Source organism: Phenylobacterium haematophilum (genome assembly GCF_014196295.1).
GTDB lineage: Bacteria > Pseudomonadota > Alphaproteobacteria > Caulobacterales > Caulobacteraceae > Phenylobacterium > Phenylobacterium haematophilum.
The window spans coordinates 392,977-612,469 of sequence record NZ_JACIDK010000003.1 but is presented as its reverse complement, the minus strand read 5'-3'; the positions used below and the strand labels follow the sequence as shown (position 1 = coordinate 612,469).

223 protein-coding genes, 1 tRNA gene, 1 other RNA gene and 1 pseudogene (2 of these 226 running past the window's edge) are annotated in these 219,493 nt (G+C 68.3%); 125 read left to right on the top strand and 101 right to left on the bottom strand.

Annotation, left to right across the window (positions count from 1 at the left end; genetic code table 11):
* Window positions 1-1,198, top strand: partial view of a right-handed parallel beta-helix repeat-containing protein gene (locus tag GGQ61_RS13830; RefSeq protein ID WP_183773700.1) — the 3' portion only. 419 nt of this gene lie to the left of the window's left edge; 1,198 of the gene's 1,617 nt are visible here — the last part of the coding sequence; its start codon lies beyond the left edge, outside the window; it ends in the stop codon at window positions 1,196-1,198.
* A gap of 57 nt (window positions 1,199-1,255) precedes the next feature.
* Window positions 1,256-2,266 (top strand): right-handed parallel beta-helix repeat-containing protein, encoded by a 1,011-nt coding sequence (locus GGQ61_RS13825; RefSeq protein WP_183773698.1) that lies wholly within the window; start codon window positions 1,256-1,258, stop codon window positions 2,264-2,266.
* Here the strand turns inward: GGQ61_RS13825 and rfbA are convergent.
* The 6 genes from rfbA to GGQ61_RS13795 all read right to left on the bottom strand — a co-directional run bounded on the left by rfbA (window position 2,263) and on the right by GGQ61_RS13795 (window position 9,825).
* The gene (gene rfbA / locus GGQ61_RS13820) at window positions 2,263-3,156 is read right to left on the bottom strand and encodes a glucose-1-phosphate thymidylyltransferase RfbA (protein ID WP_183773696.1); all 894 of its coding nucleotides are present in this window, start codon (window positions 3,154-3,156) and stop codon (window positions 2,263-2,265) included. The two genes, GGQ61_RS13825 and rfbA, sit on opposite strands and share 4 nt — an antisense overlap.
* Window positions 3,157-4,071: a dTDP-4-dehydrorhamnose reductase gene (gene rfbD / locus GGQ61_RS13815; protein ID WP_183773694.1), complete on the bottom strand. Its 915-nt coding sequence runs from the start codon at window positions 4,069-4,071 to the stop codon at window positions 3,157-3,159.
* A complete protein-coding gene (rfbB, locus tag GGQ61_RS13810) occupies window positions 4,068-5,132 on the bottom strand; it encodes a dTDP-glucose 4,6-dehydratase (RefSeq protein ID WP_183773691.1) in 1,065 nt (354 codons plus the stop codon). The genes rfbD and rfbB overlap by 4 nt, the downstream gene beginning before the upstream one ends.
* A gap of 95 nt (window positions 5,133-5,227) precedes the next feature.
* The gene (locus tag GGQ61_RS13805) at window positions 5,228-6,718 is read right to left on the bottom strand and encodes an nSTAND1 domain-containing NTPase (RefSeq protein ID WP_183773689.1); all 1,491 of its coding nucleotides are present in this window, start codon (window positions 6,716-6,718) and stop codon (window positions 5,228-5,230) included.
* 155 nt (window positions 6,719-6,873) lie between these two features.
* Window positions 6,874-9,492 (bottom strand): AMP-binding protein, encoded by a 2,619-nt coding sequence (locus tag GGQ61_RS13800; protein WP_183773687.1) that lies wholly within the window; start codon window positions 9,490-9,492, stop codon window positions 6,874-6,876.
* Window positions 9,493-9,579: 87 nt separating this feature from the next.
* Window positions 9,580-9,825 carry an XrtV sorting system accessory protein gene (locus tag GGQ61_RS13795; protein ID WP_183773685.1) on the bottom strand — a complete coding sequence of 82 codons (246 nt, stop codon included), beginning with the start codon at window positions 9,823-9,825 and terminating at the stop codon, window positions 9,580-9,582.
* A gap of 248 nt (window positions 9,826-10,073) precedes the next feature.
* Here GGQ61_RS13795 and GGQ61_RS13790 point away from each other — a divergent pair, with 248 nt between their 5' ends.
* On the top strand, window positions 10,074-10,973 hold the full coding sequence (locus GGQ61_RS13790) for a WecB/TagA/CpsF family glycosyltransferase (RefSeq protein ID WP_183773683.1): 900 nt from the start codon (window positions 10,074-10,076) through the stop codon (window positions 10,971-10,973).
* Here GGQ61_RS13790 and GGQ61_RS13785 read toward each other — a convergent pair.
* On the bottom strand, window positions 10,970-11,737 hold the full coding sequence (locus GGQ61_RS13785) for a competence/damage-inducible protein A (RefSeq protein ID WP_183773681.1): 768 nt from the start codon (window positions 11,735-11,737) through the stop codon (window positions 10,970-10,972). The genes GGQ61_RS13790 and GGQ61_RS13785 overlap by 4 nt on opposite strands.
* Before the next feature lie 143 nt (window positions 11,738-11,880).
* Here GGQ61_RS13785 and sfsA point away from each other — a divergent pair, with 143 nt between their 5' ends.
* A complete protein-coding gene (gene sfsA, locus GGQ61_RS13780) occupies window positions 11,881-12,573 on the top strand; it encodes a DNA/RNA nuclease SfsA (protein WP_183773679.1) in 693 nt (230 codons plus the stop codon).
* A gap of 10 nt (window positions 12,574-12,583) precedes the next feature.
* Here sfsA and GGQ61_RS13775 read toward each other — a convergent pair whose 3' ends face one another.
* A complete protein-coding gene (locus GGQ61_RS13775; RefSeq protein ID WP_183773677.1) occupies window positions 12,584-13,507 on the bottom strand; it encodes a glycosyltransferase family 2 protein in 924 nt (307 codons plus the stop codon).
* A 219-nt stretch (window positions 13,508-13,726) separates the two neighbouring features.
* On the opposite strand from GGQ61_RS13775, the gene map reads away from it, so the two are divergent.
* The 3 genes from map to GGQ61_RS13760 all read left to right on the top strand — a co-directional run bounded on the left by map (window position 13,727) and on the right by GGQ61_RS13760 (window position 16,874).
* A complete protein-coding gene (map, locus tag GGQ61_RS13770; protein ID WP_183773675.1) occupies window positions 13,727-14,545 on the top strand; it encodes a type I methionyl aminopeptidase in 819 nt (272 codons plus the stop codon).
* 81 nt (window positions 14,546-14,626) lie between these two features.
* Window positions 14,627-15,376: a RadC family protein gene (gene radC / locus GGQ61_RS13765; protein ID WP_183773674.1), complete on the top strand. Its 750-nt coding sequence runs from the start codon at window positions 14,627-14,629 to the stop codon at window positions 15,374-15,376.
* Between the two features lie 46 nt (window positions 15,377-15,422).
* The gene (locus tag GGQ61_RS13760) at window positions 15,423-16,874 is read left to right on the top strand and encodes a tetratricopeptide repeat protein (protein ID WP_183773672.1); all 1,452 of its coding nucleotides are present in this window, start codon (window positions 15,423-15,425) and stop codon (window positions 16,872-16,874) included.
* A gap of 4 nt (window positions 16,875-16,878) precedes the next feature.
* Here the strand turns inward: GGQ61_RS13760 and GGQ61_RS13755 are convergent.
* Window positions 16,879-16,962 (bottom strand) — tRNA-Leu (locus GGQ61_RS13755).
* A 126-nt stretch (window positions 16,963-17,088) separates the two neighbouring features.
* Between GGQ61_RS13755 and GGQ61_RS13750 the strand changes: the two genes are divergently transcribed.
* Window positions 17,089-17,259, top strand: coding sequence for a hypothetical protein (locus GGQ61_RS13750; protein ID WP_183773670.1), 171 nt, complete (start codon window positions 17,089-17,091; stop codon window positions 17,257-17,259).
* Here GGQ61_RS13750 and GGQ61_RS13745 read toward each other — a convergent pair.
* Together GGQ61_RS13745 and GGQ61_RS13740 are read right to left on the bottom strand one after the other, a co-directional pair.
* Complete coding sequence (locus GGQ61_RS13745) at window positions 17,256-18,062, bottom strand: M48 family metallopeptidase (RefSeq protein WP_221221013.1); 807 nt, start codon at window positions 18,060-18,062, stop codon at window positions 17,256-17,258. The two genes, GGQ61_RS13750 and GGQ61_RS13745, sit on opposite strands and share 4 nt — an antisense overlap.
* A complete protein-coding gene (locus tag GGQ61_RS13740; RefSeq protein WP_183773666.1) occupies window positions 18,059-18,694 on the bottom strand; it encodes a glutathione S-transferase family protein in 636 nt (211 codons plus the stop codon). Before GGQ61_RS13740 ends, GGQ61_RS13745 begins: the two co-directional genes overlap by 4 nt.
* A gap of 111 nt (window positions 18,695-18,805) precedes the next feature.
* Here GGQ61_RS13740 and GGQ61_RS13735 point away from each other — a divergent pair, with 111 nt between their 5' ends.
* Window positions 18,806-20,173, top strand: coding sequence for a spinster family MFS transporter (locus GGQ61_RS13735; RefSeq protein ID WP_183773664.1), 1,368 nt, complete (start codon window positions 18,806-18,808; stop codon window positions 20,171-20,173).
* 64 nt (window positions 20,174-20,237) lie between these two features.
* On the opposite strand, the gene GGQ61_RS13730 is transcribed toward GGQ61_RS13735, so the two are convergent.
* On the bottom strand, window positions 20,238-20,504 hold the full coding sequence (locus tag GGQ61_RS13730; protein ID WP_183773662.1) for a hypothetical protein: 267 nt from the start codon (window positions 20,502-20,504) through the stop codon (window positions 20,238-20,240).
* A 210-nt stretch (window positions 20,505-20,714) separates the two neighbouring features.
* Between GGQ61_RS13730 and GGQ61_RS13725 the strand changes: the two genes are divergently transcribed.
* The 4 genes from GGQ61_RS13725 (at window position 20,715) to GGQ61_RS13710 (ending at window position 26,466) form a co-directional block, all read left to right on the top strand.
* Window positions 20,715-23,675: a TonB-dependent receptor domain-containing protein gene (locus GGQ61_RS13725; protein WP_183773660.1), complete on the top strand. Its 2,961-nt coding sequence runs from the start codon at window positions 20,715-20,717 to the stop codon at window positions 23,673-23,675.
* A gap of 90 nt (window positions 23,676-23,765) precedes the next feature.
* A complete protein-coding gene (locus GGQ61_RS13720; RefSeq protein WP_183773659.1) occupies window positions 23,766-24,698 on the top strand; it encodes a nucleoside hydrolase in 933 nt (310 codons plus the stop codon).
* The gene (locus GGQ61_RS13715; RefSeq protein WP_183773658.1) at window positions 24,695-25,549 is read left to right on the top strand and encodes a ribokinase; all 855 of its coding nucleotides are present in this window, start codon (window positions 24,695-24,697) and stop codon (window positions 25,547-25,549) included. Before GGQ61_RS13720 ends, GGQ61_RS13715 begins: the two co-directional genes overlap by 4 nt.
* Window positions 25,546-26,466, top strand: coding sequence for an isopenicillin N synthase family dioxygenase (locus GGQ61_RS13710; protein WP_183773657.1), 921 nt, complete (start codon window positions 25,546-25,548; stop codon window positions 26,464-26,466). The genes GGQ61_RS13715 and GGQ61_RS13710 overlap by 4 nt, the downstream gene beginning before the upstream one ends.
* Before the next feature lies 1 nt (window position 26,467).
* On the opposite strand, the gene GGQ61_RS13705 is transcribed toward GGQ61_RS13710, so the two are convergent.
* The 4 genes from GGQ61_RS13705 to GGQ61_RS13690 form a co-directional block, all read right to left on the bottom strand.
* Window positions 26,468-28,081: a ShlB/FhaC/HecB family hemolysin secretion/activation protein gene (locus GGQ61_RS13705; RefSeq protein WP_183773656.1), complete on the bottom strand. Its 1,614-nt coding sequence runs from the start codon at window positions 28,079-28,081 to the stop codon at window positions 26,468-26,470.
* 65 nt (window positions 28,082-28,146) lie between these two features.
* Complete coding sequence (locus tag GGQ61_RS13700; RefSeq protein WP_183773655.1) at window positions 28,147-29,109, bottom strand: hypothetical protein; 963 nt, start codon at window positions 29,107-29,109, stop codon at window positions 28,147-28,149.
* Window positions 29,110-29,194: 85 nt separating this feature from the next.
* Window positions 29,195-29,572, bottom strand: a complete 378-nt coding sequence (locus GGQ61_RS22720) for a LysR substrate-binding domain-containing protein (RefSeq protein ID WP_425501006.1) — start codon at window positions 29,570-29,572, stop codon at window positions 29,195-29,197.
* Window positions 29,573-29,575: 3 nt separating this feature from the next.
* Complete coding sequence (locus GGQ61_RS13690) at window positions 29,576-29,794, bottom strand: LysR family transcriptional regulator (protein WP_281372676.1); 219 nt, start codon at window positions 29,792-29,794, stop codon at window positions 29,576-29,578.
* A gap of 142 nt (window positions 29,795-29,936) precedes the next feature.
* On the opposite strand from GGQ61_RS13690, the gene GGQ61_RS13685 reads away from it, so the two are divergent.
* The 4 genes from GGQ61_RS13685 to GGQ61_RS13670 all read left to right on the top strand — a co-directional run bounded on the left by GGQ61_RS13685 (window position 29,937) and on the right by GGQ61_RS13670 (window position 31,974).
* Complete coding sequence (locus tag GGQ61_RS13685) at window positions 29,937-30,302, top strand: DUF4180 domain-containing protein (protein ID WP_183773649.1); 366 nt, start codon at window positions 29,937-29,939, stop codon at window positions 30,300-30,302.
* Window positions 30,303-30,411: 109 nt separating this feature from the next.
* Window positions 30,412-30,732, top strand: coding sequence for a UrcA family protein (locus tag GGQ61_RS13680; RefSeq protein ID WP_183773648.1), 321 nt, complete (start codon window positions 30,412-30,414; stop codon window positions 30,730-30,732).
* A gap of 64 nt (window positions 30,733-30,796) precedes the next feature.
* Window positions 30,797-31,489 carry a cyclic nucleotide-binding domain-containing protein gene (locus tag GGQ61_RS13675; protein ID WP_183773646.1) on the top strand — a complete coding sequence of 231 codons (693 nt, stop codon included), beginning with the start codon at window positions 30,797-30,799 and terminating at the stop codon, window positions 31,487-31,489.
* Between the two features lie 98 nt (window positions 31,490-31,587).
* Complete coding sequence (locus GGQ61_RS13670; protein WP_183773644.1) at window positions 31,588-31,974, top strand: hypothetical protein; 387 nt, start codon at window positions 31,588-31,590, stop codon at window positions 31,972-31,974.
* Window positions 31,975-31,977: 3 nt separating this feature from the next.
* Here GGQ61_RS13670 and GGQ61_RS13665 read toward each other — a convergent pair whose 3' ends face one another.
* Window positions 31,978-33,741 carry an adenylate/guanylate cyclase domain-containing protein gene (locus GGQ61_RS13665; protein ID WP_183773642.1) on the bottom strand — a complete coding sequence of 588 codons (1,764 nt, stop codon included), beginning with the start codon at window positions 33,739-33,741 and terminating at the stop codon, window positions 31,978-31,980.
* Between the two features lie 196 nt (window positions 33,742-33,937).
* Between GGQ61_RS13665 and GGQ61_RS22480 the strand changes: the two genes are divergently transcribed.
* Together GGQ61_RS22480 and GGQ61_RS13655 are read left to right on the top strand one after the other, a co-directional pair.
* On the top strand, window positions 33,938-35,053 hold the full coding sequence (locus GGQ61_RS22480) for a sensor histidine kinase (RefSeq protein ID WP_183773640.1): 1,116 nt from the start codon (window positions 33,938-33,940) through the stop codon (window positions 35,051-35,053).
* Window positions 35,053-35,802 (top strand): LytR/AlgR family response regulator transcription factor, encoded by a 750-nt coding sequence (locus tag GGQ61_RS13655; RefSeq protein WP_183773638.1) that lies wholly within the window; start codon window positions 35,053-35,055, stop codon window positions 35,800-35,802. The genes GGQ61_RS22480 and GGQ61_RS13655 overlap by 1 nt, the downstream gene beginning before the upstream one ends.
* Window positions 35,803-35,866: 64 nt before the next feature.
* Here the strand turns inward: GGQ61_RS13655 and GGQ61_RS13650 are convergent, their stop codons facing one another.
* Window positions 35,867-36,520 (bottom strand): PEPxxWA-CTERM sorting domain-containing protein, encoded by a 654-nt coding sequence (locus tag GGQ61_RS13650; RefSeq protein WP_183773636.1) that lies wholly within the window; start codon window positions 36,518-36,520, stop codon window positions 35,867-35,869.
* 234 nt (window positions 36,521-36,754) lie between these two features.
* Between GGQ61_RS13650 and GGQ61_RS13645 the strand changes: the two genes are divergently transcribed.
* The 4 genes from GGQ61_RS13645 to GGQ61_RS13630 all read left to right on the top strand — a co-directional run bounded on the left by GGQ61_RS13645 (window position 36,755) and on the right by GGQ61_RS13630 (window position 39,452).
* A complete protein-coding gene (locus GGQ61_RS13645) occupies window positions 36,755-37,120 on the top strand; it encodes a YciI family protein (RefSeq protein ID WP_183773634.1) in 366 nt (121 codons plus the stop codon).
* Window positions 37,117-38,367, top strand: coding sequence for a sigma-70 family RNA polymerase sigma factor (locus GGQ61_RS13640; RefSeq protein ID WP_183773632.1), 1,251 nt, complete (start codon window positions 37,117-37,119; stop codon window positions 38,365-38,367). The genes GGQ61_RS13645 and GGQ61_RS13640 overlap by 4 nt, the downstream gene beginning before the upstream one ends.
* A gap of 94 nt (window positions 38,368-38,461) precedes the next feature.
* Window positions 38,462-38,911 carry a VOC family protein gene (locus GGQ61_RS13635; RefSeq protein WP_246370843.1) on the top strand — a complete coding sequence of 150 codons (450 nt, stop codon included), beginning with the start codon at window positions 38,462-38,464 and terminating at the stop codon, window positions 38,909-38,911.
* Between the two features lie 13 nt (window positions 38,912-38,924).
* Window positions 38,925-39,452 carry an SRPBCC family protein gene (locus GGQ61_RS13630; RefSeq protein ID WP_183773630.1) on the top strand — a complete coding sequence of 176 codons (528 nt, stop codon included), beginning with the start codon at window positions 38,925-38,927 and terminating at the stop codon, window positions 39,450-39,452.
* On the opposite strand, the pseudogene GGQ61_RS22715 reads toward GGQ61_RS13630, so the two are convergent.
* Window positions 39,434-39,577 (bottom strand): annotated as a pseudogene (locus GGQ61_RS22715) (hypothetical protein); the annotation flags it as partial. The gene GGQ61_RS13630 and the pseudogene GGQ61_RS22715 overlap by 19 nt on opposite strands.
* Here GGQ61_RS22715 and GGQ61_RS13625 point away from each other — a divergent pair.
* Both GGQ61_RS13625 and GGQ61_RS13620 read left to right on the top strand, forming a co-directional pair.
* A complete protein-coding gene (locus GGQ61_RS13625) occupies window positions 39,531-39,899 on the top strand; it encodes a DoxX family protein (protein ID WP_425501009.1) in 369 nt (122 codons plus the stop codon). The pseudogene GGQ61_RS22715 and the gene GGQ61_RS13625 overlap by 47 nt on opposite strands.
* A 14-nt stretch (window positions 39,900-39,913) precedes the next feature.
* A complete protein-coding gene (locus GGQ61_RS13620) occupies window positions 39,914-40,285 on the top strand; it encodes a DUF1801 domain-containing protein (protein ID WP_183773626.1) in 372 nt (123 codons plus the stop codon).
* Between the two features lie 55 nt (window positions 40,286-40,340).
* On the opposite strand, the gene GGQ61_RS13615 is transcribed toward GGQ61_RS13620, so the two are convergent.
* Window positions 40,341-41,822, bottom strand: coding sequence for a methyl-accepting chemotaxis protein (locus GGQ61_RS13615; RefSeq protein WP_183773624.1), 1,482 nt, complete (start codon window positions 41,820-41,822; stop codon window positions 40,341-40,343).
* Window positions 41,823-42,081: 259 nt separating this feature from the next.
* Here GGQ61_RS13615 and GGQ61_RS13610 point away from each other — a divergent pair, with 259 nt between their 5' ends.
* From GGQ61_RS13610 to GGQ61_RS13590, 5 genes are all read left to right on the top strand, one after another.
* Complete coding sequence (locus GGQ61_RS13610) at window positions 42,082-43,569, top strand: spinster family MFS transporter (RefSeq protein WP_183773623.1); 1,488 nt, start codon at window positions 42,082-42,084, stop codon at window positions 43,567-43,569.
* Window positions 43,570-43,628: 59 nt separating this feature from the next.
* On the top strand, window positions 43,629-44,174 hold the full coding sequence (locus GGQ61_RS13605) for a GNAT family N-acetyltransferase (protein WP_183773621.1): 546 nt from the start codon (window positions 43,629-43,631) through the stop codon (window positions 44,172-44,174).
* 145 nt (window positions 44,175-44,319) lie between these two features.
* Window positions 44,320-45,012, top strand: coding sequence for a MarC family protein (locus GGQ61_RS13600; RefSeq protein WP_183773619.1), 693 nt, complete (start codon window positions 44,320-44,322; stop codon window positions 45,010-45,012).
* Between the two features lie 62 nt (window positions 45,013-45,074).
* Window positions 45,075-46,397 carry an adenylosuccinate lyase gene (gene purB / locus GGQ61_RS13595; RefSeq protein WP_183773617.1) on the top strand — a complete coding sequence of 441 codons (1,323 nt, stop codon included), beginning with the start codon at window positions 45,075-45,077 and terminating at the stop codon, window positions 46,395-46,397.
* A 194-nt stretch (window positions 46,398-46,591) separates the two neighbouring features.
* On the top strand, window positions 46,592-47,818 hold the full coding sequence (locus GGQ61_RS13590) for an aminotransferase-like domain-containing protein (protein WP_183773615.1): 1,227 nt from the start codon (window positions 46,592-46,594) through the stop codon (window positions 47,816-47,818).
* 39 nt (window positions 47,819-47,857) lie between these two features.
* Here the strand turns inward: GGQ61_RS13590 and GGQ61_RS13585 are convergent, their stop codons facing one another.
* The gene (locus tag GGQ61_RS13585; RefSeq protein WP_183773613.1) at window positions 47,858-49,096 is read right to left on the bottom strand and encodes an acetyl-CoA C-acetyltransferase; all 1,239 of its coding nucleotides are present in this window, start codon (window positions 49,094-49,096) and stop codon (window positions 47,858-47,860) included.
* 194 nt (window positions 49,097-49,290) lie between these two features.
* Between GGQ61_RS13585 and GGQ61_RS13580 the strand changes: the two genes are divergently transcribed.
* Window positions 49,291-50,739 (top strand): coniferyl aldehyde dehydrogenase, encoded by a 1,449-nt coding sequence (locus GGQ61_RS13580; protein ID WP_183773611.1) that lies wholly within the window; start codon window positions 49,291-49,293, stop codon window positions 50,737-50,739.
* Window positions 50,740-51,111: 372 nt separating this feature from the next.
* Here the strand turns inward: GGQ61_RS13580 and GGQ61_RS13575 are convergent, their stop codons facing one another.
* Entirely contained in the window at window positions 51,112-51,435 is a 324-nt protein-coding gene (locus GGQ61_RS13575) for a DUF1476 domain-containing protein (RefSeq protein ID WP_056021334.1), read from the bottom strand.
* Window positions 51,436-51,680: 245 nt separating this feature from the next.
* On the opposite strand from GGQ61_RS13575, the gene purC reads away from it, so the two are divergent.
* From purC to purQ, 4 genes are all read left to right on the top strand, one after another.
* Entirely contained in the window at window positions 51,681-52,439 is a 759-nt protein-coding gene (gene purC / locus GGQ61_RS13570; protein ID WP_183773857.1) for a phosphoribosylaminoimidazolesuccinocarboxamide synthase, read from the top strand.
* Complete coding sequence (gene purS / locus GGQ61_RS13565) at window positions 52,439-52,681, top strand: phosphoribosylformylglycinamidine synthase subunit PurS (RefSeq protein ID WP_183773609.1); 243 nt, start codon at window positions 52,439-52,441, stop codon at window positions 52,679-52,681. Before purC ends, purS begins: the two co-directional genes overlap by 1 nt.
* Window positions 52,678-53,136: a hypothetical protein gene (locus GGQ61_RS13560; protein WP_183773607.1), complete on the top strand. Its 459-nt coding sequence runs from the start codon at window positions 52,678-52,680 to the stop codon at window positions 53,134-53,136. The genes purS and GGQ61_RS13560 overlap by 4 nt, the downstream gene beginning before the upstream one ends.
* A 91-nt stretch (window positions 53,137-53,227) precedes the next feature.
* On the top strand, window positions 53,228-53,890 hold the full coding sequence (gene purQ, locus GGQ61_RS13555; protein WP_183773605.1) for a phosphoribosylformylglycinamidine synthase subunit PurQ: 663 nt from the start codon (window positions 53,228-53,230) through the stop codon (window positions 53,888-53,890).
* Here purQ and GGQ61_RS13550 read toward each other — a convergent pair.
* Window positions 53,887-54,300 carry a hypothetical protein gene (locus GGQ61_RS13550; protein WP_183773603.1) on the bottom strand — a complete coding sequence of 138 codons (414 nt, stop codon included), beginning with the start codon at window positions 54,298-54,300 and terminating at the stop codon, window positions 53,887-53,889. The genes purQ and GGQ61_RS13550 overlap by 4 nt on opposite strands.
* Window positions 54,301-54,594: 294 nt before the next feature.
* Here GGQ61_RS13550 and GGQ61_RS13545 point away from each other — a divergent pair, with 294 nt between their 5' ends.
* Window positions 54,595-55,620: a DUF2804 domain-containing protein gene (locus tag GGQ61_RS13545; RefSeq protein WP_183773601.1), complete on the top strand. Its 1,026-nt coding sequence runs from the start codon at window positions 54,595-54,597 to the stop codon at window positions 55,618-55,620.
* 62 nt (window positions 55,621-55,682) lie between these two features.
* On the opposite strand, the gene GGQ61_RS13540 is transcribed toward GGQ61_RS13545, so the two are convergent.
* Entirely contained in the window at window positions 55,683-56,951 is a 1,269-nt protein-coding gene (locus GGQ61_RS13540) for an MFS transporter (protein WP_183773599.1), read from the bottom strand.
* Window positions 56,952-57,094: 143 nt separating this feature from the next.
* Here GGQ61_RS13540 and GGQ61_RS13535 point away from each other — a divergent pair, with 143 nt between their 5' ends.
* A complete protein-coding gene (locus GGQ61_RS13535; RefSeq protein ID WP_343056139.1) occupies window positions 57,095-57,601 on the top strand; it encodes a response regulator in 507 nt (168 codons plus the stop codon).
* 3 nt (window positions 57,602-57,604) lie between these two features.
* Here the strand turns inward: GGQ61_RS13535 and GGQ61_RS13530 are convergent, their stop codons facing one another.
* From GGQ61_RS13530 to hdhA, 4 genes are all read right to left on the bottom strand, one after another.
* The gene (locus GGQ61_RS13530; protein ID WP_183773595.1) at window positions 57,605-59,125 is read right to left on the bottom strand and encodes a hypothetical protein; all 1,521 of its coding nucleotides are present in this window, start codon (window positions 59,123-59,125) and stop codon (window positions 57,605-57,607) included.
* A 122-nt stretch (window positions 59,126-59,247) separates the two neighbouring features.
* Window positions 59,248-59,796 (bottom strand): sugar O-acetyltransferase, encoded by a 549-nt coding sequence (locus GGQ61_RS13525; RefSeq protein WP_183773593.1) that lies wholly within the window; start codon window positions 59,794-59,796, stop codon window positions 59,248-59,250.
* Between the two features lie 2 nt (window positions 59,797-59,798).
* Window positions 59,799-61,508: an amidohydrolase gene (locus GGQ61_RS13520; RefSeq protein ID WP_221221012.1), complete on the bottom strand. Its 1,710-nt coding sequence runs from the start codon at window positions 61,506-61,508 to the stop codon at window positions 59,799-59,801.
* A 37-nt stretch (window positions 61,509-61,545) separates the two neighbouring features.
* Complete coding sequence (hdhA, locus tag GGQ61_RS13515) at window positions 61,546-62,319, bottom strand: 7-alpha-hydroxysteroid dehydrogenase (RefSeq protein WP_221221011.1); 774 nt, start codon at window positions 62,317-62,319, stop codon at window positions 61,546-61,548.
* Between the two features lie 89 nt (window positions 62,320-62,408).
* Here hdhA and GGQ61_RS13510 point away from each other — a divergent pair, with 89 nt between their 5' ends.
* The 5 genes from GGQ61_RS13510 (at window position 62,409) to GGQ61_RS13490 (ending at window position 65,830) form a co-directional block, all read left to right on the top strand.
* Window positions 62,409-63,554 (top strand): pyridoxal phosphate-dependent aminotransferase, encoded by a 1,146-nt coding sequence (locus tag GGQ61_RS13510; protein ID WP_183773589.1) that lies wholly within the window; start codon window positions 62,409-62,411, stop codon window positions 63,552-63,554.
* Between the two features lie 66 nt (window positions 63,555-63,620).
* A complete protein-coding gene (locus tag GGQ61_RS13505) occupies window positions 63,621-64,079 on the top strand; it encodes an SRPBCC family protein (RefSeq protein WP_183773587.1) in 459 nt (152 codons plus the stop codon).
* Window positions 64,080-64,111: 32 nt separating this feature from the next.
* Window positions 64,112-64,555, top strand: coding sequence for a GNAT family N-acetyltransferase (locus tag GGQ61_RS13500; RefSeq protein ID WP_183773585.1), 444 nt, complete (start codon window positions 64,112-64,114; stop codon window positions 64,553-64,555).
* A gap of 64 nt (window positions 64,556-64,619) precedes the next feature.
* On the top strand, window positions 64,620-64,937 hold the full coding sequence (locus tag GGQ61_RS13495) for a hypothetical protein (protein ID WP_183773583.1): 318 nt from the start codon (window positions 64,620-64,622) through the stop codon (window positions 64,935-64,937).
* Window positions 64,938-65,005: 68 nt separating this feature from the next.
* Window positions 65,006-65,830, top strand: coding sequence for an enoyl-CoA hydratase/isomerase family protein (locus GGQ61_RS13490; protein WP_183773581.1), 825 nt, complete (start codon window positions 65,006-65,008; stop codon window positions 65,828-65,830).
* Here GGQ61_RS13490 and GGQ61_RS13485 read toward each other — a convergent pair.
* Both GGQ61_RS13485 and GGQ61_RS13480 read right to left on the bottom strand, forming a co-directional pair.
* Window positions 65,827-66,420, bottom strand: coding sequence for a murein L,D-transpeptidase catalytic domain-containing protein (locus GGQ61_RS13485; protein WP_221221010.1), 594 nt, complete (start codon window positions 66,418-66,420; stop codon window positions 65,827-65,829). The two genes, GGQ61_RS13490 and GGQ61_RS13485, sit on opposite strands and share 4 nt — an antisense overlap.
* A 90-nt stretch (window positions 66,421-66,510) precedes the next feature.
* Window positions 66,511-66,786: an acylphosphatase gene (locus GGQ61_RS13480; RefSeq protein WP_183773579.1), complete on the bottom strand. Its 276-nt coding sequence runs from the start codon at window positions 66,784-66,786 to the stop codon at window positions 66,511-66,513.
* 119 nt (window positions 66,787-66,905) lie between these two features.
* On the opposite strand from GGQ61_RS13480, the gene GGQ61_RS13475 reads away from it, so the two are divergent.
* Window positions 66,906-67,739 carry an acid phosphatase gene (locus tag GGQ61_RS13475; RefSeq protein WP_221221009.1) on the top strand — a complete coding sequence of 278 codons (834 nt, stop codon included), beginning with the start codon at window positions 66,906-66,908 and terminating at the stop codon, window positions 67,737-67,739.
* Here GGQ61_RS13475 and GGQ61_RS13470 read toward each other — a convergent pair.
* Complete coding sequence (locus tag GGQ61_RS13470) at window positions 67,736-68,212, bottom strand: VOC family protein (protein ID WP_183773578.1); 477 nt, start codon at window positions 68,210-68,212, stop codon at window positions 67,736-67,738. The two genes, GGQ61_RS13475 and GGQ61_RS13470, sit on opposite strands and share 4 nt — an antisense overlap.
* A gap of 163 nt (window positions 68,213-68,375) precedes the next feature.
* Between GGQ61_RS13470 and GGQ61_RS13465 the strand changes: the two genes are divergently transcribed.
* Window positions 68,376-69,557: a hypothetical protein gene (locus GGQ61_RS13465; RefSeq protein ID WP_221221008.1), complete on the top strand. Its 1,182-nt coding sequence runs from the start codon at window positions 68,376-68,378 to the stop codon at window positions 69,555-69,557.
* Window positions 69,558-69,563: 6 nt separating this feature from the next.
* Here the strand turns inward: GGQ61_RS13465 and GGQ61_RS13460 are convergent, their stop codons facing one another.
* Window positions 69,564-70,379, bottom strand: a complete 816-nt coding sequence (locus tag GGQ61_RS13460; protein ID WP_183773577.1) for a hypothetical protein — start codon at window positions 70,377-70,379, stop codon at window positions 69,564-69,566.
* A 252-nt stretch (window positions 70,380-70,631) separates the two neighbouring features.
* On the opposite strand from GGQ61_RS13460, the gene GGQ61_RS13455 reads away from it, so the two are divergent.
* Window positions 70,632-72,947, top strand: a complete 2,316-nt coding sequence (locus GGQ61_RS13455) for a TonB-dependent receptor (protein ID WP_183773576.1) — start codon at window positions 70,632-70,634, stop codon at window positions 72,945-72,947.
* Between the two features lie 87 nt (window positions 72,948-73,034).
* Here GGQ61_RS13455 and GGQ61_RS13450 read toward each other — a convergent pair whose 3' ends face one another.
* Entirely contained in the window at window positions 73,035-74,741 is a 1,707-nt protein-coding gene (locus tag GGQ61_RS13450) for an arylsulfatase (RefSeq protein WP_183773575.1), read from the bottom strand.
* 69 nt (window positions 74,742-74,810) lie between these two features.
* Window positions 74,811-75,419, bottom strand: coding sequence for a TetR/AcrR family transcriptional regulator (locus GGQ61_RS13445; protein ID WP_183773574.1), 609 nt, complete (start codon window positions 75,417-75,419; stop codon window positions 74,811-74,813).
* Between the two features lie 196 nt (window positions 75,420-75,615).
* Here GGQ61_RS13445 and GGQ61_RS13440 point away from each other — a divergent pair, with 196 nt between their 5' ends.
* The 4 genes from GGQ61_RS13440 (at window position 75,616) to GGQ61_RS13425 (ending at window position 77,648) form a co-directional block, all read left to right on the top strand.
* Window positions 75,616-75,930, top strand: a complete 315-nt coding sequence (locus tag GGQ61_RS13440; protein ID WP_183773572.1) for a DMT family transporter — start codon at window positions 75,616-75,618, stop codon at window positions 75,928-75,930.
* Window positions 75,931-75,977: 47 nt separating this feature from the next.
* Entirely contained in the window at window positions 75,978-76,562 is a 585-nt protein-coding gene (locus GGQ61_RS13435; RefSeq protein ID WP_221221007.1) for a TetR/AcrR family transcriptional regulator, read from the top strand.
* Between the two features lie 64 nt (window positions 76,563-76,626).
* Window positions 76,627-77,013 (top strand): hypothetical protein, encoded by a 387-nt coding sequence (locus GGQ61_RS13430; protein ID WP_183773568.1) that lies wholly within the window; start codon window positions 76,627-76,629, stop codon window positions 77,011-77,013.
* The gene (locus GGQ61_RS13425) at window positions 77,010-77,648 is read left to right on the top strand and encodes a histidine phosphatase family protein (protein WP_183773566.1); all 639 of its coding nucleotides are present in this window, start codon (window positions 77,010-77,012) and stop codon (window positions 77,646-77,648) included. Before GGQ61_RS13430 ends, GGQ61_RS13425 begins: the two co-directional genes overlap by 4 nt.
* Here the strand turns inward: GGQ61_RS13425 and GGQ61_RS13420 are convergent.
* Entirely contained in the window at window positions 77,645-78,235 is a 591-nt protein-coding gene (locus GGQ61_RS13420; RefSeq protein ID WP_183773564.1) for a TetR/AcrR family transcriptional regulator, read from the bottom strand. The genes GGQ61_RS13425 and GGQ61_RS13420 overlap by 4 nt on opposite strands.
* Before the next feature lie 151 nt (window positions 78,236-78,386).
* Between GGQ61_RS13420 and GGQ61_RS13415 the strand changes: the two genes are divergently transcribed.
* Window positions 78,387-79,214 carry an acyl-CoA thioesterase gene (locus tag GGQ61_RS13415; RefSeq protein WP_183773562.1) on the top strand — a complete coding sequence of 276 codons (828 nt, stop codon included), beginning with the start codon at window positions 78,387-78,389 and terminating at the stop codon, window positions 79,212-79,214.
* Window positions 79,215-79,244: 30 nt separating this feature from the next.
* Window positions 79,245-81,392: a TonB-dependent receptor plug domain-containing protein gene (locus tag GGQ61_RS13410; RefSeq protein WP_183773560.1), complete on the top strand. Its 2,148-nt coding sequence runs from the start codon at window positions 79,245-79,247 to the stop codon at window positions 81,390-81,392.
* Here the strand turns inward: GGQ61_RS13410 and GGQ61_RS13405 are convergent.
* Entirely contained in the window at window positions 81,389-82,099 is a 711-nt protein-coding gene (locus tag GGQ61_RS13405; RefSeq protein ID WP_183773557.1) for a glutathione S-transferase family protein, read from the bottom strand. The two genes, GGQ61_RS13410 and GGQ61_RS13405, sit on opposite strands and share 4 nt — an antisense overlap.
* A gap of 132 nt (window positions 82,100-82,231) precedes the next feature.
* Between GGQ61_RS13405 and GGQ61_RS13400 the strand changes: the two genes are divergently transcribed.
* A complete protein-coding gene (locus tag GGQ61_RS13400; protein WP_183773555.1) occupies window positions 82,232-82,720 on the top strand; it encodes a pyridoxamine 5'-phosphate oxidase family protein in 489 nt (162 codons plus the stop codon).
* Here GGQ61_RS13400 and GGQ61_RS13395 read toward each other — a convergent pair.
* From GGQ61_RS13395 to GGQ61_RS13385, 3 genes are all read right to left on the bottom strand, one after another.
* A complete protein-coding gene (locus tag GGQ61_RS13395; protein WP_183773553.1) occupies window positions 82,717-83,007 on the bottom strand; it encodes a DUF6958 family protein in 291 nt (96 codons plus the stop codon). The genes GGQ61_RS13400 and GGQ61_RS13395 overlap by 4 nt on opposite strands.
* A 23-nt stretch (window positions 83,008-83,030) precedes the next feature.
* Window positions 83,031-84,632 carry an AbgT family transporter gene (locus tag GGQ61_RS13390; RefSeq protein ID WP_183773551.1) on the bottom strand — a complete coding sequence of 534 codons (1,602 nt, stop codon included), beginning with the start codon at window positions 84,630-84,632 and terminating at the stop codon, window positions 83,031-83,033.
* A 69-nt stretch (window positions 84,633-84,701) separates the two neighbouring features.
* Window positions 84,702-85,133: an RrF2 family transcriptional regulator gene (locus GGQ61_RS13385; protein WP_183773549.1), complete on the bottom strand. Its 432-nt coding sequence runs from the start codon at window positions 85,131-85,133 to the stop codon at window positions 84,702-84,704.
* Between the two features lie 85 nt (window positions 85,134-85,218).
* Here GGQ61_RS13385 and GGQ61_RS13380 point away from each other — a divergent pair, with 85 nt between their 5' ends.
* On the top strand, window positions 85,219-85,668 hold the full coding sequence (locus GGQ61_RS13380) for a globin domain-containing protein (protein WP_183773547.1): 450 nt from the start codon (window positions 85,219-85,221) through the stop codon (window positions 85,666-85,668).
* A gap of 8 nt (window positions 85,669-85,676) precedes the next feature.
* Here the strand turns inward: GGQ61_RS13380 and GGQ61_RS13375 are convergent, their stop codons facing one another.
* Window positions 85,677-86,507 carry a thioesterase family protein gene (locus GGQ61_RS13375; RefSeq protein WP_183773545.1) on the bottom strand — a complete coding sequence of 277 codons (831 nt, stop codon included), beginning with the start codon at window positions 86,505-86,507 and terminating at the stop codon, window positions 85,677-85,679.
* 240 nt (window positions 86,508-86,747) lie between these two features.
* Between GGQ61_RS13375 and GGQ61_RS13370 the strand changes: the two genes are divergently transcribed.
* The 4 genes from GGQ61_RS13370 (at window position 86,748) to GGQ61_RS13355 (ending at window position 91,634) form a co-directional block, all read left to right on the top strand.
* Entirely contained in the window at window positions 86,748-88,133 is a 1,386-nt protein-coding gene (locus GGQ61_RS13370) for a metal-dependent hydrolase family protein (protein WP_183773543.1), read from the top strand.
* 77 nt (window positions 88,134-88,210) lie between these two features.
* Window positions 88,211-90,412: a phosphoribosylformylglycinamidine synthase subunit PurL gene (gene purL, locus GGQ61_RS13365; protein ID WP_183773541.1), complete on the top strand. Its 2,202-nt coding sequence runs from the start codon at window positions 88,211-88,213 to the stop codon at window positions 90,410-90,412.
* Window positions 90,412-90,837 (top strand): hypothetical protein, encoded by a 426-nt coding sequence (locus tag GGQ61_RS13360; protein ID WP_183773539.1) that lies wholly within the window; start codon window positions 90,412-90,414, stop codon window positions 90,835-90,837. Before purL ends, GGQ61_RS13360 begins: the two co-directional genes overlap by 1 nt.
* A 41-nt stretch (window positions 90,838-90,878) precedes the next feature.
* The gene (locus GGQ61_RS13355) at window positions 90,879-91,634 is read left to right on the top strand and encodes a DUF3313 domain-containing protein (RefSeq protein ID WP_183773537.1); all 756 of its coding nucleotides are present in this window, start codon (window positions 90,879-90,881) and stop codon (window positions 91,632-91,634) included.
* Here GGQ61_RS13355 and GGQ61_RS13350 read toward each other — a convergent pair.
* Window positions 91,631-92,110 (bottom strand): CinA family protein, encoded by a 480-nt coding sequence (locus GGQ61_RS13350; RefSeq protein WP_183773535.1) that lies wholly within the window; start codon window positions 92,108-92,110, stop codon window positions 91,631-91,633. The two genes, GGQ61_RS13355 and GGQ61_RS13350, sit on opposite strands and share 4 nt — an antisense overlap.
* A 2-nt stretch (window positions 92,111-92,112) precedes the next feature.
* Window positions 92,113-93,093, bottom strand: coding sequence for an amidohydrolase family protein (locus GGQ61_RS13345; protein ID WP_183773533.1), 981 nt, complete (start codon window positions 93,091-93,093; stop codon window positions 92,113-92,115).
* Window positions 93,094-93,188: 95 nt separating this feature from the next.
* Between GGQ61_RS13345 and GGQ61_RS13340 the strand changes: the two genes are divergently transcribed.
* From GGQ61_RS13340 to GGQ61_RS13315, 6 genes are all read left to right on the top strand, one after another.
* Entirely contained in the window at window positions 93,189-94,421 is a 1,233-nt protein-coding gene (locus tag GGQ61_RS13340; protein ID WP_183773531.1) for a serine hydrolase domain-containing protein, read from the top strand.
* 17 nt (window positions 94,422-94,438) lie between these two features.
* Window positions 94,439-94,843 (top strand): VOC family protein, encoded by a 405-nt coding sequence (locus GGQ61_RS13335; protein ID WP_183773529.1) that lies wholly within the window; start codon window positions 94,439-94,441, stop codon window positions 94,841-94,843.
* An 88-nt stretch (window positions 94,844-94,931) separates the two neighbouring features.
* On the top strand, window positions 94,932-95,165 hold the full coding sequence (locus GGQ61_RS13330) for a BolA family protein (protein ID WP_183773527.1): 234 nt from the start codon (window positions 94,932-94,934) through the stop codon (window positions 95,163-95,165).
* Window positions 95,166-95,178: 13 nt separating this feature from the next.
* Complete coding sequence (locus GGQ61_RS13325; protein ID WP_183773525.1) at window positions 95,179-96,084, top strand: aldo/keto reductase; 906 nt, start codon at window positions 95,179-95,181, stop codon at window positions 96,082-96,084.
* 74 nt (window positions 96,085-96,158) lie between these two features.
* Window positions 96,159-96,503, top strand: coding sequence for a Grx4 family monothiol glutaredoxin (grxD, locus tag GGQ61_RS13320; RefSeq protein WP_183773523.1), 345 nt, complete (start codon window positions 96,159-96,161; stop codon window positions 96,501-96,503).
* Entirely contained in the window at window positions 96,500-96,919 is a 420-nt protein-coding gene (locus tag GGQ61_RS13315) for a thioesterase family protein (protein WP_183773521.1), read from the top strand. The genes grxD and GGQ61_RS13315 overlap by 4 nt, the downstream gene beginning before the upstream one ends.
* 3 nt (window positions 96,920-96,922) lie before the next feature.
* Here GGQ61_RS13315 and GGQ61_RS13310 read toward each other — a convergent pair whose 3' ends face one another.
* From GGQ61_RS13310 to GGQ61_RS13290, 5 genes are all read right to left on the bottom strand, one after another.
* Entirely contained in the window at window positions 96,923-97,159 is a 237-nt protein-coding gene (locus GGQ61_RS13310; protein WP_183773519.1) for a hypothetical protein, read from the bottom strand.
* Window positions 97,160-97,393: 234 nt separating this feature from the next.
* Window positions 97,394-98,011 (bottom strand): 30S ribosomal protein S4, encoded by a 618-nt coding sequence (gene rpsD, locus GGQ61_RS13305; protein WP_183773517.1) that lies wholly within the window; start codon window positions 98,009-98,011, stop codon window positions 97,394-97,396.
* A 176-nt stretch (window positions 98,012-98,187) separates the two neighbouring features.
* Window positions 98,188-98,532: a hypothetical protein gene (locus GGQ61_RS13300; protein WP_183773515.1), complete on the bottom strand. Its 345-nt coding sequence runs from the start codon at window positions 98,530-98,532 to the stop codon at window positions 98,188-98,190.
* Between the two features lie 68 nt (window positions 98,533-98,600).
* Window positions 98,601-99,674 (bottom strand): NAD(P)H-dependent flavin oxidoreductase, encoded by a 1,074-nt coding sequence (locus GGQ61_RS13295; RefSeq protein ID WP_183773513.1) that lies wholly within the window; start codon window positions 99,672-99,674, stop codon window positions 98,601-98,603.
* Window positions 99,674-100,450: an RNA methyltransferase gene (locus GGQ61_RS13290; protein ID WP_183773511.1), complete on the bottom strand. Its 777-nt coding sequence runs from the start codon at window positions 100,448-100,450 to the stop codon at window positions 99,674-99,676. Before GGQ61_RS13290 ends, GGQ61_RS13295 begins: the two co-directional genes overlap by 1 nt.
* A 177-nt stretch (window positions 100,451-100,627) precedes the next feature.
* Here GGQ61_RS13290 and GGQ61_RS13285 point away from each other — a divergent pair, with 177 nt between their 5' ends.
* The 4 genes from GGQ61_RS13285 (at window position 100,628) to GGQ61_RS13270 (ending at window position 103,562) form a co-directional block, all read left to right on the top strand.
* Window positions 100,628-101,851: an NADP-dependent isocitrate dehydrogenase gene (locus GGQ61_RS13285; RefSeq protein ID WP_183773509.1), complete on the top strand. Its 1,224-nt coding sequence runs from the start codon at window positions 100,628-100,630 to the stop codon at window positions 101,849-101,851.
* Between the two features lie 4 nt (window positions 101,852-101,855).
* Complete coding sequence (locus tag GGQ61_RS13280; RefSeq protein ID WP_183773507.1) at window positions 101,856-102,419, top strand: DUF2939 domain-containing protein; 564 nt, start codon at window positions 101,856-101,858, stop codon at window positions 102,417-102,419.
* Window positions 102,416-103,117 carry a ribonuclease T2 family protein gene (locus GGQ61_RS13275; protein WP_183773505.1) on the top strand — a complete coding sequence of 234 codons (702 nt, stop codon included), beginning with the start codon at window positions 102,416-102,418 and terminating at the stop codon, window positions 103,115-103,117. The genes GGQ61_RS13280 and GGQ61_RS13275 overlap by 4 nt, the downstream gene beginning before the upstream one ends.
* Window positions 103,118-103,184: 67 nt before the next feature.
* Window positions 103,185-103,562, top strand: coding sequence for a VOC family protein (locus GGQ61_RS13270; RefSeq protein ID WP_183773503.1), 378 nt, complete (start codon window positions 103,185-103,187; stop codon window positions 103,560-103,562).
* A 64-nt stretch (window positions 103,563-103,626) separates the two neighbouring features.
* Here GGQ61_RS13270 and GGQ61_RS13265 read toward each other — a convergent pair whose 3' ends face one another.
* The 4 genes from GGQ61_RS13265 to GGQ61_RS13250 form a co-directional block, all read right to left on the bottom strand.
* Window positions 103,627-104,256 carry a PEPxxWA-CTERM sorting domain-containing protein gene (locus tag GGQ61_RS13265; protein ID WP_183773501.1) on the bottom strand — a complete coding sequence of 210 codons (630 nt, stop codon included), beginning with the start codon at window positions 104,254-104,256 and terminating at the stop codon, window positions 103,627-103,629.
* Between the two features lie 223 nt (window positions 104,257-104,479).
* The gene (gene alaS, locus GGQ61_RS13260; RefSeq protein WP_183773499.1) at window positions 104,480-107,116 is read right to left on the bottom strand and encodes an alanine--tRNA ligase; all 2,637 of its coding nucleotides are present in this window, start codon (window positions 107,114-107,116) and stop codon (window positions 104,480-104,482) included.
* Between the two features lie 249 nt (window positions 107,117-107,365).
* Window positions 107,366-108,436: a recombinase RecA gene (gene recA / locus GGQ61_RS13255; RefSeq protein WP_183773497.1), complete on the bottom strand. Its 1,071-nt coding sequence runs from the start codon at window positions 108,434-108,436 to the stop codon at window positions 107,366-107,368.
* A 165-nt stretch (window positions 108,437-108,601) separates the two neighbouring features.
* Complete coding sequence (locus tag GGQ61_RS13250; protein WP_183773495.1) at window positions 108,602-111,094, bottom strand: TonB-dependent receptor; 2,493 nt, start codon at window positions 111,092-111,094, stop codon at window positions 108,602-108,604.
* Between the two features lie 248 nt (window positions 111,095-111,342).
* On the opposite strand from GGQ61_RS13250, the gene GGQ61_RS13245 reads away from it, so the two are divergent.
* The 4 genes from GGQ61_RS13245 to GGQ61_RS13230 all read left to right on the top strand — a co-directional run bounded on the left by GGQ61_RS13245 (window position 111,343) and on the right by GGQ61_RS13230 (window position 117,414).
* Window positions 111,343-111,906 (top strand): RNA polymerase sigma factor, encoded by a 564-nt coding sequence (locus GGQ61_RS13245; protein WP_183773493.1) that lies wholly within the window; start codon window positions 111,343-111,345, stop codon window positions 111,904-111,906.
* Window positions 111,869-112,897, top strand: a complete 1,029-nt coding sequence (locus tag GGQ61_RS13240) for a FecR family protein (protein ID WP_183773491.1) — start codon at window positions 111,869-111,871, stop codon at window positions 112,895-112,897. The genes GGQ61_RS13245 and GGQ61_RS13240 overlap by 38 nt, the downstream gene beginning before the upstream one ends.
* A 70-nt stretch (window positions 112,898-112,967) precedes the next feature.
* Window positions 112,968-114,458: an amidohydrolase gene (locus GGQ61_RS13235; protein WP_183773489.1), complete on the top strand. Its 1,491-nt coding sequence runs from the start codon at window positions 112,968-112,970 to the stop codon at window positions 114,456-114,458.
* A gap of 178 nt (window positions 114,459-114,636) precedes the next feature.
* Complete coding sequence (locus GGQ61_RS13230) at window positions 114,637-117,414, top strand: M14 family metallopeptidase (RefSeq protein WP_183773487.1); 2,778 nt, start codon at window positions 114,637-114,639, stop codon at window positions 117,412-117,414.
* 210 nt (window positions 117,415-117,624) lie between these two features.
* Here the strand turns inward: GGQ61_RS13230 and GGQ61_RS13225 are convergent, their stop codons facing one another.
* The gene (locus GGQ61_RS13225; protein WP_183773485.1) at window positions 117,625-120,612 is read right to left on the bottom strand and encodes a TonB-dependent receptor domain-containing protein; all 2,988 of its coding nucleotides are present in this window, start codon (window positions 120,610-120,612) and stop codon (window positions 117,625-117,627) included.
* 239 nt (window positions 120,613-120,851) lie between these two features.
* Between GGQ61_RS13225 and GGQ61_RS13220 the strand changes: the two genes are divergently transcribed.
* Window positions 120,852-122,492: a 2OG-Fe(II) oxygenase family protein gene (locus GGQ61_RS13220; RefSeq protein WP_183773483.1), complete on the top strand. Its 1,641-nt coding sequence runs from the start codon at window positions 120,852-120,854 to the stop codon at window positions 122,490-122,492.
* Window positions 122,493-122,635: 143 nt separating this feature from the next.
* Entirely contained in the window at window positions 122,636-123,910 is a 1,275-nt protein-coding gene (locus GGQ61_RS13215) for a dicarboxylate/amino acid:cation symporter (protein ID WP_183773481.1), read from the top strand.
* Between the two features lie 123 nt (window positions 123,911-124,033).
* Here the strand turns inward: GGQ61_RS13215 and GGQ61_RS13210 are convergent, their stop codons facing one another.
* Together GGQ61_RS13210 and GGQ61_RS13205 are read right to left on the bottom strand one after the other, a co-directional pair.
* A complete protein-coding gene (locus GGQ61_RS13210) occupies window positions 124,034-124,183 on the bottom strand; it encodes a hypothetical protein (RefSeq protein ID WP_183773479.1) in 150 nt (49 codons plus the stop codon).
* Window positions 124,184-124,247: 64 nt separating this feature from the next.
* Window positions 124,248-124,388, bottom strand: a complete 141-nt coding sequence (locus tag GGQ61_RS13205; RefSeq protein ID WP_183773477.1) for a hypothetical protein — start codon at window positions 124,386-124,388, stop codon at window positions 124,248-124,250.
* A 104-nt stretch (window positions 124,389-124,492) separates the two neighbouring features.
* On the opposite strand from GGQ61_RS13205, the gene GGQ61_RS13200 reads away from it, so the two are divergent.
* Window positions 124,493-124,891, top strand: a complete 399-nt coding sequence (locus tag GGQ61_RS13200; protein ID WP_183773475.1) for a GFA family protein — start codon at window positions 124,493-124,495, stop codon at window positions 124,889-124,891.
* Here GGQ61_RS13200 and GGQ61_RS13195 read toward each other — a convergent pair.
* Both GGQ61_RS13195 and GGQ61_RS13190 read right to left on the bottom strand, forming a co-directional pair.
* Window positions 124,888-125,973 (bottom strand): phosphatidylinositol-specific phospholipase C1-like protein, encoded by a 1,086-nt coding sequence (locus GGQ61_RS13195; RefSeq protein ID WP_183773473.1) that lies wholly within the window; start codon window positions 125,971-125,973, stop codon window positions 124,888-124,890. The two genes, GGQ61_RS13200 and GGQ61_RS13195, sit on opposite strands and share 4 nt — an antisense overlap.
* 32 nt (window positions 125,974-126,005) lie before the next feature.
* Window positions 126,006-126,491 (bottom strand): NUDIX hydrolase, encoded by a 486-nt coding sequence (locus GGQ61_RS13190; RefSeq protein WP_183773471.1) that lies wholly within the window; start codon window positions 126,489-126,491, stop codon window positions 126,006-126,008.
* Between the two features lie 129 nt (window positions 126,492-126,620).
* Between GGQ61_RS13190 and GGQ61_RS13185 the strand changes: the two genes are divergently transcribed.
* Together GGQ61_RS13185 and GGQ61_RS13180 are read left to right on the top strand one after the other, a co-directional pair.
* The gene (locus tag GGQ61_RS13185) at window positions 126,621-128,252 is read left to right on the top strand and encodes an EAL domain-containing protein (protein WP_246370841.1); all 1,632 of its coding nucleotides are present in this window, start codon (window positions 126,621-126,623) and stop codon (window positions 128,250-128,252) included.
* The gene (locus GGQ61_RS13180; protein WP_183773467.1) at window positions 128,252-128,755 is read left to right on the top strand and encodes a GNAT family N-acetyltransferase; all 504 of its coding nucleotides are present in this window, start codon (window positions 128,252-128,254) and stop codon (window positions 128,753-128,755) included. The genes GGQ61_RS13185 and GGQ61_RS13180 overlap by 1 nt, the downstream gene beginning before the upstream one ends.
* Window positions 128,756-128,757: 2 nt before the next feature.
* Here GGQ61_RS13180 and GGQ61_RS13175 read toward each other — a convergent pair whose 3' ends face one another.
* A complete protein-coding gene (locus GGQ61_RS13175; RefSeq protein ID WP_183773465.1) occupies window positions 128,758-130,608 on the bottom strand; it encodes a DUF885 domain-containing protein in 1,851 nt (616 codons plus the stop codon).
* A gap of 184 nt (window positions 130,609-130,792) precedes the next feature.
* Between GGQ61_RS13175 and GGQ61_RS13170 the strand changes: the two genes are divergently transcribed.
* Together GGQ61_RS13170 and GGQ61_RS13165 are read left to right on the top strand one after the other, a co-directional pair.
* Window positions 130,793-131,806, top strand: a complete 1,014-nt coding sequence (locus tag GGQ61_RS13170) for a fatty acid desaturase (RefSeq protein WP_221221006.1) — start codon at window positions 130,793-130,795, stop codon at window positions 131,804-131,806.
* An 86-nt stretch (window positions 131,807-131,892) separates the two neighbouring features.
* Window positions 131,893-133,524 carry an AMP-binding protein gene (locus GGQ61_RS13165; protein ID WP_183773461.1) on the top strand — a complete coding sequence of 544 codons (1,632 nt, stop codon included), beginning with the start codon at window positions 131,893-131,895 and terminating at the stop codon, window positions 133,522-133,524.
* A 14-nt stretch (window positions 133,525-133,538) separates the two neighbouring features.
* Here GGQ61_RS13165 and GGQ61_RS13160 read toward each other — a convergent pair whose 3' ends face one another.
* The 3 genes from GGQ61_RS13160 to GGQ61_RS13150 form a co-directional block, all read right to left on the bottom strand.
* Complete coding sequence (locus tag GGQ61_RS13160) at window positions 133,539-134,564, bottom strand: NADP-dependent oxidoreductase (RefSeq protein ID WP_183773459.1); 1,026 nt, start codon at window positions 134,562-134,564, stop codon at window positions 133,539-133,541.
* Window positions 134,565-134,624: 60 nt separating this feature from the next.
* Window positions 134,625-135,329 (bottom strand): TVP38/TMEM64 family protein, encoded by a 705-nt coding sequence (locus tag GGQ61_RS13155; RefSeq protein ID WP_183773457.1) that lies wholly within the window; start codon window positions 135,327-135,329, stop codon window positions 134,625-134,627.
* Between the two features lie 121 nt (window positions 135,330-135,450).
* Window positions 135,451-137,361: a DEAD/DEAH box helicase gene (locus tag GGQ61_RS13150; RefSeq protein WP_183773455.1), complete on the bottom strand. Its 1,911-nt coding sequence runs from the start codon at window positions 137,359-137,361 to the stop codon at window positions 135,451-135,453.
* A gap of 161 nt (window positions 137,362-137,522) precedes the next feature.
* Between GGQ61_RS13150 and GGQ61_RS13145 the strand changes: the two genes are divergently transcribed.
* Together GGQ61_RS13145 and GGQ61_RS13140 are read left to right on the top strand one after the other, a co-directional pair.
* A complete protein-coding gene (locus GGQ61_RS13145; protein WP_183773453.1) occupies window positions 137,523-137,906 on the top strand; it encodes a hypothetical protein in 384 nt (127 codons plus the stop codon).
* Window positions 137,907-137,945: 39 nt separating this feature from the next.
* Complete coding sequence (locus GGQ61_RS13140) at window positions 137,946-139,154, top strand: TIGR03862 family flavoprotein (RefSeq protein WP_183773451.1); 1,209 nt, start codon at window positions 137,946-137,948, stop codon at window positions 139,152-139,154.
* On the opposite strand, the gene GGQ61_RS13135 is transcribed toward GGQ61_RS13140, so the two are convergent.
* The 10 genes from GGQ61_RS13135 to flgB form a co-directional block, all read right to left on the bottom strand.
* Entirely contained in the window at window positions 139,144-140,064 is a 921-nt protein-coding gene (locus tag GGQ61_RS13135) for a mechanosensitive ion channel family protein (RefSeq protein ID WP_183773449.1), read from the bottom strand. The genes GGQ61_RS13140 and GGQ61_RS13135 overlap by 11 nt on opposite strands.
* A gap of 51 nt (window positions 140,065-140,115) precedes the next feature.
* Entirely contained in the window at window positions 140,116-142,185 is a 2,070-nt protein-coding gene (gene cckA, locus GGQ61_RS13130) for a cell cycle histidine kinase CckA (RefSeq protein WP_183773447.1), read from the bottom strand.
* Between the two features lie 75 nt (window positions 142,186-142,260).
* On the bottom strand, window positions 142,261-143,349 hold the full coding sequence (flhB, locus tag GGQ61_RS13125) for a flagellar biosynthesis protein FlhB (RefSeq protein ID WP_183773446.1): 1,089 nt from the start codon (window positions 143,347-143,349) through the stop codon (window positions 142,261-142,263).
* Between the two features lie 3 nt (window positions 143,350-143,352).
* Complete coding sequence (gene fliR, locus GGQ61_RS13120; protein WP_183773445.1) at window positions 143,353-144,108, bottom strand: flagellar biosynthetic protein FliR; 756 nt, start codon at window positions 144,106-144,108, stop codon at window positions 143,353-143,355.
* 19 nt (window positions 144,109-144,127) lie between these two features.
* Window positions 144,128-144,391, bottom strand: a complete 264-nt coding sequence (gene fliQ, locus GGQ61_RS13115; RefSeq protein ID WP_183773444.1) for a flagellar biosynthesis protein FliQ — start codon at window positions 144,389-144,391, stop codon at window positions 144,128-144,130.
* A gap of 76 nt (window positions 144,392-144,467) precedes the next feature.
* Complete coding sequence (locus tag GGQ61_RS13110) at window positions 144,468-146,012, bottom strand: glycine betaine ABC transporter substrate-binding protein (protein ID WP_183773443.1); 1,545 nt, start codon at window positions 146,010-146,012, stop codon at window positions 144,468-144,470.
* Window positions 146,009-146,776, bottom strand: a complete 768-nt coding sequence (locus GGQ61_RS13105; RefSeq protein WP_183773442.1) for an ATP-binding cassette domain-containing protein — start codon at window positions 146,774-146,776, stop codon at window positions 146,009-146,011. Before GGQ61_RS13105 ends, GGQ61_RS13110 begins: the two co-directional genes overlap by 4 nt.
* Window positions 146,777-146,825: 49 nt before the next feature.
* Window positions 146,826-147,134 (bottom strand): flagellar hook-basal body complex protein FliE, encoded by a 309-nt coding sequence (gene fliE, locus GGQ61_RS13100; RefSeq protein WP_183773441.1) that lies wholly within the window; start codon window positions 147,132-147,134, stop codon window positions 146,826-146,828.
* Between the two features lie 13 nt (window positions 147,135-147,147).
* Window positions 147,148-147,567, bottom strand: a complete 420-nt coding sequence (gene flgC / locus GGQ61_RS13095; protein ID WP_183773440.1) for a flagellar basal body rod protein FlgC — start codon at window positions 147,565-147,567, stop codon at window positions 147,148-147,150.
* Window positions 147,568-147,578: 11 nt separating this feature from the next.
* A complete protein-coding gene (flgB, locus tag GGQ61_RS13090) occupies window positions 147,579-148,013 on the bottom strand; it encodes a flagellar basal body rod protein FlgB (RefSeq protein WP_183773438.1) in 435 nt (144 codons plus the stop codon).
* Window positions 148,014-148,118: 105 nt separating this feature from the next.
* Between flgB and GGQ61_RS13085 the strand changes: the two genes are divergently transcribed.
* The gene (locus tag GGQ61_RS13085) at window positions 148,119-148,412 is read left to right on the top strand and encodes a flagellar biosynthetic protein FliO (protein WP_183773435.1); all 294 of its coding nucleotides are present in this window, start codon (window positions 148,119-148,121) and stop codon (window positions 148,410-148,412) included.
* The gene (gene fliP / locus GGQ61_RS13080) at window positions 148,405-149,202 is read left to right on the top strand and encodes a flagellar type III secretion system pore protein FliP (RefSeq protein ID WP_183773433.1); all 798 of its coding nucleotides are present in this window, start codon (window positions 148,405-148,407) and stop codon (window positions 149,200-149,202) included. Before GGQ61_RS13085 ends, fliP begins: the two co-directional genes overlap by 8 nt.
* Here the strand turns inward: fliP and GGQ61_RS13075 are convergent.
* The 5 genes from GGQ61_RS13075 to GGQ61_RS13055 are packed head-to-tail and all read right to left on the bottom strand — an operon-like array spanning window position 149,199 to window position 155,157.
* Window positions 149,199-152,129, bottom strand: a complete 2,931-nt coding sequence (locus GGQ61_RS13075) for a tetratricopeptide repeat protein (RefSeq protein WP_246370839.1) — start codon at window positions 152,127-152,129, stop codon at window positions 149,199-149,201. The two genes, fliP and GGQ61_RS13075, sit on opposite strands and share 4 nt — an antisense overlap.
* A gap of 3 nt (window positions 152,130-152,132) precedes the next feature.
* Window positions 152,133-152,936: a MotE family protein gene (locus GGQ61_RS13070; RefSeq protein WP_221221004.1), complete on the bottom strand. Its 804-nt coding sequence runs from the start codon at window positions 152,934-152,936 to the stop codon at window positions 152,133-152,135.
* A complete protein-coding gene (locus GGQ61_RS13065; RefSeq protein ID WP_183773431.1) occupies window positions 152,933-153,454 on the bottom strand; it encodes a DUF6468 domain-containing protein in 522 nt (173 codons plus the stop codon). Before GGQ61_RS13065 ends, GGQ61_RS13070 begins: the two co-directional genes overlap by 4 nt.
* Window positions 153,451-154,542 (bottom strand): flagellar motor switch protein FliM, encoded by a 1,092-nt coding sequence (gene fliM / locus GGQ61_RS13060; protein WP_343056137.1) that lies wholly within the window; start codon window positions 154,540-154,542, stop codon window positions 153,451-153,453. The genes GGQ61_RS13065 and fliM overlap by 4 nt, the downstream gene beginning before the upstream one ends.
* A 27-nt stretch (window positions 154,543-154,569) precedes the next feature.
* Window positions 154,570-155,157: a flagellar basal body-associated FliL family protein gene (locus tag GGQ61_RS13055; protein ID WP_183773429.1), complete on the bottom strand. Its 588-nt coding sequence runs from the start codon at window positions 155,155-155,157 to the stop codon at window positions 154,570-154,572.
* 217 nt (window positions 155,158-155,374) lie between these two features.
* On the opposite strand from GGQ61_RS13055, the gene flgF reads away from it, so the two are divergent.
* The 5 genes from flgF to GGQ61_RS13030 are packed head-to-tail and all read left to right on the top strand — an operon-like array spanning window position 155,375 to window position 158,955.
* Window positions 155,375-156,112, top strand: coding sequence for a flagellar basal-body rod protein FlgF (gene flgF, locus GGQ61_RS13050; protein ID WP_183773426.1), 738 nt, complete (start codon window positions 155,375-155,377; stop codon window positions 156,110-156,112).
* A 13-nt stretch (window positions 156,113-156,125) separates the two neighbouring features.
* Entirely contained in the window at window positions 156,126-156,914 is a 789-nt protein-coding gene (gene flgG, locus GGQ61_RS13045) for a flagellar basal-body rod protein FlgG (RefSeq protein ID WP_183773424.1), read from the top strand.
* A 2-nt stretch (window positions 156,915-156,916) separates the two neighbouring features.
* Window positions 156,917-157,669 carry a flagellar basal body P-ring formation chaperone FlgA gene (flgA, locus tag GGQ61_RS13040; protein WP_183773422.1) on the top strand — a complete coding sequence of 251 codons (753 nt, stop codon included), beginning with the start codon at window positions 156,917-156,919 and terminating at the stop codon, window positions 157,667-157,669.
* 12 nt (window positions 157,670-157,681) lie between these two features.
* Entirely contained in the window at window positions 157,682-158,413 is a 732-nt protein-coding gene (gene flgH, locus GGQ61_RS13035) for a flagellar basal body L-ring protein FlgH (RefSeq protein ID WP_183773420.1), read from the top strand.
* Window positions 158,414-158,451: 38 nt separating this feature from the next.
* A complete protein-coding gene (locus tag GGQ61_RS13030; protein WP_183773418.1) occupies window positions 158,452-158,955 on the top strand; it encodes a hypothetical protein in 504 nt (167 codons plus the stop codon).
* A 4-nt stretch (window positions 158,956-158,959) separates the two neighbouring features.
* On the opposite strand, the gene dxs is transcribed toward GGQ61_RS13030, so the two are convergent.
* The 5 genes from dxs to GGQ61_RS13005 form a co-directional block, all read right to left on the bottom strand.
* Window positions 158,960-160,879: a 1-deoxy-D-xylulose-5-phosphate synthase gene (gene dxs, locus GGQ61_RS13025; protein WP_183773416.1), complete on the bottom strand. Its 1,920-nt coding sequence runs from the start codon at window positions 160,877-160,879 to the stop codon at window positions 158,960-158,962.
* Between the two features lie 18 nt (window positions 160,880-160,897).
* On the bottom strand, window positions 160,898-161,776 hold the full coding sequence (locus tag GGQ61_RS13020) for a polyprenyl synthetase family protein (RefSeq protein ID WP_183773414.1): 879 nt from the start codon (window positions 161,774-161,776) through the stop codon (window positions 160,898-160,900).
* A gap of 1 nt (window position 161,777) precedes the next feature.
* The gene (locus GGQ61_RS13015) at window positions 161,778-162,020 is read right to left on the bottom strand and encodes an exodeoxyribonuclease VII small subunit (protein ID WP_183773412.1); all 243 of its coding nucleotides are present in this window, start codon (window positions 162,018-162,020) and stop codon (window positions 161,778-161,780) included.
* Window positions 162,021-162,086: 66 nt separating this feature from the next.
* On the bottom strand, window positions 162,087-162,704 hold the full coding sequence (locus tag GGQ61_RS13010; protein WP_183773411.1) for a phosphoglycerate mutase family protein: 618 nt from the start codon (window positions 162,702-162,704) through the stop codon (window positions 162,087-162,089).
* 41 nt (window positions 162,705-162,745) lie between these two features.
* Window positions 162,746-163,669 carry a histone deacetylase family protein gene (locus GGQ61_RS13005; protein WP_183773410.1) on the bottom strand — a complete coding sequence of 308 codons (924 nt, stop codon included), beginning with the start codon at window positions 163,667-163,669 and terminating at the stop codon, window positions 162,746-162,748.
* A 37-nt stretch (window positions 163,670-163,706) separates the two neighbouring features.
* Between GGQ61_RS13005 and GGQ61_RS13000 the strand changes: the two genes are divergently transcribed.
* The 3 genes from GGQ61_RS13000 (at window position 163,707) to GGQ61_RS12990 (ending at window position 165,354) form a co-directional block, all read left to right on the top strand.
* Complete coding sequence (locus tag GGQ61_RS13000) at window positions 163,707-164,240, top strand: GNAT family N-acetyltransferase (RefSeq protein ID WP_183773409.1); 534 nt, start codon at window positions 163,707-163,709, stop codon at window positions 164,238-164,240.
* A gap of 154 nt (window positions 164,241-164,394) precedes the next feature.
* A complete protein-coding gene (locus tag GGQ61_RS12995; RefSeq protein ID WP_183773408.1) occupies window positions 164,395-164,886 on the top strand; it encodes a recombinase family protein in 492 nt (163 codons plus the stop codon).
* A 90-nt stretch (window positions 164,887-164,976) separates the two neighbouring features.
* Window positions 164,977-165,354 carry a MerC domain-containing protein gene (locus GGQ61_RS12990; protein ID WP_183773407.1) on the top strand — a complete coding sequence of 126 codons (378 nt, stop codon included), beginning with the start codon at window positions 164,977-164,979 and terminating at the stop codon, window positions 165,352-165,354.
* Between the two features lies 1 nt (window position 165,355).
* Here the strand turns inward: GGQ61_RS12990 and GGQ61_RS12985 are convergent, their stop codons facing one another.
* Window positions 165,356-166,144, bottom strand: a complete 789-nt coding sequence (locus GGQ61_RS12985; RefSeq protein ID WP_343056136.1) for an ABC transporter ATP-binding protein — start codon at window positions 166,142-166,144, stop codon at window positions 165,356-165,358.
* Between the two features lie 297 nt (window positions 166,145-166,441).
* On the opposite strand from GGQ61_RS12985, the gene GGQ61_RS12980 reads away from it, so the two are divergent.
* Window positions 166,442-167,617: a vWA domain-containing protein gene (locus GGQ61_RS12980; RefSeq protein WP_183773404.1), complete on the top strand. Its 1,176-nt coding sequence runs from the start codon at window positions 166,442-166,444 to the stop codon at window positions 167,615-167,617.
* Between the two features lie 60 nt (window positions 167,618-167,677).
* Window positions 167,678-168,331, top strand: coding sequence for a TetR/AcrR family transcriptional regulator (locus tag GGQ61_RS12975; protein ID WP_343056135.1), 654 nt, complete (start codon window positions 167,678-167,680; stop codon window positions 168,329-168,331).
* Here GGQ61_RS12975 and GGQ61_RS12970 read toward each other — a convergent pair.
* Both GGQ61_RS12970 and GGQ61_RS12965 read right to left on the bottom strand, forming a co-directional pair.
* Window positions 168,328-169,758, bottom strand: a complete 1,431-nt coding sequence (locus tag GGQ61_RS12970; RefSeq protein ID WP_183773400.1) for a UdgX family uracil-DNA binding protein — start codon at window positions 169,756-169,758, stop codon at window positions 168,328-168,330. The two genes, GGQ61_RS12975 and GGQ61_RS12970, sit on opposite strands and share 4 nt — an antisense overlap.
* A complete protein-coding gene (locus tag GGQ61_RS12965) occupies window positions 169,758-170,972 on the bottom strand; it encodes a putative DNA modification/repair radical SAM protein (protein WP_183773398.1) in 1,215 nt (404 codons plus the stop codon). Before GGQ61_RS12965 ends, GGQ61_RS12970 begins: the two co-directional genes overlap by 1 nt.
* Window positions 170,973-171,054: 82 nt before the next feature.
* Here GGQ61_RS12965 and GGQ61_RS12960 point away from each other — a divergent pair, with 82 nt between their 5' ends.
* From GGQ61_RS12960 to GGQ61_RS12930, 7 genes are all read left to right on the top strand, one after another.
* Complete coding sequence (locus GGQ61_RS12960) at window positions 171,055-171,789, top strand: hypothetical protein (RefSeq protein WP_183773396.1); 735 nt, start codon at window positions 171,055-171,057, stop codon at window positions 171,787-171,789.
* Window positions 171,790-171,872: 83 nt separating this feature from the next.
* Window positions 171,873-172,343 (top strand): (2Fe-2S)-binding protein, encoded by a 471-nt coding sequence (locus GGQ61_RS12955; RefSeq protein WP_183773394.1) that lies wholly within the window; start codon window positions 171,873-171,875, stop codon window positions 172,341-172,343.
* Complete coding sequence (locus GGQ61_RS12950) at window positions 172,340-174,595, top strand: xanthine dehydrogenase family protein molybdopterin-binding subunit (protein ID WP_183773392.1); 2,256 nt, start codon at window positions 172,340-172,342, stop codon at window positions 174,593-174,595. Before GGQ61_RS12955 ends, GGQ61_RS12950 begins: the two co-directional genes overlap by 4 nt.
* 68 nt (window positions 174,596-174,663) lie before the next feature.
* Window positions 174,664-176,928, top strand: a complete 2,265-nt coding sequence (locus tag GGQ61_RS12945; RefSeq protein WP_246370837.1) for a TonB-dependent receptor — start codon at window positions 174,664-174,666, stop codon at window positions 176,926-176,928.
* A gap of 197 nt (window positions 176,929-177,125) precedes the next feature.
* The gene (locus tag GGQ61_RS12940; protein WP_246370829.1) at window positions 177,126-178,466 is read left to right on the top strand and encodes an MFS transporter; all 1,341 of its coding nucleotides are present in this window, start codon (window positions 177,126-177,128) and stop codon (window positions 178,464-178,466) included.
* A gap of 21 nt (window positions 178,467-178,487) precedes the next feature.
* A complete protein-coding gene (locus tag GGQ61_RS12935) occupies window positions 178,488-178,703 on the top strand; it encodes a hypothetical protein (RefSeq protein ID WP_183773390.1) in 216 nt (71 codons plus the stop codon).
* A 78-nt stretch (window positions 178,704-178,781) separates the two neighbouring features.
* The gene (locus GGQ61_RS12930; protein ID WP_183773388.1) at window positions 178,782-179,246 is read left to right on the top strand and encodes a carboxymuconolactone decarboxylase family protein; all 465 of its coding nucleotides are present in this window, start codon (window positions 178,782-178,784) and stop codon (window positions 179,244-179,246) included.
* A 160-nt stretch (window positions 179,247-179,406) separates the two neighbouring features.
* Here the strand turns inward: GGQ61_RS12930 and GGQ61_RS12925 are convergent, their stop codons facing one another.
* Genes GGQ61_RS12925 through pcaF form a run of 7 tightly spaced genes read right to left on the bottom strand, consistent with a single transcriptional unit; the run spans window position 179,407 to window position 185,378 of the window.
* Window positions 179,407-180,483, bottom strand: a complete 1,077-nt coding sequence (locus GGQ61_RS12925; RefSeq protein ID WP_183773386.1) for a Glu/Leu/Phe/Val dehydrogenase — start codon at window positions 180,481-180,483, stop codon at window positions 179,407-179,409.
* A 60-nt stretch (window positions 180,484-180,543) separates the two neighbouring features.
* Window positions 180,544-181,581: an alpha/beta hydrolase gene (locus GGQ61_RS12920; protein WP_343056133.1), complete on the bottom strand. Its 1,038-nt coding sequence runs from the start codon at window positions 181,579-181,581 to the stop codon at window positions 180,544-180,546.
* Window positions 181,578-182,162 carry a uracil-DNA glycosylase family protein gene (locus GGQ61_RS12915; RefSeq protein ID WP_183773384.1) on the bottom strand — a complete coding sequence of 195 codons (585 nt, stop codon included), beginning with the start codon at window positions 182,160-182,162 and terminating at the stop codon, window positions 181,578-181,580. The genes GGQ61_RS12920 and GGQ61_RS12915 overlap by 4 nt, the downstream gene beginning before the upstream one ends.
* Window positions 182,163-182,186: 24 nt before the next feature.
* Window positions 182,187-182,477, bottom strand: coding sequence for a DUF3253 domain-containing protein (locus GGQ61_RS12910; RefSeq protein ID WP_183773382.1), 291 nt, complete (start codon window positions 182,475-182,477; stop codon window positions 182,187-182,189).
* Window positions 182,478-182,479: 2 nt separating this feature from the next.
* A complete protein-coding gene (locus GGQ61_RS12905; protein ID WP_183773380.1) occupies window positions 182,480-183,628 on the bottom strand; it encodes an acyl-CoA dehydrogenase family protein in 1,149 nt (382 codons plus the stop codon).
* A gap of 12 nt (window positions 183,629-183,640) precedes the next feature.
* On the bottom strand, window positions 183,641-184,168 hold the full coding sequence (locus GGQ61_RS12900; protein ID WP_183773378.1) for a hypothetical protein: 528 nt from the start codon (window positions 184,166-184,168) through the stop codon (window positions 183,641-183,643).
* 1 nt (window position 184,169) lies between these two features.
* A complete protein-coding gene (pcaF, locus tag GGQ61_RS12895; protein WP_183773376.1) occupies window positions 184,170-185,378 on the bottom strand; it encodes a 3-oxoadipyl-CoA thiolase in 1,209 nt (402 codons plus the stop codon).
* 91 nt (window positions 185,379-185,469) lie between these two features.
* Between pcaF and GGQ61_RS12890 the strand changes: the two genes are divergently transcribed.
* The 3 genes from GGQ61_RS12890 to GGQ61_RS12880 are packed head-to-tail and all read left to right on the top strand — an operon-like array spanning window position 185,470 to window position 186,630.
* Window positions 185,470-185,931, top strand: a complete 462-nt coding sequence (locus GGQ61_RS12890; RefSeq protein ID WP_183773375.1) for a PaaI family thioesterase — start codon at window positions 185,470-185,472, stop codon at window positions 185,929-185,931.
* A 2-nt stretch (window positions 185,932-185,933) separates the two neighbouring features.
* Window positions 185,934-186,179 carry a hypothetical protein gene (locus GGQ61_RS12885; protein WP_183773374.1) on the top strand — a complete coding sequence of 82 codons (246 nt, stop codon included), beginning with the start codon at window positions 185,934-185,936 and terminating at the stop codon, window positions 186,177-186,179.
* 49 nt (window positions 186,180-186,228) lie between these two features.
* Window positions 186,229-186,630: a GNAT family N-acetyltransferase gene (locus GGQ61_RS12880; protein WP_183773373.1), complete on the top strand. Its 402-nt coding sequence runs from the start codon at window positions 186,229-186,231 to the stop codon at window positions 186,628-186,630.
* Here GGQ61_RS12880 and GGQ61_RS12875 read toward each other — a convergent pair.
* Genes GGQ61_RS12875 through GGQ61_RS12865 form a run of 3 tightly spaced genes read right to left on the bottom strand, consistent with a single transcriptional unit; the run spans window position 186,627 to window position 189,011 of the window.
* Entirely contained in the window at window positions 186,627-187,088 is a 462-nt protein-coding gene (locus GGQ61_RS12875) for a molybdopterin-dependent oxidoreductase (protein ID WP_183773372.1), read from the bottom strand. The two genes, GGQ61_RS12880 and GGQ61_RS12875, sit on opposite strands and share 4 nt — an antisense overlap.
* Window positions 187,085-187,702 (bottom strand): glutathione S-transferase family protein, encoded by a 618-nt coding sequence (locus GGQ61_RS12870; RefSeq protein ID WP_183773371.1) that lies wholly within the window; start codon window positions 187,700-187,702, stop codon window positions 187,085-187,087. Before GGQ61_RS12870 ends, GGQ61_RS12875 begins: the two co-directional genes overlap by 4 nt.
* A gap of 31 nt (window positions 187,703-187,733) precedes the next feature.
* On the bottom strand, window positions 187,734-189,011 hold the full coding sequence (locus tag GGQ61_RS12865) for a NupC/NupG family nucleoside CNT transporter (RefSeq protein ID WP_183773370.1): 1,278 nt from the start codon (window positions 189,009-189,011) through the stop codon (window positions 187,734-187,736).
* A 197-nt stretch (window positions 189,012-189,208) separates the two neighbouring features.
* Here GGQ61_RS12865 and GGQ61_RS12860 point away from each other — a divergent pair, with 197 nt between their 5' ends.
* Both GGQ61_RS12860 and GGQ61_RS12855 read left to right on the top strand, forming a co-directional pair.
* Window positions 189,209-189,628 carry an organic hydroperoxide resistance protein gene (locus GGQ61_RS12860; RefSeq protein WP_183773369.1) on the top strand — a complete coding sequence of 140 codons (420 nt, stop codon included), beginning with the start codon at window positions 189,209-189,211 and terminating at the stop codon, window positions 189,626-189,628.
* The gene (locus GGQ61_RS12855) at window positions 189,625-190,101 is read left to right on the top strand and encodes a MarR family winged helix-turn-helix transcriptional regulator (protein WP_183773367.1); all 477 of its coding nucleotides are present in this window, start codon (window positions 189,625-189,627) and stop codon (window positions 190,099-190,101) included. Before GGQ61_RS12860 ends, GGQ61_RS12855 begins: the two co-directional genes overlap by 4 nt.
* Here the strand turns inward: GGQ61_RS12855 and GGQ61_RS12850 are convergent.
* Both GGQ61_RS12850 and GGQ61_RS12845 read right to left on the bottom strand, forming a co-directional pair.
* Window positions 190,098-190,412 (bottom strand): DUF6665 family protein, encoded by a 315-nt coding sequence (locus GGQ61_RS12850; RefSeq protein WP_183773365.1) that lies wholly within the window; start codon window positions 190,410-190,412, stop codon window positions 190,098-190,100. The genes GGQ61_RS12855 and GGQ61_RS12850 overlap by 4 nt on opposite strands.
* A 90-nt stretch (window positions 190,413-190,502) precedes the next feature.
* Window positions 190,503-192,575, bottom strand: coding sequence for a S46 family peptidase (locus GGQ61_RS12845; RefSeq protein WP_246370827.1), 2,073 nt, complete (start codon window positions 192,573-192,575; stop codon window positions 190,503-190,505).
* 157 nt (window positions 192,576-192,732) lie between these two features.
* Between GGQ61_RS12845 and GGQ61_RS12840 the strand changes: the two genes are divergently transcribed.
* The 6 genes from GGQ61_RS12840 (at window position 192,733) to GGQ61_RS12815 (ending at window position 199,989) form a co-directional block, all read left to right on the top strand.
* A complete protein-coding gene (locus GGQ61_RS12840) occupies window positions 192,733-193,875 on the top strand; it encodes an ABC transporter permease (RefSeq protein ID WP_183773364.1) in 1,143 nt (380 codons plus the stop codon).
* Window positions 193,872-194,621 carry an ABC transporter ATP-binding protein gene (locus GGQ61_RS12835; RefSeq protein WP_183773363.1) on the top strand — a complete coding sequence of 250 codons (750 nt, stop codon included), beginning with the start codon at window positions 193,872-193,874 and terminating at the stop codon, window positions 194,619-194,621. Before GGQ61_RS12840 ends, GGQ61_RS12835 begins: the two co-directional genes overlap by 4 nt.
* A gap of 6 nt (window positions 194,622-194,627) precedes the next feature.
* Window positions 194,628-195,593 carry an HlyD family secretion protein gene (locus GGQ61_RS12830; RefSeq protein ID WP_183773362.1) on the top strand — a complete coding sequence of 322 codons (966 nt, stop codon included), beginning with the start codon at window positions 194,628-194,630 and terminating at the stop codon, window positions 195,591-195,593.
* Between the two features lie 219 nt (window positions 195,594-195,812).
* Entirely contained in the window at window positions 195,813-196,718 is a 906-nt protein-coding gene (locus GGQ61_RS12825; RefSeq protein WP_183773361.1) for an SDR family NAD(P)-dependent oxidoreductase, read from the top strand.
* 337 nt (window positions 196,719-197,055) lie between these two features.
* Window positions 197,056-198,486, top strand: a complete 1,431-nt coding sequence (locus tag GGQ61_RS12820; protein WP_183773360.1) for an MFS transporter — start codon at window positions 197,056-197,058, stop codon at window positions 198,484-198,486.
* Window positions 198,487-198,576: 90 nt separating this feature from the next.
* Window positions 198,577-199,989: an MFS transporter gene (locus GGQ61_RS12815; RefSeq protein ID WP_183773359.1), complete on the top strand. Its 1,413-nt coding sequence runs from the start codon at window positions 198,577-198,579 to the stop codon at window positions 199,987-199,989.
* On the opposite strand, the gene GGQ61_RS12810 is transcribed toward GGQ61_RS12815, so the two are convergent.
* Window positions 199,986-201,095 (bottom strand): Mrp/NBP35 family ATP-binding protein, encoded by a 1,110-nt coding sequence (locus GGQ61_RS12810; protein ID WP_183773357.1) that lies wholly within the window; start codon window positions 201,093-201,095, stop codon window positions 199,986-199,988. The two genes, GGQ61_RS12815 and GGQ61_RS12810, sit on opposite strands and share 4 nt — an antisense overlap.
* A gap of 123 nt (window positions 201,096-201,218) precedes the next feature.
* Between GGQ61_RS12810 and hflK the strand changes: the two genes are divergently transcribed.
* The 3 genes from hflK to GGQ61_RS12795 are packed head-to-tail and all read left to right on the top strand — an operon-like array spanning window position 201,219 to window position 203,826.
* On the top strand, window positions 201,219-202,397 hold the full coding sequence (hflK, locus tag GGQ61_RS12805) for an FtsH protease activity modulator HflK (protein ID WP_183773356.1): 1,179 nt from the start codon (window positions 201,219-201,221) through the stop codon (window positions 202,395-202,397).
* Window positions 202,394-203,284 carry a protease modulator HflC gene (gene hflC, locus GGQ61_RS12800; protein ID WP_183773355.1) on the top strand — a complete coding sequence of 297 codons (891 nt, stop codon included), beginning with the start codon at window positions 202,394-202,396 and terminating at the stop codon, window positions 203,282-203,284. Before hflK ends, hflC begins: the two co-directional genes overlap by 4 nt.
* Window positions 203,284-203,826 carry a GNAT family N-acetyltransferase gene (locus tag GGQ61_RS12795; RefSeq protein WP_183773353.1) on the top strand — a complete coding sequence of 181 codons (543 nt, stop codon included), beginning with the start codon at window positions 203,284-203,286 and terminating at the stop codon, window positions 203,824-203,826. Before hflC ends, GGQ61_RS12795 begins: the two co-directional genes overlap by 1 nt.
* A gap of 32 nt (window positions 203,827-203,858) precedes the next feature.
* On the opposite strand, the gene GGQ61_RS12790 is transcribed toward GGQ61_RS12795, so the two are convergent.
* Window positions 203,859-204,359: a leucyl/phenylalanyl-tRNA--protein transferase gene (locus GGQ61_RS12790; RefSeq protein WP_246370826.1), complete on the bottom strand. Its 501-nt coding sequence runs from the start codon at window positions 204,357-204,359 to the stop codon at window positions 203,859-203,861.
* 119 nt (window positions 204,360-204,478) lie between these two features.
* Between GGQ61_RS12790 and GGQ61_RS12785 the strand changes: the two genes are divergently transcribed.
* Window positions 204,479-205,270 carry a S1C family serine protease gene (locus tag GGQ61_RS12785; protein WP_183773349.1) on the top strand — a complete coding sequence of 264 codons (792 nt, stop codon included), beginning with the start codon at window positions 204,479-204,481 and terminating at the stop codon, window positions 205,268-205,270.
* On the opposite strand, the gene GGQ61_RS12780 is transcribed toward GGQ61_RS12785, so the two are convergent.
* Together GGQ61_RS12780 and serB are read right to left on the bottom strand one after the other, a co-directional pair.
* The gene (locus GGQ61_RS12780; RefSeq protein ID WP_183773347.1) at window positions 205,267-205,941 is read right to left on the bottom strand and encodes an HAD family hydrolase; all 675 of its coding nucleotides are present in this window, start codon (window positions 205,939-205,941) and stop codon (window positions 205,267-205,269) included. The two genes, GGQ61_RS12785 and GGQ61_RS12780, sit on opposite strands and share 4 nt — an antisense overlap.
* Before the next feature lie 49 nt (window positions 205,942-205,990).
* Window positions 205,991-206,884: a phosphoserine phosphatase SerB gene (serB, locus tag GGQ61_RS12775; RefSeq protein WP_183773345.1), complete on the bottom strand. Its 894-nt coding sequence runs from the start codon at window positions 206,882-206,884 to the stop codon at window positions 205,991-205,993.
* On the opposite strand from serB, the gene miaA reads away from it, so the two are divergent.
* The 4 genes from miaA to GGQ61_RS12755 all read left to right on the top strand — a co-directional run bounded on the left by miaA (window position 206,883) and on the right by GGQ61_RS12755 (window position 211,468).
* On the top strand, window positions 206,883-207,812 hold the full coding sequence (gene miaA, locus GGQ61_RS12770; RefSeq protein WP_183773343.1) for a tRNA (adenosine(37)-N6)-dimethylallyltransferase MiaA: 930 nt from the start codon (window positions 206,883-206,885) through the stop codon (window positions 207,810-207,812). The genes serB and miaA overlap by 2 nt on opposite strands.
* Window positions 207,813-207,982: 170 nt before the next feature.
* Complete coding sequence (locus GGQ61_RS12765; protein WP_183773341.1) at window positions 207,983-209,779, top strand: acetolactate synthase 3 large subunit; 1,797 nt, start codon at window positions 207,983-207,985, stop codon at window positions 209,777-209,779.
* 227 nt (window positions 209,780-210,006) lie between these two features.
* Window positions 210,007-210,555 carry an acetolactate synthase small subunit gene (gene ilvN / locus GGQ61_RS12760; protein WP_183773339.1) on the top strand — a complete coding sequence of 183 codons (549 nt, stop codon included), beginning with the start codon at window positions 210,007-210,009 and terminating at the stop codon, window positions 210,553-210,555.
* A gap of 13 nt (window positions 210,556-210,568) precedes the next feature.
* Complete coding sequence (locus GGQ61_RS12755; protein ID WP_246370824.1) at window positions 210,569-211,468, top strand: hypothetical protein; 900 nt, start codon at window positions 210,569-210,571, stop codon at window positions 211,466-211,468.
* Here the strand turns inward: GGQ61_RS12755 and GGQ61_RS12750 are convergent.
* On the bottom strand, window positions 211,452-212,105 hold the full coding sequence (locus tag GGQ61_RS12750) for an aquaporin (protein ID WP_183773337.1): 654 nt from the start codon (window positions 212,103-212,105) through the stop codon (window positions 211,452-211,454). The two genes, GGQ61_RS12755 and GGQ61_RS12750, sit on opposite strands and share 17 nt — an antisense overlap.
* Before the next feature lie 243 nt (window positions 212,106-212,348).
* On the opposite strand from GGQ61_RS12750, the gene GGQ61_RS12745 reads away from it, so the two are divergent.
* Window positions 212,349-212,789, top strand: a complete 441-nt coding sequence (locus GGQ61_RS12745; protein ID WP_183773335.1) for a universal stress protein — start codon at window positions 212,349-212,351, stop codon at window positions 212,787-212,789.
* Here the strand turns inward: GGQ61_RS12745 and GGQ61_RS12740 are convergent.
* On the bottom strand, window positions 212,786-213,346 hold the full coding sequence (locus GGQ61_RS12740; protein ID WP_183773333.1) for a septation protein IspZ: 561 nt from the start codon (window positions 213,344-213,346) through the stop codon (window positions 212,786-212,788). The two genes, GGQ61_RS12745 and GGQ61_RS12740, sit on opposite strands and share 4 nt — an antisense overlap.
* 149 nt (window positions 213,347-213,495) lie before the next feature.
* Here GGQ61_RS12740 and ssrA point away from each other — a divergent pair.
* The 6 genes from ssrA to fliF all read left to right on the top strand — a co-directional run.
* Window positions 213,496-213,860: a transfer-messenger RNA gene (gene ssrA / locus GGQ61_RS12735) on the top strand.
* Between the two features lie 106 nt (window positions 213,861-213,966).
* Complete coding sequence (locus GGQ61_RS12730; protein WP_183773331.1) at window positions 213,967-214,452, top strand: SspB family protein; 486 nt, start codon at window positions 213,967-213,969, stop codon at window positions 214,450-214,452.
* A gap of 9 nt (window positions 214,453-214,461) precedes the next feature.
* Window positions 214,462-214,932, top strand: a complete 471-nt coding sequence (locus GGQ61_RS12725; protein ID WP_183773329.1) for a PaaI family thioesterase — start codon at window positions 214,462-214,464, stop codon at window positions 214,930-214,932.
* A gap of 1 nt (window position 214,933) precedes the next feature.
* The gene (locus GGQ61_RS12720) at window positions 214,934-215,716 is read left to right on the top strand and encodes a C13 family peptidase (protein ID WP_183773327.1); all 783 of its coding nucleotides are present in this window, start codon (window positions 214,934-214,936) and stop codon (window positions 215,714-215,716) included.
* Window positions 215,717-215,826: 110 nt separating this feature from the next.
* Window positions 215,827-218,019: a serine hydrolase domain-containing protein gene (locus GGQ61_RS12715; protein WP_183773325.1), complete on the top strand. Its 2,193-nt coding sequence runs from the start codon at window positions 215,827-215,829 to the stop codon at window positions 218,017-218,019.
* A 151-nt stretch (window positions 218,020-218,170) separates the two neighbouring features.
* Window positions 218,171-219,493: the 5' portion of a flagellar basal-body MS-ring/collar protein FliF gene (gene fliF, locus GGQ61_RS12710; protein WP_183773323.1), read on the top strand. Its footprint extends 324 nt past the window's final position; 1,323 of the gene's 1,647 nt are visible here — the first part of the coding sequence; its start codon is at window positions 218,171-218,173; its stop codon lies off the right edge, out of view.

Sequence of the window (219,493 nt, the reverse complement as noted above, 5' to 3'; positions counted from 1 at the left end):
CAGCCTGACCGACAGCAGTGACGTTCGGGTTGACAACAATCGCATGCACGACCTGCGCGCCGACGGGATCGTCGCCGTCGGCACGTCCCGTGTTCAGATCGTCGGCAACTCCTTCACCGACTTCTATCCGGTGAGCGGCGACCACCCCGATGCGATCCAGTTCCTGACTCGGGGCGCCACGGCCCGGGCTACGGACATCGTGGTCAGCGGCAACCTGATCACACGCGGCTCCGGCGGGGTGATCCAGGGCGTCTTCATCACCGATCAGATCGGCCTCGGCTACGACCGGGTCACCGTTACCGACAATGTCGTGATCGGCGGCATGTACAACGGCATCATGGTCACCAAGACCAACGGCCTCGTGGTCGGCGGCAACCTGGTGGTCGGCTACAGCGACATGACGTCGTGGATCCGCATCAACGACTCGACCAACGCCCAGGTCACCGACAACCAGGCGATGACCTTCAACCTCCAGGGCACGACGAACCTGACGCAGTCGGGCAATTCGATCGTCGCGGCGCTGCAGGACAACGGCGCCAATGCGCTAGCCCACTGGATCAAGGGCGGCGACGGGGACGACCATCTCAGCGCCCGCATCGACGGCGGCAGCCGTATCGAGGGCGGCGCCGGCAATGACATCATCACCGGCCGTGAGTTCGCTGACTTTCTCCGCGGCGGCGACGGCAACGACAGCATCCTGGGCGGCGGCGGCGGCGACGACATCAATGGCAACACCGGCGACGACACTATCAACGGCGGGGCCGGTGAAGACTGGGTGTCCGGCGGCCAGAACAACGATCTGCTGCTAGGCGGCGCCGGCAACGATCTCGTGCTGGGCAATATCGGCAACGATACGATCTATGGCGACAGCGGCAACGACACCCTGCGCGGCGGCCAGCACAACGACATCATCTTCGGCGGCGACGGGAACGACTGGATCTCGGGCGATCTCGGCGACGACACCATCACCGGCGGCGCCGGGGCCGACACCTTTCACATCTTCGCCCAGTCCGGCCTGGACCTGGTCACCGACTTCACTCGCGCCGAGGGCGATCGCGTCTTCATCGGCGACGGCTCGCGCTACAGCGTGACCCAGGTCGGCGCCGACGTGGTCATCGATCTGGTAGGCGGTGCCCGCATGGTCCTGGCCAACGTCCAGCTCTCGTCGCTTTCCGAGGGATGGATCGTCTCGGCCTGAAGACGCGGCCGCAACGTCTGATAGGGTGTCGCTCCGCCGAAGCTAACGGAGCGCACCATGCTGGAAATCCTGCTCTTGGCCCTGGCCGCGGACGCCGCGCCTCAGCAAGCGCAATCGGTTGAGCGCGTCGCCCAACGCGGGCCGGTCACGGTCCGCAACGCCCTCACCCTGACGCTGGCGATGAAGACCGCCAGCCCGGGTGCGACGGTCGTGCTGGCGCCCGGCGACTACGGCCAGATCGCGCTGAGCGACCTGAACTTCGGCACGCCCGTCACCCTGGTCGCCAAGGACGCGCAGACCGCTGGCTTCGTGCTGAAGAACGTCACCGGGCTGCGGGTCGTCGGGCTGAACGTGGTGCTCGACCAGCCGGGGGCGGGACGGCTCGCCGTCAACGACAGTCAGAACATCCAGTTCAGCGGCCTGACGGCGCGCGGATTGCCGACCGGCCAGGGGCTCTTCTTCACCAAGTCGCGCAATATCCGCGTGGAAAAGTCGTCCTTCTCCGGCTTTCGGAACGGGATCGTCCTCAGTAACTGCTACGACGTGGCTATCGAGGGCAGCACCTTCCGGCGGCTGGGTGCCGACGGCGTTACCAGCAACGGCACCTCGAGGCTGCTGATCAAGGGGAACGACTTCGCCGACTTCGCCCCGACCCCGGGCTCGCACCCCGACGCCGTCCAGTTGTTCACTCGCAACACCACGGCTTCGGCCGAGGATATCACCATCGTCGGCAATCGCATCCGCCGCGGATCGGGCGGCATCATGCAGGGGATCTTCATCACCGATCAGGTGGGCACCCTGCCCTATCGCCGGGTGGTGATCCGCGACAACATTATCGAAGGCTCGATGTACAACGGCATCGCCCTGATGCACGCCGAGGACGTCGAGGTGTCCGGCAACACCGTCCAGCCCTACGCGGGCATGAACGCGCGCATCAACCTCTCCGGCGTTACTGGCGCCCAGGTCTTCAACAACCGCTACTGGAAGCTGCTGCAGAGCGACAACAAGGACATTGTCGTCAAGGATCGGCCCAGCCTCAGCCCGATCCGGGCGCCGGCCGCGCCCTAGATCAAGCGACGGCTCGGCGGGGCCGCCTGCTCGGCGATGTCGAGCAGGTACTTGCCGTACGCGGTCTTCTCGAAAAGCTTGCCGCGCGCGCGCAGTTGGTCGCGGTCGATGAAGCCGTTGATGTAGGCGATCTCCTCCAGGCAGGCGATGTGCACGCCCTGGCGCTTCTGCACCGCGCGCACGAACTCCGAGGCCTCGACCAAGCTCTCATGGGTGCCGGTGTCCAGCCAGGCATAGCCGCGCGACAGTTGCTCGACGAACAGGTCCCCGGCTTCCATGTACATGCGATTGAGGTCCGTGATCTCGAGCTCGCCGCGCGCCGAGGGGCGCACCTGCTTGGCGAACTCGACCACGCGGTTGTCATAAAAATAGAGGCCGGTGACAGCCTGGCGCGACTTCGGCTCGACCGGCTTCTCCTCAAGGCTCACGGCTCGGCCGGTGTCGTCGAGCTCCACCACCCCGTAGGCCTGCGGCTGGTCGACCTCGTAGGAGAAGATCGTCGCCCCGTCCTTGCGGTCGGCGGCGTTCTTCAGCAACCGGCTCATGCCGGCGCCGAAGAAGATATTGTCGCCCAGCACCAGGGCGGCGCGCTCGTCGCCGACGAAGCTCTCGCCGATCAGGAACGCCTGCGCCAGCCCTTCGGGCTTCGGCTGAATCGCATACTCGATCCGGAGCCCGAAGTTCGAACCATCCTCGAACAGCCGGCGGTAGTTGTCGATGTACTCCGGCGACGAGATGATCAAGACGTCCCGGATGCCGGCCAGCATGAGCACCGACAGAGGGTAGTAGATCATCGGCTTGTCATAGATCGGCAGCAGTTGCTTGTTTACCGCCAGCGTCGCCGGATGCAGCCGAGTGCCCGAACCACCGGCCAGGATGATGCCCTTCATCTAAAGTCCTTGTTCCTGCTTGGCGGGAAGCAGCGCCTCAACAATCTCTTCCACCGCCGCCCGCCAAGGGCGCGGTTCGATCCCGTAGTCGGCCCGCAACTTGGCCACATCCAGGCGTGAATTGGCCGGCCGGCGGGCCGGGGTTGGAAACTCTGCCGTCGTGATGGCTTCGAGCCGCGGAGCCGGGGCGCCGCGCGCCTCCGCCATGTCGAAGACCGCCCGCGCCAACTCGCACCAGGTCGCCTCGCCGGCGTTTACGAAGTGATAGGTGCCCGTCGGCGCCAATTGCGGAGAGGTGATCATTCGTCCGGTGATTTTGAGCAGCGCCGCAGCGATGTCGGCCGCGCTGGTCGGGCAGCCGCGCTGGTCATCGACTACACGCACCTCGGGCCGCGTCTGCGCCAACCGGAGCATCGTCTTGACGAAGTTGGCCCCGTGCGGGCTGACCACCCAGGCCGTACGCAGGATCAGGTGCCGACGGTTGCCCGTGCGGACGGCCTGCTCGCCCGCCTCCTTGGAGCCGCCATAGACGCCCAGCGGCGCGACGGGATCGGATTCACGGTAAGGGCCTGGCTTGGAGCCGTCGAACACGTAGTCGGTGGAGACGTGGATCAACGGGATCTGGGCGGCGGCCGTCGTCTGGGCAAGCGCCGCCGGACCCAGGGCATTGGCGCGCCAGGCTTCGATCACCTCGCTCTCGGCCCGATCGACCGCGGTGTACGCGCCGCAGTTGATCACCGCGGCCCACGGCCGCGATGCGACCATCGCCAGGATCGCGTCCGGGTCGCCAAGGTTAAGTTCCGCGCTCGAGGGCGCGACGATGTTCATCGTCGCCGGCGACTGGCGAATAATCTCGGTTCCGACCTGACCGCTGCCGCCGGTCAGCAGCACGTCCGCCGCGACGGTCGAAGTCATGCGCTCACGGTCTTCAGGCCTAGCCGCTCGCCCGCATCGCTGCGCGCCAGGATCGGGCCCCACCAGGCGTCGTTTTCGAGATACCAGCGGACGGTTTTCTCAATGCCGGTGTCGAAGCTCTCGGCCGCGCGCCAGCCCAGCTCGCGGTCGAGCTTGGCCGGATCGATCGCATACCGATGATCGTGACCAGGCCGGTCGGCGACGAAGCTGATCTGCTCCTTGTACGACTTGCCGTCGGCGCGCGGACGCAATCGATCCAACGTCTCGCAGATGGCGTGGACGACCTGCAGATTCGTGCGCTCGGCCCGCCCACCGATAATGTAGCTCTCGCCGGGTGTCCCGGCCTCGAACACTCGAGTCAGGGCCCGGGCGTGATCGTCGACATAGAGCCAGTCCCGGACGTTGGCCCCGGCGCCGTAGACCGGCAGCGGCTCGCCGGCCAGGCACTTCACGATCATAAGCGGGATCAACTTCTCGGGGAAATGGAAGGGCCCGTAGTTGTTCGAGCAGTTCGTGACCAGCACCGGCAGGCCGTAGGTATGGTGCCAGGCGCGGACCAGGTGGTCGGACGACGCCTTCGAGGCCGAATAGGGCGAGCGCGGATCGTAGGCCGTCGTCTCGGTGAAGAAACCGGTGTCCCCGAGCGAGCCGAACACCTCGTCGGTCGAGATGTGATGAAAGCGGAACGCGCCCTTGGCGGATGCATCCAGTCCACGCCAATAGGCCAGCACCTCCGACAGCATCACGAAGGTGCCGATGATGTTCGTCTGGATGAACTCCGCCGGACCGTCGATCGAACGATCGACATGCGACTCCGCGGCCAGGTGCGTTACGACCTGCGGACGGAAGTCGCGCAAGGCCGCGCGCACCGCTCCGGCGTCGGCCACATCAGCCCTCCGGAAGGCGTAGCGATTGTTGCCTGCGACGCCGTCCAGTGACCGTTCGTCGCCGGCATAGGTCAGCTTGTCGAGGTTCAGCACCTCATGCTCGGTTTCGGCGATCAGATGCCGGATCAGGGCCGAGCCGATGAAGCCGGCTCCGCCGGTGACAAGAATGCGCAAAACCTACTCCCCCAGAGATCGCTGGCGTCGAAGGTTACTCCATACCGCCTGCGCCCCAATTGACGAAAGGGCCTGGGCCCCCGATCCGTTCCCAATCAGGGCCGGCCGGCGGCCCGCGGGGTGGCGACAGCGGCCGGCGCGGCCTTTTCGGTCGGCTTCTCGGCCGCTGCGGCAGCCTTGTCGGTGGTCGACACGGCAGGCTTGTCTGTCGCCGCGCTCGCCGCCTTTCGGCCCTCCAGGAAGCGCTGTTGCGCCGCGAGGATCCACAGGTACGGCAAAACCGCCTCTTCCGAGAACCGGTAGCCACGACCGAACTCGTCGTCGTGGGCCTCCAGAAGCACGTGCCTGGCCGCCAGGTCCTCGAGCGTCGCTTTGAAATTCGCCGCATTGGCCGAGCTCGGATAGAGCGCGTCGACGTCGCGGTCGTCGAAGCGGCCATTGTTGAAGATGGCCGCGCCGGCCATGACGCCCAGCACATGGCGTACGCCGCTTTTGGCGGCCTGGTCGATCTGGACCAACGAGTGCTTGGAAATTCGGCCGCGGAACTCAGTCAGCGCCTGGTCCACCGCCTGCGACACGTCCTCGATCGCGACGTTGGTGCGCCCCTTGTCGATCGCAGCCAAGCCGGAATGGTGGCTCAACAGGCTGGCGAAATAGGGCGAACCGTTGGCGACAAAAACGATGAAATCGGTCGCTGCCTTGTCGTAGGTCAGGCCGCTCAGCTCCTCGCCGTTCTCGACCAGATGGTTCACCTCCGCGGCGCTCATCTTCGGCACCTGCAAGGCGAAGATGTTGCGGCGGATCGATGGGATATGCTCGACCAATTCGGTCAGGTCCGCGGCCACGCCGGCGATCACCAGCTGGGTGCGGATCGAGCGGTCCGACAGGTTCTTGATCAGTTCGGCGATGTTGCGCCGGAATTCGGGGGAGTCGCAGACGTCGAACTCATCCAGCACCACGAGGACTCGGGTGCCCGTCAGCTTGGCGAACAGGTCGGCGACCAGGCGCGGCGTCAGGGTCGTGGCCGGCAGCAGGTCGGCCAGGGTGTTCCCGCGCTCGGCTTCGTTGGTGGTGGGTGCAAAGCCGCTGTGGAACAGCAGCGGAATGTCGGCCGCGACCGCGCGGAAAATCTCGTCGAACGTCGAGCCGGCCCCGCACGAGCAGTAGACCACGATATATCGGGCTTCTTCGGCGGCCTGGGTCACCACGTGGACCAGCGAGGTCTTACCGATGCCGCGCTCGCCGTACATGATCACATGGACGCGCTGGTCCTCGATCGAACGGATGAGCGTGGTCAGCACGTCCAGACGCCCCGCGAACATCTTGCGGTCGGTGATCGGCTGTGACGGCGTGAACGCGCCGCGCAGCTTGATCCGCGCGCTGGCGAAGCGGTCGTTCAGTCGCGGGCTCAGTTGATCGCCGGCCATCGACTGGAAGCGCGGGAACGCCGTATCGGCCGGCTTCCTGGCGGTCGCGCCCTCGCGCTGCGTCGGCGGGGCGGCGAAGACAAGGTTCGATTCGGGGTTCGGGGCGGCTTCCGGCTTACGCCCGAAAGAGCGCGCCATCAGGCTATTGATCCAACTCACGGCGCCTCCAAGCACGCATGCTGCGGTGCATCTGCGATATCGACGGTCTACGACTGCAGGTCGGAACCCGCCACCCGTAAACACGCCGATTGTGGCGAAATCTTAAACCGGTGCGAGTTGAGTCAACGTTAATCGCTGCCTTTGCTCGACAACCTTTACTGGACGACTTCTCGACGCTGATCCACGTGCCCGCGGGCCAGCCGCTCCGAGATCTTCTCCGAGGCCTTATAGGCCGCGACGCCCAGGATCAGCGACACCGCCAGGATGAGCGGAACATTCTGGATGTGCAGCGTGTGCAGGAAAGCGTGCACCGGCAAGCCATGCGTCAGGTAGATATAGAAGCTCGCCGCTGCGATCAGACCGACCAGTCCGTGCAACGCGTTGGGTAGGAGTATCCGCGGCGCCCACAGGATCAGGCCGGCCGCGGTGGAGAACCAGATGGCGTGGGTGACGTTGGCCGGGTAGCTGAAGTGCTCCCAGATCTCTTGGGGTCCGGCCACCTGCAGGGCGGCGATGGCCAGGCACGCTAGGGTCAATCCCAGCTTGCGCGCCGCCGTCGTGGCCCTGTGCAGGCACCACCCGAACGCCAGCAGATAGAAGATGCTGTCGGGTGTTCGCTCCAACAGATACTCGTGCGGCAGGATCAGCGAGGCGATCACGCGGGCCGCCAATGCCGCAATCAGCAACGCCAGTCCGAATTCCCACGGCTTTCGCACCGCGAACCGGCGCACCGCTCCGATGGCAAACAGCAGCGCGAAGATCACCATGGACTGGAACAACACCTCCAGAAACCAGTAGGGCTCCAGGAACGTACCAAAGCGGCCGAACAGGTTGCTGACCAACAGCAAGGACGGCACGTCTAACGACTTTTCCGAAATCAGATAGAGGCAGAGGATCACGTAGTAGGGCGCGATGATCCGCTGGAAGAAGTTCACCAGCATCGAGACCCCGCCGCCCTCGTTCAGGCGCGAGCCCTGATAGCGCGAGAAGTTGTAGCCCGAGAGCAGGAGCAACACGTGCGCACTGCCGCCGACCGGCCACGCCGAAGCGTGCGCGATCACCACGCTGATGATCGCCGCCGCACGGATCGCGACCTCGGACTCGATCCCACGCAGGCTGAAGACACCACGACGGACGGTCGTGGCCTTGCCGGCCATCGCCTGCAGTTCGGCGATGCTGATTTCTTCCCAGCGTTCCGGCAGGAAGCCCAGCTTGGCCTCGATCTCGAGCGACAGTGCTACGTAGCCGAGGGAATCGCCGCCCAGGCTAACGAAGCTGTCCGCCGACGTGATGCTCGCGCGCGGGAAGGCGTGACGGAAGGCCGTCTCGATGGCCCGCCCCCCGCCGCCCTGCGCGGGCGCCGGACGCGCAGGCACGGCGCGGACCGCGGCCATCACGGCCTGATAGTCCATCTTCCCAGAGCTCAAGGTCGGCAGTTCGTCGTAGCCGATCACTTTGATCACCGAGAGAGGCAGGGACAGCGCCTGCGACAAGCGATCGGCCACCGCTTGCGGTTCGGCTGAGACGACGCCCACCGCCAGCACCTCGTCATTGCCGGTGACGATGGCGCGGAGCCCCTCGCGGCGGAGGTGAGCCTCCACCTCATCGAAACTGATGCGCAACCCGAAAAGCTTGGCGAACCGGCTCCTACGCCCCACGATCCGGTAAATCCCGTTGGCGTCGCGTATCGCCAGATCGCCAGTCCGCAACTCAGAAATTTCGCGCCCCTTGGCGAGGTCCGCCTCGACCAGCGCGTAGCCGGACATCACGTTGGGGCCGCGATAGACCAGCTCGCCCTGGACCTCAGCCCCGGCGACCGTCCGACCGGCCTCGTCGATCAGATGAAACCCGCCCCCCGGGATCGCCACGCCGATGCAACCAGGGTTCTCCAACAGGTGCTCAGGCGGCACGTACGCCATCCGCGCCGTCGCCTCGGTCTGGCCGTACATAACGAAGAAGCGCACGCCCGCGCCCTGGGTCCACTCGGCGTAGGTGCGGACCGTCTCGGGCGGCAGTCGGCCGCCGGCCTGGGTCATCGTCCGCAGCGAAGGCAGCCTGCGTCGGCGCAGACCGATCCTCTCGAAGAGTTCGTAGGTGTAGGGCACGCCCGCCAGGGAGGTCGCCCCTTCGGCCTCGAAGAAGTCCCAGAACGCGTCGTCGACCACGGAGCGGTCGGTCAGCAGGATCGCGCCGCCGGCCGCGAGGTGCGAGTTCACCACCGACAGACCGTAACTGTAGTGGATCGGCAGGGTTGTGATCGCGCGGTCGTCCGGCCGCAGGTCGAGATACTCGGCGATCGACCGCGCATTGGCCTCGACGGCTGCGCGCTCAAGGCGCACGAGCTTGGCCGCGCCGGTCGAACCTGAGGTGGACAGCAGTACGGCTAGGTCCGCATGCAGATCCCGCGGCCCAGGCGTTCCGGGTTCGACGACCCAACGTCCGTTGTCCCTGTGATACCGGACCGTCGGCCGGTAGGTCTCGATCGTGCGCTGAAGTTGCCCGCCGCTGTCCCCCGCGGCCATGATCACGGGATGCCCGTGGCGAAGCGCAGCGACGTAGGCGACCAATGGAGCCAGTTCGTTCGCCGCTTCGATCAGCAACAGATGCCGTCCCGGCGGCAGGCGCCTGGCGAACTCGTCGGCTCGGGCTGCGAGTTCAATATAGCTGAGGCGCTCACCGCCGTCGGTCACAACGGCCAGCGCGCAACCGTGCTCCTCCAGGCGCCCCGCAAACGTAGTCAGGTCGGACGGCGCGGCAGTATCGGACGCACTCAACGGCTCAGCCCCGTCTCATCTGCTCGGCCGCGTCGTCAGCCCCGTGCCTTGCACGACCGAAAGGGATACTCTTGGGTCGAAGCCCGACTAGAACTTCAAATTGAACGGCTTCAGCACATAAGCAACATAGGCCAGCACCGCGACGATAATTCCGAACGCCGCCGCGCCATAACCTTCATTGCCGACGTAGTTGGCCAGCGCACAGCCGATGCACGCAGGCAGGTACTGATAGATGTTGTCTTTTGGCTCTTCCTGGGCCGTCGACCTGTGCAGAAATAGGACGATCAAAGCTCCGAAGATCGCGACCGTGACCCAATCGTAAATAGTCTGCAAGACACCAGCCCCTAAGCAACACCGTTAAATCCGAGCAGCCACGCCCCTGCACAAATCGGACCAGTCCGGAGATCGCCGCCGGCGGTGATAGCCGAATTTCGGAACGGGGCTACGCGAGAATTACGGACCGATGATGAACCCGGACGATGCGCCGATCCAGCCCCCAAGGTGACCGGATCCCGGGAAATGAATCTTAACTTGCACGGCCTAGTTTCGAGCTTCGACTGCAATGATCCGGCGTATCGTCATTGAGCCCACCGTCACCAGCAACCGAGCGACGCCGCCAAGGCCGCACGCCGTTCCGTCGCTCGCGACGCGAGGGTGAACGCGTCGCCACGCTCGGTGTCGACGTCGATCTGGTCCGCCCGGAAGAGGTCATGCACCACATCGGTCAGGCGGTGCTGAGCCGCACGCCCAGCCGCATCGCCAACCACAACGCCCACAGCATCTATCTGACCAAGAAGAACCCTCAGTTCGCCGCGTTCTTCGAGCGCGCCGATCTGATCGAGGTGGACTCCACTCCCCTGATCTTCTTCACACGCATCCTCGGCCTGCACAGCCGCCGTTTTCACCGTTGCACCTACCTCGACTGGCGCGACCACTTCTGGAGCGTGGCGGCGCGCAAGCACTGGCGAGTGTTCTATCTCGGGGGCGCACCGGGGGTGGCCGAAGAGGCCGCCCGCCGCTTGGCCACGCGCTACCCGGGGGCCGAAATCGCGGTGCGCAACGGCTTCTTCGACATGAGCCCCGGCTCGGAGGAGAACGCCTCCGTCGTCCAGCAGATCGCCGAATTCGAGCCGCACATCCTGTTCGTCGGCATGGGCATGCCGCGGCAAGAGATCTGGATCGACCGCAATCAGGACCTGCTGCCGCCCACCGTGGCGCTGTCGGTCGGCGCGGCCTTCGACTACGAGGCCGGAGTCCAGACTCCGGCGCCGCGGTGGATGGGGCGCCTCGGCGTCGAGTGGCTGTTCCGGCTGGTCGGCGACCCGCGGCGGCTTTTCGCGCGCTACTGCGTAGAGCCCTGGTGGCTCATCGTTCCAGCGCTCGGCGACGTCCTCGTCGCGGCCCGCCAAGGCAGGCTTTTCCGCGGTCCGCGCCGAAAGCCCGCTGGCCAGCGCGCCGAGCGCGCGCGCGAAGCGGCCTAGGCGTTTTCGATCTCGCGGACGTTGTCGATCCCGGCGCTCCTCAGCGCAGCCACCAGTTCGTCCAGCGCCCGCGCCAACTCCTCGGGATCCCGGCTGCGAAGCACCAGGTTCGAACCGTAACCCGCGTCGCCGAAGAACGGATAACTCCCCAGCGACATGTCGGGATGGGCCTTGGCCACCGCCTCGAGCGGCGCGGCGATCACGCCCTCGCCAGAGCCCTCGACCCGCACGGTGCGCGCCACCGTCACCGCGCCGCCGCGTAGGCGCCAGCCCACATCCTCAAGCATCCCCCGCATGATCGTCGGCACGCCAGCCAGTACGAAGACGTTGCCGATGGTGAAGCCGGGCGGGCCCTGAACCGGGTTCTTGACCAGTTCGCCGCCGACCGGCACCCGCGCCATCCGTCGGCGTGCGGCGTTCAACTCGACGCCCCAGCGGGCGCTCATCATCGCGAGGATTTCGGGATGCTCGATCAACTCGACGCCGAAGGCCGCGGCCACCGCGTCGGCGGTGATGTCGTCATGGGTCGGGCCGATGCCGCCGGTGGTTATGACATAGTCGTAGCGTTCGCGTAGGGCGTTCAGCGCCGCTACGATCTCGTCCTGCACATCGGGCACCGTCCGCGCCTCGGCCAGGTCGACGCCCAGCACCCCAAGGTATCTGGCGATGTCGCGCAGGTTAGTGTCCTGCGTGCGCCCCGAGAGAATCTCGTCGCCGATGATCAGCACTGCGGCGGTCACCCGGCCATCCGTTGAACCCGCCATGCGCACCTCCGCAACGCCGCCATTGTGTCGCACCTGACTAGTGGCGTCCGAAGGCGCGCACAACTGTCATCAATCGGCCGCTTTGCGCAGCACGCCTCGAGGATGCTAGCCACCGCCTGCGCGACAGGTTCAAGGAACGTCAATTGGAATTCGCCCGCCCCCTGGTCCGCGGCCAGCTCGTCAGCCGCTACAAACGTTTCTTCGCCGATGTCGTGCTCGATGACGGAACCGCCGTGACCGCCCACTGCCCGAACCCGGGCGCGATGCTGGGTCTCAACATGCCCGGACTGGCAGTCTGGCTCTCTAAGTCGGACGATCCCAAGCGCAAGCTCGCCCACACCTTGGAGTTGGTCGAGGTCGACAGCGGCATGGTCGGGGTCAACACCATGCATCCTAACCGCCTCGTCGCCGAAGCCCTGGCCGCCGACGCGATCCCCGAAATGGCCGGCTACGCCGTGCACCGGCGCGAGGTGAAGTACGGGATCGCCTCGCGCGTCGACTTCTTGCTCGAGGACGACGACCGCCAGCCCTGCTGGCTTGAGATCAAGAACGTCCACTTGATGAGATCACCCGGCTTGGCCGAGTTTCCCGACTGCGTGGCCGCGCGCTCCACCAAGCATCTCGGCGAGTTGGAGGAGATGGTCCGCAAGGGTGATCGGGCGGTCGCGCTTTTCGTCGTCCAGCGCACCGACTGCCAGGCGTTCCGCGCCTGCGCCGAGCTCGATCCTGCGTTCGCCAAAGCGCTGGACCGCGTCTCTGCGGCCGGAGTCGAGGTTTACGCCTATGGGTGCGACATCTCGCCCGAGCGGATCGTCCTGTCGCGGCGCATCGCTTGAGGCGCGGCGACTAATTCAACGACGGCGGCGACCCGGCATCCTGCCGCACCGGCTTGGGCGTCGGGTTCGAGCGAGCCAACACGCCAAGCCGTCGCTTCACTTTCCGCCACAGGAGGCCGCCGGCGTTGGGTCCGACAATATTCTCCGGCAGGTTCGAAATCGGCTGCGGCGCAAGGGTATCATCGCCCAGATCTTCGTAGCATTCGCTGGTCGTCGCCAGCCGCTCGGACCAGTGAAACGGCTGATCTTCCAGAATGTCCGGCCGCCAGCGCTCGCGCCTTTCGTGGGCGAATTCGCCCCGCTCCATGGATTCGGCTCGGGTGGTCATGCGGCGCGTGATCTGTTCGGGCGAGCGGTACATGAACTGCCGAATTCGGATCGGCTCAGGATAGATCGGCCCCCAATTTTCCGGGGGCAATCGATCCAATCCCCACCAGTGGCGAACGAAGCGGGCCTCGCTGTAACCTGAGGGCACATAGTGATGCAGCACCTCGCGCCACGCGCGGCTGCCGTCGAAGCGACCTGGATCTTTCAGGTAGGCGGCGTGGTCATGTTCTGTGAAGAGGTAGTTGTAGCTACTCACCCACACCGCGTTGTAGCGGCGCGGCACCCTGGCGAGGAACGTCCGTGGGTCGTCGACATAGGCCTCGTCGGCGTCGAGCTTGCACCACCAGTCGCCTTGGCGGGCGCGATCGCGATAGCGCTCGAAGACACGGTTGCGCATGCTATCGCAGAAGGGGCTCCGGTCCTGCCGGTAAGGCATGATCGTGGGGTTCGAACGCGCAGCCTCGTTGACGAACTCCCACGTCCCGTCGTCGCTGCCGTTGTCCAGCACATAGATGCTGTCGGCCCATTCAGAGGCCGTCGCCAGTGTCTGGGCGATAATGTCGAGCTCGTTCTTGACGAGGCAGATTGCGTGGATCGCCATGGCCATACCTCAGCGTCGTTAACCATGTTTCGGGTCGCCCAGACACAACGGCGTCGTTTGCTTTTGGCTCCACAGCAGCGCCCGACGGGCCGGCCTGATCGACGCGGCGCGGGCCGGGGTGGAAGTCCTGTGCTATGATTGCGATATAAGCCCTAGCGCCATCCGCATCGCCCACCCCGTTTTTTGGCGATACGCGGCGCTCTCGGAAGCCGAAAGAGTACTGCCATGACCGACGTCCTCGAAGCTGAGCACCGCACCGGCCAGATCCGCATCCACGGGGCCGAGGGCTTCGAAGGCATGCGCGTCGCCGGCAAGCTGGCGGCCGAGTGCCTCGACATGCTGACCCCCCACGTCGTGGCTGGCGCGGTTACGGAAAAGCTCGACGACCTGGCCCGTGAGTTCATCCTCGACCATGGCGCCGTCCCGGCCTGCCTGTTCTATCGCGGCTACGGCAAGACCACCTGCATCTCGCCCAACCACATCGTCTGCCACGGCATCCCCGGCGACCGGAATCTGCGCGAGGGCGACATCGTCAACATCGACGTCACCGTCATCGTCGACGGCTGGCACGGCGACACCAGCCGCATGTACGGGGTGGGGCCGATCGCCCCGCGCTCCAAGCGCCTCATCGACATCACCTATGAGGCGCTGCAGCGCGGCCTGGACCAGGTCAAGCCTGGAGCCCGCACGGGTGATATCGGCCACGCCATCCAGCAGTACGTAGAATCGATGCGTTGCTCGGTGGTCCGCGACTTCTGCGGCCACGGTCTGGGCAAGGTGTTCCACGACGCCCCCAACATCCTGCACTTCGGCCAGAAGGGCGCCGGGGAGGTCCTCGCTCCCGGCATGTTCTTCACGATCGAGCCGATGGTGAACCTCGGCAAGTACCAGGTGAAGCTGCTCGCCGACGGCTGGACGGCGGTCACCCGCGACAAGTCGCTGTCGGCCCAGTGTGAGCACTCGATCGGCGTCACCGAGGACGGCTACGAGATCTTCACGGCCTCCCCCGCCGGCCTCTTCAAGCCGCCCGTCCAGGCCGACTGAACCGTCGCGCGGCAGGGTTGCGAGGCCCAGCCGCTGCACGCCCCCTTGCCAAGCCCGAACAAATGACGAACACTGTTCGGCATGGACGGAACGCGCCACCTCGCCGAAGCTCCGCAGCCTGACCTCTGGTCGCCGCCGCCGGCCCGTCGGGCCAAGGAGCCCCGCCCGCATTTCCATGGCCATCGCGAACGGCTGCGCGCACGCGCCGGCCGCGAACTCGCCGCGCTGCCCGACTACGAACTGCTTGAGCTGCAGCTGTTCCGCTCGATCCCCCGCGGCGACGTCAAGCCGCTGGCCAAGGCGCTGCTGACTCGCTTCGGCTCGCTCGCCGGCGTGCTCGCCGCCTCTCCGGCGGAATTGCGCAGCGTGCCTGGGGTCGGTGAGAGCGTGGCGTTCGACCTCAAGCTGCTGAGCGAGATCGGCCTGCGCATAGGACGCGCCGCGGTCGGCAAGCGGCCGGTGATCTCCTCGTGGAGCCAGTTGCTCGACTATGTGAAGCTCGGCCTCGCCCACGCCCCGCGCGAGCAGTTCCGCGTGCTGTTCCTCGACAAGAAGAACCAGCTCATCGCCGATGAGGTCATGAACCACGGCACCGTCGACCACGCGCCGGTCTATCCGCGCGAGGTCGTTCGGCGGGCGCTGGAGCTGTCGGCCAGCGCGGTGATCCTCGTCCACAACCACCCGTCCGGCGATCCGACGCCGTCCCAGGCCGACATCGCGATGACCGGGGAAGTCGTCGAGGCCGCCCGCGCCCTGCGAATCGCCGTCCACGACCACCTGGTCGTCGGCCGCGATGGGATCGCGAGCTTCCGGGCCCTGGGCCTCTTCTGAAATTGCTGCAGCTAAGCTTCAAAGAACACCGCCTTGGGGGGCCGCCATGATCCGTAAATCTCTTGTTCTCGCCGGCGTCATGGCGCTGGCCCTTGGCGGCGGGGCCGCGGCGCAGGAGCCGGCGGCCGAATCCGACGTCGATCCGCTCGCCACGGCCTGTCTGGGAGAGGGCGGAGAGGCGATCGAGGCCCGCCTGGCCGCCTGCACCGAAATCGCCAACACGTTCGAAGCGCCTGCGGACAGGGCCTGGGGCCTCCAGATGCGAGCAGGAATTCAGCGCGACATGGGATTGTCCGACCGCGCGCTCGCCGACGCGAGCAAGTCCATCCGTTTGGATCCGGGCGGAGCCTTCGGCTACTACGTCCGGGCCGACATCCTGTCCGACAGCGGCGACTACAAGCTCGCCCTCGCCGACATCGAACGCGCCGTAAAGCTCGACTCCAAGGAAGCCCTCTACCTCGGCCTGCGAGCTCAGTTGCGCGACGAGACCGGCGACCGCGCCGGGGCGCTCGCCGACTATAGCCGCGCCATCGAGCTCGATCCGACCACCTGGCTATATTTGGTGTCGCGCGCTCAGCTGCGAGAGGCCGGCCAGGACCGAGCCGGAGCCCTCGCTGACCTCGACCGGGCAGTCAAACAATCCGAGGATGATCCGGCGGTCCTGGTGATCAGGGCCGACTTCCTGCTCAACGTCGGCCGCTTCGACGAGGCCAAGGCCGGCTACGATCGGGCCCTCGTCAAGCGGCCGGACTATGACAAGGCCCTCACCGGCCTCGCCCGCCTATTCGAGGAGCAAGGCGATTACGCCGCCGCCAGGACTCAGCTCGACCGCGCAATCGCCGCGAACGGTAACGATGCAGACATATTCCTGGCTCGTGCATGGATGCGACATCGACTGGCCGACGAAGTCGGCGCCCGAAGCGACATGGACCGCGCGGTCGAGCTCGACGAGGTCGCACTATACGACCGCGCCATGCTGTTTTCGGATCTTAAGCAGTACGATCTGGCGCTGATCGACATTGCGCGCGCCGAAGCAGCCGCCCCGAAATCGGCCATGCCAGCGATCGTGCGCGCCGGGGTGTTCGCCAGGCAGCAAGATTGGGCGCGGGCGATCGCCGAGGCGGATCGCGCGATGAAGCTGGCGCCGGGCGACGTCCTCGCCCTGAACGCCGCCTGCTGGATCAGGGGCGAGGCCAAGCGCGACCTCGACCGCGCCCTCAGCATCTGCACCAGAGCCATCTCGATAGCGTCCGATGCTTTCCTACCGCTCGACAGCCGCGCCTTCGTCCATCTGCGGCGCGGAGATCTGCAAAAGGCGCTGGCCGATGCCGACGCCGCGCTCGCCCTGCGACCGACTTCAGCCGAGACGCTCTACTTGCGCGGCGCGATCAAGCTGCAACTCGGCCAGAAGCAGGAGGCCGATGCCGATCTGGCCGCGGCGCGGAAATTGGATCCGAAGGTCGAGGAACAATACGCCAGCTATGGCCTGCTGCTGTAGCGGATGGTGCCCCCTCCCGGACTCGAACCGGGACGCCTTACGGCAAAGGATTTTAAGTCCTCTGCGTCTACCATTCCGCCAAGGGGGCGCCGACTGCTCCGGTACACGTGATCGCGCCGCGGCCGCAAGCGCGCCGCGCAGGCTCCGGAACCTTTGGCGTCCGACTTGCTTAACTCCCTCCGGCGGTCCCGATCCGGGACGCCAGGAGGAGCACATGGGCGAACTGGCTTACGCGATCCATCCAGCTGACAATGGCTGGCGCTGGCGGGTGTTCGACTTCGAGGGCGAGCTCGTCGCCGGCGGCGTGGAGCCCAGCCAGGCCGAGGCGGAGTCCGCCGCCGTCGCTCTGTTCAACGACGGTGTCGACGCCGCCTCCGCCATCTAACCTTTCGGCAGGGCCGCCACCGCTTCGCGCAGCGCGGCCAGCCGCGGCCCGTCGGCTGGATGGGTCGACAGAACCTCCGGCGGCTGCGGCCGCTTATCGCCCTCCGCCGCCATCCGCTCGAAGAAGCGCACCGCGCCGGCCGGGTCCAAGCCAGCCCTTTGCGCCAGCTCGACCCCGACGCGGTCGGCCTCCAGCTCGTGGTTGCGCGAATAGGGCAGGATCACCCCGTACATCGCCCCCATGCCCAGCGCCCCGGCGATCTCGCCCGCGTGCTCGGCGTACTCGCCATTGGCCAGGATCGCCTGCAGCACGTTGACGCCCAGCTCGACGGCCATCTGCTGGCTGACTCTCTCGGACGGATGGCGCGCCAGCACGTGGCCGACCTCATGCCCCAGCACCCCGGCCAGTTCGTCGTCGTCCTGCACGAAGTCCATGAGGCCCTTGAACGCCCCGACCTTGCCGTTTGGCAGCACGAAGGCGTTGATCTCCGGCCTGTCGAAGACCACGAACTCCCAGGCTAGGTCGGTGCGCCCGCTGGCCTCGACGATCTTCCAGCCGACCTGCTCCAGCCGCGCCTGCACCGCCGGGTCGGCCGCGGCCCGGGTCTGGGCGCGCAGGTCGCTCCAGGCCTGGTCGGCCATCTGCGTCAGCGCCTCGTCCGGAACCACCGCGAACTGGCTGCGCCCGGTTTCGTCGTTTTGCGAGCACCCAACCACCAACGCGCCCGCCGCCAACAGGCTCAGCAGGTTGCGGCGCGACAGCGGCTCGGCACGGCCGTGGCAGCCGCAGCAGGTCACGCTCACGCTTCCGCTCGCGCCGCTGCTTCCCATTCGCGGAATTCGGGCGTGGCCAGCACCCGGGTCGCATAGGCGCCGCAGCTCCCATCGTCGCCATAGTCCGACAGGTGCACGCCATAGGTCCGGAAGCGCGTCGCCACCGGTGTGTAGAATGCATCGGCGATCGACCACTCGCCGGCGAGGAACGGCCCACCCGAACGGCTGAGCAGGTCGGACCATAGCGCGACGATCCGGCGCACGTTCTTCTGCGTCGCCTCCGACAGGGTCGTCACCTTCGGTTCCGCCTCCAGCGCCATCGGGCACTCGCCGCGCAGGGACTGGAAGCCGGAGTGCATTTCAGCGGCCGCCGCGCGGGCCAGGGCGCGCAACGCGGGGTCGTCCGGCCAGAGCTTCGCCGCCGGAAATTTTTCGGCCAGGTATTCGCAGATCGCCAACGAATCCCAGACCGTAAGGCCATCGTCCTTCAGGGCTGGCACCAACCCCGAAGGCGAGTGCGGCAGGATGGCCGCCTCGGTCCGCCCCTCGTCCTGACGCAGGCCGACAAGGGTCTCGGTAAAGGGCGCGCCGGTGCGCTTGAGCGCCAGCCAAGGCCGCAGCGACCACGTCGACCACCGTTTTGTTCCGATAACCAGTTCCATAGGCCGCTCCATTTCGTTACGTCAGCCTATTGCCCAAGCCCCGGGCGCCTCGTCTAGAGTGGCCCCAACAATAAGAATTCAGTTCCCCATTTTTTGCAGGAAACGCCTTTCATGACCGAGACCGCCGCGCCGTCGGTTGATCCAGCCGCTCCGCCAGTCGCATCCGCGGTCGGCGCAGCTCCATATTCCGCCTCTTACACCCGGTATGCGATGTTCCTCCTTCTGGGGATCTACATCGTCAACTTCCTTGATCGCGCCGTGGTCAACATTCTGGCCGAGCCGATCAAGAACGACCTGGGTCTCGCCGACTGGCAGCTCGGCCTCATGAGCGGCCTGGCCTTTGCCATCTTCTACACCGTCCTGGGCATCCCGATCGCCCGTCTGGCCGAGCGCAAGAACCGCCCGATCATCATCGGCACCGCCGTCGCGGTGTGGTCCGGATTCACCGCCCTTTCGGGCATGGCTCAGAACTTCGCGCAGTTGGTTCTGTTCCGGATTGGCGTCGGCGTCGGCGAAGCCGGCTGCACGCCGCCCGCCCACTCGCTGATCGCCGACTACGTGCCGAAAGAAAAGCGCGCCTCGGCCCTGGCCTTCTACTCGATGGGCACCCCGCTCGGCGGCCTGCTCGGCCTGGTGATGGGCGGGCTGATCGCCGACGCCTACGGCTGGCGGGTGGCCTTCTTCGTCGCCGGCGCCCCGGGCATCCTCTTCGCCCTGCTCTGCTGGTTCACCCTCAAGGAGCCTCGCAAGCAGATCGCCCAACATTCGGCCGCCATTCAGGCGACCCAGGCGAGCTTCGGCGAGACCCTGAAGTACCTCGGCACCAAGAAGACCTTCTGGCTCATCGCGCTCGGCGCGGCGATCAAGGCGTTCATCGGCTACGGCCACGCCCCGTTCACCGCCTCGTTCTTCCTGCGCGTCCACGGCGAGGAGGTCGCCGGCCTGGCCTCGATGTTCAACCTCCAATCCATCGGCTTCCTGGGCCTGGCCCTGGGCCTCATGGGCGGCACCGCCGGCGCCATCTCGGCCTATCTCGGCGGCCAGATCGCCGACCGCTACGCCAAGAAGGACCTGCGCGGCTACGTGTCGGTCCCGGCCATCGCCTCGCTGCTGGCCGTGCCGATCTACATCATCGCCGTCAGCGTCCCGTCGGCCTCGGTCGCCCTCTGGATCCTGGTGATCAACGGCCTGCTCGGCTCGCTCTGGTACGGTCCGGTCTACGCCATCGGCCAGTCGATCGTGCCGCCGCACATGCGCGCGACCACCTCGGCCATCCTGCTGTTCACGATCAACCTGATCGGCCTGGGCCTCGGACCGCTCGCCGTCGGCATCCTGTCCGACATCATGAGCAACGGTGTCGGCCTCGGTTCGGCCCAGGGCGTTCGCTGGGCGCTGATGCTGTCGACCTGCTTCGGCTTCGTCGCCTTCGGCCTCTTCTGGCTGGCCCGCAAGACGATCCGCGAAGAAATGGTCAGCTAAGCCACTGCGGGGGGCGCCGCCCGGCGCCCCCGTCATTTCCGTCCTGCTGGGACGGCCGCAGCCTTCAGGGCTGCAGGAACACCAGCCAAACCGCGGTCATCGCGAAGATCACTCCGAACACCAAGTTTAGCGACCGCGCCCGCCGCACCGGCCGGCCTGTCGCGGCCTGGATCAGGAACACCGTCGCCGCCAGAGCGCAGCCGGCCCCCGCGAGCCAGAATTTCGCCGGCGGAGCGACGAAGATCGCCGCGGCGACCATCGCAAGCGCGACGACCCGTCCAATCAGTTCCGGCGCCAGTCGCCTGACGTTCTTTCCGCCGTCCACCGCCATCGTCGTCCTCGCTCGTCAACCAAAGCTCCGGGTGTGCCACGCGCGCCATGGGTCGCAAAGCGCACGGCGAGCCCCGCAACCTGCCGATGCGGCGGCTTCACCGAAACGTCATCTGTGGCTTCGGCGCCATGGCGCGCCTGCTGGCGATCTCATAGAATCCTGGCGAAACACCCGCGAGGGTGGAGTCGCGCGAAATCCCGAGGGGGGGAAATGATCTCCAAGCGTTCCGGCTTGCTCTGTGCAAGCGCCCTGGCCAGCGTCATGGCCATCCACGCCGCCCCCGCCGCCGCTCAGGACACTGAAGTGTCCGAGGTGGTGATCACCGGCTCGCGCATCGCCCGCCAGGACTACGTCTCCGAAAGCCCGATCGTCACCCTGGGCCAGGACCGCATCACCCAGGCCGGCATGGTCACGGTCGAGAACACCCTAAACCAGCTGCCGCAGTTCGTGCCGTCGAACGGCGCCGGCACCAACACCACCAACTTCGTCTCCACTCCGGGCCAGGCCTACGCCAACCTGCGCGGCCTCGGGCCCACGCGCACCCTGGTGCTGGTCGACGGCCGTCGGATGGTCTCCGGCAACCCCAACGCCGTCGTCGATCTCAACACCATTCCGACCTTCCTGATCGACAGCGTCGAGACCATCACCGGCGGGGCCTCGGCGGTCTACGGTTCGGACGCCATCGCCGGGGTCGTGAACTTCAAGCTCAAGAAGGACTTCGAGGGCCTGGTCATCGATGCCCAGCTCGGCTCGACGACCCGCAACGACGCCGGCCAGCAGAGCTTCTCGATCGGCTACGGCCACAACTTCGCCGAGGGCCGCGGCAACATCTCAGCCGGCGTCAGCTACGACCGGCGCGAAGGCCTCGTGGCCTCCGACCGCGACTGGGCGGCGATCGGTTACTCGGTGCTGACCACCGGCCTGGTCCCGTCGGGCGCGGCGACCATTCCGGACGGGCGCTTCGATCCGTCCTCCAACGCCGGCGGCGCGGCCAACCTGCCGACCCAGGCGGCGATGGACGCGGTGTTGGCCAAGTACGGTCTGGCGCCCGGCAGCGTCGCCCGCGGCGCGAACCTCTCGTTCAACGCCGACGGCACGCTGTTCTCGACCTCGCCGGTCCGCAACTACCGCGGCGACCAGATGCCGGGCTTCGATCCCAGCAGCTACACCTTCAACAGCGCCGACTACCGCTACCTCAACCTGCCGCTGGACCGCTGGTCGTTCTACGCCGCCGGGCGCTATGACTTGACCGACAGCATAGAAGCCTATGGCACGGTCAGCTACACCACCTACGACGTCTCGCGGCAACTCGGTCCGGCCTCGGCCTCGGACGGCGCCTTCCCCGGCCCGGACATCGTGGCGCCGACCACCAACCCGTTCATCCCGGCCGACCTGCGCACGCTGCTTGCCTCTCGCGCCAATCCGACCGCCGCCTTCTATCCGCGCCGCGCCTTCACCGAGGTCGGCGGCCGGCTCTCGAACAACACCTACGAGACCTTCCAGGTGGTCGCCGGCCTGCGCGGCGACGTCGGCTTCAAGGACTGGAAGTGGGACGCCTACGCCGCCTATGGCGAGATGAACCACACCGAAAACCAGCATGGCAACGTCAGCCGCGCGGCCATGCGCGAACTGACCTTCGCCCCTGACGGCGGCGTGGCGATCTGCGGCGGCTTCAACATTTTCGGGGCCGGCAAGGTAAGCCCCGGCTGCGCGGCCTACATCGCCCGCGAAGTCACTAACGACACCAAGATCCACCAGACCGTTCTGGAAGGATTCGTCACCGGCTCGGTGTTCGAGCTGCCGGCCGGCGCGGTGAAGTTCTCGGCCGGCGCCCAGTACCGCAAGGACGAGGTCGGCTATTCGCCCGACCTGCTGCTGCAGGGCCCCGACATCGTCGGCTTCAACCCGGCGGTGCCGATCAGTGGCGACATCTCCTCGACCGAGGCCTACGCCGAGCTGCTGGTTCCGATCCTTGCCCAGGCGCCCTTCGCCTACAGCCTCGACGTGTCGCTCGGCGGCCGGATCGCCGACTACAACACCACCGGCACGATCAACGCCTACAAGGCCGACTTCACCTGGCGTCCGGTCGAAAGCCTGATGGTGCGCGGCGGCTACCAGCGCGCGGTCCGCGCCCCCAACGTCGCCGAGTTGTTCTCGCCGCAATCGCTGGGCTTCTCGGGCATCGGCACGCCGGGCCTGGCCACCACCGCGGGCGACCCCTGCGACGTGCGCTCCTCGTTCCGCAACGGCGCCAGCGCCGCGGCGGTCCGAGCGCTCTGCGTCGCCCAAGGCGTTTCGACCGGCATCGTCGACACCTTCCAGCAAGCCTCGACCCAGGTGGAGATCCTCGGCGGGGGGAATCCCGACCTGTCGGAGGAGAAGTCCGACAGCTTCACCCTCGGCGCCGTGTGGACGCCGAAGCTCGACGCGCCGCTGCTGCGACGCTTCAGCGTCAGCCTCGATTACTACAAGATCGAGCTGGAGGACGTGATCGGCACCCTGACGGTGCAGACCATCGTCGGCGAGTGCTTCAACACCGGCGGCGCCAACCCGACCTTCGACAACTCCAGCTTCTACTGCCAACAGTTCAACCGCATCGCCAACGGCAACATCACCGGCGTGCTGACCACCCAGGTCAACCTCGCCGCCTGGAAGACCTCGGGCTACGACGCCCAGATCGACTGGGGCTTCGATCTGGCCGACCTCGGCCTGCCGGACGGCGCCGGCGCGCTCGACTTCAACCTGGTGGTTTCCCATCTGGAGAACTTCGAAAAGCAGGCCCGGCCGGGCGCGCCCTTCCTGCAGAGCGGCGGCACCATCGGCGGCGACCTCTCGGGCGGCGCCTATCCGGAGTGGAAGTCGGCCATGTCGGCGACCTACTCGGTCGGCCCGGCCAAGGTCACCCTGCGCTGGCGGCACATCGACGCCATGACCGACTTCCGCAACGTGCCGGTGCTCTCGCCGACCGCAGTCAACACGCCCGACTACGACCTGTTCGACCTGACCGGGACCTGGCGGTTCGACGAGCGCATCACCATGCGCGCCGGCGTCAACAACATCGGCGACGAGGATCCGCCGTTCTACACCTCGTACTCCAACTCCAACACCGACCCCTCGACCTACGACGTCCTGGGCCGCCGGTTCTTCGTGGGCCTCACCGCCCGCTTCTAGTCCCCGCGACATGATGCGAGCCCCGCCCGCCTGGGCGGGGCTTTTTCATGCCCGCTTGCCGAGCTTGCCGTTCCTCCGGAGAATGCCGCGGTGACCAAACTGATTTTCGATTGCGACCCGGGCGTCGACGACGCCGTCGCCCTCTTCATGGCCTTCGCCGCGCCGCAGGACCTGGAGCTTCTCGCCATCACCACCGTCGCCGGCAATGTCGGCGCGGAGCTGACCGCCCGCAACGCCGCGCTCATCCGCCAGATCGCCGGCCGCCAGGACGTGCCGATCTACGCCGGAGCCAGCGGCCCGCTGTACAGGCCGCCCTTCGACGCCGGAGCCTTCCACGGCGAAAGCGGCCTGGGGACCCTGCCGCTGTTCGAGCCCGAGCATGGACTGGCCGACGGCCGCGCCGCCGACGTCATCGCCGGGCTGGTGATGTCCCATCCGCCGGGCGAGATCACCCTGGCCGTCACCGGCCCCTTCACCAATCTGGCGCTAGCCATGCGCCTGGAGCCGGCGATCATCGAGCGCCTCGGCCCCGTCGTGGTCATGGGCGGCGCGCGGCGCGAGGGCGGCAACATCACCGCCTCGGCCGAGTACAACATCTGGGCCGACCCGCACGCCGCCGAGATCGTGTTCTCGTCCGGCGCCCAGTGCGTGGTCATGGGCCTCGACGTCACTCACCAGGTCCGCTCCGACCCGGCCCGCACCGCCGCCATCGCCGCCATCGACACCCCGGCCGCGCGAGCGACCCACAACCTGCTGGAATTCTCCAACGCGCTTGAGCGCGACATCGTCGGCGGGACCGGCGCGCCGATCCACGACCCCTGCGTGATCGCCTATCTGCTGGCGCCGGAGCTCTTCACCCTGCGTCCGTGCCAGCTGCAGGTCGAGACCGCCTCGCCGCTCACCGTCGGCCACACGGCGGTCGAGTTCCGCTTGCGCGATCCGGCCGCGGCGCGGATTCTGTGGGCCACCCATGCGGACGCCGACGGCGTCTTCGCGCTGCTCAACGACCTGCTGGCCCGATGACTGCGATCACCGTCATAGGCTCGGTCAACCTGGACTTCGTGGCCACCGCCGCGAGCCTGCCCGCGCCTGGCGAGACGGTGACCGGGGCGAGCCTCGCCCGCCATCCCGGCGGCAAGGGGGCCAACCAGGCCCTGGCCGCGCGCCGGCTCGGCGCCGACGTGAACCTGATCGCCCGGGTCGGGGCCGACGCCCTGGCCGACGAAGCCCTGGCCCTGCTGGCCGCCGAGGGCGTCGATCTCGACCAGTGCGACACCGACGCCAGCGCCGCCACGGGCGTCGCGCTCATCGCCGTGGCCGCCGGCGGCGAGAACCAGATCATCGTCGCCCCCGGCGCCAACGCCGCCTTCACGCCAGGCCATCTGGCCACGCCGACGCATGAGGCGCTGATCTGCCAGCTCGAACTGCCGCTGGAGACGGTCGCCGCGGCCGTCGCCCAAGCCAGCGGCTTCGTCTGCCTGAACCTCGCCCCGGCCGCGCCGCTTCCGCCGCAGACCTTGGCCCGCGCCGACCTCATCGTCGTCAACGAAACCGAGGCCGCGTTTTACGGCCCGGCGCTGCACGATCTGCCCGGCCTCGTCGCCGTGACCTGGGGCGCCAAGGGCGCGGGCCTGTTCCAGGGCGGCCGCCAGCTGGCCGCCGCCGCCCCGCCGCCGGTCGAGGCGATCGACGCCACCGGCGCCGGCGACGCCTTCGTCGCCGCCCTGACCCTGGCCCTGCTGGAAGGCCGCCCGCACGAGGCCGCCCTCGCCTTCGCCTGCGCCGCCGGCGCCCTGGCCGCCACCCGTCCCGGCGCCCAGCCCTCGCTGCCGACCCGCGCCGAGGTCGAGGCCCGTCTGGAGCCCGCCCGATGAGCGTTCCGACCCTCAGCCTCAAGGCCTTCACGCACGGCTCGCTCGCCGACCGCGCCGCTTTCTCCGACGCGCTGATGCAGGGCCTGCAGCAGTACGGCTTCATCATCCTGGCCGACCACGGCGTCGCCGAGGATTTGCTCGAACACGCCTACGAACACGCCGAGGAGGTCTTCGCGCTCCCCTACACGACCAAGCGCCGTTACGCGGCAGGCATGCGCGGCTACACGCCGTTCGGTACCGAGCACGCCCGCGACTCCAGCCTGCCCGACCTCAAGGAATTCTGGCAGATCGGCCGCGCCCCGGCGCCCGGCCTGCCGGCTGAGGACTTCCCGCCTAACGTCTGGCCAGCCGAGTTCCCGGCCTTCGAACGCACCTTCAGCAACCTCTTCGCCGCCCTCGACGAGACGGGCCGCGTCCTGCTGTCGGCCCTGGCGCCGAAGCTCGGCCTGCCTGGCGACTACTTCGACGCAAAGGTCGCCGACGGCACCTCGATCCTGCGCGTGCTGCACTATCCCCCGGTGCCGGAGGACGCCCCCGAAGGCGCCGTCCGCTCGGCCGCCCACGAGGACATCAACTTCATCACCCTGCTGGTCGCCGCCAAGGGCGGGGGCCTGCAACTGCTCGACCGAGACGGCTCCTGGCTGCCGGTCGAAACCGCGCCGAAGAACCTGATCGTCGATAGCGGCGACATGCTGCAGCGGCTGACCAACGGCGTGATCCCCTCGACCACTCACCGCGTGGTCAATCCGGTCGGGCCGAACGTCAGTCGCTATTCGATGCCGTTCTTCATGCACCCGGCCTCCGACGTCTCGCTTGAGCGCCTGCCCTCCTGCGAGGGCGAGGGCGCCAAGTGGCCCGCGATCACCGCCGGCGAGTTCCTGGCCGAACGCCTTCGCGAGATCGGCATGGCCAAGTAGCTCACGGCCGCACTGCGAAGTTCACGCCCAGCCGCCAGGAGCCGTCATGGCCCGGCCGCGGATCCTCGAGCGCGTAGGCGCCTTCCAGGCCCAGACCTACCTTGCGGCCGACCGCCAGCCGCACCCCCGCGCCAGCTGAGCTCAGGTCATAGTCCTGGTCCGGCCGCCCGAACCGGCCCGACTGGCTCACCCGGGCGGTGTCGGCGAACCCATAGACTTCGCTGCCCGCCACCGATTTCGGCAGCCCGGCGGGACGCCAGGCCAGTTCCGCAGATCCAGCCGCCCCCTGGTCGCCGATCACCAGCGACTGCTCGAAGGCGCGCCCAAACTCCGTCCCGCCGACCGAGAACTGCTCGGAGCTCGGCAGCAGGTCCGCGCTCAGCTGCCCGGCCGCCTTGAGCCGCAGCACCCAGCGCGGGCCCAGCGCCTGATCGTAGCCGGCCCGCAGGTTCAGCTTTTGAAAGTCGGCGTCGGCGACCCCGGCGGTGGTCCGCGCGCCCAGCCCGTCGATGCCGAAACTGGCGGTGGCGCTGGCTGAGGCCTGCGTCTTCGGCTTTGCGAGATTCCAGGCCGCCGCGACGCGCCCCACGCGGGTGCGCTCCGTCGCCGTGCCCTGGCCGAACACCGCGTTCTTGGAATCGAGGCCGTCCAGTGCCCCAGTCAGATAAAGGTTCTGCTCATAGCTGCGGATCCACGGATAGTTGAACTGCATGCCGCCGAACGTCGCCTCTCCCTTCGATCCGTTGTCGGGGCGGGTGCGGAAGTAGCCGCCGTTGACCTGCACCCGCAGGCCGTCGGCTCCCAACGGCTGGCTGTGCAGGACCGCATAGTACTGGAAGCGGTCGATCTGCGTCGGCAGGCCCAGGGTGAGCCGCGTCTGATCGCCCTGCCGAAAGGTGGAATAGAGGTCGAGGTCGGCCTGCACCTGGGTGCGGCCGAGCAGGCTGGAGCCGCGGTTGTTCACCGACAGGTTCAGCTTCGGCCCGCTCGCCTTCAGGTCCAGCACCAGCACCACGGCGCCGGGCGCCTGCCCCGGCAGCAGCCTGGCCTCAGTCGTCAGGCCCGGGATGTCGCGGATCAGCGACAGCTGCCGCTCCAGCGTTCGACGGCGCAGCCGCGTCTCGGTGGTCAGGCGCTGGGCCTGCGCGGTGACCAGCTTCAGGTCGCGATCCTTCACGTCGCCCTGCAAGGCGATCTGGGCGATGCGCCCCTCCACCGCCTGCAGTCGCAGCACGCCGCTCGTCAGGTCCTGCCGAGGTGCAGCGATGGTGTACAGCGCCACGTCGCTGCGCTTGTAGAGCGCCGCGGCCGCTGCGGCCGTGGCCTCAATGGTCTTCTGACCGAGCGGCTGGCCGAGCAGCGGCGCGAAGGCCCGGTCCAGGTCGGCGCGCGGCAGGCCCGAACCTTCGACGACGACCCGTCGCAGCGCCGTCGAAGGTTGTGGCTGGACGTCCACCGCCACAGGCGCCGCGGGCCGATTCCCGGCAGACGCCGGCGGCTCGGCGCCGGGCGGATCGCGGTCAGCCCGCTGCTGGTCGAGCACCAGGCCCGGCTGGGCCCACGCGCCCGCCGGCGCGCCGGCCAAAGCCAGCGCGAGCATAAATCGCAATGTCATGGAGTGTCTCCCCCGTCGCGGGGCGCGCCGACCAGGCTCCTGGACCTGGCCGGCGCGCCGTCACGTCAGTTGTTCGTCAGTCCGCCGAGTAGGCCGGTGACGCCGTGGACGACGCCGCCAACCGTGCCTGTCACGCCGCCGAGCACCCCGGTGACCGGGGTCAGCGCGCCTGCAGCACTTGGCGCGGCAGGCCCGGCCCCTGGCGCGCCGCCGCCGGACAGCGCCCCTGCAGTCGCCAACGTGCCCTGCGACTGGATGGGCGAAAGCACGCTCGCCCCGATCAGCGCCGGACCATCGCCGCCGATCAGCTTGTGCTCGCCGAGGTTGACGTTCAGCAGATCGCCGGTCGAGGCCACTTTGGTCACGCCTGCGTTCAGCCCTTCGCCGCCGGACAGGACCCCGACGGTGGCCAGTTGCCCCTGGGTCTGGGTCGGCGAGAGCGCGCTGACGCCGACCAGTTGCGCGGAATCGCCGGCGCCGGACCCCAACAGCGGCTGGTCGAGGACCACCACCTTGGCCACGGGATTAAGGGTGTTGTCGCCGGTCTTCACGACCCCGTCGACCGTCGGACCAACGACCGGCAGTCCTCCCAGGCCGCTGGTCTGCAGGCCGCCGCCGATTGTCTGCAGGCCTTCGCCGAGGCCGGTCTGGTTCAGCAGCGGCGCATTGCCGGCCGTGGCCAGCACGCCGCCCGCCAGGCCGCCGACGCCGTCCGTAGTGCGTTCCAGCGCGCCGCTCGCGGATGCTGAGCCGGCTCCGCCGCCGCCCGAACCTCCGCCGCTCCCGCCAGACCCACCGCCCGTACCACCGCCACCGGTCCCACCGCCTGCGCCACCGCCGGTTCCGCCGCCTGTGCCGCCTCCGTCACCGCCGCCGCCGCCGCCGCCTCCGTCACCGCCGGTCTGGCCGCCGCCGTCGGAGAGATTGAACCCGGCGCCGCCGGAGACGCCGCCCGAACGGGCGGTCAGGGCGAGCAAGGCAAGGGCCGAAGTGGCCGCCGCCCAGGGTGATTTCTTGATTGATCGCATTGGTGTTTCCTCCCAAACCCCCTGGTTGCAGAATTGGGGCGCACAGTTTGAGGTTCCACCCCCAACGCGAGTTAACCAAATGTTTTTAGATACATAACCCCCAACCCCTTAATCCATCTGGGATTGCATTGCGCAGCTTTAAGGGGCGGATTAACCCTAGGCGGGCAGTCGGACGAGCGCTGTCAGGCGCGTCGGAGGCGGCGCGACGGCGGCTTCCTCCAGCAACCACTCTCGGAACGCGGCGGTCACCGGCCGAGCGGCGGCCTTTGGCGTCACGAATTGAAAGCACTCTGGGGTCGGCACAAAGCCGTAAGGCGCAACAAGGTGTCCCGAGGCTATGCCCGTAGGCCTCGTTCACCCGTATGCTCAGGCCCGGATGGCGGGCATGGAATGCCGGCAGTCGCGGGATCAGCCAGCGCATGGCCAGCGTTCCGACGCAGGAGACATGTAGCTCCCGCTCCACCGCCTAGCGCAGGGTGGTGAACGACCGCTCGATGCCGAACGCGCTGCCCAGGCTCTCGGCCAGGCTCAGTCCCGCCTCGGTCAGCCGCAGGCTGTTGCGCGGCCCCTGGGTCAGCCGCACGCTACACAGCCGCTCCAGACCTCGCGCCTGCCGGCCGATCGCCCCGTGGGTGACGCAAAGTTCGTCGGCGGCAAGGTTCATGCGCCCTAGCCGCGCGCGCAAGGCGGTGAGCGGCGCTCAACCAGCATCGGTCAGCCCTCGGTCTGCAGCCGGAAGATGCTGGGCCGCGCGGTCGGCCGCAAACGACTGAGCTCACTAGGCCGCGCCGGTTGACAGCGCAGCCGCGCGGTCCACCCTTGCCGGCATGGAAACCACCGAGATCGCCGGCCTTCGGACCCTGCTCTGGCCCGAGGACGGGCCGCCCGTGGCGTCCGGCCGCGACGCCAGCGACGTCATCGGCGAGGCGCTGTCGGTCCAGGCCCAGATGGTGGTGATCCCCGTGGCGCGGCTGTCGCCGGACTTCCTGCGCCTGTCGACGGGCCTGGCCGGCGAGGTGCTGCAGAAGTTCGTCAACTACGGCCTGCGCGCCGTCGTGCTCGGCGACGTCTCGGCCGCCGCCGCCGCCAGCGGCCCGCTACGCGACTTCATCGGCGAGTCCAATCGCGGACGCCAGGTCTGGTTCCTGCCCGACCGCGCCGCCCTCGAAGCCAAGGCGGCGGCTCTCACATAACGACGTTCTTCAATGTGACCCCAGTCACAGCCGCCGGCCGGCGCCGGGCCTATCAATCCGCCTCACAGACGGCCGCATCCCGCGGTCCTTCACTCCCCTGGAGGCAGTCATGCATCGCTTGATTCTCCCGACCCTCGCCGTCCTCGCCCTGTCCATCGCGGGCGGCGCCCACGCCGAAGAAGGCGCCATGCGGGTCAAAGTCGGTGACCTCAACGTCCACACGGACGCCGGGGCCCGCACCGCCTTCAAGCGCATCAACAACGCCGTCCGCGACTTCTGCGGGCCGCTGCAAGGCTACTCGCCCGGCTATCCGGCCGAGGTCCGCGCCTGCCGCAAGGAGATGACCGACAAGGCGGTCGCGAAGCTCGACGCGCCGCTGGTCACCGCCCTCTACACGCCGGCCGCCACGACCCAGCTGGCGCGGCGCTGAACCGACAGCCCACGGTTCGCACCGCTGTGATAGCCTCCGCCCCTCTGGAGCGGAGGCTATCGCTGTGTCCGATAGCATCGATGGCGTGGAAGCGGTGCTGGCCGGGCTGGGCCGCAGCCCCGTGCTGGCTCGGTTCTCGGCGCCCGGCCTTGAGCGCCTGGCGAGGTCCGGCGGCTGGCGGCCGCTCGCCGCCGGCGAGATGCTGTTCCAGGCAGGCGATCCCGGTGATGCGGTCTATCTGGTCGTCGAAGGCGAGGTCGAAGTACGCACCACCACCGGCGGCGGCCGCGACGTTCGGCTGATTTCGCTGGGACCTGGCGACCTGGTCGGCGAGATGGCCGCCCTCGACGGCGGCCCGCGCTCGGCCGACGTCGCCGCCCTGCGCCGCTCGCGGTTGTGGCGCATTTCGCGCGACGCCATGCTCGCGGCCCTCGAGGCCGAGCCGAAAGCAGCCGTTGCGCTGGTGATCGCGCTCAGCGCCCGACTGCGCGCCGCCGACGCGGCGATCAGCGACCAGGCCGTGCTCGACCTCGGCGGCCGTCTCGCCCGCCTGCTGTTGGCCGAGCAAGCGGCGAGCGGGATCGTCGCCCTGACCCAGACCGAGATCAGCCGCCGCCTCGGCTACTCACGCGAAAAGGTGAACCGCAAACTGCACGAGTGGGTCCGCGAGAGCTGGGTCGATCTCGCGCCCGCCGGAGTTCGTGTGCTGGCCGCCGAACGGCTGCAGGCCCTGATCGGGCATCGGTTGGGGACCTGAATCCCAGCACGCTCGGTGGTGCGGTATGGTCGCGGCCAACCTGGCGCCGCCGACGGCGCTCGCGCGGCGCCGTTCCCAAGCTGTGAGGGACGCTCTGCATGCCTGCGCTCCAGACCGCGATGTCCAAGCTTAACGCCTCGTTCGGCCCGGACGAGATCGGCAAGTTCGCCGCCGCCAACGCCAGGTCCTTCGCCCCTGGCGGCAAGATCGAGGCCGGCCTGCTGACCCCGCCCGGCACGGTCCTGCACCGCGCGCTGGGGACCTATCTCGACACCCTACCCGGCGCGTTCCACGAGACCCTGCGCGGGATCCTGCACTATGCGCTCAGCGCCGAGCCGCCGATCCCGGTGACCTTCGCCTGGGCCCCGGGCTACGACTTCGAACTGAACATCTGGCAGGCGCCGGACGCACCCGAAACTCGGGGCGGGATAACCGTGCTGATCAAGAGCCGCTATCCGGCCGACAAGCACCCGCTGCACCGCTGACGGTCAGTAGGCGCGTTCGTCCTCGTCGCCGCCCAGGAACGCCAGGCGCACGCCTTCACGTAGGTGCCGCTCGTCCTCGGGATTGGCGTAGGTGACCAGCCGCGGCGCCTCGGCCCGCGCCCGTTCGCGCACGTCCAATGGATAGGCGGAGCGCGCGTCCTCGAAGCGGCCTAGCCGCGCCAGTCCCGCCGCCAGGATCGCGGCGGCGCGGGAGTCGTTCAGGCGCACCGCCGACTGGGCGTGCCGCACGGCCTCGTCGTAGTTGCGCGCCTGGTAGTGGGCAAGGGCCAGCAGCTGCAGCATCGGGGCGATCTGCGGGTCGTAGGGGCTGAGCCGCAGGCTGCGCTCGATCGGCCCCACCGCCTGCGCGGGTTGTCCAGAATAGATCAGCACCTGCCCCAACCTGAAGTGCCCGAAGGCGAAGTTCGGGTTCAGCGACAGCGCCCGCTGCGCCTGCTCCAGCGCCTCGTCATGCCGCCCCAGATAGAGCGCCGCCCCTGCGCCGGCGAAGTAGCCGTAGGCGTCGCGCGGATCGAGCGCCACCGCCCGCCGCGCCGCCGCCCGCGCTTCCTCCAGATCGGCGACAGGCTGCTCGGACCAGCCGTAGATCGCCCCGCCGTAGAGCATCCGCGCCAGGCCGACATAGCCCAGGGCCAGCACCGGATCGCGGGCGATCGACTGGCGAAACAGCCCCAAGGCCTGGTGATAGTCAGGCTCGCTCATCCGGTTGAAGTGCCACATGCCGCGCTGGAAGCAGTCGAGCGCGCTGAGATCGGCCAGGCTCTTGCGGGCGATGCGCGCAGCCTCGGTGTCCAGCATCGCCGGCTCGATGGCCGCCACCACATGCTCGGTGATCTCGTCCTGCAGGGCGAACAGGTCGGCCATGTTGCGATCCAGGGCGTCGGCCCAGATCTGCTGCGCGCTGGCCGACTCGATCAGCCGCACATTGACCCGCACTCGTTCGCCGGCTCGCCGGACGCTGCCCTCCAGCACGTAGCGGACGCCGAGGTCGCGGCCCACCTGCCGGGCGTCGACGCTGCGGCCCTTGTAGGTGAAGCTGGTGTTGCGATCGATGACGAAGAACCAGCGCCAGCGCGACAACGCGGTGACCACGTCGTCAGTGACCGCGTCAGCGAAGTAGTCGTTCTCTGCTTCCGCGCCGAAGTACTGGAAGGGCAGCACAACCATCGAGGGCTTGTCCGGCAGCGCCAGACCGGACGTCGGGGCGGTCTCCGCCTCGCCGTCCAGCAGCACCCGGTAGACCCGCACCGGCCGTGTCATGTTCTTCAAGCTCTGTTCGCCGACGTCGTCGAACCCAACGTCGACGCGGCCCTGCGCGTCCTCCTGCACCCGCGCCGAGACCCAGATGCCGCCCGGCTCGGCTAGACCTTCCAGACGGGCGGCGACATTGACCCCGTCGCCCAGGATATCGTCGCCGTCGATCACCACGTCGGCGGCGTTCACGCCGACCCGAAACCGAATCTGCTCGTCCTCCGGCACGCCGTCGTTGAGGCTCGCCATGCCGCGTTGGATCTGGATAGCGCAGTTCAGCGCCTCGATGACGCTGTCGAACGCCGCCAACAGGCCGTCGCCCGCCGTTTTGATGATCCGGCCCCGGCGCGCGGCGATCGTCGGCTCGATCAGTTCGTGCAGGTGACCGGCGAAGCGCGCGAGGGTCGCCTCCTCGTCGGCCTCGACCAGACGGCTGTAGCCGACGACGTCGGCGGCGAGGATCGCGGTCAGCCGACGCTCCATGGGTCCGGCCAAATCTCCTCCATGGCCCGCCCCGACGCCATGGCGACTATAGCAAAACACCGCGGCCCCAAACGCCCTGATCGGCGATCGCGATGCAGAATCATCGGCTTAGCTGCAAATGCGACCAATCCGGACGCTCGGTCGACCAGCAGGGAGCGGTTTTGGCAGCTTTGCTGCTAACCTCCCGCGATCGAACCCGAGGGCAGCGATGTTCAAGACCGACGTATCGCGACAGGCCGCATGGCTGACGCTCGGCATCTGGCTGTTGTCCGGCTCGCTGGCCTCGATGATCGCCACGATCGTCGGCGTACGGATGACCCCGGCCCTGATCGGCACCGCAATAGCCATCAACCTGGTCGGGCTCCTCTGCTCGGTGTTGCTCTACCGGGTTTCCGTGCACGTCCGCGACAAGAGCGCCTTCCAGCGCATCGCTTTGATGGCCGCCGCGGTCGTGTTCCTGGCGGCGGTTCTGTCCGGCTCGGACATGCTGATCATGGACGTCTCCAACACCGCCAAGCAGTGGTCGCCCAACCGCACCCTGTGGATGCGCTTCGCCAACAACGCCGGCGGTTTCTTCTGGATTCTGGGCGCGCTTGGCGCGATCTACACGACGCTTCAGGCCAACCACATGGTGCGCGAGCGCGAGCGCCAACTCGCCGACGCCCGCACCGCCGCCAGCGAGGCGAACGCCGCCGCCAGCGCCGCCCGCCTGGCCGCCCTGCGCTACCAACTCAACCCGCACTTCCTGTTCAACACGCTCAACGCCGTCTCCTCCGCCGTCATCACCGGCCGCAACGACGAGGCCGAGAGCATGCTGTCGAAGCTGGCCGACTTCCTGCGCGTCACCCTGGTCGCCGACCCCGAGGCGATGATCTCGCTCGACGACGAGATGGCCACGCTGCAGGCCTATCTGGAGATCGAGAGCGTCCGCTTCCGCGAACGGCTGGCTCTGGAGTTCGTCTGCCCCGACGACCTGCGCACGGCCCTTGTCCCGTCCTTCCTGCTGCAGCCGCTGATCGAGAACGCCATCAAGCACGCCGTCTCCCCGACCAGCGCCACCGTCACCATCCGCCTGGAGGCGACCCGCGATGGCGGCGACCTCGTGGTCCTGGTTCAGGACGACGGCGACGGCTCCCATGGCGGCGAGGTTCGCCCCGGCGCCGGTGTCGGGCTCAGCAACGTGCGCCAGCGGCTGGAGGCGCTCTACGGCTCGCGCGGCGTGCTGCAGGCCGCGCCGCTGGCGCGCGGGTTCCTCGCCATGGTGCGGCTGCCGCTGCAGCGCGCCGCCGCCGTCACTCCCATCCGATCGAAAGCCGCCGCCTGATGCGTCTCCTGCTCGTCGACGACGAACCCGCCGCCCTCGAGCGGCTTTCGGCCCTGCTGACCCAGGTCAGCGACGTCGAAGTCGTGGGCCAGGCCCGCAATGGCCGCGAGGCCGCGGAGGCGGTCGAGGCGCTGAAGCCGGACCTCGTGCTGCTCGATATCCAGATGCCCGAGCGCAGCGGCCTGGACGTCGCCGCCGGCCTGCCGCTGGAGGAGCGGCCGGAGATCGTCTTCGTCACCGCCTTCGAGCTCTACGCCGCCGACGCCTTCGAGGTCGAAGCCGCCGACTACCTGCTCAAGCCCGTCCGCTTCGACCGCCTGCGCCAGGCGATCGAGCGCGCCCGCCGCCGCCGCGCCCTGCGCGCGGCGGCCGCCCGCGCCGAGGAGGCCGCAGCATCGCCGGCCGACGAGGATCCCGACGGCTTCTGGGTTCAGGTCCGGACCGGCTACGTGCGCGTGCCGCTGGGCGAGATCGACTGGATCGAAGCGGCCAAGGACTACGTGCTGCTGCACACCGCCACCCGCAGCCACATCCACCGCGCCACCATGACCGCGCTCGAGCGCAAGATGCCGCCGGCCGAGATGATCCGCGTGCACCGCTCGGCCTTCGTGCGGCCGGCCAAGGTCAAGGAGGTCAAGCGCCTGGGCAAGGGGCTGATCTCGCTGGTGCTGGAGGACGGCGTGAACGTCGCCGTCGGCCCCTCCTACGTCAACGCCGTCACCGAGCGTCTCGCCCTCTACCAGGACTGAAGCGCGCAAACGAAAACGCCGCCCTGGGGGAAGGGCGGCGCTCGCTGCAGGTCGGCCTCGGTGGTCAGCCGAAGGCCAGTCTCCGCCGACGGCTGCGGATCGCGGTCCCGGCCAGGCCGAACCCCGTGATCATCATCGCCCAGGTCGCCGGCTCCGGCACCGCGCTCGGCATCGTCCCGGTGACGAGCAGGTTGTCGAACTGGACCCCGCGTTGGTATGCGGCGTAGTCGCTGGCGAACTGGAAGCGGATGTCGACCACCTGGCCCGCGAGCGCGCTCAGGTCGTAGACCGCCCGTCCCGACTGGTCGCCGGAAAAGCCTTTGCCGCCCATCAGCGTCGCCGCCCGGCCCGACAGATTGTAGAACTGGTCGGTCGCGGCCGGGGTCAGCATCGCGCCCGGCCCGAACACACCGGTGGTCGAGAACGCAACATTGAAGGCGTCGTACCCCCACTCGCTGACGATGTCATAGTCAAAGGCCAGAAGCGCATCGGTCGCCTTCGTGAGGTCCAGCCGCACCTGGTAGAACGAGTACTCATTGTTCGTGTAGGCCCCGGCCTGGTGGCCCACCGTCCCGCCGCCCATGCTGAACTTTCCGCCCAGGCTCTCGTTGGCCCCAAGCCCGTCATTGAAGTTCTGCGAGAAGATCGTCGCGGCCTCAGCCGCCCCGGTCATCAAGGCGCTCGCGGCCACCGCCGCCAGCAGTATGCTTGTCTTCATCAGAAGCCCTCGTTGAGCGCCGCGACGGTCGCGGCCCCTTTCCAGCGACTGCTCTGGGCCCCGCGCGTGGAGGCGTCAGCGCGGCTGCGCCCAAACCCGACGGCCTGACGCCTCGCGCGACCAAACACGACGCACAGTCGACCAATCCTGGGCGACGTTCACCTCTGGTTTTATATCTGGTCGATGTCGGGAACGGGCGTCCTGCCCCGTCCTTAGGGAGAACGAGACACACCCATGCGCTACGCCATCCTTTGCTACAACGACGAAGCCGTGACCTCCGCCTGGAGCAAGGAGGAGGACGACGCGGTCATGGAACGGCTGGAAGTGGTCCAGGAGCGGCTGCGCCAGGAGGGCAAGCTCGGCCCGGCCATCCGCCTTCTGCCCACCACCTCGGCCACCACCCTGCGCAAGGCGCAGAACCTCGTGGTGGACGGTCCGTTCGCCGAGACCAAGGAACAGTTGCTCGGCTTCTACATCGTCGACGTTGAAACCCTGGAGGACGGTCTGCAGATCGCCCGCGAGCTCGCCGTGGCCAATCCCGGCGGCGCCTACGAGCTGCGTCCGATCGCCCTCTTCCTGCCCGGAATCGAGATGACGTGACCACCGACCCCGCCTGGATCGACGCCGCCCTGACCTCCGCCCGCCCGCAGGCGGTCAGCGCCCTGCTGCGCTACTTCCGCGACCTCGACCTGGCCGAAGAGGCTTTCCAGGACGCCTGCCTGCGGGCGCTGAAGTCCTGGCCCGAGAAGGGGCCGCCCCGCGACCCTGCGGCCTGGCTGATCCTGGTTGGGCGCAACAGCGGCATCGACGCCACCCGCAAGCGCGCCCGGCTCCAGTCCCTGCCCTCTGAGGAAGTCCTGTCCGATCTCGACGACGTCGAGGCGCCGCTCGCCGAGCGCCTCGACGGATCGGACTATCGCGACGACATCCTGCGGCTGCTGTTCATCTGCTGCCATCCGGACCTGCCGGCCGTACAGCAGGTGGCTGTCGCCCTGCGCATCGTAAGCGGCCTCTCGGTCAAGCAGATCGCCCGCGCCTTCCTGGTCAGCGAGGCGGCGATGGAACAACGCATCACCCGGGCCAAGGCCAAGATCGGCCAGGCCGACGTCGCCTTCGAAGCCCCAGGCCCCGTCGAGCGGGCCGAGCGCCTGGCCGCCGTGGCCGCCGTCATCTACCTCATCTTCAATGAGGGCTATTCCTCGACCGTCGCGGAGGCCGACGCCCGCGCGCCCTTCGCAGAGGAAGCCATCCGCCTCGCCCGCCTGCTGCTGCGCCTGTTCCAGACCGAGCCGGAGATCATGGGCCTGGCCGCGCTGATGCTGCTGCAGCACTCGCGCGCCGCCGCCCGCTTCGACGCCGACGGTCAGATCGTCCTGCTCGACGACCAGGACCGCAGCCTGTGGAACAGAACCCTGATCGCCGAGGGCCTGGCCCTGATCGACAAGGCCGTGCGCCACGCGAGCCCCGGGCCCTACCAGGTCCAGGCGGCCATCGCCGCCCTCCATGCCCGCGCCGTCACCGCCGCCGACACCGACTGGCCGCAGATCGACCGGCTCTACGCGACGCTCGAGCACATGAGCCCTTCGCCCGTCGTCACCCTCAACCGCTCGGTCGCAGTCTCCAAGACGCAGGGGCCGGAGGCGGCGCTGGCGATGATCAACCCGCTCGCCAGCCAGCTCGACAGCTATTTCTACTTCCACGGCGCCCGCGGCAGCTTCCTCAAGCAGCTCGGCCGCAATGACGAGGCCCGCAACGCTTTCGACCGCGCCATCGCGCTCGCCAACAGCGGCCCGGAAGCGGCCCACATCCGCCAGCACCTCGACAGCCTGGCCGGCGAGGCCGGCTGAACATTTTTCGCCGCCGCGCTGTCGGAACGGGCTAACCTCGTTCGTCCTTGGATCAGACGCCCCTCACAAGGGGTCAGCCAGGAAGGAAGCCGCCATGTCCGTCACCGCGACCATGGAAACCACCGCCGGCGAACTCGCCGCGATCGACATGCCGCCGATGACCGGCGTCACTCCGCACCTCAACGTCGTCGGCGCCAGCGAGGCTTCGACGTTCTATCAGAAGGCCTTCGGGGCCCGCGAAACCTTCCGGCTGCCGGCCGACGACGGCCAGCGGCTGATGCACTGCGCGCTCGTGATCAACGGCGGCAACTTGATGATCTGCGACTGCTTCCCGGAGATGGGCCACGGCTTCGAACACCAGCCGTCCAGCTCCTTCACCATGCACCTCCAGGTCGACGACATCGACGCCTGGTTCCAGCGCGCGGTCGACGCCGGCGCCCAGGTGCTGCAGCCGATCGAGGACATGTTCTGGGGCGACCGCTACGCGCGCCTGCTCGATCCTTACGGCGTCCACTGGGCGCTCGGCCAGACCAAGACCAACTAGAGAAGGAGCCGCCATGCTCGCCGCGCTCATCGGCGCCCTGATCCTCGCGTTGCTGGCTCTCATCGCCTACGTCGCGAACCATCCGTCCGACTTCCGGCTCGAGCGCTCGACCACCGTCCGCGCCGCGCCGGAAAAGCTGTACGACCTGATCTCGGACTTCCACCGCTGGACCGCCTGGTCGCCCTTCGAAGGCATCGACGCCGACCTCAAGCGCACCTACGGCGGGGCCGATCGCGGCGTCGGGGCGACCTACGGCTGGGAAGGCAGGAAAACAGGCGTCGGCAGCATGGCGATCACCGAGGCGGTCGCATTCTCGCGGGTGCTCATCGACCTCACCTTCGTCAAGCCTTTCCACGCGCACAACAAGGCCGAGTTCACCCTCGAACCGGACGGCGATGCGACCAAGGTCACCTGGGCGATGTCCGGCCATAGCGGCTTCTTCACCAAGCTGATCGACGTCTTCCTCCCGATGGAGAAGATGGTCGGACCGCAGTTCGAACAGGGGCTCGCCAAGCTCAAGGCGGTCGCCGAGCAAGGCTGACCGCCGCTCAAAGGATCAACTGCCATGACTTCCCTCGATCCAGCGGCGCGCACGCCTGCGCCTGCCGTCTCCAAAGTCCTGATCTGGGCCGGCTGGAGCCTCACGGGCCTCGCCACCCTGTTCATGACCTTCGACATCGCTATCAAGCTCGTAGATCTCCAGATCGTCCGCGACACCCTGGTCCAGCTCGGCTACCCACCGGAACTTGGCCGCACGATCGGCGTGGTCGAGCTGATCTGTCTGGCGCTCTACCTCAACCCGCGCACCGCCGTGCTCGGCGCGGTGCTGTTCACCGGCGTGATGGGCGGTGCGATCGCCACCCACATGCGGGTCGGCGACCCGCTGTTCAGCCACGTCCTGTTCGGCGTCTATCTCGGCGCTACGCTATGGGGCGGCCTGTGGCTGCGCGACACCCGCCTGCGCGCGCTCTTCCCCGTTCGTCTCTGAGCAGGAGCCCGGTCATGTCCGAGAAGGTCGACGCCTACCTCGCCGCCCTGCCTGACTGGCAGGCCGCCGCCGCCCGAACCGTCCGCACTGAGGCGCATGCCGCGGGCCTCGCCGAAGAGTTTAAGTGGGGCCACCCCATGTGGTCGTCGGCCCACGGCGCTGTGTGCCTGATCAAGAGCTTCAAGGCACATCTGAACCTCGCCTTCTGGCGGGGCGCCCAAATGAGGGAGCTCGACCCCCGGCTTGCGCCCAGCGGCGGCTTCCAGATGGCGACGATCAAGCTCACCGATCCGGTCGAGCTGAGCCCCGGCCAAGTCCGCGGCCTGATCGAGACGGGCGCCGCGCTCAACGCCCAGCTCGGCGACCCGATGAAGGCGCAGGCCTAGTCGGCGTTCGACAGCGTGTCTCGGCGGCGACCGGGCCCCCGCCGAGACGAACGTCCTAGAACTCCTCCCAGCCGTCAGCCGCCGGCTCCAGCTTGCGGGCCGTCGCCGCGCCCGAGGCGGCGATCCCCATCGGCGCTGCCGCCCACCGCTGCGGCGTCTGCACCGCCGGAGCTGCGCCGCCCAATTCGAACTGCGCCATCGAGCGGCCCAGTTCGGACGCCTGCTGGGCCAGCGCATGGCTGGCGGCCGTGGACTGCTCGACCATCGCCGCGTTCTGCTGGGTCATCTGGTCCATGTCGTTGATGGCGGTGTTGACCTGACCCAGACCGACGGCCTGCTCCTGCGCCGACGCCGCGATCTCCGTCACCAGGTCGGTGATCTTGGCGACCTCGCCGACGATGCGCCGCAACGCCTCGCCGGTCTTGCCGACCAGTTCGACTCCCGAACTCACCTGGGCGGTCGAGGCGGTGATCAGCGCCTTGATCTCCTTGGCCGCCTCGGCCGAGCGCTGGGCTAGGGCCCGAACTTCCGAGGCGACGACCGCGAAACCGCGCCCCGCCTCGCCTGCCCGGGCCGCTTCGACCCCGGCGTTCAAGGCCAGCAGGTTGGTCTGGAACGCAATCTCGTCGATGACCCCGACGATCTGGCTGATCTGCGTGGCCGAGGCTTCGATCTTGCCCATCGCCGAGATGGCGTCCGACACCACCGCCCCCGACTGCTCGGCGTCGCCGCGGGCGGCGTTGACGACGCTCTGCGCCTCCTTCGCCCCCTCGGCCGTTTTCTTGACCGTGGCGGTGATTTCGTCGAGCGCGGCAGCGGTCTCCTCAAGGTTGGCCGCCTGCCGCTCGGTGCGGCGCGACAGATCGTCGGCGGCCGAGGTGATCTCCCCGGTGCCCGACTGGATGGCGCTCGCTGCGGACGATACGCCCTCCATCACCTCCTGCAGCCGGCCGATGGCCGCGTTGAAGTCGGCCTGCAGCCGCAGGTACTCTTCGGGAAACTCTCCGTCGATGCGATAGGTCAGATCGCCCTTGGCCAGTCGCGAAAGAGCCTTGGCTGTGGCCTCTACCGCGAACACCTGCCGCTCGCGCGCCGCCGCACTTTCGGAGTCGCGCTTCTGATGCTCCAGCTCGGTGGCGGTGATATCGGTGGCGAACTTGATCACCTTGTAGAGGCGGCCCGACTTGTCGAACATCGGGTTGTAGGTGGCCTGCAGCCAGATCTGGCGACCGCCTTTGGCGACACGAAGAAACTTGTCGGACAGGAACTCGCCGCGGTTCAGGCCGCGCCAGAACTCACGATAGTCCTCGCTCGCCCCGTACTCGGGTGTGACGAACAGGCTGTGCTTGCGCCCCACCACCTCGGCGGGAGTGTAACCCATCGCGTTGTAGAAGTTGTCGTTGGCCTTGATGATCGTGCCGTCGAGTTCAAACTCGATGACGGCTTGAGACTTATGCACTGCACCCATGATCGCCTCGAGTTCGGCGACCGCAGTGGTCGCCGCTTCGTCGGCGGGCGTCCTTCTCTTGAACATCATGTCTCTGCTCCCCGCAGTGCGGCGGCACGACCCGCCCCACCCTATGAGGGTCGCCCTCGCACGGTAAACGAAACCGTAAAGCAGAATGACGAAATTATACGTATTTTCCGCAACTTACGTCCGCCCACCTGCGATAAGGTTGAGCTTCTAACCCCGCTATGGCCAAGCCTCTGCCGGCCTGCGACGCATGGGCTCTTTCCCTGGGACGCGGCTGCGGCCATGCTCGCTTCAACAAACAAGTCGGGGAGAAAAGACACTCATGGCAGCCACAGATGCAGGCGCCGCCGCGCCTCCCCGCCAGCCGCTATTCTCCGAGAGCTACAAGCAGTCCGTGCTCTGGCTGCTGGTCCTCGCCTACACCTTCAATTTCATCGACCGCACGATCATTTCGACGATCGGTCAGGCGATCAAAGTCGACCTGAAGCTGACCGACACCCAGCTCGGTCTGCTTGGCGGCCTGGCATTCGCGCTGCTCTACACGACCCTCGGCATCCCGATCGCCCGCATCGCCGAGCGCCATAGCCGGGTCAACATCATCACCATCGCCATTGTCATCTGGTCAGGCTTCACCGCGCTCTGCGGGTTGGCCACCAGCTTCTTCCAGCTGTTGCTGTTCCGAGTCGGGGTGGGGGTCGGCGAGGCCGGCCTCTCGCCGCCCGCCCACTCGCTGATCTCGGACTACTTCGAACCCAAGAAGCGCGCCTCGGCGCTGTCGATCTATTCGTTCGGCATTCCGCTGGGCACCATGTTCGGCGCCGTCGCCGGCGGCTGGATCGCCCAGAACCTCGACTGGCGCATGGCTTTCATGCTGGTCGGCCTGCCCGGCGTCATCGTCGCCATCCTGCTCAAGGTCTTCGTCAAGGAGCCGCCGCGCGGCTACTCCGACCGCCTGGTCGCCCAGCAGGCCGCTGACGCGCCGGCCCTGGAGGGCGACGAGACCGCCCCGGCCGTCCACGCCAAGCCGCCCTCTATCCTCGCCGTAGCCAAGCGCATCTTCGGCAAGTGGGGCTTCTTCCACATGGTGGCCGGCATCACGCTCGCCTCCTTCGCCGGCTACGGCACCGGCCAGTACTCGGCCCCCTACTTCATCCGCATGTTCGGCCTGGACCTGGCCACCGTCGGGCTGATCTTCGGCGTGATCGGCGGCGTCGCGGCCGGCATCGGCACCCTGCTCGGCGGTTTCCTCACCGACTGGGCGGCCAAGAAGTCCGGCCGCTGGTACGCCCTGGTCCCAGCCATCGGCCTGCTGATCGCCTGCCCGCTCTACATACTCGTCTACACCCGCGACGATTGGAAGCTCGCCGCCGGCCTGCTGCTGATCCCGGGGATCTTCCACTACACCTATCTCGGCCCGACCTTCGGGGTGATCCAGAACGCCGTCAGCCTGCGGATGCGCGCCACCGCCACGGCGCTTTTGTTCTTCGTGCTGAACCTGATCGCGCTCGGCTTCGGCCCGCCCTTCTGCGGCTGGGTCATCGACATGCTGAGCCAGGCACACTTCGCGGCCAAGGACCTCGGTCCGTTCTTCGACCTGTGCCCCGGCGGCGTGGGCAAGGAAGGCGCCGGCGCGATGATCGACGCCGCCTGCAAGGCGGCCGTCGCTCAAGGCACCCGGGACGGCATCGTCTGGAACCTGCTGATCTACGGCTGGGCCGGCCTGCATTACCTGTTGGCGGCGATCACCCTGCCCAAGGACATGGCCGACGCCCTCGCCAAGACCGAGGCCGAAGCGGCGGCCGGCGTCTGATCGTGCAGGGCGGCGGCGAGGTGAGCTTCACTGGCCGCCCCCTCCGCCTTCCTGCGCGGATGACCGACGACGTGGTGCTGCTCGACGGACACGTCCTCGCCGACGCCGAGGCGCATTTGGCCGGCGAGGACGCCGAGATGCTGCGCCGCTTCGAGGCCCCGCACGCGGCCACCCTCGACCAGACCCGCGCGGCGATTGAACGCTGGATCGCCGCGCGCGCCGCCGGCGGCCCGATGATCGCCTACGCCGTGCGCGCCGCGGGCGAACTGGTCGGCGGCTGCGAGCTGCGGCTGGCCGGCCCCGATAGCATCAATGTATCCTATTGGGTGTTCCCAGCCTTCCGGGGCCAGGGCTATGCCCGCCGTGCTCTGACCCTGCTCTGCCAGGCGGTCGCCGGGCTGGACGACGTCAGCTGGGTCGAGGTCCACATCGACCCCGATAACCTTGCCTCACGCCGCGTGGCCGAGGCGGCCGGCTTCGTCGAGACCGGCGTGGTCCGAGACCCGACCGCCTCCGGCGAGACCGCGCGTCGCCTGCTCTACACCCTGGCGCTGACGCCTGAGGTCGGCCGCTACGCCGGCCAGCGCCCGGCGCCGCCGTCCTGAACCAGCATCCCGGTCAGGGTGCGGTCGGCGCGGAACTGGTCGAGGGTGATGAAGAGAATGTTCACGCCACCACACTGAACGCTGCACGCGTCGAGGGGAAGCGGCCTAGCCTGGCGCCCAGGGTTGCGCTTACCCTCGCCCCCGCATGACTCTCTCCGATCTCAGTCCGCTTCCCCTCACCACCGTCGTTGGAGCCTTTCTCCTGGCTTTCCCGGCGCTGTTCTCGATCGTCAATCCGGTGGGCGCGGCGATCACCTTTCACCAGGTCACCGAGGGGCGTTCGGACCGGCACGAGCTGGCCTGGCGCATCGCCTTCAACGCCCTGCTGATCCTGCTGGGGTCGCTTCTACTGGGCGGCTACATCCTGAACTTCTTCGGGGTCAGCCTCGGCGCCCTGCGGGTCGCCGGCGGGCTGGTCGTCGCCATCCGCGCCTGGCAATTGCTGATGCAGCCCGAGGCCCAGGAAAGCCGCAAGGCCAACGCCGCCGCCTCGGCCGAGCAGCACGTGCAGGAGGACGTCGCCTTCTTCCCGCTGACCATGCCCTTCACCACCGGACCGGGCGCGATCTCGGTGGCTATCGCGCTCGCCTCGCAACGGCCGGCCGACGGCCAGGGCGTGCTCTCGTTCTTCGCCGGGGTCAGCATCGCCGCGGTATTGGTCGCCCTGCTGGTCGGCGTCTCCTACCGCTGGTCCAGCAAGGTCCTGTCGCTGCTGGGCGCGTCCGGCGCGCGGGTGATGTCGCGGCTGGTGGCCTTCCTGCTGCTTTGCGTCGGCGTCCAGATCATCTCCAGCGGCCTGGAAAGCCTGGTCACCTCGTACCTCCAGGCCGCAACGTAGAGCCCCCGCACGTTGCGATTTCGGCTGGGTGGGGCTAACACCCGCCGCGAAGGAGCCCCGCCATGATCCCCCGTTACGCCCGCCCGGAAGCCGCCGCCATCTGGGACCCGCAGACGCGGTTCAAGATCATGTTCGAGATCGAGGCCCACGCCGCCGACAAGATGGCCGAGTTGGGCGTGATCCCGAAGCAGGCCGCCGAGACCATCTGGGCCAAGGGCCGCGACGCGATCTTCGACGTCGAACGCATCGACGCCATCGAGCGTGAAGTGAAGCACGACGTCATCGCCTTCCTGACCCACGTCACCGAGATCGTCGGCCCGGAAGCCCGCTTCCTGCACCAGGGCATGACCTCCTCGGACGTCAACGACACCGCCCTGGCCGTCCAGCTCAGCCGCGCCACCGACCTGCTGATCGAGGACGTCGATCTGGTTCTGGCCGCGCTGCAGAAGCGCGCCTTCGAGCACAAGCTGACCCCGACCGTCGGCCGCAGCCACGGCATCCACGCCGAGCCGACGACCTTCGGCCTCAAGCTCGCCGGCCACTACGCCGAGTTCGTGCGCGCCAAGGAACGCCTGGCGATGGCCAAGTTCGAGATCGCCACCTGCGCGATCTCCGGCGCCGTGGGCACCTTCGCCAACGTCTCGCCCGAGGTCGAAGCTCACGTGGCCGAGAAGATGGGCTTGGCCGTCGAGCCGGTCTCCACCCAGGTGATCCCGCGCGACCGCCACGCCGCCTACTTCGCGGCGCTGGGCGTCGTCGCCAGCTCGGTCGAGCGCCTCGCCGTCGAGATCCGCCACCTGCAGCGGACCGAAGTGCTTGAAGCCGAAGAGTTCTTCGACGTCGGCCAAAAAGGCTCGTCGGCGATGCCGCACAAGCGCAACCCGATCCTGACCGAAAACCTGACCGGCCTCGCCCGCCTGGTCCGCTCGGCCGTCGTGCCCGCGATGGAAAACGTCGCCCTCTGGCACGAGCGCGACATCAGCCACTCCTCGGTCGAGCGCGGCATCGCCCCGGACACCACCATTCACCTCGACTTCGCCCTGCGCCGGCTGGCGGGCGTCGTCGACCGCCTGCTGATCTACCCGCAGAACATGCTGAAGAACCTCGACCGCCTCGGCGGCCTGGTCCACTCCCAGCGCGTGCTGCTGGCCCTGACCCAGAAGGACATCAGCCGCGAGGGCGCCTACGCCGCGGTCCAGCGCAACGCCATGAAGGTGTGGCGTGGCGAAGGCAATTTCCTCGACTTCCTCAAGGCCGACCCGGAAGTGATCCTGTCGGACGAAGAGCTCTCGGAGCTGTTCGACAACGGCTACCACTTCAAGAACGTCGACACCGTCTTCGCCCGTGTGTTCGGCGAAGACGCCATGAAGGCCGCGGCGGAGTAGTTCCGTCGCGCGCTAAGTCAGGCTAGAGATCGGTCATGATCACCACCTCTCGTGGTCGGCGGCGCTTCTGGCTCCGCCGCACCCAAGGTCCGACCTGCAGCGTATGACGTCCCTGAGCTGATCAGGCGACGCCCCACGACCGTGCGGCGTCATGGGGCGGCTCGGCCGCCAGCGACACATACGAGATCCCATCGATGACCGATCACACCACCGCCTGGGCGCAACGCTTCAGTGAGCGCATGTCCCGCGTCCGCGCCAACGAGATCCGCGAGCTGCTCAAGCTGCTCGACCAGCCCGACATCCTCTCCTTCGCCGGCGGCATTCCCGACCCGGGCCTGTTCCCGTCCGAGCGCATCCAGGCCAGCTACCAGGCCGTCCTGTCCGACCCGGAGCTTTCCCAGCAGGCGCTGCAGTACTCGGTCAGCGAGGGCTATCTGCCGCTGCGCGAGTGGCTGGCCGAGCGGATGGGCGCGCACGGCGTCGCCTGCGGCCCCGAGAACATCATGCTGACCGCGGGCTCGCAGCAGGCGCTCGACCTGCTGGGCAAGCTGTTCCTGACCCGCGGCGACACCGTGGTCGTCGCCCGCCCGACCTATCTCGGCGCCCTGCAGGCCTTCACGGCCTATGAGCCGCACTATCTCGACCTGCCCGACGGCGCCCTGGACGGCGACTGCGACGCCGAGGCGCTGATGGCCGGCCGCGCGGAGCGACCGCTCGGCTATTTCGTCCCCGACTACGCCAACCCCACCGGCGAGAGCATGACCACCGCCCAGCGCCGGGCGCTGTTGGAGCTGGCCGACGCCACGGACATGACGCTGATCGAGGACGCCGCCTACCGCGAGTTGCGGTTCGCCGGCGAGGCGCTGCCCAGCCTGCTCGCCCTCGACATCGCCCGCTCGGGCTCGATCGAGCAGGCCCGGACGCTATACTGCGGCACCTTCTCGAAAACGATATCGCCGGCCCTGCGGCTGGGCTGGGTCTGCGGCCCCAAGGCGGTGATCGAGAAGCTGGTGCTGCTCAAGCAGGGCAGCGACCTGCACGTCTCGACGATCAACCAGATGGTCGGCTGGCGCACGGTCACCGAGGACTACGAGCAGCACCTCTCGCGCCTGCGCAACGCCTATGGCGCCAAGGCCCAGGCCACGCTGGACGCGCTGGACCGTCATATGCCGCAGGGCGTGAGCTGGTCCAAGCCGCAGGGCGGCATGTTCGTCTGGCTCCGCCTGCCCGAGGGGATCGACGGCAAGGACTTGCTGGCCCGCGCTATCGCCGAGGAGCGCGTGGCCTTCGTGCCCGGCGCGCCGTTCTTCGCCGAGAGCGCAGCCGACAACACCATCCGGCTCAGCTACTCGCTGCCGACCGCGGCCGAGATCGACGACGGCATGGCGCGCCTCGCCCGGCTGATCGCCCGCCAGATCTAGAAGGGAAGGCTCCCCCGCGCGAGGGAGCCCTCGTCTTACCTAGACGCGCTCGACGATGATCGCCGGGGCCATGCCGCCGGCGGCGCACATGGTCACCAGACCCCGCTTCAAGTCGCGGCGTTCCAGTTCGTCGAGGATGGTGCCGATCAGGATCGAGCCGGTGGCGCCGATCGGATGGCCCAGCGCCATTGCGCCGCCGTTCACGTTGACCTTCTCACGGTCGAGATTCAGGTCGCGGATGAACTTCTCGGCCACCACCGCGAAGGCTTCGTTGATCTCGAACAGGTCGATGTCGTCGATGGTCAGGCCGGCCTTGGCCAGCACCTTCTGCGCCGCCGGCACCGGAGCGTTGAGCATCAGGGTGGGGCTGTCGCCCATATTGGCCATGGCGACAACGCGGCCGCGCGCCTTCAGACCGTTTTTGGCGGCATAGGCCGGCGAGGCGAGCAACACGGCGGCCGCGCCGTCGACGACGCCCGACGAGTTGCCTGCATGGTGCACGTGCGTGATCTTCAGGTCCGGATAGACTTGGCGGATCAGGTCGCCATAGGTGGTCCCCTTGTCGTCGACCGCCACGTTGGCGATCATTTCGAACGACGCCTTCAGGCTCGAAAGGCCTTCGAGCGTCGTCTGCGGACGTGGGAACTCCTCACGGTCCAGGGCCAGCGAGCCGTCTTCGCGATAGACCGGAACCAGCGACTTGTCGAAGCGGCCCTCCTTGATGGCGACGTCGGCGCGCTGCTGGCTAAGCAGCGCCAGTTCGTCCAGCGCCAGGCGGTTGATGCCTTCCAGCGTGGCGATGGCGTCAGCGCAGACGCCCTGCTGGCTCTGCGGATGGCGTGCGCGCAGGCGCAGGTTGCCGCCGTCCATCATCGGCGGGGTCGAAGGATCGCCTGTCGAGGAGGTGTAAGACATCATTTCGGTGCCGCCGGCGATCACGAGATCTTCCATGCCCGACATGATCTGCGCCGCGGCCAGGTTCACGGCGGTGATGCCCGAACCGCAGAACCGGTCGAGGGTCATGCCGCTGGCCTTGACGTCATAGCCGGCGTCGAGCGCAGCCATCCGGCCAAGGTCGCCGCCTTGCTTGCCGCGCTGGCTGGAGGTGCCCCAGATGATGTCGTCCACTTCGCCGGTCTTCAGGTTGTTGCGCTCGGCCAGGGCCTTCAGCACCGTCGCAGCCAGATGCTGTGGGTGAAAGTCGGCCAGCGCGCCTTTGCCGACCTTGCCGATGCCGCGCGGGGTGCGGCAGGCGTCGATGATCAGGGCCTCGGGCATTATCGTGTTCCTTCCTGGTGCCTCCGGCGCGCGCCGGATTGTTTGGCGGACAGTCGCCCACCCGCCGCCACGTCAGTCCAGAACAAATGCGCCGCACCAGAAGCCTGGTCTCTACGCTCGGGGAGGCGTCCGCCTCGTGCTTCCCTGCGGCGAGCGCTTCCATTCCGTAACGTCACTATCCGAACATCAGCCGGATGCTCGGGGAGGAGACGAACGACATGGATGCTGCTGCGATGAACGCCCTGCTGGCCAAGCAGAAGGCCGCTCACCTGCGGGACGGAGAGCCGTCCGCCCAGGTCCGTATCGATCGCATTGACCGCGCCATCGCCCTGTTGATCGACAACCGCGCTGCGATCGAGGAAGCCATCAACCAGGACTTTGGCTCGCGATCGCGCGAGGCGACGACCTTCACCGATATCGCCGCCTCCATCGGGCCGCTCAAGCACGCCAAGGAAAACCTGGCCAAATGGATGCGGCCGGAGAAGCGCAAGCCGACGCCGGCTATCCTCGGCCTGTTCGGCGCCAAGGCCGAGATTCGCTTTCAGCCGAAGGGCGTGGTCGGGATCATCAGTCCTTGGAACTTCCCGGTGAATCTCACCTTCGGCCCGCTGGCCGGGGTGCTGGCGGCCGGCAACCGGGCGATGATCAAGCCGTCGGAATTCACGCCCGCCACCTCTGAACTGATGGCCAAGATGTTCGCCGGCGCCTTCTCCGAGGAGGAGATCGCTGTCGTCACCGGCGGACCGGAGGTCGGCCAGGCGTTCTCGTCGCTGGCCTTCGACCATCTGATCTTCACCGGCGCCACGTCCATCGCGCGGCATGTGATGCGCGCGGCGGCGGAGAATCTCGTGCCGCTGACCCTCGAACTGGGCGGCAAGAGCCCGGTGATCCTCGCCAGGTCGGCCGACCTGGATGTCGCAGCGGCGCGGATCATGAACGGCAAGACGCTGAACGCCGGCCAGATCTGCCTGGCCCCCGACTACGTGCTAACGCCCAAAGAGAGCCTGGAGCCTTTTATCGCCGGGGCGCAGGCCTCTGTGGCGAAGATGTTCCCGACCCTGAAGGACAACCCCGACTACACCGCGATCGTCGCCCAGCGGCACTACGACCGCATCAAGGGCTACATCGACGAGGCGAAGGCCAAGGGCGCGCGGGTGATCGAGTTGAAGCCCGACGGCGAGGACCTGTCGCAGCAGGAGCACCGCAAGATCGCTCCGACCCTGATCATCGACCCCAGCGACGACCTGAAGGTCATGCAGGAGGAAATCTTCGGTCCGGTGCTGCCGGTGAAGACCTACAGCGGCATCGACGAGGCCATCGCCTACGTCAACAAGGGGGAGCGGCCGCTGGGCCTCTACTACTTCGGCTCCGACGAGGCCGAACGCGAGAAGGTGCTGGCCAGCACGACCTCCGGCGGAGTGACGGTCAACGACGTCATCTTCCATGTCGCCCAGGAGAACCTCCCCTTCGGCGGGGTCGGGCCGTCAGGGATGGGCAGCTATCATGGCGTCGACGGCTTCCGCGAATTCAGCCACGCCAAGTCGATCTATCGCCAGATCAAGGCCGACAAGCCGCTGCAGCAGATGCGTCCGCCGTACGGGCCGGCCATTCGCAAGTACCTGGACGGCCAATTGAAGCGCTGACGAACAGCGCCGGATGGGACGGCAGGCCGGCGTCCGCGCCGGCCGCACCGTACGAGGACAGCGGCGGTTGCGGCTCGCGGGCCTCAGCCGGCGTGAACGCGCACACCAGCCCCCAGACGGCGACGGCGATCGGTCGTGGCATGGCTCCGCTCCCATCCGGCGGCCTTCAGGCCGCTCCTTGGGGCGTTCTTGCAGCGCTTCGAATGTTGCGTGCAGTTGCACCAGGGCGCGTGCGCGTCAGTGCACCCCGGCGCCACGGTTGCAATTTGCGGCGCCGCGATGCATTCGCCGACCCGCGTTCCGCGAGCGGCGCGCACGCAACAAAAAACGCCGCCCCGAAAGGCGGCGCTCCTTTCATAGTGCCCGAAAGTCTTACTCGCCCGAGCGCAGTTGTTCGCGGGCCTGAGCCAGGAGTTCGTCCATCTTCATGCGCACTTCGCCTTCGCTGACGGCGACGCCCGAGCCCTTCAGGTCCTCGAAGACCTTGCGCAGAACGTCCTCGTCGCCCGGCAGCTCGAAGTCGGACTTCACCACGGCCTTGGCGTATTCAGTGACGCTGTCGGCCGACAGGCCCATCAGACCGGCGGCCCATTCGCCCAGCATGCGGTTGCGACGAGCACCAGCCTTGAATTCTTGCTCCTGGTCGAGCTCGAACTTCTTTTCAAAGCCACGCTCGCGATCGTCGAAGGTCGTCATGTGTTCCCCAGTAGGCGGTCGGTCGGCGTTGCATATCCCGTGAACCGCGCCGTAGCAACGTAAACGCACGATGAGGCGATGCGGCTCTTGCGCCGTTTGCGCGGCGACGGCCAATCCGTTAGTTTTTTCAGGCCTCATATGAGTGAGAGGGCCATACGGTCGGAGCCGCGCGCGATTGCATGCAACTGCGCGCGTTTTTCGTTTTTCCGCTGGCGGCCAAGCCCTCGCTCTGGGAGAAGGCGCACATGACTACCCGCCGCAAGAAGATCTACGAAGGCAAGGCCAAGATCCTCTACGAGGGCCCCGAGCCCGGAACCCTGATCCAGTACTTCAAGGACGACGCCACCGCGTTCAACGCGCAGAAGAAGGCGATCCTCGAGGGCAAGGGCGTCATCAACAACCGCATCAGCGAGTACGTGATGACCAAGCTGAACTCTATCGGGGTTCAGAACCACCTCATCCGCCGGCTGAACCTGCGCGAGCAGCTGATTCGCGAAGTCGAGATCATTCCGCTGGAGGTGGTCTGCCGCAACGTCGCGGCCGGCAGCCTGTCGCAGCGCTTCGGCCTGCCCGAAGGCCAAGCCCTGCCCCGCTCGATCATCGAGTTCTACCTGAAGGACGACAAGCTCAGCGACCCGATGGTCGCCGAGGAGCACATCACCGCGTTCAACTGGGCCTCGACCCAGGAGATCGACGACATGATGGCCCTGACCTTGCGGGTGAACGACTTCCTCACGGGCCTGTTCGCCGGCGTCGGCATCACGCTGGTCGATTTCAAGGTCGAGTTCGGCCGCATCTACGAGAACGACTTCTCGCGTGTGATCCTGGCCGACGAGATCAGCCCCGATTCGTGCCGCCTCTGGGACAGCCAGACGAACGAGAAGCTGGACAAGGACCGCTTCCGCCGCGACATGGGCGACGTCATCGAAGGGTACACCGAGGTGGCCCGCCGTCTTGGCATCATGAAAGAGATGCCCACCGTCATCCAAGGAGGCCTGCACTAGTGCGCGCGAAAGTTCATGTGTTCCTGAAGCCCGGCGTGCTGGACGTTCAGGGCAAGGCCGTGGAGAGCGCTCTGCACGGCCTGGGTTGGCCGCAGGTCGACGGCGTGCGCGTCGGCAAGACCATCGAATTCGACCTCAAGGACGCCACCGACAAGGCCGCCGCCGAGGCCCAGGTGAAGGACATGTGCGAGAAGTTGCTCGCCAACACCGTCATCGAAAGCTACCGGATCGAGGTGGCGTGAGAGGGCTAAAGCCCCTCCCGGCGAAGGACTTCGCCGACAAGGAGGGGCGTCCAAACAAAGAATCGAAAGCCCAACGGCGTTGGGCCTTCGGGGCCTTTTCCCTCCTGCCGCTGATCCTGGCCGCCTGCGCGCCGGAGCCTGAACCGATCCGGCCGCGGCTCTCGCTCGACTGCTCGCTCTCCTACGAGGCCCTGTCGGCCAAGGTGCTGGCCCAGCCGGGCCTGATCCCGGCGCCGCAGGAGCGCGGCGAGCCCTATCGCTTCTACAATATGCAGGGCGGCGGCGAGGCCTTCGTCCTGACGCAGCCCGGCGCGCCCGGCCATCCGGCGATCTTCAAGCAGGAAGCCGTCCAGGAAGGCGGCCGCAAGGTCATGAAGAACACCGGCTGCGCCTATGGCGACGAGGCTGGATTCGGCCAGGTCATGACCTATCTGGAGGGCCTGGGCGCGAGATGAAGGCCGCGACTGTCGAGCGGTCGTCACCTCGCCCCGGATGCGACGACCTCCCCCCTCCCATTTCCCGACAAATTCGCGTAAAGGGCCGCCCATGAAAGCCGCCGTCATCGTCTTCCCGGGTTCCAACTGCGATCGCGACTGCAAGGTCGCCGTCGAACGCTCCACCGGCGCCAAGGTCGACATGGTCTGGCACGCCGAGACCCAGCTGCCCCAGGGTCTGGACCTCATCGTGCTGCCCGGCGGGTTCTCCTACGGCGACTATCTCCGCTGCGCGGCCATGGCCTCGCTGGCGCCGGTCATGACCGAGGTCCGCGCCGCGGCCGACCGCGGCGTCGCCGTCGTCGGGATATGCAACGGCTTCCAGGTGCTGACCGAGTCGAAGATGCTGCCCGGGGCGCTGCTGCGGAACGAGAAGCTCAAGTACGTCTGCAAGCCCGTGGCGCTGGAAGTCACCAACGCCCAGACCCGCTTCACCGCCGGCTACGCCGGTCGCCGCGAAGTCGAGATGACGGTCGGCAACGGCGAGGGCAACTACTTCGCCGACGAGGAGACGCTGGACCGGCTGGAGGGCGAAGGCCAGGTGGTCTTCCGCTACCTCGACAATCCGAACGGCTCGTCGCGCGACATCGCCGGCATCGTCAACAAGCGCGGCAACGTCATCGGCCTGATGCCGCACCCCGACCGCGCCTTCGAAGCCGAGCTTGGCTCGGCCGACGGCGCGATCCTCTTCCAGAGCGCGCTCGCCAGCGCCTAGTCCTCGTCGTCTTCGCCGGTCTCGTCGCCGATCGCTTCGGTGACCAGCCGGCGCCAGACCGGATCGCTGTCGTCGACTAGGTCGACGTCCTCCAGCAGGGCCACCGCGCCCGCGCCGTCCGGCAGCACCAGGCCCAGCACCTCCATCACCTCGCCGTCCTCGGTCTCGTGGGCCTCGGCCTGCACGGCGACGGCGGCGATCTCGCCCTCATCCTCCCACCAGATGATCGGCTGCGGCAGGTCCATGTCGATCGGGCGCCCGCCGTGGGTGTCGCCCAGGGCGAAGATCGCCACCCTGGCCTGCACGTCCTCCAGGGTCGCCAGCGCGCCCGTGAACGGCTTCAGGCGGGCCCAGTCGTCGACATCATAGCCGCCGCCGTCGAAGGTCGGTTCATCGTCAAACTCGCTCATCGAGCCTGCCTAGACCCGATGGCCGCGCGTTTCCAGCGCCCTCGGTGCACGGCGGCCGGGACGCTGGCGTCGTCGTCGCTGAGCACCTTCCGACCTGCCGTAAGCGCTACAAGACGTCCCCTATCGGCAGGTTTGCGGGCACGTCTCCCAGGATCGTGACGATGGGAAGTCTCCGCCAATTGATTTTACAGGAACAATTGCCCTTCGCGTTGGCGGCTATCGAAAGCTATCGGCAGCCTTTGCGCTGCCGTTGCGTCATGCCGTAAGCACGCCCTGACAACCTGCGGAGGCGACATGCAGAAGCTGATGGGTTCGGGCGAACTGCTCGACGCGAAGGGACACCTGGTCGAGCGCGGCTGGGCCGCCAGCGAGGTTCGCCGCTACGACCGCGCCGCCATCGGCGTCGCCCATGACGATCCGGCGATCAAGGAGTGGGACTACTACGCGATCCTTACGCCCGATTTCGGCCTGGCGCTGACCGTCGCCGACAACGGCCACATGGGCTTCCTCGGCGTCTCCTGGATGGACTTTCAGGCGCGGCGCTTCGTCAACGGCGGCGTTGGCCTGCCAGCCCCGCACGGCGCCATGAACCTGCCGTCCAGCGCCGACGCCGGCGACATCGCCCACGTCCATCCGAAGATGGAGATCGCCTTCCGCTTCGCGCCGGGCGGACGGGTGCTGACCGTCGACGCACCCGACTTCGACAAGGGCGCGGGCATCTCCGGCGAGATCGTCCTGGCCCAGCCGCCAATGGACCGCATGGTCATCGCCACGCCCTTCGCCGAGCAGGCGAGCGCCTTCTACTACAATCAGAAGATCAACTGCATGCCGGCCAGCGGCCACGTGATCTATGCCGGCCAGCGCTACCAATTCGCGCCGACAAGCGCCTTCGCCGTGCTCGACTGGGGCCGCGGGGTCTGGACCTACGACAACACCTGGTACTGGGGCTCCGCCTCGGGCCTGGTCGACGGCAAGCCGTTCGGCTTCAACATCGGCTACGGGTTCGGCGACACGTCGGCGGCCAGCGAGAACGTCCTCTTCTACGACGGCAAGGCGCACAAACTGACCGAGCTGCAGTTCCACCTGCCCGACGGCGCCCACGACAGCGGCCCCTGGCGCTTCACCTCCAGCGACGGCCGCTTCGAGATGACCTTCGAGCCGATCGTCGACCGCCATGCCGATTTCGCGATGGGCCCGGTCAGCAGCCGCCAGCACCAGGTGTTCGGGAAGTTCTCAGGCGTCGCGGTGTTGGACGACGGCACGCGGCTGCAGGTCCGGGACCTGATCGGCTTCGCCGAAGAGGTCGAGAACCACTGGTAGCTCTCGGTGTCATCCCGGTTTCGGCGCACCCGAAGACCGGGATGACACTGGGGTGACCGCCTCTAGGCCTGCTGGTGCTTCAGCGGCAGCAGGGCCACCAGGCTGATCAGCGCGGCGACGGCGAGGTAGATCCCGACCGGGACCAGACCGCCCTGCGTCGACAGCGCCTGGGCGACCATCGGGGTCAGGCCGCCGCCGATGATGCCGCCGACGTTGAACGCCATCGACGCGCCGGTGTAGCGCACGCGGGCCGGGAACAGGCCGGGCAGGAACGCGCCCAAGGGGCCGTAGACGAAGCCCATGGTCAGCAGCGCCAGCGACAGGAACGCCCAGCAGCCGAGCAGCGAACCGCCGCCCATCATCGGGGCCATCAACGCCCCGACGGCGATGGCCATGAAGCAGCCGGCCATGAGCACCCGGCGCGGGTTGCTGGCGTCCGACCAGTAGCCGGCAAGAACAATGCCCAAGGCCATGAAGCCGATCGCGCCGAGCTGCACCGAAAGGAAAGTCTCGCGGCTGTAGCCCAGGGTCTGGGTGCCGTAGCCGAGCGCAAATGCGGTCGCGAGATAGAAGGTCGCGAAGCAGGCCACCACCGCGAAGGTGCCGGCGAGCGTCGGGTCCAGGTGGCGCTTGAAGAGCTCGGCCAGCGGCACGTCGGACGGCTTCTCTTCGGCCAGGGCTTTGGCGAAGGCCGGCGTCTCGGTGAGCTTCAGGCGCACCCAGAGCCCGACGCCGACCAGCAGGGCGCTGCCCAGGAACGGGATGCGCCAGCCCCAGGCCTGGAATTGTTCAGGCGACAGCAGCATGCCGAGGATCAGGAAAAGGCCGTTGGCGGCGATGAAGCCGACCGGCGCGCCGAGTTGCGGGAACATGCCATAGCGCGCGCGCCAACCGGGCGGCGCGTTTTCGACCGCGAGCAGCGCGGCCCCGCCCCACTCGCCGCCGAGGCCGAAGCCCTGGCCGAAGCGCAGGATGCAGAGCGCGACAGGCGCCAGCCAGCCGGCCTGCTGATAGGTCGGCAGGAAGGCGATCAGCACCGTCGAGGCGCCCATCAGCAGCAGCGAGGCCACCAGCGTCGACTTGCGCCCGATGCGGTCGCCGTAGTGGCCGAACACGATCGCGCCGACCGGCCGGGCGAAGAACGCCACGGCCATGCTGGCGTAGGACGACAGGAGTTGCATCGAGGGCGAGGCGGCGGGGAAGAACAGCGGCCCGAACACCAGCGAGGCGGCGGTCGCATAGATGTAGAAGTCGTAGAATTCGACCGCGGTGCCGACCAGGCTCGCGCCCAGGACCCGCCGCGTCGACGGCGCCTCAACAGTCTTCGACATCCACACCCCCAATGATCGGCATTCCGCTTCGCGCCAGACGCCTGTCAGGTCAAGGCGCGGCCTGCGAAAACTGCATTCGGGGGGGTTGCGACGGTTCGCCTGATTGGCGTCTATCAGGGCATAGATTCGCCGGGGACGGGAAAGTGACGCAAGGACTTGGAGCTCTGCGAATACTGGTCGTCGACGACAACGATCAGATGCGCACGATCATCGGCACGGTGCTCGGCGCCGCCGGGGTCGGGCGCCTCTTCTATGCGACCGACGGGCGACAAGGCCTGGATCAACTGATGGCCGCACCGGTCGACGTGGCCTATGTCGACTACGAGATGCCGACGATGAACGGCCTCGACTTCATCTCGCGGGTCCGGGCGCTGCCGAGCGAGGCGCGCTATCTGCCCATCATCATGCTGACCGGACACTCGGACCTGCCGCGCCTGAACGCGGCGCGCGACCGCGGCGTCAACGAGTTCCTCGCCAAGCCGGTCACCGCCCGCGACATTCTCAAGCGGCTGGAGTCGGTGATCCTGCGCCCGCGCCCCTACGTCGCGGCCGCGGACTTCTTCGGACCGGACCGGCGTCGGCGCTCGCCGGTCGGCTATACCGGGCCGCTGCGCCGCGCCGTCGATCAGGCCGGGGTGCTGGAGCTTTAGTCGCTACCAGGCGCGGCAGACCGCATCGGGAACCGAGGCGAGTCGAACCCAGCGATAGCCCTGCACCTGAACGCCGCCGACGTCGTAGGCCGCCGGCTCGCGGGTGAAGCACGGCCCGAACGCGCCGGCGTCCGGCACGAACATCTCCCCACCGAGCACGACCTTTTCGAAGGTCGCGACCGCATCTGGTCCCAGTTCGCCGCCGACCATCGCCTTCCAGGCCTCGTGGTCGAAGGCGGCGCCCTTCTCGCGGCTCACGAACATCGGCGCGAGCAAGTCGTCGAGCTTGCGCTTGCCGCCCGACTTGGCGCGGATCTTGGCGTCGAGGTCGGCGAAGTAAAGGGCGCCGCGGTTGTAGGGCACGTGGCGGATGCTCTCCGAGCCGAACCCCGCCTTGGCGATCTTCTCGGCCGACCAGTCGCGCGCCTCGCTGCCCCAGTAGCCGCGGGCCATGGCGTCGATCTGCTCGCCGTACTCCGCGACGGTGGAGAACCCCGCCCGCATGGGGGCGAGCGCCGTGTAGTGGGTTGTCAGCCCCTCGCTGAACCAGCTGCTGATCCCGACCGCGCCGGGGGAGTCGACGCCGCCGACCCATTGGTGGATCATCTCGTGGGCGAAGGTCGTGCGCGGCCCCTCGGCGGCCGGATCACGCGGCGCGGCGGCGCGCGAGAGCATGAACGAGTTGGGCAGCGCCGTGCCGCCGCCGACCGGCGGGGTGTCGAGGAAGCGCATGAACACGCGGTAGCGCGGGGCCGGCTTCAGATAGCCGAAGTCCTTGTCGAGTTGCTGGTAGAGCTTGCCGGACCATTCGAGCTCGGCGGCCGGATCGAACGGCGCCTGGCCGAGCCAGGTCCCGCTGAAGCCGTCGACGGCGCCGGTCGTCGGATAACGGCCCATCGGCCCGGCCATGTACCAGGCCTGGCGCAGCTTCTCGGGCGAGCCGGTCAGCGTGACGTCGCCGTCGCCGAACGAGGCGACCGCGGTCGAACCCTTGGCCAGTCCGCTGAGATCCCAGCGCAGCTTCAGCTCCGCCTCGCCGAACTTTTCCGGCAAGACCAGGAAGCCTGCGCCCGCGCCGCTGACACCGCCGGCCGAGGGCCGGATACCGAACGGCGGGCCCTGGGGCGCGCCCGCCGGCTGCACCGCCGAGCGGTAGCTGATCTTCACCGGATAGGTGACCGCGCGCTGGGCGGTCCAATGGCGGAAATAGGGGAAGCCGCCCGGCGCGGCCGGATCGTCGACGGACGTCAGCGGCACGACGCCCTTAGCATCGGTGACGACCAGGTCCTGCACCCGGTCGGCGACGCCGCGCACCCCGGCGTAGACGACCGGCGCCGACAGTACGAGGCCGTCGCCCTGCCCGCCCGCGAGCTCGGCCGTCACCTCGATGGCGACGACTTCGGTTCCGCCGTCGCGGACGGGCTTCAGCACGGTGTCGAGCCGCGGGGCAGCCTGGGCGCCCAGGGCCAGCACGCTCGCCGCCGTCGCCAGCAACCACGTTCCAGACTTCAGACCAATGCGCATGTCGCCCCCTCCTGCTTGCGACAAATGCTATGCGCGGGCGGAGGCTTTTCTATGCAAAGTCGAACATGCGGCGCAGATCGCCCAGCAGGCCCATGCGCCGTCGGAGGCGGCCGATGGAAGGGCTATGCGCGGACCCTGGCCGGATTGCCGACCACGGTCGCGCCGGGCGGCACGTCGCGGGTCACCACCGCGCCGGCGCCGACCAGGGCGTCGTCGCCGATCCGCACGCCCGGCAGGATGATCGCGCCGCCGCCGATCCAGACGTTGGCGCCGATGCTGATCGGGAGGCCGAACTCCAGCCCGCCGGCCCGCTCGGCGGCGTCGCGGGGATGGTCGGCGGCCAGGATCTGCACGCCGGGGCCGATCTGCGTCTTGGCCCCGATGGCCACCGCCACGACGTCGAGGATCACGCAGTTGAAGTTCAGGAACGCGCCGTCGCCGAGGCTGATGTTGAAGCCGTAGTCGCAATGGAACGGCGGGCGGATCGTAGCTCCCTTGCCGGCGTAGGCGAGCCGCTCGGCCAGCAGGGCGTGGCGCTGCTCCATCGGCAGATCGGGGGCGTTGTAGCGGGCCATCCACGCGACGGCGGCGGCGTGGTCGCCCTGGATCTCCGCGTCGCCCGCATCATAGAGCTCGCCGGCCAGCATCCTCTGCTTCTGGGTCAGCGCCATGCCTATCCGCGCCAGATGCTGACGCCCTCCTTGATCGTCTCGACCACTTTCAGCGAGGCGAGCTTCTCGGGATCGACGGCCGTCGGGTCCTGAGACAGCAGCGCAAAATCGGCCAGCTTGCCGGCGACGAGCGAGCCCTTCGTCTCCTGCTCGAAGTGCTGATAGGCGGGCCAGAGGGTCATCGCCTTCAGCGCGACGTCCACAGGAACGCGCTGATGCGGCCCCAATATGTCGCCCGAGCGCGTGCGGCGGGTGACGGTCGCCGACAGCACCCGGATCGAGTCCGGATTGGCCACCGGCGCGTCGTGGTGGGTGGTGAACATCATCCCGCGGCGCAGCGCCCAGCCGGTCGGCGAGATGTTCTCGGCCCGCACCGGCCCGAGCACCGAGTCGCGGTGCCAGTCGCCCCAATAGAAGGTGTGCATCGGGAAGAAGGACGGGATGATCCCGAGCGCCTTGCAGGCGTCGACCTGGTCCTCGCGTGCGGTCTGGCCATGGATCAGCACCGGGCGACGGTCGCCGGGGCCATGCTTCCTGGTCGCCTCGCGCACGCCGGCGATCAGCACGTCGATGGCGGCGTCGCCGTTGGCGTGGACGAGGATCTGCCAGCCGTTGGCGAAGGCCTTGTCGATGGCCGCCAGGCACTGGTCGACCGGCACGGCCGGATAGCCGGCATAGGCGGCGCTCTGGCCTTCGGGCGGCACGTAGTAGGGTTGGGAGAGCCAGGCGGTCTTGCCCTGCGGCGAGCCGTCGATCGACAGCTTCACGCCGCCGACGCGGAAACGGTTGGCATACGTCCGGCTCAGCAGCGGAGGTACGACGACATCGGTCGCGGTTAGGACGTCCGGATAGGCGACGACGTCGGCGGTCAGCATCCCGCGGCTGGCGGCGAGCTGCAGCGCCTTGACCCCGCCGCTCGACGACTTGCCGTCCTGGCAGGTGGTGTAGCCGTAGCGGGTGTAGAGCTTCACGCCCTCGGCGATCATCTTCAGGTTGGCGTCGAGGTCGAACCGGCTCAGCAGCTTGCCCATCACGCCCATGAAGGCATGCTCCTCCATCACCCCGTTCGGCTCACGGCCGCCTGGTTCGCGGCGGAACACGCCGCCCTGCGGATCGGGCGTGGCGGCGCTGATCCCCGCGGTCTCCAGCGCCTTGGAGTTGGCGACGCCCAGGTGGCCGGACTGGTGGATGAACAGCACCGGGACCTCCGCTGAGATCTCGTCCAGCTCGCGTCGGGTGGGATGGCGCAGCTCCCGCAGCTGGGAGTCGTCGTAGCCGAAGCCCATGACCAGCTTGTAGCGGTCGATGAACGGGCGGTTGGCTTCGATCCAGGCGCGGGTCACGCGCTGCAGCGCGGCGACCGAATCGCCCTCGCCGTCGGGGGCCGGCAGCAGATTGGCCGAGATCGCCTGAAGGCCGACGAACGAGACATGGCCGTGTGGATCGACGAAGCCGGGCAACAGCGCCCGGCCGCCGAGGTCGACCAGCCGCGCGCCGCGGCCGGCCTTTGCCATCACCTCGTCACGGCCGCCGACCGCCAGGATGCGGCCGCCGCGCACGGCCAGCGCCTCGGCCCGCGGGCGGGCGTCGTCCATGGTCAGGATCGGCCCGCCGAAATAGACGGCGTCGCCCTCCGCGGCGAAAGCCCGCGATCCCGCCGCCAGCGCCGCCGCGCCGCCCAGCATCACATCCCGACGTGTTCCCCGGCTCATGCCCTCGCCTCCTCCAGCCCGCGGCGCTGTCCGCCGTCTAATCCAGTTCCTGCACCCCGCCGCCGCTGACGGTCAGCACCTGACCGCTGATCCAGGAGGCGGCCGGCGAGCACAGGAACAGCGCCGCGTTGGCGATATCCTCAGGCTCGCCCAGCCTGCCAAGCGGGGTATGGCGCAGCATCGCCCGTTCCGCCTCGGGTGTCAGCACGCTGGCCAGCGCCTGGGTCCGGATCGCGCCCGGCGCGATGGCGTTGACCCGCACCCCCAGCGGTCCCAGGTCGAAGGCGAGGTTGCGGGCCAGATGGTTCGCCGCCGCCTTCGAGGCCCCGTAGGATGCCATCCGCACATTGCGGTTCTCGCCGGCCATCGAGGTGATGTTCAGCACCGCCCCGCCGCCGGCCGCCTTCATGTGCGGCGCGCAGAGCTGGCAAAGCCGGAACATCGAGAACACGTTCAGCTCGAAGGCCCTTACAAAGTCGGCCATCGGCATGTCGAAAGGCTTGGGTCCGCCGCCGCCGGCGTTGTTGACCAGGATCGTCACGCCTCCGAACCGCCCGACGGCGGCCTGAACCATCTCGTCCAGATCCTCCTCGCGGGTGACGTCGCAGGCGACAGCGATGGCCCGGCCTCCCATCCCGGCCACCTCATCGGCGAGGCTGCGCGCCGCGGGCAGATCTCGGTCGCCGATCACCACCGCCGCGCCCGCCATCGCAAAGCGCGATGCGATGGCCCGGCCGATGCCCGCCCCGCCGCCGGTGACGATCGCCACCTGATCGGTCAGCGCCAGCAGTTCATGAACGCCCGTCGCCATCTCGGCCTCCGTCGCTGTTTCGAAGCTAACGCGCCGCGAGATCGGAGGGCTCCTTGATTTGGCCGCTGGGCTGCGCCAGAGCATCGGTCATGTCCCTGCGCATCGATCCGTTCCACGCCATCTCCGTCAGCGGCCTGGCCCATCGGCTGAAGGCCGAGGGCCGCTCGGTGATCCATATGGAGTTCGGCCAGCCCTCGACCGGGGCGCCGAAGGCCGCGATCGAGGCCGCGCACCGGGTGCTCGACAGCGATCCGATGGGCTATTGGGAGAGCCCCGCCCTGAAGGCGCGCATCGCCAAGCACTACAAGGACAAGTACGGCGTGGACGTCGCGCCGAACCGCATCACCCTGACCTGCGGCGCCTCGCCGGCCCTGGTGCTGGCCCTGGCCTCGTCGTTCAATCCCGGCGACCGCGTCGCCCTGGCCCGGCCCGGCTACGTCGCCTATCGCAACACGCTGAAGGCCCTGCACATCGAGCCGGTGGAGCTGGCCTGCGGCGCGAACGAGCGCTACCAGCTCAGCGCCGAGCGCATCGCCGCCCTCGATCCGGCCCCGGCCGGCGTGATCATCGCCAGCCCCGCCAACCCGACCGGGACCATCATTCCGGCCGCCGAACTGGAAGCCATCGCCAAGGTCTGCCGCGAGCGCGGCATCAAGATCGTCTCGGACGAGATCTATCACGGGCTGAGCTATATCGAGCCGGCGCGCTCGATGCTGGAGTTCGAGCCGAACGCCCTCGTGGTCAACTCGTTCTCGAAGTACTTCAGCATGGCCGGCTGGCGGCTGGGCTGGCTGCTGTCGCCGCCCGACCACGTGAAGGCGGCGATCGCCTATATGGGCGCGCTGTTCCTGACCCCGCCCTCGCTCGCGCAGCACGCGGCGCTGGCGGCGATGGACAGCGAGGACGAGCTGGAAGGCCATATCGAGGTCTACCGCGCCAACCGCGCCCTGCTGCTGGAAGCCTTGCCCCGCCTTGGCCTGTCGGCCATCGCCCCGCCCGACGGCGCGTTCTACATCTATGCGGACGTCGCCCACCTGACGAACGACAGCCTCAGCTTCTGCCAGCAGCTGCTGCAGGACACCGGGGTCGCCACCGCGCCGGGCGTCGACTTCGACCCGGTCGAGGGTCGCCACTTCATCCGCATGTCGTTCGCGGTCTCCACGCCGGAGATCGAGGAGGCGATCGCGCGGCTGGAGCCCTGGTTCGCCGCCCAGGCCGCGGCCAGCGCGAAATAATTCCGGGCCGATGTCGCATCGCGGCCGTCAGCGGCGTCCTTGGGGCAAGACCGCAAGGAGATCGACATGACCGACCGTGAACTCGTCCTGACCCGTATCGTCGACGTCCCCGCCGACAAGCTGTACCGCGGCTGGACCGAGCCCGAACTGATGAAGCAGTGGTTCGCGCCCAAGCCGTTCACGGTTCCGGTCGCTGAGACCGACGTGCGCCCGGGCGGGACCAGCTTCGTGGTCATGAAGGATCCGGACGGGAACGAATATCCCAACCGCGGCGTCTATCTCGACGTCACCCCGGGGGAGAAGATCGTCTTCACCGACGCCTTCACCGAGGCCTGGACGCCCTCCGACAAGCCGTTCTTCGTCGGGACGATCACCTTCGAGGATCTCGGCGGCGGCCAGACCCGCTACACCGCGACCGCCCGCCACTGGACGGTCGAGGACAAGCAGGCCCACGAGCAGATGGGCTTCCACGAAGGCTGGGGGATCTGCCTCGATCAGCTGGTCGAGGTGGCCAGGGCGCTCTAGCCGCCGGGCCGCGTCTGACGCAAAGTCGCTAGATGAGCGTCCAGATCCGCCCCTTCGCCGAAGCCGATCGCCCGGCGTGCCAAGCCATCGCCGCCTCAGCGGCGCTGACGTCGTACGGCGCGCACATGCCGCCGGAGTCGTTCGGCCCGCACGAGCCGCTGGAGCCGGCCGACCAGCGCGCCGTGGCGGTCGTGGACGGGGAGATCGTCGGCTTCATCGAAGTGGTCGGCGCCCACGTGTCCAACGTGTTCGTCGGTCCGGCGGCGCAGGGCAAGGGCGTCGGAGCGCTGATGATGGCGTGGGCGGAGGCGCAGACGGACGGTCCGCTGACGCTGTCGGTGTTCACCGTCAATCCCAACGCCCGGCGCTTCTACGAGCGGCTCGGGTTCGTGGTCGAGGGGATCAAGACCATCGCCTTCGCCGGCGGCGAGCACGAGGTCTGGCGCATGCGCAAGGACCGCGCCGCGCGGCTTTGACGACGATCAAGGCGGACTGCATCCAAGGCCTCTATTCGGACGTTGCAGTGACCAGGAGGTTGCTATGGCGCTTCTGTCCGACCCTCTGAAGACGCCGCAGCGACAGCTCGGTCCGCGGCGGTCCTCCCTCGATCCGCCGCCCGGCGCTCCTCCGCCGCTTCGTCTGTCGCCAGGACGAGCGGCGGCGGGCGCATTGCTCACCCTGATCGGCGCAGCCGGCCTCATCGCCCAGATCATCGTCTTCAACTGCGACACCCAGGCCTGCGACCGGGTGATGATGACTCTCGGCCTGGCCATGAGCGCAGCGTTGGCCGCGCTCTGCCAGCTGGCGATCATAATCGGGCTCTGGCTGCTGGTCAGTTCGCGGCGCCGCGCCTCCTAGGCCCTTGCCGCTCCCCTACGCCGCGCATAGGCTGGCCCCATTAATTTACGCCATAAAGGGAAGCGACGATGAGCGCGGCGGTGGAAACGACCCCCAAGTCGGAAGAGGTTCTCTACGAGGTGGCTGACGGCATCGCCACTCTCACCCTGAACCGGCCCGAGCGACTGAACACCATTTCGGGACCGATGCTGGCCCGCCTGACCCAACTTTTGATCAAGGCCAACGAGGACCCCGCGGTCCGGGTCATCGTGCTGACCGGCACGGGCCGCGCGTTCTGCGCCGGACTCGACCTGGTCGACGCCACGCAGGGCTCGGGCATCGGCTCGGACAAGCAGGTCTCGACCGTTTCGGTGAACATCGACTTGCGCAACACCCCGCCGACCGTGCTGTTCGCCATGGACAAGCCGACCATCTGCGCGCTGAACGGCTCAGCCGCCGGCTACGGCATGGACACCGCCATGGGCTGCGACATCCGCATCGCCGGCGAGAGCGCCAAGATGGCCGCGGCCTTCGTCAAGCGCGGGGTGGTGCCGGAAAGCGGCGGCACCTGGATCCTGCCGCGGCTGCTGGGCTGGGCGAAGGCGGCCGAGCTGATCTTCACCGGCCGCACGCTGTCGGCCAAGGAGAGCCTGGAACTCGGCCTGGTCAACCACGTGGTCCCCGACGCGGAACTGGCCGCCAAGACCCGCGAGATCGCCCTGGAGATGGCGGCCAACGCCCCGCTGGCGGTGCAGTCGGCCAAGCGGCTGATGCGAATGGGCCTGTCGGAGACGTTCAACGACCACGTCCACCACGTCTATCTGCAGTTCCTGCAGCTGATCCGCACCCAGGACTTCAAGGAGGGGATGACGTCCTTCCTGGAAAAGCGCCCGGCCGACTTCCAGGGCCGCTAGTACTTACCGGCCAGCAGCAGCCGGCCCGGCCCCAGCCGGGCCAGCACCTGCGGCAGATCGGCCTCGTCGAAGGCGAAGCAGCCTTCGCTGCGGCCGAGCATGCCGTGTTGGGCGACCATCTTCGGACTAACGTACCAGGCGCCGTGCACGACGATGGCCCGCGACTCGGCGTTGCTATTGGAGCGATCGAGCCCCTGCAGCCGCATCGAGCGGCCGTGCTTGCCGACATAGTAGTCGCCGGTGACGTAGGCGCCCTGCGACGTCGCCGCCGATCCGACCTCGTTGGAGAACGAGCGCAGCCAGCCGCTGTGGCCGGGATCGGACCCGCGTCCGTGCGACACCAGCAGGCTGGTCGTCGCGCCGTTGCGCAGGTCGACGAGATGGAAGCGGGGCGTCTTGGAGGCCGCCGTGAAGTCGGCGATCCCGACGATGTCGCGATAGCGCACGCTGTCGCCAGCCCGCTCCAGCCCGCGGCGGGCCACCGAGACGAGCGCCGGGGTCGCGGCAGCCAGGGCCGGCCAGGCCGCACCGGCGGCGAAAGTCGCGAGCGCCGCCTGCATCAAGCGGCGGCGATGAAGCTGTCCGTCCACGTTCGGCTCCCTGGCTAAGCCGCAAATCTAGGGTCGCGCGCCGCCGATGACACCCGCCTGCGGCGAAAATGCGCCGACCTGTCGCAGGGCCTAGCTGCGCGCCGCGAACCCTAGGCTGCCGTCGTCGTCTGCGGCCAAGGTCTGCACGCCGGCCACCGACGCCGTCGGCGGCCCGCCGCGGCAGGCCTCGGTCAGCCGCTCGAGCGCGACCTCGTCGCCGATCGCCAGCAACTCAACCGATCCGTCGGGGCAATTGCGCACCCATCCGTCCACGGCCAGCCTTCGCGCCTGACGCTCGGCCCACCAACGATAGCCGACGCCCTGCACCTCTCCGGTTATGCGCAATCTGATCGCGCGACGTTCCATGGCCCCCAGCATGCGCCGCGCGGCGTGGCGGTTCAATGTCAGGATCAGGAGCCCGCCCGATATGCTGACGTATGGTCACTCGCCTAGGGTGCAAGGAATCGACAGCGAGGGAGACGGCGATGATCAGGCATGCATGGGTGGCGGCGATCGCGGCGATGGCGGCGAGTTGCGCGGCGCCGGGCGGCCAGGCGCCGCAGGTCGAGGCCAAGGCCGAGCCGAAGCCGATCCCCGAAATCCGCCCCGGCTACCTGGCGGGCTACATGCAGATGGGCAGCGCGCCCAACAGCCTGGCGATCCTCCCTGGTCCACCGGCGGCGGGCTCTCCGGCCCAGGCGCGAGACGACGCCTCAGCCAAGGCGGCCGTCGAGCTGAACGGCAGCGCGCGATGGTCGGTGGCGGTGCAGGACGCGGAACTGAAGTTCCCGGCCGCCGCCGAGACCTTCTCCTGCGCGCTGGGCGTCAAGGTCAGCCCCGAGACCACGCCGCGGCTCTACACCATGCTCCGCCGGACCCTGGTCGACACCGGCCTGTCGACCTATCCGACCAAGACCAAATTCCAGCGGCCGCGGCCCTTCATGGTCAACAACGCCCCGATGTGCACGCCGCAGGACGAGGCCGAGTTGCGCAAGGACGGCTCATATCCCTCCGGCCATAGCGCCATCGGCTGGGGCTGGGCGTTGATCCTGGCCGAGGCTGCGCCCGACCGCGCCACCGAGGTCCTGCATCGCGGCCGCGCCTTCACCCAGAGCCGCGTGGTCTGCAACGTCCACTGGCTGAGCGACACCGAGGAAGGGCGGATGATGGGCGCGGCGACGGTCGCCAAGCTGCACGACAACGCCGACTTCAAGGCCGACATAGAAGCGGCCAAGGCCGAGATCCTCGCCGCCCGCGCCGCCGGCCACCTGCCGACCCGCGACTGCGCGGCCGAGACCGCGGCCCTGGCGAACGGCTAGCCCGCGTGGGCGGCTTCCAGGTCGGCGACGATGATCTTGCTCATCTTCAGCATGGCCTGGACCACCCGCCCGGCCTTGGCCGGATCCGGGTCGCTCATCAGCCGGGGCAGCGCCTTGGGCACCACCTGCCATGACACCCCGAAGCGGTCCTTCAGCCAGGCGCACTGGCTGGGGGCGCCGCCGCCGGCGATCAGCCCGTCCCAGTAGCGATCGACCTCGGCCTGGTCCTCGCAATCGATAACGAACGACACGGCCTCGTTGAACTTGAAGTGCGGCCCGCCGTTCAGCGCGGTGAACCGCTGGCCGTCCAGCTCGAACTCCACCGTCATCACCTGGCCGTCCATGCCGCCCGGCGATCCGGGCGGATAGCGCGTCGTCGAAACGATCTTCGAATTCGGGAACAGCGAGACGTAGAGCTCGGCCGCCTCGTGGGCCTGGCCGTCGAACCACAGGAACGGGTGGATCTTGTGCATGTCGTCCTCCTCACCAGGGCGGCGCGCCGCGCCCGCGATTGCGCCCCTAAACGGGGCATGGGCCAAGGACGAACCAGCGCCCCGCAATCCGACATCGGTAGAAGACCCGATTGCCGGGCCAGCGCCCGCGCGCCCAAGCTTCGCGGGCGAAAGGACGCCGACCTTGGTCCATCAGGCAGCCATCCCGCCGACGTTCGGCGTCGAGTCGATCTTCGAGGGCGGCCCGCCCCGGCGGCTGACGGCGCTGGCGCGCCTGCCTTCGCCCATCGCCCCGAACGCCACCGTCCGGGCAGTGCTGACCTTCGGCATCGCCTGGATCCCGCTGGCCGTGCTGGTCGCCATTGACATCGTGCTGGGGCGGCCCGGCGTCCTCTACAGCTTCGTCGAGGACATCGGGGTGCACGCGCGCTACGCGATCGCCGCCCCGCTGCTGGTGCTGGGCCACGTCGTCTGCGCGCGGCGGCTCGGGCGCATCGCTTATCATTTCCAAGTCTCGGGTCTGCTCGGCGAGGACGATCAGCGTCGGGTGCGCGAGGCGCTCGAAGCCACCCGCCGGCGCGTCCACTCGCTGTGGGCCGAGGCGATCGTCATCCTGCTCGTCTATTCGCAGGTTGCGGTCATCGTAATGCTCGAGCCCCAGATCCTGCGGCAGGCGGCATGGCAAGTGGCGCCCGACGCCGGCGGACTGTCGCCGGCCGGATGGTGGCACGGCGTGGTCAGCGTGCCGCTGCTGCTGGCCCTGCTGCTCGGCTGGCTGTGGCGAATCGCCAACTGGGCCTGGTTCCTGCGCGAGGTCTCGCAGATGAACCTGAGGCTGGTGTCGGCGCATCCCGACCAGGCCGGCGGGCTCGGCTTCCTTTCGCAGTCCGTGCGGGCCTTCTGCATCGTCGGCATGGGCCTGGGGGCCATCGTCGCCGGCCGGTTCGGCTACGTCTATCGGCACGATCTGGCCACGCCCTTCACCAATCTGTTGCTGATCGGCGGCGTGGCGGCGCTGGCGATGACCCTGGCGGTCGGGCCGCTGCTGTTCTTCATGCGGCCGCTGATGCAGTCCTGGCGGCAGGGGGCGCTGGAATACGGCGTCCTGGCCAGCGAGATGGGCGTGCAGTTCGAACGGAGCTGGTTCAGCGGCGACGAACGGCCGATGCTGTCGGAGCCGGACTTCTCGGCCGCCATCGACCTCTATCAGGTGGTCTCGAACGTCTATTCGATGCGCTTCATCCCGGTCGATCCGCGCAGCCTGCTGATGCTGGCGGCCGCCACCCTGGCCCCGTTCGTCCCGGCGATGTTCCTGTCGATGCCCGCGCAGATGGTGATCGGCGAGTTGAAGGCGCTGCTGTTTTGAGCCGCCTCAGCGGTCGAGCCAGCGACGCCAGGCGGGCTTCGGCTTGGGCTTGGCCGGCGGCGGTTCGGGCGCCGCGACCGGCTCGGCCGCCGGCTCGGGCTTGGGCGGCGCCGGCGGCGGCAGGCTGAACATCGCCCGGTCGGCTGGCAGGAAGTCGACCTTCTTGACGATCCGCTCGCGCGGCGCGGCCAGGGCGCCGCCGCTGATCACCACCCGGTGCGGGATCGTCACCGCCCCGACCCGGCGGTAGTCGGACATCTCGTAGGTCGTCGGCGCGCCCTGGCCGTCGTGCTCGACCATGCGGCCGAGCATGCCGCTGCGGGCGTCAAACCACAGATCGCGCGGCGCCCCGCCGGCCGGCTGCACGCGCAACACCTCGTAGCTGCGGCCCTGGTGCTGGCGCACCCCTTCGTGGGTGCTGCGCAGGTCGAAGCGGCTCGGATAGAAGTAGCCGTAGGCGGCGAAGAAGGCCTCGCCCCGCACCTTGGCAAGGTACGGTCCCCGGTCCGAGCCGGTGGCCGCGCCGCTGGCAAGGATCCGCCACTCGGCCGCGCCGTTGTAGCCCTGGATCAGTTTGGCCCCGCTGTCGGTCCGGGTCTCCTGGCGCAGGCCATAGCGAAGCGGATCGAGCCAGCGCTCGACTGGCTTGCCGGCCTCCTCGCTCACCTCATGCACGCCGCGCAGCATGTTCCAGCCGGACGAACCGCCCGAGGCGGCGCGCGCCTTGTCGAGCACGCGCTGGGCGGCGGGAGAGTTCTGGGCCTGCGCGGCGCCGGCGGCGAGCACCGCCACGGCGACGACCGCGGCGAAGGGCTGACGCATCGGGGAAATCCACATTAGCCGGCGAAGGAAGCGGCGAAGGTTGTCGAGAATGCGGCGACTCGCGCCGTCGCGACTGTGTTAGCGGCGCCAGGGTCCCGCCGCAAAACATCCCCGCCCGCCCAATTACGATACTTTCGCGTTGACATAATTGAGCCTGGCGAAGAAACCTCCGCCGCGTTGACGCCGGCGCCCAGTGCGCCGCGATCGCGATGTCACGCCGCCACGGTTGGCGAACAACAAATTGGGGGAAGCATGTTCCACACTGCCTTCACGCGGTCTTCCGCGCTCACCCGGCACGCGCTGCTGGCCGGAGTCGCCGCGGCCGCCGCGCTCAGCTCAGCCGGCGCCGCCGCCGCCCAGGAAGAAGAGTTCACCCTCGGCGAACTGGTGGTCACCGCCCAGAAGCGCACCGAGCGCCTGCAGGACGTGCCTGTGTCTGTGAACGTCGTCTCCGCCCAGGCGCTGGCCGACAGCCATGTCTCGGGCCTGCAGCAGTTGCAGCAGCTTTCGCCGTCGCTGACCTTCACCCCGTCGGCCAACACCCGCGGTCAGGGCCTGTCGGTGCGCGGCCTCGGCACCCTCAACTTCTCCGACGGCGTCGAGCCGACCGTGTCGGTGGTGCTGGACGGCGTCGTCATCGGCCGCAGCGCCGGCTCGTTCTTCGACTTCAACGACGTCGAGCGGATCGAAGTGCTGCGCGGCCCGCAGGGCATGCTGTTCGGCAAGAACGCGGCGGCCGGCGTGATCAACATCGTCACCGCCCGCCCGAACCTCAGCGAGTTCGAGGCCGACGCCTCGCTGAGCTACGCCACTTTTGACGAGGTGCGGGCCAAGGGCTCGGTCTCGATCCCCATCAAGAGCGGCGAACTGGCCGCCCGCATCTCTGGATTCTACAATGAATCCGAGGGCATCATCACCAACAGGTTCGATGGCAAGAAGTACAACGGCCTCAACTCCTACGGCCTGCGCGGCAAGCTGGTCTGGAGCCCGGACGACAGCTTCGACCTCTTCGCCACGCTCGACTACACCCGCGCCGACCAGGACTGCTGCGTCAGCACCGTGCGCTCGATCCTGCCGACCACGCGCTACTTCGGCGCCACCGGCCCGACCCGCGCCTCGCTGTTCACCGGCGTCGAGGTCGGCCCCTACAGCCGCGAGGCCAACTTCGACGGCAAGGCGTTCAACGACCAGAGCACCTGGGGCGCCTCGGTCGAAATGAACAAGGAGTTCGAGGCCTTCACCCTGACCTCGATCACCGCCTATCGGGCGTTCGAGGTCGAGGACAACAACGACGCCGACGGCGGTCCGCTGACGATGTTGAACATCAACAGCGCCCACCAGAAGCAGGATCAGTTCAGCCAGGAGCTGCGCATCACCTCGCCGGCCGGGCAGCGGCTGGAGTACGTGGCGGGCCTGTTCTACTTCGACCAGGACGTCTCCACGACGACCGAGATCCTCGGCAACTTCGGCCAGGTGCTGCCGGCCGGTCAGTACTTCCAGAACTTCATCGATCGGGCGATCAGCACCCGCAACTACGCCGCGTTCGGCCAAGCGACCTTCAACGTCACCGACCAGCTGCGTCTGATCGGCGGCCTGCGCTACACCAACGAGGAGCTGAAGGCGCGCTTCCTGCGCACCATTCCGGCCGGCGCCCGCGCCGCGGTTCCCAGCCTCGGCGGCCCGGCGCTCGACGCCCCGCACCTGAACGCCAGCGACGACGACGTCTCGGGCAAGCTCGGCCTGCAGTACAAGGTCAATGACGACGTCATGGCCTATGCGACCTACTCACGGGGCTACAAAGGCAAGGCGATCAACCTGCTGAACAACCTCAGCGCCGCGACGGTCAACTCGGGCAAGTACGTCCTGGCCCCGGAAATCGTGAACAACTACGAGGTCGGCCTGCGCACCACGCCGTTCGACCGGCGGATGATCTTCAACATCACGCTGTTCCAGACCGAGATCGAGAACTTCCAGGCCCAGACCTACGACGCCAACACCACCAGCTTCGCCCTGGCGAACGCCGGCCTGCTGCGCTCGCGCGGCGTCGAACTGGAAACCCAGTACCGTCCGAACCAGGAATTCCAGTTCTCGGGCAACGTCGCCTATGCCGACACCCGGGTCGAAGACTTCGCCCCGGCGTGCTATCCGGGCCAGACTGCGGCCCTGGGCTGCGTCGGCGGCCGCCAGGAAGTCACCGGCAGCGCGCTGACCAACGCGCCGATGTGGTCCTACACCCTGAGCGCCAACTACAACCGTCAGCTGGAATCCATCCCGTTCGACCTGACGGCGGACCTTTCCTACAGCTATCGCTCGTCGGTGTTCTTCACCTTCCGCGATCCGAACACCATCCAGCCGGGCTACGGTCTGCTGAACATGAATGTCGGGCTGCAGAGCCAGGACGGGCGTTACGGCGTCACCGTCTTCGCGCGTAACCTGCTGGACGAGCAGTTCTACTCGGGCATCGGCACCGGCTTCCTGGACACCAACGCCACGGGCGCGGGCTACACCCAGAGCCTGACCCAGGACGCGTTCCGCCGGGTCGGCATCGAGGCCAAGGTCCACTTCTGAGGCCGGTCGCGGCCCGCTTCGGCGGGTCGCTCCCATCACGAGGCCAAGGAGAAAGGGCGCCGCGATCGCGGCGCCCTTTTTCGTACCCTAGTGCTCGAAGTAGCGGGCGAAGCGACAGACCAGATCGGTCGAGGGCCTCGCCCCGGAGCCGTACTTGCCCCACTCCTGGTCCCAGAGGCGCTGCAGGCGCGCGAGCTCCTGCGGATGACGCGCGGCCAGGTCGACCGACTCCGCGAAGTCGACGTCGGTGTTGTAGAGCTCCCAGCGGTCCTGGCCCTCGTCGCACTTGTAGAGCGCAACCGCCCGCCAGCCGCCGTCGGTGATCGCGCGGTTGCCGCGCAGCTCGAAGTACTGGGTCGTGCGCGCCGGCGGCGCCTTCGGATCGGTAAAGGTCGCGGCGAACGAGCGGCCGGCGACGGGCAGTTGTCGAACGCCTCCGACGCTCTCGGCGAAGCTCGTCCCGGCTGCGGCCAGCAGGGTCGGGGCGATGTCGACCACGTCCGCGTACTGGCTGCGCACCGCCCCGCCCTCCTTGATCACCGCCGGCCAGGAGACGATCAGCGGCGTGCGCACGCCGCCGAGATGCGGCCACAGCTTGTAGCGGCGGAAAGGCGTCACGCCAGCCATCGCCCACGGTCGCGGATACTCGGCCTGGGTCTCGACGGTGCCCAGTTCGTCCAGCCGCGCGCGCTGCTGCGCTGGAGTGAGGGTGTTGGGGCGATAGAGACCGTCGAACGAGCCGGTCTGGCCGGCCTCCGGCGCCGCGCCGTTGTCGGACAGCAGCACGACGATGGTGTTGCGGCTCAGGCCCGAGGTTTCGAGATAGGTCAGCAGCCGGCCGATCTGCTCGTCGGCGTGCTGCATGAAGCCGGCATAGACCTCCATGTAGCGGGCGTAGACCGCGCGCTCGTCCTCGCTGAGCTCGGCCCAGGGACGGTCGCCCTCGGCCGACGGCGGCAGCACGGTGTCGGCGGGGATGATCCCGAGGGCCTTCATGCGCTCGAACCGCTCGCGGCGGATCTCGTCCCAGCCCTTGTCGTAGACGCCCTTGTAGGCGTCGGCGTAGCGGGCGGGGACCTGCAGCGGCGCGTGGGCGACGCCGAGCCCGAGGTTGAGGAAGAACGGCTGGGCCGGCTCCTTGCCCTGGTGCTCGCCGATCAGGGCGATCGACTTGTCCACGAGGTCGCTCGACAGGTGGTAGTCGGCCGGCAGCGTCGGGTGGATGTGGCCGTTGTTCTCGACGAGGTCGGGCTTGTACTGGTCGGTCCAGCCGCGCGCGAAGCCGTAGAAGTAGTCGAAGCCGCGTTGCAGCGGCCAGGACTCGCGACTCGTCCCCTCGCCCAGTTGGCTCATCGGGATCAGATGCCACTTGCCGACCAGCCAGTTGGCGTAGCCGGCCGCCTTCAGGGCCTGGGCCATGTTCTGGGCGTTCCGCGGAACGTCGAAGGCGTCCTTAGGGAAGGCGGTCGGCATGACCGCAGCGACGTCGGGCACGTCCGGCATGTTGACCGTGTGGCCGTTGCGGCCGGTGATCATCGCCGCCCGCGTCGTCGAGCAGACCGCCTTGGTGTCGAAGCGGTTGTAGCGCAGGCCGCGCGCGGCCAGGCCGTCAATGTGCGGGGTGCGGATCTCGGCCCCGAAGCAGCCCAGGTCGGAGAAGCCGACGTCGTCCAAGACGATCGTGATGATGTTCGGCCGCGTCCCGCTCGCCGGTTTCGGCGTGGCCGCCGCGGCGGCGCGCGCCAGTGCGGTCGAGGCCAGCAATGAGGTGAGCAGGACACGGCGGTGGATCATGGCGGACTCCGAGGTTCCGCCCAGGTTTCGACCCGCCCCGATATTATGTCAACTTTATAGTATCGTAATTCAGCGCGCAGGACCGGGCGGCGTCAGCAGGCTCTGGATCAGCGTGCGCAGCTCGTCGTCGCTGACCGGCCAGTTGAGGGTATGGGTGTTGCGCGCCACGCCGTTCAGCGCGTTGAGGATCACCGCGGCCGGCAGCGCCGGCGGCGGGGTCATGCGCTCCAGCGCCTTGGCCAGCGCGCCGGTGTTGCGGCTGCGACGCCCTCTTGTGCCAGCGAACAGCGGCGCGGCGATATCCGGGTTTACGCGGGCCTCGGTCTGCAGCGCCACCGAACAGGCGCCGAGGTGCGAATGGCCGTAGAGTTCGATGAGCTTGTGCGCAAAGGCCTCCAGGTCAGCGGCAGGGGCGCCGGTGTCCTTGAAATCCGCCTCGTTCCAGACCTCGAGAAACGCCTCCATCACGCAGGCGGTCGGCGTGTCCCAACGGCGATAGAAGGTCGCCTTCGTGACCCCGGCCTCGGCGCAGACCCGCTCGAGCGTCATGCCGGAATAGCCGTGCCGGGCCAGCACCATGAGGGCGGCGGCCTTGATACGCTCCTGCAGACCGCTGTCGCGCGGACGCCCACGCCCCCGGCGCGCCGGCTCTGCCGTCTTGGCCTCGGTCGAACTCATGACCTTGGATGTCTCCCCGCGCCGAATCGGCCAGCGCTCCGGTCTAGAGGCCCGCGCCATGGTCGCCCGTCAAGCCCTGCGACCCTCAAGCCCTTGGCCGCGCCGAGGAATTTCGCTAGGAGCGGTCTGGCGTTGCGGCCTCTTTCGGGTTTCCGGCCGCCGCCTCTTTCCCGAGCCCGCATGCAGGAGACATCCCATGGCGTGGCTCGTCCTCGGCGTCGCCGTCGTGACCGAAATCATCTGGGCGCTGAGCCTGAAGTGGGCCGGCGTCCAGGCCACCTGGCAGGCCGCCAGCGTGCCGATCGCGCTCAGTTTCGTGAACATGGGCCTGCTGGCCTGGGCCATGCGCGGGCTGCCGGCCGGGACGGCCTATGCGGTCTGGACGGGGCTCGGCGCGGTCGGCGTCGGGGTCTGCGGCGCGCTGCTGTTCGGCGAGAGGCTTACGGGCGTGCAGATCGGCTTCATGGCCCTGATCGTGGTCGGCGTGGTCGGAACCAAGATCGCCGCCTGACCCGGCCGCGTTGACACCGGGCCGCCCCCGGCTCCATCACCTTGGCGATGCCGAAGTCGGATAAAGCGCCGCGCCGTTGGTCGGACGCCACGCACGCGAGCCTGATCGCGGCGGGTCTGGAGGCGTTCGGCGAGCATGGCTTCGACGCGCTGAGCGAGGACGCCATCGCCCGTCGCGTCGACCTGACGCGCGGGGCGATCCAGTACCAATTCGGCGGCAAGCGCGGGCTGTTCGCCGCGGTCTTCCAGCATGTCCTGAGCCAGACCGCCCGCGACCTCTACGACAAGACCATGGAGCGCGCCCACTCGGTCGCCGAGCTGGGCGAAGGGGTCGGGGTGTTCATGGACATGGCGCTGGATCCGCACCGCCGGCGGCTGCTGTTCGTCGAGGCCCCGGTGGTGCTCGGCTGGGACGACTGGCGCGCGGGCCTGCGCGGCGCGTTCGAGCCGCTGCTGCACCACGCGCTCGGCCACTGGGTGAGCGAGGGGCTGCTACGCGAGGATGAAGTCGCGGGCTACGCCGAGGTGCTTTTGGGCGCCGGCGTCCAAGCGGCCCTGGCCCAGAGCGCCGGCGACCCGGCCCCGCGCGCGGCGTTGGAGGCGATAATCGGGCGGCTCGCCGCCCGCCCCTGACCCATCCGGTTGCACGCTCCGATTATTTCATGCACGTTGCATGAAATAATCGGAGGAGGCCAGGATGTCCCGTTTCGCCGTCATTTCGGCCGCCTTGCTCGGCGTGCTGTTTCCCCTGCTGGAAACGCTGCGGCGAGGGTTCTCGGCCTGGCTGACCACGCCGGTCACCCTGCTGGAGGACTACGTCGCCGGCGCGCTGCTGTTGTGGGCGGCGGTTTTCCTGGGCCAGCGCCGGCCCAGCGGCTGGGTCGTGATGCTGGCGGCCGCGGCCTACACGACCGGCATGATGTCCTCGAGCTTCTGGAAGCAGCTGGAGGCGCAGCTGACCGGGGAAACCTGGGAGGACAACCAGATCGTGGTCATCGGTTTCAAACTGCTGCTGTGGGGCGTGCCGCTGATCCTGACGATCATCTCGGCGCGGGCGGTGCTGCGCCAGCAGGCGGCGCGATGAGCAAGGACATCTACCTCGTCGCCCACGGCGAGGCGCAGCACCACGTCCAGGGCCTGGTCGGCGGCTGGTACGACAGCGAACTGACCGAGCACGGCCATCGCCAGGCGCAGGCCATCGCCGAGCGCCTGGCCGAGCGCCTCACCGGCGCGCCGTCAGTGGAGGTCTACGCCTCGGACCTGCGCCGCACGGCCCAGACCGCGGCCCCGATCGCGCGCGCACTTGGGGTCGAGGTCGTCCACTGGAGCGACCTGCGCGAGCGCAGCTACGGCGAGGCCGGCGGCAAGCCCGACGCCTGGCTGGAGGAGCGCACCGTCCTGGCGCCGAAGGACGGAAACCGCCTCGATCACCGCGACGGCCTGATCGAGGCCGAGACCAAGCGCGAGTTCGCCAGCCGCATCTACCGCGCCATGGACGCCATCGCCGCCAGCCCCTGCCCGGTCCAGGTCGTCGTCACCCACGGCTATGCGGTGACCTTCGCCATCGCCGCCTGGATCCGAATGCCGCTTGAGTCGGTCGGCTGGGTGAATTTCCGGTCGAGCTCGGGGGCGATCAGCCACCTGCGCGAGGACGACCGCTGGTTCAACCGTTACCTGATGAGCCTCAGCGAGACCGGCCACCTGGCCGGCCTGGACTAGGATTTGTCGGCGTCGCGCGGCGGCCCGCAGGCGAGCGCCGCCTGACGGGCGATGGCCAGGATTTCGTCGCCGCGCGCGCCGGGCCCGAAGACCCGGGCCAGCAGCAGGCCGCCGAGCATCGTGCTCCAGGCCGCCACAGCCGCATCGGTCTTGCCGTCCGGCTCGCCCATGGTCTTGGCCGTCCGCTCGAAAACGCCCTGCAGGCGGTCGGCCATCAGCGCGCGCACCTGCGGATCGTCGGAGCGCGCGACGTCGGCGGCCAGCGAGGCGATGGGGCAGCCCTGACCGATGCCGTCGCGGTGCGAGCGGCTGAGATAGCGCGTGACCATGGCCCGAAAGCCGCCGCCGACCCGTTGCTGAGCGGCGCGTTGCGTGGCGAACGTCTCGTCGAGCGCCTTTCCGAGCGCCGCCACGGTCAACGCCGAGCGCGAGCGAAAGTGTCCGTAGAAGCCGCCTCGGGTCAGGCTGGCCTGCTTCATCAGGGTGTCGATGCTGAGGTTTTCCAGGCCGCCGGCCCGGATCCGCTCGGCCGCCGCCATCAGGATGCGCTCACGGCTCTCGGCCTTCTCGGCTTGCGAATGTCCCATTGGCTCCGGACCTCACGGCTGATCGACGCGAGAGCTAGCACAATCTGCGTCGCGATGACAGTTACCCCTGATTTTCCCCAACAATCTAGATGATTGACTTCATGCAGATGAATGTCGACCATCATGCAGATTGCGACATGGAAGAATTTCGATGACCGCCGCCACGATTTTGGCCGAAGCCGCCGCCCACCCGTTCGACGAGGCGCTGGCCCTCAGGACCGTCGCCGAGGGCGTCTATGAGGGCGTCCCCAGCCAGCTCTACTGGAACATGGCCGGCCCGTTCGGGGGCGTCACCGCCGCGACGCTGATGAAGGGCGTGCTCGAGCATCCGGCGATGCGCGGCCGGCCGCTCGCCCAGACCGTCAATTTCTGCGCCGCCGTCACGCCGGACCCGTTCGTGCTGAAGGTCGTGCTGGAACGCGACGGCAAGTCGACCCAGCATTGGAGCGTGCGCCTGGAGCAGGCCGGGCAGATGGCGGCCAACGCCACCCTGGTCACCGGGCCCGAGCGCGACACCTGGAACGCCCAGCCCTCGCAGCCGCCGACAGCCCGCGACGCCGCCGACGTGCCGGTGTTCGCCAGTCAGGCGCTGACCGCCTGGTTCTCGCAGTATGAGATGCGTTTCGACCATGGCGCGCCGAACCTCGACGTCGCATCCGAGACCGGCCTAACCCGCGCCTGGCTGCGCGACCGCCAGGCACGGCCGCTCGACTATCTGGCGCTCGCCTCGATGGCTGACGCGTTCGCGCCGCGGGTGTTCCTGATGCGCGGCGTGCGCGCGCCGGCCGCGACGGTCAGCCTCTCGACCTACTTCCTGGCCGCGCCCGATGAACTGGCGGCTCAGGACGTACGCCCGATCCTGGGCGAGGCCCAGCCGCGCGCCGCGCGCCACGGCTTCCACGACCAGAGCGTCGAATTGTGGTCCGACGCGAAGTCGCTGCTTGCAGTCTCGCATCAGTTGGTGTGGTTCAAAGATTAGAAGAACGAAAAAGTACAAGACGGGGGACTAATGGGGGGAATTCGACGCGGGCGCGCCCACCTGGGCGCGGCCTCGCTTGTCGCGCTGAGCTGGCTGCTGGCCGGCCAGGCGTTGGCGCAGCCAGCCAAGGCCGACGAAGGGACCGCGACGTTCCCGGCCGCCTTCTTCGCCCAGTACAATCCCGTGACCGCCGCCGACATGGTCGCCCGCACGCCCGGGTTCGAGCTGCGCGACGGCGACGACCGCCGCGGCTTCGGCGGCTCGTCCGGCAACCTGCTCATCAACGGCGAGCGTCCCAGCTCGAAGACCGCGGCCTCGGAAATCCTCAAGCGGATCCCGGCCGGCGACGTGGTCCGCGTCGAGGTGATGTCGGCGACCAACGCCTCGTCCGACGTCAGCGGCCAGACCCAGGTGGTCAACCTGGTCATCAACCAGTCGGCGGCGCGCAAGCCCTCGACCACCTTCGTCGCAGGCTTGCGCCAGATCCAGTACTCCGAGCGGATCGGCTGGACGCTGCAGGCCTCGCGCTCGATGGCGCTTTCCGACACCGCCGACCTATCGATGGACGTCCAGACGCCCAACATCCTGGGCCGCGGCGAGATCCGCGACCTGCTCTACAACAATGCCGGCGACCTGACCGGCGCGCGCTACCAGATCGGCCAATCGACCAATGTCAGCCTGCAGGGTTCGGCCCACCTGCGCTGGCGGCCCAATTCGCAGGACGTGATCAACCTCAATGCTCAGTACGTGCCGGCCTGGAACAAGACCGACACCGTCCAATACGAGGCCATCGCCACCACCGCCCTGCGCAGCAGCCTGGTCGGGCGCACCGAGTACGACGACAACTACACCGCCGAGGTCGGCGGCGACTGGGAGCACCGCTTCTCGCAGGCGCTGTCGGTGAAGCTGATCGGCCTGATCTCGCAGTCCAACGTCGTGCAGCAGGACGTCTACGACATCTTCACCGCGCCGGCGGCGTACCTGATCCGGACCCAGGACCGCACGACCAGCGGCGGCGAGCGCATCGCCCGCGGGGTGGTGAAGTGGAACGGGATTTCGCGGCACGCCCTGGAGTTCGGGGGCGAAGGCGCCTTCAACTTCCGCGACACGTCCCTCGACATCATCAACCAGCCGCGCGGCGGGACGCCGGTGCGCGTACCCCTGCCGGTCGCCGACGCCCGGGTCGAGGAGGTGCGCGGCGAGGTGTTCGTCACCGACATGTGGTCGGCGTCGGACAAGCTGACGATGGAGGGCGGGGTCAATGTCGAGTTCTCACGCATTTCCCAGACCGGCGACCAGGAGCAGGAGCGCGAGTTCAACTTCGTCAAACCGCGCCTCAACGCCACCTACGTGCTGACGCCCGACCACACCCTGCGCTTCAGCCTGGTGCGCGACGTTTCCCAGCTCGACTTCGCCGAGTTCAGCAGCACCATCGACTTCGTGAATTCCTCGACCATCCAGGGCAATCCGAACCTGGTCCCGGAGAAGGCCTGGAAGTCGCGCCTGGAGTGGGAGGGGCGCTTCGGCAAGCGCGCCGCCGTGACCCTGGCGGCCTTCGCCGACGCCGTGCAGGACGTCCACGACCTGGTCGAGATCGGCGGCTTCGACGCCTACGGCAACATCGGCGACGGCACGCGGGTGGGCGCTGAGATCCGCGGAACCGTGCCGCTCGACCAGCTCGGCCTAGCCAACGCCGAACTGCGCTTCAACGGCCTCTACCAGCAGACCCGCGTCACCGACCCGATCACCGGGCATAAGCGCTCGTTCTCCGTGCCGCTGGAGCGCCAGGGCACCGCGTCGGGAGCGCCGGTGCTCAACGCCGGCAACAAGGATTGGGCCTATGTGCTGAACTTCCGTCAGAACCTGCCGGCGATCTCCTCGGCCTGGGGCGTCGTCGCCGTGCAGTGGGCCGAGCGGGAAGAATTCCGCCGGGCGGAGATCATCACCTATGTCCGGCCCGAGCCGCGGATCGACGTGTTCTTCGAGACCACGCTGATCAAGCCGGTGACCCTGAAGCTCTACGTCAACAACATCCTCTCCTCGTCGGAGGAGCGGACGCGGACCTACTTCCTCGGCTCGCGGGCCGGAGGCCAAATCGACCGGGTGGAGGAGCGGCTGTCCGACGGCGGCCCCGAAGGCTCTCGCGCCATCGGGGTCCAGGTGTCGGGGCGGTTCTAGGCCTCGGCGGCGTCCATCGCCGCCTTGGCGGCGGCCATCATCTTGGCGAATGCGCCGCTGCGGATCAGCTCGCGGCGTTCCTCCAGACCGCGATGCAGTTCGGCCAGCACTTTGGCGGCGTGCTCGTTGGTCTGGATCGCCGCCCACCAGGCCGCGACGTTGGCCGCCTTCGGCACCGGGTTCTCGACGCCGGTCCCCGGCAGCACGTTCTCGATCAGGAACAGGGCGGGCACCAGCGCGCAGTCGGCCAGGGTGAGGCGGCCGCAGGCGGCGTGGCCGTCGGTCCCGATCATCTTGTCCAGCGCCTTGACGTTGCGCACCACCTGGCCGCCCAGCAGATCGACGATCCCCTGGTCTCGGCTTTCCGCCCGCGACTGCGGACCGAGCATGAACATGTTGTTCATCAGATAGACGTCGCCGATCCGCGCCAGGGTGCGGATGTGGGCGGTCTCACGCGGGGTCGCGCCGAGCAGCGAGGGCTGCGGATAGACCTCCTCGATGTACTCGGCGATGACGTCGGATTCCGGCATCAGGTCGCCGTCGATGTCGAGCACCGGAATGCGGCCGATCGGCAGCCGCTGGCGGAACGAGGGCATGCCGAAGTCGGCCGGACGTTCCAGCTCGATGTCGGTGATGCCCTTGGCGTAGATCTGCATCCGCACGCGGGCGGAATACGGGCTGAGATCGCCCGAATAGAGCTTGGGCATGGCTTCCTCCTGATGGACCTTGTTTTCCCCTTAAGAGCATGGATTCCGCCCGCCGCCCATGGCTGCGGCGGGAACAACTACGCAAGAGCCCCGTTCCTTGCTGCCTTACCCATCACCGCAACGAGGAACGCCATGACTAGCCCAGCCGACCTGCGCGAAAAGCTCTGGAAGTCCCTGAAGTCCGACAGGACCCTGATGCTCGGCCTTGCCGGCGTCGACGAAGGTCACGGCCAGCCGATGACGGCCCAGTTCGACGGCGACGACACACGCGCCATCTGGATCTTCACATCGCGGGACACCGATCTGGCGCAGGCCCTTGGAGCGCGCCACGAGGCGGTCGCCCATTTCATCGATAAGGGCCACGACCTCTTCGCGACCCTGCACGGCGACCTGGTCGTCGATAACGACCCGGCGATGATCGACCGGCTCTGGAACAAGTGGGTCGCGGCCTGGTTCGAAGGCGGCAAATCCGACCCGAAGCTGCTGCTGCTGCGCTTCGAGCCGGACCGCGCGCAGATCTGGCTGAACGAGAACAGCCTGTTCGCCGGGGTGAAGATGCTGCTGGGCGCCGATCCCAAAAAGGACTTCGCCGACAAGACCGCCGAGGTGCGCCTCAACTAGACGCGGAAGAGCCGCACCGGCGAGCCTGGCGCGCGAGCGATCACGCGCTTGGCTTCAAGGTCGAGTTGCACGCACTTCAGCCACCAGCCGGCCTTGTCTCCGCCCGGGAACAGGTCGGCTGGCAGTTGCGGGAGCAGCGCGGCCTTGGCCGCCGCCACTGTGAGCCCCGGCGCCTCGCCTGGCAGCGCCGCAAGCAGAGCGGTCTTCATCGCACCATACTTGGCCGCATCGACGCGCGTGGTGCGGCCGGGGCTGTTGGGGTTCTCGACCTCGACCTTGTCCGACATGCGCGTCTCCTCCGTTGTTGTCGTCAGTTCGCGGCGGCGGCGCCCGAATAGTGCACCTGCGCGCCGGGCCCCAGCGGCAGGTCCAGCAGCACCCAGCCGACGGTCATGGCGATGCCGGCGGCCATGAAACAGAGCGCATAGGGCAGCATCAGCGCCAGCAGCGAGCCGACGCCCATGCCCCGGTCCCAGCGCTGGCCGAACGCCAGGATCAACGGAAAGTAGCTCATCAGCGGGGTCATGATGTTGGTGTAGCTGTCGCCCATCCGATAAGCGGCGGTGGTCATCTCCGGGCTGACGCCGAGCAGCATGAACATCGGCACCACCACCGGCGACAGCGCGCTCCACTTGGCCGAGGCCGAGCCGATGAACAGGTCCAGGAACGAGGACAGCAGCAGCACGCAGACCAGCAGCACCGCCGGCGGCAGGGCCATGGCCTGGAGCGCCTCGGCCCCGTTGATGGCGACGATCGGCCCGAGCCTCGACCAGTTGAACATCGCCACGAAGTGCGCGGCGAAGAACACGAACACCAGGTACGGCGCCATGGTGCGCACGCCGTGCTGCATCATCTGCACGACGTCGTCGGCCGACCGCACCGTGCCGGTGGCGCGGCCGAAGGCGATGCCGCTGAGGATGAACAGCAGGAAGAAGCCGGCGATCAGCGAGGCGTAGAGCGGCTGCAGACGCGCCGGCCCGACCGCGTCCTGATCGATGAACGGAGTATAGCCGGGCCAGAGGGCCAGGGCGGTGAAGCTCGCCACCACCGCCAGCGCGGCCAGGCCGGCCCAGCGCAGGCCTTTGCGTTCCTCAGGAGTCAGTCCCGACTTCTCCAGGTCGGCGCGCAGTTCCTCGTCGACCACGCCGTTCCAGACGCCGAGCCGCGGCTCGACGACCTTATCGGTCAGGAACCAGATGATCGGAGTGAACAGCAGGACGATGGCGCAGATGTAGTACCAGTTGCCGAGCGGGTTCATCGTCCAGTCCGGCTGCACGATGCGCGCGGCCTCCTGGGTGAAGCTCAGCAGCAGAACGTCGATCTGGCCGGGGATGAGGTTGCCGGCGTAACCGCCCGACACCGCCGCGAACGCAGCGGCTAGGCCCGCCAGCGGATGGCGGCCGGCCACCGCGAAGGTGATCGCCGCCAGCGGGATGAACACCACATAGGCCGCGTCCGAGGCGTGGTGCGAGACCATGCCGATCACCGCCACGATCGGGGTCAGCAGCGCCTTGTGGGCGTTGCCGAGCGAAGCGCGGATCAGGGCCGAGAACATGCCCGAGCGCTCGGCCACCGCCGCGCCCAGCATGATGGTCAGCACCAGGCCCAGCGGCGCGAAGCCGGCGAACGTGCGCGGCATGTCGGCGAACAGCCGGGCGATGTTCTCCTGCGAGAACAGGCTGGCGGCGCGGTAGGTCAGGACGCCGTTGGCCAGCTCGGCGTGCTCGGGCGCCTTGGCCCCCGAATAGGGCAGCGAGGCCTGCCAACCCATAGCCGCGCCAAAGGCCGACAGCAGCATCAGGGCGAAGATCAGATAGACGAAGATGATCGTCGGGTCGGGCAGCAGGTTGCCTGCGCGTTCGACGAACCCCAGGAAGCCGCGTTGGCGCTCGGGTCGGGTTTCGTCGCTCATCGGGGCTCCTGGCGCCGCTTGAAAGGGGCGACCTGTCTAGCCAAGCCTGGGATCTGCGACCATCAACAACTACTTGACCGACTTGCCGGCGCTCCAGGCCGCGAACGCCGGACGCGCGGACTGTGCGGCGACCGCCAGGGTCGTCTTGTTGAGCACGGCCATGAAGGCGGCGAGCGCCTCGGCCAGGACGCTGCTGGTCTCGCAGCCCGGCCGCAGTTCGCAGGCGCCGCAGTCGGCCATCCGCATGCCGGGTTCCAGCGCCCGCACCACCTCGCCGACCGTGATGTCCGCAGGCGACCTGGCCAGGGCGACGCCGCCGTTGCGTCCGCGCAGGCTGCGGATGAACCCAGTCCGCACCAGCGCCTGGGCGACCTTCGACACGTGATTGTACGACAGTCGCTGCTCCGCCGCGAAGCTGGGCAGCGAGATCGGGCCGCCCTCCATTCGTGTCAGAACGATGAGGAGCCGCAGGCCGAAGTCGGTGTGCTGGGTGAGCTGCATGCCAGCGGCAATGTGGAAAATGCGCTTGCCGCAATCAAGCAGGTATAATACCGGCTTTTAAATTACCTCTTTTGTGGAGCTCTCTATGCGCGTCGCGTCCGCCCAGGCCATGGCCATCGTCAAGTCCACTGCACCCGCCCTGCAGAAGCACGGCCTCGCCATCACCACGGCCATGTACGCGCGGCTGTTCGAGAACAGGGAGATCGAGGCGATGTTCGATCGCGCCGCGCAGGTCAGCGGCGAGCAGCCGCAGCGTCTGGCGGGCGCCATCCTCGCCTACGCCAAGAACATCGATAAGCTCGAGAACCTCGGACCGGCGGTGCAGACCATGGTCGCCCGCCACGTCGACACCGGCGTGAAGCCGGAGCATTACCCGCATGTCGCCGCCGCGCTGCTGCCGGCGATCCGCGACGTGCTCGGCGCCGAGGTGGCGACCGACGAGGTGCTGGCGGCCTGGGGCGAAGCCTACTGGATGCTCGCCGACATCCTCATCGCCGCCGAGGCCCAGGCCTACGAGGATGCGCAGGCCGCCTGACGGTCGGTCTATTCGGGGACCGGCGGCGGGGCCTGGCGATACCAGGCCAGTTGCTCGCTGGTCGCCAGCAGCCGCCCGTCGCGCGACCAGTAGCTGGAGCGCTCGTCGGAGGCCCCGCCGCCGCCGACCCGACCCTCGCATTCGATCAGGATGAAGTCGTCGCCCAGCGCGGCGATCTGCTCGACGCTCGCGTGCAGATAGGCGGTCAGCGACAGGGTCGTCGTCATCACCCGGTCGAGGGCGTACATCGCGCGCGGCGCGGAGTTGTCGGTCACCATCGCCAGCAGCGCCTTGTCCCAGACGCCGTTGCGCGGCCGCACCCAGGCCAGCGACCGCGAGTCGCCGCCAGGCTTGGGCGGAAAGCCGTCCAGCGTCCGCCGCTCGAACGCCGAGGCTCCGAAGTGCAATGGCCCGGCCGGATGGTCGGGGCTGGGCAATTGGTCGGGCGACGGCGCCTGCGGCAGGGTCGCGAACGCGAACGGCGCGGTCGGCGGCCGCCGCGCCATGGTGAGCATGCCGTGGACGCCGACCTCCTCGACGCCCTGCGGCCGCAGTTCGACCTCCCAGACCCCGATTGAGCCGCCCTGGCGCAAGCGGCGGGTGCGCACGTCGAGTTCGCCCGACGGCAGGCCGGCGGCGTAGGTCAGGGTCATCGACAGCACCTCGCCGGTCGCTTCCGGCTCGGCTTCCAAGGCGCGGACGCAGAGGCCAAGCGCATAGCCGCCCCACAGCCCGCCACCGGGATTGCGCCACTCGGGCGCGGCGAAGGTGGTCCACCGGCCGGGCGCGACCGATTGCAGGGCGATGTCGTAAGCGGGGTTCGAAGACGTCGTGGACATACCGCCGTTCTAGTGGCCCGGCGCACGCGCGCAAGACCAGCTCTCGGCGCCGGCGACCGGGCTCGTGCGGATTCTGATGTCCAATTCCGGGGGCGGAAGACCGGGCGCCCCAGAGCGGCGACCGCCCCTTTCAACCTTCGGGGCCTGGGAACCAAGCGCCAAATACCGATGTTCTCACACACTAGGCGGGAGAACATGAGCGCCGCGCGTTCGCGCGGCGCCTAGTTGTCACCAGGCGCCATGACCTCCACCCGCCATGACCGTGAACTATCCTATGGCTGGGCAGCCGGCCTGTGCGCCGCCGCCCTCTCCCTTGCCATGGCGCCGGCCACTCGGGCCGACCCGACGCCGCCCGTGGCCGAGAGCACGACGACGCTGTTTCAGAACGTCCGCGTGTTCGACGGCAAGCACGCAACGCTTTCGGCCCCGTCCAACGTGCTGGTGTCGGGCAATGTGATCACGCAGATATCTACCGGCCCCATCGACGCGGGCGCCGGCGCGAGGGTGATCGCCGGGGGCGGCCGCACCCTGATGCTCGGCCTGATCGACGCCCATTGGCACGCCATGCTGATCCGGGGCGCTCCGGCCGCGATCCTCGCCGGCGACGCCGGATACTCCAACCTCCTGGCCGGGGCGGAGGCCCACGACACCCTGATGCGCGGTTTCACCACCGTGCGCGACGTCGGCGGCCCGGCGTTCAGCCTCAAGCAGGCCATCGACCGCGGCGTGATCGACGGTCCGCGCATCTATCCGTCCGGCGCGATGATCACCGTCACCAGCGGCCATGGCGATTTCCGCCAGCTCACCGACCTGCCCCGGCGGGCGGGCCAGCTCACTCGGGTCGAGGAACTCGGCGGCGCGGCCATCGCCGACAGTCCCGACGAGATGCGCATGCGGGCGCGCGAGCAACTGATGCACGGGGCCTCGCAGATCAAGGTCACGGCCGGCGGCGGCGTCTCCTCGCCTTTCAGCCCCGTCGACGTCACCGCCTTCACCGAGCCGGAGCTGCGCGCCGCCGTGGAGGCGGCCGAGAACTGGGGCACCTATGTCGCCGCCCACGCCTTCTCGGACGAATCCATCCGCCGCTCGATCGACGCCGGGGTGAAGGTCATCGAGCACGGCTTCCTGATGAGCGAGCCGACCGCCCAGCTGATCGCCCAGAAGGGCGTCTGGCTCAGCCTCCAGCCGCTGCCCGAGGCGCTGCGCGAGGGCTTCCCGCCTGGCTCGGTCCAGCGCAAGGGCGCCGACGAGGTCTGGCCCGGCATCGACCGCACGTACCGCCTGGCCCGCAAGTACAAGCTCAAGACCGCCTGGGGCACCGACGTACTGTTCTCCCAGGCGCTGGCCCAGCAGCAGGGCGCGATCCTGGCTTCCCTGTCGCGCTGGTACACCCCGGCCGAGGCGCTGATCATGGCAACCTCGACCAACGCCGAACTGCTGCGCCTGTCGGGCCGCCGCAACCCCTATACGGGCGCGCTTGGCGTCGTCGAGCAGGGCGCCTACGCCGACCTGATCCTGGTCGACGGCGACCCGCTGACCAACCTCAACCTCGTCGCCGATCCGGCCCGGAACTTCCTGGTGATCATGAAGGACGGCAAGATCTACAAGGACACGCTGGCGAACTGAGGCCCACTTCGCGCCCAACGACGCAGTTTGCCCCTCCCCCCTCCCCCTTGCGGCAGAGTCCCGCTATATGCGCGCCCATGAGCGCTCAGCCTGGCAAGACCCTTCGCGAAACGGCCGCCGAGTACGGCCTGAAGTCGGAAGAATACGACGTCATCCTTCAACGCCTGAACCGCGAACCCAACGAGGTCGAGTTGGGCGTGTTCTCGGTGATGTGGAGCGAGCACTGCTCCTACAAGTCGAGCAAGAAGCACCTGGTGAAGTTCCCGACGACGGGCCCGCGCGTGATCTGCGGTCCGGGCGAGAACGCCGGGGTGATCGACATCGGCGACGGCCAGGCCTGCATCTTCAAGATGGAGAGCCACAACCACCCGTCCTACATCGAGCCCTATCAGGGCGCGGCGACCGGCGTCGGCGGCATCATGCGCGACGTCTTCACCATGGGCGCGCGCCCGGTGGCGCTGCTCAACGCGCTGCGCTTCGGCGATCCGAGCCATCCGAAAACCAAGCGCCTGGTGAGCGGCGTCGTCGCCGGCATCGGCGGCTACGGCAACTGCGTGGGCGTGCCCACGGTCGCGGGCGAAACCAACTTCCACCGCGGCTATGACGGCAACATCCTAGTCAACGCCATGTGCGTGGGCCTGGCCGACGCCGACAAGATCTTCTACTCGGCCGCTCCGGCCGCCGGCCTCAGCGTCGTCTATTTCGGCTCGAAGACCGGCCGCGACGGCATCCATGGCGCGACCATGGCCTCGGCCGAGTTCGACGACGCCTCGGACGAGAAGCGCCCGACCGTGCAGGTCGGCGACCCCTTCGCCGAGAAGCTGCTGATCGAGGCGACCCTGGAACTGATGGCCAGCGGCGCGGTCGCCGCGATCCAGGACATGGGCGCGGCGGGCCTGACCTCCTCGTCGGTCGAGATGGCCGGCAAGGGCGGGGTGGGCATCGAGCTGACCCTCGACGACGTGCCCCAGCGCGAAGAGGGAATGAGCGCCTACGAGATGATGCTGTCGGAAAGCCAGGAGCGCATGCTGGCGATCCTGAAGCCCGGCCGCGAGCGCGACGGTCATGCGATCTTCGAGAAGTGGGGCCTGGACGCGGCCATCATCGGCGTGACCACCGACACCGGCCATCTGGTGCTGAAGCACAAGGGCGAGGTTGTCTGCGACGTGCCGCTGGCGCCGCTGTTCGACGACGCTCCGCTCTATGACCGTCCGTGGGTCGCCTCGCCGCAACTGCCGCGCCTGGCGCCGGCCGATGTCGCCGCCCCGGCCGACTATGCTGATGCTGTGCTCAAGCTGATGAGCAGCCCCGACATGGCCTCCAAGCGCTGGCTGTGGGAGCAGTACGACCGCCACGTCATGGCCGACACCCTCGAGGACTCGGCCACCGGCGCGGACGCCGGCATCGTGCGCGTCCACGGCTCGAAGAAGGCGCTGGCGGTCACCTCCGACTGCACCCCGCGCTACGTGCTGGCCGATCCCTTCGAGGGCGGCAAGCAGGTCGTGGCCGAGGCCTGGCGCAACCTGACCGCCGTCGGCGCCGACCCGGTCGCCATCACCGACAACCTGAACTTCGGCAATCCCGAGCGGCCCGAGATCATGGGGCAGATCGTGCGCGCCATCGAGGGCATGGCGCAGGCCTGCCGCGACCTGGACTTCCCGGTCGTTAGCGGCAATGTGAGCCTCTACAACGAGACCAACGGCGCGGCGATCCCGCCGACCCCGACCGTCGGCGCCGTCGGCCTGATCCCCGACTATGCTCACCGCGCCGACTTCGCGGGCATGAAGGACGGCGACGCGCTGGTGCTGATCGGCTCGACCGCCGGCGAACTGGGCGCCTCGATGTACCTGCGCGAGGTTCAGGGTCAGGAAGCCGGCGCGCCGCCGCCGGTCGATCTGGCGCTGGAGCGCAAGGTCGGCGACTTCGTGCGAGGCCTGATTCTCTCAGACCAAGTCACTGTTTGCCATGACCTTTCCGACGGCGGCCTGATCGCAGCAGCTGCCGAGATGGCGCTGGCCTCGAAGACCGGCTTCACGCTGCAGGCCGACGGTTCGATCCCCGCCCACGCCTTGCTGTTCGGCGAGGACCAGGCTCGCTATCTGGTCGCCGTCAAGGACGCCGCCCCGATCCTGGCCGCCGCCCAGGCGGCCGGCGTCGAGGCCGCCGTCATCGGCAAGGCCGGCGGCGAGGACGTTGCAGTGGCGGGGCTCTTCACCCTGCCGCTGGCCAAGCTGCGCAGCGAGCACGAGGGCTGGATGCCAGCCTATATGGGCGGCTGATGAGCAAGCTCCGTCGCCTCGTCGACCTGCCCGGGATCCGCGACCTCGAGGACAAGGCGCTGATGCAGCCGCGCTATGCGGACGCCGACGCCCGCGCCACCTATCCTGAGATCGACGAGGTCTCGCGGACCCTGTTCGGGATCACCCAGGACGAGGCCGACGACGTTCCGCGTCCCGAGGGGTGGGATCGGATCGACCGCAAGCCGGTCCGCGATCAGGTCATCGCGTTCGAGGCCGAGGGCTGGGACGTCACCGACGACAAGCGGCGGCCGCTGCGGATGTTCGAGCACTTCGCGCCGCAGCTGTGGCTGGCCCTACGAGGCGTGGCCGGCGAGCTGCCGTTCCAGGCCGAGGCTGACCCGGACGAGGCGGTCTATTCGTCCCTTGCCGCCGACGCGGCCAAGTTTCGGCGCGACCGACGCTAGGCCGATGCATCCATGGGTGCGGCGCGCGCGTAGGTAGGAGCATGACCCGCCTCCTCGCTCTCGCCCCGCTCCTGCTGCTGGCCGCCTGCGCCAGCGCCCCGACCCGATCTGGGTTCCTTTCCAGCTATGACGGCCTTACGCCGCGCACGGACACCTTGCGCGCCAAGATCGAGCAGCGGCGGGACGAGGCGGCTTTGGCTCAGGTCCGTCAGGTTGCGATCGAGCCCACAGTCCTCGTGGGCCCCGGCGGCTGGCTGACCCCTGGCGAGCGGGTGCTGCTGCAAAGGGAGCTCGACGCGCAGCTCTGCTTCGAACTCTCCGAGCGTTTCGAGATCGATCCCGCCGCGCCCAACCGCGTTCGCGTGGCGATCACCCGCGTCGATCCGACCGGGCGGGCCGCCTCGGTCGCCTCGGCCGCGGCGGGATTCTTCATTCCCGGGCCGCTCGGACTGCGGGCGCCGGGAACGCTCGGGTCGCTGTCGGCGGAGGCGGAGATGCTGCAAGGCGAGCAGCAAGTCGTGGCCGTCAGCTGGAGCCGCAGCGCGACCGCGATCGGCACGGACGATCCTTCGCTGAGCCGTGTGGGCGACGCGCTGCAGTTCGCCGAGCCCTTCGCCGACGCCGTCGCCGCGGCGATGACGCCCGAGGGCCTCAAGTCCCGTCCGATTCCCAAGCCGGACCCGTGCGCCGAGTTCGGCTCGCGCTTCCGTCCGGAAGGCTGGGCGGCCAAGTTCGCCACCGGCCTCTATGTCCCCGAGATGAGCGGAGCCAAGGCCAGCGACAAGGGCGAGCGCTAGGCGCTGGCCTTGGCCAGCAGCTCCAGCGCCGCCGCCGCGAACGCCTCCATGTTGGCGACCCGGTCGTCCGATCCGGTTTCGATGGTGGTCACGAACTCGACCGGACCCGACACCGCCACGCAGGTGTGGCCGGCCGCATCGCCATAGCCGTTGCCCGTCGGCCCGGCCGCGCCGGTCTCCGACACGCCCCACGTCGCTCCGAACCGCTCGCGCACGGTGCGGGCCAGCAGCAGGGCGTAGGGCTCGCTGGCCGAGCGCATGCCCTCCAGCGCTTCCCTCGGAATGTCCATCAGCATGACCCGGGCCTTGGGCGTGTAGACCACGCCGCCGCCGAGATAGTAGGCGGACGCGCCAGGGACGCTAAGCAGCGCGGCGCTGATCAGGCCGCCGGACGAGCTCTCGGCCACGGCGACGCGCTCCTTGCGCGCCTTCAGCTGTTCGCCGATCCGCTCGGCCTGGGCCATCAACGCCTGCATTCTCAGTACTCCTCGTCCAATCGATAGGTCGATCGCGCCACGTCGCGGAACAGCAACGCCTTCTCGTCGGCGCTGGCGCCCGCGGCCAGCCGCTTCAGCGCGTTCCAGAGGGTGGCGTAGTCGCAGCTGACCCGGTCGACGGGGAAGTTGCTCTCGAACATCGCCCGCCGCGGCCCGAAGAGCTCTATGCAGGTCTCGACGTACGGCCGCCAGGCCTCGGCGAGCTCGGCCGAGGACGGGAGGGCTTCGCGCTTGTGAAATTCGAAGCCGCAGATCGCCATGCCCAGGCCGCCCAGCTTGACCACGACGTTCTCATGCTGCGCGACCAGCGCCATATCGCGCTTCCAGCGGGCGAACTCCTCGTCGCGGCGGCCGGCGTAGGGGCCGATGCCCAGCACGCCCCCGACATGATCCAGCACGATGGCGGTCTCGGGGAAGTTGGCGGCGAGGTCGGCGACCTCCGGCAACTGCGGGTGGAACTGCCAGGCCTCGAATGACAGACCGTTGGGCGCCAGTTGCGCGAAGCCGCGCCGGAAGTCTTCGCGCCCGTACAGCCCCGGCGGAGGATTGGTATGGCCGTTGCGCACATCGTCGCTGGGGTCCCAGGCGCCGGTATGGCGGATGCCGCGGAACCGCCCGCCGCCGGCGCGGATGTGCGCCGCAAGCGCCTCGCCGACGTCGGCGTGGGTCAGGTCGGCGAACCCGACGATGCCGGCGCAAGCCCGCACCGGACCGTACCGGCCGCTGGCCGACATCGCCGCGACGCCGTTGACGAACTCGGTCTCGCCGACCGGCGACATCAACCGGCTGGCGTCAGCGCTGTACATGGCCCCGCACTCGACGAAGACCGTGCTCTCGATCTTGTGGCCCGAGCCGAGGTCGGCCAGCAACTCGTCCAGCAGGTATCGCCCGTTCGGGAAGTCCCAGAGGTGGTGGTGCGGATCGCAGATCGGCAGATCCGGCTCGATGATCTCCTCGGTCACGCCCTTCCCCCGTTCGTTTTTCTTGGCTTCCGTACGCTCGCGCGCTCATGATGCCCGCCAATTGGAACGACCGCCATTTCTTCGGGAGGATTTTTATGGACGCCCAGTCTCAGTGGACCGGCCTCGACGCCGCGCGCCTGGAACGCATTACCGACCACCTCGAGCGCAACTACATCGTCCCGCAGAAGATCATGGGCGCGCAGATCGCGGTCGCCCGGCGCGGCCAAGTCGCCTACCGCAAGTCCTTCGGCTCCATGGACCTGGAGCGGAACAAGCCGATGGCCGACGACGCCATCTTCCGCATCTATTCGATGACCAAGCCGATCACGTCGGTCGCGCTGATGATGCTCTACGAGAAGGGCTACTTCCAGCTCAACGACCCGGTCAGCCGCTATGTGCCTTCCTGGAAGGACCACCGCGTGTACGTCTCGGGTGAAGACGAGGCGATGGTGACCGAGCCCGCCCGTCGGCCGATCTCGTTCCGCGACGTGCTCTCCCACACCGCCGGCCTGACCTATGGCGGCGGCCTGGCCGGCGTCGGCGTCCAGCATCCGGTCGACAAGCTCTATCGCGCGCTGAAGGTCCGCACCGTCGGCGGCGAAGACACCATGCAGAGCTTCCTCGACAAGCTCGGCCAGGTGCCCCTGGTCTATCATCCCGGCGAACGCTGGATGTACTCGCTGGCCACCGACGTCTGCGGCGCACTGGTCGAGGTTATCTCCGGCAAGCCGTTCGGCCAGTACCTCCAGGACGAGATCTTCGGCCCGCTGGGCATGAAGGACACGTCGTTCTCGGTCGCCCCTGAAAAGGTCGACCGCTTCTGCGCCAACTACCAACGCGGCCCGGACAAGAAGCTGAAGCTGATCGATGATCCGGCCACCAGCATCTTCGGCCGTCCGGCCAGCTTCGAATCCGGCGGCGGCGGCCTGACCGGCACGATCGACGACTACATGCGCTTCTGCGAGATGCTTCGCCGTGGCGGCGAGTTGGACGGCGTCCGCATCCTGGGCCCCCGTACGCTCGAGATGATGCACATGAACCACCTGCCGGGCGGCCAGGACCTGTCGACCATGGCGATCGGGAGCTTCTCGGAGACCGCCAACGACGGCGTCGGCTTCGGGCTCGGCTTCGCCTCCACAAAGGGTCAGGTCGAAACCGCCTCGCTCGGCGCCGGCGACTACTACTGGGGCGGCGCGGCTTCGACCATCTTCTGGGTCGATCCGAAGGAAGAGCTGTCGGTGGTGTTCATGACCCAGCTGATGCCGTCGGGCACCTTCAACTTCCGTGGCCAGCTGAAGAGCCTAATCTATTCGGCCATCGTCGACTGACGCCGGAGGGGAAGGCGATGGACCTGCTCGTCAACATCGACGTCCCCGACCTGGCCGCAGCCGAGACCTTCTACACCGCCGCGTTCGGACTGACCGTGACGCGGCGGTTCGGCGGCGGCGGCGTGGAGCTGTCAGGCCTGCCCGTCCGCATCTATCTGCTGGAAAAAGCCGAAGGATCTGTCGGCGCAGGGGACGAGCCGCGCCGCTATGTACGCCACTGGACGCCCGTGCATCTCGACCTTGTGGTCGAGGATCTCGATCCGGCCCTGGCGCAGGCGCTGGCCGCCGGCGCGACGCTGGACTCCGAGCCGCGCAGCCACGCCTGGGGCCGCATCGCCGTGCTCGCCGATCCGTTCGGCAACGGCTTCTGCCTGTTGCAGTTTCTGAACCGCGGATACGACGAGATCGCGCCTGCCATCTGACGGCCTGACGCAGATGGACCCACATAGCGATCCAGCGGTTGTTAAGCTTTCTGCCGCAGTAAAGATTCGCCGAGTGGAGTTCCCCCCGATGCCCATGTCCATCGCCGACCTGGAAGCCAATCTGAGAGAAGCGTTCCCCGACGCCGAGATCGCCATCGACGATCTGGCCGGCGACGGCGACCACTATCGCGCGCGCATCGTCTCGCCGGCCTTCGCCGGCCTGTCGCGGGTCAAGCAGCACCAGCTCGTCTACACGGCCCTGAAAGGCAAGGTCGGCGGCGAACTGCACGCCCTGGCGCTCGAAACCTCCGTTCCGGCCTAAGAGGACCCGCCCCTTGCGCTACCGTCCATTCGGCGCATCGGGAAAGGCGGTTTCCGCCGTCAGTCTGCTATTGCGCGACGCGCCGAACCTCAGCTCGCCCGGCGCGTGGCGCAGCCTCGTGATCTCGGCGATGGAAAGCGGCGTGAACAGCTTCGAGGCGACGGCGGGGTCGGACGTCCTGGCCATGGGCCTGGGCGAGGCGCTCAGCGTCGTCGAGCGTCGGCTGATCTTTCTCGGCTGGCGCCTGCGGGGCAATCCGGCCGGCGCCGTCACCGCCCGCGACATCGCCGACCATGTCCGCGCTGCGCTCCAGCGCACCCGCGCCGGCTATCTCGACCTGCTGATGCTGGACGAGACCGCAGCCGAAACCATGACTTCGGACGCCTTCACCTATCTGGCGGACCTGCGCAACGCCGGCGTCTGCCTGCAGATCGGCGTGGTCGGCGAAGGCCCCGTGATCGACAAGTGCATCGCCAACGACACCTTCGACGTTCTCGCCACCAGCTTCAGCCTGGTGTCGGACTGGCAGACCCGCCGCCGCATCCGCGACGCCTCGGCCGCGAACATGACGCTGATAGGTTGCGATCCCTTCCCGACCGGCCTTCAATCGGGCCCCTCGGCGCGCAGCGAGATCGAGCGGCCGATGCGCCGGGGGCTGCTTGGAGGGCGCCGGCATGATCCAAGTCCCGCAGCCAGCATCTACGGCTTCCTGCACGACACGCCGGGCTGGTCCTACGAAGAGCTGTGCCTGGCTTTCGCCCTGACCGAGCCGGCCTTTGCGACCATCCAGCTCGAAGCGGGCCGCGCCGACATGATCGAGCGCATGGCCACGGTCACCGACAAGGACCTGCCGACCGGCGTCGCCGCCCAGATCGAAATGGCCCGCTTCGGCCAGATCGCCGCACAGCGTCGCGCCTGACGACGCGGCCGCTTGACCCAGGCCCTCGGGCTCCCTAGCTCTGGGACGAATTCTTCGCCGCAAAGGCTCAAGTCATGACCGACTCCGCAACCGCCAATCCCGTCCACGACTTCATCGCCAAGGCAGTGGCCGACCATCCGGTGGTGCTGTTCATGAAAGGCGTGCCGGAAGAGCCCCGCTGCGGCTTCTCCTCGGTCGTTGTGCAGATCCTCGATCACCTCGGCGCGGACTTCGTCGGCGTCGACGTGCTGCAAAGCGAGCCGCTGCGCGAAGGCATCAAGACCTTCACCGACTGGCCGACCATTCCGCAGCTCTATGTGAAGGGCGAGTTCGTCGGCGGCGCCGACATCATCCGCGAGATGTTCCAGTCGGGCGAACTCAAGACCCTGCTCACCGAACAGGGCGTCCTGACGGCGTGAGCCGTCTGATCGAGCCGCCGCCCGGCCGCCAAGTCTTCACGCTCCAGTTCACGCCGTCGGCGTCCGACATCGACGCCAACGGCCACGTCAACAACGTGGTCTATGTGCGCTGGATTCAGGACATGGCGACATCGCACTGGGCGTCCCGGCAACCGGCCGAGGACCAGGCCCGCTGGGCGTGGATCGTACTGCGCCACGAGATCGACTACCGCCGCGCGCTGATGCCGGGCGAGACGGCCACAGGCCGCACCTGGGTGGCCGAAACCGCCGAGGGGCCGCGCTTCGACCGCTTCGTGCGGATCGACGGCCCCGACGGGGCCATGTGCGCGCAGGCGCGCACCGAATGGTGCATGATCGACGCCGCATCGGGCCGCCCCAAGCGTGTGACGCCCGACATCGTCGAACGCTTCACCTAAGCGTTAGACGCCTGGCCCGGTCCAGGCGGTCACCGGATTGAGCAGGAACACTGTCGCGCGCGGCTCCAGGCCGAGCTCGGCCCAGGTGAAGCGCAGCTCGGTCTTGCCCATAGCGAAGGACCGGCATTGATCGAGGCGCTTGCGGGCGAACGACACGGTCGGCGCCAGCCCCTTGCGATCGACGTAAAACGCAAAGTCGTCCTTCTTCGTGCAGCCGTTTGAGGCGACCTGGATCGTCAACGCGTCCCGCCCGGCGACCGCGGAGTATAGGGCCTCCAGCTCGGGATGCGTGGGGGCGGCGGGCCCGGAAGGCGTGACGACCGCCGGCGCGGTGGCGCACCCAGCCAGCAGACCTAGGCCCGCCAAAAGCACTACTCGACGATTCATCCGCAGACTGGGCCACAGATCGCCCGAAAGCAAAAGGCCCCGGATCGCTCCGGGGCCTTCGCAATTCGATCTGGTCTTCGGCGCCGATTAGGACGCGTAGAATTCGATAACCAGGTTCGGCTCCATCTTCACCGGGTACGGGACCTCGGAGAATTCCGGAACGCGCACGAACTTGGCGGTCATGGCCTTCGGATCGAGCTCGATGTAGTCCGGGGTGTCACGCTCCGACGACTGCAGGGCTTCCAGCACCAGGGCCATGTTGCGCGAACGCTCGCGCACGGTGACCACGTCGCCGACCTTCACGCGGTACGACGCGATGTTGACGCGCTTGCCGTTCACCAGGACGTGGCCATGGTTCACGAACTGACGAGCCGCGAACACGGTCGGCACGAACTTCGCGCGGTAGACGACCGCGTCCAGACGCGCTTCCAGCAGGCCGATCAGGTTTTCCGAGGTGTTGCCCTTGCGGCGGGCGGCCTCTTCGTAGGTGCGCGAGAATTGCTTCTCGGTCAGGTTGCCGTAGTAGCCCTTCAGCTTTTGCTTGGCGCGCAGCTGCAGGCCGAAGTCCGAAACCTTGGACTTGCGACGCTGGCCGTGCTGGCCGGGGCCGTAGGCGCGCGAGTTGATCGGCGACTTCGGACGACCCCAGATGTTCTCGCCCATCCGGCGGTCGATCTTGTACTTGGCGCTCTGGCGCTTCGACATACTCGTCTCTTTCTATTCGACCCAGGCCGGCGTCCCCGCAAGTGGGAACGCGATCTCAACGGCGGCGTCAGGTCACCCGTCATAGATCGCAAACCACCGGACGAGGTCCGGCGGCGCGAAGGGGCGGTGTATGACGTCCGCAGGCTTAAGAGTCAATCTCGGGGGGCGTCAGCACCCTACTTGCAGCGCGCCTTGCCCAGCAGGTCCACGCGGCAGCTGGTCTTGTTTCCCCGGTCGTCGCTGACCACGGTGTTGCCGAGCACGTCGCGGCGGACCGTGGTGCGGTTGCCCTCGCTGTCCTCGATGATGCGGTTGCCGAGCACGTCGCGGCGCACCGAGACCTGGTTGCCGTACTCATCCACCCAGGTCGCCTTGCCCAGCACGTCCTTCGTGCCGACCACCGAGTTGCCGTAGATATCGTAGCAGGTGACGCGGCCGACATCGTCGCGGCACATGACCTGCGCGGCGGCCGGGGTGGCCATTGCGGTCAGGGCGGCGAGCGTCAGGACGAGTTTCTTCACGGCGCACCTCGAGCGTTACCTTGGACCACCCTAGCGCGAAACCTCGGCGGTCGCCAGAACGGCCGCCATCAGCGCGCCGTGCGGACGGACAGCCGGCCGGCGGCGTCCTGCGCCTCGCTCCACCATCGCCGGACCAGATCTCCCGCGTCGCCGGGCCGGGCCAGCCGCACGCCCTGCCCCGCCCAAAGCGAGATCATCTCCGGATCGCCAGCCCTGGCTGCGGCGGCCCGCAGCGGCTGGGTCAGACGGTTCTGCACCGGATAAGCCGGGACCTCGTCCTGCACCGCACGGAGCTCGCGCATGAAACGGTTCTCGATACCGCGCGCGTAGCGGCCGGTGAAAGCCCGGGTCAGGCGCGTGCTCTCGTCATCGGCCGCTTCGATCGCCCGCTTCCAGGGCGCGCTGACGCCGGTCTGGTCGGCGAGCAGGAAGGCCGTGCCCATCTGGACGGCGCTGGCTCCAAGCGCGAGGGCGGCGGCGACGCCGCGCCCGTTCATGATCCCGCCGGCCGCAATCACCGGCAGGTCGACCGCGTCCAGGATCAGCGAGGTCAGCGGCAGCGTCCCGACCAGGCTGGCCTCTGGGTCGGCCAGGAAGTGGCCGCGATGGCCGCCCGCCTCGAAACCCTGGGCGCAAATCCCGTCGGCCCCGACATCCGCCCAGGCCCGGGCTTCGGCGACGGTCGTCGCCGTGCCGACGACCATCGTTCCGGCGCGGTGCAGCGCCTCCACCTGATCGGCGGCGAGGATGCCGAAGGTGAACGAGGCGACCGGCGGGGCTGCGCGGGTCAGGGCCGCAAGCTGCGCCTCGAAGTCCGGCGCGAAACTGTTGGGATGGCCGGGCAAGGCTTCGCCGAGGTCGGCGTACCAAGGCGCCAGCCTAGCGAGCGCTGCTTCCACCACCGCGCCGTCCGGCTCGGCCCGCGGCGCCATAAGCAGGTTCACCCCGAACGGCGCGTCGGTGGCCGCACGCAGGCGCTCGACTTCCGGCTCGATCTGATCGGGGACCAGCGCCCCCGCCGCCAGCGAGCCCATGCCGCCGGCGCGCGAAACCGCCAGGGCCATTTCGGGAGGCGACGCGCCGACCATAGGAGCCTGGAGAATCGGGATCGCCAGACGGTCCAACAGGTCGCGCAACGCCATCAGCTTTCTCCGTCGGCCTTCCTGCGGGCCAGCTTCTCGAGCGAACGCCCGCGCCCCTTAGATAGCGCGGTGACGACACCGCGGAAGGTACGAACCTCCTGGTCGGAAAACCGCGCGCGGCCGAGCGCCGAGCGCAGGTTCTGCATCATCGACGGCTTCTTTTCCGGCGGATGGAAGAATCCTGCGTCGTCAAGCTCACGCTCGAAGTGTTCGTAGAGACCTAGCATGGCCGCGGCCTCGGCCGGCGGCGGCCCCTCGCGGAAGATCGGCGGGGCCCCCGATTCGACCGTCATGCGCCACTCATAGGCGTTGATCGCCACCGCCTGGGCCAGGTTGAGCGAACGGAAGCGCGGATCGATCGGCAGCGTGACGACGGCCTGGCAGAGCGCGATGTCGGCCGTCTCCAGCCCCGCGCGCTCGCCGCCGAACAACAGGCCGGTGGCGCGGCCCTCGGCCACCTCGTGCGCCAGGTTGGCCGCGGCCTCCCGCGGGCCGATGACCGGAAGCTGCAACTCGCGCGGACGGGCCGTGGTGGCGTAGACGAGATGCAGGTCGGCGATGGCGGCTTCGACGCTGTCATAGACTCGAGCGGCGTTGAGCGGCCATTCCGCGCCGGAGGCGGCGGCCCAGGCGCGTTCTTGCGGCCAGCCGTCGCGCGGGTTGACCAGACGCAGGTCGGCGAGGCCGAAATTGGCCATCACACGGGCGACCGCGCCGATGTTCTGCGCCAGTTGCGGCACGTTGAGGATGATGCAGGGCGGGGCGGCGGATTCCATGCCGCGTTTTGAGATGCGAGGGGCGTAGAATGCAAGCGCCGCCTGCCCGACGGCGCTACTCCCAGGTCAATACGGGGTGACCCACCCTTTGCGTACGGGCCTTGGCCTAGTATACGGCCCTTACCCTATCTACCCTACCCTATCCTAGCCGTTACGCCCCCGGAGCGCTCTGCCCTCATGGCCAAGATTAAAGTCGCGAACCCCGTCGTAGACATCGACGGGGACGAGATGACCCGCATCATCTGGAAGTGGATCAAGGACAAGCTGATCTTCCCGCATCTGGATATCGATCTGGATTACTACGACCTGGGAATCGAGCACCGCGACGCCACCGACGACAAGGTCACCGTGGACGCGGCCGAAGCCATCAAGCGTCACGGCGTGGGCGTGAAGTGCGCCACCATCACCCCGGACGAAGCGCGGGTCGAAGAGTTCGGCCTGAAGAAGATGTGGAAGTCGCCGAACGGCACCATCCGCAACATCCTCGGCGGCGTGGTCTTCCGTGAGCCGATCATCTGCAAGAACGTGCCGCGCCTGATTCCCGGCTGGACCCAGCCGATTATCGTCGGCCGCCACGCGTTCGGCGACCAATACAAGGCCACCGACTTCAAGGTGCCCGGCAAGGGCCGCCTGACCATCAAGTGGGAAGGTGAGAACGGCGACACCATCGAGCACGAAGTGTTCGAGTTCCCCGGCGGCGGCGTCGCCATGGGCATGTACAACCTCGACGACTCGATCCGGGAATTCGCGCACGCCTGCCTGAACTACGGCCTGCAGCGGAAGTACCCAGTCTACCTGTCGACCAAGAACACGATCCTCAAGGCCTATGACGGCCGCTTCAAGGACATCTTCGCCGAGGTCTATGAGGCCGAGTACGCCGCGAAGTTCAAGGAAGCCGGCATCGTCTATGAGCACCGCCTGATCGACGACATGGTCGCCTCGGCCCTGAAGTGGTCCGGCGGCTTCGTCTGGGCCTGCAAGAACTACGACGGCGACGTGCAGTCCGACCAGGTCGCCCAGGGCTTCGGCTCGCTGGGCCTGATGACCTCGGTGCTGATCACGCCGGACGGCAAGATCATGGAATCGGAAGCCGCCCACGGCACCGTGACCCGCCACTTCCGCCAGCATCAGCGCGGCGAGTCGACCTCGACCAACTCGATCGCCTCGATCTTCGCCTGGACCCAAGGCCTGAAGCACCGCGCCAAGCTCGACGGCAACGCCGAGCTCGCCCACTTCGCCGACACCCTGGAGAAGGTCTGCGTCGACACCGTCGAAGCCGGCTCGATGACCAAGGACCTGGCGCTGCTGGTCGGCGACACCCAGGGCTGGCTGACCACGGAAGGCTTCATCGACAAGGTCGCCGCCAACCTGGAAGCGGCCCTGGCGAAGACGCCCGCCTAAGGCCATGAACGATCGCGCGCGCGAGGACTGGAGCCTTGCCCGCGCGGTCTTCCGCTTGATCGTTACGCTGATCGTGGGAACGGCGCTGGTCTTCGCGACCGCGCCGTTCTTTGCGTTTCGGGCCACCAAGGCCGCCGCCCGCGACGGCGACGGCCAGGCGCTGGCCCAGTTGGTCGACTACGCCGCCGTGCGCCAGGGCCTGCGCCCCCAGGTCGCCGAGCGCGCCGTCGCCGCCCCGCCGCCGCCCGACATCTGGACCGATCCGATCGGGGCGGTGAAGCGCGCCATCGAACCGATCGTGCCGCCGCCGCCGCAGGTCGAGCCCTTTCTCACCGCCCCGGGCCTTTACGATCTGGCGCGCGGCTATGCGCCAGGAACAGCGCCGGCGGAAATCTCCGAGCGCGCCTTCCCGCGCCTTCGCTATTGGGACCCCAACCGCGCCCGCTTCCTGGTGCTGGCCAAAGGCGTGAAGTCGGCCGACCAGGGGGTGGTCTTCACCTTCGAGCGCCGCGACCTATTCACCTGGAAGCTCGTGCAGATCCGCCTGCCCGTCAAAACCGCGGCGTGAGGGGGCGGCTTCTTCTCGTCTTGCTGGCCGCCTGGTCGGCGGCCGGCGTCGCTGTGTCCGCGCCGCTGCGGGCATGCACGCCGCCTGCTCACGTTTCCCCTGCCCCTGCCAAGAAGCCGCCGGACCGCGAGGTCGTCCGCGACACCGCGGTCGCCTCCTACATGCTCGCGCTGAGCTGGTCGCCGGAGTGGTGCCGCACGCGCGGCGGGTCCGCCGAGGCGCGGTTCCAATGCCGCCAGAACCACATGGGCTTCGTCGTCCATGGCCTGTGGCCGAACGGGCCGGGCAAGCGCCATCCCCGCTACTGCGCGCCCGCCCCTGCGATCAACGCCGCTACCGTCCGCAAGAACTACTGCATGACGCCGTCGGCCGACCTCCTGCAGCACGAGTGGGCGGCGCACGGTACTTGCGGCTGGAAGACGCCCGAAGCGTACTTCGACCGAGCTCGGGCGCTGTGGAATGCGATCGACGCGCCGAGCCTGTCGTTCCCGGCCGGCAAGGAGGTCACGGCCGGCGATGTCCGCGACGCCTTCCTGGCCCGCAACCGCGCCCTTCGGCGCAACGCTCTCTATGTGAAGGTCGCGGACGGCAATCGCCTGCAGGAAGTCCGTATATGCCACGATCTGAGGTTCCGACCGGCGGCGTGCCGGGGAGGTCTTGGCGCGCCGGATCACGCTCGGATCCGAATCCAGCACTAGGATTTGTTCTTGTTATGTTCGAACGACGAGGCTAGCGTCGCCCGCTGACATCAGGGAGACGGACGACATGATCGGCTATGTGACGATCGGGGCGCTGAACGTCGAGGACGCCATGCCGTTCTACGACGCCGTGCTGGGCGCCATCGGCTATGAGCGACAGTTCTTCGACAGCGGCTGGGCCGGCTATGGCCCCAAGGGCCAGGACGCCAACACCTTCCTCTGCCCGCCCTTCGATGGGCAGCAGGCTCGCGGCGGAAACGGAATCATGATCGCGTTCCGCGGCCCGGACAAGGCAGCGGTCGATGCGGCTTACGCCGCTGCGCTCGCCTTCGGCGGGGTCGACGAGGGCGCGCCTGGCCCGCGGCCGGCGGACTCGACGACCTTCTATGGCGCGTATGTGCGCGACGCGACGGGCAATAAGATCGCGATCTTCACCCGTCCTTGAAGCAAATGGACGGACAAAAAAAGGCCGGGGTCACCCCCGGCCTTTCTGCTGACTGATCGTGCGATCAGGCCGCGACGAGCGTCTCACGACGACGACGGATGGCCACGCCGGCCAGACCGAAGCCGGTGATCATCATCGCCCAGGTGGCCGGTTCCGGCACCGCCGACGGCAGGTCGATGAGCTTGAAGTTGGCTTCGACCACCGCGCCGTACTTTTGGCCCGGGTTGGTGCCGAACCAGCCCCAGTTGAAGTCGGTGTCCTTCAGGGACACTTCCAGCTTGCCGCCGTTACCGAAGGTGTAGATGGCCGGGCCATCCCACTCGATGCGGCCGCCCTGAACCAGGAAGCCGTTGATGCCGAAGGTGTCGCCGGTGACCGGGCCGCCCGACCAGGGGCCGGTCGGCGCGGTGAACTGCAGTTGGACCGAGATCGGGCTATGAGCCCAGTCGTCGAAGTTGATGGCGGTTTCGTTGGTCCAGATGGAGAACAGGCCAACCGGGGCGCTGGTCACGCCGACTTCCAGCGGCAGGCTGAAGGTGTTGTAGTTGCCGGTCTGGACCACGAGGCCCGGATCGGTGTTGTTCGATTGAACGTTGTTGACGCCGCCCGAGAAGACGGTAGCGGCTTCAGCGGCCGGAACGGCGGCGAAGCTGAGCGCCAGCGCAGCGGCGGCAGCGGGCAGATACTTGAACATTGAACCCATCCTTACATTGATCCTGCGCCCCGTAAGGCGCCCCTCTGGATGGTGAACTAGAGCTTAATACAATTTCTGGCAACGCCACTCGCCTCACACGGGTATGCAAATTTTACGTTTCGCCGAGCGGCGTTCGCTTTTTCGCAAATCAGGGTTAACCCAGGGGCAGCTGACAAAAAAAGGGGGCGCATAAGCGCCCCCTTCCGCAAGCTTCTAGGCCGAATCAAGCCCCGAGCAGGCCCTTGATCGCCGCCAGCCCCTCATTGGCCTTCGCCCCGTCCGGCGCCCCGCCCTGAGCGAAGTCGGGACGCCCGCCGGCGCCCTGCCCGCCCATGGCCAGAACCGCCGCCTTGGCGAGATCCACGGCGCTGAACTTGGCGGCCGCCGCGCCCGTCACCGCGACGGTCACGGCCGCCTTGCCCTCGGCTGAACCGACCAGCGCGATGACGCCGTCCGGCAGCTGCTTCTTGAACTCCTCGGCGATGGGACGCAGGTCCTTGCCGCCGACGCCGTCCATAACGCGCGCGATGACCTGCACGCCGCCGATCTCTTCCGGCCCCGAGGCGGCCCCGCCCCCGCCGCCCATGGCGAGCTGACGTTTGGCCTCGGCCAGTTCCTTCTCGAGTTTGCGACGCTGGGCTTCGAGCGCCTCGACCCGCGCGGCCACCTCGACCACCGGAACCTTGAACTGATCGGCCAGCGCCTTGGCGACGCCCGCCTGTTCGATCAGCCAGCGTCGCGCCGCCTCCCCGGTCAGCGCCTCGATCCGGCGCACCCCGGCGGCGACGCCGCTTTCGGACACCACCTTGAACAGCGCGATGTCGCCGGTGCGGGCCACGTGGGTGCCGCCGCATAGTTCGACCGAGTAGTTTCCGTCACCCGCGAGCGACTTGCCCAGGGTGAGCACCCTGACCGAGTCGCCGTACTTCTCGCCGAACAGCGCCATGGCGCCGGCCTCGATGGCCTGCTCGGGGGCCATTTCCTCGGTCACCGCCGGCAGGTTCTGGCGGACCACCGCGTTCACCTCGGCTTCGATCTTCTCGATCTCGTCGGCGGTCACCGGGCCGCCGTGACTGAAGTCGAAGCGAATGCGCTCGCCATCGACCATCTGGCCCTTCTGGGACACGTGCGGACCGAGCACGTTGCGCAGCGCCGCGTGCAGCAGGTGGGTGGCCGAGTGGTTGGCGCGGGTCGTGGTCCGCAGGTCCGGATCGACCGCCAGGCGCGCCTCGGCGCCGGGGGCCAGCTCGCCCTGCAGGATCTCGATCTCGTGCACGAAGAGGTCGCCGGCCTGCTTCTGGGTGTCGAGCACGCGGGCCTTGCCGCCGTTCCACTCGATCTCGCCGACATCGCCGGCCTGACCGCCGCTTTCGGCGTAGAAGGGCGTGCGGTCGAACACCGCCAGCACCGTCTCGCCGGCCTTGGCGCCTTCGACTTCGGCGCCGCCGGCGACCAGCGCCAGCAGCTTGCCGGTCGCTTCGGTCGTGTCGTAGCCGAGAAACTGGGTCGCGCCGAGGCGTTCGCGAATCGCGAACCATTCGGCGCCCTGCGCCGACTGGCCAGATCCAGTCCACGCTTCGCGCGCCTGTTCGCGCTGGCGCTTCATCGCGTCTTCGAAGCCCGACAGGTCGACGCTGATGCCCTTGTTGCGGACGGCGTCCTGGGTCAGGTCGAGCGGGAAGCCGTAGGTATCGTAGAGCTTGAAGGCCGTCTCGCCGGGCAGCATGTCGCCAGCATTCATCTTGGCCGTCGCTTCATCCAGCAGCGCCATGCCGCGGCCGAGCGTGCGGCGGAACCGCTCCTCTTCCTGGCGCAGCGTCTCGACGATCACGGGCTCGGCGCGGCGCAGCTCGGGATAGGCCTCGCCCATCTCGGCGATCAGGACCGGCGCCAGACGGTGCATCAACGGCTCTTCCGCGCCCAGCAGGTGCGCATGGCGCATGGCCCGGCGCATGATCCGGCGCAGTACATAGCCGCGGCCCTCGTTCGACGGCGACACGCCATCGGCGATCAGGAAGCTGGTCGAGCGCAGGTGGTCGGCGATGACCCGGTGCGACGGGCCGTTCGTGCCGTCGCCAACCAGTTGCTTGGAGGCGGCGATCAGCGTGCGGAACAGGTCCACGTCGTAGTTGTCGTGCACGCCCTGCAGCACCGCGGCGATGCGCTCGAGGCCCATGCCGGTATCGATCTGCGGCTTGGGCAGGTCGATGCGCCGCCCGTCGGCGAACTGCTCGAACTGCATGAAGACCAGGTTCCAGATCTCGACGAACCGGTCGCCGTCCTCATCCGGGCTGCCGGGCGGGCCGCCGGGAATGTGCGCGCCGTGGTCGTAGAAGATTTCCGAGCACGGACCGCAGGGGCCGGTGTCGCCCATCGACCAGAAGTTGTCGTTGGTCGCGATGCGGATGATCTTCTCGTCCGGCAGACCGGCGATCTTCTTCCAGAGTTCGGCCGCCTCGTCGTCGGTGTGGTAGACTGTGACGCACAGCTTCTCTGCCGGGATCTTGAATTCCTTGGTCAGCAGGGTCCAGGCGTGCTCGATCGCGCCGGCCTTGAAGTAGTCGCCGAAGGAGAAGTTCCCCAGCATCTCGAAGAAGGTGTGGTGGCGGGCGGTGTAGCCGACATTGTCCAGGTCGTTGTGCTTGCCGCCGGCGCGAACCGACTTCTGCGACGACGCGGCCCGCGGGCTGGGCGGGGTCTCAGCGCCGGTGAAGTAGTTCTTGAACGGCACCATGCCCGCGTTCACGAACAGCAGGGTGGGGTCGTTCTGGGGCACAAGCGGGGCCGACGGAATGATCAGGTGATCATTCTTCTCGAAGTAGCCCAGGAACTCGGCTCTGATTTCGTTGAGGCTCGGCATGGCTCGTCGGACGTTGAAAGCGAAAATTAGATAGGGACTTGCGCACCGTTGCGCCGCCCCGCGCGCGACCGTTTACGGATTTTGTCGACACCCGCAAAGGAAAAGGACGCTTGAACGGCGTGCGTCCAAGCGTCCTTGCGCATCTTCGGGAGCGGCCGCGCGGGGGCTCAGCCGGCTCGGGCGGGTCCGAACGTCGGGTTGGAGGCGTCCGGTCCGAGCGGCCGTGGCGGCCGCCCCGGGATGCGGATCCTAGTCCTCGGCGTCTTCGTCGCCAGTCGGCCCGACCAGCAATTCCTCTTCGATCGCCTCCTTGGCGCCGCGCACCTGACGTTCGATCTGCTGGGCGATGTCTGGGTTGTTCTTGAGGAACTCCCGCGCGTTATCGCGGCCCTGGCCGATACGGGTCGAGTTCCAGGAGAACCACGAGCCCGACTTCTCGATAACGCCGGCCTTGACGCCGAGATCGATGATCTCGCCCAGCTTGGAGATGCCCTCGCCGTACATGATGTCGAACTCGACCTCGCGGAACGGCGGGGCCACCTTGTTCTTCACCACCTTCACGCGGACGTTGTTGCCGAGGATCTCGTCCCGCACCTTCACCGAGCCGGTGCGGCGGATGTCGAGACGCACAGAGGCGTAGAACTTCAGTGCGTTGCCGCCGGTGGTGGTTTCCGGGCTTCCGTACATCACCCCGATCTTGTGGCGGATCTGGTTGATGAAGATGACCAAAGTCTTGGACTTGGAGATTGAACCCGTCAGCTTGCGCAGCGCCTGGCTCATCAGGCGGGCCTGCAGGCCGGGCAGTTGGTCGCCCATTTCGCCTTCGATTTCGGCCCGCGGCGTCAGCGCCGCCACCGAGTCGATGACGATCACGTCGATCGCGCCGGAGCGCACCAGGGTGTCGGTGATCTCCAGGGCCTGCTCGCCAGTGTCCGGCTGCGAGACCAGGAGATCGTCCAGATTGACGCCCAGCTTGTTGGCGTACTGCGGGTCCAGCGCGTGCTCGGCGTCGACGAACGCGGCGACGCCGCCGGCCTTCTGCACCTCGGCCACGACGTGCAGGGCCAGGGTGGTCTTGCCGGAGCTTTCCGGACCGTAGATCTCGATGATCCGCCCCTTGGGCAGGCCGCCGATGCCGAGCGCGAGGTCGAGCCCCAGCGAGCCGGTGGACACCGCCTCAACCTCGATATGGCTCTTTTCGCCCAGCTTCATCACCGAGCCTTTGCCAAAGGCCCGATCGATTTGCGCAATCGCCGCTTCCAGAGCGCGTTGCTTATCGCCTTCTTCTCGTCCCACGAGCTTCAACGCCGACTGACTCATTCAAGGCGCCCCTTGTTTCATGATTCCAACCCGACAGTCCGTGCCCGCAAGCGGCGTCCGCGTCCGTCGGAACAAGGCGTACGCGCTTTGTTCCTGGTTCACAAGATGTTCTTTCAGCGCCAGCGCTCGTCCTACGTCCGAAACTGGCGCAGACCCGGCGATCTCTCAGAAGTCGTAGGTGGCTGTCAGGCCGAACCGACGCGGCCGTGGCGCGATCGACAGCGGCTGTCGGCCGGTCGTGGCGAAACTCGGATCATCAGCGTCAGTCAGGTTCTCGATGAACGCGCTGATCGTCCAGCGCGCGGCCCGTACGAAGGCTCGGGTGTTGATCAGCCAGTAGTCGCCCAGCGCCACATCCGCGACGCCGCCAGGGTTGAAGGTGCTGTTCGAGCGCCCGACATAGGCCGCGTCGCCTCGCAGCATGAACTCCAGGCCGCCGCCGAGCTCGCGGCGATACTCCAGCCAGCCGTCCGCTGCCACGCGCGGCACCGCCGGAATGCGGTCGCCGGCCGAGCCCAGGCCCACCCCGTCGGCGCTGGCCTGGTCGCTGGTCAGGATCGCGTCGGTCAGAGCCAGGTTCGCCCCGCCCCGCAGCGTCGGGTTGAAGACAAAGCTGATGTCGGCCTCCAGCCCATTGACCCGCGCCTGCCCCAGGTTGGTGATGAAGGAGAACGCCCCGTTCATGCTGTTGGCGTTGTACTGCATGTCGCGCCAGTCGATGTGGTAGAGCGCGGCGTTGACGGCCAGGCGGTTGTTCAACCAAGCGCCCTTGAGGCCGAGTTCGTAGTTCCAAAGCGAGTCCGCACCGTAGACTGCGAGGTTCAACGGCAGGCCGGGCACGGTGTTCACCCCGCCCGGCCGGAAGCCCTGGGACGCTTGAGCATACCCCATCGTCGACGGCCCGAACCGATGGCTGGCCAGGAACTTGAGGCTCCAGCCACTCTCCTCCACACCGTTGCGGAAGTTGGCCTCCGAGGTGTTGGAGATGACGTTGACGACAAGGGCCCTGCCTTCGGTCCGCTTGTCGTAGGCGAAACGGCGGGCCCCCATCACGAAGGATGTGTCGCGGTCGGCGCCCAGCGTCACCTCCCCGTAGACCGCGCGCTGCGTCAGGCGGCTGTCGACGATGCGCCGGCCGGTGAAATCGCCATGGCGCGGCAGGCCCGTGACCGGATCGCCGACGATGACCTGGCTGTCGATGATGTCGCTGCGCACCTCGCGGAACACGCCGGCGGTCCAGGCCAGGAAGCCCGGCGTATCCGACTGCAGCCGGACTTCCTCGACGTCGGCGTTGAGGTCGATGGGCTGATAGAGCAGTCCGGGCGCGCGGCTGTCGACATAGGCCGAGTAGGCGGAGAGCTGCGAGGGCGTGCAGGTCCCCGAAATCGGGATCTGGAGATAGCGCTTGCAGCCGTCGATGCTGAGCCGTTCGCTCTGCAGAGTTCCGGTGTAGTCGATTTGACGCGTGCTCGTCCATGTATAGGACGCGGCGTTGGCGGCGAGCCTCAAACCGGAGAAGCGCCAGGACAGCGCGCCTTCGTACATCGTCATCTGGCTGTCGAATGGGGTGCGCACGAAGCCGTAGGAGACGTTGGGCGGTGCGCCCGCCCAGCCGCCGCTGGTGTCGCCTTCGCGGGTGTCCTGGTGCGCGGCGGTCAGGTTGACCTGCAGGTCGTTGTCGAACTGGAATCCGACCCCCAGACGCGCGCCCCAGGCGGCGCTGTCGTTGATTCCCTTCAGCCTCAGCCGCCGGTTTTCGAGATAGGCCGGATCGCGGCGGTGATAGGCCGCCAGCCTCACGCCGACCCTGTCTTTCAAGAGCGGCTGGTTGACGACCAGCGTCTCGGCCTCGCCCCAGTAGCCCGCATTGGTCGAAACCTCGCCTGACAGCGATGCGCTGGGCTCGCTCAGGTCCGGCCGCTTGAAGACCACCTTGAGCGCGCCGCCCATGGCGCTGGATCCGTAGAGCGTTCCCTGCGGCCCGCGCAGCAATTCCATCCGCTCGACGTCGACCAGCAGGAACTCGGGCGAGGAACCGCCGGGATCGGCGGTCGTGCCGCTGGGACCGGTCACCGGCACGTCGTCGTAATAGAGCGCGGTGGTCGCCTCGCCCGAGCCGTAGACGCCGCGCAGACTGAACCGATTTCGCCCGGTGCCGGTGCTGGTCTGGGTCAGGCCCGGCATCAGCGTCGCGGCCTGAGTGAACGTCGCCGCCCCGGCTCGAGTGAGATCCTCGCCGGAGAAGGCGCGTACCGACATCGGCGTCAGGCGGTCCAGGGTCGGGCGGCGCAGGGCGGTGACCACCAGGCCTTCGATCTCGGCCTCGGGTTCCTCGACTGTCGGCTGCAGGGCCTGTTCGACCAGATAGCGCCCCTGGAACTCACGCCACGTGAGCCCGGAGCCGCGGAGCAGCGCATTGAGCGCGGCGTCGGACTCCATCCGCCCAAAAACCGCCTTGCTTCGACGGCCGGCGACCATGGCCGGCGTGAAGAGAATGTCGCGGTCGCTTTGCGCCGAGAACATGGTCAGCGCCCGGTCGAGAGACGCCCCAGCCGGAATCGCAAATTGCGCCCGGCGGCCCGCCGCCTCGGCCGCGGTCGCGGACAGCACGGCCGACGACGCGCACGCAACGACGATCCCGAGACGGAGAATACTCAACGGCTACAAGGCTCCGCGCCAACGCCACGGCCTTCCGACACCCGCGGTTCTAAAGCCAGCCCCTCGCGGCGGCCACTGCGCTCTTTGCCGCTCTCGGCCCCCATGGCGCCGACGACTGCTCCACCGTTGCACGAAAACACAGCAGCTCCCGGAACGAACGTGGAGGCTTCCCAAACGTCATTGACCTAGGCGCCCCCATCAACAACCATGACGCCAATAAGACATTTCGGGGTGTTCAGGAAATTTCCATGGCGTGGGCGGAAACGACCGGTGCCAGGGGCGAGCCGGAGGGATTGGCGCACGCGTCGATCCCATACCAGCAAGCCTTACGCGCTTTCTTTCGGCGACGAGCCGACGGACACGAAATCGACGACCTGATTCAGGAAGTGCTCCTGCGGCTGCACAACCGCCGCCAGGGCGGCGAGGTCACGAACCTCTCAAGCTTCATCTTTCAGACCGCAACCAACGTCCTGCTAGACCGCCGCCGCCGCGACACGGTGAGGCGCCGCGGCGCGCACTGTGAGCTGGAAGAAGCCCACCACCCGCTCGACGAACTGTCTCCCGACCGGATTTTGCAGGCCAAGCAGGAAGCTTCCGTGGCGTTGGAAGCCCTAAATCAACTTTCGCCCCGCACACGTGCGGCTTTCATGCTCGTCCGTTTCGAGGGCTTGAGCTACAAGGCTACTGCGGCGCAACTCGGCATCTCGGTGAGCGCTGTCGAGAAACACGTCACCAAGGCTCTCCGGGTCGTTTCGATCCGGCTGCAGGAAATCGATGAACGACAACCAACGACAAATCGGTCTTTCCGGTAATCCGGACGCCGCGTCGTGGTTTGTGCGGTTGCAGCGCCACCCCGACGACAGGGGTGTTCAGAACGAATTCGAGACCTGGCTGGCGGCTGATCCCGCCCACCGCGACGACTGGGCGCTGGTCAGCGGCGCGTGGGATCGCTTCGGCGACCTCAAGGACGATCCGCAGATCTTGGCCGCGCGCGAGGCGCTGAAGGCCGACCTCGCCGCCAAACGGCGGCGTCCGCACATGCGTTGGGCGGCGGGCATCGCCGCCACCATCGTCACCGCCGGCTCCATGCTGGGCTACGGAGCCTGGCGACACGCCCAGAACATCGACGCCGCGCCGGCGGCGGTGGTCGCCGCCGCGCCGCACGCGCTGGCGGTCTATCGCACCCCGGTCGGCGGCCAGCAGATCGTGACCCTGCAGGACGGCTCGAAGGTCACTCTCAGCACCGACACCGAGGTGCGGTTGACCGATTGGAACGAGCGTCGCGGCCTGACTCTCGTGCGCGGCGAAGCCTATTTCGAAGTCGCCAAGAACCCTCAGAAGCCCTTCGTCGTGACCGCCGCCGGACGGACGGTCACAGCGCTCGGCACGGCGTTCGACGTCCGCGTCGATCCCGGCCGCTGGTCGGTGAGCCTGGTCGAGGGCAAGGTCCGCGTCGCGGCCGCCCACACCAGCGTGGAAATGACGCCCGGCCACCATCTGGTCCAGACCGGCGCCGCGCCCTGGACGGTCGAAAAGCGCAACCTCGCCGAGCTGACGAGCTGGCGCGACGGCAGCCTCGTGTTCGAGAACCGTCCGCTGGCGTCCATCGTCGAGGAAATGAACCGCTACTCGCCCCGCAAGGTGCGGATCGCCGACGCGAATCTCGCTGCGACCCCGCTCAGCGGACGCTTCAAGACCGGCGACATGGCCGGTTTCGTCGCCACGCTCGAGGCCTACGGCATGGTCAAGACGGGCGACAGCTCCTCGAACGTCATCGACCTCTACCCGCCCGCGGGACAGTGAGGATTTAAGACGCGATTGCGTCTTGAAGGGGAGCGGCAGCGCCCTTATGCGCCGCCGTCCTGGAGGACCCATGAAACTGATTTCGAAGGCGCTGGCGACCAGCGCGCTCTGCGCCACGGCCTGGCTTGCCGCCTCGGCCGCCACCGCCGCCCCGCTCACGGCCGCCGACAAGAGCCAGCTCACCGCGGCTGTCGACGCCTACACGCCGAAGATGAACGACGCGGCCCTGAAGATCTGGAGCTTCGCCGAGCTCGGCTATCAGGAGACCAAGAGCAGCGCCCTTCTCCAGGATCAGCTGAAGGCCGCCGGCTTCAAGGTCCAAGCCGGCGTCGCCGGCGAGCCGACCGGCTTCGTCGCCAGCTTCAAGAACGGCACGGGTCCGGTGATCGCGATCCTGGCCGAGTTCGACGCCCTTCCGGGCCTGTCGCAGGCCGCGGTCCCGACCAAGCAACCGATCGCCGGCCAAGACAACGGCCATGGCTGCGGCCACAGCCTGTTCGGCGCGGCCTCCGTGGCCAGCGCCGTGGCGCTGAAGCAATGGATGGTCGCCAACAAGGTCCAGGGCGAAGTGCGCGTCTACGGCACGCCGGCCGAAGAAGGCGGCTCCGGCAAGGTCTACATGGTCCGCGACGGCCTGTTCAACGACGTCGACATCACCCTGCACTGGCACCCGGGCAACACCAACTCGGCCAACCAGGGCACCTCGATGGCCAACATCAGCGGCAAGTTCCGCTTCTACGGCCAGTCCAGCCACGCCTCGGGCGCCCCGTGGGCTGGCCGCTCGGCCCTGGACGGCGTCGAGATCATGAACGTCGCCAACAACTATCTGCGCGAGCACATCCCGGACCGCACGCGGATCCACTACGTGGTCACCAACGGCGGCAAGGCCCCGAACGTCGTGCCGGACTTCGCCGAGGTCTACTATTACGTCCGCAACGCTGACCCGAAGATCGTCGTCGACGTGATGGACCGGGTGAAGAAGGCCGCTGAGGGCGCGGCCATGATCACCGGCACCAAGGTTGAGTTCGAACAGACCGGCGGCGTTTACAACCTGCTGCCCAACGACGTGCTGGGCAAGGTGATGTACCAGTCGCTGAACGACGTCGGCGGGATCACCTGGACCGCTGAAGAGACCAAGTTCGCCCAGCAGTTGGCCAAGTCCCTGCCGAACGGCGGCGGCGACCTGTCGTCAGTCGGCAAGATCCAGCCCTACAAGGACGCCGACACCTCGGGCGACGCCGGCGGCGGCTCGACCGACGTGGCCGACGTTTCGTGGGTCACCCCGACCGTGGGTCTTTCGACCGCCACCTTCGTGCCCGGCTCAGCCGGCCACAGTTGGCAGAACGTGGCCGCGGCCGGCATGAGCATCGGTCTCAAGGGCGCGGCCGTCGCGGCCAAGACCCTGTCGCTGACCGGCGCCGAACTGCTGTCGAACCCGGAGCTGATCGCCCAGGCCAAGGCCGAGCTGAAGCAGCGCCAGGGCGCCGACTTCAACTACAAGTCGATGGTCGGCGATCGCAAGCCGCCGCTCGACTACCGCAAGGCCGGCGGCGCCGAGTAAAGCCGCATGCGGGGGCCGGCCGCGCCGGCCCCCGTCTTTTCAACGCCCCGGTATCCCCCGCCGCGTTGAATTTTGATCCGCAACTGCAGGTGCGGAATCGAAGCCAGCTTGCGTCTCGTCTACTGAGGCAGGTCCATTTGTGGGGCCGCCAGTTCTGGCAATCGAGACGGGGGATGGAATGACGCGAAAACACGCAATGGCGGGCGCCGCACTGGCGCTGGTCATGATCATGGGTGGAGCCGCCAATGCGGCGAGCATCACCCCGCCCAGCGAGGCCTTCGCCCAGAACCCGGGCAGCGACTACTTCCTCGCCGACTACACGGCCTATGAGGCCTATCTGAAGACCCTGGCCTCGCAATCCGACCGCATGAAGCTGGTCGACTTCGGCAAGTCCGAAGAGGGCCGCACCCAGTGGATGGCGGTGGTCTCCTCGCCCGCCAACCTCGCCAAGCTCGACCACTACAAATCCATCTCCAAGCGCCTGGCCAAAGCCGAGGGCCTGTCGAAGGAAGAAGCCGCGAAGCTGGCGGCCGAAGGCAAGGCGGTGGTCTGGATCGACGCCGGCCTGCACGCCACCGAAACTGTGACCTCGCAGGGCCAGATCCAGGTGCTCTACCGGATGCTGACCATGAACGATCCGGAGACGCTCCGGATGCTGGACGACGTCATCATCCTGTTCGCGCACGACAATCCGGACGGCATGGAGCTGGTGTCGGACTGGTACATGCGCCAGGAGGACCCGAAGAAGCGCGAGTTCAACTCGATCCCGCGCCTGTACCAGAAGTACGTGGGCCACGATAACAACCGCGACAGCTACATGTCGCAGATGGCTGAGACGACCAACGTCAACAAGCAGTTGTTCCGCGAGTGGTTCCCGCAGATCATCTTCAACCAGCACCAGACCGGCCCGACGGGCATGGTGGTGTTCGTTCCGCCGTTCCGCGACCCGTTCAACTACAACTACGACCCGCTGGTCATGACCTCCCTCCAGGAAGTCGGGATGGCCATGCACAGCCGCCTGGTCGCCGAGGACAAGCCCGGCTCGGGCGCGCGCAGCGCAGCCTCGTACTCCACCTGGCACAACGGGATGGAGCGCTCGATCGCCTACTTCCACAACTCGATCGGCCTCCTGACCGAGATCATCGGCGGCCCGACCCCCGAGACCGTGAAGCTGGTGCCGAACCTGCAGCTGCCGAACGGCGACCGGCCGATGCCGATCGCCCCGCAGACCTGGCGACTGTCGCAGACCGTCGAGTACCAGTGGACGATGAACCGCGCGGTCATCGACTACGCCTCGCGCAACCGCGAACGCCTGCTGTCCAACATCTACAAGATGGGCGCGAACAGCATCGAGCGCGGCTCAAAGGACAGCTGGACCACGACCCCGACCAAGATCGACGAGCTGAACGAGGCGGCCAAGAACGCCAAGCCCGCCGCCGAGGACGACATGATGGCCTCGTTCTTCGGCCGCGCCGGCGCGGTCGATCCGAAGCTCTACAGCGTGCTGCAGAAGCCCGAGGAACGCGATCCGCGCGGCTTCATCATCCCGTCGGACCAGGCCGACATGCCGACCGTCACCGCGTTCGTGAACGCACTGATCAAGACCGGCGTGGACGTCGACCGGGCCACCAAGGCGTTCAAGGTCGGAACCAAGACCTATCCGGCCGGCTCCTACGTGGTGAAGGCCGCCCAGGCCTATCGCCCGCACGTGCTCGACATGTTCGAGCCGCAGGACCACCCGCACGACCTCGAGTATCCGGGCGGCCCGCCCAAGGCACCCTACGACATCACCGGCTACACCCTGGCCTACCAGATGGGGATCAAGTTCGACCGCATCCTGGACGGCTTCGAGGCGCCGACCGAACGCCTTCCGGACCTCGTGCCGGTGCAAGCCGGCTCGGTGAAGGGCTCGGGCAAGGCCGGCTGGCTGATCAGCCACGAGACCAACCAGAGCTTCACCCTGACCAACCGCCTACTGAAGGCCGGTCAGCAGGTGTTCTGGTTGAAAGACGGCGCCAAGGCCGGCAAGAACAGTTTCGGTCCGGGCGCGATCTGGGTTCCGGCCTCCGCCGAAGCTCGGGCGGTCATCGCCAAGGGCGTGAAGGATCTGGGCATCGACGCCTTCGCCGTCGGCGCCAAGCCGGCCGGCGAGGCCCTGCCGCTGAAGCCAGTGCGCATCGGCCTGGTCGACGTCTATGGCGGCTCGATGCCCTCGGGCTGGAACCGCTGGCTGTTCGAGCAGTTCGAAGCGCCCTTCGAGGTGGTCTATCCGCAGCGTCTCGACGCCGGTGACCTGGACAAGGATTACGACGTCCTGGTCTTCGCCGACGGCGTGATCCCGGCGCCGCAGGGCGGTCCGTTCCGCGCCGGCCGGGGCTTCCCGCAGCCGAAGGCCGAGGACATTCCGGCCGAGTTCCGGCCGTGGCTGGGCGCGATCACCGACGACAAGACGCTGCCGCAGGTGGCCGACTTCGCCAAGAACGGCGGCACGGTGATCACCATCGGCTCGTCCTCGCGTCTGGCGACCGTGATCGGCGCGCCGGTCGAGGTGGCGGTGGCCAAGAAGGACGGCGACAAGCTGGTCGGCCTGTCGAACAAGGAATTCTACATTCCGGGTTCGGTGCTGCGCGCCAAGGTCGATAACCGCCAGCCGCTCGCCTACGGCATCCCGCAGGACGTGGACGTGTTCTTCGACCGCAGCCCGACCTTCAACCTGAAGGCTTCTGCGAGCGGCGTGGCGCGCGTCTCGTGGTTCGACACCGATGCTCCGCTGCGCAGCGGCTGGGCCGTCGGCCAGGAGAAGCTGAAGGGTTCGACCGGCGTCCTCGACATCGACGTGGGCAAGGGCAAGCTGTTCGTGATGGGCCCGGAAGTGACCCAGCGGGCGCAGTCGTACGGGACCTTCAAGTTCCTGTTCAACGGCCTGCTCTACGGCCCGGCCGTGGCCAAGAAGTAGGCGTCTCCCCAGGACGCCGACGCCAGGCGGCGACGCCCGGTGCGACATGAGCGCCGGACCTTCGGGTCCGGCGCTCTTTTTTTTGCCGTCGCCGCGCCTGGAGGCGGGCAACAGAAAGGGCGCCGGCCTTTCGACCGACGCCCTTCGCCGCCAAGGACGCAGCGGCTTGTGGCGACAGGGGCGGTGGGGCCGCCCCCGTCGCCGTAGGTCCTAGAAACGCTTGCGGACGCCCACGTAGTAGGTGCGGCCCATGACGTCGTAGTTCTGTTGGTCGTAGTTGTACTCGGTGTCGCCAGCCTGCGGCGGGTTCTGGTTGAGCAGGTTGTTGACGCCGAAGCGCAGGTCGGTCTCCCACGGCAGCTTCACGCGGCCGTTCAGGTCGAAGATGTTGTAGGCCTTCACACCGCGGGCGGTGCTGGTCGGGCTGACGACCGTGGCCGAGTTCTTCATCTCGCTGATATAGCGCCAGCGCAGGCCGACGCTGGCCGGGCCGCGGGTGTAGGTCGCCGAAGTGACCGACTTCCACTCCGGGTGAGCCTGGCCGGCGCTGGTCTCGACGGCCGTGCCCCAGGTGCCGGCGTAGTCGTAGGTCGCCGCATTCGGCAGGTTCTGGATCTTGAACTGGTCGAGCCAGCCGATCGAGACGTTGAACGCCAGCGAACCGGCGTCTTCGCTCAGACCGACGTCCATCAGGTCGATGTTCCAGTCGAACTGGAAGTCGATGCCGGTGGTTTCGAACTGACCAAGGTTCTGCAGCGGCTGAACCGGGTTCAGCGGCACGCCGGACGCCGTGTTACGCGCGATCAGCTGGCAGTAGTAGTTGTTCGGATCGAAGGTCGGGTTCGCGCCGCCCGCGTTGTAGCAGAACTGGAACGAGTTCTTGATCGGCAGGCTGCCGACGGCGTCCTTCACCTTGATGCTGTAGTAGTCGATCGAGGCCGACATGCGGCTCAGCAGCGGGTGATCGAACGGCGACTGGATGACCGCCCCGAACGAGAAGGTGTCGGCGGTTTCTTCTTGCAGGTCCGGGTTGCCGCCGGTGAGCGCGAACACCTGGGCGGTGCCCAGCTGGTAGCTGTCGATGATCGCGTTCGGGACGCCTTGGGCCAGGCAGAGCGCCCGGACCTGAGCGGCGCTAGCGCCCTGACGGAACGAAGAGCGGACGTCGCAGGGGTCGCCGTCGGTGTTGGTCGGGCCGGCGGTGCCAATGGCCACCGAACCCGTCGAGACCGGCGCGTAGAGTTCGCCGACGCTCGGAGCGCGGATGGCGCGGTTGTAGCCGCCGCGGAAGCGCAGGCTGTCGATGACCGACCAGTCGAAGTCGATCTTGTAGGTGCTGATCGCGCCGACCGACGAGTAGTCCGAGAAGCGGTAGCCGAGGTTGGTGTTCAGCTCCTTGACGAACGGCAGGTCCTTCAGGAGCGGAACCAGCAGTTCGCCGAAGGCTTCGTAGGTGTCGACCGAACCCGAAGCGTCACGAAGCACGCTGTAGCCCAGGACGTCCGAGGTGCCGTCGGGCTGGTTCAGCTGGCTGTCCGGGGTGAAGGTGTACTCGTTCGAACGGTAGTCGACGCCGGCCGCGAAGCGGATCTCGCCGGCGGGCAGTTCGAAGAGGCCGCCCTGGACGCTGGCTTCGAGGATGCGCTGTTCAAGCTCGTTCTGGTTCAGCGTGCGGCGGCTGATGTAGCGGATGCAGTCGCCCGACGGCGTCAGGTTGCCGAAGGGGTTCCAGCCGCCGGCGCAGTATTCCGTGCCGCCGGTGGGGCTGCGAAGCAGGCGATTGACCGCGCTGGCGCTGGCGCCGCCGTTCTGCTCGTTGTCGAACTTGGCCTTCGAAAACGAGGCGTAGGCGTCCCAGGTCCAGTCCTTGAACCCGACATCGCCCGAGAGGCCGCTGGTCAACTGATAGACGGTGTAGCTGTACTTCTGGATCCGCGGGCCCAGGATGTTCAGGGCCTTGTAGAAGGTGAAGTCGCCGCCCGGGGTCGGACGCGAGGCCAGGATCGTGCGGAAGTCGGCCGGGATGTACGGGTTCGAGACCGGAACCGTCAGGCCGTAGACGTTCGAGGCCAGGGTCGGGTTGGTGATGCCGACCGACTCGTAGTCCGTGAAGGTGAACTGGGTGAAGAACTTGATGTTGTCGGTCAGGTCGTAGTCGATCTTGCCGAACACCGCATAGCGGTCGAGGTCCGACTGCATCGAGGCGCCGTCATAGCCGAAGTTGACCTGCTGCTGGGTGCCGGCCGCGTTCGAGTTGACGATGTAGGCGTCGTTGGTCTGCGGATCGCGGAAGTTCCGCACCGGCACGCCGGCGGTCGAGAAGATCGTCTGGTCGGTGTTGAAGCCGATCTGGCCGGTGTAGCGGCCGGCGGCGTTGCCGGTCAGGGCCGGGGTGCCGTACTTGCCGACGAACACGCCGTTGACCGAGGCCAGGGTCGGCAGGTTGGCGCCGAACAGGACGGTGCCTTGCGGAATGGTCGAGAGGCCCGGGGTCGTCAGGCGGAAGACGAACCAGTCGCGGGCGCTCTGCAGCGCGATGTCGCGGTTGGTGTAGTCGACCGACAGCACGGCGCGGCCGCGGCCTTCGTCGAAGGCCCGGCCGGCGGTCAGCGAGACCTTGAAGGATTCGCCGTCACCGTGTTCCGAGATGCCGTACTGGCTGTCGACGGTGATGCCTTCGAAGTTGCGCTTCAGACGGAAATTCACGACGCCGGCGGTGGCGTCCGAGCCATAGGCGGTCGAGGCGCCGCCGGTGATGACTTCGACGTTCTCGATCAGGGCTTCGGGAATGGTGTTGAGGTCGACCGAACCGTCCGGGTTCGACGGCTGCAGGCGACGGCCGTCCATGAGGATCAGGGTGCGCTTGGCGCCGAGGCCGCGCAGCGAGGCGTAGGACTGACCGCCGTTCAGGCCGGTGGAGGTCGAGCCAGTGTTCCCTTGACCGAACGAGCCGGTGAACTGCGGCATCTGCGACAGCGACTTCTCGACGGTCACCTGACCGGTGTTCTCGATGGCGGCCTGGCCGACGGACACGATCGGGCTGTTGGCGACGTAGTCGGGCCGGGCGATACGCGAACCGGTGACGACCACCTCCTCAACCGCGGTGGTGTTGTCCTGCGCCTGCGCCACCCCGCCGGCGAGCAGGGCGCCATAGGCCACGCCCCCGACCATCAGCCACTTCAAAGAACTCGAATTCATCCGTCCGCCCTTGTTATTTGACGACGCACCCCTCGCGCGTCCGGACCCCAAGACGCAGGGGTTCCAAGGACCCACATGTCTGATCTGTAATTTTTTGCAGCGCGGCGCCGCGGCCTTGATGAGTGCGGCTTTTGCGCCTCGCCTGATCCTCCGGCGCCCACTGGACAGGCGCGCGACGCGGTTCGCAAAATGGGCGCGCACGCTCGCGAGCCGGGCTTGCGATGCTCAGTGAACGGAAGTTGAGACCCTTGCTCGCCGCCCCGCCCCCGCTGCCACCCGCAACCGCCCAGGCCCTGGGTCAGGCCCGCGCATTGGGTCGCGCCGGGCGGCTGTCCGAAGCCGAACGCCTGTATCGCACGGTGCTTGCGGCCGATGCGACCTGCGCCCAAGCGGCCGTCGCTCTGGCACGGCTGCTGACCGGACAAGGGCGCGCAGCCGAGGCCGAGACGCTGGCCCGACCCTTCACTCAAGGCGAACATCCCTGGCACGAGGCGCTGTCAGCCCGGGCCGCGGCGCTGAAGGCGCTCGACCGCAAGCCGGAGTCGCTGGCCGACTATCAACGCGCAGCGGAACTCAACCCTGGCAGCGGCGTCGCCGCCCACAACGTCGCCTCTGGGCTGGGTGATGCGGGCCGCGACCGCGAAGCCGTCGCCGAGGCCGAACGTGCTTTTTCGCTTGGGCTCGATGCACCGGAGACTTGGCTGGTCTACGGCCGGGCGCTGCAAGGACTGCGACGGTTCGACGACGCCGAGGCCGCCTTTCGCAGCGCCGTCGCTCGCCGTCCGACCTATGCCGACGCCCTGCGCGATCTTGGCCAGCTCATCTGGATGCGCTCGGGCGACCAGGCCCTGGCGCTGGCGCCCATCGACGCCGCCCTGGCCGCCGCCGATCCGGCGCTCCGGCCGCTGCTCGCCGGAGTGAAAATCCGCCTGCTCCACCACGTCGCCGGGGAAGTCCAGGCCCTCGCCTTCGCCCAGGCTGCGCTGGCCGCCGCGCCCAGCGACCCGCGCCTGGCGCTGGAGACGGCGGCGCTGTCGCTGAAAGCGGCGCCCGAACGCAGCCGCGAGCTCTGCGCCGCGGTGCTGGCCCGCAATCCGCGCGATCCGACCGCGCGCCGCGCCATGGCCCACGCCTGCCTGGCGCTGGGCGACACGGACGAAGCTGCGCGCATCGCCGAGCGACTGCTGGCCGAGAACCCGGTCGACCAGGAGGCGGCCGCCGCATTGGCCACGGCCTGGCGGGCGGCCGGCGACGCGCGCTACCGCAACCTCTGGGACTACGCCGCCCTCGTGCGCGCCCAGTCCATCGACACGCCGGACGGGTGGAGCAGTCTTGAGGCCTATCTCGCCGACCTGCGCGTCGCGCTGGCCGAGTTGCACGCCCTGGAGGCCCATCCGCTCGAGCAGTCGGTCCGCGGCGGCACCCAGACCTCGCAGAACCTGCTCGCCTCAGAGCATCCGGTGATCGCGGCTTTCTTCCAGGCGGTCGAAGGCCCGATCGCGGCCTACCGCGCCGCCATCGGCGAGGGCCGCGACATGTTCCGCAGCCGCAACGGCGGCGGCCACCGAGTGCTGGGCGCGTGGTCGGTACGGCTGCGGCCCGGCGGCTTCCACGTCGACCACATCCACCCGCAGGGCTGGATTTCCTCGGCCTGCTACATCGACGTGCCCCAGGCGCTAGGCGACGAGGCCGACCGCGCCGGCTGGCTGCGTTTCGGGGCGCCGCCGATCCCGACGCGGCCGACGCTCGAGGCCGAACACTTCGTGCGGCCCCAACCGGGGCTGCTGGCCCTGTTCCCCTCCTACATGTGGCACGGCACCGTGCCGTTCCGCGGCGATCAGGTGCGCACGACGATCGCGTTCGACATCGCCCCAGCCTAGGCGTCCGCCCGCCTGACCCGCGGAAAGGTTATGGGCCGGCGCCGATTTGGCATGAGGCGCCGGGCCCAGCGTGCGTCTTGATGGAAAGTCGGAATTCCGCGGCCAGGCCGCGCCGACCGCCCTCCACGAGCCGTGAGCCGCCTATGAACCGCCGTTTCGCCCTGCTGATCGTCCTCTCCATGGTGCTCGGCGTGGGGGTCGGGTGGGCCTGCAACCAGTTCCTCAGCGCAGACCAGGCCAAGCAGGCGGCCGAGGGCCTCTCCCTCATCACCGACGTGTTTCTGCGGCTGATCAAGATGATCATCGCCCCGCTGGTGTTCACGACCCTGGTCGCCGGCATCGCCCATATGGAGAACGCAGCGGCCATCGGCCGGATCGGCGCCAAGACCATGGGCTGGTTCATCGGCGCCTCGGTGGTCTCGCTGTTGGTCGGCCTGATGATGGTCCACCTGCTGCAGCCGGGCGCCGGGCTGCACCTGGAGACCGCGGCCGCCGCCGCGCCGACCGCCGCCAACACCGACGCCTTCACGCTGAAGGGCTTCATCACCCACCTCGTGCCGACGTCGATCGTCGACGCCATGGCCAAGAACGAGATCCTTCAGATCGTCGTCTTTTCGCTGTTCGTCGGCACCGCAGTGGCCGCCGTCGACGACCGCGCCCCGGCCGTGTCCGTCCTGGTCGAGCAGGGCGCTCAGATCATGCTGAAGGTCACCGAGTTCGTGATGAAGCTGGCCCCGCTGGCGATCTTTGCGGCCCTGGCCTCTACGATCGCGACCCAGGGCCTGGCCATGCTGGCGGTCTACGGCAAGTTCGTCGTCGGCTTCTACGCGACCATGGGCGTGCTGTGGGTGCTGCTGTTCATCGCCGGCTTCTTCGTCATCGGAAAGCGCGTGATCCCGCTGTTCGGCGTGATCCGCACCCCGGCCCTGCTGGCCTTCTCGACCGCAAGCTCGGAAGCCGCCTATCCGCGCATCCTCGACGCCCTGCCGAAGGTCGGCGTGCGACGCCGCATCGTCTCGTTCGTGTTGCCGCTGGGCTACTCGTTCAACCTCGACGGCTCGATGCTCTACTGCACGTTCGCGACCATCTTCATCACCCAGGCGCACGGCGTGCATCTGACGGTCCAGCAGCAGATCTTCATGCTGCTGCTGCTGATGGTGACCTCGAAGGGAATCGCCGGCGTGCCGCGCGCCTCGCTGGTGGTCATCATGGCCACCCTCACCTACTTCGGACTGCCGGAAGCCTGGATCGCCATCGTGCTGGGCGTCGACCATCTGCTCGACATGGGTCGCTCGGCGACCAACGTGGTCGGCAACTCGGTCGCCGCCGCGGTCGTGGCCAAGTGGGAGGGCGAGTTGGAGGACATCGAAGATCAGGATCCCGACGCTTCCGGCGAGCCCGCCAAGGCGAGCGCCTAGCCGGCCGTCGGCTTCGCGCAGGCGTCCAGCGCCGCGCCGGATTCAAGAAACGGATGGGCGCGGCCAAGCGAGGCCGCGCTCGAAGCGGTCATGCGACGCGGACGTGACAGGCTGATGACGACCCTAGCCGACCAGGCCCCGTAGGAAGACCACCGTCTCGACGGCGGCGTAGAGAACAGCTCCGATGACCACGAAATCGAAGGCGCGACGCGCCAGGGTCAGCATCGGATTGCGCCGCACGACCGGCGCCTCTTCGGCGAATGTGAAACGCATGGTGTCCTCCGTTGGGACGTCTTGCCCTATCGGAGAACGGTGACCGCAAGCTGCGGGCCAGTCGCTACTTGGCCAGCATCGCCCAGCTCCAGAGGCCCAGGGACGCAATCAATAGGGTCCACATGAAGACGCGCAGAATGGCCCAGCCGCTGGGTGGCGGTTTGCGCGGCGTCGGCTCCTCGTACTGGATCGAAAAGCGGGTCATGCGCGGACGGATAACAACGTTCCGTCAATGTCCCGTAAACGGTTTTGGTTAGTTTCTGCGCCCTTAACCCTAATGCTCGCGCCACGGTTTAAAGGAGTTGACCAATGCACGCCGGATCCTGCCTCTGCCGCGCCGTTCGCTACGAGGTGGAGGGCGATCTACCGCCGATTCAACTCTGCCACTGCAGCGACTGCCGCAAGGCCCAGGGCGGCCCGTTCGGCGCCAACATCCCGCTGGAGACCGCCAATTTCCGCCTGCTCAGCGGCGAGGAACTGCTGACCGCCTACGAGTCGTCGCCTGGCAAGGAACGGGTGTTCTGCCGCCGCTGCGGCGGGCCGCTGTTCAGCCGACTAGCCACTAAGCCCGGCGCGATGCGGCTGCGGGCCGGCACGCTTGACGCGCCGGCGGACGCCACCTTGGGCTTCCACTTCTACGTCGACTCCAAGGCGCCCTGGTGGCCGATAACCGACGACCTGCCGCAGTATCCTGACGCTCGCCCCTAGCGGAGCGGATTGGGCCGTGCGACGCCGCCGCCCGGCAGTTCGACGCGATAGCTCCCGAAGCGCGCGTCCGGCGACATGTAGTCGGTCGAGACGAACTGGGCGCCCGAAGCAAAAGCGGCGTCGCGGCGAGCGGTGTCGCCGTCGCGGGCCTCGACGGTGTCGGCGTCGGCGCGGGTGCGCACGATGATCCCGGCCTTGACCGCCGCGGCGATGCGGGGCGCCTGCTCCTGCGGCTCGTTCAGCGTTATGTAGCCGGCCGCCGGGGAGGTCTCGTCGATGTTGACGAACATCGCCCGGCCTTCCAGCGAGCGGCGCTGGCCACGATAGACGGCGACCTGCTCGGGCGGAGCGTCGAGCGCGAACATCACTTTGCCGCGGGCCGCTTTGAGCGTCGGCCAAGCGCCCGCGGCCACTGCCTCGCGCAGGCTGGCGCGGTCGCCCTGGATTCCATCGGGCGTGATCAGGTCGCGCTCGGCGAACACAGAACGGATTTCGGCGTCGACCGCATCCATCGCGGCGGCGTCGAAGACCGGCGCATCCACGGCCCCGGGAACCTTCAACCCGCCTTCCTTCAGGTTCAGCAGCACGAGAACCGGCAGGTGGTCGGGGTGCGCCTTCGACCAGTCGGCGATCTGTCGCAGACACTCGGTGAACCGCGGGCAGCTCGATCGGTAGTCGACGTCCTGGGCGTGCATGACCTTCATGCCCGGCGCGCGCAGCGGCTCGAGGTCGTAGGGCAGGTCCGGCGCCATCTTCATGGCCAGCGGCGAGGCGTAGCGCCCGCCCTGCGGATCATGCAACAGATCAAGCTCCACCTGGCGGGCGCCCGCGTCGAGCTGTGCGGCGAGCGGGGGATGGGCATAGTCGAGGCCGTCGGCCTGCTTGGGGTCCACCGCGCGCAGCAGCGCCATCTGCTTGGGCGCGATCGCCTGCTTATAGGAGTTATGGGTGCCGACGGCCTGAAGGTCATTGAGCTTAAGGGCGTCGACCGCTTCTTGCCTGCACCCCGGCGCGCCGCTGGGCTTTTCCAGGTCGCAGCCAGCGTGGATGGCTGCGGCCGCTGCGATCGCGGTGATGATCATGATTTACCTCCCCGGTGCGCTCTGGCGGCGCTTCAGTCGACGCTGATCACCAGCGGTTCGTCCGGATGCTCGCCCCTCGCGGCCGCCCCGATCAGCTCACAGAACCGTTCGGGCCATATTCGGTCGCTGGTGGCGGCGATCTCGTCCAGGCTCCACCAGCGGATGTCGTCGATGAGGTCGCGCTCGTACTGCTCCCACCCATCGCGGGTCGGCTCGCCGCCGCGGCATCGCGCCACGATGTAGCTTTCCTTGAACCGCACCGTCTCGCCGGTGACCAGCGCGCTGACCGACTCGCGGACCCATACGATCGGCCCCAGTTCCACGCCCTCGACGAAGCCGGTCTCCTCGGCGATTTCGCGCAGCGCCGCCTCGATCAAAGTCTCGCCGGGCTCGACCCCGCCGCCGACCGTGAACCAGGACGACGTATGCGCCGGGCGGTTCGGCAGGCGCCCCTTCAGCAGCAGGATGCGACCGCTGTCGTCGAACAACAGCACCCTGGCCGTCGGTCGTTCGCGCATTCGCCCCTCCTGTGTCCTGCGGCGACAAACCCCAGCCGCCCGCCGCATTTATGGCGAACCTTGGTCTCAACGTGAAATTAATCGCGTCGGTCAAATATGCGGCGCTTTCCGCGGGATGGAGCCCACCGCTTGTCACTAGCCCCTCAGCGTCTGCTCGGCTTCGCGTTCGCGAGCGCGGACCTCCTGCTGGAGATGGCGTCGGACGGCCGCATCGCCTTGGCGATCGGGGCGAGCGAGGCGCTGTCCGGGTCCGCGGAAACCGATCTGGTCGGCCGCGCCTGGCGTGACTTCATCGACCCACGCGACCGCATGATGGTCGCGGCCCTGCTGAACGGCCTCAGGGACGGCGGCCGCGGCGGGCCGATCGTCGTCGGCCTGGCCGGCGAGACCGACGGTAAACGCGCCGCGTCCATGACCGCCTTCAAGATGCCCGGCAACGGCGGCGCGATCTCGTGCGCCCTGAGCCGCGCCGCGCCTAAGAGCAGCCACGACCTGCACGACAAGTCCGGCTTCGAAGCGGCCACCGGCGCTTTGATCGAGGCTGCGCGCGCCACCGGTGAAGAACTGGAAATGGCCTTCCTCGAGTTCGGCGGTCTGGAGACTTTGCGCGACCGGCTCGGGCCGGAAGCTTTTATGGCGTTGGAACGGCGCCTGATAGGCGGCCTGCGCGCGCAATCCCATGGCGGCTCGACGGCCGCCAGCCTCGGCTCCGACCGCTTCGCCCTGGTCCGCCAGAAGGGCGACGGCGTCGATGCGCTGGTCCAACGCCTGATCACCGGCGTGACCTCCGACTCGGCGTCGGGCCTGAGCGCCAATGCACGGCTGATGAGCCTGCAGTCCACCGCCTCGCCGGCGCAGCTCGCCCGCGCCATCCGCTACACCCTAGACAACTTCATTGCGGAAGGCGTCGGCGACGGGTCGTCCCTCGACCTCAACGACATGGTGGACCGCTCCATCAAAAAGACCCTGGCCGATGTCGGGGTGTTGGGCTCGGCGGTCAACGACAAGCGCTTCCGGCTCGTCTTCCAGCCGGTGGTCGACTTAAAGGCCGGATCGTCCCTGCATCACTACGAGGTGCTCGTCCGGTTCGGCGACAGCGCCAGTCCCTATCCGATGATCCGCATGGCCGAGGAGCTCGACATGATCGAGCCGCTCGACATCGCCGTGGTCGATGAGACGATCGCCCGGCTGGCCGCCGAACCCGACCTGAAGCTGGCGGCCAATGTCTCGGGCCGCACGATCATCAGCCCCGCTTTCATCGCCGCCGTGCGGCAGATGCTGGCCAAATCGCCGAACGTCGCCGGCCGGCTGCTGATCGAGATCACCGAGAGCGCCGCCATCGACGACCTGGCCCTCGCCGACCGACATCTCTCGGCGCTCCGCCAGGAAGGCTGCATGATCTGCCTGGACGACTTCGGCGCCGGCGCCGCGTCGCTGGCCTATCTCCAGCAACTGACCCTCGACATCGTCAAGATCGACGGTCGCTACATCCGCGAGCTCCAGCACGGCGGCCGCGAGAGCACCTTCATCCGTCACCTGGTGCGTATGTGCGCCGAGCTGAAGGTTCGGACCATTGCTGAGATGGTCGAGAACGCCGCCGCCGAAGATGCGGTCCGCCGGGCCGGCGTCGACTTCGCCCAAGGCTGGCTCTACGGCGCGCCCGGCGAGATCCCCGTTCAGCACCCGGCGCCCGTAGCCGCCGTAGCGGCGGCCCGTCGTCCGGCCGCCCGCCGCGTGGGTTCAGTTGACAGCTGGGGCTGATGGTCCAGCCCCATTTCACGACCGATCGCCTGATCCTGCGCCCCCGTCAGGCCAGCGACCTTGAGGACAGCGTCGCGATCAACAGAGACCCGGAAGTCATGCGCTATCTCGGCGCGGTCTGGCCGCCCGAGCGGCAGCGCGCGCACCTGTCGGCTCAGATAGACACCGACTTCGGCGACGGCCTCGGGTACTGGAGCGTGTTCGAACAGGCCGCGCCGGATCGCATGCTGGGCTGGGCCCTGCTGACCCCGCTGCCCGGCACGGACGACGTCCAGATCGGCTACCGCCTGCGCCGTGACGCCTGGGGCCGCGGCATCGCCACCGAGGCCGGCGCCCGGCTGATGGACCACGCCTTCGCCGGGATCGGCCTGCCCGCCCTCGCCGCCAGCGTGCACCCCGATAATCTTGGCTCGCAGCGCGTCCTTGCCAAGCTCGGCTTCGCCGATGCGGGGACCTACGAGGCCGGCGGCAAGATCGAACGTCTCTACCGTCGGCTCGCCTAGGGTCAGCCGCGCGCGCGGGCCACGTACTGGTCCACCACCGCCTCGAGCACCGTAAGCGGCATCGCACCCGAGAGCAGGCCCGCATCGTGGAACTTGCGGATGTCGAAGTTGGCGCCGAGCGCCGTCTTCGCCTTTTCGCGCAGCCGCAGCCACTCAAGCTTGCCAACCATGTAGCTGCACGCCTGGCCCGGCCACACGACGTAGCGTTCGATTTCGGTGGTCGAGGCCGTCGTCGGCGTGCCGCTGATTGCGGTCATCGTTTCGATGGCCTTCTCGCGGCTCCATCGCTTGGCGTGCATGCCGGTGTCGACGACCAGACGCGCAGCGCGGAACAGCGCCGCCTGGATATAGCCGATCTCACCGCGCGGATCGCCTTCGTAGACCCCCATCTCCCGAGCCAGTTCCTCCGCATAGAGCGCCCAGCCCTCGCCATAGGCCGACAGGAAGGTGGCGCGGCGGATCATCGGCAGGTCGGCCTCCTGCTGCAGCGACAGCTGCAGGTGATGGCCCGGGACGCCCTCGTGATAGGTGATGGTCGGCAATGCCCACTTGGGATACTCGGCCGTGTCGCGCAGGTTCAGCCAGTAGATGCCGGGCCGTGCGCCATCCAGGCTGGGCTGGTTGTAATAACCACCGGGGGCCGCCGCCTCGATCGCCTTGGGCACGCGCTGAATCTTTAGCGGCGCCTTGGGCAGCGTCCCGAAGTACTCCGGCAGGCGTTTGCTGGTGGCGGCGACCAGATCCATCAGGTCGGCGATCAGCTTTTCCTTGCCGGCGTCGGTGTTCGGGTAATGGTAGCGCTTGTCCTTGTAGAGCGCCTGGATCCGCTCGCCGACCCCGCCTTTGGTCAGGCCCTGGCCCTTCAGCAGTTCATCGGCCCGGGCCTGCAACGACTTGGCCTGCTCCAGGCCGATATTATGCACTTCATCGGCGCTCAGCCGCGTCGTCGTCGAGCCGTGCAACGCGTGCTCGTAGTAGGCCTCGCCGTCCGGTTGACGCCAGACGCCGGCGTCGTGCCAGGTCTTGCCCTGGATATCCTTGAAGAGAGCGATCTGCCGCTCCAGCGCCGGCGCGACCGTCTCGGCATAGATCTTGGCCGCCTGTCCGGCATAGTCGCCGGCGAAGCCCTTCTCCTTGGCGCGGCGAGCGACTGAAGTCACCAGCCCCGAAACCTCCGGCGGGACCAGCATGCCCTGCATCTGCGGCAACGCGCGGGCGACGATGAAGTCCGGCGGGATCACCCCAACGCCGATGTCTCTGCGGGCTCGCTCGACCTCGTCGTCGATCACCTTGCCGAAGTCGGCCAGGCGCGAAAGGTAGGCGTCGGCATCTTCCTTGGTTTCGATGCGGTGCTGGTTGTCCAGCCAGTCGGGCGTCGACTGATAGGAGCCGCTCAGCTGCGAGATCATGTAGGGCACGCCGGCGCCCAGATAGCCGTAGTCGAACCGCTGGTTGGCGGCCTCCGAAGTCTCCAGGTTGAACAGCACGCTGTCATAGTTGACCCCCGCCATTCCGCTCAGCCGGCTGCGGTCGATCGCCTTCAGCTGGGCCAACTGCGCCGTATTCAGAGCCTTGGCGCGGGCCTTCTCGGCCAGGGAGGCGTCGTCGAGTTTGAACTTGGCAGGGGCGCGGGCGTCCTTGTCGAGACCGAGGCCGGTCACCAGCTGCGGCGAGTCGTCCAGCGCCTGCTGGAAGATCTTCTCCAGGAATGCATTCAACTGCGCGGCGGCGTCCGGAGCCGGCGGCGCGGGCGGCGGCGCAATGGCGGCGTCAGGCGCTGGGGACTTGCTGGCGCAGCCGCCGAGGACGGCCAGCGCGCCGGCTGAAAGAAGAAGCTGTCGGCGACTAAGCATGTCCGCCCCCCAAAATGTCACAAAGTGACCGGACACTACGGGGGACGTCGCTCCCGCGACAAGATATGGGCATGGCGCGGCCGGATAATTCGCCGTAGTGCGAGCCGCCGCGTTCAAGGTGCTGTCGTAGAAGCACCTCATTCTGCTGGCAAACGCTATAGCCCCCGTGACGGAACTGGACCTCGTGACTGACCGCAAGCCCGCCGACTGGAGCCGCAAGCTCGCCGCCTACAAGCGCCCGCGCCTGTCGCGAAGCCTTTTTGAACTGGTGCTGACGGCCTCGACTTTGGCCGGCCTGTGGGGCCTCGGCTGGGCCGCGTTCCACTTCGGCCTCTGGTGGCTGGCGCTGTTGCTCACAGTGCCCGCGGCGGTCTTCCTGGTCCGACTGTTCATGATCCAGCATGACTGCGGCCACGGCTCGTTTTTCGAGGACAAGGCCGCTAACGACTGGGTCGGGCGCGCCATCGGCCTGCTGACCCTGACCCCATATGACTACTGGCGGCGCACGCACGCCATGCATCACGCGACCTCAGGCAACCTCGACCGCCGCGGCCTGGGCGTGATCGAGATGCTGACCGTCGAGGAGTACCTCGCCCTCTCCCCGATCCGTCGGCTCGGATACCGGCTTTATCGCAATCCGGCCGTCATGTTCGGCCTCGGGCCGACCTTCGTCTTCTTCCTGCAGCAGCGACTGCCGATCGGCCTGATGAAGGACGGCTGGCGGCCCTGGGCTTCAACGCTTGGCAACACCGCCATAATCGCAGTCGGCGTCGGTCTGATGATGTGGCTGCTAGGGATCGCGCCGGTGATCCTGGTCAACTTCACCACCATGGTCATCGCCGCCACCATCGGCGTCTGGCTGTTCTTCGTGCAGCATCAGTACGAGGGCGTCTCCTGGTCGCGCAACGGCGAGTGGAAGCGCGACGACGCGGCCCTGCACGGCAGTTCGCATTACGACCTGCCCCAGCCGCTGCGCTGGCTGACCGCGAACATCGGCATCCACCACGTGCACCACCTGTCGGCGCGCATCCCCTTCTACCGCCTGCCGCAGGTGCTCAGGGATCACCCTGAACTGCGAGAGGTCAGCCGCATCGGCCTGTGGGACAGCTTCAAAAACGCCCGCCTGGCCCTGTGGGACGAGCGCGGCCAGCGTCTGGTCTCGTTCCGCGAAATTCGCGACCTGCCCCGCGCAGCCTGACGCCCCTGCCCTGGGGTCAACGTTGACACCCGTGCGCCGCTGACCCCCAACTTCCTCCCAAAACAAAGACATTGGGAGGTGACGTCGTGAGCGCGTGGACATTCGCTGACGTCTGGGAGGCGATCGCCGCCAGACAGCCTGACCATCCGGCCCTGATCCAGGGCGGCCGCGTCGTCACGTGGGCCCAGTTCGACGCCCATGCCGACGCCCTCGCCGCCCATCTGGTCGGCCACGGGATCACCGCCGACGCCAAGGTCGCGGCCTACCTCTACAATGGGCCGGAGTACCTCGAGACGTATTACGCCGCGTTCAAGGCGGGCGTGGCGCCGATCAACACCAACTATCGCTACGGCGGCGACGAGCTGACCTACCTGTTCGACAACGCCGACGCCCAGGCCGTGGTCTTCCACGCCGGCTTCGCCGCGACGCTGGCGCCGCTGCGCGCCAAGCTGCCGAGCGTGAAGCGCTGGATCGCGGTCTCAGAGCCTGGCCACGCCATTCCCGACTGGGCCGACGACTACGACCAGATCGTCGCCGCCGCCCCGGCCCAGCGCCCGTTCAAGGCGCCCTGGGGCCGCTCACCCGACAACCTGCTGCTGCTCTATACCGGCGGCACCACCGGCATGCCCAAGGGCGTGATGTGGCGCCAGGACGACCTCTTCAACGTCATAGGGGCCGGCGGCCATGCGTTGATGGGCCTGCCGCCGCTGGAGGCGGTCGGCGACCTCGCCGCGCGCCTCGGGACCTATCCGTCGCCGACCACCCTGGTCTGCTGCCCCCTGATGCATGGCACCGGACAGTTCTCGGCCTTCATCACCCTTAACATCGGCGGTGCTGTCGCCACCCTGCCCTCCCGGCACTTCAACGCCATGGAGCTCTGGGACGAAGCGGTGCGCTTGAAGGCCGACAACATCGTCATCGTCGGCCTCGCCTTCTCGACCCCGATGCTGGAAGCGCTGGAGGCGAATCCTGGGCGCTGGGACCTATCGAACGTCAAGGCGATGAGTTCCTCCGGCTCGATGTGGAGTCAGGAGAACAAGCGCGGGCTGCTCAGCCATGCGCGCAACGCGATGATCATGGACTCGTTCGGATCGTCCGAAGCGGTCGGCCTGGGAGCCTCGGCCTCGGCGCCAGGCGCGGAGGCGGCGACTGCGGCCTTCATGCTCGGCCCCAACTGCGCGGTGTTCACCGAGGAGGGCCGCCGGGTTGAGCCGGGGTCGGGCGAGCGCGGTCTGGTCGCCGTCTCCGGCTTCCTGCCGGTCGGCTATTACAAGGACCCCGAAAAGAGCGCCAAGACCTTCAAGACCATAGAAGGCCAGCGCTGGAGCGTTCCGGGCGATTGGGCCGAGGTCAATCTCGACGGCACCCTCAAACTGCTCGGGCGCGGCAGCCAGTGCATCAACACCGGCGGCGAGAAGGTCTTTCCGGAAGAAGTCGAAGAGGCGCTGAAGACCCACCCTTCGGTCCGCGACGCTGTCGTGGTCGGCGTGCCGGACGCCCGTTTCGGAGAACGTATCTGCGCTGTGGTGGAAGCCGAGCCCAGCGCCGACCCGCCTAGCCTGGAGGACATGGCCGCCCACGTCCGATCACGCTTGGCCGCCTACAAGGCGCCGCGCGAACTGGTGGTGGTCCCCAGCATCGGCCGCGCCCCCAACGGTAAGGTCGATTACAAGGCCAGCCGCGAGCGGGCCCTGGCCGCGTTGGGCGTGGGGGCGTAGCGCCCCCTTTTCCGTCAGGAGCGCCGCGGCTCGGGCGAGACCTGGATCAGCAACTTGCCGTCATGGTCGCCCGTGAACAGGCGGCCAAGCGCGCTGACCGCGTTCTCCAGGCCGTCGACGACATGGACTTTCCACTTGAGCTGGCCGCCGGCCACCAGGGGCTCAAGCTCGGCCATCGCCTCTGCCGCGCGCGGCAGATAATCGATGACGATGAAGCCCTTGATCAGGATGCGGTGCATCAGCACGCGTCCAAAGTCGCTGGGGCCGGGGATCGCACCCTCGCGGTTGTAGGTCGAGATCATCCCGCACAGGGGCATGCGGCTGAAGTTGTTCATGTGACCTATGACGGCGTCCATCACCTTGCCGCCGACGTTCTCGAAATTGATGTCGACCCCGTTCGGAGCCAGCCGCGAGAGGGCCTCGCCGACATCTTCGGACTTGTAGTCGATGGCTCCGTCGAACCCGAGTTCGTGGGTGAGCCAGCGGCACTTCTCGGCCCCGCCGGCGATGCCGATCACCCGGCAGCCCTGCAGCTTGGCCAACTGGCCCACGATCGATCCCACCGCGCCGGCGGCGGCGGAAACCACCACCGTCTCGCCCGGCTGCGGCTTGCCGATGTCGTTGAGCCCGAAATAAGCGGTCAGCCCGGTCGCGCCCAGCACGCTCATATGCGCGGTCAGCGGCACGTCGCTCAGGTGCGGCACCCGGCGGGCCATTCCCTCGTGGACCACGGCGTAGTCCTGCCAGCCGCCGAGGCCGGCGTTGACGATCTCCCCCTCGGGCAAGGCCGCGTTCCGCGACTGCTCGACCACCCCGATGGCCCCGCCGCGCATCACCTCGCCGATCTGCACCGGCGGCAGATACTGGTCCTGATCGCTCATCCAGATGCGGTGGGTGGGATCGAGAGAGAGGTAGATGTTGCGGACCAAAACCTCGCCGTCCTGCAGCTCGGGCGTCACCGTCTCGATCAGTTCCAGGTCATCGGGAACGATCTCCCCCGCTGGACGACGACGCAGGATCCACTGACGGTTGGTCGGCATGGAGATCTCCTTCCCAGAGGTCCCCGATCATGGGCCGCGAGCCGCCGCCGAGTCGAGCGGCTAGAGCGGATGCTCGCGACGTTTCAGCCGACCACTGAGCAAGCTGAGCGCCCCCAGCGCCGCGAGCGGCAGCGCCACTTGCGGCCTCAGGAGCAGGCTGGCGTCGGGCGTGCGGCCGCCCAGAAGGGCCTGACCTAGCCCGGCGCCAAGATAGCTGTAGATCAGCGAATAGGGCACCGCGCCGACCGCAGTGGCCGCCACATATGCCCGGAACGGCGCGCGCGCGCAGCCGGCCGCCAAGTTGACCAGGCCGAACGGACTTAGCGGAACCAGACGCAGTGTCAGCAGGTAGCGGAACGGGGCGCGGTCGAACCCCTCCATCAGCTTGCGGAACCGTCCGCCGGTCAGCGCCGCGCGGATACGATCGCCGGCTGCGAATCTGGCCGCCAGATAGGTCATGATCGCGCCTAGCGTCGATCCGACGATGGTCGCCAGCGCGCCGACCAGCGGGCCGAACAGAAAGCCGCCGGCCAGCATGAGCACCAGGCCGAGCGGCACGAACGCCCCCGTCGCGACGGCGTAGAGCCCGACGAACACGGCCATCGCCGCGATCGGCGTAGCCGCGACCTCGCCGCGCAGACGGATTTCGTTGGCCTGGACGCTGTCGAACGAAAGGGTCGCAAGGCCGCTGGCGTAGAGCGCGACCGCCGCGCCGATCAGCAGCACCGCTGGTATCCACCGCGCGGCGATGCGCAGGCGGGTCATGTGTCGATCTTTGTCCGTCTCGGTCATCCGGCGTGCGCCTTCGTCCCTGACCCGCGCGTCCTCAGCCGAGAAGAACGCGCGACCACAGCCTAGGACTGATTTTGTGACCGGACCAAGACGCCTATTTTCGCTGGTCGTTGCCTTTTTTCTTCCACGGCGGCTTGCCGGCCTTGGGGCCTGGCGAGCCGGGCGGCCCCTTGAATGCGGGCTTGCCGCCCTCGTGCGCAGGGCCCTTGCGGAACGGCTTGCCTTCGCCGGGCGGTCCCTTGCGTGAGGTCGGCTTGCCCTCGACGGGCGCGCCTTTGCGGAAGGGCCGATCGCCGCTCGGCGGGCCCTTGCGGTGAGGACCGCCACGCGGCGGCGAGGTCGGGCCGCCAGGCGGGCCCGAGGCTTCGATCCTGATTTCGTCGTCGACCGTCGCCTTCACGGCGGCCGCGAACTTGGCCTCGGCTTCCTTGGAGATCTCGAACTTCGTCTCGCGATCGAAAATGCGGATCGAGCCGATGTCCTTCTTGGTGATGTGGCCGAGGCGGCAGATCATCGGGATCAGCCACTTAGGGTCGGCGTTCTTGGCGCGACCGACGGTGATCCGGAACCAGGTGACGTCCTCGGGCGCCAGGCGCGGTGGTCGGCCGACCGGGCCGTCTTCGCGGTCGGACGGCTCCCAGCGATCGCCGCGCTGCGGGCGCTCGCGATCCCGCGCCTGAGCATCGCGCATCCGGCTGTCGTCATAGAGTTCTTCCGGCGCCGGCAGGCGCTGGCGGTAGAGGCGCATCAGGGCCGCGGCCACCTGTTCGGCGCTGCGGGTCTCCAGCACCAGGCGCGCCAGGGCCAGATCTTCCTCGGCCGGGGCCTCGGTGAGGATCGGGTCCTCGAGCATCCGGGCCTGATCCTTGGCCTTGATCTCGTCGGCGGTCGGGGGACCCTGCCATTGGACGTCGACGCCGGCGGAGGCCAGCAGCTGCTCGGCCTTGCGACGGCGGGTATAGGGCACCAGCAGCACGGAGGTGCCCTTGCGGCCCGCACGACCGGTGCGGCCCGAGCGGTGCAGCAGCGCCGGCTTGTTGATCGGAAGGTCGGCGTGGATCACCAGGCCGAGGTCGGGCAGGTCCAGGCCGCGGGCGGCGACGTCGGTCGCGACGCAGACGCGGGCGTGACCATCGCGCAGCGCCTGCAGCGCTTCAGAGCGTTCGCGCTGGCCGAGTTCGCCCGACAGGCCCACGACCGAGAAGCCGCGCTCGCGCAGCGCGGCATGCATGTGGCGCACCCCGTCGCGGGTGTTGCAGAACACCAGCGCGCCAGGGGCCTCGAAAAAGCGCAGCACGTTGACGACGGCCAGTTCGACTTCGTTCGGCGCGACGCGGACAGCGCGGTATTCGATGTCGCCGTGCGGCTCGTCGCGGCGCACGGTGTCGATGCGCAGGGCGTTGCGCTGATAGCGCTTGGCCAGGGCCGCGATGTCCTTGGCGATGGTCGCCGAGAACAGCAGCGTGCGGCGGTCGACCGGCGAGGAGTCGAGGATCTCTTCCAGGTCTTCGCGGAAGCCCATGTCGAGCATCTCGTCGGCCTCGTCGAGGACGAGGACGCGCAGGGCGCCGAGGTCGAGGTTGCCGCGCTCCAGATGGTCTTTCAGTCGGCCAGGCGTGCCGACCAGGATGTGGCAGCCGGCGGCCAGGGCGCGCTGCTCACGACGCGGATCCATGCCGCCGACGCAGGTCTCGACCTTCGCCCCAGCCTGTCCGTAAAGCCAGCTGAGCTCGCGAGCGACCTGCATGGCCAGTTCACGGGTGGGGGCGATGGCCAGCGCCAGCGGCGGGCCAGGCTGACCGAACCACTGCTCCTCGCCCAGCAAGGTCGGGCCGGCCGCCAGACCGAAGGCCACCGTCTTGCCAGACCCGGTTTGGGCCGACACCAGCAGGTCGCGGCCCTCGGCTTCCTCCGTCAGGACGGCCGCCTGTACGGGGGTGGGTTCTTCGTATCCCTGGCTCGCGAGCGCGCGCGCCAAGGCGGGATGGATGTCGGGGAAGGCCATGGTCGTCCTTGAAGGTTCGCGCCACACACAAAAAGGAGCGCGGGCGCGCCTTAGAGGCCAAGCAGGCGTCTACGGCAAGCCTTACAACGCGGAATTCGTACCGTCGGGCGCAAGCGCCGCAGAAACAAACGTGCCAAGCTGGTGCGATCAAGGGAGATGAAATGTCGAATTACGAAGCGCAGATCGCCGCCGCCCTCGCCGTCACCGACGCGTTCATGACCGCCTTCAACGCCCGAGACCTGCCGGCCTTCGAGCAGACCTTCAATTTTCCGAGCGTACGGCTGGCCTCGAACACTTTGACGATCATCGAGCCCGGCTATCACCAGCCGCAGATGTTCGAGAAGGGTCCGCTGTCGGACTGGGACCACTCGGCCTGGGAGCGGCGCGAAGTGATCCATGCCGGGGCCGACAAGGTGCACCTCGACACCCGCTTCACCCGGTATCGCAAGGACGGCAGCGTCATCGGCGGCTTCGACTCGATCTACGTGATCACCTGCGAGGACGGTCATTGGGGCGTCAAGGCGCGCTCCAGCTTCGCGCCCTGAGGCTGGACATTTGCGGCGGAACGGACTCTGACCACGCCGATGTCTAATTCAGTGAAGACCATCGCGGTCGTCGGCGGCGGCCCAGCGGGGCTGATCGCCGCCGAGATCCTCAGCGCCGCCGGCATGAAGGTGACGCTCTACGACCGGATGCCGACGCTCGGGCGCAAGTTCCTGATGGCCGGCCGGGGCGGCCTCAACCTCACCCACTCCGAGGATCCGGCGACATTCGTGGGTCGCTACGGCGCGGCCGCCGACTGGCTCGGGCCGATGATCGCAGCGTTCGCGCCCGCCGACCTGGTGGCCTGGGCGCACGGCCTAGGGCAGGAGACCTTTGTGGGTTCCAGCGGGCGGGTGTTCCCGAAGGCGCTGAAAGCTTCTCCCCTGCTGCGCGCCTGGCTCGCGCGGCTGTCCGCGCAAGGCGTGGAGCTGCGGTCGCGGCAAGAATGGCGCGGTTGGAACGCGGACGGCGCCCTGGTCTTCGCCGGCGCCGACGGCGCGATCGAGACCGCCTCGCCCGACGCCACGATCCTGGCGCTGGGCGGCGCGAGCTGGCCGAAGCTCGGTTCGACCGGCTCGTGGACGGGGCTGCTGGCGGACCGGGGCGTCGCCCTCGCGCCGTTCAAAAGCGCCAACGCCGGCTTCGACGTCGGCTGGAGCGCGGTGTTCGCCGAGCGCTTCGCCGGAGAGCCGCTGAAGAACATCGCGCTCAGCTTCAACGGCCGGACCGTGCGCGGCGAGGCGATGGTCGCCGCCTATGGCATCGAGGGCGGCGCGATCTACGCCCTGTCGGCGGACCTGCGCGAGGCGCTGGACCAAGGCCCTGCAATTCTGGATGTCGACCTGACCCCCGACCTCAGCCGCGCTAAGCTGACTGACCGGCTGCACCGCGGGCCAGCCGGCCAGTCGACGACCAATCTGCTGCGCAAGGCCGCGGGGCTGACCCCGGTCGCCATCAGTCTGCTGCGCGAGGCGCATGGGTTGGAGCTGCCCCGCGAACCCGGCGCGCTGGCGCGGGCGCTCAAGGCGGCTCCCCTGAGACTGACCGGAATGCGCCCGATCGAGCGTGCGATCTCGTCGGCAGGCGGCGTCGAGCGATCCGCTGTCGACGATCACCTGATGCTGCGGGCCGTCCCTGGCGTCTACGCGGTGGGCGAGATGCTCGACTGGGAGGCCCCGACCGGCGGCTATCTGCTGCAGGCCTGCTTCGCCACCGGTGTTCGCGCCGCCCGATCGATCCTTACGGCTTAGCGCGCAACCGGTCGCTCAAGGTCGGGCGCGGCTTCTTCTTCGGCGGGGCGGGCTTGGCGCGGGGCGCGGGCAGCGCCGGCAAATGCTCAGAGCCGTCGGCCAGCAAGCGCCCCGCCAACATCATGTCGGCCTTCACGGCGCCGAAGTCGCCTGCCTCGACCCACGCCCGGACGGTCACCTCGACGAACGCCTCGGACATGCCGGTCAGTTCGACCGCCGGAGCCGGGTCCTCAAGCACCAGGGGATTAGCCTCGGCGCGGGCCTTCAGTCCCTCCATCAAGGCCGGCACGTCGCGCTTGAGGTCGGTCTTGATCACCGCGTCGACGCGGCGGCGGCTGTGGTAGCTGGTGTTGACGATGACGTCGCCGAACACCTTGCCGTTGGGCAGCACGACCTTGAGGTTGTCGGGGGTGGTCAGCTCGGTGACGAACAGGTCCAGCGCCCGCACGGTGCCGGTCCGCCCGGCCACCTCGATCACGTCGCCGACCCGGTAGGGCCGGAACAGCAGCAGCATCACCCCGGCCGCGACATTGCTCAACGTGCCCTGCAACGCCAGGCCGACCGCCAGCGAGGCGGCGCCCAGCACCGCCAGGATCGAGGTCGTCTGCACGCCCAGCTGCTGCAGCACCGCAATGATCCCGACGACCATCACCAGGTAGCGGGCCGCCGAGCCGGCGAAGCCCTGCAGGGTCACGTCCGGGGGCCCGCCGCCATGCACGCGGGCGATCAGTCGCCGCACGAGCCGCGCGGCCCAGCCCGCCGCCCACCAGGTGACGGTCAGGATGATCACGGCGACGACGAGGTTCACGGCCAGGTCGCCGGCCGCGTCGATGAACTTGTGGAAGACGTTCTCGTCAGCCCGGACCGTCTGGTTCAGACGGGTGGTGATCTCGCGTTCAAGTCCCTGCATGCCCACCGCTTAGCATCGACGCCCCCGCCAAGGCCAATCCGCGGCCCAACGCTAGGCCGCCTTCTGAAGTTCCTGCTTCACGCGTTCGGCCAGCGTCTTGATGTCAATCGGCTTGGGCAGGAACGAGATGTTCTCCTCGCCCTCCAGCAGGTTCGAGAACTCCGCCTCTGCGTAGCCGGAGATGAACATCACCGGCGCGCCGGCCAGGTAGGCGCGGGCGTGCTTGAGCAGATCCGGCCCCTGCATGCCCGGCATCACGACATCCGAGATCATCAGATCGATCTGGCCGGCATGCTGTTCGGCGAGTTCCAGCGCTTCCTCGCCCGATCCGGCCTCGATCACCTCGTAGCCGCGGGCGCGCAGCAGCTTGGCGGCCACGGTGCGCACCGCGTCTTCGTCTTCGACGAACAGGATGCGGCCGGCGCCAGACAGGTCGCGCGCCTTTGGCGGCGCCTTGCTGGCGGCCGGCGTGGGCGCAGGCGCGGCGGCGGTGGGGATGTGGACCGGCAGGAAGATCCGGAAGGCCGCGCCCTCGCCCGGCTTGGAGGCGACGCTGATCCAGCCGTCCGACTGTTTGACGATGCCGTAGACGGTGGCGAGGCCCAGCCCGGTGCCCTCGCCCACCGGCTTGGTGGTGAAGAACGGGTCAAAGATCTTGTCCATCACCTCGGGCGGAATGCCGGGCCCATCGTCCGAGACCTCGATCAGCGCCTGGTCGCCCTTGGCGGCCGGATAGCCCTGGGCGGCGGCCTCCTCCTGGGATAGCCGCGCCAGACGGATGCGGACGACGCCGCCGCCGTGCGCGCGCACGGCGTCGCGGGCGTTGACCGCCAGGTTCATCACCGCAGTCTCGATCTGGCTGCGGTCGGCGCGCACGTGCGGCAGATTGCGGCCGTACTCGGTCTCGAGCTTCACGTCCTCGTAGAGCACGCGGCGCAGCAGCACCTCGGACTCGCTGATCAGCTCGCCGAGATCGAGGGTCTCGCGCTGCACGGTCTGCTTGCGCGAGAAGGCCAGCAGCTTGCGGACCAGGTCGGCGGCGCGGGTCGAGGTCGAGCGGATCTCGTTCAGGCCCTCGTAGGAGGGGTCGCCGACCGGGTGGCGCTGGGCCAGCACGTCGAGCTGGAAGAAGATCGCCGTCAGCAGGTTGTTGAAGTCGTGGGCGACACCGCCGGCCAGCTGGCCAATGGCCTGCATCTTCTGGCTCTGCGAGAGCTGCAGCTCAATCTGCTTCTGCTCGGACACGTCGACCAGGTAGGCGACCCAGCGGCCGTCGCTCCGGGAGAGGTAGAGGTGGGCGATCTTGGCCGGATCCCTGGCTAGCCGCACTTCCAGGGCCCCGACATGGCCCTCGGCCAGCTTCAGGACGGCGTCGGCGCGCGACGCCGCGTCGATCAGGTCGCCGAACCGCGAGCCGCTGGCCGCGCCGCCCGACAGGCCGGCCAGGGCGGGGTTGGCCTCAATGATCGTCGCCTCGAACGGGTCCTCCCCGTCCAGCAGCGCTGCGCCGAACGGCGAGGCGGCCGCGAACGCGTCGAGCACCTTGGGCGGCGGGGGCTTGGCGGTGTTGAAGGCTTGCAGCACCTCGGCCGCGGCCGGCGGCAGGGCCAGCGGCGGCGCTTCGGCCAGGCGCACCAGGAAGCGGCGCTCGCCCAGCGGCGCGACGGTCGCCGAATGCTCCGAGCCGTTGTTACGGATCGAGGCCTGGGCCGTCTCGCCTCGGCGCGCGGCGGTCAGGGCCGAGAACAGGCTGGCGGCCGACGAACCGCCCTTGGGCAGACGGGCGGCCGCGCCCAGCATCGCACGCCAGGCGGCGTTGGCGGCATGGATGCGCCCGTCGGCGGCGGCGATCGCCGCCGGCTCGGTCAATGCGTCGACCATCTGGTCCGCGCCAGGCTCGCCGGCCACCACAGGCTCGGCCGAGTTGCGCAGGGCGAACAAGCCCAGGCACGCCACGCCGAACAGGCCGATCAGCAGCATCACCCCGGCGCGCGTCGCCGGTCCGGCATGGAAGGCCGGCACGGCCGCAAAGCCGACCGCGGCGAGAAAGCAAAGCACCGCCATCGCCGTCATCGGGTCGAAGCGGCGCGCCGCGCGGTCCTTCGTCTTGGGCTTTGCCATGCGACGGTCCCGGTTGAATTCGAACGGGGAGGCCTGCGCCTCCGGCGAATCAGTCACGCAATGTTCTCATATTTCTCAGTGGTGGCGGGCCTTTGCGGCCACCCGCGCGCTGCTCTGCATGATGAAGCCGATCAGCTTGGCCACGGCCTCGTAGTGAGCGGGCGGAATGAAGTCGTCGAGCTCGACCGCCGCATAGAGCGCCCGCGCCAATGGGGGATCCTCAATGACCGGCACGCCGTGCTCTTCGGCGAGGGCCCGGATCTTGAGCGCGACGGCGTCCATCCCCTTGGCGACGCACTGCGGCGCATTGGTCTCCCCAGCCTCGTAGCGCAGCGCCACGGCGTAGTGGGTTGGGTTCATCACCACCATGGTGGCGTTGGGCACCGCCGCCATCATCCGGCGACGCGAGCGCTGGATGGCGATCTGACGGCGTTTGGCCTTGAAGTGCGGGTCGCCTTCCGAGTTCTTGAACTCTTCCTTCTGCTCTTCCTTGGTCATGCGCATGCGCTTCAGGAAGCGCTGGCGCTGCCAGAGCCAGTCGAACCCGGCGATCGCCAGCATCAGCGCGGCGGTCGCGAACACCAGCTTGCGAAGGATTTCGACCATCAACGGCAGCATGGCCGCCGGATCCAGGGCGGCCAGTTCCTTCAGCGGATGGATGTACGGCTTCATCACCACCCAGCCGACCCAGCCGACCATGATGATCTTCACGATCGACTTGAAGAACTGCATCAGGCCGTCGGGCCCGAGAATGCGCTTCAGGCCGCCGAGCGGAGAGACCTTCTTCCAATCCGGTTTGATCTTGTCCGGGCTGTAGAGCAGTCCCGTCTGCACCAGGTTGCCGGCCGCGCCCATGACGGCGGCGACCATCATCACGCCCAATAGGATCGGGGCCGAGGCGCGGGCTACGTGGCGGGCCACGTCGATCGAGCCGTGACCTTCGAGACTGATGCTCTCGGGCCGCGCGATGAACGGCAGCAGCTCGGCCGCCAGGTTGCGCGACATCCAGCCGCCGGCGATGGCGATCACCGCGGCTGCGCCCACGAACGAGGCCAGCATCGCCAGGTCGGGGGTCTTGGCGACGTCACCTTTTTCTCGCGCCTTGGCGAGTTTCTGGGGTGTCGCCTCTTCTGTCTTGGAGGCTGCGTCCTGTTCGTCGGCCATGGCCTATCCCAGGAACAGCGAGACGAGCTCGCGATAGCGGTTGAGCCAGACCATGCCGATGACACCGAGGCTGAGCGCGAAGATCGACAGGCCCAGCAGCACGATGAGCGGGGTGACGACGAAGAACACCTGGAACTGCGGCATCACCCGCCCGACCAGGCCGGCGGCGACGTTGAAGATCACCGAGAACACCACGACCGGCGCAGCCAGCTGCAGGCCCAGCCGGAACGAGCCGGCCACCGTCTGCACCGCAAGCTGCGTGCTGTCGGCGATCGCGAGCTCACGCGTGAACGGGAACACAGCGTACGACCGCACGATCGCAGCCAGGAACATGTGATGCAGGTCGGTGGCCATGATCAGGGTCACGCCGATCAGCATGAGGAAGGTGCCGAGCGTGGTCGAAGGCTGCGCCTGGCCCGGCGCGGCGGTCTGGGCGAAGGACAGCGTGGTCTGGATGGAGATGATCTCCCCGGCCGTCGACAGCGACGAGAGGAATAGCTTGAGGATCGTGCCGATCATCAGGCCGATCAGCAGCTCCTTGATCACAGCGCCGGCCACGCCCGACACCGTGCCCGGCACCGGCAGGCCCTGCGCCACCACAGGCATCAGCATCATCGCCATCAGCAGCGAAAAGCCCAGTCGGATGCGCGGCGGCACGCTAGTGTCGCCCAAGCCAGGCAGCAGCATGACGATCGCGCCCACGCGAGCGAATATCAGCCCGGCGGCGTAGACCTGATTGGCGGCGGCGAAGCTTTCCATGCGGGCGGCCGGGCGGCCGCTACATCGCTGCGATGCGGGCGGCGATCTGGCGCATGAAGCCGCTCATCAGCGCGCCCATCAGCGGCAGGAACAGCAGCAGCGACAGAAAGATCGCGACGATCTTCGGCGCGTAGACCAGGGTCGCTTCCTGGATCTGGGTCAGGGCCTGCATCAGGCCGACCCCGACCCCGACCACCAGCCCGACGATCAGCACCGGCGCGCAGAGTTGGATGGTGAGCCAGATAGCGTCACGACCGACGTCCAGAACTTCGGCGCCGCTCATCGGTAGGCCTCTTGGGTACGCGTGAAACGCTGGAAATCAGCTAGGTCGAAATTGCCTACTTATGGTTAACGAAGGGCTACTTCGAAGGTTCGAGGGCCCGCGCCGCCTGAGCCGGCGACAGCTTGCCGCGGTCGCGATCGACGCTGTAGTTCGCCGCCCTCATCGCTTCCACGGAGATCGACCCGATCAGCGGCCGCAGCGCCTCCAGCAACCGCGCGTCATCGGCCCGCTTGGGAGAGACCAGAATCACTGCGTCGTAGGGAGGCAGCGCGCCCTTGGGGTCGCTCAGGACCACCAGCTTTTCGGCGGCGATGCGTCCGTCCGACGAGAACGCCGAGATCACGTCCGCCTCCCCGCCCGCCAGCGCCCGGTACATGAAGGTCGGCTGGAAGGAGCGCTCCGACTTGAAGTGGAAGTCGTAGGCGGCGTCGACCGCCTTCCATTCCGGCCGCGACAGGAATTCCAGGTCCGACCCCAGCGTCAGCCGCGGCGCCCGGCGGGCCAGATCAGACAGGCTGGCGATCCCCAAACTGCCGGCGCGGTCGGCGCGCATGGCGAAGGCGTAGGCGTTTTCGAACCCCAGCGATCCCAGCACCACCACGCCGTCGCGCCGCTTCAGTTCGGCGGTCAGCTGCTCCAGCACCGCCTCGCGGCCCGGATTGTCCTCGCGCTTCAGGACGTTGGTCCACAGCGTGCCGGTATAGTCGACATAGACGTCGACCTCGCCGGCCGCGAGCGCGCGATAGGCCACCGCCGAGCCCAGGTCTTCCTTGCGCGACACCCGCGCGCCGGTCGCCTCCAGCCTTTCGGCCATCAGCTCAGCCAATATGTACTGCTCGGAGAAGTTCTTGGCCCCGACCACATAGCTCGCCGGCTTGCCGAAGGCCGCCAGCGGACTCATCGCCGCCAGCGCGCCGATCACCAGCAGCGCAGCGCCCGCGATGACGAGGCCGCGCCGACGCCTGGCCGCGCCGGTCTCGATCAGCCCCAGCAGTTGGTCGACGGTCATCGCCAGCGCCGCCGAGGCCGCGCAGCCGAACAGCACGAACACCCAGTTCTCGGTCTGCAGCCCGGCGAAGATGTAGTTGCCGAGGCTGGTCTGGCCGACCGGGGTCGAGAGCGTCGCCGCCCCGATGGTCCAGACCGCGGCGGTGCGTACGCCGGCCATGATTACCGGCATGGCCAGCGGCAGCTCGACCTGGAACAGCCGCTGCCGCGGCGTCATGCCGACCCCGTCGGCGGCCTCGCGCACGGCTGAATCTACCCCGAGGATCCCGGTGGTCGCGGTGCGCAGGATCGGCAACATCGAATAGAGCGTGAGGGCCAGCAGCGAGGGCAGGAAGCCGAGCGCCGAGAACCCCTTGCCGAACACCGCCTGGCTGGCCGCCGACAGCCCCAGCAGCAGTGGATAGAACAGCGCCAGCAGCGCCAGGCTGGGGATTGTCTGGATCAGGCCGGCGAAGGCCAGAACCGGCCAGCGCAGCCGCGGACTGCGGCTGGCGGCGACGGCCAGCGGCAGGCTGATCAGCACGCCCAGCGCCAAGGCGCTGGCGCTCAGCAGCACATGCCAGGCCAGATAGTCGGGCAGCAGGGCGAAGGCCTGGGCGATGCGCTCGTTCACGCCATGCCTCCCAGCCGCTCGCGCAGCCGTTCGGCCTGGCGGCGTGGCGCCTCCAGCAGGGCGCGCACTTCCGGATCGGTGGCGCTGGCCAACAGGCCGGCCGGCGCGCCGTCCGCCAGGATCCGCCCGCCGGCCAGCACCAGGATGCGGTCGGCCAGCAGCACCGCCTCGGCCATGTCGTGGGTGACCATCACCGTGGTCAGGCCGAGCTTGTCGTGCAGCGTTCGGTAGTCCCCGCCCAGGGCGTCGCGGGTCAGCGGATCGAGCGCGCCGAACGGCTCGTCCATCAGCATGATCTTCGGTTCGGCGGCCAGCGCGCGGGCGACGCCGACCCGCTGGCGCTGGCCGCCGGACAGCTCAGACGGCGCGCGTCCGGCGACCTTCGGCGGCAGCGCCACGAGATCGAGCAACTCGTCGATGCGCCGCGCGATCCGCGTCTTGTCCCAGCCCAGCAGGCGGGGCGTGATCGCGATGTTCTCGGCCACCGTCAGGTGCGGAAAGAGCCCGATCTCCTGGAAGACGTAGCCGATCCGCCGGCGCAGCAGGTGACCCGGCAAGGCCCCGACGTCCTCGCCGGAGATGCGCACGACGCCCCCATCCGGTTGCGACAGTCCGTTGATGGTCTTGAGCAGTGTGGTCTTGCCGGAACCCGAGGGTCCGACCAGGGCGACGAATTCGCCCGGCTGGATCGTCAGATCGACGCCGGCCAGGGCTGCGTGGCCGCCGAAACGCTTGTCGATTTGCGAAAGCTCGATCGCCGCCATGCCCTAGGGGTAACACGGAGAGGTGGAAGATGAACCCCCGCCTCGCCCGTCAGATCGGCATACGCATGATTTCCTGGTAGGCGTTGATCACCTGGTCGCGGACGGCCATGACCGTCTCCAGGCTCGCCTCGGCCGCCGAAATCGCGGTGACGACGTCGATCAGTTCGGCCTTGCCGGCCACCTGGGCGGCGATCTGGCCTTCCGCCTTCTTGGTGTTGTGCATGACGTCGTTCATGGCCGACTTGACCATGGCTCCGAAGTCGAGACCTTGATCCTCCTGGCCGGCCGACGGCGGCTTGATCACCGCGGTGTTCTGGGTTGCGGCGTAGGCCTTGGCGGCGGCGAGCGCGGTCATCATGGCTTAGGCCGCCCTACTTCTTGAGAATGTCGAGGGTGCGCTGCTCCATAGCCCGCGCCGTCTCGATGACGTTGAGGTTGGCTTCGTAGGCCCGCTGGGCCTCCTTCATGTCCAGCGCCTCGACCAGGGTGTCGACGTTGGGCAGCTTTACATAGCCCTTGTCATCGGCCGACGGGTGGCTTGGATCATAGACGCTGCGGAAGTCCTTGCGGTCGGGCTCCACGCGCGCGACGCGCACGCCCTGCCCGGCGTCGGTCTTGTAGGGCGTGAACACCGGCACCTGACGGCGATAGGGGTCGCCGCCGGGCTGGCGCGACACCGACTGAGCGTTGGCCATGTTCTCGGCGATCACCCGCATGCGCGCCTGCTGGGCGCGCAGAGCGGTGGCGGCGATCATCTGGGTCGCGCCGGTCATGGGCTTGATGTCAGCCATCTAGCGTTTCCTTAGCCGCGGCCCGGCGCTCGGCTGGCCAGCCGCAGCATGCCCAGGGACTTCTGGTAGAAACTGATCGCCGCGTCGTAGTTCATCCGCGCCTCGGCCATCTTCAGCATCTCCTCCTCGAGCACGACGGAGTTGCCGTCGAGCGTCGTTTCGGAATCCTTGGCCTTGATCGGCTTGTATGGGCTGCGGTGCTGCGAGGCCGGCGTCATGTGCCCAGCCTGCGTCACCGCCTGCCCGCGGGCGGCCGAGCCGACCGCGCCGGACGCCGTCTGCGCCGCGCGCACCTGGGCCTCGAAGCTGTAAGCCTTGAGGTCGTTGGGCGTGTAGCCGGGCGTGTCGGAGTTGGCGACGTTCTGCGAGATCAGGCGCTGGCGCTCGCCGAGGTGCGAGAAGCGCCCCTTGAGCATCGCGAACAGCGGAATCTCGTTCAGGTTCATAGCTCAAGATGGTGAACAAACAGGGTTAACCGCGTCTTAAGACCCTGCAGCGCACACGAAGGAGGACAGCGCACGAGTCGCGCCCCGCCCCCTTTCGAACATCCGATGGAATTGGCTGATTTCCTCCGCGCCGTCTTCGCCCTGGCGCTGACCCTGGGGCTCGTCGGCCTGGCGGCCGTAGCCCTGCGCCGGTTCGGTCCGGACGCGGTGGCGCGGCTCGCGAAGGCCAAGGCCGATCGGCGTCTGAAGGTGGTCGAAACCCTGGTGCTGGATCCCTCGCGGCGCCTCGTCGTCGTCTCGTTCGACGGCGAGGAGAGACTCCTGCTGCTCGGCGAGGGACAGGTCCTGCCCGCCGCCGCCAAGTCCGCCCGCAAGCCAAAGATCACCGCCGATGCGTAAGGTTTTCGCCGCCCTCCTCCATCTACGCGCCGAAGACTGGCGGCGCGCGGCGGGCATCTCGGTGCTGGCGACGTTGGCGACCATGGTCTTCCCAGCGGTCGCGGCGGCTCAGGCGATCAACATCGACCTCGGCACCGGCGCCGGCCTCTCCGAGCGCGTCGTCCAGATGGTCGGGCTGCTGACCGTGCTGTCGCTGGCGCCGTCGATCGTGATCATGACCACGTCGTTCGTGCGGATCGTCGTGGTGCTCGGCCTGCTGCGCACCGCCCTCGGCCTCCAGCAGAGCCCGCCCAACGCCGTGCTGATCAGCCTGGCGCTGTTCCTGACCGCCATCGTCATGGGGCCGACGTTCCAGAAGTCCTATGAGGACGGCATCAAGCCGCTGATGGACCAGCAGATGGAGCTGCCGGCCGCGTTCGACGCCTCGGCCGCGCCCGTGAAGACCTTCATGCTCAGCCAGGTGGACCAGGACGACCTGGCGCTGTTCATCCGGCTGTCGAAGATCGAACGTCCGGCCACCGCCCAGGAGACTCCGCTCAGCGTCGTCACCCCGGCCTTCATGATCTCGGAGCTGAAGCGGGCGTTCGAAATCGGCTTCCTGCTGTTCATCCCCTTCCTGGTCATCGACCTGGTCGTCGCCAGCGTGCTGATGAGCATGGGTATGATGATGTTGCCGCCGGTGGTGGTGTCCCTGCCCTTCAAGCTGATCTTCTTCGTGCTGGTCGACGGCTGGCGGCTGGTGGCCGGCAGCCTGGTCGAGAGCTTCCAGCGCGGCGCGGGCGGAGGCTAGCCCCGCGCCGCCGTCGTCGCCGCCGCCTGTTTCGCGGCGGCCGGCGCGGGCGGCGCCTTGGCGGGCGTCGGCGGCCCCACCGGAGCCGGCTTTTCGCGGAACCTGGTCTTCATCTTCGCGACCCAGCCGGCGAAGGCCTCGTTGTCCGCCGTCGCCCGGCCGAAGTCTGAAACGCTCAAGGGCCCCGATTGAACCCCGGTCAGAGCGACGCGAAGCGCTTCGGGATTGCGGGCCTGGTCGTAGAAGCCAGAGTAGCGCTGCTGCATACGTGCGAGCGCCGCGTCATCCCCGGCCAGGCTGTAGGCGACGCCGGTCCGCAGAAGCTTTCCCTCGTCTTCGGCGGTCAGCGGCCCTGGCTGCTTCCAGCGCTCGCCAAGGCTCTTCTCGAAGACGCCCGCAGCGGCGGCCCAGTTCTTCTGCTTCCAGTAGATTTCGCCGCGCAGGTCCTGGGCGTCGCGACCGGTGTCGCGTTCCAGCAACTCCAGGCCGTGATCGTAGCGGCCCAGGCCCATGAGCGCGCGGGCCTCGACCACACGGCGCTCGGCGTTCAGGGCGGTCGGCAGGATCGTCGTACGCGAGGCGTTGATCGCCTGCAGCGCCTGCTCTGGCCGGCGATCCATCAGGTAGATCAGCGCTAGATCGGTCGAGACCTGTGCCCGCGGCACGCCGTCGAGCCGGTTATCGGCCTGATATTTCAGCAGCTCCGCCGCCTGGTCCAACAGATCGACGTCGACCAGTCGGCGCACAAGGCGGCGCACCATCATGTCGCCGTCGGCGCCGAGCGGCGTCAGTTCGCGGAAGTCGTAGAACATCGCCAGCGCCTGGACCGGCTCCAGCCCGTCGGCCGCCCCGTCGAGAAACAGCGTGCGGAAGGCCGCGCCGAGATCGGCCTGCAGTTGCAGCGCTTCGGGCAGGTCGGGCAGGCGCGAACCTGCGCCGCGCAGCGCTTCCAGCGCCTCGCGATAGCGGCCCTGGCTCAGATAGAGGTGGCCGAGCGCGCGGATGGTCTCGAGTTCGGTGGCGTCGCCCCGCCAGCGATAGCGCAGCCCGGCGAAGACGTTGGCCGCCTGCACTGGGGTGATCTTGCCGGTCTCCAGCCGGATCTTGGTGGCGCGCAGCGTGGCCGGCGCGGCCAGGCCCTCGCTCGGCGCGCCGGCGACCGCAGCATAGATCCGCAAGGCGCGGTCCTTGTGGCCGAGCGCCTCGACCACCTGGGCCTGGACCAGGCGTGTGGCCAGCTCCTCCATGGGGTCGGTCTTGTCCATCAGGGCGAGCGTGATGCGCGCGTCGGCCCCGTTGACGTCGCCGAGCGCCAGCGCCGCCAGCGCATCGGAGCGGGCGAAGCGCGCCTTCCAGGTGGGCGAGAACCGGTTGAAGGCCTCGGCGCCCGCTCCGAACTGGTTGCGGGCCTCGGGCCATTGGGCCAGCTGCGCAGCGATGTAGGAGCGCCAGAGGGCGGCCGAGGGGTCGTCCTGCAGGATCGGAGCGGAGAAGTCGGCTTGCGCTTCCTTGTAGCGGCGAGCCATGACCCGGGCGATGCCGCGCAGGCCGCGGAACTCCGGATCTTCCATCACCGCCGGGCTGCGGCGGGCGGCCTCGTTGAGCACGCCGATCGCCTCGAACGACAGCTCCGAGCCGACCAAGAAACGGGCCAACGCCATGCGCGCGGCAACCGGCGCGTCGCGTCCGACCGCCGCCTCCTCGTTGGCCGCTGACAGCAGCGCATTGTAGCGCGACAGGAAGCCGCCGGAGCCGGTCTTGGACCAGTTCTCGTGATCGATCAGGCCCGGCAGGCTCGCCGGCTGCGGCGCGCCCAGCGTCGCCTCGGCCCGCGCGACCGCCGCCGAGGCCGGCGACAGGGTCAGACCGCTGGGGCGGCCGATCTGGACCAGGTCGCCGTCCTGACGCATCGCCAGGTCGTCGATGTAGGACTCGGCCGCCATGCCCTGCGCCGAGGGCAGCAGCGCCATCTGCACGAACTCGCGGCGCGACGGCAGGCCCTTGGCCGGGCCCAGGGCCGTCACCACCGAAAGGGTGTCGCCGACGACCGGGTCGGCGACCCGCACGACCTTGGTGGCGCCGGCGACGGCGGCCTTGAGACCGGCCGGTCCGCCGGCCTGGTCGCGCACCACCCGGATCTGGGCGGGTTGTTCGACCTGAGCGCCAGGGCCCAGGATCACGGTCCAGGTCGCGCCCTGGGACGAGGCGAAGAACGGCGTGCCGGAGGGGGAGTCAATGCGCACCGCGGTGTAGTCGGTCCCGCGATAGGCCGTGGCGCCGGTCATCTGGCGCAGGCCGCGGGGCGCAGCCGAGATGTCCAGCGCGGCCGGCGCGTCGAACACGATCCACACCGCTCCGCCGCGGCGGAAGACCGAGGCTCCGGCCGGATTGGCCCACGGGAAGCTGAGCTGAACCTGGCCGGCGCCGATCTTGGTGGCCATGCGCACCACGCCGCCGGCCGGAATCGGGTTGGGCCGCGGCGGCGTCGGGGCGGCGGCAGATTCGGCCTGCGCGACCTCGGGAGCCGGCGGCGCAGGCGGCTTCTCGAACAGATTGACGTAGGTGGCGCCATCCGCGGTTCCGACCCGGGCGTCGGCGCCGTCGGCGATCGTGAGGACCAGCGCCGCGCCAGAGGCGCTGCGGCGCAGCTCGGCGCTCTTCAGCCAGCGCGGAGGCGAGGTCCGCAGCCGGCTGATGTCGGGATTGGCCCCCCGTGCCAGTTGCAGCGTCAGGACCTGGCCGTCGCGCCGCGCCACCGCCCGACCGCCGAGTTCGATGCGCGAGAAGTCCTCGGCCTGGGCGACGCGCACCTGGGCGCCGCCACGCGGCGCGGCCTCGGACGTCTGGGCCGACAGACCTGTAGGCGCGGCGACGCTGGCGATTGTGATCGCCGCAACGCTCGACCTAAGGGCCTGACGCAGTTTCATCGGTTAGCCGGCCTTGGCGGGCGGAGCGGCCGCCTTCGACGCCGGCGCAGCGGCCTGGCCAGCGGGGCGGGGGGCGGCCGGCAGCGGACCGGCGGCCGCCTGGGCGGCGGCGGCGACCTTTTTGACCTCGGCGAAGCGGGCTGCCAGGGCCTCTGTCAGCTTCTTGGCCTCGGCCGGCGGCATGTTCGCGATGATGGGCGAAAGGGCCCGTTCCTTCATCCGCGAGGCCACCGGCAGCCGAACCGAGTCGTCCAGCAACACCATCCGGGGCGCAGCGTCCTTGGGCTTCATCAGCTCGAACACCTTCACCAGGCGGTCGATCTCGGCCTGTTCCTTCTCGTCGGCGTCGACCATCAGCTTGGCGATGTCGCCCTTCATGCCGTTCAGCGCCTGAATCTTGGCGTCGAGCTTGGCTTCGGCGGCGGCCATCAGCGCCAGCTGCACGTCGAGATCCTGTTCACGCTTGTCGAGCTGGCCGCGACGAGCGCCCAGGCTCTGCAACACCTGCAGTTCGGCGGGCGATAAACCGGCCTCCTTGGCCAGCTCGGCGGCGGTGGGGGCGCAGACCGCCGCCGGCTTGGCCGCGGGCGGCAGGTTCGGGACCGTGGCGGCGGCGTCCTTGGCCGCTCCGGTCGCAGCCTTGGCCTCGTCCTTGGCCGGGGCGACGCCCTTTGCGGCTTCCTCGGCGAAGGCGCGCGCGCCCGAGAACAGGTCGGGCAGGCTCTGGGCGCCGGACAGAGCATTGAGGCTCAGCACGCCGACCATGGCGACGCCGACGAGCGGCAGGATGCGGGGGATATTCTTCATCGGCGGGCTCCCAGTCGCGCGCCCGGCGTCGGACGACGCTCGGCGGGCTGGTCGAAGAGGTCGTCATCAAAGGCCGGGCGCGGCGAAGCGGCGGCCTGACGGCGAGCGGGCGCGGCAGGCGCACGCTCTGGACGGCTGTCGCGCGCGGCCGAGAGCAGCGAGCCCAGGCGCTGAGTCACGCGCTCGACGTCGGCCTCGGCCACCGGCTCGGCGCCGTCGCGGCGGGCAGACGACGCCGGCGCGCCCTGCAGCTGGCGGTCGAGCTTGCTGGTCAGGGCGCGGGCCTTTTCAATTCGGTCGGCCAGGGCGTCGTGGGCTTCGTCGGTGGCCGCGCGCAGATCGGCCAGCCCTTGCTCGGCGCGGGCCGCGGCCGCGTCCAGTTCGGCCACCGCCTTGGCGAAGCCCTCGTGGCTCTCGCGGAGCGCCTTCAGGCGCGCGTTGAGGCGGTAGCCCATCATCAGGGCGGCGGCCAGCAGGCCGGCCAGCATCAGGTTCAGGCCGATGGCGATCGCGCTCATTTGAACCTCGAAATGGCTTTCTTGGCGTGCGGCGACAGCGGGCTGTCGACGCGCACGGCGATGTGGTGGTTGCGCCGGCCCATGCGCCCACGAGTCAGCGGGATCGCCCCGGCGCGCAGCTCGACCTGGCTGTCCGGGGTGGCGTTAAGCATCAGCGTGTCGCCGACCTTCAGCTCCAGCACCTCGCGCAGCGGCAGCTGCTGTTCGTCGAGCACGGCGCGGACGTCGAGCTGTGTGGTCCAGAGCTCGGTCGCGAGGTGGCTTTCCCAGATGTTGTCGCGGCCGAACTTCTCGCCCATGAACTGCTGCAGCAGCATCTTGCGGATCGGTTCGAGCGTAGCGTAGGGCAGCAGCAGCTCGATGCGCCCGCCGCGGTCTTCCATGTCGATGCGCAGCTTGACCAGGATGGCGGCGTTGGCCGGCCGCGCGATGGCCGCGAACCGCGGATTGGTTTCCAGTCGGTCGAGGGTGAAGGTCACCGGGGTCAGCGGCTCGAAGGCGGCGCGGGCGTCCGCCAGCACCACCTCGACCATTCGCTGGACCAGCACCCGCTCGATGGTGGTGTAAGGGCGGCCCTCGATACGCATGGCCGCAGTCCCGCGACGCCCGCCCAGCAGCACGTCGACGATCGAGTAGATCAGGTTGGAGTCGACCGTCAGCAGGCCGTAGTTCTCGAGCTCCTCGGCCTTGAACACCGAGAGGATGGCCGGCAGCGGGATCGAGTTCAGGTAGTCGCCGAAGCGGATCGACGAAATGTTGTCGAGGCTGACCTCGACGTTGTCCGAAGTGAAGTTCCGCAGCGACGTCGTCATCAACCGCACGAGGCGGTCGAAGACGATCTCCAGCATCGGCAGGCGCTCGTACGACACCAGCGCCGAGTTGATGATCGCGCGGATGCCCGAGCGCTCCGCTGCCTCCTCGTCCGACAGGTCGAAGCCCAGCAGGCTGTCGATCTCGTCCTGATTGAGGATGCGTTCGGCGCCGAGCAGCCCCTCGACCTTCTCGTCAGGGTTCTGCCACGTAGCAGGGTCGTCCGGGTTTATCCCGCCCTGCAGCCCGCCGATGATCTGGGGTTCTTCGTCAGCCATGGGTCAAGCGCCAACCAGGGACCAGCCCTAGTTGATCAGCATCTCCTCGATCAGGACGGCGTTCACCTTCGCCGGGGCGATGACCAGGTTCACCCGGCGCTGGATCTCCATGCGCAGTTGGTAGGAGCCCTGGCTGCCCTGCAGGTCCTCGGGACGCAGCTCGCGCAGGAAGGTCTGGAACATGTCCTGGAGCCTGGGCATGTTCGGCTCCAGCAGGTCGACCGTCGCCTGGTCCGGCACTTCCAGCGTCAGCTTGAGCTTCAGGAAGGTCGAGCGGCCGTCGGCGGTCTGCATGTTCACCACCACGCTGGGCATGGTGTAGAACAGGATGCCGTCAGGTCCTTCGCGGACCTCGCCGACGGGCTTCTCGCCCTCGCCCTTTTTCTCGCCCTTCTTTTCCTTCTTCTTTTCGGCGGCCTTGCCGGCGGCCGCTTCCGGCTTCGGCTTCAGCAGGAAGAACGCGCCGGCCCCGCCGCCGCCGAGCGCGAGCACGGCCGCGACCCCGGCGATGATCATCATCTTCGGGGTGAACTTCTTTTTCGCGGGCGCGCCCTCGCCGTCTTCGCCTTCGGCGGCGTCGCCTGACGGGGCTTCCTTCACCTTGTCCTTGGCCACGCGCGCGCGCTCCTTAGAATCTTACCCCGTCTCATGGCCCAGGCATGGTTAAGGACAAGTTTTTAACGTGTGTTAACGAGCGCGATTTTCGTGCCGGGCAATTTCCGCCGAGCGGCGGGCGTTAACCTTATTCTCCGCTGTTTTCATTGAGTTTTTGGACTGGCCCGATCCTTGCAGCCCAACCAGCGACGAAAACGCCGCAGGTTAAGGCTTCGCCATGGACAACGCCCTCTACGTCGGACTCTCGCGCCAGATGACACTGCGCCGTGAACTCGACATCGTGGCCAACAACATCGCCAACATGGACACGACCGGCTTCAAGGTCGAAAGCCTGATGGTCGAGACCGAGCCGATGGCGCCCGCCCACACGTTCGGCGCGCCGCGGCCGGTGAAGTTCGTGATCGACCGCAGCGTGGGGCGCGACTTCGGCCAGGGCGTGCTGCGCCAGACCGGCGCGCCGTTCGACCTCGGCATCCAGGGTGACGGCTTCTTCCGGGTTCGCACCGCCGACGGCGAGCAGTTCACCCGGGACGGGCGCTTCCACATGGACGAGGCCGGCCGGCTGGTCACCGAAGACGGCGCGGCGCTGCTGGACGAAGGCGGCGGCGAGATCGCCATCGACCCCAAGCTGGGCTCGGTGATGATCGCCAAGGACGGCACGGTCAGCCAGGGCTCCGAGCGCCTGGGCAAGGTTGGCCTGGCCCGCTTCGACGAGCTCTCGGTGCTCGAGAAGGTCGGCGACAACCGCTATCGCAACACCTCCAACGCCCAGGTTCAGCCGGCCACGGAATCGGTGATCCAGCAGGGGATGCTGGAAGGCTCGAACGTCAAGCCGGTCGCCGAGATCACCCGGATGATTGAGATCACCCGCACATACGAGTCCGTCGCCAAGATGATGGACGCCAACGCCGAACTCTCCCGCCGCTCGATCGAGCGGATGGGCAAGGTGAACTGAGGAATTTCCGCCGATGCAAGCGCTCCGCACCGCCGCGACCGGCATGGCCGCCCAGCAGCTGAACGTCGAGGTCATCTCGAACAACATCGCCAACATGAACACCGTGGGCTTCAAGAAGCAGCGCGCGGAGTTCCAGGACCTGCTCTACCAGACCATCGAACGCGCCGGCGCGCAGTCTTCCGACCAGGGTACGGTCGTCCCGACCGGCGTGCAGGTCGGCGGCGGTGTGAAGACCGGCTCGGTCTACCGCATCACCCAGCAGGGCAACATGACCCAGACGGGCGGCAAGTTCGACCTGGCCATCTCCGGCCGCGGCTACTTCCAGGTGATGATGCCGAGCGGCGAGATCGCCTACACCCGCGCCGGCAATTTCTCGCCCAACGACCAGGGCCAGCTGGTCACCGAGGACGGCTACCTGGTCGAGCCGGCCATCACCATCCCGGCCGACGCCACCGACATCACGATCTCCAAGAGCGGCCAGGTGCAGGCGATCCGCGCCGGCCAGACCGCCCAGGACGTGATCGGCAACCTGGAGTTGGCGACCTTCGTCAACGAGGCGGGCCTCGACGCGATCGGCGACAACCTGCTGAAGGAAAGCGCCGCCTCGGGCGCTCCGACCGTCGCGATCCCCGGCGTCGACGGCACCGGCACGATCAACCAGGGCTACACCGAAGCCTCGAACGTCGACGCGGTCACCGAAATCACCGCCCTCATCGTCGCCCAGCGGGCGTATGAGATGAACTCCAAGGTCATCACGTCGGCCGACGAGATGCTGCGCACCGCCAGCAACATCCGGTCCTGATCATGAAGCGCCTCCTGATCGCCGCCGCCGCGGCCCTGATCGCCGCCCCCGCCCTGGCCGGCCAGCCGGTCATGCTGAAGGCCGACCCGGTCGACAGCGACGGGATCATCACCCTGTCGGACCTGTTCGAAGGCGCCGGCGCCGCCGGCAAGACCCCGGTGGCCGCCAAGCCGGGCGCCTCGGCGGTGCTGGACGCCGCCGCCGTGCAGGGCATCGCCCGCCGCGCGGGGCTCGACTGGGCCAACGCCGAGGGCTTTCGCCGCATCGTGGTGCGCAGCGCCGCCAGCGGTCCGGGCCTGGCCGCCGCCGGTCCCGCCGCTGCGCGCGGCAATGTCGAGGTGCTGACCTACACCCGCAGCCTGTCGGCCGGCGAGATCGTACAGCCGCAGGATCTGGTCTGGGGCAAGGCCGCAGCCGCCCCCTCTGACGCGCCGAACGACGCAGAGGCGATCATCGGCCTGGCCGCCAAGCGCCCGCTGCGCGCCGGCTCTGCGGTATCGGCCCGCGACGTCTCGGCCCCGCAGGTCATCAAGTCCGGCGACCTGATCACCGTCACCTACGAGGACGGGGGCATCTCGCTGGTCCTGCAGGGCAAGGCGATGGCGGCCGCCAGCCTTGGCGAGACCCTCGCCGTCCAGAACATCGCCTCCAAGAAGATCATCCAGGCCGTCGCCAGCGGTCCCGGTCAAGCCGTCGTCGGCCCGGCCGCCGACCAGCTGAAGGCCCTCCCCCGCACCCAGTACGCGCTCCGATAGGGATCACCGCCCATGCGCCTTTCCGTCCTCGCAGTCCTCGCCCTGGCCCCGCTGGCCGCCTGCTCGACCGTCACAGAGGCGGTGCGCGGTCCTGAACTCGCACCGGTCGGCTATCCCGCCACGCTGGTCGCGCGGGATCAGCCGACCTTCGTCTCGGCCCGCGAGCCGGCCCCTCAGGCGGCCTCGGCCAACTCGCTGTGGCGGACGGGCGCGCGCGCCTTCTTCATCGACCAGCGCGCCAACCGGGTCGGCGACATCCTGACGGTGCAGATCGACATCGACGACAGCGCCCAGACCCGAAACGCCTCGACCAGCAGCCGCACCGCCGGCATGCAGGCCGGCGTCGACAACTTCTTTGGCCTTGAAGCCAGCCTCGGCAAGTTTTTCCCGGGCGGCTACGACCCGTCCAACATGGTCAACACCAACTCGACGTCGAACAACGCCGGGTCGGGCGCAGTCACGCGCTCGGAGAAAATCTCGCTGACCATCGCTGCGGTGGTCACCAATGTCCTGCCGAACGGCAACATGGTGATCCAGGGCACCCAGGAGGTGCGCACCAACGCCGAGCTCCGCCAACTGACCGTCGCCGGCATCGTGCGGCCCGAGGACATCTCCTCGGCCAACACCATCCGCCACACCCAGATCGCCGAAGCCCGGATCAGCTACGGCGGCCGCGGCGACATCAGCCGGGTGCAGAAGGTCCCCGCGGGCCAGTCGCTGGTCGAGCGCTTCCAGCCCTTCTGACAGTGGAGGCGCGGGCAGGCCGATGCTAGGTTGAGCTGATGAAGTCCGCTGCTTTCGCGCTCGCCCTTTTCGCCGCCGCCGGGCTCGCCCAGGCTCAGGAACCGCTGCACGTCTGGAGCGTCGACACGCCCAAGGACGCCGACGCCGCCCTACGCTTCGGCCTGCCCGACACCGACGACCAGCCGATCGCGTTCACCTGCGTGCGCGGCTCGGGCCAGGTGAAGGTCAGCGCCGACATCGCCAAGCGCCTGGGCGTCGAGCGGGTCGGCAAGACGTGGGTCGACAAGGCCGGCGTTCGCGCGCCCTGGCCGATGAGCGTGGCGCTGGCCTCGGAAGGCGCGTCGCTGAGCCTGCGCGGCGTCGGCCATCCCAACGACATCACCGACGGCACCCTGGTCCTGACCGAGTTCTCGACCCGCGCGCCGCTCGCAGCCGCCTTCCGCAAGACCGGGATCATCAGCCTCAGCGCGGCCGGCGACAGCGTAAAGCCGCCGCCCGCGCCCAAGGGTGCGGTGCGCAAGTTCCTTAGCGCCTGCAAATAGGGACTTAGGCCCGGCGGCCCGCCGCCGAGACGTTGTCCACGCCCAGCGCCGACAAGGCGCCGGCGACGATGCCCTCGGCGTCCAGTCCCGCCTGGGCGTACATCGCCTCGGGCTTGTCCTGGTCCTGGAAGATGTCCGGAAGGGTCAGGGTGCGGACCTTCAGCCCACGGTCGAGCGCGCCGTGCTGGGCCAGGGCCTGCAGCACGAACGAACCGAAGCCGCCCATCGCGCCCTCTTCCACCGTGATCAGGGCCTCGTGGTTGCGGGCCAGATTGAGGATAAGGTCGATATCGAGCGGCTTGGCGAAGCGGGCGTCGGCGACGGTCGCCGACAGGCCGCGGGCGGCCAGCAGGTCGGCGGCCTTGAGGCTTTCGGCCAGGCGGGTGCCGAACGAGAGGATGGCCACGGCCGAGCCTTCGCGGACGATGCGGCCCTTGCCGATCTCCAGCGGCGCGGCCAGGTCGGGAATGGCGACGCCGACGCCCTCGCCGCGCGGGTAGCGGAAAGCCGAGGGACGGTCGTCGATCGCCGCGGCGGTGGCGATCATCGCCGCCAGCTCGGCCTCGTCGGCGGCGGCCATCAGCACCATGCCCGGCAGCGCGCCCATGAAGCCGATGTCGAACGAGCCGGCGTGGGTCGCGCCGTCGGCGCCGACCAGACCGGCGCGGTCCATCGCGAAGCGGACCGGCAGGCCCTGGATCGCGACGTCGTGGACGACCTGGTCGTAGCCGCGCTGCAGGAAGGTCGAATAGATCGCGCAGAACGGCTTCATGCCGTCCGCCGCGAGGCCGGCGGCGAAGGTGACCGCGTGCTGCTCGGCGATGCCGACGTCGAACATCCGTTTGGGGAAACGCTTGGCGAACAGATCCAGGCCGGTGCCGGAGTCCATCGCAGCGGTGATGGCGACGATCTTCGGATCGATCTCAGCCCGCTTGATCAGTTCCTGGGCGAAGACCTTGGTGTAGGTCGGCGCGGCCGGCTGGCTCTTGGCCTGCTGGCCGGTGATGACGTCGAACTTGGCGACCGCATGCAGCTTGTCGGCGGCGCTCTCGGCGGGGGCGTAGCCCTTGCCCTTCTGGGTAACGACGTGGACCAGGACCGGCTTGTCCTTGATCTCGCGCACGTTTTTCAGCACCGGCACCAGGGCGTCGAGGTCGTGCCCGTCGATCGGGCCGACATAGTAAAAGCCCAGCTCCTCGAACAGCGTACCGCCGGTGACCATGCCGCGGGCGTATTCCTCGGCCTTGCGGGCCGCTTCCTGCAGCGGCCGCGGCAGCACCTTGGCCACCGATTTGCCTAGGTTGCGCAGCGACTGATAGCCGCCGCCCGAGACGACCCGGGCGAGGTAGGCGCTCATCCCGCCGACCGGCGGGGCGATCGACATGTCGTTGTCGTTGAGGATGACGGTCAGCTGGCCAGTGGTGGTGTGGCAGGCGCTGTTCATCGCCTCATAGGCCATCCCGGCGCTCATCGAGCCGTCGCCGATCACGGCCACCACGCTGTTGGACTTGCCGGCCGCGTCACGCGCCGCGGCGAAGCCCAGCGCCGCCGAGATCGAGGTCGCCGCGTGAGCGGCGCCGAACGGGTCGTATTCGCTTTCGCTGCGCTTGGTGAAGCCCGACAGCCCGCCGCCCTGGCGCAGGGTGCGAATGCGGTCGCGGCGGCCAGTCAGGATCTTATGCGGATAGGTCTGGTGGCCGACGTCCCAGATCAGGATGTCGTCCGGCGTCTCATAGACGTGATGAAGCGCCACCGTGAGTTCGACCACGCCGAGGCCCGCGCCGAAGTGTCCGCCAGTCTGCGACACCACGTCGATCATTTCGGCGCGCAGTTCATCCGCCAGCTGGCGCAGTTCAGGCGCGCTGAAGCCGCGCATGTCGCGCGGGTACGAGACCTTGTCGAGCAGGGGCGTGACTGGCGGCATATTGTTGTCGTTCTCGAACTAATTCCGGCGATCTAGCACGAAATCCACACTGGCCCGCAGGAAATCGGCCTGTTGACCAAACGGATCAAGGTGCGACTTGGTTTGCTCGGCGAGCAGGGCCAGTCGTTCGCGAGCGGCGTCCGCACCCAGCAGGGTCACGTAGTTCGCCTTGCCTTTCTCGGCGTCCTTGCCGGCCTTCTTGCCCAGCACGGCGCTGTCGCCGTCGACGTCCAGCAGATCGTCGGCGATCTGGTAGGCCAGACCTATGTCCTGAGCGAAGGCCATCAGGGCGTGGCGCTCGGCCTCGCCCGCATGGGCCATGATCAGCGGCAGTTCGAACGAGACCGCGATCAGGGCGCCTGTCTTGAGGCGCTGCATGCGGGCCACCGCGCCGAGGTCGTCGCGAACGCCCAGCATGTCGATCATCTGGCCGCCGCACATGCCGCGGGCGCCGCCGGCCTGGGCCAGCTTCAGCACCATTTCGGCGCGCACCGCGCCGTCGTGATGGGTGTCGGGATCGGCGAGGATTTCGAAGGCCGCCGTCTGCAGCGAGTCGCCCGCCAGCACCGCCGTAGCTTCGTCGTAAGCCTTGTGCACGGTCGGTCGGCCGCGGCGCATGTCGTCGTCGTCCATGCACGGCAGATCGTCATGGATCAGACTGTAGGCGTGAATGCATTCCAGCGCGCACGCGGCGCGCAAGACCGGGCGATCCTCTAGGTCGAACATGCGGCCGGTCTCGATGGCGAAGAACGGGCGCAGGCGCTTTCCCGGCCCCAGCGCCGCATAGCGCATGGCTTCGGTCAACCGCTGCTCCGGCCCCTCGACCCGCGGAAGCAACTGATCGAGCGCCACCGTCACGAGGTCGGCGGCCTCCGCCACGCGCCTGGCGAGCGCCATGTCAGTTGAACTCGGCGGGTTCGGCGCCGGCCTGGCCGTTGGCGCCCACCACGATCTTCTCGACCCGCAGGCGCGCGGCTTCCAGCCGCTTCTCGCAGTGCGCCTTCAGGAGCGCGCCGCGCTCGTACAGCTCGATGGACTGCTCCAGCGGCGCCTGGCCCGACTCCAGCTGGCCGACGATGCGTTCCAGCTCAGCCAGGGCCTGCTCGAAGGAGAGCGCGTCAATGTCAGCGGCGTCGGCCATTCCGATTTCCTTGAGAAGCTAGCAGGTTAGTGACCGGCGCCCCGGCCCGCAACGTTTCGAGCGTCGTCAGGATCGCTCGTAGCGCCGCGTGGACCAGTACTTCCAGCCCTGATTGGCCGTCAGGCGCCAGCCGCGCCGGCGCAGCGCGCGCCCCACCATGAAGTTGAAGAAGCCGTGCGCCAGCACCACGACGTCCTCGCCGTCGGCCGCCAGGTCGATGATCAGGTCGGCGGCCTGATCGGCCCGCTTTTCCGCCTCCCGGCGAGTCTCCTGGCCGTCGTGGTGATTGAAGAACCACCACCAGAACCGGGCGATGAAGCCCCAGATCTTGGGCGACATACGCACGAAGCCGGGAAAGTGCGGCGGCGGCAGCGGAGCTTCGACGAACAGCGGCGTGCGGTCGAACTCGCGGCCCGCGGCCAGGGCCAGGGCGCTCTCGATGGAACGATTGCGGACCGACGAGATGATCACGCCGGCCCGGGCCGTCTGTTCGATCAGCGCCGCCGGCGGCGTCTGGCCCGGCCGGATGCCCAGCTGTTCGTAGCGGCTCCAGTAGTCGCGGTAGCCATGCACGTTCAGCATCACCTTGCGGTGAATGTCCGGCTCGCCGTGGCGTGCAAGCACGATCGCCCCAGGGCGCATAGCGGTCGATTTCGGAAGGTCGGCGGTCAAAGCGTCGGCCATGTCATCCAATGGCCAGGAGTCTTGCAACCCGGCCTTCGCCCTCACCCCTGCGAAAGTGCCTGTACGTGCGCAAGCGCAGAACGGCCTAGAGCCTCCAGGTCGTACCCGCCCTCGAGCGAGGAAACAACCCGCCCGCGACTATGGGTCCGGGCAAGACTCATGATCGCACGGGTCGCCCAGGCGAAATCCTCGGCTTCGAGGTTCTGGCTCGAATCGCCGATCGGGTCGCGGGCATGGGCGTCGAACCCTGCCGAGATCAGAATCAATTCCGGCGCGAAGGCGTCGACATGGGTCAGCAGCCCCTCGAACTCCTTGCGCCACAGCTCGCGCGGCGCGTTCGGCGGCACCACGGCGTTCCGGATATTGCCCGGGACGACCTCAGAAGGGTGGCCGCTGCCCGGCCACAACGGCCATTGCTGGACCGACGCGAAGAACAGGTCGTCCTGCCCGCCCAGGGCCGCCTGGGTGCCGTTGCCATGGTGGACATCGAAGTCCACGACCGCCACGCGCCTGATCCCGGCCAGCTGCGCGGCGCGCGCGGCCAGGGCGACGTTCGAAAAAATGCAGAACCCCATCGGCAGCGCCGGCTCCGCATGGTGGCCCGGCGGCCGCACCGCGCAGAACGCCCGCTCAATGCGGCCCGCGGCCACCTCGCGCGCGGCCTCGACCACGCCGCCCGCCGCCCGCAACGCCGCATTCAGACTCCCGGCCGACATGTAGGTGTCGTCGTCCAGCTGCAGCATGCCCTGCTTAGGGGCGCTGTCGATCACGGCCTGGACATAAGCACCGCGGTGGGCGAGCTCCAGATCGGCCCGCGCGATCAGCGGCGCCTCCCGTCGATCGAGCTTCAGATCGCTGTCGCCCAGCGCGCCCAGCACCGAGCTCAACCGCTCCGGCCGCTCCGGATGCCATTCGCCCGGCCGGTGGTCCAGCATCTCAAGATGGGTGTAGAGGGCCATATCCATGCGAATCGCAGCCTAACCCGGCTTAGTTGGAACCCGAATGCTACAACCGACGATACGCCGCGCAGACCGTTCCGACGCTCAGGTTTTGTCCGACCTGGGGGCGCGGACGTTCGCCGAGACCTTCGCCCATCTCTATCCGCCGCAGGACCTCGCGGACTTCCTCGCCCAGGCCTACGGCCTCGAGAAGACCCTCGCCGATCTCGCCGACCCGGCCAAGGCCCAATGGCTGGTCGAGGCCGACGGCCAGGCGGTCGGCTATGCCCTCGCCGGCCCCTGCGACCTGCCGCACCCGGAGGTCACCGCCGCCTGCGGCGAGCTCAAGCGCTTCTACCTGCTGAAGGACTGGCAGGGCGGCGGTACGGGCGGACGGCTGTTCTCAAAGGTTATGGCCTGGCTGGAGCGCGAAGGGCCGCGCGACCTCTGGATCGGGGTATGGTCGGAGAACCTGGGCGCCCAGAGATTCTACATGCGCCACGGGTTCGAACGGGTCGGCGAGTATGGCTTCCGGGTGGGCGGCACGGTCGACCACGAACTCATTCTGCGGCGTGCTGCGCAAGGATTCTCCACCTAGGGGCGAATTTTTGGGCGGGGCTTGCCAGCTGTGCTGAATTTTATCGTCCGCTTAGAGAAATATTGCTGCGATTTAACGTCGGGGACTTTGACGCTGACGCTCGCATTTGCGAACTTCCCGGCAATCATCGACGTAGCTGCACGCGACGGGTGGGATGCTCAAAATCGGATATGTCAGGCTGCGCGATGCGCGCTCCGCTGACGATACTGCGACGCTGAAATCTATTGGCTGCCACGTCGTGCGCGCTGAAGAGTCGGCCGGCCCGGGCGCGGACTGCTCGTCCGTGCTCATGTCGATCCTCGACTTTATCTCCGAGGGCGATCAGCTGGTCGTCACCCGCCTCAACCACCTCGCCACCTGCACGCGCGAAGTGCTCGACGTGATCGAGCGGCTGGAAGTGCGCGGCGCGAGCCTGTTCGTAGCCGAGTCGAACGTCAGCAGCCTGGGCGAAGGCGGCCGCGCCCTGCGCGCAGCGCTGGAGGCCGTCGCCTCGGTCGAACCCCCATGGAACCGTCGCCGCCGCGGCGCGCCCGCCGCCGACATCCGCGCCCTGCAGGCGGCCGGCGTCGGCCCTGTCGAGATCGCCCGCCGGCTGGGCGTCTCGCGCATGACGGTCTGGCGCAAGCTCAAGGAAGCGGCGGTCTGAGCGGCGCCCGTAGCATGGGGGCTTGAAAGCGAAACGTTATAATATTACATTACCTCTGCCGCGACGGTTGCGGCCGCAGCGGAGGGACGCTTGAAATCTGCCCCTAGTTCCCTCCTGGACGCCTCGGCCATCAGCCTGTCCGGCCTCTGCCTGGCCCACTGCCTGGCCCTCCCCCTCGTCGCCGCCTTCTCCCCAGTCGTGGCGACCTGGGCGGAGGCCGAGTGGGTGCATGCGGTCGCCATTGGCCTGGCCGCGCCGATGTCGACTCTAGCCCTCTGGCGCAGGGGTCAGTCGCCGGTGGTGATCCTGCTGTCGCTGGCCGGCCTGTCGCTCATGGCGCTGGGCGTCGCCCACTGGCCGAGCCACGAGGCCGAAACGCCGATCACCGTCGCCGGCAGCCTGCTGCTGGCCGGCGCACACATCGCCAACTGGCGTCATCGGCACAACTGCGCAGGCAAGCCCGACTAAATCAGGCCGCCATCAGGGCGTCGAAACCGTCGATCTCGACGATCGGCGAGGCGACGCCCGCATCGATGCGCATGACCTTGTTGCAGTAGGTCCGCAGGGTCATCGGATCATGCGAAGCCAGCACCAGAATCCCCGCACGCTCGACCAGTTGCTGCAGGCGCCGGTGGGCCTGGTCGCGGAAATCGGCGTCGCCGACCGCGATCCATTCATCCATCAGCAGCACGTCCGCCTCCACCGACGTCGCCACGGCGAAGGCCAGCCGCGCTTGCATCCCGGCGGAATAGGTCTTCAGCGGCATCTCCAGGAACTGCCCCAGGCCTGAGAACTCGGCGATCTCAGGCAGCCGCTCCTCGACCTCGCGGCGCGTGAGGCCCGCGATCATACCGCGCAGCCGGATGTTGTCGAAGCCCGTCGCCGACGGATCGATGCCGAGGCTGAGGTCCAGCAGCGAGGCGATCCGCCCGTCAACCGCGACCAGCCCATCATCCGGCTCGTAGGCGCCGGCCAACGCACGCAGCAGGGTGGTCTTACCCGAACCGTTGTGGCCGACGAGACCGAGTCGGTCGCCCGGCTGCAGCTCGAAACTGACGCCCTGCAGCGCCGTGACGATCCGACCGCCGTTGCTGAGCGCGCCGCCCACCGCGGCTCTCGCCAGGTGCTTCTTCAGGGATCGGTCAGCGCCGTAGACCGGAAAGCGCAGGGTCAGCTCCTCGACCCGGACCGCGACCAGAGGGTCGCGTGAGTCGTTCGGGCTGGGCACGACCTCCAGCCCGGCCGTGATCGGCCGCACGGTCGACCCCGTCCGCGTCGCCGCCAGCCACCTGCGTCGAGTCGCAATCATCGTTTGTTACGTGACTTGTTCTAACTTATTTCGTTAAAACTGTATTCGGCCATTCCCACGCATTCAAGGCGTGCAGCGGAATGTTAGGGTCCCAATCCAGGCGCCGCATATTGGGTAGAGACCCTAGACGCCGCGGGCTCGGCTACGTCGGGGCGTCGCAACGCAAGGGCATGCTGGACAACGGCGATCTCCGGCCCCATCTTTCGAAGTCAAACGTCTGTTCGTCTCCCAGCGGGAAGCTTGCCCATGTTCATGCGCTTTTTCACCGAGCTGCGCGAAGCCAAGGTGCCGGTGACGCTGAAAGAGTACCTGATGCTCATGGAGGCGCTGGACAAGGTCGTCATCGACCGTTCGGTCGAGGACTTCTACTTCCTTTCGCGCTCTGCCCTGGTGAAGGACGAAAAGAACCTCGACAAGTTCGACCAGGTCTTCAGCCACGTGTTCAAGGGCGTGGAGAAGGTTGAAGGCGAAGGCGTCGCCGATATTCCGGCCGAATGGCTGCGCAAGCTCTCCGAGAAGTTCCTGACGGAAGAGGAAAAGGCCCAGATCGAGGCCATGGGCGGCTTCGACAAGCTGATGGAAGCCCTGGCCGAGCGGCTGAAGGAACAGAAGGAACGCCACGAAGGCGGCAACAAGATGATCGGCACCGGCGGCACCTCGCCGTTCGGCGCCAACGGCTATCATCCGGAAGGCGTGCGCATCGGCCAGGACAAGGGCCGCCACGGCAAGGCCGTGAAGGTCTGGGACAAGCGCGAGTTCAAGAACCTCGACGACGCCGTCGAGCTCGGCACCCGCAACATCAAGGTCGCCCTGCGCCGGCTGCGCAAATGGGTCCGCGACGGCGCCGCCGACGAACTGGACCTGCCGGGCACCATCAAGGGCACCGCCGAGAAGGGCTACCTGGACATCCAGCTGCGCCCGGAACGCCGCAATAAGATCAGCGTGCTGATCTTCTTCGACATCGGCGGCTCGATGGACAGCCACATCAAGGTCTGCGAGGAGCTGTTCTCGGCCGCGCGGTCAGAATTCAAGAACATGGAATTCTACTACTTCCACAACTGCCTCTATGAGAGCGTGTGGAAGGACAACCGCCGTCGCCATACCGAGAAGCTGAACACCTGGGACATCCTCCACAAGTACTCCAGCGACTACAAGGTGATCTTCGTCGGCGACGCGACAATGAGCCCCTACGAGATCACCTATCCGGGCGGCTCTGTGGAGCACTGGAACGAGGAAGCTGGCGCGATCTGGATGGACCGCGTGGCCCAGATTTACGAACACGTGGTGTGGCTGAACCCGACGGCCGAGCGCCACTGGGACTACACTCCCTCGATCGAGGTGATGAAGCAGCTGGTGGGCGACCGCATGTTCCCGCTGACCATCGAGGGTCTCGACAAGGCGATGCGGGAGCTCGCGCGCTAGCGCCGCATCGCCCATCGCGTGCGACCTGCTAAGCTGTCGTAACGTATGAGAGATTCGCCCGTGGACACGGCTCAGGCCAACGAACCCGAAGAGACCAACGAAGCCGCCACCAAGGCCGCGGTGTTCTGCGCCGCAGAACGCTTGTTCGCCCTGCACGGCTTCCAGAACGTCTCGGTGCGCGACATCACCGCCGACGCCGGCGTCAACCTCGCCTCGGTGAACTATCACTTCGGCTCCAAGGACGCCCTGCTGTTCGAGATCTTCCGGCGCCGGACCGCGGAGCTGAACCGCGAACGCGCCCGGATGCTGCACGAGGCGAACGACCGCCATCATGGCGCCCCGCCGGTTCGCGACATCCTCGAGGCGCTGTTCGCCCCGCCGCTGCGCTGGGGCTCTCCGGAGAACGACCGCCGCATCTCGATCCAGTTCATCATCCGCTCGCGCAGCGAGGGGACCGAGGAAATGCGCGAGGCGCTGGCCAAGGACGTCAGCCACCTCGCCCGCTTCGCCGACGCCCTGATCAAGGCTCGTCCTGACCTGCCGCCCGAGACCGTCTACTGGCGGCTGCACTTCTGCCTGGGCATGGTCCATAACAACCGCTTCGCCGAATTCGACCGCCTGCACGTGCTGTCAGACGGCGCGACGCGCGAGGGCGACACCGCCGCCCTGCTGACCCGGATGCTCGACTTCGCCGAGGCCGGCTTCAAAGCCTAGCCGGCCAGCTTCCAGGCGAACTTCAAGTCTTCGACGAAAGCGGCGTAAGCCTGCGCCTTCGTCTCCGCGTCCGGCACGCGCAGCAGGTAGGACGGGTGATAGGTCACGACGCCCTGCGCCTGGTCCGCCAACTGCAAGGCTTGGCCGCGAGACTTGCCGATCGCAACCGGCTTGCCGAACACGCCCAGCGCGGCCGTCGCGCCCAACGCCACGATCACCCGCGGACGCACGATCCGACGCTCGGCGTCCAGCCACCAGCGACAAGCCGAGACATGGCCTGCGCTCGGGGTCTGGTGGATCCTCCGCTTGCCGCGCAGTTCGTGCCGGAAGTGCTTCACCGCGTTGGTGACATAGGTCTCCGCCCGCGGAACGCCGGCGGCTTCCAGCGCCTCGTCGAGAACGCGGCCCGCCGGCCCGACGAACGGCCTGCCCGCCAGGTCTTCCTGATCGCCCGGCTGCTCGCCGACCAGCATTAGGCGCGCCTTGCCCGGACCTTCGCCGGCGACGCCGTAGGTCGCATCGCGCCAGAGCTCGCAGCGGCGGCAGAAATCGACGCCCGCCGCCACCTCCTCCAGCGTCGCGGGCGCGCCCTCCTCGAAGGAGCCGTCGCGCGACAGCCGCTGGGCTTGGCGCACGACGCGGCGGCTGGGCTCGGTTGGTTGCTGGCGGACCATATTATCGGCGCGCGCCTCCGCGGTGGCGACCAGTTCAGGAATGAGCAGCGCCTCGGGCAGGTTCCGCCAGTAGCGCTTGGGCATCTCCCGCTGCATCGCCGCCGTCTTCAGCCGCGCCGGGTTGAAGATCGAGGCGTAGTAGGTGCGCCAGTACTCCTCGAGCGCATCCTCGCGTGGCGCGTCGGCGGGATCGGCCCCGGGGGTGAAGCTGAGCCGGCTGCGGTCCCAGTGCGCGCAGACGTCGGGGGTCAGGATCGACCAGCACATATTGGCGAACCGCCGCTGGAAGAACGGGGCCGTCGCCTGCGTCACCCGATGGGCGGGCTCGAACCAGGCGACATAAGTCTCTTCAGCCGCGTCCTCGACCAGCCGGAAGCGCACGAAGGCCTTCATCTTGTGCGCCGCCCGGGACACCGCCCGGGCCATGTCGCGGGCGCGGGCGACGTCGGGATCCGACGCCAGGTCGAGCAGCTCCGGCGCGTCCCCCAGCCGCCACAGCAGCCGGTATAGCAGCGCAAACCGCTCGCCCGAGCGGTGCATCACCACCTCCTGAGCTAGGTCGACGAATGCTCGCGGCACGGTGAAGGCCGGAGGCCCTGCGCCAGGCTGCCGGGCCTCCTCGCCGAACAGATCGCCCTCGCCGTCCACCGTCCAGATCACGTCCTGCGGCTGTGTTCCCGCCGATCGAAGCGCCCGCGCGGCCAGTCTCCAGCCGTCGAAGTCGATTTCCGAGGCGAGCCGCACAACCTTCATCAGAAGAGACTCAGCTGGGTCGGCGCCGGCCGCAGGTCTTCCTGGTCCGCCAATCGCGTTGGCCGCCAGTCGTCGACCACGATGAATGGCTGCGAAGTCTTGGAGCCACGGCTCAGCCGCCGCACGTCTTCCAGGCGGAGCCGCTTGCGCCGGCGCAGCACCAGCAACTTGTCGACGGCCGTGACGCCGAGGCCCGGCACCCGAAGCATCTGCTCGCGGTCAGCCGTGTTGAGGTCCACCGGAAACGCCCCGCGGTGGCGCAGCGCCCACGCGTGCTTGGGATCGAGTTCAAGGTCGAGGTTCTCCCCGTCGGCGGCGATCTCGCCGGCCGCGAAGCCGTAGAACCGCATCAGCCAGTCGGCCTGGTAGAGCCGGTGCTCGCGGGCCAGCGGCGGCCGCGCCGGCGGCAGGCGCGCGGTGGTGTCCGGGATCGGGCTATAGGCCGAATAGTAGACCCGGCGCAGTCCATAGGCCCCGTACAGTCCAGCGCTGCGCGAGAGAATCTCCCCGTCGAAGGCCCCGTCCGCGCCGACGATCATCTGCGTCGACTGCCCGGCCGGCGCGTACTTCGGCGGCGCCGCGGTGCGCGCCGGTTCGGACGCCGCCTCGATGCCCAGCCGCACCGCCCCCATCGCCTTGCGGATGCGGCGCGCGTCTTTCTCCGGGGCCAGCGAGGCGATGCTGTCATCGCGCGGCAGTTCGATGTTGATCGACAGCCGGTCGGCATAGAGCGCCGCCTCGTTCACCAGCGCCGGCGAAGCCTCCGGGATGAGCTTCAGGTGGATATATCCGCGAAAGTCGTGGTCCTCGCGCAGGGCGCGCGCGACCCGGACCATCTCCTCCATCGTGTAGTCGGCGCTGCGAATGATGCCCGACGAGAGGAACAGCCCCTCGATATAGTTGCGCTTGTAGAAGCCCAGCGTGAGGTCCACGACCTCCTGGACGGAGAACCGCGCCCGCGGCGTGTTCGAGCTGACCCGATTGACGCAGTAGGCGCAGTCATAGACGCAGAAGTTGGTCAGCAGGATCTTCAGCAGGCTGATGCAGCGCCCGTCCGGCGCGTAGGCGTGGCAGATCCCCATGCCCTCGGTCGACCCGACGCCGCGGCCGCCGACCGAGTCGCGACGGGACGTCCCTGAAGAGGCGCAGGACGCGTCGTACTTGGCCGCATCGGAGAGGATCGAAAGCTTGCGCTTGAGGCTGAGGACGGCCATCCGCGCACGTTAATGTTCTATTTTTGTTCTGTCGAGGGCCGAGACGCTCGACGCACCGGCTGTCGCAGCCTAGCGTTCGCACATGGATCTGATCGACCCCTTCGCACAGGCTACGCCGCGCCTTGCCACCCGCCTCAAGAGCGGGGAGCCCCACCAGGTGTTTTCGGGATTCCTGTTCCACGTCGGGGCCGACCGCTACATCATCCTGACCGCGCTGCACTGCCTGCTGCGTCCCAACACCTTCTACTTCAAGAACCGGGGCACAGAAGGGACTTGGGCCGAAACCTACGCGTACGACCTCGACTGCGCGGCGCTGGGGATCAGCGTCCCGCTCTACGATGGCCGCACGCCGCGCTTCCGCTGGCACCAGGACCCCGACAACGCCTCGCTCGACATCGCCGGCGTGCCCGTGCGGCTGCGCAGTCAGCCCCAGGCGATCAACTGGACCGGACGCTTCGGAGACTACGACGTGCTACGCGAGGGATTGCCGCTGACCACCGGTTCGGCGGGGATGATCTATGGTTTTCCCGGCGGCGCGGCGATCCTGCGCGAGGCGCCTATCGCGCGCGGCTTCACCCTGGCCAGCGACTATCGGCTCAACCCCTACGCCTTCCATGTCGACGGCATCGGCGGGGCGGGCTGCTCGGGGGGGCCCGTCGCCTTGCGGGCCGAACGCGGCGACCGCACGCTCATGCAATGGATCGGCATATATGTGGCCACCTACGAGACCGAGCGCCTCGGCCGCTGCATCCCCTTGGAGCGGATCATGGAGCTCGTCGGCGCCATGACCGCCGAGCCGCTGTTGTGGGACGCCTAGGCGTCAAAAAATTAGTTGCGCCCCGGCCGAGCTTGGCGTCCCGTACCGGTGTTGTCGGGGGACGCATGGAGGCTTTGGGCTGCATGGCGACGACGTTCAAACTCAATGGCCGCGAGGTCACGGTCAAAGGCCCGGACGACTCTCCGCTGCTCTGGGCGATCCGCGACGAACTCGGCCTGACCGGCGCCAAGTTCGGCTGCGGCATCGGCGGCTGCGGCGCCTGCACCGTACACCTGGACGGAGAGCCGGTGCGCTCCTGCATCACCCCGGTCAGCTCCATCGCCGGCCATGCGATCACCACCATCGAAGGCCTCGACCCCAGCGGCCGCCACCCGCTGCAGCTGGCCTGGATCGAAGCCCAGGCCCCGCAGTGCGGCTACTGCCAGTCGGGCCAGATCATGTCGGCTGCGGCGCTGCTGAAGTCGACGCCCAACCCGACCGACGCCCAGATCGACGACGCGATGAACGGCAACCTCTGCCGCTGCATGTCCTACGTGCGGATCAAGAAGGCCATCAAGCTGGCCGCCGCAAAGATGCAAGGCGCCAAGGCATGAACGCCGTCGCTCCCCTCTCCCGCCGCGGCTTCCTGGCCGCGATCGCCGCAACCGGCGCGGCCATGACCTTCACCGTGGGGCCGGACGAGGCGGCCGCCGCGGCCGGCGATTTCGAGCCGACCATCTGGTACTCGATCGGCCGCGACGGGATCGTCACCGTCAACGTGATCCGGGCCGAGATGGGCCAGCACGTCGGCACCGCCATCGCCCGCATCGTCGCCGACGAACTCGAAGCCGACTGGTCGAAGGTCCGCATCAATCACGTGGACTCCGCCGCCAAGTGGGGCCTGATGGTCACCGGCGGTAGTTGGTCGGTCTGGCAGAGCTATCCGCTCATGAGCCAGGCCGGCGCCGCCGGCCGAATGGTGTTGATCGAGGAAGGCGCCAAGCTGCTCGGCGTCGATCCGAAGTCCTGCACGGCGGCCAACAGCGTCGTCAGCGGCGGCGGCAAGTCGATCGGCTACGGCGACATCGTCGCCCGCGGCAATTTGAAGCGCAGCTTCACCGCCGACGAACTCGGCAAGATGCCGATCAAGAAGGCCGCCGAGCGCCGGCTGGTCGGCAAGCCCTCGGCCCAGCTCGACATCGCCGAGAAGGTCGACGGCTCGGGCAAGTTCGGCATCGACGCCAAGATCGACGGCATGGTCTACGCCCGGCCGAAGATCCCGCCGACGCGCAACGAGTCCAAGGTCGTCTCGGTCGACGACAGCGCCGCCAAGGCGGTGCCAGGCTACCTCAAGACCATCACCCTCGACGATCCGTCCGGCACCGTCCCGGGCTGGGCGATGGTCATCGCCGAGAGCTTCGTCGCCGCCGACGCCGCATGCGAACTGGTCAAGGTCGAGTGGAGCTCGGGCGACACCGACAAGACCTCCGAGGCCGACCTCCAGAAACGCGCCAGCGCCCTGATCGCCGATCCCAAGGCCGGCGCGCTGGTGGTCGAGGACCCGGGCGTCGACGCCGCCTTCGCCGCCGCCAAGACCAAGCTGGAGCGGACCTACACCACCGCCAGCGCCCTGCATTTTCAGCTCGAGCCGGTGAACGCCCTGGCCATCGCCAACAAGGACGGCTCCTACGAGATCCACACCGGCAACCAGTGGCAGTCGCTGGTGCTGCCGTGGCTCTCCAAGGCGCTCGGCGTCCCAGAGGACAAGATCGTCCTGAAGACCTATCTGCTCGGCGGCGGCTTCGGCCGGCGGCTCAACGGCGACTATGCGGTGCCGGCCGCGCTCGCCGCCAAGGCGCTCGGCCGGCCGGTGAAGATGGTCTGCACCCGGGCCGACGACAGCCGCTTCGACTCCTTCCGCTCGCCCTCGGTCCAGGTCGTGAAGATGGCGTTCGGCGAGGGCGGCCGCGTGACCGCCATGGACCACGCCGCCTGCGCCGGCTGGCCGACCCAGGTCATGGCCCCGTTCTTCATGCCCAAGGGCGCGAATGACGTCGCCTACGACCCCTTCGCGATCAGCGGCGCCAACCACTGGTACAGCGTCGGCGCCCAGCGCGTGCGCGCGGTGCCCAACGACCTGGCCAACCGCGCCTTCCGCCCGGGCTGGCTGCGCTCGGTCGGCCCCGGTTGGACCAACTGGGCGGTCGAGTGCTTCATGGACGAGGCGGCCCAGTCGGTCGGCAAGGACCCTCTGGCCTTCCGCCTGGCCATGCTGGACGGCGCCGGCCGCAACGCCGGGACCCCGCCCAACTCGGTCGGCGGCGCCAAGCGCCAGGCCGCCGTGCTCTCGCGCCTCGCCGCCAAGGCCGGCTGGGGCCAATCCCTGCCCAAGGGCACGGGCCTGGGCATCGCCACCACCTTCGGCCAGGAACGCGACATGCCGACCTGGGTCGCCTGCGCCGCCCGGGTCAGGGTCGACGCCGCCAGCGGGGCGGTGAAGGTCGAGAAGCTGACCCTCGTCGCCGATGCGGGGACCATCGTCTCGCCCGAAGGCGCCCTGGCGCAGATGGAGGGCGCGGCGCTCTGGGGCATGAGTCTGGCCCTATTCGAAGGCACCGAGTTCGAGAACGGCGCGCCGCGTGACACCAACCTCGACGGCTACACGCCGCTGCGGATGGCCGACGTGCCCGAGCTCGATATCGAATTCATCGAGAGCGCCGAGGTCCCGGTCGGGCTGGGCGAACCAGCGACCACGGTCGTCGGGCCGGCGATCGGCAACGCGATCTTCAACGCGAGCGGGGCGCGGGTCCGCCACCTGCCGATCCGCTCCGAGGACGTGCTCAACGCCTTGAAGACCAAGTCTTAACCCGCGACGGGCTATCTCCGGGCCGCGCCTCCCCCCTCTTGGCGCGTAGCAGATACCGGAAAGCCCTGATGCATCGCCTTCTTCTCGTCGGCGGCGCGGCCGTCGCCGCGCTCCTGTCCTCCAGCGCCGCGTTCGCCGCAGACGCGCCGCAGGTCGAGGAGCTGATCGTCACCGGCGAGAAGGCTGACCGCAGCCTGCAGGACACCGTCGCCAGCGTCGCACTGTTCACTGAGCGCGACCTCGACGCCCGCAACGTCCGCGACCTGAGCGACCTGGTGAACCAGGCCGCCAACGTCGGCCAGACCTATCAGGGCTTCGGCTTCACGATCCGCGGCGTCGCCAACAACGGCGTCTCGGGCGGCGGCAGCGGCGGCCTGGCCACGGTCTATCTCGACGGTGCGGCCCTGCCCGACCGCGCGGTGGCGGCCGGCCCGCTGGACATGTGGGACATCGCCCAGGCCGAAATCCTGCGCGGCCCGCAATCGACCCTCCAGGGCCGCAACACGCTCGCCGGCGCCATCGTCCTGCGCAGCAACGACCCGACCTGGACCTGGAGCGGCGTGGCCCGCGCCGACGTGGCCGACGACGAGTCCCGCATCCTCGCCTTCGCCGCCGGCGGCCCGATCGTCGCCGACCAGCTGGCCTTCCGCCTGTCGTTCGAGGACCGCGAGTCCGAAGGCTTCACCTACAACGCGACCCGCAAGACCGAGGAAGACCCGCTGCTGTCGACTACTGTCCGCGGCAAGCTGCTGTTCACCCCCTCGGCCCTGCCCGACCTGACCGTGCGCGCCAGCGTGCTGCACAACCGGCACAAGGGCGGCTACATCTACAGCTACTCGCGCTCAGACGTGCCGGACCCGGCCGGCGCCCGCGTCGCCACCAGCGACTATCCGGGCCAGACCCGCAGCACCTCCGACATCCTGACGGTCAACGCCGACTACGCCCTCTCCGACCAGTTGAAACTCACCTCGGTGACCGCCTGGAGCAAGGTGCGCAGCGCCAGCCTGTTCGACATGGACGGCGGCCCGGCCTCGATCGCCTACGGCCAGGAAGACGACCTCGACCGCTCGTTTTCGCAGGAACTGCGGCTGCATTACGAAGGCGAGCGCCTCTCGGGCCTGGCCGGCGTCTACTACGCCGACCGCGACCGCGACTTCGCGGTCGCCACCCGCAACGCCCTGGCCACGCCGCGCGCGACCCTGCTGGGCGTGCTGATGAGCGCGCCGTTCAACCTGCCGGCGGCCACCGCCAACGCCGCGGCCAACGCCTATGTCGCGGCCCTGCCGGCGGTCTCGGTCGACTTCGCCGGCCGCGCCCCGGAAGAGATCCAGACGGTCGCCCTCTTCGCCGACGGCCGCTACCAGCTGACGCCGCAGCTCTCGCTGCTGGCCGGCTTCCGCTATGACCGCGAAGAGAACACCCTGTCGGTGGCCCAGACCACGCGCTTCGCCGGGACCTATCCGAACCCGGCCGCATTCGGGACCCTGGCCCCCGTGATCGCCGGCCTGAATCAGGTCGTCGGCCTCTACGTCGCCCAGGCCACCGCCAACCAGCCGGACACCTCGCGCACCTTCGAGGCGTTCCTGCCCAAGCTCGGCCTCAAGTACGACCTCACCGAGGACGCCTCGCTGAGCTTCGTGGCTCAGCGCGGCTACCGCTCGGGCGGCGCGAACATCAACGTCATCCGCTCGGCGGTCGTGCCCTACGATCCGGAGTACACCTGGAACTACGAGATCGCCGCCCGCACCAGCTGGCTCGACGGCGCCCTGACGGTCAACGCCAACGCCTACTACGTCGACTGGACCGACCAGCAGGTGGTCGTGAACCTCAGCGCCACGCCCTACGACTACCAGACCGAAAACGCAGGCGCCTCGACCCTCTACGGGGCCGAGCTGGAAGCGGCCTACCGCCCGTCGGCCGCCTGGGACATCTATGGCTCGGTCGGCTACAGCCATACCGAGTTCGACGACTTCACGATCCGCGCCGGCACGACGACCATCGACCTGTCGGGCAGCGAGTTCGCCTTCGCTCCGGAGTGGACCTGGAACCTCGGCGGCGCCTATCGCTGGGACAACGGCGTGTTCGTGAACCTCGACGCTGGTTACCGCAGCAAGTCCTACGGAGTCTCGGGCCCGACCCAGAGCGCCAACAAGCTCGACGCTCGCACCCTGCTCGGCGGCAAGATCGGCTACCAGGCCGAACGCTGGACCCTGGCCGCCTACGCGACCAACCTGCTGGACGAAGAGTACGTCCAGTTCCGCCAGCCGACCCTCAACCGCGCCATGTACGGCGCGCCGCGCGTCTTCGGCGCGGTCCTCGAAACCCGTTGGTGACGAGGTAGCGTTCTACAAATCCAAAAAGCTCAGAGCGCGATCAGATTCTATCGAAGCCCGATTGCGCTCTGGGCCGCGCGCGCCCCTTCCCCCGCAGTATCGGACTCTGGTACGACGGTCGGCATAAAATTTAGCCGTAATGATTAGGGAGTCGCCCGCGCGACCCATTTAGCGATCCGTGCGCGGGCGGGACGCGATTGGAAGCACATATTTCAAGGCAGGACGCGGCAGACGCCGCGTCTGAAGACGCCCCTGTCGAACTCACCCTGGCGGAGAAGGAAGCCGCCTACGAGAAGTTCGTCTGGGACAACCTGAAGCGCAATTACATCGGCAACTACCTGCACGGCATGCTGGGCATGACCGGGTTCAGGTTGATCAACGCCCCGACCTTCCTCCCCGCCTACCTGCACATGATCTCCGGATCGAACACCATCGTCGGGCTCGGCCTGGCGCTGCAGCAGGTCGGCAGCGTGATCTCGCCGATCTTCGGCGCCACCCAGATCGAACACCGCAGCAAGGTGATGCCTGCCGCCGTTTGGATGGGCGGCCTGGCCCGCGTCCAGATCATCGGCATGGCCCTGGCCGGCTGGTTTCTGAAGGGCCAGTCCCTCGTCGTCACGATGATGGTCCTGATGTTCCTGTTCGGGCTGTTCATGGGCACCCAGCGGGTGGTGTTCGGGCTGCTGATGGCCAAGGTCATCCCGCTCAGCCGCCGCGGCCGCCTGCAGGCTTGGCGCAACGCCACCGGCGGGCTCATAGCCGCCGCCCTTGCATGGGCGGCGGGCAAATACCTGATCGAGGGCAACGTCTTCGGCAACGGCTACGCGACCACCTTCGCGCTCGCCGCCTTCCTGACCAGCATGGGCCTCTGGGCGCTGCAGATCCTGCTCAAGGAGCCTGAGCCTCCGAACCTGCCGGCCCAGGCGCGGTTCCGCGACCGGCTCAAGGACTTCCCGGCGCTGATCATGTCGGACAAGGGCTACGCCTGGTTCCTGGTCGTGCAGATGGTCGCCACGGCCAGCCGGATCGCCACGCCGTTCTACATCATCTTCGTCTCGTCCACGATGAAGCTGGATGGCATGACGCTCGGCCTGCTCAGCCTCGCCTTCCTCGGCGCCGACACCCTGTCGAACCTGGTCTGGGGCTATCTGGGCGACAAGACCGGCTTCAAGCTGGTGCTGGCGGTCTCGCTGTTCGCCTGGACGCTGGCGACCGCCCTGCTGATGCTGAACCACGCCCCGTGGGCGGTGTTCCTGGCCTTCTTCGGGCTCGGCGCGGCCCAGTCCGGCTACATGATGGCGGCCCAGACGATGATCCTGGAGTTCGGCTCGCGGGCCGAGATGCCGATGCGGATCGCCATCTCCTCCACCGCCGAGGGCATCATGGCTTCGCTCGGTCCGCTGGCCGGCGGCTTCATCGCCGACCACTACGGCTTCAACGTCGTGTTCGGCGCATCGATCGGCTTCCTGGTGGTCGGTCTGCTGATCCTTCTCACCGTTGTGAAGGAGCCGCGCACGGCGCGGATGGCCTCGCTCTAAAGGCGTGCTAGATCGGACGGCATGAAGCCCGAGAAGGATCCCGAGGTCGTCGACCTCTCCCAGCATCGAAAGGCCGTCCAGGCTCGCGAGGCGGCGGCGAAGGCCGCCCGCGAGAAGGCCGCCCGCCAGGCCAAGACGGGCGGCTCGATGCTCGGCGGGCGCAAGCACGCCGGGCCGATCCTGATCCTGGTGATCCTGGTGCTGCTGGCGATCTTCGTCCTGCCGCGAGTGCTCTAGGGCGTTTTTCGCCGGGCCGTGTCACACGACCCAGGCCCCGCGCGTCCTGTTGCTGAACCCCCAGCACAGGACCTCCCCATGTCTGCTCGCCTGAACCCCTACGCCGCCGCGCCGGAAATGATCTCGGCCATGACCGCCCTCGAAACGGCGGTGGTGTCTTCCGGTCTCGAACACAGCCTGATCGAGCTGGTGAAGACCCGCGCCTCGCAGATCAACGGCTGCGCCTTCTGCATCCACATGCACACCCGCGACGCCCGCGCCCATGGCGAAAGCGAGGAGCGGCTGTATCTGCTCTCGGCGTGGTGGGAGAGCTCCCTGTTCACCCCCCGCGAGAAGGCGGCCCTGATCTGGACCGACTCCCTGACCCTCATCGCCCAGACTCGCGCCCCGGACGCCGACTATGCGACGATGCGCGAGCACTTCGACGAGGCCGAAGCCGTGAAGCTGACCATGCTGATCGGCGCCATCAACGTCTGGAACCGGCTGGCCGTCGGCTTCCGCAGCCAGCACCCGCGCAAATGGGTGGCCGAAAAAGCGGCCTAAAGCGAATCCGGCAGCTCCTGACCCGGCTTCCCCTGATCGTCATCCCCAGCCGCGTATGCGCGCCGGGGATCCATAGGCGCAGGCGGTATTCGGCAAGGCTCGGCTTCTATGGATGGCCTGGACCTGCCGGCCCGGCCATGACGAGAAACAAAGGCGCTCCCTAAGCCGCCATCTTGCTGGCGGCGGCCTGGGCGATGCGCGCCTTGGCCATCTCGTTGGCGACTTGGTCGCTCGGCCGCCCCTCCGACGCGGCGCGGTCGAGCACCTCTTCCAGCGTCAGCGTCAGGCGATCGAGTTTGGCCTCGACCCAGGCCTGGTCGAACGCCTCGCCGCGCTCCAGGGCCCGGATCTCGCCGGCGACGTTGATGATGCCCCCGCCGTTGATCACGTAGTCGGGCGTGTAGAGGATCCCGCGCGCGAACACTTCGCGGCCGATCTCGGGCGTCGCCAGCTGGTTGTTGGCGCCGCCGGCGATGATCTTCGCCTTCAGCCGCGGCAGGGTGCTCTCGTTGATCGCCCCGCCCAGGGCGCACGGCGCAAAGACGTCGGCCTGCGCGTCAAAGATCGCCCCCGGCGCCACGATAGCCGCCCCGGTGAGCGCCGCCACCTGCGTCAGCGCCTCTTCGTTGACGTCGGTGATGATCAGCTTGGCGCCGGCCGCGTGCAGTTTCTCTGCCAGATAGGCGCCGACATGGCCGACGCCCTGGATGGCGACGGTGACACCGTCCAGCTCACGGTTCAGACCGCGGCGCACCGCCAGCCGCACGCCGCGGAACACGCCCTCGGCGGTGACCGGGCTCGGATCGCCCGAAGCGGCCGGATGTCCTTCCAGGCCGGCGACATAGCGGGTCTCCCTGCGCGCATAGCCCAGATCGACAGGCGAGACGCCGACGTCCTCGGCCGTCCAATAGACGCCGTTCAGCGCCTCGATCGCGCGGCCGAACGCCTCGAACAGCGCCGGGGTCTTCATGGTCCGGCTGTCGCCGATGATCACCGACTTGCCGCCGCCCAGCTCCAGGTCGGCCATGGCGTTCTTGTAGGACATCGCCCGCGACAGCCGCAGGGCGTCCTCCAGCGCGGCCTCGGCGCTGGCGTAGGGCCACATCCGGCAGCCGCCCGCAGCGGGCCCGCGGGCCGTCGAATGAACCGCGACAATGGCCTTGAGGCCGGTTTTTTCATCGAAGAACGCATGAACGCCTTCGTGACCCTCGAACGCGGGAGAATCGAACAAGGTCATGCTGCGGTCTAAGCCTCGAACTGGAAGAGCTTGTCTCGCCTTACGCCCCTCCCCGGCGCGTCACAAGCCTGCTCTAAGTCGCGCCGCCGCCTCGGCGTTGATCGGCGCGTTGGGTTGGGTCGGCGAACCCGGAATGGTCGGCGCGCCGGACGGCAGCGGCGCCTGCGGCGTCTTGATGAACGACAGCAGGTCGGCCCACACCACCGGCCCCTGGCGGTCGCGGGTCATCAGGTGCCAGCCCTTGGCGTAGTAGGCCGAACGGTCGGTCGGCTTGAGCTTGCTAGCGGCCTGGAAAGACGGCTTCTCCGGAATGATCTCGTCGTTGGCGCCGTAGATGTAGAGGGTCGGGACCTTGATCTGCCCTGTACCGGCCCAGGCCCGCTCCATCATCGCCACCAGGCCGTAGAGCGTGTCCGAGCGCGCGCCCCACACCATCAGCGGGTCGCGGCCCATGGCGACCAGTTCCTCGTGATTATCGGTCGGCTTCACCCGGCTGGTCAGCCAGCGCGGCGGCTCGTAGACCTTGGCGGCGGTGAAGCGCGAGGCCAGCCACAGCATGGTCTTGTAGGGCAGGGGCTGGTTCGACCAGCCCCAGACCGCCGGCGCCATCAGGATCAGCCGGTCGGCGTCGGGCGGCACGTCGGAAGCAAACGCCTCGATCGCCACGGCCCCGCCCATGCTCTCGCCGGCGACGATCAGCGGCACGCCCGGATGACGCATCCGCACCACTGAGACCATCGTCCGCAGGTCGTTGATCATCAGTTCGTCGCCGCCCCAGATGCCGCGGTTGGGCGAGCGCCCGAACCCACGCTGATCGAAGGCGTAGGTGGTGACGCCGTTCTGCGCCCAGTACGGCGCGGCCAGGTGAAAGGCGTTGGCGTAGTCGTTCATGCCGTGCAGCGCGACGACCACCGCCTGAGGATCGCCCCGTGCTTCCCAGCGGCTGAGGCCCAGGCGGGCGCCGTCGAACGAGACGAAGGCGTCCTGCTCCAGCCGCGGCCCCTGAAACCCGCTCGGCGGCGCGCCGGCCTGCTGCACCATCAACGGCGTGCAGGCGCTCAGCATCAGGGCGACGGCGATGGCGACGAGGCGTTTCACGAGCCCAAAATCTCCAAAACCCTTTGGCGAAGATAGGGCGCCGCCTCAGCCTCGAACCAGGGGTTCCGTTTCAGCCAGCCGGTGTTTCGCCAGGATGGGTGCGGCATCGGCAGATAGTCCGGCGCATAGTCGCGCCAAGCCCGCACCGTCTCTGTCATGTTGCCCTTTGCGCGGGCGCCGAGCGCCCAGTCCTGCGCGTAGCTACCCACCAGCAGCGTCAGCTCCACCTTCGGCAGCTCGGCCAGCAACTGCGGCCGCCAGAGCTGGGCGCAGCGTCGCGGCGGCGGATAGTCGCCGCCCTTCGGATTGGTCCCGGGAAAGCAGAACGCCATCGCTGCGACGCCGATCTCGGGCCGCCCGTAGAACGTCGCCGCGTCGATCCCCATCCACTGGCGCAGCCGATCGCCTGACGCATCCGTGAACGGCAGGCCGCTCTCGTGCACGCGCCGGCCCGGCGCCTGGCCGGCGATCAGCAGCCGGACCTCCGGGCGCACGAACACCACCGGCCGCGGCGTATGCGGCAGCTCGCCGGCGCAGGCCCGGCAGGCGGCGATGTCGTCAAGAACGGCCGAAAGGCTCATCGGCCCGATATGGGGCCCGGCGCCTTACTCGTCCACGTCGCCTGCAGCTGGCGGGGCTGCGACCACTTCGCCCTCCAGCGGCAGGCGCAGGCGATAGACGCCTTTGAACTTCTCAGGGTCCGCCGGCTTGCCGTGGCGCGTGATGACGATCTTGCCCTGGCGGGCCAGGCCGCGCGCGGTATTGCGCACATGGCCCGTCAGCCGCCGCCAGTTCTCGTTGTCGGCGGCGCGGGCCACCTCTTCCGACGAGGCCGACTTGCCGGGCGCAAGCTTGCCCAGCACGTCGAAGATCACCGCTTCCATGTCGGCGCTCATGATCAGCCGCCCCGCTTCAGGGTTTCTCGGGCGATGACCACCTGCTGGATCTGGCTGGTGCCCTCGTAGATCCGGAAGATCCGCACGTCGCGATAGAAGCGCTCGATGCCGTGATCGGCGACATAGCCGGCGCCGCCGAAGATCTGCACCGCGCGGTCGGCGACGCGGCCGACCATCTCCGAGGCGAAGTACTTGGCCGCGGCGGCTTCCATGGTCACGCTCTGGCCGGCGTCGCGCTTGCGGGCGGTCTCCATGGTCATCGCCTTGGCGACCAGCGCCTCGGTCTTGGAGTCCGCGATCATTCCCTGGACCAGCTGGAAGTTCGAGATCGCCTGGCCGAACTGCTTGCGCTCGGTCGCATAGGCCACGCAATCGGCCAGCAGCCGCTCGGCCACGCCGATGCAGACCGCGGAGATGTGCAGCCGCCCGCGGTCCAGCACCTGCATGGCGACCTTGAAGCCTTCGCCCTCATTGCCCAGGCGGTTCTCGACCGGCACCCGGACATTGTCGAAGATCACGTCGCAGATGTGCGCGCCCTGCTGGCCCATCTTCTTCTCGGGCTTGCCGACCGACAGGCCCGGCAGGTTCCGCTCGACCAGGAAGGCGCTGACCCCGCCGCCGCCGGCCTTGCCGGGGTCGCTGCGGGCCATGACCGTGAACAGGTCGGCCTTGTTGGCGTTGGTGATGAAGCGCTTGGTGCCGTTCAGCACATAGACGTCGCCGTCGCGGATGGCGGTGGTCTGGACGTTGGCGCTGTCGGAGCCGGCTTCCGGCTCGGTCAGGGCGAACGAGGTGATGATCTCGCCCGAGGCGATGCCCGGCAGATACTTGGCCTTCTGAGCCTCGGTGCCGAACATCACCAGCCCCTGGCTGCCGATGCCGACATTGGTGCCGAACGCCGAGCGGAAGGCCGGGCTGGTGCGGCCCAGCTCGACCCCGACCAGGCACTCGTCCTCCATCGACAGGTCCAGGCCGCCGAATTCCTCTGGGATCGACAAGCCGAACAGTCCAAGGCCCTTCATCTCGTCGATGACCTCAGCCGGAATGGCGTCGTCCTCGGAGACCCTGGCCTCCAGCGGCCGCAGCCGTTCGGTGACGAACCGGCGGACGGTGTCGATGAGTTGCTCGCGGGTTTCGAGGTCGAGGGCCATGGGAAGTCTCGGCTATTGGCAGACGTGCTGGTCCGCCGGGGTCTCGGCGAACTTGGAGAGGGTGACGCTGATAACCGGATCGGGCCAGACCTCATAGCCCACGGCGCCGGCCGGGACCGTGCAGATCGTGCTCATCCGCTTCATCAGCTTGCCGCCGCGCAGGGCGGTGATCTCGGCTTCATAAGCCACCGGACGGGTCAGCCCGTTCCAGATCTTCAGGACCGACTGGCGCTTTTCGACCGAGGCGTCGAGCGCGAAGGCCAGCTTGCCTGCCCCCGCGCCCTTGTAGGTTTCCTTGCCGTCGGCGCTCGCCATGCCGACCCGGCCGACCTCGACGTCGTCCAGCGTCGGCTGGCCGGCGTCATCCAGGCGGATCACCGCCCGCTGACCGGTCATCACCTGCACCAGACCGCCGTCGACCTTGGTGTGCGGGTCGAGCCCCGCCGCCGTCAGCGCCTCGACCGGAATGGTCGGCAGCTGGGCCTGGGCGGTTCCGGCCGCCAGCCAGGCGCCAAGCGCCGCAATGGCCACGAGCCGCATGTCAGGCGCGCGCCAGCGCCAGGGCCGAGCCCTGTCCCACCCCGACGCACATGGTCGCCAGGGCGCGCTCGCCGCCATTCAGCTTCAGCGTGCGCGCCGCGGTCAGCGCGATGCGTGCGCCCGAGGCGCCCAGCGGGTGGCCGATGGCGATCGCCCCGCCATGAGCGTTCACGTGGGCGGCGTCGTCGGCCAGGCCCCAGGCGCGGGTGCAGGCCAGGGCCTGGGCCGCGAAGGCCTCGTTCAGTTCGACGACGTCGAAGTCGCCGACCTTGATCCCCAGGCGCGCGGTCAGCTTCTCGACCGCCGGGATCGGGCCGACGCCCATGATGCGCGGCGCGACGCCGCCGGCCGCTCCGCCCTGGATCCGGGCCAGCGGCTCGAGGCCAAGCTTCTCGACCATCTCGGCGCTGGCCAGCAGCAGCGCCGCGGCCCCGTCGTTGACGCCCGAGGCGTTGCCCGCGGTCACCGTGCCGTCCTCGCGGACGATCGGCTTCAGCGCGCCCAGCGCCTCCAGGCTGGTGTCCGGGCGCGGATGCTCGTCCTGCGCCACCACCACCTCGCCCTTGCGGTCCTTGATGGTCACCGGCGCGATCTCGCCGTCGAAGAAGCCAGCGGCGCGGGCCGCGCCGACGCGGGCTTGGCTGCGCTGGGCGAAGGCGTCCTGGTCCTCGCGATTGATCTGGTAGTCGGTGGCGACGTTCTCGGCGGTCTCGGGCATGGCGTCGACGCCATAGGCCTTCTTCATCGCCGGGTTCACGAACCGCCAGCCGATGGTGGTGTCGTAGATCTCCGGGCTGCGCGAGAACGCAGAGTCCGGCTTGGCCATGACGAACGGCGAGCGGCTCATGCTCTCGACCCCGCCGGCGACGATCAGGTCCGCGTCGCCAGAGGCGATGGCCCGCGCTCCGGCGATCACCGCGTCCAGGCCCGAGGCGCAGAGCCGGTTGACGGTCAGGCCCGGAACGCTTTCCGGCATCCCGGCCAGCAACAGCGCCATGCGCGCGACATTACGGTTGTCCTCGCCAGCCTGATTGACGCAGCCATAGATCACCTCGTCGACCAGCCCCCAGTCCAGCTTGGGATAGGCGGCCATCAGGGCCTTGAGCGGATGGGCGGCCAGATCGTCCGCCCGCACCTTCGACAGGGCTCCGGCGTAACGGCCGATCGGCGTGCGCAGACCCCCGCAGAGAAAGACAGTCCGGCCTTGCATCGCGTGTCCCCGCCGCCTAGTTCGCTTCGGGCCGCAAACTAGTGACTGGGACTGCGGCGGGCAAACCCTTCATAGGGGTCAGGGGACGGGAATGGACGGCGGCGAAGAACTCGAAATCGGCGGCTGGAAGCACCAGGTCGTGAAAGACGGCGAGTGGGCCGGCTGGGTGCAGTACGGCAGCGACCCGTTCGAGGATCACGCCGGACCGTTCTACTACCGCGTCGACGAGACCGGCCAACGGGTGTGCGCCATGCGCGCGGAGAAGCACCACATGAACGGCGGCGGCTTCATGCACGGCGGCGCGATCATGACCTTCGCCGACTACTGCCTGTTCGTGATCGCCCGCGACGACCTGCAGGACAGCCGCAGCGTCACCGCCCAGTTCAACGGCGACTTCGTCGGCGCCGTGCCGGTCGGCTCGCTGGTCGAGTGCCGCGGCGAGGTGGTCAAGGCCGCCCGCAGCATGGTGTTCGTCCGCGGCCTGATCACCACCGGCGGCGAGCCGGTGATGAACTTCTCGGCGATCATCAAGAAGACCAAGCCCCGGACCTGACCATGAAGAAGCTCGACGCGGCCATCGCCAAGAAGATCGCGCCCTCGGCGCTGATGGTCCTGATCGCCGGACCGATCTTCCTGTTCTTCGTCATGGACCTGATCATGTTCGCGGCGATGAGCGGGACGCGCGGCGCGACCTCGCCGAACCAGGTGGTCGATCTCTCGATGGAGATCGTCATCTGCATCATGACCGGCGTGCTCAGCGCCTTCGGGGTCCGCTCGATCCTGCGGGCCCTGAAGGACTAGCGCCCTGGCCCGGCTCGTTCCGCTGACGCCGGCCGACATCGCCGAGGTCATGCGTATCGAGCGCCTGCCCGGCTACGACGCCTTCATCGGCCAGTTCAGCGCGGACGAGCACGCGGCCGAGTTAGCCTCGCCCGACGCCCGCTATCTCGGCTATCGCCGCGATGGCGGCCTCGTCGGCTTCGTGATCATCCAGGAGTTCACCGCCAAGGTGGTGCTGCTGCGCCGCATCGCCGTCGGGCAGACGAGCGAAGGCGCAGGCAGCGCTCTCTTCCGCGCCGCCGTCGACTGGATCTTCGCCAACACGCCGGCCCAGGCGGTGAAGCTGCACGTGCGGCCCGAGAACCACCGCGCCCGCCACATCTACGTGCGCGAAGGCTTTGCGCCCTATTCCAGCGACGAGACCGGCGACAAGCTGTCCGTCACTCGCAAGGCCTGGGCGAGCCGCGCCTAGGGAACGATCGTCGCCTCGATCTTGGTGACGCCGTAGACGCTGCGCCAGGCCTTCTTGTCTTCCGACAGCACCAGCCGCCAAGGCGCGGCCTTGTCGTCCAGCGGCGCCCCGTCGACCTTGTCGGCCAGGATCACCGTGCCCGCGTGATAGTCGCGGTCCAGCTCGGCCAACGAATAGACCGCCTTGAAGCCGTCCTTGCCGCTGACCACCGCATAGGCTCGCAGCGGATCGCCGTGCAGCTTGGCCCCGACCGGCATGCCGCCGGCCCGCAGCACGTAGGCCAGGATCGGACCCTCATAGGTCTTGGCGCCCAGCTCGACGCTCTCGCGCGGCAGGCCTTCCAGATCGGCCTGCGTCAGCACCTTGGCCGCCCCGCCGGGCGGCTGGATCGTCAACTCCGCAGCGCTCGCGGCGAACGGCGCCGCGGCCAGGGCGAGGGCGAAAGCCAGGCTCCTCACATCGCCGCCTTCGCCGCCGGGCGGCTGCGCATGGCGTCGGCCCAGCGGTGCAGATTGGTCAGCTCTTCAGGGATCGGCAACTTGATCATCCGCGTGAAGTCGATGCCGATGAAGGCGATGATGTCGGCGATGGTCAGCCGCTCTCCGGCCAGCCATTCGCTCTCGCCGAGCCGGCGATCGAGCACCTTCAGCCCCTTCAGGCCGATCTCCTTGTTGTACTCGCCGACCGGCGGATTGGGCGCTTCGAGCGCGGCCAGCGCCGGATGGGTGTGACGTACGCCCAGCATGAAAGGGTTGGCGACCAGCATCTCGGCCCGGCGGGTCCACATCTCCACGACCGCGGCCTCCTCCGGCGTGCGCCCGAACAGGTTCGGCTCCGGATAGCGGGCTTCCAGGTAGCGGCAGATGGCCAGGGACTCGGTGATCGTCGTGCCGTCGTCCAGCTCCAGCGCGGGAACGTTCGGCAGCCCGGCCTTGGCCAGGTAGTCGGCCTGCTTGTGCTGACCCTGAATCAGGTTGAGCTGGACGATCTCGATGTCGCCTATGCCCTTCTCGGCCATGAACCAGCGGACCCGCCGCGGGTTGGGAGCCATCGCCGTGTCGTAGAGCTTCATCCCTGATCCTCCCGCGGCTCTGGCGGCCGCCCTATTGTCCGAACAGTTCCCGCGGCATGGCGCCGACCAGCGCCCCGGTCATGCAGGTGGCCAGGAAGCCGGCGATCAGCGCCTTCCAGACCATGCCGATGATCTCGTTGCGCCGCTCGGGCATCAAGACGCCCATGCCGGTCACGGTTATCCCGACTGACCCCACGTTAGCGAAGCCGCACAGCGCATAGGTCAGGATCATCCGCGTGCGCTCGGTCATTTCGCCGGCCGGCACCGAGCCCAGCTGGATGAAGGCGATGAACTCGGTCAGCATCAGCTTCACGCCCAGCAGGTAGCCGGCCTTCAGCGCCTCGTCCCAGTGCACGCCCATGGCCCAGGCCAGCGGCGAGAACACCAGGCCCAGGATGCGCTCGATGGTGATCGGCTCGCCGCCGACCACCGGCAGCACCGAGAGCAGCGCGTTGCCGATGGCCACGAAGGCCACGAACACGATCAGGATCGCTGAGATGTTCAGCACCACGGTCAGGCCGTCCATCGTGCCCTTGCTGATCGCGTCGATCGAGCTGTCGTACTTCAGCAACGAGGAATAGTCCGCGTAGAGCCCTCCCTGCCCAGGCTTCTCGGGGATCATGATCTTGGCCAGCAGGATGCCGGCCGGGGCCGAGATGATCGAGGCGACCAGCACGTGCGCGGCGGCGTTCGGCAGCACCGTCTTCAGGATCGTCGCATAGGCGACCATGGTCGAGCCGGCCACCGTCGCAAGGCCGACCACCATCATCAGGAACAGCTCCGAGCGGGTCAGCTTGTCGAGATAGGCGCGGATGACGATCGGGCTCTCGATCATGCCCAGGAAGATGTTCACCGCCACCGCCAGAGCCGAGGCTCCGCCCAGGCCCATGGTCTTCTGGAACAGCAGCCCGAAGCCGCGGGTGATCCACTTCAGGATGCCCCAGTGCCAGAGCAGCGCCGAAAGCGCCGAGATCACGAGGATGAGCGGCAGCACCTGGAACGCGAAGACGAACAGCGCGCCGGAGTTGGTCACCTCGTAGGGTTGCTCGCCCCCGCCCATGTAGCCGAACACGAACTGGGTGCCGGTCGCGGTCGCGGCGGCCAGACCGTCGACCCCGCGGTTGATCGTCTCAATCACCGCCTGCGCGCCGGGCAGCCCGAACAGCAGCAGGATCAGCCCGATCTGCACGGCGACGGAGCCCAGCGCCAGGCGCCAGGGGAAGGCCTTTTTGTTTTCCGAGAGCGCCCAGCAGACGGCGATCACAAAGCCCAGGCCGGCCAGGCTCTGGGCGTTCTCAGGACGAAACATGCATGGCCCCCGGACTCCGCTTTCGCGGCGTCCAAACTTCCTCAGGTCCGCGCGGACTCGCGCAGGAATTCTCGCGCTATTGACTACGGCGGGGCAGGGTCATGCAAGCGCACGCAGCGTCGCGTCCGCACGTCGCCCCTTGACGAAGTCGCATAGCGTCATATTTAATTGTGCACAATTGAATTGGAGATAATCAAATGACCGCTCTCTACGCCACTCAGGCCCGCGCTGTCGGCGGCCGCGCCGGCCATGTCGAATCCCAGGACGGCCTGCTCAGCCTCGACCTGGCGCTCCCCCGCGAGATGGGCGGCAAGGGCGGCGGGACCAATCCCGAGCAGCTGTTCGCGGCCGGCTACGCCGCCTGTTTCGAGAACGCCGTCCGCTACATCGCCGGCCAGCAGAAGATCCCGCTGAAGGGCGCGGCGGTCACCGCCACCGTCGAACTGCATCCGCGCGCCGAAGGCGGCTTCAAGCTAGGCGTGGCGCTCGACGCCGAGACCCAAGGGCTGGACCAGGCCGCGGCCGAAGCCCTGGTCGCCGCCGCCCACCAGGTCTGCCCTTATTCGAACGCCATTCGCGGCAACGTCGATGTTGCGATATCTGTGCGAGCTGAATGACCGCCAAGACCAAATCTTCGCCGAGGACGCCGGCCGCACCCGCGGCCGGCGATCTGCTGGCCCTCGACAACCAGCTCTGCTTTGCGCTCTACGCCGCGAGCGGGCTGGTCACGCGGGCCTATCGCCCGCTGCTCGAACCGCTGGGCCTGACCTATCCGCAGTACCTGGTGATGATGGCGCTGTGGGAGACCGCGCCGCGCACCGTCAAGGCGCTGGGCCAGGCGCTGGATCTCGACTCCGGCACCCTCACCCCGTTGCTCAAGCGGCTCGAGGCGGCCGGCTTCGTCACCCGCCGCCGCGACGCCCAGGACGAACGCAAGGTGCAGATCGATCTGACCGACGCCGGCCGCGCCCTGCGCGAGAAGGCCGCCGAGGTGCCGGCCGCCCTCGCCTGCCAGCTGCATCTGCCGCTCGATGAAATCGTCGACCTGCGCACGACCCTGCAGGACCTGGCGCGGCGGATGAAGGCCTAGCGCGCGCCCAGCCGCATCAGCACTTCGCGCGGAATGCCGTAGTGCTCGATGGCCGGCTTCTGATTACGGATGCCGCAGGCTTCTCGCTGGATGAAATAGTACCAGACCGCCGTCGCGGCCTCTTTCAACAGCGGCGCGCGAACCTCGTCCGGCCCCTCGAACGCCTTCAGCGCCGCGAGCGCCCGCTCGACCCGCTCTCCGGCCCGCCCGAGCGCATAGCCGCGCTCTTCCTGGATCTCGTAGTCGAGGATGCTCGCGCCGGTCTTGAACAGCGGCGACGTCGATCCCTGCGGCAGGCGGAGACTGGACATCCCCCCAATATGAGGCGCGCGCAGCCGGCGGCAAGCGCGGAAAAGCGCCCCTTTTCCTCCCCCGCACAGCAGGGGAGGAAAACAGCGCCCCTACTTCCCGGTCAGTTCCTTCACCAGCGCCGTCCGGCCGTAGACCTTGGTCAGCGCTTCGGTCGCCGCCGAGGTGGCGACCACCACCGTGCGGTTGATCGAGCCGTCATAGCCGAAGGCGCCGCCCAGCGAGTGGATGTTGCCGTCGAAGGCCGCGCCCAGCACCTCGCCCTTGGCGTTCACCACCGGCGAGCCGGAGTTGCCGCCGATGATGTCGTTGGTGGTGACGAAGTTGTAGACCGTGGCCGGATTGACCTTCGCCTGGGCCTCGACCCAGCGCGGCGCCAGCTTGTAGGGCTCGGCTCCGGTCGCCCGGTCGTACAGGCCCGCGAAGTTGGTCATCGAAGGCACGGTCACGCCGCGATAGCTCCATCCGGCGACCTTGCCGTAGGACAGCCGCAGGCTGAAGGTCGCGTCCGGATAGACCGCATCGCCGTAGGCCGCGAACTTGGCGCGGGCGACGCGCTCGGCCGCCGCATCGGTCGGCCCCTGGACCTCGGTCTCCCAGACCTTGCGCACGGCGCGCGCGGCCGGGTCGTTGCGCAGCACCAGCTGGATCATCGGATCGTCCGAGGCCTTGATCGCCGCCAGGCCCCCGTCCCACAGCGCCTTGCGCGCCGCCGGATCGGCCAGCTTGGAGCCGGCGACCGCGCGCTTGGCCAGGCCCTCCGGGCTTTCCTTGCCCAGCAGGGTCTTCACGGCCGCATCGTCGGTGGTCAGATACTCGCGGGTCTTCGACAGCCAGAAGGCCAGGTAGACCTCCTCCAGCTCCGCATCGACCGGCTTGGCGTCCAGCACCTTCTTCTCGACCAGAGGCAGGCGCGTGTCGGCGTATTCGGCCAGCCGCTCGGCGCTCGGCTTCTCACGCTCCTGCGCGGCGCGGACCAGGGTCTGGGCGTAGTAGTAAAGGTTCGAATAGGCCGCGCCGCCCTCGATCTGGCGATAGCGCAGGTAGTTGTTGGCGTAGGCGGCCTGCGCCTTGGCGATGTCGCCCCACGGATCGCCGATCTCGGCGGCCAGCTTCGGATCGGCGGCCACCTTGGTCTTCAGCTCGGCTTCCTGGGCGCGCTTGGCGTCCATGAACGCCTTGTCGTTCAGGGCCGACTGCTGGCCGTAGAACACCTTGAAGCTGTTCTCGATGCCGAACAGCGGGTCGGTGGCGATGCGCTTGTGCTCGGCGCTCTCCTGGCCGAACTGCGCCAGGCGGCCGCGGATCTCCGAGCGCTGCAGCTGCCCGACCGGGATGGTGAGGTCGCGCAGGGTCTCAAGCTGCGAGACCGTCATCAGGCGGTTGGTCGAGCCCGGATTGCCGGACACGAACGTCGCTTCGCCTTCCTGCGGCGCGCGGCTAACCCAGGTCAGGTGGGTCGGCGTCGTCGCCGGCTTGCCGTTCTCGTACAGGCGCACGAAGCCGACATCGAGGTTGAAGCGGGGGAAGTTGAAGTTGTCCGGGTCGCCGCCGAAGAACGCCGTCGCGAACTCCGGCGCGAACACCAGCCGCACGTCGGCGTACTTGCGGTACTTGTAGAGCTTGAACTGCCCCCCGCGGTACAGCGTGATCACCTGGCAGCGGACGTTGGGATCGCCCTCGCAGGCGGCCTGCTCGGCCGCCGCCATCGCCGCCTCTCGCGCGCGGACATAGTCCTGGCCGGTCTTGCCGGCGCCGGCCGCCTGGATGTCCTTGGTCACGTCGGTGATAGAGGTCAGGATTTCGGCCTGCATCCCCGGACACTTCTTCTCGTCCTCGCGCGCGGCGGTCAGGAAGCCGTCCTTGACGTAGTCCTTGTCACCCGACGACAGGTCCTGGACGCACTCCACCACGCAGTGGTGGTTGGTCAGCACCAGGCCCGAACCCGAGACCAGCGAGGCCGAACAGCCGGTGGTCAGGCGCACCGAGGCGCCCTGCATCCGGTCCAGCCACTTCTGGTCAAGCTTCAGCCCATAGGCTTCGTTGACCTTGGCGAGGGGGAAATTGTCGTAGGTCCACATGCCTTCGTCGGCCAGCGCCGGCGCGGCGGAGATCGAGAACGCGGCGGCCAGTCCAAGGCCCGCGCCGAACTTCACTGAATTCATCGTCACCAACTTGAAAGGGCGGCCGTCTGAGCGCCGCAAGATGTAACTCCGTAACACCCGCCCTCCCGCCGGGCCAGCGGCCAAGGCCGCGCCTTACCTCGATTTAACTAGGCGCGAACGTCGGTCGGCCGCACATGCTGGGCGCGAGGAGTGCCCCATGTCATTGGCTCTAGCGACCCTGATCTACGAGTGGCGCCGCTATCTGGCGGCGGTGATCGCGCTCGCCTTTTCAGGCCTGCTGATCCTGGCCCAGGTCGGCATGTTCACCGGCATGATCCAGGCCGCCACGGCCACGATCAACCGCTCGCGCGCCGATCTGATGATCATGCCCGCCAAGTCGGAAAGCCTCATCAACTCAGGCCCTTCCAGCCTCCCACGCCGCATCGGCCCGCAGCTCTACCTCAACCCCAACGTCGCCGAGGTCGCCAGCTTCGACGGCGGCGGCGGCCGCTGGACCAACCAGCCCAAGGACGGCCAGAAGCAGGTCACCACCTTCGTGCAGGTGAACATGGTCGACACCGAGCCGGGCGCCCTGACCCTGCCGGTCGACTACCCGGAAAGCGTGCGCATCGCGCTGATGGAGCCGAACGCCGTCGCCATCGACCGCTCGGGCCTGGGCCGTCTCGGCGTCAAGCTCGGTGACACCGCCACGGTCAACGGCAAGACGGTCCGCGTGCGCGCCCTGCTCGACAACTATCCCGACATCAACCAGCCCTCGATCGTCGTCTCGCGCGACACCCTTCGCCGGCTGGGCATGATGGAAAAGGGCGAGAAGACCGGCCCGCTGATGGTCCGCGTCAACAATCCCGCCCAAGCCGCCGCCGTCCGCGACCAGCTCAACGCCGACGCCAAGGGCGCCTACCGCGCCTGGACCCGCGCCGAGCTCGCCAAGGCCAACGAGAGCGCGCTGATGAAGGAGCAGATCATCGGCATCTTCCTCGGCTTCTCGGTGTTCCTCGGCTTTCTGATCGGGGTCGGCATCACGTCGCAGACCCTGCGCGGCGCCATCCTCGCCAACATCAAGGAGTTCGCCTCCCTGCGCGCGCTCGGCGTCTCGATGGGCTCGCTGCGGCTGATCGTGCTGGAGCTGTCGTTCTGGGTCGGGGTCGTCGGCCTCGGCGCCACCGCCCTCTTCACCTTCCTCGTCTCGATGCTGGCCCGCAGCGGCGGCCTGCCGATGGGCTTCCCGATCGGCTGGGTCGTGGCGGTCGGCCTGCTGCTGATGGCGATCTCGCTGGCCTCCGGCCTGATGGCCCTCGGCATCCTCAAGAAGAGCCAACCTGCGGACCTGCTGCGATGACCTCGGACAACGCCGTCGCCCTCCAGGGAAAAGGCCTCACCAAGCGCTTCAAGACCGGCCGCACCCACATTGAGGTGCTGAAGTCCGTCGACTTCGACTGCCGCCACGGCGAAATGACCATGGTCATGGGCCCGTCCGGCTCGGGCAAGTCGACCCTGATCGCCAGCCTCTCGGGCCTGCTGCGGCCGGACGAAGGCCAGGTCGTCGCCTTGGGCGAGGATCTCTGGAGCCAGCGCCCCGGCAGGATCGACAAGTTCCGCCTCGACCACTGCGGCTTCATCTTCCAGGGCTTCAACCTGTTCGGCGCGCTCAGCGCCCTGCAGCAGGTGACCACGATCCTCAAGTACAAGGGCTACTCGCCGTCCGAGGCCAAGGACCGCGCCGCCCTGGCCCTCTCCGAGGTCGGCCTCGGCCACCGCCTCGACCAGCGGCCCTCCGAACTCTCCGGCGGGGAGAAGCAGCGCGTCGCCATCGCCCGCGCCCTGGCCAAGGATCCGCGCCTGCTGTTCGCCGACGAACCGACCAGCGCCCTCGACGGCGAGAACGGCCAGATCGTCATCAAGCTGCTGCAGCGCGCGGCCAAGGAGCACGGCGCGGCGGTCATCTGCGTGACCCACGACCCGCGGCTCGAGGCCTATGCCGACCGCATCATCCACATCGAAGACGGACGCATTCTGGACGATCGCCGCACCGGCCCGTCCCAGCCTGCCGGCCCCGTCAGCCATACCGAGCTCGTTGGAGCCTAAGAGACCATGCTCGCCTTCGTGAAATCCAACCGCATCAAGATCGCGGTCGTCGTCGCCCTCGTCGTGCTCGGCGGCGGCGCCGTCATGGCGTCGGGCCAGGCCAAGGCCAGGAAGGACGCCGAGGCCAAGGCCGCCGCGGCCGCCGCGCCCAAGAGCCCCTTCGTCGCCGTCGCCAACGGCAAGGCCGACGTCGAGGGCGGCATGATCCAGGTCGCCGCCCGCCGGGCCGGCATCGTGCGCGAGGTCTATGTCCAGGAAGGCGACCAGGTCGTGAAGGGGCAGATTCTCGCCCGCCAGGAAGACGACGAGCCCAAGCTCGCCGCCGCCCGCGCCGCCGCCTCGGTCGAACAGGCCAGGGCCCAGATGGCCCAATACCAGGTCCAGCTCTCCGCCGCCGAGCGCGAACATAAGCGCCTGCAAGGGCTGGTCTCGACCAACTTCGTCGCGGCCCAGAAGGTCGACCAGGCCGCCGACAAGATCCGCGAAGCCCAGGCCAACATCCAGGCCCAGCGCGCCGCCATCGCCACCGCCCAGGCGGCGCTGGAGGAGGCCCGCTACAACCTCGAACTGACCATCATCCGCGCCCCGACCGACGGACGCATCGCCCGCCGCTACGCCAATCCGGGCGCCGGCGCCTCGACCCTGAACGTCTCCAACATGTTCGACCTCGAGCCGGAGGCCCCCCGCATCGTCCGCGCCGAGATCGCCGAGAGCGCCCTGCCCCACGTCGCCATCGGTCAGACCGTGCAGATCGCGCCGGAATCCGAGCCGACCAAAATCTACAACGGCAAGGTGCTGCGCCGCGCCGCCGTCTTCGGCGCCCGCAAGCTGCAGTCGGACGATCCCAGCGAACGCGCCGACGACCGCGTCGTCGAGGTCGTGGTCAGCGCCGACAGCGCCCCGTTCCTGATCGGCCAGCGCGTGCTGGTGAAGTTCATGCGCGACGGCGCCGCGGCCCTGGCCGCGCGGTAGCACAAGGCAATTGCTCCCCCGCTGGCGGAGCTGTCAGCCGAAAGGCTGACTGACGGAGACTTTGGCTCCTCTGCGACGAGAGCGGTCCCCCTCCGTCGCGATGCGTCGCGTCGATCCTCCTCCCTCAGCAGGGGAGGATTTGGAACGCTTGACGTCCCCTCTCCCGCACCGCACAAACCGCGGCGAAATTTCAAACCCCTGTTTGATGGGAGACTTCTCATGGCGGACATCCGCTTCGACGGCAAAGTCGCGATCGTCACCGGCGCGGGCGGCGGCCTGGGCCGTCAGCACGCCCTTGAGCTGGCCCGTCGCGGCGCCAAGGTCGTCGTCAACGACCTGGGCGGTTCGGTCGACGGTTCGGGCGGCTCCTCGGCCGCGGCCGACGCCGTGGTCGCCGAGATCAAGGCCGCCGGCGGCGAAGCCATCTCCAACGGCTCGTCGGTCACCGACGACGCCGGCGTCGCCCTGATGATCAAGCAGGCGATGGACGCCTGGGGCCGCATCGACATCCTGATCGCCAACGCCGGCATCCTGCGCGACAAGTCGTTCTCCAAGATGGACATGGCCGACTTTGAGCTGGTCGTGAACGTCCACCTCATGGGCACCGTGAAGCCTGTGAAGGCGGTCTGGGAGATCATGAAGGAGCAGAACTACGGCCGCATCGTCGTGACGACCTCGTCGTCGGGCATGTACGGCAACTTCGGCCAGTCGAACTACGGGGCGGCCAAGCTCGGCATCATCGGCTTCATGAACACCATCAAGCTCGAAGGCCAGAAGAACAACATCCACATCAACGCCATCAGCCCGGTCGCCGCCACCCGCATGACCGAGAACCTGATGCCGGCCGAGGTGCTTGAAAAGCTGAAGCCGGAATACGTCTCCCCGGGCGTCGTGTACCTGGCCTCGGAAGAAGCCCCCACCGGCGCGATCCTGACCGCCGGCGCCGGCGCCTTCGCCCTGTCGCGCATCTACGAAACCGAGGGCGTCTACCTCGGCGAAGGCGGCCTGTCGGTCGAAGAAGTCCGCGACAACTGGGCCAAGATCGCCGACCCGTCGGGCCAGCAGGCCTACGTCACCGGTGGCGAGCAGAGCGGCAAGTTCTTCCGCAAGCTGCAAGGCGGCTAAGCTTCCGCACCTGACGGACGCGAATGCGCGGGCGGTCGTTCCTCACGGGACGGCCGCCCGTTTTCGTTTTCTGGGCCGGCCCGTCTTGGGCCCGCCACAAGGTGATTCTGCCGACGGGGTGGTCGTCCGTCGAGGTCGATCGCATCGGGGTTCGGGGCGAGCCGACGCGCCTTCGCACGCGCCACGGCGCCGGCCGCGCCGAACTCCTCAAGGCGAGGCTGACGTCAAACAGCGCCCCTTTCAACGAATTCACTTGCCGCCACCTAGGTGATCGCGCGTAACCTAACGGCATGAGGTGGCCCGTCAGAGGCTCGCCCACCCTAGGGAGAATCGAACCTTGACCCAGGCCTCGCCGGCTCCGCGCGCCAGCACGTTGCCGCTGTCCACCATCTTCGCGTTCGCCGCGACCAGCCTGCCGATCCAGGCGGTGATCATCGCGGTCGCGGTCTACCTGCCCCGACATTACGCCAGCCACCTGGGCGTCAGCCTCGCCGCCGTCGGCGGAGCCTTCTTCATCGTCCGGATGATCGACATTCCGGTCGACGGCCTGCTGGGCTGGGTGATGGACAAGACGCGCACCAAGTGGGGCCGCTACCGGCTGTGGACCGTGGTCGGCGCGCCGTTCCTGATGGCCTCGATGTACTGGCTGTTCATGCCAGCCGAGGGCGTCGGCATCGGCTATCTGATCTTCTGGCTGCTGGTCATGTACCTGGGCACCTCGATCCTCAGCCTCTCGCACGCCGCCTGGGCCGCGACCCTGGCCCCCGCCTACAACGACCGCTCGCGCGTCTTCGGCATCATGACCGCGGTCGGCGTGCTGGGCGCGGCCGCCGTGCTGGCCATCCCGATCATCGCCGAGGCCCGCGGCCTGCCCGACTCCGGCAACGTCGCCACCATGGGCTGGTTTATCCTCGCCCTGACCCCGATCGCCGTCGGCCTGGTGGTCTGGCGCACGCCGGAGCGGATCGCTCGGGACGTCCCCGGCCACCAGTTCAAGCTGCGCGACTACTGGTCGCTGGTCTCGCGGCCCAGCATGGCCCGCATCCTGGCCGCCGATCTCTGCCTGGCCCTGGGCCCGGGCTGGATGAGCGCCCTCTACCTGTTCTTCTTCACCGACAGCCGCGGCTTCACCACCGGCCAAGCCTCGATCCTGCTGGCCGTTTACATCCTGGCGGGCTTCGCCGGCGCGCCGATGATGGGGCGCCTGGCCATGATGATCAGCAAGCACCGCGCGGTGATGGTCGCCACCACCGGCTACTCGCTGATCCTGATCTCGCTGATGGCGATCCCCAAGGGGAACATGCTGATCGCGATCTTCCCGATGTTCATGGCCGGCTTCCTGGCCGCGGGCTTCAACGTCCTGACCCGCGCCATGACGGCCGACATCGCCGACGAGGTGCGCCTCGAACAGGGCAAGGAACGCTCGGGCCTGCTCTACGCCATCACCACCATGACCTCGAAGATCGCTGGCGCCTTCTCGATCGGCCTGACCTTCCTGGTGCTTGAGGCGGTCGGCTACCAGGCCAAGGAAGGCGCGGTGAACACCCCGGAGGCCATCCACAACCTTGAGCTCGCCTACCTGATCGGTCCGGTGGTGTTCGTGATGCTCGGCGGCGCCTGCATGATCGGCTACGCCCTCGACGCCAAGCGCCACGGCGAGATCCGCCGCCAGCTGGACGAACGCGACGCCCTCTACGACGAAACCCCGATCATCGAGGTCGTCTCCGCTGAAGCAGCCATTGCGGTCCCGCCCCAAGCGGGTCGATAACACTACTGCCCCGGCCCGGTTTCGTCCGGGCCGGTTTCATTTTGACCCCTGCCCCTTCATTTTTTCGGGGCCTGACATTTGAGGCGATACATGGCGCATTCCGCCGCCGGCAGCACCCGCCTGCCACTGCCCGTCGTTCTGGCGTTCTCCTCGACCGCCCTGCCCATCGCCGCCATCGGCCTGGTGATGGCGGTCTACCTGCCGCGCTTCTTCGCCGGCCAGCTCGGCCTGTCGCTCGCCGCCGTCGGCGTGGCCTTCACGATCGTGCGGCTCATCGACCTGGCGATCGACCCGCTGCTGGGCATGGCCATGGACCGCACCCGCACGCGCTTCGGCCGCTACCGGCCATGGCTGCTGGCCGGCGGTCCGATCGTCATGGTCGCCGCCTACATGCTGTTCATGGCCCATCCGGGCATCACCGAGGCCTATCTGATCGAGTGGCTGCTGGTGCTCTATCTGGGGGTCTCGATCCTGACCCTGGCCCAGGCCGCCTGGGGCGCGTCGCTGGCCACCGACTACCATGACCGCTCGCGGGTCTACGGGGTCATCCAGGCGGTCGGCGTCATCGGCGCAGTGCTGATCCTGCTGCTGCCGCTGGCGCTCGGAAAGCGCGGTGAAGGCGCCAACGGCGTCCACGCCATGGGCTGGTTCTGCATCCTGCTGATCCCCGTCACCCTGGCGCTCTGCACCCTGTTCACCCCCGAGCGCGTCGCTCCCGACACCAGCAAGGAACGCGTCACCCTGCGCGACTACTGGGACCTCATCCGCCGCCCGGAAATGGCCCGCCTGATCTTCGCCGACCTGTTCATGGCGCTCGGCCCGGGCACGACCGCGGCGCTCTACCTGTTCTTCTTCCACGACGCCCGCGGCTACTCGCACCAGCAGACCGGCCTCCTGCTGGTGTTCTTCATCGGCGCGGGCCTGGTCGGCGCCATGTTCTGGGGCTGGCTGGCCCAGAAGATCGGCAAGCACCGCGCCCTGATCGTCTCGGCCGTCGCCTACGCCGCCAGCCAGTCGGCGCTGATGATCATCCCGCCGGCCACCATGGCCCTGGCGATCCCCGGCATGTTCGCGGTCGGCTTCGTCTCCTCGGCCTTTGTGCTGATCGTCCGCGCCATGGTCGCCGATGTCGCCGACGAGGTCCGCCTGGAGACCGGCAAGGAACGCGTGGGCCTGCTCTACGCCCTGGTCACCACCACCCAGAAGGTCGGGACCGCGATCACCGTCGGCATCAGCTTCACCGTCCTCGACCTGGTGGGCTACAACGCCGCCGAGGGCGCGACGAACACCCCCGAGGCGATCCGCGGCCTGGAGCTCTGCTACGTCTTCGCCCCGATCATCCTGGTGTTCTTCGGCGGCGCGGCCTTCATCGGCTGGAAGCTCGACGCCAAGCGCCACGCCGAGGTCCGCCGGCAGCTCGACGAACGCGACGCCCTGGCCGCGGAAGCCGCCCTCCTCGACAGCGTCAGCGGCGTCCGCCTGGCGACCGACGCGCCGCGCTAGATCAGCGCCTTCGCCGCCGCGATGAAGGCCTTGGCGGCCGCGCTCTCCGGCGCGGTCGCCACCAGCGGCCGGCCCTGGTCGCAGGCCTCGCGCAGCGGCACCTCCAGCGGGATCTCGGCCAGCACCGGCACGCCCAGCTTTTCGGCCTCGGCCCTGGCCCCGCCGGAGCCGAAGATCGGGATCGGCGCGCCGGTGGTCGGGTCGCTGAAGAAGGCCATGTTCTCGATCACCCCAAGGATCGGCGTCGCCGTCTTCTGGAACATCGAGGCCGCCCGCCGCGCGTCGATCAGCGCGATCTCCTGCGGCGTCGAGACGATCACCACCCCGTCGATCTTCATCTTCTGGATCAGGGTCAGCTGGATGTCGCCGGTGCCCGGCGGCAGATCGACGACCAGCACGTCGAGCGGCGCGGCCTCCGAGCCCCAGGCCACGTCGTTCATCATCTGGCGCACGGCCGAACTGGCCATCGGCCCGCGCCAGATCATCGGCGCGCCCTCGTCGACCATGAAGCCGATCGACATCACCTTCAGCCCCCAGGCCTCCAGCGGCTGCAACTTGCCGTCCACGAAGGCCGGCTCCTCGTCTATGCCCAGCATCCGCGGCGCCGAGGGGCCGTAGACGTCGGCGTCCAGCAGCCCGACCTTCAGCCCCTGGGCGGCGAACGCCGTCGCCAGGTTGACCGAGACCGTGGACTTGCCGACCCCGCCCTTGCCGCTGGCCACCGCGATCACCCGGCGCACGTGGGCCGGGCGCTGGGCGTCGGCCGGCGGAGCCGGCGCAGCCTGGGGGTCCTGCGAGACGCGGGCGCCCTTGCGCACTCGGGTCACGCCTTCGGCCGGCGGCGCGGCGGCGTGCTCGGCGGTCAGCACCACCTGGGCCTTTTCAACGCCGGGCAAGGCCGCCAACACGTCCTGGGCGGCGTCGCGCACCGGCGCGTACAGCGCCGTTTCGCCGGCCGGCACCTCGAGCATGAAGCCCGCGCGCCCGCGCCCGACCGTCAGCCCACGGACGAGCCCGGCGCTCGCCAACCCCTTGCCCGTCTTCGGATCGAGGACGCGATCGAGCGCCGCCAGGACGCTGTCGCGGTCGGGGATTGTCGGATCCATACGGCCCTTTGACTTGCTTTAACCGGTGTTGAGCCACATATCCGGCTCACAGCGCCGGTTTACAAGCCCATGCACGGGCCTAACGACGCGGCCGCGCCGAGACGAAAGCAAGACGACGCGACCATGCCTTGGAATGACAACGCGAACCCCGGCCCCTGGGGCGCGCCGCCGCCCAACGACGGGAACGGCGACAAGAAACCCGGACCCCGCCGCCCGCTGGGCGGCGGCGGCGGCGGCCCTCGCGGCCCGCGCCGGCCTGAGGGTCCTGAGCTGAACGCCGCCTTCGAGCGGCTGCAGCGCCAGTTGCGCGACTTCTTCGGCGGTCCTGGCGGCGACGGCGTGCGTCCCGCCGCGGTGGCCGCAGTGGCCGGCGTCGGCGTCGGCCTGTGGGCGCTGTCGGGCGTCTACATTGTCCAGCCCAACGAGCAGGCTGTGGTCACCACCTTCGGCGCCTATTCGCGCTCGGAGGCGCCGGGCATCCGCTACCACCTCCCAGCTCCCATCGAGCGGGTCGAGAAGGTGCCGGTCACCACCCTGAACCGCATCGACATCGGCGGGGTGGGCGACGCCAAGGTTCCCGAGGAAAGTCTGATGCTGACCGGCGACGAAAACATCGTCGACCTCAACTTCAGCGTCACTTGGCGCGTCGCCGACGCCAGCAAGTACGTGTTCACGCTTCGCGACCCGGACGCCTCGGTGAAGGCGGCGGCCGAAAGCGCAATGCGCGAAGTGGTCGGCAAGTCCGACCTGCAGCCGATCCTCACCACCGGCCGCGGCCAGGTGCAGGCCCAGACAGCCGAACTGATGCAGAGGACCCTCGATTCCTGGGGCGCCGGCATCAGCGTCGTCGAAGTCCAGATCCGCTCGGCCAACCCGCCGCAGGAAGTGGCCGCCGCGTTCCGCGACGTGAACAGCGCCGGCCAGGACCAGGAGTCGGCCCGCAACGAGGCCAACACCTACCGCAACCGCGTGGTCAACGAAGCCAAGGGTGACGCGGCCAAGCTGGTCCAGTCGGCCGAGGGTTATCGTGAGCAGGCCGTCCGCGAGGCGACCGGCGACGTGGCCCGCTTCAACCAGATCTACAACGAGTACCGCCAGGCTCCGGGCGTGACCAAGGACCGCCTCTACATCGAGACCATGGAACGCGTGCTGGCCAAGTCGAACAAGGTCGTCATCGACGGCAAGGGCGCGAGCGCGCCGATCATCCTGCCGCCTGATGTCTTCCGTCCGCGCACCCAGCCGGCCCCAGCCGCGGAGCCCGCGCCGCCCACGGTCGCTCCCTCGACGGGAGCCGCCCGATGAACCGCAGCCTTCCCATCCTCGGCATCCTGCTGGCCGGCGCGCTGATCGTCCTGTCGCAGACCTTCTTCATCGTCGACCAGCGCAAGCAGGCGGTGATCGTGCGGCTGGGTGAACCGGTCCGCGTCATCAATGCGCCCGGCGATCCCGATCCCGGCCTCAAGATGAAGGTCCCGTTCGTCGAGAACGTCGTCCAGTTCGACAAGCGCAACCTCGCCATCGAGGCGGCCCAGGAGGAAATCACCGCCTCCGACCAGCAGCGCCTGGTGGTCGACGCCTTCGTCCGCTACCGGATTTCCAATCCACTGCTCTACTACCGCACCCTGCGCGACGAGCAGACCGCCAGCGACCGCATCGAGCGGCTGGTCAACTCCTCGCTGCGCCAGGTGCTCGGCACCGCGACCTCGACCGAGATCATCTCGGGCCGTCGTGAAGCGCTGCTGGCCCAGACGAAGAAGGACGTCGTCGCCCGCGCCGCCGCCTCGCGCCTGGGCATCCAGATCATCGACATCCGCATCAAGCGCGCCGACTACCCGCCGCAGATCCAGGAGTCGGTGTTCCGCCGCATGCAGACCAGCCGCCAACAGGAGGCGGCCCGCATCCGCGCCCAGGGCGAGCAGGAGAAGCGCGAGATCATCGCCGGCGCCGACAAGGAAGTGGCCATCACGCTGGCCACCGCCCGCGAGCAGGCCGAGACCACCCGCGGCGCGGGCGACGCCGTGCGGACCCGCCTCTTCGCCCAGAGCTTCGGCAAGGACCCGGCGTTCGCGTCGTTCTATCGCTCGATGCAGGCCTACGAGGCCTCGCTCGGCCAGGGCGACACGACCATGGTGCTCTCACCTGACAGCGCCTTCTTCAAGTACTTCGAGCGCGGCCCCAACGCCCGCTGATGGCGCCGCGTCTCGTCCGGCCTGACCTCGCGCATATGCCGTCCTTCGTGGCGGCGATGCGCGAGGGCTACGCCCGCGACACGCTCCGTCCCGAAACGCCGGACAGCATCGCCGAGGTTGCAGGCGACCCGGCGGCCTTCGTCGCCAGTCAGCTCGCTCCGCCGACCCACGTCGTCCTGCCGGACGGCAGCCACGGCCCGGCCGTCCCCTACACCGTGCTCTGGTGGGTAGAGGGCGACGAATTCCTCGGCTCGCTGCACATCCGCCATCACCTGAACGAGAACCTGGAAAAGGTCGGCGGCCACGTCGGCTACGCCGTGCGCCCGAGCGCCCGCGGCCAGGGCCACGCCAGCGCCATCCTGGGCGCCGGACTCGACCACATCCGGGCGCACCTTCCCTTGACCCGCGTGTTGCTGACGGTCAGCGCCACCAACGCCGCCTCGATCCGGGTCATCGAAAAGAACGGCGGCGTGCGCACCGCCGCCATCCCCCACATCTGGCTGCCGGGCGAGACCTCGGTCCACTACTGGATCGAGCTATAGGCTGCGGAGCCGCCCATTTCGGTCCCCCGCCGTCAGGTCTGCCGCCCGGCGACCAGTGGACACAGAGCTGGCTCGCCGGATGAGCGGGAAGCGCCTGCGATAATTTCCAGGGCCGCCACGCCGCTTCCTACTGCGGATGGCTGAAGCTCGGCCGCCGAGGCCAAGCCTGTCTTCAGCCGCGCATGATACTCATCGCGCGATATTTCCTCCGCGCCGAATGTAGCCATGTGGGAGGACATGAACTGTGAATCCAGGAGTTTGAAACCGTCGGATATCAACCTGGAGACCAGATGAACGAGCGCCACCTTCGAAGCGTCATTTCGCCGGCTGAACATGCTCTCGCCGAAGAAAACACCCCCCAAGCTTACTCCGTACAACCCTCCGACTAGATACCCCGCTTCGCGAAGTGGATATTCTTCGATCACACCCGATGGAAACGAGAATCTTGATCGGCGCGCGCGGTCAAAGCCGATAGCGCTAGGCGTACGACCCCGGTCAGTGAGGCGTGGACGACGGATGTTCTGCAGGATCAAGTGGGGCAGATCCGCCCTCAAAGAGCCCTGAACTGCGGCCATCCGCAGCAGGGCCAGAACGGAACCAAGCTGCGCCTTGGCCGCTTTCCGGCGTGAGTCACTACGTCGGAGCCCGCATTTTGCGCACCCAACAGCTTCTCTACGCCGCGGCTGGCGTCGTCATTTTCCTGATCCTGCTGCTCATCGGCTGGGGGCTCAGCCATCGCGGCGACGCCCCGGCGACCCGCGGCTCGACCAACTTCGTTGATGCGGTCCAGCGCGCACAGTCCGCCACCGTCATGCTCACCGTCTCCGGCTCTGATGGCCGCAGCGGCGGCGCGCCGATGCAAATGGGCTCGGGCTTCGTGGTCTCGGCCGACGGACTGGTGGTGACCGCCGCCCATGTCACCGGCGGTCTGCCGGTGGTCAATCTGGTGTTCGCCGACGGCACGGTCGCCCGGGCAGAACTGGCCGGCGCCAACGAGTCCGCGGACGTCGCCGTCTACCGCGCCACCCCTGGCCGCCAGCTCGCCTCGCTCTCCTTCGGCGACAGCAACCAGGTCAAGGCGGGCCAGCCGGTCGTGCTGATGGGCGCGCCCTACGGCCTGGTCGGAACCGCCACCTCTGGAATCATCTCGGCCGTGAACCGCCAGATCGGCGCGCCGGTCGACGAGGACGATCCTTTCGCCGGCGCGGCGCTCAGCGGTCCGGTGAAAGCCTACCTGCAGACCGATGCGGCCCTCACCGCCGGCGGCTCCGGCGGCCCGCTGCTCAACAGCGCCGGCCAGGTGATCGGAATGGCCAGCGCCCGCGAGTCCCGCGGCGAGCCCGGCGCAGGACTAGCCTTCGCCATCCCTTCGAATGTCGTGAAGTCGGTCGTCGACGAGGTGAAGGCCGGCCCGCCGCCAGCCGCCGCCCCGGCCCAGCGCTAACCCAACGCCCGCACCGCCGCCATCAGGCCGCGCACCTCATGCAGATCGCCGGCGATACGCACGCACAGCTCGTGCATTTCGTCGGTGGGCTCCAGCAGGTCGGGGACCATGACCGTCATCATCCCGGCGGACGATGCGGCCCGCACGCCGTTGTGGCTGTCCTCCAGCGCCAGGCATAGCTCAGGCGCGACACCCAGCCGCGCTGCCGCGGCCAGAAACGGGTCGGGGTTCGGCTTGCCGCGCGCGTAGTCGCCACGCGCGAGGATGGCGTTGAAACGCGGGATGATGCCGCTCTTGCCCAGGTGCGCGTGAACCGCCCGATGGCTTGACGAGGTGGCGATAGCCCGCGGCAGGCCCAGCTCGTCCAGTTGGTCGAGCATCTCCAGCACGCCGACCTTCAGGGCGATGCCCGCCTCGCACGCCGCGTCGACGTGCTCCATCACCCGCGCGTTGAAGGCGTCGATCGGAAAGTCGCCGCCGAAGTGGTCAAGGACCTTCTGATTGCCGGCCGGCCCCGGCAACCCGATCATGCTCTGGAACAGGGTCAGCGGCATGTCGTGACCATGCTCGGCGCAGGTCGCGGTCATCGCATCGCGATAGACGACCTCGGTGTCGCAAAGCAGGCCGTCCATATCGAAGACGACGGCCACGGGAAGACGGGGTAGGCTCATGGCCGGGCTTCTAGCGTGCGGCGACCGTGAGCGGAATTCAAACCCGGCTTCAGTCCGTAACGAACTCCTCGGCCCGGTAGCCCTGGAAGTAGAGCAGCGCCGTTAGGTCTGCATGATCGACCTTGGCGTCGGCCTGGGCCGCGACGATCGGCTTGGCGCGGTAGGCCACGCCCAGGCCCGCGGCCTCGATCATCGCCAGGTCGTTGGCGCCGTCGCCGACCGCCAGGGTCTGCGAGAGTTCGATCCCCATGCCGGCCGCCTCTTCCTTCAGCGCCGCCAGCTTGGCCTCGCGCCCCAGGATCGGTTCGCCGACCGTACCGGTCAGGGCGCTGCCGTCCTCGTTCAGCGTGTTGGCGCGGTTGGCCGCAAAGCCCGCCGCATGCGCCACCCGCGAGGTGAAGAAGGTGAAGCCGCCCGAGACCAGCACCGCGCGGCCGCCGTTCGCCGACATGGTCCGCACCAGGGTCCGCGCCCCAGGGTTCAGCCGCACGCGCTCATCATAGGCCCGCTGCAGGTCGCCCAGCGGCAGGCCCTTGAGCATCCCGACCCGCTCGCGCAGCGCGCCTTCGAAATCCAGCTCGCCGCGCATGGCGCGCTCGGTGATCTCCGAGACCTTGTCCTTCACGCCGGCGAAGTCGGCCAGTTCGTCAATGCACTCGACGTTGATGATGGTCGAATCCATGTCGGCGACCAGCAGCCGCTTCTTGCGCCCGTCCCAGGGCTGGGCGCAGGCGTCGACGCCGCTCCCGGCCAGAGCCGCCTCGGCCGCCGTACGGACGACCGCCACGTCGGCGCCCTCCACCAGCAGGTCGAGCGCGCCGGGGCCGAGCGTGCGGGGCTCCTTGACGCGGGCGTGCACGCCTGCGAGCGCTGGGGTCAGTGTGGCGAGCGCCTTCGCGGCGGCGTCTGAATCGGGACCGACAAGGGTAAGGGCGATCTGCATGGAGCCCCGCATCTGGCTGATCGCCGGGCCGACCGCAAGCGGCAAGTCCGCGCTGGCCCTGCGCCTGGCCCGCGAAATCGGGGCGGAGATCATCAACGCCGACGCGCTGCAGCTCTATGCGGACCTGCGCCTGCTGACCGCCCGCCCCTCGCCCGAGGAGGAAGCCGCCGCCCCGCACCATCTGTTCGGCGTGGTCGACGCCGCCGAGGGCTGGTCGGTCGGCCGCTGGCTGCGCGCCGCCGTCGCCTTGATCGACGAGATCGCCGCCCGCAGTCGCCCGACCGTGATCGTCGGCGGCACCGGCCTCTATTTCCGCGCCCTGACCCACGGCCTGGCCGAGGTGCCCGACACCCCGCCGCAGGTTCGCGCCCAGGCAGCCGCCGAGTTCGAGGCGATGGGCGAGGCGGCCTTCCGCGCGCGGCTGGCGCAGGCCGACGCCGCCGCCGAGGCGCGCATCTCGCCGGCCGACCGCCAGCGCCTCACCCGCGCCTGGGAAGTGTTCGCCGCCACCGGGACCGCGCTCAGCGACTGGCAGGCGCGCACCGATCCGGCCATCGCGCCGGGGACCTGGGCCGGCGTGGCGCTCGATCCGCCGCGCGAGGCGCTGTTCGATCGTTGCGACGCGCGGCTCGAGGTCATGGTCCGCGACGGGGCGCTGGACGAGGTCGCCGCCCTCGCCGCTCGCGGTCTCGCCCCCAATCTGCCGGCCATGAAGGCGGTCGGCTACCGCGAACTGGCCGCCGCGCTGGCCGGCGAGGTCAGCCTTTCGGCAGGATTGGAGAACGCCCAGCGCGAAACCCGCCGATACGCCAAGCGCCAGGCCACCTGGCTGCGCGGTCAGATGGCCGACTGGCCGCGCCTCGACGCAATCGCCCACGAGGAGCAATGGAGGCAGTTTCTTGCTTTACACCCCGCCTTGACGGGGTGAACGGGGCATGTCATGACCTCGGCGACTTCATTTGGAGAACGCTCGTGCGTGAGCTTCTTGTACTCCCTGTGCGACCTCTCGCGGACTGACCACGTGTCGGACCGCTGAAGGTCGCTCGCCCAGGCCCCTTGAGGGCCTTTTTTATTGCCGAAAATCAAGGCCTTGCTGAAATGACAGCCCACCAGACGATAGCTGCCGAAACGACGATTGAGACCCTGACCGGCGCCGAGATCGTGGTCCGCGCCCTCATCGACCAGGGCGTCGAGGTGCTGTTCGGCTATCCGGGCGGAGCGGTGCTGCCGATCTATGACGCGCTCTTCGAAGAGCAGCGCCTGCAGCACGTCCTGGTCCGTCACGAGCAGGGCGCGACCCACATGGCCGAGGGCTACGCCCGCTCGACCGGCAAGCCGGGCGTGGTCCTGGTCACCTCCGGCCCCGGCGCGACCAACGCCATTACCGGCATCGTCGACGCGCTGATGGACTCGATCCCGATGGTCGTTTTCACGGGCCAGGTCGCCACGCACCTGATCGGCACCGACGCGTTCCAAGAGTGCGACACGATCGGCATAACCCGCCCGATCACCAAGCATAACTACCTGGTCAAGGACGTCGCCGACCTGCCGCGGATCATCCACGAGGCGTTCCACATCGCCACGTCGGGCCGCCCCGGCCCCGTCGTCATCGACATCCCGAAGGACGTCCAGTTCTCCAAGGGCGTCTACCAGGGCCCGACCGAGGTCACCCACGCGCACAACTACAATCCGCGCACCAAGGGCGAGCCGAACAAGATCGCCGAGGCCGTAGCCCTGATCGCCGGCGCCCGTCGCCCGATCCTCTACACCGGCGGCGGCGTCATCAACGCCGGCCCGCGTGCGGCCGAGCTGCTGCGCGAATTCGCCAAGCTGACCGGCGCGCCGGTCACCTCGACCCTGATGGGCCTGGGCGCCTTCCCGGCCTCGGATCCGGCATGGCTGGGCATGGTCGGCATGCACGGCAGCTTCGAGAGCAACAACGCCATGCACGACTGCGACGTCATGGTGGCCATCGGCGCGCGCTTCGACGACCGCGTCACCGGCCGCCTCGACGCCTTCGCGCCCGGCTCGAAGAAGATCCACATCGACATCGACGCCTCTTCGATCAGCAAGAACGTTCGCGCCGACATCGGCATCGTCGGCGACGCCGCCAGCGTGCTGGAAGACCTGATCGCCGCTTGGAAGTCGCGCAACCTTTCGACCGACAAGGCCGCGATCGACGATTGGTGGCGGCAGATCGAGGCCTGGCGCGCGCGCCAGTCGTTCCGCTATCGGCCCGACGCCAAGCTGATCAAGCCGCAGTACGCCATTGAGCGCCTGTACGAGCTGACCAAGGACCGCGAGACCTACATCACCACCGAGGTCGGCCAGCACCAGATGTGGGCGGCGCAGTACTATCACTTCGACAAGCCCAACCGCTGGATGACCTCCGGCGGCCTCGGCACCATGGGCTACGGCCTGCCGGCCGCGGTCGGCGTGCAGATGGCCCACCCGGACGCCCTGGTCATCGACATCGCCGGCGACGCCTCTGTGCAGATGACCATGCAGGAGATCTCGACGGCCATTCAGTACGACCTGCCGATCAAGGTCTTCATCCTGAACAACGAATGGATGGGCATGGTCCGCCAGTGGCAGCAACTGCTGCACGGCGAGCGCTATAGCCACTCCTATTCGTCGAGCCTGCCGGACTTCGTGAAGATGGCCGAGGCGTTCGGCGGCGTCGGTATCCGCGCCGAGCATCCTGACGAGTTGGACGACAAGATCCGCGAGATGATCGCCAGCCCCAAGCCGGTGCTGTTTGACTGCCGGGTCACCAAGGAAGAGAACTGCTTCCCGATGATCCCGTCCGGCAAGGCCCACAACGAGATGATCATGGCCGAGGAAGCCCGCGACCTCGGCTCGATCATCGACGACGCCGGCAAGCGTCTGGTCTAGGTCGAGCGGCGGCGCCCCCCGGCGTCGCCCGCATCGCCTCATCGAATTGGGCAGCTTTGCTGAGGGCCGCCAGATCGTCGGCGATCTCGTGGGCTGACTGTCAGCTCCGGGGTTTCGGGACAGCCCGGGCGTAGCCATGTCTCGTTCCTGCGGGATCCGCAGTCACGGCTTGCCCCCCGCGCCCGCTTGTGACACGTCCTCGACGACCGACGTTTAGAGAGCCCCGCATGTCCGACGCCCAGCCCGCCTCCGTCTACGACCTCAGCCACGCAGAAGAAGCCGAAAACCTGGCCACCTTTGCGATCCTGGTCGAGAACGAGCCCGGCGTGCTGCATCGGCTGGTCGGTCTCTTCGCCGCCCGCGGCTACAACATCGAGAGCCTGACCGTCGCCGAGACCGATCGCCGGGCGCACACCAGCCGCGTCACCATCGTCACGCGTGGCGCGCCGCATGTGCTGGAGCAGATCGAGGCGCAGCTCGAGAAGATGGTCGCCACCCGCCACGTCCAGGACGTGACCCGCGACCCCAACGGCCTGGAGCGCGAACTAGCGCTGGTGAAGGTCAAGGGGACCGGTCCCGACCGTGTCGAGGCCCTACGCATCGCCGACATCTTCCGCGCCAAGGTGCTCGACACCACTATCGACAGCTTCATCTTCGAGCTGACCGGCGCCTCCACGAAGATCGACAAGTTCATCGAGCTGATGCGTCCGCTCGGTCTGGTGGAACTCTCGCGCACCGGCGTGCTTTCCATCACCCGGGGCCCTGACGCCATGTAGGAAGGAGGATCGGATGGTCCGCATCGCTGCGACCGTTCTTTACCTTGCCTTCCTGTCGGCACCGGCCATGGCCCAGGCCCCGGCGGCGCCTCAGCCGTCGCCGCCGGAACCAGTCCTCGACTGGCCCTGGCCCGATCCCGATCCGAAATCCTGGTGGGACGACAAGCGTCCCAAGCCCGACGAAGCGGCCGACCCGCTCGGCGGGCGCCGGCCCGCCCGGGGCGAACAGCCGCTGGTCGTGGCCAACGGCTATGATCCCCTGCTTTACCGCCTCTGGGGCCTGCCGCCGCTGCAGAACCAGGTCCTGCGCCCAGGCGAACTGATCGTCGAGGTCGCAGTACGGCCGGCGACCTCGGCGCGCCAGACCATCGTTCGCGCGACCGTGCGGCGCGACGGCAAAGCCTTCATCCAGGCCCGCGCCGGCCTCGGCTGCTGCGAGCCCGGCATCGCCCGCCGCGTCGGTTTCGACGCCGAAGCGCCCGAGGGCGCCGCGGCGCGGCTGACCGCCCTGGCCCAGGACCCGCTCTGGAACTCCCCACGCGAAGTGCGGGTCGTCGACAGCGCCGGCGCGGCCGACGCGCTCTGCGTCGACGGCACCTCCTACGACCTGACCCTGGCCCAGCCCGGGCGGGTGCGCGCCCTGCGCCGCGCCTGCGACAGCGCCGAGATCGGCCAGGCCGCCGACGTGCTGGAGACCGTGCTGGGTCTGGCGCTCGGCCACGAGCCGCGCATCGATGTGATCTATCCTGGGGGCGCGAATTATTCGTCGGCGCGGTCCGCCTATCGCGACCTGATCGCCGAAGGCGGCGCGTTGAAGCCCGCGCCGAACGCTCGTCCTCAGCCGCCGAGCTTCACGGAGCCGCCGCCGCAGGACGGGCCGGCGGCTCCGCAACCGCCTAGCGCAGAACGTTGAGGCGGTAGAGCGCCCCGCCGATAATCGCCCCGATGGCTGGGGCGACGAAGAACAACCAGAGCTGCGACAGCGCCTGGCCGCCGACCAGCACCGCCGGGCCGAAGCTGCGCGCCGGGTTCACCGAGACGCCGGTGACCTGGATGCCGACGATGTGGATGACGGCCAGAGTGATGCCGATGGCCAAGCCTGCGAAGCCAGCCGGCGCCGCCGGGGAAGTGGAGCCGAGGATGACGATGACGAACAGGGCGGTCATCACCACTTCGAAGATCAGCGCCGACTGCATGCTGAATTCGCCGTTGTAGCCGGGCCCCCAGCCATTTTGGCCGAGCCCCCCGGCCGTGCCGGCGATCGCCGCCAGGATCCCGGCGCCCACGAGCGCCCCGAGGAACTGGGCGATCCAGTAGAGAACGACGTCGCGGGCGTTCATCCGCCCGGCGATAAACACCGCCAGGCTGACCGCCGGATTGACGTGGCAGCCGGAGATCGAGCCGATCCCATAGGCCATGGCGACGATCGCGAAGCCAAAGGCCAGGGCGATGCCGAGTTGGCCGACGTTTTCGCCGCCCAACACCGCGGCGCCGCAACCGAAGAGCACAAGCGTAAGCGTACCGATGAACTCAGCGACGAACTTCTGCATGGAATGCCTCCCGTTTGAATCGAGGCTAACCCATGGTTGAAGATTGAGATAGCGCCACTCTGCGAACGGCGTAACGCTCACTCGGAGTTGAGCGCGACATGGCTGACCCGCTTGAAGCCAAGCTGTTAGGGTGTGCTCCCGCGCGCAACCTATGTAGTTTCGCGGAATTGGAACTGCGAATTTCAGAAGCGAATACTCATGCGGGCCGCACGCAGGTGGCCCGGCCCTGTACATGGAGACAAAATGTACAAGCACGTCCTCATCTCCACCGACGGCTCCGAAACCGCCCAGAAGGGCGTCGATCAGGGGCTGGCGCTCGCAAAGGCGCTCGGCGCCCAGGTGACCCTGATCACCGTCACCGAGCCGTTTCCGGTCTATGCCAGCGCCGCAGGCGGCTGGATCCCGACCGAGATGGGGAACTATGACGAGATTCAGAAGGAGTTCGCCGACCGCGTGCTCGGCCTGGCCAAGGCCGTCGCCGACAAGGCCGGCGTCGCCGCCAAGACGCTGCACGTGCCGAACTCCCCGCCGGCCGAGGCGATCATCGAGACCGCCAAGTCCCAGGGCGTCGACATCATCGTCATGGCCTCGCACGGGCGTCGCGGCCTGGGCCGACTGATCCTCGGCAGCCAGACCTCCGAAGTGCTAAGCCACGCGCCCGTGCCGGTGCTTGTGGTCCGCTAGACGCTGACCGCCGCGTTTCGCCGCGCCACCGATCTGAACAGCAGGTACTGCGCGGCGAACAGCACGAGCTTCGACCCCGGCGCCCACAGCGACATGACGCTGGCCGTCAGCTTCGGATCGGCCAGCAGGGTCATGCCGAGATTGAGCAGCCCGCTGATGAACATCAGGCCGGCCCAGACGTATCCCGCTCCGTTGACATAGGACTCCGGGATACGCCCCTGGGCGATAGGCGGCATGTAGCGTCCCATCCAGCCGCGCTCCAGCATCGCCGCCCCGATCGCGCCATAGACGACTGTCGCCTTGAACAGCACGAACCGCGCGTCGTGAGTGATCAGCGTGGCCCCGCCCATGATCACCACCAGGGCCAGCGCCGTCCATTGCATGGCCGCGATCTTGCGCCCGCGCAGCTTCATCAGCACGACCTGCGCCACGCCCAGCGCGATGCCGACGAAGGTGGCCAGGGCGACGTCGCCGCTGGCGGCGAGAAAGACGTAGAAGACAAGGGTCGCGGCCATGTCGATCAGGATCGGACGGGCGGCGTAGACAAGGGGGCTCACGGCGAAACTCCAGGCGTTGAAGGCACGCGCAGAGCCTAGCGGCGACGCATCGTAATCCCCGAGGTCGCCCACGCAGCGAATACGTCGGTTCGCGAAATCGGCTGTCCGTTCGCGCTTCGCGAACGGTCATCCACGATTCCGACCCGGAGGTTCTTCTAAAGTCGGCGCACCGCCCCTATATTGGCTGTGTCGGGGTTCGCCCCGACTATGGAGATAAACGCGCACGGAATAAGCGGACTGGACCCGGGTGCGATTCCCGGCGGCTCCACCAAATCCTTCCTCGGCAGTTGTCGCCGGAAGCATGGGGCCGATCAGCATCGACAGACGTGTAAAGGTGTTGCTTTCTCTCGGCTTGGCCCACCGTTTCGGGCTTTAAACTAAATGCGAACGACAACTTCGCTGAAGAAGTCCGTCTGGCTGCGTAAGCGGTCCGATAGATTTCGACCTAAACTCCTAGTGTCTTAGCAGCGCTAGGCGGGGCCCGGAGGGGGCCTTGCAACAGAACCCCTCCACCTCACCTGACGAACCTGCGATTCAACGACGCCTGCGGCGAGAGCCGCCTTGCGCCCTGACGCCGAAACGCTACCCTCCGCACCACGTTCAGTACCCCCGGAGTTTCGATGGCCCAGGACCCGCCGGCCCAAGATCAGATGCACTACGAAGCCATGGCCCAGGAGGCCCTGCGCGGCGTGGTGAAGGCCGCGCTGAAGCGCGCCGCGGCGCCGGAAGGTCTGCCTGGCGCGCATCACTTTTACATCACCTTCAAGACCGAGGCGCCGGGCGTCTCGGGTCCTAACGACCTGCTGTCGAAATATCCGGACGAGATGACCATCGTCCTCCAGCACCAGTACTGGGACCTGGCGCCAGGCGAGACCTTTTTCTCGGTGACCCTGAAGTTCGGCGGCCAGCCGAAGCGCGTGTCGGTGCCCTATGCCGCCGTGACTCGCTTCTACGATCCCAGCGTCCAGTTCCTGCTGCAGTTCGAAGCTCCGGCCGCCGCCGCCGCCCTGCCCGCAGCTGCGGCCGAACCGCCGCCCACGCCGACCGAACCGGCCGATCCCAACGCGCCCAACGTTGTGTCGCTGGACACCTTCCGAAAGAAATAGCCCGCCCGCATGACCGACGTCGCACCCGCCGAACCCGAAGTCCTGACGGACGAAGCCATCCTGGCGCGTTTCCAGCGCTCGAAGAACCAGCCGACCGGCTCCCAGACCCTGGGCTTCCGCATCATCGCGGTCAGCCAGGCCGACAAGTCGGTCGAAGTCGAGTTCGAGGCCAAGCCGGAGCTGCTGCTCAATCCGATGAAGCAGGTGCAGGGCGGCTATCTCTGCGCCATGCTGGACGAATGCATGTCGGTGGCCTGCATGGTCGCCTCAGGCATGACCCACGTCGCGCCCACCGCCGAGATGAAGACCACCTTCTTCCGCCCCGCGATGCCCGGAAAGCTCAAGGGGATCGGCAAGGTCGCCAAGTGGGGCCGCACCATCGCCTTCACCGAGGGCGAACTCTACGACGCCGACGGACGGCTCCTGGCCAAGGCTACGGGAACGGCGGTGCCCACGCCCTTCCAGCGGTACAAGGCCTGACATGTTTAAACGCGCTGACATCGTCGGCGCGTTTTTCATCTGGGCCTTAGCCATGCTCGCGCCTTCCGTAGCGTCAGCGCAGGCCGGACCGTTCGGCGACTGGGCGGCAGTGGTCATCGCCGGCGACTTCCACGGCGCGGGCGGCGGCCCGACTGAGGCCTTCGACAACGCCCGCCGCGACGTCTCCAGGGAACTGCAGCGGCTCGGATTCTCGCGCGAGAATATCGTTCAGTTCTCGGTCCGTCCCGAGCGCTACAAGGACAAGCCGCTGAAGACGGACACCCTGGCGATCTACCGCTCGCTGAACGACCTGTCTGCCAAGGCGAAGTCCGGCTGCCTGGTCTATTTCACCTCGCACGGCGCGCCGCAGGGGGTGGTCGTGGACCAGCAGATCCTCACCCCCGGGCTGCTGGGACGGATCCTCGACTCCACCTGCCAAAGCCGCCCAACCGTGGTGATCATGTCGGCCTGCTTCTCGGGCGTTTTCGTGCGGCCGCTGGCCCATCCCAACCGCATGATCCTGACCGCCGCGCGGCCCGACCGCACTTCGTTCGGCTGCGGCGAAGACAACGTCTATCCGTACTTCGACGACTGCCTCCTGAAATCGAGCCCCTCGGCCCGCGACTTCGCCGCCCTGGCGAGCGCCGTGAAGAGTTGCGTGGCCCTGCGCGAGATCGCCGAGGGCATGAAGCCGCCCTCCGAGCCGCAGATTTGGATCGGGGGCGAACTGCGCCCGATGCTGCCGCTCTACGCCTTTCCGACCGGTCCGCCGGGCGGCGAGTGAACACTGATCCACGGCCTGAACGTCGCAGGCCGCAACCGCTCTAGCGCCCCGCGCGTGCGGCGCCCTACAAGAGGAATCGTGGGGCAACAGGGGCCAGCGGGTAATCATCCATGCGTTTGATCTTCAAGGCTGTCTTCGCCGCCGCATTCGCCTGCGCATCCACGGCGGCGACCGCCCAGGACACGGCCCAGCCTGCCCCCGCCTCGCCCGCCAACCCGGCGCCGGCCGCGGCGCCCGCAGCAGTGAATCCGCGCGGGCCGATCCCCTACACCAGCCTTCAGCGCCAGCAGCGCCCACGCCCGGCGGCGGCCCCAGCGGCCGTAGCTGCTCCGGCGGCGGCGACCGCAAGCGCTGCGCCCAGCGTACCGTTGACCGCTGCGCCCGCCCTGCCCACGGCCCCCTCCGGCGCGCGCCTGTCGCCGGGCGAGACGATCCCCGCCGCTGAGCTCGAACCCTATGTCGACGGCGTGGTGCGCAGCGCCATGGACCGGGACCACATCGCCGGCGTCACCGTCTCGGTCGTCCAGAACGGTCAGGTCGTACTGAAGAAGGGCTACGGTCTGGCCGCCCTGTCGCCGGCCCGCAAGGTCGACCCCGACCAGACGCTGTTCCGCATCGGCTCGATCTCCAAGACCTTCACCTGGATCGCGCTGATGAACGAGATCGAGGCTGGCCGCATCCGCCAGGACGCCCCGGTCAATCTCTACCTGCCCGAGCGACTGCAGATCCGCGACCAGGGCTTCCGCACGCCGGTCCGGGTGATCAACCTCATGGACCATTCGCCCGGCTTCGAGGACCGCGCGCTCGGCCATCTGTTCGAGCGCAACTTCGGCCGCGTGCGCCCGATGGCCGACTACCTGCGCCAGGAGCGGCCGCGCCGTGTGCGCGAGCCCGGCTCGGCCTCGGCCTATTCCAACTATGGCGCAGCCCTGGCTGGTCAGGCGGTGTCCTATGTCGCCGGCAAGCCGTTCGAGCGGCTGATCGAGGAGCGCATCTTCCTGCCGGCGCGCATGAACAGCACCAGCTTCCGCGAGCCGCATCCGCCCAAGGCCGGCATTCCCGGCGCGATCCCTAAGCGCCTGGGGGACAACATCTCCGAAGGCTACCGCTGGACGCCCGGCGGCTACGTCGCCCGGCCGTTCGAGTATATCAGCCAGGTCGCGCCGGCCGGCTCGGCCTCGTCCACGGCCGCCGATATGGCGCGCTACATGCAACTGCTCCTGAACGGCGGCACGTTGGACGGCGCGGTCATCTACGGCCCCGGGGCGGCCCGCGCATTCAACACCCCGATCCGCAAGACCTCGCCCGGAATCAACGGCTGGCGGCACGGCTTCATCGAGTACAACCTGCCCGGCGGCCGAACCGGCTTCGGCCACGCCGGCGGCACCCTGTCGTTCCTGTCGAACATGGTGGTGATCCCCGACCTGAACCTTGGCGTGTTCATCAGCACAAACACCGAGACCGGCGGCGATCTGGCCATGGGACTGGCCGGCGACATCGTGCAGCAGTTCTACGTCGCGCCCGAGACATTCCCCCGCAAGGGTTCGCGCGCACTGGTCGAGCGCGGCGGCGACTTCGCCGGCCACTATGTCGGCACCCGCCGCGCCTATCGCGGCCTGGAAGGCATGGTCGGGCTGATGATCGGCGGAGCTTCGGTCGCGGTGACCCCGGACGGTTATCTGCTGGTCACGGCGAACGGCAAGACCAGGAGCTTCGTGCCGCAGGGCGACCTGTCGAAAGGCCGCTTCATCTCCACGACCGGCGCCGATCATCTGGCATTCGCCATCGACGGCGGCCGCGCCCATAGCTTCCAGAGCGCCTTCGGCGATCAGACTTTCGAGCGCACCGGCTTCTGGAAGCGCCCGGAGGTCCTGGCCGGCGTGGCGATCCTGGTCGGGCTGGCGGCGCTGGCCACGTTCGGCGGGCTGTTCCTGCGCAACCGGCGTGACTTCCGCGAGAGCGCGATTCAGCGCCAGGCCGGTCTGCTGCAGACGACCCAGGCGGTGCTGTGGCTCACGGCCCTGGCGCTCTTCGGCGCCTGGGCGGCGAACGCCGCCGACATAGCCAACGTCATGTACGCCTGGCCGGGCGCCACGCTGATCATCGCCTCGGCCTGCGTTCTGGTCGCTGCGGCCCTGACTCTGGGCGGGCTGATCCTGGTGCCGGCCATCTGGCGCGGCGGTCGTCGGGTTGATTCGTGGACGGCCACACGCAAGGCGGCGTTTACCTTTACCGCCCTGCTCTATGGCGCCTTCACGGTGATGCTTGGCCTCTGGGGCGCCCTTACCCCTTGGAGTGGTTGATTTTTCTCAACCATAGAGAACAAGATTCTTCCACGAATTGAGGCGTTAACGCCCCAAATCTAAACGCGTCGTTTACCAAGCACTGGGTAAATCCTGCCTAGCGGCGGGCGAGTGAGCGTCCGTCCCGCGTACCCTGGGAAGGACGCCCGCGTTGAACAACTTCGTCGCCGCCCTGCAGAGGTTCGGAATCGGAAGGCTGGCGGCCGTCCTCGGGATCGGGATCGGCGTCGCCGCCGCGCTCGTCGCGCTCACCATGAACCTGGGCGAGCCCAAGGCCCTGCTCTATTCGAACCTCGACCTCAAGGAAGCCGGATCGATCACCACCGCCCTCGATCAGGCCGGCGTGAAATACGAGGTCAAGGGCGATGGCTCGACCATCATGGTGCCGCGCGACAAGGTCGCCTCCACGCGCCTGATGCTGTCGTCCAAGGGCCTGCCGACCTCCGGCTCGGTCGGCTACGAAATCTTCGACGAGGCCAACGCTCTCGGCCAAACCGACTTCGTCCAGCAGCTGAACCGCCAGCGCGCCCTGGAAGGAGAGCTGGCCCGCACGATCCAGGGCCTCGACGGCGTGACCTCGGCGCGAGTCCACCTGGTGCTGCCCAAGCGCCAACTGTTCGAGGAAGAGGCCGAGCAGCCCTCCGCCGCGGTCACCATCGGCGTCGGGGGCCGCGCCCCGTCCTCGGATCAGGTCCAGGCGATTCAGAACCTGGTCTCCAGCGCGGTGCCGAACCTGAAGCCGGGCCGCGTCACCGTCGTCGACCAGCACGCCAAGACCCTGTCGACGGGCGAAGACGGCTTCGGCGCCCAGGCCGCGGACGGCCGCCGCAGCGAGGTCGAGCAGCGCATCGCCAAGACCGTCACCAAGCTGGTCGAGGGCGTCGTCGGCCCGGGCAAGGCGCGCGTCAACGTCACCGCCGACCTCAACCTGGCGCGGGTGACCGTCCAGCAGGAGACCTTCGACCCCGACGGTCAGGTCGTCCGCTCCGAGACGACCAACGAAGAGAACTCGCGCGAAAACCAGCCCGACGCGAACGGCGCGGTCTCGGCCAGCGCCAACATTCCTGGCGGCGTCGGCGCCAACGGCGAGTCCATGAACCAGTCGGCCAGCGGCCGCACGGAATCGACCACTAACTACGAAATCTCCAAGACCGTCCGTACCGAGGTGCAGGAACCGGGCGATATGAAGCGCCTGTCGGTCGCCGTCGCCGTCGACGGCGCCACCGCCCCCGGCCAGGATGGCAAGCCCGGCGCGTACACGCCGCGCACGGCCGAGGAGATGCAGCGCATCGAGCAGCTGGTCCGCACCGCCGTGGGCTTCAACGCCGACCGCGGCGACCAGGTCACCGTCGTCAATGTCCGCTTCCCCACGGCCGACGCCGAGGGCGGCGTCGAGGCCGCCAATCCGCTGATGGGCTTCGACAAGAACGACATCATGCGCGCCGTCGAGATCGCCATTCTCGGCCTCGTCGCG

What these genes read in the sequence shown, in the direction of transcription:
- GGQ61_RS13825 (WP_183773698.1), top strand. Translation starts at nt 1,256, where the DNA reads ATGCTGGAAATCCTGCTCTTGGCCCTGGCCGCGGACGCCGCGCCTCAG.
- rfbA (WP_183773696.1), bottom strand. Translation starts at nt 3,156, where the DNA reads ATGAAGGGCATCATCCTGGCCGGTGGTTCGGGCACTCGGCTGCATCCG.
- rfbD (WP_183773694.1), bottom strand. Translation starts at nt 4,071, where the DNA reads ATGACTTCGACCGTCGCGGCGGACGTGCTGCTGACCGGCGGCAGCGGT.
- GGQ61_RS13785 (WP_183773681.1), bottom strand. Translation starts at nt 11,737, where the DNA reads ATGGCGGGTTCAACGGATGGCCGGGTGACCGCCGCAGTGCTGATCATC.
- GGQ61_RS13775 (WP_183773677.1), bottom strand. Translation starts at nt 13,507, where the DNA reads ATGGCCATGGCGATCCACGCAATCTGCCTCGTCAAGAACGAGCTCGAC.
- map (WP_183773675.1), top strand. Translation starts at nt 13,727, where the DNA reads ATGACCGACGTCCTCGAAGCTGAGCACCGCACCGGCCAGATCCGCATC.
- radC (WP_183773674.1), top strand. Translation starts at nt 14,627, where the DNA reads ATGGACGGAACGCGCCACCTCGCCGAAGCTCCGCAGCCTGACCTCTGG.
- GGQ61_RS13760 (WP_183773672.1), top strand. Translation starts at nt 15,423, where the DNA reads ATGATCCGTAAATCTCTTGTTCTCGCCGGCGTCATGGCGCTGGCCCTT.
- GGQ61_RS13750 (WP_183773670.1), top strand. Translation starts at nt 17,089, where the DNA reads ATGGGCGAACTGGCTTACGCGATCCATCCAGCTGACAATGGCTGGCGC.
- GGQ61_RS13740 (WP_183773666.1), bottom strand. Translation starts at nt 18,694, where the DNA reads ATGGAACTGGTTATCGGAACAAAACGGTGGTCGACGTGGTCGCTGCGG.
- GGQ61_RS13735 (WP_183773664.1), top strand. Translation starts at nt 18,806, where the DNA reads ATGACCGAGACCGCCGCGCCGTCGGTTGATCCAGCCGCTCCGCCAGTC.
- GGQ61_RS13730 (WP_183773662.1), bottom strand. Translation starts at nt 20,504, where the DNA reads ATGGCGGTGGACGGCGGAAAGAACGTCAGGCGACTGGCGCCGGAACTG.
- GGQ61_RS13725 (WP_183773660.1), top strand. Translation starts at nt 20,715, where the DNA reads ATGATCTCCAAGCGTTCCGGCTTGCTCTGTGCAAGCGCCCTGGCCAGC.
- GGQ61_RS13715 (WP_183773658.1), top strand. Translation starts at nt 24,695, where the DNA reads ATGACTGCGATCACCGTCATAGGCTCGGTCAACCTGGACTTCGTGGCC.
- GGQ61_RS13710 (WP_183773657.1), top strand. Translation starts at nt 25,546, where the DNA reads ATGAGCGTTCCGACCCTCAGCCTCAAGGCCTTCACGCACGGCTCGCTC.
- GGQ61_RS13705 (WP_183773656.1), bottom strand. Translation starts at nt 28,081, where the DNA reads ATGACATTGCGATTTATGCTCGCGCTGGCTTTGGCCGGCGCGCCGGCG.
- GGQ61_RS13700 (WP_183773655.1), bottom strand. Translation starts at nt 29,109, where the DNA reads ATGCGATCAATCAAGAAATCACCCTGGGCGGCGGCCACTTCGGCCCTT.
- GGQ61_RS13685 (WP_183773649.1), top strand. Translation starts at nt 29,937, where the DNA reads ATGGAAACCACCGAGATCGCCGGCCTTCGGACCCTGCTCTGGCCCGAG.
- GGQ61_RS13680 (WP_183773648.1), top strand. Translation starts at nt 30,412, where the DNA reads ATGCATCGCTTGATTCTCCCGACCCTCGCCGTCCTCGCCCTGTCCATC.
- GGQ61_RS13670 (WP_183773644.1), top strand. Translation starts at nt 31,588, where the DNA reads ATGCCTGCGCTCCAGACCGCGATGTCCAAGCTTAACGCCTCGTTCGGC.
- GGQ61_RS22480 (WP_183773640.1), top strand. Translation starts at nt 33,938, where the DNA reads ATGTTCAAGACCGACGTATCGCGACAGGCCGCATGGCTGACGCTCGGC.
- GGQ61_RS13655 (WP_183773638.1), top strand. Translation starts at nt 35,053, where the DNA reads ATGCGTCTCCTGCTCGTCGACGACGAACCCGCCGCCCTCGAGCGGCTT.
- GGQ61_RS13650 (WP_183773636.1), bottom strand. Translation starts at nt 36,520, where the DNA reads ATGAAGACAAGCATACTGCTGGCGGCGGTGGCCGCGAGCGCCTTGATG.
- GGQ61_RS13645 (WP_183773634.1), top strand. Translation starts at nt 36,755, where the DNA reads ATGCGCTACGCCATCCTTTGCTACAACGACGAAGCCGTGACCTCCGCC.
- GGQ61_RS13635 (WP_246370843.1), top strand. Translation starts at nt 38,462, where the DNA reads ATGTCCGTCACCGCGACCATGGAAACCACCGCCGGCGAACTCGCCGCG.
- GGQ61_RS13630 (WP_183773630.1), top strand. Translation starts at nt 38,925, where the DNA reads ATGCTCGCCGCGCTCATCGGCGCCCTGATCCTCGCGTTGCTGGCTCTC.
- GGQ61_RS13620 (WP_183773626.1), top strand. Translation starts at nt 39,914, where the DNA reads ATGTCCGAGAAGGTCGACGCCTACCTCGCCGCCCTGCCTGACTGGCAG.
- GGQ61_RS13615 (WP_183773624.1), bottom strand. Translation starts at nt 41,822, where the DNA reads ATGATGTTCAAGAGAAGGACGCCCGCCGACGAAGCGGCGACCACTGCG.
- GGQ61_RS13610 (WP_183773623.1), top strand. Translation starts at nt 42,082, where the DNA reads ATGGCAGCCACAGATGCAGGCGCCGCCGCGCCTCCCCGCCAGCCGCTA.
- GGQ61_RS13605 (WP_183773621.1), top strand. Translation starts at nt 43,629, where the DNA reads ATGACCGACGACGTGGTGCTGCTCGACGGACACGTCCTCGCCGACGCC.
- GGQ61_RS13600 (WP_183773619.1), top strand. Translation starts at nt 44,320, where the DNA reads ATGACTCTCTCCGATCTCAGTCCGCTTCCCCTCACCACCGTCGTTGGA.
- purB (WP_183773617.1), top strand. Translation starts at nt 45,075, where the DNA reads ATGATCCCCCGTTACGCCCGCCCGGAAGCCGCCGCCATCTGGGACCCG.
- GGQ61_RS13590 (WP_183773615.1), top strand. Translation starts at nt 46,592, where the DNA reads ATGACCGATCACACCACCGCCTGGGCGCAACGCTTCAGTGAGCGCATG.
- GGQ61_RS13585 (WP_183773613.1), bottom strand. Translation starts at nt 49,096, where the DNA reads ATGCCCGAGGCCCTGATCATCGACGCCTGCCGCACCCCGCGCGGCATC.
- GGQ61_RS13580 (WP_183773611.1), top strand. Translation starts at nt 49,291, where the DNA reads ATGCTCGGGGAGGAGACGAACGACATGGATGCTGCTGCGATGAACGCC.
- GGQ61_RS13575 (WP_056021334.1), bottom strand. Translation starts at nt 51,435, where the DNA reads ATGACGACCTTCGACGATCGCGAGCGTGGCTTTGAAAAGAAGTTCGAG.
- purC (WP_183773857.1), top strand. Translation starts at nt 51,681, where the DNA reads ATGACTACCCGCCGCAAGAAGATCTACGAAGGCAAGGCCAAGATCCTC.
- purQ (WP_183773605.1), top strand. Translation starts at nt 53,228, where the DNA reads ATGAAAGCCGCCGTCATCGTCTTCCCGGGTTCCAACTGCGATCGCGAC.
- GGQ61_RS13550 (WP_183773603.1), bottom strand. Translation starts at nt 54,300, where the DNA reads ATGAGCGAGTTTGACGATGAACCGACCTTCGACGGCGGCGGCTATGAT.
- GGQ61_RS13545 (WP_183773601.1), top strand. Translation starts at nt 54,595, where the DNA reads ATGCAGAAGCTGATGGGTTCGGGCGAACTGCTCGACGCGAAGGGACAC.
- GGQ61_RS13540 (WP_183773599.1), bottom strand. Translation starts at nt 56,951, where the DNA reads ATGTCGAAGACTGTTGAGGCGCCGTCGACGCGGCGGGTCCTGGGCGCG.
- GGQ61_RS13530 (WP_183773595.1), bottom strand. Translation starts at nt 59,125, where the DNA reads ATGCGCATTGGTCTGAAGTCTGGAACGTGGTTGCTGGCGACGGCGGCG.
- GGQ61_RS13525 (WP_183773593.1), bottom strand. Translation starts at nt 59,796, where the DNA reads ATGGCGCTGACCCAGAAGCAGAGGATGCTGGCCGGCGAGCTCTATGAT.
- GGQ61_RS13520 (WP_221221012.1), bottom strand. Translation starts at nt 61,508, where the DNA reads ATGAGCCGGGGAACACGTCGGGATGTGATGCTGGGCGGCGCGGCGGCG.
- hdhA (WP_221221011.1), bottom strand. Translation starts at nt 62,319, where the DNA reads ATGGCGACGGGCGTTCATGAACTGCTGGCGCTGACCGATCAGGTGGCG.
- GGQ61_RS13510 (WP_183773589.1), top strand. Translation starts at nt 62,409, where the DNA reads ATGTCCCTGCGCATCGATCCGTTCCACGCCATCTCCGTCAGCGGCCTG.
- GGQ61_RS13505 (WP_183773587.1), top strand. Translation starts at nt 63,621, where the DNA reads ATGACCGACCGTGAACTCGTCCTGACCCGTATCGTCGACGTCCCCGCC.
- GGQ61_RS13500 (WP_183773585.1), top strand. Translation starts at nt 64,112, where the DNA reads ATGAGCGTCCAGATCCGCCCCTTCGCCGAAGCCGATCGCCCGGCGTGC.
- GGQ61_RS13495 (WP_183773583.1), top strand. Translation starts at nt 64,620, where the DNA reads ATGGCGCTTCTGTCCGACCCTCTGAAGACGCCGCAGCGACAGCTCGGT.
- GGQ61_RS13490 (WP_183773581.1), top strand. Translation starts at nt 65,006, where the DNA reads ATGAGCGCGGCGGTGGAAACGACCCCCAAGTCGGAAGAGGTTCTCTAC.
- GGQ61_RS13480 (WP_183773579.1), bottom strand. Translation starts at nt 66,786, where the DNA reads ATGGAACGTCGCGCGATCAGATTGCGCATAACCGGAGAGGTGCAGGGC.
- GGQ61_RS13475 (WP_221221009.1), top strand. Translation starts at nt 66,906, where the DNA reads ATGATCAGGCATGCATGGGTGGCGGCGATCGCGGCGATGGCGGCGAGT.
- GGQ61_RS13470 (WP_183773578.1), bottom strand. Translation starts at nt 68,212, where the DNA reads ATGCACAAGATCCACCCGTTCCTGTGGTTCGACGGCCAGGCCCACGAG.
- GGQ61_RS13460 (WP_183773577.1), bottom strand. Translation starts at nt 70,379, where the DNA reads ATGCGTCAGCCCTTCGCCGCGGTCGTCGCCGTGGCGGTGCTCGCCGCC.
- GGQ61_RS13455 (WP_183773576.1), top strand. Translation starts at nt 70,632, where the DNA reads ATGTTCCACACTGCCTTCACGCGGTCTTCCGCGCTCACCCGGCACGCG.
- GGQ61_RS13450 (WP_183773575.1), bottom strand. Translation starts at nt 74,741, where the DNA reads ATGATCCACCGCCGTGTCCTGCTCACCTCATTGCTGGCCTCGACCGCA.
- GGQ61_RS13445 (WP_183773574.1), bottom strand. Translation starts at nt 75,419, where the DNA reads ATGAGTTCGACCGAGGCCAAGACGGCAGAGCCGGCGCGCCGGGGGCGT.
- GGQ61_RS13440 (WP_183773572.1), top strand. Translation starts at nt 75,616, where the DNA reads ATGGCGTGGCTCGTCCTCGGCGTCGCCGTCGTGACCGAAATCATCTGG.
- GGQ61_RS13435 (WP_221221007.1), top strand. Translation starts at nt 75,978, where the DNA reads ATGCCGAAGTCGGATAAAGCGCCGCGCCGTTGGTCGGACGCCACGCAC.
- GGQ61_RS13430 (WP_183773568.1), top strand. Translation starts at nt 76,627, where the DNA reads ATGTCCCGTTTCGCCGTCATTTCGGCCGCCTTGCTCGGCGTGCTGTTT.
- GGQ61_RS13425 (WP_183773566.1), top strand. Translation starts at nt 77,010, where the DNA reads ATGAGCAAGGACATCTACCTCGTCGCCCACGGCGAGGCGCAGCACCAC.
- GGQ61_RS13420 (WP_183773564.1), bottom strand. Translation starts at nt 78,235, where the DNA reads ATGGGACATTCGCAAGCCGAGAAGGCCGAGAGCCGTGAGCGCATCCTG.
- GGQ61_RS13415 (WP_183773562.1), top strand. Translation starts at nt 78,387, where the DNA reads ATGACCGCCGCCACGATTTTGGCCGAAGCCGCCGCCCACCCGTTCGAC.
- GGQ61_RS13410 (WP_183773560.1), top strand. Translation starts at nt 79,245, where the DNA reads ATGGGGGGAATTCGACGCGGGCGCGCCCACCTGGGCGCGGCCTCGCTT.
- GGQ61_RS13405 (WP_183773557.1), bottom strand. Translation starts at nt 82,099, where the DNA reads ATGCCCAAGCTCTATTCGGGCGATCTCAGCCCGTATTCCGCCCGCGTG.
- GGQ61_RS13400 (WP_183773555.1), top strand. Translation starts at nt 82,232, where the DNA reads ATGACTAGCCCAGCCGACCTGCGCGAAAAGCTCTGGAAGTCCCTGAAG.
- GGQ61_RS13395 (WP_183773553.1), bottom strand. Translation starts at nt 83,007, where the DNA reads ATGTCGGACAAGGTCGAGGTCGAGAACCCCAACAGCCCCGGCCGCACC.
- GGQ61_RS13390 (WP_183773551.1), bottom strand. Translation starts at nt 84,632, where the DNA reads ATGAGCGACGAAACCCGACCCGAGCGCCAACGCGGCTTCCTGGGGTTC.
- GGQ61_RS13385 (WP_183773549.1), bottom strand. Translation starts at nt 85,133, where the DNA reads ATGCAGCTCACCCAGCACACCGACTTCGGCCTGCGGCTCCTCATCGTT.
- GGQ61_RS13380 (WP_183773547.1), top strand. Translation starts at nt 85,219, where the DNA reads ATGCGCGTCGCGTCCGCCCAGGCCATGGCCATCGTCAAGTCCACTGCA.
- GGQ61_RS13375 (WP_183773545.1), bottom strand. Translation starts at nt 86,507, where the DNA reads ATGTCCACGACGTCTTCGAACCCCGCTTACGACATCGCCCTGCAATCG.
- GGQ61_RS13370 (WP_183773543.1), top strand. Translation starts at nt 86,748, where the DNA reads ATGACCTCCACCCGCCATGACCGTGAACTATCCTATGGCTGGGCAGCC.
- purL (WP_183773541.1), top strand. Translation starts at nt 88,211, where the DNA reads ATGAGCGCTCAGCCTGGCAAGACCCTTCGCGAAACGGCCGCCGAGTAC.
- GGQ61_RS13360 (WP_183773539.1), top strand. Translation starts at nt 90,412, where the DNA reads ATGAGCAAGCTCCGTCGCCTCGTCGACCTGCCCGGGATCCGCGACCTC.
- GGQ61_RS13355 (WP_183773537.1), top strand. Translation starts at nt 90,879, where the DNA reads ATGACCCGCCTCCTCGCTCTCGCCCCGCTCCTGCTGCTGGCCGCCTGC.
- GGQ61_RS13350 (WP_183773535.1), bottom strand. Translation starts at nt 92,110, where the DNA reads ATGCAGGCGTTGATGGCCCAGGCCGAGCGGATCGGCGAACAGCTGAAG.
- GGQ61_RS13340 (WP_183773531.1), top strand. Translation starts at nt 93,189, where the DNA reads ATGGACGCCCAGTCTCAGTGGACCGGCCTCGACGCCGCGCGCCTGGAA.
- GGQ61_RS13335 (WP_183773529.1), top strand. Translation starts at nt 94,439, where the DNA reads ATGGACCTGCTCGTCAACATCGACGTCCCCGACCTGGCCGCAGCCGAG.
- GGQ61_RS13330 (WP_183773527.1), top strand. Translation starts at nt 94,932, where the DNA reads ATGCCCATGTCCATCGCCGACCTGGAAGCCAATCTGAGAGAAGCGTTC.
- grxD (WP_183773523.1), top strand. Translation starts at nt 96,159, where the DNA reads ATGACCGACTCCGCAACCGCCAATCCCGTCCACGACTTCATCGCCAAG.
- rpsD (WP_183773517.1), bottom strand. Translation starts at nt 98,011, where the DNA reads ATGTCGAAGCGCCAGAGCGCCAAGTACAAGATCGACCGCCGGATGGGC.
- GGQ61_RS13295 (WP_183773513.1), bottom strand. Translation starts at nt 99,674, where the DNA reads ATGGCGTTGCGCGACCTGTTGGACCGTCTGGCGATCCCGATTCTCCAG.
- GGQ61_RS13290 (WP_183773511.1), bottom strand. Translation starts at nt 100,450, where the DNA reads ATGGAATCCGCCGCCCCGCCCTGCATCATCCTCAACGTGCCGCAACTG.
- GGQ61_RS13285 (WP_183773509.1), top strand. Translation starts at nt 100,628, where the DNA reads ATGGCCAAGATTAAAGTCGCGAACCCCGTCGTAGACATCGACGGGGAC.
- GGQ61_RS13280 (WP_183773507.1), top strand. Translation starts at nt 101,856, where the DNA reads ATGAACGATCGCGCGCGCGAGGACTGGAGCCTTGCCCGCGCGGTCTTC.
- GGQ61_RS13270 (WP_183773503.1), top strand. Translation starts at nt 103,185, where the DNA reads ATGATCGGCTATGTGACGATCGGGGCGCTGAACGTCGAGGACGCCATG.
- GGQ61_RS13265 (WP_183773501.1), bottom strand. Translation starts at nt 104,256, where the DNA reads ATGTTCAAGTATCTGCCCGCTGCCGCCGCTGCGCTGGCGCTCAGCTTC.
- alaS (WP_183773499.1), bottom strand. Translation starts at nt 107,116, where the DNA reads ATGCCGAGCCTCAACGAAATCAGAGCCGAGTTCCTGGGCTACTTCGAG.
- recA (WP_183773497.1), bottom strand. Translation starts at nt 108,436, where the DNA reads ATGAGTCAGTCGGCGTTGAAGCTCGTGGGACGAGAAGAAGGCGATAAG.
- GGQ61_RS13245 (WP_183773493.1), top strand. Translation starts at nt 111,343, where the DNA reads ATGGCGTGGGCGGAAACGACCGGTGCCAGGGGCGAGCCGGAGGGATTG.
- GGQ61_RS13240 (WP_183773491.1), top strand. Translation starts at nt 111,869, where the DNA reads ATGAACGACAACCAACGACAAATCGGTCTTTCCGGTAATCCGGACGCC.
- GGQ61_RS13235 (WP_183773489.1), top strand. Translation starts at nt 112,968, where the DNA reads ATGAAACTGATTTCGAAGGCGCTGGCGACCAGCGCGCTCTGCGCCACG.
- GGQ61_RS13230 (WP_183773487.1), top strand. Translation starts at nt 114,637, where the DNA reads ATGACGCGAAAACACGCAATGGCGGGCGCCGCACTGGCGCTGGTCATG.
- GGQ61_RS13225 (WP_183773485.1), bottom strand. Translation starts at nt 120,612, where the DNA reads ATGAATTCGAGTTCTTTGAAGTGGCTGATGGTCGGGGGCGTGGCCTAT.
- GGQ61_RS13215 (WP_183773481.1), top strand. Translation starts at nt 122,636, where the DNA reads ATGAACCGCCGTTTCGCCCTGCTGATCGTCCTCTCCATGGTGCTCGGC.
- GGQ61_RS13210 (WP_183773479.1), bottom strand. Translation starts at nt 124,183, where the DNA reads ATGCGTTTCACATTCGCCGAAGAGGCGCCGGTCGTGCGGCGCAATCCG.
- GGQ61_RS13205 (WP_183773477.1), bottom strand. Translation starts at nt 124,388, where the DNA reads ATGACCCGCTTTTCGATCCAGTACGAGGAGCCGACGCCGCGCAAACCG.
- GGQ61_RS13200 (WP_183773475.1), top strand. Translation starts at nt 124,493, where the DNA reads ATGCACGCCGGATCCTGCCTCTGCCGCGCCGTTCGCTACGAGGTGGAG.
- GGQ61_RS13195 (WP_183773473.1), bottom strand. Translation starts at nt 125,973, where the DNA reads ATGATCATCACCGCGATCGCAGCGGCCGCAGCCATCCACGCTGGCTGC.
- GGQ61_RS13190 (WP_183773471.1), bottom strand. Translation starts at nt 126,491, where the DNA reads ATGCGCGAACGACCGACGGCCAGGGTGCTGTTGTTCGACGACAGCGGT.
- GGQ61_RS13180 (WP_183773467.1), top strand. Translation starts at nt 128,252, where the DNA reads ATGGTCCAGCCCCATTTCACGACCGATCGCCTGATCCTGCGCCCCCGT.
- GGQ61_RS13175 (WP_183773465.1), bottom strand. Translation starts at nt 130,608, where the DNA reads ATGCTTAGTCGCCGACAGCTTCTTCTTTCAGCCGGCGCGCTGGCCGTC.
- GGQ61_RS13160 (WP_183773459.1), bottom strand. Translation starts at nt 134,564, where the DNA reads ATGCCGACCAACCGTCAGTGGATCCTGCGTCGTCGTCCAGCGGGGGAG.
- GGQ61_RS13155 (WP_183773457.1), bottom strand. Translation starts at nt 135,329, where the DNA reads ATGACCCGCCTGCGCATCGCCGCGCGGTGGATACCAGCGGTGCTGCTG.
- GGQ61_RS13150 (WP_183773455.1), bottom strand. Translation starts at nt 137,361, where the DNA reads ATGGCCTTCCCCGACATCCATCCCGCCTTGGCGCGCGCGCTCGCGAGC.
- GGQ61_RS13145 (WP_183773453.1), top strand. Translation starts at nt 137,523, where the DNA reads ATGTCGAATTACGAAGCGCAGATCGCCGCCGCCCTCGCCGTCACCGAC.
- GGQ61_RS13140 (WP_183773451.1), top strand. Translation starts at nt 137,946, where the DNA reads ATGTCTAATTCAGTGAAGACCATCGCGGTCGTCGGCGGCGGCCCAGCG.
- GGQ61_RS13135 (WP_183773449.1), bottom strand. Translation starts at nt 140,064, where the DNA reads ATGCAGGGACTTGAACGCGAGATCACCACCCGTCTGAACCAGACGGTC.
- cckA (WP_183773447.1), bottom strand. Translation starts at nt 142,185, where the DNA reads ATGGCAAAGCCCAAGACGAAGGACCGCGCGGCGCGCCGCTTCGACCCG.
- flhB (WP_183773446.1), bottom strand. Translation starts at nt 143,349, where the DNA reads ATGGCCGACGAACAGGACGCAGCCTCCAAGACAGAAGAGGCGACACCC.
- fliR (WP_183773445.1), bottom strand. Translation starts at nt 144,108, where the DNA reads ATGGAAAGCTTCGCCGCCGCCAATCAGGTCTACGCCGCCGGGCTGATA.
- fliQ (WP_183773444.1), bottom strand. Translation starts at nt 144,391, where the DNA reads ATGAGCGGCGCCGAAGTTCTGGACGTCGGTCGTGACGCTATCTGGCTC.
- GGQ61_RS13105 (WP_183773442.1), bottom strand. Translation starts at nt 146,776, where the DNA reads ATGGCGGCGATCGAGCTTTCGCAAATCGACAAGCGTTTCGGCGGCCAC.
- fliE (WP_183773441.1), bottom strand. Translation starts at nt 147,134, where the DNA reads ATGATGACCGCGCTCGCCGCCGCCAAGGCCTACGCCGCAACCCAGAAC.
- flgC (WP_183773440.1), bottom strand. Translation starts at nt 147,567, where the DNA reads ATGGCTGACATCAAGCCCATGACCGGCGCGACCCAGATGATCGCCGCC.
- flgB (WP_183773438.1), bottom strand. Translation starts at nt 148,013, where the DNA reads ATGAACCTGAACGAGATTCCGCTGTTCGCGATGCTCAAGGGGCGCTTC.
- GGQ61_RS13085 (WP_183773435.1), top strand. Translation starts at nt 148,119, where the DNA reads ATGGAATTGGCTGATTTCCTCCGCGCCGTCTTCGCCCTGGCGCTGACC.
- fliP (WP_183773433.1), top strand. Translation starts at nt 148,405, where the DNA reads ATGCGTAAGGTTTTCGCCGCCCTCCTCCATCTACGCGCCGAAGACTGG.
- GGQ61_RS13075 (WP_246370839.1), bottom strand. Translation starts at nt 152,129, where the DNA reads ATGAAACTGCGTCAGGCCCTTAGGTCGAGCGTTGCGGCGATCACAATC.
- GGQ61_RS13070 (WP_221221004.1), bottom strand. Translation starts at nt 152,936, where the DNA reads ATGAAGAATATCCCCCGCATCCTGCCGCTCGTCGGCGTCGCCATGGTC.
- GGQ61_RS13065 (WP_183773431.1), bottom strand. Translation starts at nt 153,454, where the DNA reads ATGAGCGCGATCGCCATCGGCCTGAACCTGATGCTGGCCGGCCTGCTG.
- fliM (WP_343056137.1), bottom strand. Translation starts at nt 154,542, where the DNA reads ATGGCTGACGAAGAACCCCAGATCATCGGCGGGCTGCAGGGCGGGATA.
- flgF (WP_183773426.1), top strand. Translation starts at nt 155,375, where the DNA reads ATGGACAACGCCCTCTACGTCGGACTCTCGCGCCAGATGACACTGCGC.
- flgG (WP_183773424.1), top strand. Translation starts at nt 156,126, where the DNA reads ATGCAAGCGCTCCGCACCGCCGCGACCGGCATGGCCGCCCAGCAGCTG.
- flgA (WP_183773422.1), top strand. Translation starts at nt 156,917, where the DNA reads ATGAAGCGCCTCCTGATCGCCGCCGCCGCGGCCCTGATCGCCGCCCCC.
- flgH (WP_183773420.1), top strand. Translation starts at nt 157,682, where the DNA reads ATGCGCCTTTCCGTCCTCGCAGTCCTCGCCCTGGCCCCGCTGGCCGCC.
- GGQ61_RS13030 (WP_183773418.1), top strand. Translation starts at nt 158,452, where the DNA reads ATGAAGTCCGCTGCTTTCGCGCTCGCCCTTTTCGCCGCCGCCGGGCTC.
- dxs (WP_183773416.1), bottom strand. Translation starts at nt 160,879, where the DNA reads ATGCCGCCAGTCACGCCCCTGCTCGACAAGGTCTCGTACCCGCGCGAC.
- GGQ61_RS13020 (WP_183773414.1), bottom strand. Translation starts at nt 161,776, where the DNA reads ATGGCGCTCGCCAGGCGCGTGGCGGAGGCCGCCGACCTCGTGACGGTG.
- GGQ61_RS13015 (WP_183773412.1), bottom strand. Translation starts at nt 162,020, where the DNA reads ATGGCCGACGCCGCTGACATTGACGCGCTCTCCTTCGAGCAGGCCCTG.
- GGQ61_RS13010 (WP_183773411.1), bottom strand. Translation starts at nt 162,704, where the DNA reads ATGGCCGACGCTTTGACCGCCGACCTTCCGAAATCGACCGCTATGCGC.
- GGQ61_RS13005 (WP_183773410.1), bottom strand. Translation starts at nt 163,669, where the DNA reads ATGGATATGGCCCTCTACACCCATCTTGAGATGCTGGACCACCGGCCG.
- GGQ61_RS13000 (WP_183773409.1), top strand. Translation starts at nt 163,707, where the DNA reads ATGCTACAACCGACGATACGCCGCGCAGACCGTTCCGACGCTCAGGTT.
- GGQ61_RS12995 (WP_183773408.1), top strand. Translation starts at nt 164,395, where the DNA reads ATGCTCAAAATCGGATATGTCAGGCTGCGCGATGCGCGCTCCGCTGAC.
- GGQ61_RS12980 (WP_183773404.1), top strand. Translation starts at nt 166,442, where the DNA reads ATGTTCATGCGCTTTTTCACCGAGCTGCGCGAAGCCAAGGTGCCGGTG.
- GGQ61_RS12970 (WP_183773400.1), bottom strand. Translation starts at nt 169,758, where the DNA reads ATGAAGGTTGTGCGGCTCGCCTCGGAAATCGACTTCGACGGCTGGAGA.
- GGQ61_RS12965 (WP_183773398.1), bottom strand. Translation starts at nt 170,972, where the DNA reads ATGGCCGTCCTCAGCCTCAAGCGCAAGCTTTCGATCCTCTCCGATGCG.
- GGQ61_RS12960 (WP_183773396.1), top strand. Translation starts at nt 171,055, where the DNA reads ATGGATCTGATCGACCCCTTCGCACAGGCTACGCCGCGCCTTGCCACC.
- GGQ61_RS12955 (WP_183773394.1), top strand. Translation starts at nt 171,873, where the DNA reads ATGGCGACGACGTTCAAACTCAATGGCCGCGAGGTCACGGTCAAAGGC.
- GGQ61_RS12950 (WP_183773392.1), top strand. Translation starts at nt 172,340, where the DNA reads ATGAACGCCGTCGCTCCCCTCTCCCGCCGCGGCTTCCTGGCCGCGATC.
- GGQ61_RS12945 (WP_246370837.1), top strand. Translation starts at nt 174,664, where the DNA reads ATGCATCGCCTTCTTCTCGTCGGCGGCGCGGCCGTCGCCGCGCTCCTG.
- GGQ61_RS12935 (WP_183773390.1), top strand. Translation starts at nt 178,488, where the DNA reads ATGAAGCCCGAGAAGGATCCCGAGGTCGTCGACCTCTCCCAGCATCGA.
- GGQ61_RS12930 (WP_183773388.1), top strand. Translation starts at nt 178,782, where the DNA reads ATGTCTGCTCGCCTGAACCCCTACGCCGCCGCGCCGGAAATGATCTCG.
- GGQ61_RS12925 (WP_183773386.1), bottom strand. Translation starts at nt 180,483, where the DNA reads ATGACCTTGTTCGATTCTCCCGCGTTCGAGGGTCACGAAGGCGTTCAT.
- GGQ61_RS12915 (WP_183773384.1), bottom strand. Translation starts at nt 182,162, where the DNA reads ATGAGCCTTTCGGCCGTTCTTGACGACATCGCCGCCTGCCGGGCCTGC.
- GGQ61_RS12910 (WP_183773382.1), bottom strand. Translation starts at nt 182,477, where the DNA reads ATGAGCGCCGACATGGAAGCGGTGATCTTCGACGTGCTGGGCAAGCTT.
- GGQ61_RS12905 (WP_183773380.1), bottom strand. Translation starts at nt 183,628, where the DNA reads ATGGCCCTCGACCTCGAAACCCGCGAGCAACTCATCGACACCGTCCGC.
- GGQ61_RS12900 (WP_183773378.1), bottom strand. Translation starts at nt 184,168, where the DNA reads ATGCGGCTCGTGGCCATTGCGGCGCTTGGCGCCTGGCTGGCGGCCGGA.
- pcaF (WP_183773376.1), bottom strand. Translation starts at nt 185,378, where the DNA reads ATGCAAGGCCGGACTGTCTTTCTCTGCGGGGGTCTGCGCACGCCGATC.
- GGQ61_RS12890 (WP_183773375.1), top strand. Translation starts at nt 185,470, where the DNA reads ATGGACGGCGGCGAAGAACTCGAAATCGGCGGCTGGAAGCACCAGGTC.
- GGQ61_RS12885 (WP_183773374.1), top strand. Translation starts at nt 185,934, where the DNA reads ATGAAGAAGCTCGACGCGGCCATCGCCAAGAAGATCGCGCCCTCGGCG.
- GGQ61_RS12880 (WP_183773373.1), top strand. Translation starts at nt 186,229, where the DNA reads ATGCGTATCGAGCGCCTGCCCGGCTACGACGCCTTCATCGGCCAGTTC.
- GGQ61_RS12870 (WP_183773371.1), bottom strand. Translation starts at nt 187,702, where the DNA reads ATGAAGCTCTACGACACGGCGATGGCTCCCAACCCGCGGCGGGTCCGC.
- GGQ61_RS12865 (WP_183773370.1), bottom strand. Translation starts at nt 189,011, where the DNA reads ATGTTTCGTCCTGAGAACGCCCAGAGCCTGGCCGGCCTGGGCTTTGTG.
- GGQ61_RS12860 (WP_183773369.1), top strand. Translation starts at nt 189,209, where the DNA reads ATGACCGCTCTCTACGCCACTCAGGCCCGCGCTGTCGGCGGCCGCGCC.
- GGQ61_RS12855 (WP_183773367.1), top strand. Translation starts at nt 189,625, where the DNA reads ATGACCGCCAAGACCAAATCTTCGCCGAGGACGCCGGCCGCACCCGCG.
- GGQ61_RS12850 (WP_183773365.1), bottom strand. Translation starts at nt 190,412, where the DNA reads ATGTCCAGTCTCCGCCTGCCGCAGGGATCGACGTCGCCGCTGTTCAAG.
- GGQ61_RS12845 (WP_246370827.1), bottom strand. Translation starts at nt 192,575, where the DNA reads ATGAATTCAGTGAAGTTCGGCGCGGGCCTTGGACTGGCCGCCGCGTTC.
- GGQ61_RS12840 (WP_183773364.1), top strand. Translation starts at nt 192,733, where the DNA reads ATGTCATTGGCTCTAGCGACCCTGATCTACGAGTGGCGCCGCTATCTG.
- GGQ61_RS12835 (WP_183773363.1), top strand. Translation starts at nt 193,872, where the DNA reads ATGACCTCGGACAACGCCGTCGCCCTCCAGGGAAAAGGCCTCACCAAG.
- GGQ61_RS12830 (WP_183773362.1), top strand. Translation starts at nt 194,628, where the DNA reads ATGCTCGCCTTCGTGAAATCCAACCGCATCAAGATCGCGGTCGTCGTC.
- GGQ61_RS12825 (WP_183773361.1), top strand. Translation starts at nt 195,813, where the DNA reads ATGGCGGACATCCGCTTCGACGGCAAAGTCGCGATCGTCACCGGCGCG.
- GGQ61_RS12815 (WP_183773359.1), top strand. Translation starts at nt 198,577, where the DNA reads ATGGCGCATTCCGCCGCCGGCAGCACCCGCCTGCCACTGCCCGTCGTT.
- GGQ61_RS12810 (WP_183773357.1), bottom strand. Translation starts at nt 201,095, where the DNA reads ATGGATCCGACAATCCCCGACCGCGACAGCGTCCTGGCGGCGCTCGAT.
- hflK (WP_183773356.1), top strand. Translation starts at nt 201,219, where the DNA reads ATGCCTTGGAATGACAACGCGAACCCCGGCCCCTGGGGCGCGCCGCCG.
- hflC (WP_183773355.1), top strand. Translation starts at nt 202,394, where the DNA reads ATGAACCGCAGCCTTCCCATCCTCGGCATCCTGCTGGCCGGCGCGCTG.
- GGQ61_RS12795 (WP_183773353.1), top strand. Translation starts at nt 203,284, where the DNA reads ATGGCGCCGCGTCTCGTCCGGCCTGACCTCGCGCATATGCCGTCCTTC.
- GGQ61_RS12780 (WP_183773347.1), bottom strand. Translation starts at nt 205,941, where the DNA reads ATGAGCCTACCCCGTCTTCCCGTGGCCGTCGTCTTCGATATGGACGGC.
- miaA (WP_183773343.1), top strand. Translation starts at nt 206,883, where the DNA reads ATGGAGCCCCGCATCTGGCTGATCGCCGGGCCGACCGCAAGCGGCAAG.
- serB (WP_183773345.1), bottom strand. Translation starts at nt 206,884, where the DNA reads ATGCAGATCGCCCTTACCCTTGTCGGTCCCGATTCAGACGCCGCCGCG.
- GGQ61_RS12765 (WP_183773341.1), top strand. Translation starts at nt 207,983, where the DNA reads ATGACAGCCCACCAGACGATAGCTGCCGAAACGACGATTGAGACCCTG.
- ilvN (WP_183773339.1), top strand. Translation starts at nt 210,007, where the DNA reads ATGTCCGACGCCCAGCCCGCCTCCGTCTACGACCTCAGCCACGCAGAA.
- GGQ61_RS12755 (WP_246370824.1), top strand. Translation starts at nt 210,569, where the DNA reads ATGGTCCGCATCGCTGCGACCGTTCTTTACCTTGCCTTCCTGTCGGCA.
- GGQ61_RS12750 (WP_183773337.1), bottom strand. Translation starts at nt 212,105, where the DNA reads ATGCAGAAGTTCGTCGCTGAGTTCATCGGTACGCTTACGCTTGTGCTC.
- GGQ61_RS12745 (WP_183773335.1), top strand. Translation starts at nt 212,349, where the DNA reads ATGTACAAGCACGTCCTCATCTCCACCGACGGCTCCGAAACCGCCCAG.
- GGQ61_RS12730 (WP_183773331.1), top strand. Translation starts at nt 213,967, where the DNA reads ATGGCCCAGGACCCGCCGGCCCAAGATCAGATGCACTACGAAGCCATG.
- GGQ61_RS12725 (WP_183773329.1), top strand. Translation starts at nt 214,462, where the DNA reads ATGACCGACGTCGCACCCGCCGAACCCGAAGTCCTGACGGACGAAGCC.
- GGQ61_RS12720 (WP_183773327.1), top strand. Translation starts at nt 214,934, where the DNA reads ATGTTTAAACGCGCTGACATCGTCGGCGCGTTTTTCATCTGGGCCTTA.
- GGQ61_RS12715 (WP_183773325.1), top strand. Translation starts at nt 215,827, where the DNA reads ATGCGTTTGATCTTCAAGGCTGTCTTCGCCGCCGCATTCGCCTGCGCA.